168 protein-coding genes and 1 tRNA gene (2 of these 169 running past the window's edge) are annotated in these 230,686 nt (G+C 35.8%); 84 read left to right on the top strand and 85 right to left on the bottom strand.

The genetic code is table 11. From position 1 onward, the window contains the following. On the top strand, positions 1–341 hold the end of the coding sequence (locus WJN01_RS09980) for an ABC transporter ATP-binding protein (protein ID WP_445197012.1). Its footprint begins 880 nt before the window's first position; the window shows 341 of its 1,221 coding nt (coding positions 881–1,221); the start codon falls outside the window, past its left edge; it ends in the stop codon at positions 339–341. Positions 342–362: 21 nt separating this feature from the next. On the opposite strand, the gene WJN01_RS09975 is transcribed toward WJN01_RS09980, so the two are convergent. The 7 genes from WJN01_RS09975 to WJN01_RS09945 all read right to left on the bottom strand — a co-directional run bounded on the left by WJN01_RS09975 (position 363) and on the right by WJN01_RS09945 (position 12,665). Next, complete coding sequence (locus WJN01_RS09975; protein WP_445197011.1) at positions 363–1,673, bottom strand: hypothetical protein; 1,311 nt, start codon at positions 1,671–1,673, stop codon at positions 363–365. Further along, positions 1,663–3,666: an ATP-binding protein gene (locus WJN01_RS09970; RefSeq protein ID WP_445197010.1), complete on the bottom strand. Its 2,004-nt coding sequence runs from the start codon at positions 3,664–3,666 to the stop codon at positions 1,663–1,665. The genes WJN01_RS09975 and WJN01_RS09970 overlap by 11 nt, the downstream gene beginning before the upstream one ends. Continuing rightward, complete coding sequence (locus tag WJN01_RS09965) at positions 3,663–4,478, bottom strand: DNA adenine methylase (RefSeq protein ID WP_445197009.1); 816 nt, start codon at positions 4,476–4,478, stop codon at positions 3,663–3,665. The genes WJN01_RS09970 and WJN01_RS09965 overlap by 4 nt, the downstream gene beginning before the upstream one ends. 154 nt (positions 4,479–4,632) lie before the next feature. Continuing rightward, positions 4,633–5,523 carry a transglutaminase family protein gene (locus WJN01_RS09960; protein ID WP_445197008.1) on the bottom strand — a complete coding sequence of 297 codons (891 nt, stop codon included), beginning with the start codon at positions 5,521–5,523 and terminating at the stop codon, positions 4,633–4,635. After that, entirely contained in the window at positions 5,524–8,082 is a 2,559-nt protein-coding gene (locus WJN01_RS09955; protein WP_445197007.1) for a circularly permuted type 2 ATP-grasp protein, read from the bottom strand. Between the two features lie 6 nt (positions 8,083–8,088). Further along, the gene (locus tag WJN01_RS09950; protein WP_445197006.1) at positions 8,089–11,418 is read right to left on the bottom strand and encodes a transglutaminase family protein; all 3,330 of its coding nucleotides are present in this window, start codon (positions 11,416–11,418) and stop codon (positions 8,089–8,091) included. 206 nt (positions 11,419–11,624) lie between these two features. Further along, complete coding sequence (locus WJN01_RS09945; RefSeq protein ID WP_445197005.1) at positions 11,625–12,665, bottom strand: GMP reductase; 1,041 nt, start codon at positions 12,663–12,665, stop codon at positions 11,625–11,627. Between the two features lie 221 nt (positions 12,666–12,886). Between WJN01_RS09945 and WJN01_RS09940 the strand changes: the two genes are divergently transcribed. Beyond that, positions 12,887–14,263, top strand: coding sequence for a response regulator (locus tag WJN01_RS09940; protein ID WP_445197004.1), 1,377 nt, complete (start codon positions 12,887–12,889; stop codon positions 14,261–14,263). 31 nt (positions 14,264–14,294) lie between these two features. Here the strand turns inward: WJN01_RS09940 and WJN01_RS09935 are convergent, their stop codons facing one another. Continuing rightward, entirely contained in the window at positions 14,295–15,170 is an 876-nt protein-coding gene (locus tag WJN01_RS09935; RefSeq protein WP_445197003.1) for a lysophospholipid acyltransferase family protein, read from the bottom strand. Between the two features lie 56 nt (positions 15,171–15,226). Between WJN01_RS09935 and WJN01_RS09930 the strand changes: the two genes are divergently transcribed. From WJN01_RS09930 to cmk, 4 genes are all read left to right on the top strand, one after another. Next, the gene (locus WJN01_RS09930) at positions 15,227–15,877 is read left to right on the top strand and encodes a rhomboid family intramembrane serine protease (RefSeq protein ID WP_445197002.1); all 651 of its coding nucleotides are present in this window, start codon (positions 15,227–15,229) and stop codon (positions 15,875–15,877) included. 175 nt (positions 15,878–16,052) lie between these two features. Continuing rightward, positions 16,053–18,503, top strand: coding sequence for an endopeptidase La (lon, locus tag WJN01_RS09925; protein WP_445197001.1), 2,451 nt, complete (start codon positions 16,053–16,055; stop codon positions 18,501–18,503). A 107-nt stretch (positions 18,504–18,610) separates the two neighbouring features. Then, positions 18,611–19,630, top strand: coding sequence for a type IX secretion system protein PorQ (gene porQ, locus WJN01_RS09920; protein ID WP_445197000.1), 1,020 nt, complete (start codon positions 18,611–18,613; stop codon positions 19,628–19,630). Positions 19,631–19,685: 55 nt separating this feature from the next. Further along, positions 19,686–20,381, top strand: coding sequence for a (d)CMP kinase (gene cmk / locus WJN01_RS09915; RefSeq protein ID WP_445196999.1), 696 nt, complete (start codon positions 19,686–19,688; stop codon positions 20,379–20,381). Between the two features lie 15 nt (positions 20,382–20,396). Here the strand turns inward: cmk and WJN01_RS09910 are convergent, their stop codons facing one another. From WJN01_RS09910 to rlmD, 3 genes are read right to left on the bottom strand one after another with little or no spacing between them, the layout of a single operon-like run. Continuing rightward, positions 20,397–21,146: a DUF6048 family protein gene (locus WJN01_RS09910; RefSeq protein WP_445196998.1), complete on the bottom strand. Its 750-nt coding sequence runs from the start codon at positions 21,144–21,146 to the stop codon at positions 20,397–20,399. After that, positions 21,112–21,654, bottom strand: a complete 543-nt coding sequence (locus WJN01_RS09905; RefSeq protein ID WP_445196997.1) for a DUF6452 family protein — start codon at positions 21,652–21,654, stop codon at positions 21,112–21,114. Before WJN01_RS09905 ends, WJN01_RS09910 begins: the two co-directional genes overlap by 35 nt. Continuing rightward, positions 21,655–23,067: a 23S rRNA (uracil(1939)-C(5))-methyltransferase RlmD gene (rlmD, locus tag WJN01_RS09900; protein ID WP_445196996.1), complete on the bottom strand. Its 1,413-nt coding sequence runs from the start codon at positions 23,065–23,067 to the stop codon at positions 21,655–21,657. It lies immediately after the preceding gene. Positions 23,068–23,201: 134 nt separating this feature from the next. On the opposite strand from rlmD, the gene WJN01_RS09895 reads away from it, so the two are divergent. From WJN01_RS09895 to WJN01_RS09790, 22 genes are all read left to right on the top strand, one after another. Then, the gene (locus WJN01_RS09895; RefSeq protein WP_445196995.1) at positions 23,202–23,759 is read left to right on the top strand and encodes an RNA polymerase sigma factor; all 558 of its coding nucleotides are present in this window, start codon (positions 23,202–23,204) and stop codon (positions 23,757–23,759) included. Next, positions 23,749–24,135: a DUF6768 family protein gene (locus WJN01_RS09890; RefSeq protein ID WP_370476415.1), complete on the top strand. Its 387-nt coding sequence runs from the start codon at positions 23,749–23,751 to the stop codon at positions 24,133–24,135. Before WJN01_RS09895 ends, WJN01_RS09890 begins: the two co-directional genes overlap by 11 nt. A gap of 139 nt (positions 24,136–24,274) precedes the next feature. After that, entirely contained in the window at positions 24,275–25,522 is a 1,248-nt protein-coding gene (gene rocD, locus WJN01_RS09885; RefSeq protein ID WP_445196994.1) for an ornithine--oxo-acid transaminase, read from the top strand. Positions 25,523–25,710: 188 nt separating this feature from the next. Further along, positions 25,711–26,559, top strand: coding sequence for a dihydrodipicolinate synthase family protein (locus WJN01_RS09880; protein WP_445196993.1), 849 nt, complete (start codon positions 25,711–25,713; stop codon positions 26,557–26,559). 21 nt (positions 26,560–26,580) lie between these two features. Next, positions 26,581–28,119 carry a sodium:solute symporter family protein gene (locus WJN01_RS09875; RefSeq protein WP_445196992.1) on the top strand — a complete coding sequence of 513 codons (1,539 nt, stop codon included), beginning with the start codon at positions 26,581–26,583 and terminating at the stop codon, positions 28,117–28,119. Positions 28,120–28,135: 16 nt separating this feature from the next. Then, a complete protein-coding gene (locus tag WJN01_RS09870) occupies positions 28,136–29,284 on the top strand; it encodes an iron-containing alcohol dehydrogenase (protein ID WP_445196991.1) in 1,149 nt (382 codons plus the stop codon). A gap of 11 nt (positions 29,285–29,295) precedes the next feature. Beyond that, on the top strand, positions 29,296–30,321 hold the full coding sequence (gene pdxA / locus WJN01_RS09865) for a 4-hydroxythreonine-4-phosphate dehydrogenase PdxA (protein ID WP_445196990.1): 1,026 nt from the start codon (positions 29,296–29,298) through the stop codon (positions 30,319–30,321). Continuing rightward, entirely contained in the window at positions 30,321–31,478 is a 1,158-nt protein-coding gene (locus WJN01_RS09860) for a four-carbon acid sugar kinase family protein (RefSeq protein ID WP_445196989.1), read from the top strand. Before pdxA ends, WJN01_RS09860 begins: the two co-directional genes overlap by 1 nt. 24 nt (positions 31,479–31,502) lie before the next feature. Further along, positions 31,503–32,642 carry an ABC transporter substrate-binding protein gene (locus WJN01_RS09855; protein WP_445196988.1) on the top strand — a complete coding sequence of 380 codons (1,140 nt, stop codon included), beginning with the start codon at positions 31,503–31,505 and terminating at the stop codon, positions 32,640–32,642. An 11-nt stretch (positions 32,643–32,653) separates the two neighbouring features. Further along, positions 32,654–33,799 carry a CaiB/BaiF CoA transferase family protein gene (locus tag WJN01_RS09850; RefSeq protein WP_445196987.1) on the top strand — a complete coding sequence of 382 codons (1,146 nt, stop codon included), beginning with the start codon at positions 32,654–32,656 and terminating at the stop codon, positions 33,797–33,799. After that, complete coding sequence (locus WJN01_RS09845) at positions 33,799–34,938, top strand: CaiB/BaiF CoA transferase family protein (protein ID WP_445196986.1); 1,140 nt, start codon at positions 33,799–33,801, stop codon at positions 34,936–34,938. The genes WJN01_RS09850 and WJN01_RS09845 overlap by 1 nt, the downstream gene beginning before the upstream one ends. After that, on the top strand, positions 34,931–36,154 hold the full coding sequence (locus tag WJN01_RS09840; RefSeq protein ID WP_445196985.1) for an ABC transporter substrate-binding protein: 1,224 nt from the start codon (positions 34,931–34,933) through the stop codon (positions 36,152–36,154). The genes WJN01_RS09845 and WJN01_RS09840 overlap by 8 nt, the downstream gene beginning before the upstream one ends. A gap of 1 nt (position 36,155) precedes the next feature. Further along, positions 36,156–37,226, top strand: coding sequence for a Gfo/Idh/MocA family protein (locus tag WJN01_RS09835; protein WP_445196984.1), 1,071 nt, complete (start codon positions 36,156–36,158; stop codon positions 37,224–37,226). Positions 37,227–37,233: 7 nt separating this feature from the next. Then, on the top strand, positions 37,234–37,677 hold the full coding sequence (locus WJN01_RS09830) for a MaoC/PaaZ C-terminal domain-containing protein (RefSeq protein WP_445196983.1): 444 nt from the start codon (positions 37,234–37,236) through the stop codon (positions 37,675–37,677). Between the two features lie 24 nt (positions 37,678–37,701). After that, positions 37,702–38,751 carry an L-rhamnose/proton symporter RhaT gene (locus tag WJN01_RS09825; protein ID WP_445196982.1) on the top strand — a complete coding sequence of 350 codons (1,050 nt, stop codon included), beginning with the start codon at positions 37,702–37,704 and terminating at the stop codon, positions 38,749–38,751. A gap of 179 nt (positions 38,752–38,930) precedes the next feature. After that, positions 38,931–41,711, top strand: coding sequence for a T9SS type A sorting domain-containing protein (locus WJN01_RS09820; protein ID WP_445196981.1), 2,781 nt, complete (start codon positions 38,931–38,933; stop codon positions 41,709–41,711). Positions 41,712–41,777: 66 nt separating this feature from the next. Next, positions 41,778–44,261 carry a hypothetical protein gene (locus tag WJN01_RS09815; protein WP_445196980.1) on the top strand — a complete coding sequence of 828 codons (2,484 nt, stop codon included), beginning with the start codon at positions 41,778–41,780 and terminating at the stop codon, positions 44,259–44,261. A gap of 18 nt (positions 44,262–44,279) precedes the next feature. Further along, positions 44,280–45,290 carry a zinc-binding alcohol dehydrogenase family protein gene (locus WJN01_RS09810; RefSeq protein ID WP_445196979.1) on the top strand — a complete coding sequence of 337 codons (1,011 nt, stop codon included), beginning with the start codon at positions 44,280–44,282 and terminating at the stop codon, positions 45,288–45,290. Between the two features lie 9 nt (positions 45,291–45,299). Further along, complete coding sequence (locus WJN01_RS09805; RefSeq protein WP_445196978.1) at positions 45,300–46,139, top strand: amidohydrolase family protein; 840 nt, start codon at positions 45,300–45,302, stop codon at positions 46,137–46,139. Between the two features lie 9 nt (positions 46,140–46,148). Then, complete coding sequence (locus WJN01_RS09800; RefSeq protein WP_445196977.1) at positions 46,149–46,946, top strand: SDR family oxidoreductase; 798 nt, start codon at positions 46,149–46,151, stop codon at positions 46,944–46,946. 49 nt (positions 46,947–46,995) lie between these two features. Beyond that, positions 46,996–48,339: an L-fucose:H+ symporter permease gene (fucP, locus tag WJN01_RS09795; protein ID WP_445196976.1), complete on the top strand. Its 1,344-nt coding sequence runs from the start codon at positions 46,996–46,998 to the stop codon at positions 48,337–48,339. Positions 48,340–48,351: 12 nt separating this feature from the next. Then, positions 48,352–48,693, top strand: a complete 342-nt coding sequence (locus tag WJN01_RS09790) for an L-rhamnose mutarotase (RefSeq protein ID WP_445196975.1) — start codon at positions 48,352–48,354, stop codon at positions 48,691–48,693. A gap of 13 nt (positions 48,694–48,706) precedes the next feature. Here WJN01_RS09790 and WJN01_RS09785 read toward each other — a convergent pair whose 3' ends face one another. The 12 genes from WJN01_RS09785 to WJN01_RS09730 form a co-directional block, all read right to left on the bottom strand. Further along, complete coding sequence (locus WJN01_RS09785) at positions 48,707–49,297, bottom strand: LutC/YkgG family protein (protein ID WP_445196974.1); 591 nt, start codon at positions 49,295–49,297, stop codon at positions 48,707–48,709. A 3-nt stretch (positions 49,298–49,300) separates the two neighbouring features. Beyond that, complete coding sequence (locus WJN01_RS09780) at positions 49,301–50,674, bottom strand: lactate utilization protein B (RefSeq protein WP_445196973.1); 1,374 nt, start codon at positions 50,672–50,674, stop codon at positions 49,301–49,303. 16 nt (positions 50,675–50,690) lie between these two features. Next, positions 50,691–51,428 (bottom strand): (Fe-S)-binding protein, encoded by a 738-nt coding sequence (locus WJN01_RS09775; RefSeq protein WP_445196972.1) that lies wholly within the window; start codon positions 51,426–51,428, stop codon positions 50,691–50,693. Positions 51,429–51,478: 50 nt separating this feature from the next. Further along, positions 51,479–52,336, bottom strand: a complete 858-nt coding sequence (locus tag WJN01_RS09770; RefSeq protein WP_445196971.1) for a fumarylacetoacetate hydrolase family protein — start codon at positions 52,334–52,336, stop codon at positions 51,479–51,481. Between the two features lie 29 nt (positions 52,337–52,365). Then, a complete protein-coding gene (locus WJN01_RS09765) occupies positions 52,366–53,145 on the bottom strand; it encodes an SDR family NAD(P)-dependent oxidoreductase (RefSeq protein WP_445196970.1) in 780 nt (259 codons plus the stop codon). Between the two features lie 149 nt (positions 53,146–53,294). Continuing rightward, on the bottom strand, positions 53,295–54,161 hold the full coding sequence (locus tag WJN01_RS09760) for an AraC family transcriptional regulator (RefSeq protein ID WP_445196969.1): 867 nt from the start codon (positions 54,159–54,161) through the stop codon (positions 53,295–53,297). A 69-nt stretch (positions 54,162–54,230) separates the two neighbouring features. After that, a complete protein-coding gene (locus WJN01_RS09755; protein WP_445196968.1) occupies positions 54,231–54,677 on the bottom strand; it encodes a hypothetical protein in 447 nt (148 codons plus the stop codon). A 23-nt stretch (positions 54,678–54,700) separates the two neighbouring features. After that, positions 54,701–56,857, bottom strand: coding sequence for a hypothetical protein (locus tag WJN01_RS09750; protein ID WP_445196967.1), 2,157 nt, complete (start codon positions 56,855–56,857; stop codon positions 54,701–54,703). Between the two features lie 44 nt (positions 56,858–56,901). Beyond that, complete coding sequence (locus tag WJN01_RS09745) at positions 56,902–58,530, bottom strand: family 43 glycosylhydrolase (protein WP_445196966.1); 1,629 nt, start codon at positions 58,528–58,530, stop codon at positions 56,902–56,904. 2 nt (positions 58,531–58,532) lie between these two features. Then, on the bottom strand, positions 58,533–61,958 hold the full coding sequence (locus WJN01_RS09740) for a DUF4450 domain-containing protein (protein ID WP_445196965.1): 3,426 nt from the start codon (positions 61,956–61,958) through the stop codon (positions 58,533–58,535). A gap of 8 nt (positions 61,959–61,966) precedes the next feature. Beyond that, entirely contained in the window at positions 61,967–63,043 is a 1,077-nt protein-coding gene (locus WJN01_RS09735) for a PKD domain-containing protein (protein ID WP_445196964.1), read from the bottom strand. Positions 63,044–63,054: 11 nt separating this feature from the next. Continuing rightward, a complete protein-coding gene (locus tag WJN01_RS09730; protein ID WP_445196963.1) occupies positions 63,055–64,530 on the bottom strand; it encodes a glycoside hydrolase family 28 protein in 1,476 nt (491 codons plus the stop codon). Between the two features lie 299 nt (positions 64,531–64,829). On the opposite strand from WJN01_RS09730, the gene WJN01_RS09725 reads away from it, so the two are divergent. From WJN01_RS09725 to WJN01_RS09660, 14 genes are all read left to right on the top strand, one after another. Further along, positions 64,830–65,876 carry a GntR family transcriptional regulator gene (locus WJN01_RS09725; protein WP_445196962.1) on the top strand — a complete coding sequence of 349 codons (1,047 nt, stop codon included), beginning with the start codon at positions 64,830–64,832 and terminating at the stop codon, positions 65,874–65,876. Positions 65,877–65,967: 91 nt separating this feature from the next. Beyond that, a complete protein-coding gene (locus WJN01_RS09720) occupies positions 65,968–67,263 on the top strand; it encodes a rhamnogalacturonan acetylesterase (protein ID WP_445196961.1) in 1,296 nt (431 codons plus the stop codon). 5 nt (positions 67,264–67,268) lie between these two features. Continuing rightward, the gene (locus WJN01_RS09715) at positions 67,269–70,127 is read left to right on the top strand and encodes a glycoside hydrolase family 2 protein (protein ID WP_445196960.1); all 2,859 of its coding nucleotides are present in this window, start codon (positions 67,269–67,271) and stop codon (positions 70,125–70,127) included. Between the two features lie 18 nt (positions 70,128–70,145). Continuing rightward, a complete protein-coding gene (locus WJN01_RS09710; RefSeq protein WP_445196959.1) occupies positions 70,146–71,648 on the top strand; it encodes a rhamnogalacturonan acetylesterase in 1,503 nt (500 codons plus the stop codon). 300 nt (positions 71,649–71,948) lie between these two features. Next, positions 71,949–74,183, top strand: a complete 2,235-nt coding sequence (locus tag WJN01_RS09705; protein WP_445196958.1) for a fasciclin domain-containing protein — start codon at positions 71,949–71,951, stop codon at positions 74,181–74,183. Between the two features lies 1 nt (position 74,184). Beyond that, complete coding sequence (locus WJN01_RS09700; protein WP_445196957.1) at positions 74,185–77,466, top strand: SusC/RagA family TonB-linked outer membrane protein; 3,282 nt, start codon at positions 74,185–74,187, stop codon at positions 77,464–77,466. 20 nt (positions 77,467–77,486) lie between these two features. After that, positions 77,487–78,980, top strand: coding sequence for a RagB/SusD family nutrient uptake outer membrane protein (locus WJN01_RS09695; RefSeq protein WP_445196956.1), 1,494 nt, complete (start codon positions 77,487–77,489; stop codon positions 78,978–78,980). 18 nt (positions 78,981–78,998) lie between these two features. After that, complete coding sequence (locus tag WJN01_RS09690; RefSeq protein WP_445196955.1) at positions 78,999–80,684, top strand: fasciclin domain-containing protein; 1,686 nt, start codon at positions 78,999–79,001, stop codon at positions 80,682–80,684. An 11-nt stretch (positions 80,685–80,695) separates the two neighbouring features. After that, complete coding sequence (locus WJN01_RS09685) at positions 80,696–82,180, top strand: fasciclin domain-containing protein (protein ID WP_445196954.1); 1,485 nt, start codon at positions 80,696–80,698, stop codon at positions 82,178–82,180. Between the two features lie 21 nt (positions 82,181–82,201). Then, the gene (locus WJN01_RS09680) at positions 82,202–85,363 is read left to right on the top strand and encodes a SusC/RagA family TonB-linked outer membrane protein (protein WP_445196953.1); all 3,162 of its coding nucleotides are present in this window, start codon (positions 82,202–82,204) and stop codon (positions 85,361–85,363) included. 26 nt (positions 85,364–85,389) lie between these two features. Continuing rightward, the gene (locus WJN01_RS09675; protein ID WP_445196952.1) at positions 85,390–87,153 is read left to right on the top strand and encodes a RagB/SusD family nutrient uptake outer membrane protein; all 1,764 of its coding nucleotides are present in this window, start codon (positions 85,390–85,392) and stop codon (positions 87,151–87,153) included. A 136-nt stretch (positions 87,154–87,289) separates the two neighbouring features. Beyond that, complete coding sequence (locus WJN01_RS09670) at positions 87,290–90,280, top strand: LamG-like jellyroll fold domain-containing protein (protein ID WP_445196951.1); 2,991 nt, start codon at positions 87,290–87,292, stop codon at positions 90,278–90,280. 109 nt (positions 90,281–90,389) lie between these two features. Then, complete coding sequence (locus tag WJN01_RS09665; protein WP_445196950.1) at positions 90,390–92,027, top strand: right-handed parallel beta-helix repeat-containing protein; 1,638 nt, start codon at positions 90,390–90,392, stop codon at positions 92,025–92,027. 166 nt (positions 92,028–92,193) lie between these two features. Next, positions 92,194–93,651, top strand: a complete 1,458-nt coding sequence (locus WJN01_RS09660) for a right-handed parallel beta-helix repeat-containing protein (RefSeq protein WP_445196949.1) — start codon at positions 92,194–92,196, stop codon at positions 93,649–93,651. Between the two features lie 78 nt (positions 93,652–93,729). Here the strand turns inward: WJN01_RS09660 and rhaM are convergent, their stop codons facing one another. The 7 genes from rhaM to WJN01_RS09625 all read right to left on the bottom strand — a co-directional run bounded on the left by rhaM (position 93,730) and on the right by WJN01_RS09625 (position 104,569). Further along, entirely contained in the window at positions 93,730–94,056 is a 327-nt protein-coding gene (rhaM, locus tag WJN01_RS09655) for an L-rhamnose mutarotase (RefSeq protein ID WP_445196948.1), read from the bottom strand. Continuing rightward, positions 94,053–95,066, bottom strand: coding sequence for a family 43 glycosylhydrolase (locus WJN01_RS09650; protein ID WP_445196947.1), 1,014 nt, complete (start codon positions 95,064–95,066; stop codon positions 94,053–94,055). The genes rhaM and WJN01_RS09650 overlap by 4 nt, the downstream gene beginning before the upstream one ends. Before the next feature lie 12 nt (positions 95,067–95,078). Then, the gene (locus tag WJN01_RS09645; protein WP_445196946.1) at positions 95,079–96,449 is read right to left on the bottom strand and encodes a sulfatase family protein; all 1,371 of its coding nucleotides are present in this window, start codon (positions 96,447–96,449) and stop codon (positions 95,079–95,081) included. A 16-nt stretch (positions 96,450–96,465) separates the two neighbouring features. Then, positions 96,466–97,821: a glycoside hydrolase family 88/105 protein gene (locus WJN01_RS09640; protein WP_445196945.1), complete on the bottom strand. Its 1,356-nt coding sequence runs from the start codon at positions 97,819–97,821 to the stop codon at positions 96,466–96,468. 161 nt (positions 97,822–97,982) lie between these two features. Further along, positions 97,983–99,950 (bottom strand): RagB/SusD family nutrient uptake outer membrane protein, encoded by a 1,968-nt coding sequence (locus WJN01_RS09635; protein ID WP_445196944.1) that lies wholly within the window; start codon positions 99,948–99,950, stop codon positions 97,983–97,985. A gap of 29 nt (positions 99,951–99,979) precedes the next feature. Next, the gene (locus tag WJN01_RS09630) at positions 99,980–103,042 is read right to left on the bottom strand and encodes a SusC/RagA family TonB-linked outer membrane protein (protein ID WP_445196943.1); all 3,063 of its coding nucleotides are present in this window, start codon (positions 103,040–103,042) and stop codon (positions 99,980–99,982) included. A gap of 267 nt (positions 103,043–103,309) precedes the next feature. Continuing rightward, positions 103,310–104,569: an oligogalacturonate lyase family protein gene (locus tag WJN01_RS09625; RefSeq protein WP_445196942.1), complete on the bottom strand. Its 1,260-nt coding sequence runs from the start codon at positions 104,567–104,569 to the stop codon at positions 103,310–103,312. A 189-nt stretch (positions 104,570–104,758) separates the two neighbouring features. Here WJN01_RS09625 and WJN01_RS09620 point away from each other — a divergent pair, with 189 nt between their 5' ends. From WJN01_RS09620 to WJN01_RS09590, 7 genes are all read left to right on the top strand, one after another. Beyond that, the gene (locus tag WJN01_RS09620) at positions 104,759–106,018 is read left to right on the top strand and encodes an oligogalacturonate lyase family protein (protein WP_445196941.1); all 1,260 of its coding nucleotides are present in this window, start codon (positions 104,759–104,761) and stop codon (positions 106,016–106,018) included. A 9-nt stretch (positions 106,019–106,027) separates the two neighbouring features. Then, complete coding sequence (locus tag WJN01_RS09615) at positions 106,028–108,760, top strand: glycosyl hydrolase (RefSeq protein WP_445196940.1); 2,733 nt, start codon at positions 106,028–106,030, stop codon at positions 108,758–108,760. Positions 108,761–108,770: 10 nt separating this feature from the next. Continuing rightward, on the top strand, positions 108,771–109,895 hold the full coding sequence (locus WJN01_RS09610) for a glycoside hydrolase family 88/105 protein (RefSeq protein ID WP_445196939.1): 1,125 nt from the start codon (positions 108,771–108,773) through the stop codon (positions 109,893–109,895). A gap of 90 nt (positions 109,896–109,985) precedes the next feature. Next, positions 109,986–112,976, top strand: a complete 2,991-nt coding sequence (locus WJN01_RS09605; protein ID WP_445196938.1) for a sugar-binding domain-containing protein — start codon at positions 109,986–109,988, stop codon at positions 112,974–112,976. Continuing rightward, a complete protein-coding gene (locus WJN01_RS09600; protein WP_445196937.1) occupies positions 112,963–114,762 on the top strand; it encodes a prolyl oligopeptidase family serine peptidase in 1,800 nt (599 codons plus the stop codon). Before WJN01_RS09605 ends, WJN01_RS09600 begins: the two co-directional genes overlap by 14 nt. 185 nt (positions 114,763–114,947) lie before the next feature. Continuing rightward, positions 114,948–117,485, top strand: coding sequence for a hypothetical protein (locus WJN01_RS09595; protein WP_445196936.1), 2,538 nt, complete (start codon positions 114,948–114,950; stop codon positions 117,483–117,485). 384 nt (positions 117,486–117,869) lie between these two features. Next, on the top strand, positions 117,870–118,046 hold the full coding sequence (locus WJN01_RS09590; protein ID WP_445197071.1) for a T9SS type A sorting domain-containing protein: 177 nt from the start codon (positions 117,870–117,872) through the stop codon (positions 118,044–118,046). Between the two features lie 93 nt (positions 118,047–118,139). Here the strand turns inward: WJN01_RS09590 and WJN01_RS09585 are convergent, their stop codons facing one another. The 6 genes from WJN01_RS09585 to WJN01_RS09560 form a co-directional block, all read right to left on the bottom strand. Continuing rightward, positions 118,140–119,558 carry a purine-cytosine permease family protein gene (locus WJN01_RS09585; protein WP_445196935.1) on the bottom strand — a complete coding sequence of 473 codons (1,419 nt, stop codon included), beginning with the start codon at positions 119,556–119,558 and terminating at the stop codon, positions 118,140–118,142. A gap of 41 nt (positions 119,559–119,599) precedes the next feature. After that, positions 119,600–120,889 (bottom strand): class II aldolase/adducin family protein, encoded by a 1,290-nt coding sequence (locus WJN01_RS09580; protein ID WP_445196934.1) that lies wholly within the window; start codon positions 120,887–120,889, stop codon positions 119,600–119,602. Positions 120,890–120,992: 103 nt separating this feature from the next. Continuing rightward, positions 120,993–122,363 carry an FGGY-family carbohydrate kinase gene (locus tag WJN01_RS09575; RefSeq protein ID WP_445196933.1) on the bottom strand — a complete coding sequence of 457 codons (1,371 nt, stop codon included), beginning with the start codon at positions 122,361–122,363 and terminating at the stop codon, positions 120,993–120,995. 7 nt (positions 122,364–122,370) lie between these two features. Then, positions 122,371–123,651: a sugar isomerase gene (locus tag WJN01_RS09570; RefSeq protein ID WP_445196932.1), complete on the bottom strand. Its 1,281-nt coding sequence runs from the start codon at positions 123,649–123,651 to the stop codon at positions 122,371–122,373. Between the two features lie 81 nt (positions 123,652–123,732). Continuing rightward, positions 123,733–125,838 carry a bifunctional aldolase/short-chain dehydrogenase gene (locus WJN01_RS09565; protein ID WP_445196931.1) on the bottom strand — a complete coding sequence of 702 codons (2,106 nt, stop codon included), beginning with the start codon at positions 125,836–125,838 and terminating at the stop codon, positions 123,733–123,735. A 241-nt stretch (positions 125,839–126,079) separates the two neighbouring features. Then, positions 126,080–126,164 (bottom strand) — tRNA-Ser (locus WJN01_RS09560). A gap of 186 nt (positions 126,165–126,350) precedes the next feature. Here WJN01_RS09560 and WJN01_RS09555 point away from each other — a divergent pair. The 6 genes from WJN01_RS09555 to WJN01_RS09530 all read left to right on the top strand — a co-directional run bounded on the left by WJN01_RS09555 (position 126,351) and on the right by WJN01_RS09530 (position 137,573). Then, positions 126,351–126,980, top strand: coding sequence for an NAD(P)H-dependent oxidoreductase (locus tag WJN01_RS09555; protein ID WP_445196930.1), 630 nt, complete (start codon positions 126,351–126,353; stop codon positions 126,978–126,980). A gap of 125 nt (positions 126,981–127,105) precedes the next feature. Beyond that, on the top strand, positions 127,106–128,302 hold the full coding sequence (locus WJN01_RS09550) for a DegT/DnrJ/EryC1/StrS family aminotransferase (RefSeq protein ID WP_445196929.1): 1,197 nt from the start codon (positions 127,106–127,108) through the stop codon (positions 128,300–128,302). Between the two features lie 44 nt (positions 128,303–128,346). Continuing rightward, positions 128,347–132,225 carry a two-component regulator propeller domain-containing protein gene (locus tag WJN01_RS09545; protein ID WP_445196928.1) on the top strand — a complete coding sequence of 1,293 codons (3,879 nt, stop codon included), beginning with the start codon at positions 128,347–128,349 and terminating at the stop codon, positions 132,223–132,225. 363 nt (positions 132,226–132,588) lie between these two features. Further along, positions 132,589–133,818: a T9SS type A sorting domain-containing protein gene (locus WJN01_RS09540; RefSeq protein ID WP_445196927.1), complete on the top strand. Its 1,230-nt coding sequence runs from the start codon at positions 132,589–132,591 to the stop codon at positions 133,816–133,818. A gap of 160 nt (positions 133,819–133,978) precedes the next feature. Further along, positions 133,979–136,453, top strand: coding sequence for a COG1470 family protein (locus tag WJN01_RS09535; protein ID WP_445196926.1), 2,475 nt, complete (start codon positions 133,979–133,981; stop codon positions 136,451–136,453). A gap of 157 nt (positions 136,454–136,610) precedes the next feature. Continuing rightward, complete coding sequence (locus WJN01_RS09530) at positions 136,611–137,573, top strand: hypothetical protein (RefSeq protein ID WP_445196925.1); 963 nt, start codon at positions 136,611–136,613, stop codon at positions 137,571–137,573. Here WJN01_RS09530 and ribB read toward each other — a convergent pair. The 6 genes from ribB to tpx all read right to left on the bottom strand — a co-directional run bounded on the left by ribB (position 137,563) and on the right by tpx (position 144,838). Further along, positions 137,563–138,723 carry a 3,4-dihydroxy-2-butanone-4-phosphate synthase gene (gene ribB, locus WJN01_RS09525; RefSeq protein ID WP_445196924.1) on the bottom strand — a complete coding sequence of 387 codons (1,161 nt, stop codon included), beginning with the start codon at positions 138,721–138,723 and terminating at the stop codon, positions 137,563–137,565. The genes WJN01_RS09530 and ribB overlap by 11 nt on opposite strands. Before the next feature lie 16 nt (positions 138,724–138,739). Then, complete coding sequence (locus tag WJN01_RS09520) at positions 138,740–140,713, bottom strand: LptF/LptG family permease (RefSeq protein ID WP_445196923.1); 1,974 nt, start codon at positions 140,711–140,713, stop codon at positions 138,740–138,742. 101 nt (positions 140,714–140,814) lie between these two features. Beyond that, positions 140,815–141,450 carry an outer membrane lipoprotein periplasmic chaperone LolA1 gene (lolA1, locus tag WJN01_RS09515; RefSeq protein ID WP_445196922.1) on the bottom strand — a complete coding sequence of 212 codons (636 nt, stop codon included), beginning with the start codon at positions 141,448–141,450 and terminating at the stop codon, positions 140,815–140,817. A 10-nt stretch (positions 141,451–141,460) separates the two neighbouring features. Next, positions 141,461–143,851, bottom strand: coding sequence for a DNA translocase FtsK (locus tag WJN01_RS09510; RefSeq protein WP_445196921.1), 2,391 nt, complete (start codon positions 143,849–143,851; stop codon positions 141,461–141,463). Positions 143,852–143,958: 107 nt separating this feature from the next. Then, positions 143,959–144,327: a diacylglycerol kinase gene (locus WJN01_RS09505; protein ID WP_445196920.1), complete on the bottom strand. Its 369-nt coding sequence runs from the start codon at positions 144,325–144,327 to the stop codon at positions 143,959–143,961. Positions 144,328–144,334: 7 nt separating this feature from the next. Continuing rightward, complete coding sequence (gene tpx, locus WJN01_RS09500) at positions 144,335–144,838, bottom strand: thiol peroxidase (protein WP_445196919.1); 504 nt, start codon at positions 144,836–144,838, stop codon at positions 144,335–144,337. A gap of 247 nt (positions 144,839–145,085) precedes the next feature. Here tpx and katG point away from each other — a divergent pair, with 247 nt between their 5' ends. Further along, positions 145,086–147,251: a catalase/peroxidase HPI gene (gene katG / locus WJN01_RS09495; RefSeq protein WP_445196918.1), complete on the top strand. Its 2,166-nt coding sequence runs from the start codon at positions 145,086–145,088 to the stop codon at positions 147,249–147,251. A 75-nt stretch (positions 147,252–147,326) separates the two neighbouring features. Here katG and fumC read toward each other — a convergent pair whose 3' ends face one another. After that, complete coding sequence (gene fumC / locus WJN01_RS09490; RefSeq protein WP_445196917.1) at positions 147,327–148,724, bottom strand: class II fumarate hydratase; 1,398 nt, start codon at positions 148,722–148,724, stop codon at positions 147,327–147,329. A gap of 161 nt (positions 148,725–148,885) precedes the next feature. On the opposite strand from fumC, the gene WJN01_RS09485 reads away from it, so the two are divergent. Together WJN01_RS09485 and WJN01_RS09480 are read left to right on the top strand one after the other, a co-directional pair. Next, positions 148,886–149,521 (top strand): peroxiredoxin, encoded by a 636-nt coding sequence (locus tag WJN01_RS09485; RefSeq protein ID WP_445196916.1) that lies wholly within the window; start codon positions 148,886–148,888, stop codon positions 149,519–149,521. A 98-nt stretch (positions 149,522–149,619) separates the two neighbouring features. After that, the gene (locus tag WJN01_RS09480) at positions 149,620–149,796 is read left to right on the top strand and encodes an ATP synthase subunit B family protein (RefSeq protein ID WP_445196915.1); all 177 of its coding nucleotides are present in this window, start codon (positions 149,620–149,622) and stop codon (positions 149,794–149,796) included. Between the two features lie 85 nt (positions 149,797–149,881). Here the strand turns inward: WJN01_RS09480 and WJN01_RS09475 are convergent, their stop codons facing one another. From WJN01_RS09475 to prfB, 5 genes are all read right to left on the bottom strand, one after another. Further along, entirely contained in the window at positions 149,882–152,368 is a 2,487-nt protein-coding gene (locus tag WJN01_RS09475; protein WP_445196914.1) for a TonB-dependent receptor, read from the bottom strand. Positions 152,369–152,477: 109 nt separating this feature from the next. Continuing rightward, positions 152,478–152,819 carry an ArsC/Spx/MgsR family protein gene (locus WJN01_RS09470; protein WP_445196913.1) on the bottom strand — a complete coding sequence of 114 codons (342 nt, stop codon included), beginning with the start codon at positions 152,817–152,819 and terminating at the stop codon, positions 152,478–152,480. 64 nt (positions 152,820–152,883) lie between these two features. Next, positions 152,884–153,225 (bottom strand): arsenate reductase (glutaredoxin), encoded by a 342-nt coding sequence (gene arsC / locus WJN01_RS09465; protein WP_445196912.1) that lies wholly within the window; start codon positions 153,223–153,225, stop codon positions 152,884–152,886. Then, the gene (locus WJN01_RS09460) at positions 153,225–153,842 is read right to left on the bottom strand and encodes an HAD family hydrolase (RefSeq protein WP_445196911.1); all 618 of its coding nucleotides are present in this window, start codon (positions 153,840–153,842) and stop codon (positions 153,225–153,227) included. Before WJN01_RS09460 ends, arsC begins: the two co-directional genes overlap by 1 nt. Beyond that, positions 153,839–154,949, bottom strand: a protein-coding gene (gene prfB, locus WJN01_RS09455; protein ID WP_445196910.1) for a peptide chain release factor 2 whose coding sequence is annotated in 2 segments (ribosomal slippage) — positions 153,839–154,885 and positions 154,887–154,949 — 1,110 coding nt in all. Because the reading frame shifts where the segments join, the coding sequence is not laid out codon by codon here. The genes WJN01_RS09460 and prfB overlap by 4 nt, the downstream gene beginning before the upstream one ends. Positions 154,950–155,089: 140 nt before the next feature. Between prfB and WJN01_RS09450 the strand changes: the two genes are divergently transcribed. Further along, on the top strand, positions 155,090–156,214 hold the full coding sequence (locus WJN01_RS09450; RefSeq protein WP_445196909.1) for an ATP-grasp domain-containing protein: 1,125 nt from the start codon (positions 155,090–155,092) through the stop codon (positions 156,212–156,214). On the opposite strand, the gene WJN01_RS09445 is transcribed toward WJN01_RS09450, so the two are convergent. Then, positions 156,211–156,834, bottom strand: coding sequence for a DUF8692 domain-containing protein (locus WJN01_RS09445; RefSeq protein ID WP_445196908.1), 624 nt, complete (start codon positions 156,832–156,834; stop codon positions 156,211–156,213). The two genes, WJN01_RS09450 and WJN01_RS09445, sit on opposite strands and share 4 nt — an antisense overlap. Positions 156,835–156,911: 77 nt before the next feature. On the opposite strand from WJN01_RS09445, the gene WJN01_RS09440 reads away from it, so the two are divergent. Further along, positions 156,912–157,934, top strand: coding sequence for a threonine aldolase family protein (locus tag WJN01_RS09440; RefSeq protein WP_445196907.1), 1,023 nt, complete (start codon positions 156,912–156,914; stop codon positions 157,932–157,934). A 29-nt stretch (positions 157,935–157,963) separates the two neighbouring features. On the opposite strand, the gene WJN01_RS09435 is transcribed toward WJN01_RS09440, so the two are convergent. Continuing rightward, positions 157,964–158,287, bottom strand: a complete 324-nt coding sequence (locus tag WJN01_RS09435) for a YbaB/EbfC family nucleoid-associated protein (protein ID WP_445196906.1) — start codon at positions 158,285–158,287, stop codon at positions 157,964–157,966. An 86-nt stretch (positions 158,288–158,373) separates the two neighbouring features. Here WJN01_RS09435 and WJN01_RS09430 point away from each other — a divergent pair, with 86 nt between their 5' ends. The 3 genes from WJN01_RS09430 to capB all read left to right on the top strand — a co-directional run bounded on the left by WJN01_RS09430 (position 158,374) and on the right by capB (position 163,062). Continuing rightward, positions 158,374–160,434 carry a S9 family peptidase gene (locus WJN01_RS09430; RefSeq protein ID WP_445196905.1) on the top strand — a complete coding sequence of 687 codons (2,061 nt, stop codon included), beginning with the start codon at positions 158,374–158,376 and terminating at the stop codon, positions 160,432–160,434. Between the two features lie 78 nt (positions 160,435–160,512). After that, complete coding sequence (gene capA, locus WJN01_RS09425) at positions 160,513–161,553, top strand: cysteate synthase (protein ID WP_445196904.1); 1,041 nt, start codon at positions 160,513–160,515, stop codon at positions 161,551–161,553. A gap of 249 nt (positions 161,554–161,802) precedes the next feature. Continuing rightward, complete coding sequence (gene capB, locus WJN01_RS09420; protein ID WP_445196903.1) at positions 161,803–163,062, top strand: cysteate-C-fatty acyltransferase; 1,260 nt, start codon at positions 161,803–161,805, stop codon at positions 163,060–163,062. Positions 163,063–163,121: 59 nt separating this feature from the next. On the opposite strand, the gene WJN01_RS09415 is transcribed toward capB, so the two are convergent. Together WJN01_RS09415 and WJN01_RS09410 are read right to left on the bottom strand one after the other, a co-directional pair. Then, a complete protein-coding gene (locus tag WJN01_RS09415; RefSeq protein WP_445196902.1) occupies positions 163,122–164,243 on the bottom strand; it encodes a GTP cyclohydrolase in 1,122 nt (373 codons plus the stop codon). Positions 164,244–164,276: 33 nt separating this feature from the next. Then, a complete protein-coding gene (locus WJN01_RS09410) occupies positions 164,277–165,374 on the bottom strand; it encodes a transporter (RefSeq protein ID WP_445196901.1) in 1,098 nt (365 codons plus the stop codon). Between the two features lie 55 nt (positions 165,375–165,429). Between WJN01_RS09410 and WJN01_RS09405 the strand changes: the two genes are divergently transcribed. From WJN01_RS09405 to WJN01_RS09390, 4 genes are read left to right on the top strand one after another with little or no spacing between them, the layout of a single operon-like run. Then, positions 165,430–165,693, top strand: coding sequence for a DUF4834 family protein (locus WJN01_RS09405; protein WP_445196900.1), 264 nt, complete (start codon positions 165,430–165,432; stop codon positions 165,691–165,693). Positions 165,694–165,724: 31 nt separating this feature from the next. Continuing rightward, the gene (locus tag WJN01_RS09400) at positions 165,725–168,157 is read left to right on the top strand and encodes a YfhO family protein (protein WP_445196899.1); all 2,433 of its coding nucleotides are present in this window, start codon (positions 165,725–165,727) and stop codon (positions 168,155–168,157) included. Further along, positions 168,150–169,436, top strand: coding sequence for a glycosyltransferase family 4 protein (locus WJN01_RS09395; protein ID WP_445196898.1), 1,287 nt, complete (start codon positions 168,150–168,152; stop codon positions 169,434–169,436). Before WJN01_RS09400 ends, WJN01_RS09395 begins: the two co-directional genes overlap by 8 nt. After that, positions 169,427–170,884 carry a lipopolysaccharide biosynthesis protein gene (locus tag WJN01_RS09390; protein ID WP_445196897.1) on the top strand — a complete coding sequence of 486 codons (1,458 nt, stop codon included), beginning with the start codon at positions 169,427–169,429 and terminating at the stop codon, positions 170,882–170,884. Before WJN01_RS09395 ends, WJN01_RS09390 begins: the two co-directional genes overlap by 10 nt. Before the next feature lie 96 nt (positions 170,885–170,980). On the opposite strand, the gene WJN01_RS09385 is transcribed toward WJN01_RS09390, so the two are convergent. Further along, on the bottom strand, positions 170,981–172,222 hold the full coding sequence (locus WJN01_RS09385) for a hypothetical protein (RefSeq protein ID WP_445196896.1): 1,242 nt from the start codon (positions 172,220–172,222) through the stop codon (positions 170,981–170,983). Between the two features lie 239 nt (positions 172,223–172,461). On the opposite strand from WJN01_RS09385, the gene WJN01_RS09380 reads away from it, so the two are divergent. After that, on the top strand, positions 172,462–173,331 hold the full coding sequence (locus WJN01_RS09380; protein WP_445196895.1) for a cupin-like domain-containing protein: 870 nt from the start codon (positions 172,462–172,464) through the stop codon (positions 173,329–173,331). A gap of 79 nt (positions 173,332–173,410) precedes the next feature. On the opposite strand, the gene WJN01_RS09375 is transcribed toward WJN01_RS09380, so the two are convergent. After that, positions 173,411–174,109: a hypothetical protein gene (locus WJN01_RS09375; RefSeq protein WP_445196894.1), complete on the bottom strand. Its 699-nt coding sequence runs from the start codon at positions 174,107–174,109 to the stop codon at positions 173,411–173,413. 163 nt (positions 174,110–174,272) lie between these two features. Here WJN01_RS09375 and WJN01_RS09370 point away from each other — a divergent pair, with 163 nt between their 5' ends. After that, positions 174,273–175,373, top strand: coding sequence for a DUF3667 domain-containing protein (locus tag WJN01_RS09370; RefSeq protein ID WP_445196893.1), 1,101 nt, complete (start codon positions 174,273–174,275; stop codon positions 175,371–175,373). 96 nt (positions 175,374–175,469) lie between these two features. Beyond that, a complete protein-coding gene (locus WJN01_RS09365) occupies positions 175,470–176,051 on the top strand; it encodes a porin family protein (protein ID WP_445196892.1) in 582 nt (193 codons plus the stop codon). A gap of 90 nt (positions 176,052–176,141) precedes the next feature. On the opposite strand, the gene WJN01_RS09360 is transcribed toward WJN01_RS09365, so the two are convergent. Further along, on the bottom strand, positions 176,142–179,393 hold the full coding sequence (locus WJN01_RS09360) for a T9SS type A sorting domain-containing protein (RefSeq protein ID WP_445196891.1): 3,252 nt from the start codon (positions 179,391–179,393) through the stop codon (positions 176,142–176,144). Between the two features lie 286 nt (positions 179,394–179,679). Then, positions 179,680–182,463: an excinuclease ABC subunit UvrA gene (gene uvrA / locus WJN01_RS09355; protein ID WP_445196890.1), complete on the bottom strand. Its 2,784-nt coding sequence runs from the start codon at positions 182,461–182,463 to the stop codon at positions 179,680–179,682. A 238-nt stretch (positions 182,464–182,701) separates the two neighbouring features. Here uvrA and WJN01_RS09350 point away from each other — a divergent pair, with 238 nt between their 5' ends. Beyond that, positions 182,702–183,286 (top strand): RNA polymerase sigma factor, encoded by a 585-nt coding sequence (locus WJN01_RS09350; protein WP_445196889.1) that lies wholly within the window; start codon positions 182,702–182,704, stop codon positions 183,284–183,286. 226 nt (positions 183,287–183,512) lie between these two features. Here the strand turns inward: WJN01_RS09350 and nth are convergent, their stop codons facing one another. Then, a complete protein-coding gene (gene nth, locus WJN01_RS09345; protein WP_445196888.1) occupies positions 183,513–184,172 on the bottom strand; it encodes an endonuclease III in 660 nt (219 codons plus the stop codon). Between the two features lie 35 nt (positions 184,173–184,207). Here nth and bcp point away from each other — a divergent pair, with 35 nt between their 5' ends. Further along, the gene (bcp, locus tag WJN01_RS09340) at positions 184,208–184,663 is read left to right on the top strand and encodes a thioredoxin-dependent thiol peroxidase (RefSeq protein WP_445196887.1); all 456 of its coding nucleotides are present in this window, start codon (positions 184,208–184,210) and stop codon (positions 184,661–184,663) included. Between the two features lie 66 nt (positions 184,664–184,729). On the opposite strand, the gene WJN01_RS09335 is transcribed toward bcp, so the two are convergent. Next, positions 184,730–186,199, bottom strand: coding sequence for a TonB-dependent receptor (locus tag WJN01_RS09335; RefSeq protein ID WP_370476233.1), 1,470 nt, complete (start codon positions 186,197–186,199; stop codon positions 184,730–184,732). 94 nt (positions 186,200–186,293) lie between these two features. On the opposite strand from WJN01_RS09335, the gene WJN01_RS09330 reads away from it, so the two are divergent. Next, entirely contained in the window at positions 186,294–187,055 is a 762-nt protein-coding gene (locus tag WJN01_RS09330) for an MBL fold metallo-hydrolase (protein WP_445196886.1), read from the top strand. A gap of 10 nt (positions 187,056–187,065) precedes the next feature. Next, positions 187,066–187,566 carry a hydrolase gene (locus WJN01_RS09325; RefSeq protein ID WP_445196885.1) on the top strand — a complete coding sequence of 167 codons (501 nt, stop codon included), beginning with the start codon at positions 187,066–187,068 and terminating at the stop codon, positions 187,564–187,566. Between the two features lie 3 nt (positions 187,567–187,569). Here WJN01_RS09325 and WJN01_RS09320 read toward each other — a convergent pair whose 3' ends face one another. Both WJN01_RS09320 and WJN01_RS09315 read right to left on the bottom strand, forming a co-directional pair. After that, positions 187,570–187,938 carry a DNA topoisomerase IV gene (locus tag WJN01_RS09320; protein WP_445196884.1) on the bottom strand — a complete coding sequence of 123 codons (369 nt, stop codon included), beginning with the start codon at positions 187,936–187,938 and terminating at the stop codon, positions 187,570–187,572. Between the two features lie 35 nt (positions 187,939–187,973). After that, entirely contained in the window at positions 187,974–188,351 is a 378-nt protein-coding gene (locus WJN01_RS09315; protein WP_445196883.1) for a helix-turn-helix domain-containing protein, read from the bottom strand. A 293-nt stretch (positions 188,352–188,644) separates the two neighbouring features. Between WJN01_RS09315 and WJN01_RS09310 the strand changes: the two genes are divergently transcribed. From WJN01_RS09310 to WJN01_RS09295, 4 genes are all read left to right on the top strand, one after another. Further along, positions 188,645–189,790, top strand: coding sequence for a M14 family zinc carboxypeptidase (locus WJN01_RS09310; protein WP_445196882.1), 1,146 nt, complete (start codon positions 188,645–188,647; stop codon positions 189,788–189,790). Positions 189,791–189,860: 70 nt separating this feature from the next. Further along, a complete protein-coding gene (locus tag WJN01_RS09305) occupies positions 189,861–190,340 on the top strand; it encodes an Lrp/AsnC family transcriptional regulator (protein WP_370476223.1) in 480 nt (159 codons plus the stop codon). Between the two features lie 342 nt (positions 190,341–190,682). Beyond that, positions 190,683–191,972, top strand: a complete 1,290-nt coding sequence (locus WJN01_RS09300) for an MBOAT family O-acyltransferase (RefSeq protein WP_445196881.1) — start codon at positions 190,683–190,685, stop codon at positions 191,970–191,972. Positions 191,973–191,976: 4 nt separating this feature from the next. Then, on the top strand, positions 191,977–192,933 hold the full coding sequence (locus WJN01_RS09295) for a hypothetical protein (RefSeq protein WP_445196880.1): 957 nt from the start codon (positions 191,977–191,979) through the stop codon (positions 192,931–192,933). A gap of 54 nt (positions 192,934–192,987) precedes the next feature. Here the strand turns inward: WJN01_RS09295 and WJN01_RS09290 are convergent, their stop codons facing one another. The 15 genes from WJN01_RS09290 to WJN01_RS09220 all read right to left on the bottom strand — a co-directional run bounded on the left by WJN01_RS09290 (position 192,988) and on the right by WJN01_RS09220 (position 207,894). After that, positions 192,988–193,944 carry a hypothetical protein gene (locus WJN01_RS09290; protein ID WP_445196879.1) on the bottom strand — a complete coding sequence of 319 codons (957 nt, stop codon included), beginning with the start codon at positions 193,942–193,944 and terminating at the stop codon, positions 192,988–192,990. 1 nt (position 193,945) lies between these two features. Continuing rightward, on the bottom strand, positions 193,946–195,007 hold the full coding sequence (locus tag WJN01_RS09285) for an HTTM domain-containing protein (protein WP_445196878.1): 1,062 nt from the start codon (positions 195,005–195,007) through the stop codon (positions 193,946–193,948). A gap of 15 nt (positions 195,008–195,022) precedes the next feature. Beyond that, on the bottom strand, positions 195,023–195,526 hold the full coding sequence (locus tag WJN01_RS09280) for a hypothetical protein (RefSeq protein ID WP_445196877.1): 504 nt from the start codon (positions 195,524–195,526) through the stop codon (positions 195,023–195,025). A gap of 15 nt (positions 195,527–195,541) precedes the next feature. Then, positions 195,542–196,369, bottom strand: coding sequence for a cupin-like domain-containing protein (locus WJN01_RS09275; protein WP_445196876.1), 828 nt, complete (start codon positions 196,367–196,369; stop codon positions 195,542–195,544). 90 nt (positions 196,370–196,459) lie between these two features. Beyond that, positions 196,460–197,623 carry a GNAT family N-acetyltransferase gene (locus WJN01_RS09270; protein ID WP_445196875.1) on the bottom strand — a complete coding sequence of 388 codons (1,164 nt, stop codon included), beginning with the start codon at positions 197,621–197,623 and terminating at the stop codon, positions 196,460–196,462. A 15-nt stretch (positions 197,624–197,638) separates the two neighbouring features. Continuing rightward, positions 197,639–198,805 (bottom strand): GNAT family N-acetyltransferase, encoded by a 1,167-nt coding sequence (locus WJN01_RS09265; protein ID WP_445196874.1) that lies wholly within the window; start codon positions 198,803–198,805, stop codon positions 197,639–197,641. 20 nt (positions 198,806–198,825) lie between these two features. Continuing rightward, a complete protein-coding gene (locus WJN01_RS09260; RefSeq protein ID WP_445196873.1) occupies positions 198,826–199,734 on the bottom strand; it encodes a GNAT family N-acetyltransferase in 909 nt (302 codons plus the stop codon). Positions 199,735–199,794: 60 nt separating this feature from the next. Continuing rightward, on the bottom strand, positions 199,795–200,697 hold the full coding sequence (locus tag WJN01_RS09255) for a GNAT family N-acetyltransferase (protein ID WP_445196872.1): 903 nt from the start codon (positions 200,695–200,697) through the stop codon (positions 199,795–199,797). 1 nt (position 200,698) lies between these two features. Then, positions 200,699–201,862: a GNAT family N-acetyltransferase gene (locus WJN01_RS09250; protein ID WP_445196871.1), complete on the bottom strand. Its 1,164-nt coding sequence runs from the start codon at positions 201,860–201,862 to the stop codon at positions 200,699–200,701. Between the two features lie 44 nt (positions 201,863–201,906). Continuing rightward, on the bottom strand, positions 201,907–203,163 hold the full coding sequence (locus WJN01_RS09245) for a GNAT family N-acetyltransferase (RefSeq protein ID WP_445196870.1): 1,257 nt from the start codon (positions 203,161–203,163) through the stop codon (positions 201,907–201,909). Positions 203,164–203,166: 3 nt separating this feature from the next. Continuing rightward, positions 203,167–204,210 carry a peptidoglycan bridge formation glycyltransferase FemA/FemB family protein gene (locus WJN01_RS09240; RefSeq protein WP_445196869.1) on the bottom strand — a complete coding sequence of 348 codons (1,044 nt, stop codon included), beginning with the start codon at positions 204,208–204,210 and terminating at the stop codon, positions 203,167–203,169. Positions 204,211–204,214: 4 nt separating this feature from the next. Next, positions 204,215–204,877, bottom strand: coding sequence for an HAD family hydrolase (locus WJN01_RS09235; RefSeq protein WP_445196868.1), 663 nt, complete (start codon positions 204,875–204,877; stop codon positions 204,215–204,217). Beyond that, a complete protein-coding gene (locus tag WJN01_RS09230) occupies positions 204,861–205,829 on the bottom strand; it encodes an ATP-grasp domain-containing protein (protein WP_445196867.1) in 969 nt (322 codons plus the stop codon). The genes WJN01_RS09235 and WJN01_RS09230 overlap by 17 nt, the downstream gene beginning before the upstream one ends. 117 nt (positions 205,830–205,946) lie before the next feature. Next, positions 205,947–206,576, bottom strand: coding sequence for a sugar transferase (locus tag WJN01_RS09225; RefSeq protein ID WP_445197070.1), 630 nt, complete (start codon positions 206,574–206,576; stop codon positions 205,947–205,949). A 181-nt stretch (positions 206,577–206,757) separates the two neighbouring features. Next, positions 206,758–207,894: a glycosyltransferase family 4 protein gene (locus tag WJN01_RS09220; RefSeq protein WP_445196866.1), complete on the bottom strand. Its 1,137-nt coding sequence runs from the start codon at positions 207,892–207,894 to the stop codon at positions 206,758–206,760. A 471-nt stretch (positions 207,895–208,365) separates the two neighbouring features. On the opposite strand from WJN01_RS09220, the gene WJN01_RS09215 reads away from it, so the two are divergent. The 3 genes from WJN01_RS09215 (at position 208,366) to WJN01_RS09205 (ending at position 215,307) form a co-directional block, all read left to right on the top strand. After that, entirely contained in the window at positions 208,366–210,123 is a 1,758-nt protein-coding gene (locus tag WJN01_RS09215; RefSeq protein WP_445196865.1) for a right-handed parallel beta-helix repeat-containing protein, read from the top strand. 102 nt (positions 210,124–210,225) lie between these two features. Continuing rightward, positions 210,226–213,285, top strand: coding sequence for a T9SS type A sorting domain-containing protein (locus WJN01_RS09210; protein ID WP_445196864.1), 3,060 nt, complete (start codon positions 210,226–210,228; stop codon positions 213,283–213,285). Positions 213,286–213,438: 153 nt separating this feature from the next. Then, entirely contained in the window at positions 213,439–215,307 is a 1,869-nt protein-coding gene (locus WJN01_RS09205) for a right-handed parallel beta-helix repeat-containing protein (protein ID WP_445196863.1), read from the top strand. A 58-nt stretch (positions 215,308–215,365) separates the two neighbouring features. On the opposite strand, the gene WJN01_RS09200 is transcribed toward WJN01_RS09205, so the two are convergent. From WJN01_RS09200 to WJN01_RS09155, 10 genes are all read right to left on the bottom strand, one after another. Then, the gene (locus WJN01_RS09200; RefSeq protein ID WP_445196862.1) at positions 215,366–216,223 is read right to left on the bottom strand and encodes a beta-1,6-N-acetylglucosaminyltransferase; all 858 of its coding nucleotides are present in this window, start codon (positions 216,221–216,223) and stop codon (positions 215,366–215,368) included. Further along, the gene (locus WJN01_RS09195) at positions 216,220–217,233 is read right to left on the bottom strand and encodes a glycosyltransferase (protein ID WP_445196861.1); all 1,014 of its coding nucleotides are present in this window, start codon (positions 217,231–217,233) and stop codon (positions 216,220–216,222) included. Before WJN01_RS09195 ends, WJN01_RS09200 begins: the two co-directional genes overlap by 4 nt. A gap of 21 nt (positions 217,234–217,254) precedes the next feature. Continuing rightward, the gene (locus WJN01_RS09190; RefSeq protein ID WP_445196860.1) at positions 217,255–218,349 is read right to left on the bottom strand and encodes an EpsG family protein; all 1,095 of its coding nucleotides are present in this window, start codon (positions 218,347–218,349) and stop codon (positions 217,255–217,257) included. After that, complete coding sequence (locus WJN01_RS09185) at positions 218,346–219,317, bottom strand: glycosyltransferase family 2 protein (protein ID WP_445196859.1); 972 nt, start codon at positions 219,315–219,317, stop codon at positions 218,346–218,348. Before WJN01_RS09185 ends, WJN01_RS09190 begins: the two co-directional genes overlap by 4 nt. Next, positions 219,317–220,546 carry a polysaccharide pyruvyl transferase family protein gene (locus tag WJN01_RS09180; protein WP_445196858.1) on the bottom strand — a complete coding sequence of 410 codons (1,230 nt, stop codon included), beginning with the start codon at positions 220,544–220,546 and terminating at the stop codon, positions 219,317–219,319. Before WJN01_RS09180 ends, WJN01_RS09185 begins: the two co-directional genes overlap by 1 nt. Further along, complete coding sequence (locus WJN01_RS09175) at positions 220,543–221,610, bottom strand: glycoside hydrolase family 88 protein (protein ID WP_445196857.1); 1,068 nt, start codon at positions 221,608–221,610, stop codon at positions 220,543–220,545. Before WJN01_RS09175 ends, WJN01_RS09180 begins: the two co-directional genes overlap by 4 nt. Before the next feature lie 115 nt (positions 221,611–221,725). Next, complete coding sequence (locus tag WJN01_RS09170) at positions 221,726–222,853, bottom strand: glycosyltransferase (RefSeq protein WP_445196856.1); 1,128 nt, start codon at positions 222,851–222,853, stop codon at positions 221,726–221,728. Positions 222,854–222,855: 2 nt separating this feature from the next. Further along, positions 222,856–224,385 carry a lipopolysaccharide biosynthesis protein gene (locus WJN01_RS09165; RefSeq protein ID WP_445196855.1) on the bottom strand — a complete coding sequence of 510 codons (1,530 nt, stop codon included), beginning with the start codon at positions 224,383–224,385 and terminating at the stop codon, positions 222,856–222,858. After that, positions 224,385–225,665 carry a nucleotide sugar dehydrogenase gene (locus WJN01_RS09160; protein ID WP_445196854.1) on the bottom strand — a complete coding sequence of 427 codons (1,281 nt, stop codon included), beginning with the start codon at positions 225,663–225,665 and terminating at the stop codon, positions 224,385–224,387. The genes WJN01_RS09165 and WJN01_RS09160 overlap by 1 nt, the downstream gene beginning before the upstream one ends. 137 nt (positions 225,666–225,802) lie before the next feature. Next, positions 225,803–226,798, bottom strand: coding sequence for an SDR family oxidoreductase (locus WJN01_RS09155; RefSeq protein ID WP_445196853.1), 996 nt, complete (start codon positions 226,796–226,798; stop codon positions 225,803–225,805). A gap of 635 nt (positions 226,799–227,433) precedes the next feature. On the opposite strand from WJN01_RS09155, the gene WJN01_RS09150 reads away from it, so the two are divergent. The 3 genes in view from WJN01_RS09150 to WJN01_RS09140 are tightly spaced (at most 49 nt apart) and all read left to right on the top strand, a layout consistent with a single transcriptional unit that may run on beyond the window. After that, positions 227,434–228,564 (top strand): DegT/DnrJ/EryC1/StrS family aminotransferase, encoded by a 1,131-nt coding sequence (locus tag WJN01_RS09150; protein ID WP_445196852.1) that lies wholly within the window; start codon positions 227,434–227,436, stop codon positions 228,562–228,564. Continuing rightward, positions 228,561–230,513, top strand: coding sequence for an SDR family NAD(P)-dependent oxidoreductase (locus WJN01_RS09145; RefSeq protein WP_445196851.1), 1,953 nt, complete (start codon positions 228,561–228,563; stop codon positions 230,511–230,513). The genes WJN01_RS09150 and WJN01_RS09145 overlap by 4 nt, the downstream gene beginning before the upstream one ends. Positions 230,514–230,562: 49 nt before the next feature. Further along, on the top strand, positions 230,563–230,686 hold the 5' portion of the coding sequence (locus WJN01_RS09140) for a polysaccharide biosynthesis/export family protein (RefSeq protein WP_445196850.1). 653 nt of this gene lie beyond the right edge of the window; the window shows 124 of its 777 coding nt (coding positions 1–124); the start codon lies at positions 230,563–230,565; its stop codon lies off the right edge, out of view.

Here is a 230,686-nt window from a genome sequence, read left to right as displayed (position 1 = left end):
CTACCGAACGGCAAATATTCATTGCCCACGATTGGTTAAAACTATTGGGCTTGTTCGATAAGAAGGATAAAGATTTTTTATCACTCAGCGCGGGGCATAAACGTTTGGTATTGATTGCCCGTGCCATGGTAAAACACCCACCGTTGCTTATTTTAGATGAACCCACCAATGGTTTGGACGATGCCGATGCCGAACTGTTTGCCGACCTCATTAATAAAATTGCCGCCGAAAGCAACACAGCCATTTTATATGTTTCCCACCGAAAAGAAGAAAACATCAACCCCGATTTTGTTTATGAGCTGGTGCCAAGTGAGATGGGGTCTGTGGGAAAGAAATTGTAGATTTTTGAGATTTTAATTTCTCTATAATCCAGCAAATAGTTTAAATATACTAGCTGAAGGATATGTGCTGAGTGAGGCAATTCCATGTGCCATTTCTATTGGAATCAAGGCGTTTTCATGTTTATAGCTTAGAATGGACTTTATTGTTCCTACAATTCTATTAAAGCCAATGAAGTCGTCACAGGAACTAGAGTCGAGATATTTTCCTGTAGGAATCATCAAAACCATTTTGTGGTGGTTTCCAATTTTTATAAAAACTTTATTTCCATAATTTGTCCTGAATCCATATTTCTCCTCTGCTTTTCTTTGCTGGACATGTTTTCTTATATATTCATTTGAAGGAAGAAAATAAGAATCATTATGCATTCTTTTTTCAATTAAATCCAGATGATCAACAAATAATCCGGTTTTCTCTTGTCCACAGATGTAAATATTAGTTCCATCTTTTTCTGCATAATCAAGAAAATTACGGATAGGATCAATTAATTTTACATACTGACTTCTTAAATTTAAAGGTCCGTCTTTTATAAACAAACACCGTTCAAATAAATCTTTTTGATTTGAAACCCATAGATATCTTATTCCAGCAAAAAGAAATAAAGTTTCGTGTATCATCATATATGCGGAAGCTACGCTACCTGGTGCACTTTCCTCTCCCATTTCTAGGTGAAAACCTAACATGTCGGTTAAATATACCTCATTATTGCATTTTTTACATTCGCCTTTGTCAGAATCATAAATTAATCCATCTATTTTCTCACCACAGTGAGGACAGTCAAAGCTAGGGGAGAGTTTAGGTGTGTTATCCCATTTTTGATATGCCAACCATTTTAGGGTTTCAAATATTGAGAAAGAGCCGTTTTCTAGCTTGGGGTCTTTAATTGATTCAAAAATAATTTGCCTTACGGAACCATAAACGGAATTATCTCCAAGCTTTATATTTCTTAAAGGAAATACTGTTGCATGAAACATTGCAGAATCATGCATTATTTTTTTTAATGCTAAAGGATGGGGGGCAACAGGATTTAAATCATTTAGTTTTTTTTGATCTAGTCGAAACATTGCTGTTTTAATGAAAGCAAGTTGTCTTAGCACCCCCTCATTTGAAGAATTTATGTGTTGAATGGAACCATCAATTGCAAAAACATGAGAAAAGGGCTTTTCTCCTTCAGGTATATTATTGGATTTAAATTCTGATGAATCGACTTCATCATTTTTAGGATGTTCAAATTCTTCAAGCAATTTATTTACCAAAGGGGAATTCACCACATCAATATGATTCAGTTTACTAGCCCTTTCAGAACCCAGTCTTCCTCCTGCTTTATATGGCATTTTCCTTTGTGTTTGCAGTGAATAATTTTGCCTGAATAGGTATAACAAATCTATTGGAGAAGGTAAGCATTCTGAGATATCCTTTTGTTTTCGAACTTAAAATATCCTTTTGCAATCCATCATATGCTATCTGTAATTTTGCTAACGCATTTGTTTCATCTTGACTTGATAAATGAGCAACGAAGAAATTTTCTGTTTGAGCTAACAGATCTTTATTTACTGTAGTAGGACTTTGGGTAGAATATACCATTCCGATATGGAATTTGGCACCTTCTTTTGCAAACCTCGAGTATACATCAGTAACGTTTTTATCATCTTTAGGGAATAAGTTATGTGCCTCCTCAAAATACAGTTGTATAAAGTGTTTCCCTAATCGATTATTTGTAAACTTATTTTCTTGATGACTAAATACTGCCCTTGAAAGCATATCAGCAAAATACCTTCTGATGCTTTCACTTGCATTCCCAAGATCTAATATAACTGTGGTTCCTGTATCTAATTCCCTTAAAATATTTCCAACGAAATCTCCAGCATTTGCTTGATGATAATCTATTAATGGTCTTAACAAAGATGGGCCAGTTCTACCTCCACCTGATGGATTAAAGAATTGGAGAAGAGAGATATCGTCAGAATCAAAGATTGCATTGCCAGATCCAGTAGACTGGAGCAAATTCGATCTGGGATTGCTTTGTCTAAACTCTTCGATTAACTCCAATTCTCTTTGCAATTGATCAAGATTATTGATTGAAGCAGGAGGAGTTTCACCATTTGGATATGCTGCAGTGCGCAAACGTGCAGAAAATCCAGGGTTGAAATTATTTGTGTTAGGGTTCGCAAATAAACTGAGCCTTCTCAAAGCAGATTCGTCCTTAGGAAATCCAGCTTTGTTAAGAATCGCCCAAAAAATTTGAATCTTTCTAATGTTTCTAACCCTATCATTCTGAGGTAGTGCTAATGTATTTTGAATTGATGGGATAGATGAACTTGAAAAACTTCTAATATAACCAGATTGACCAAGTGGTGAGCCATTTAGGAAATCTTGAATTACGGACATACAAGATTCAGGTTGTTCATAAAAATTCAATCTTAGAGGCTCAGAAGGAGTGGACGCTCTGGGAGTCAACGCATACACCTGACACCTATCCTCGTAAGCACTTCGAATTGACGCGTTTCCGTCTTGTGGGTTATCGTTCGCATATTCTCCATTAATATCGAATATTAATTGTCCAACTGATTTATCAATTTCTGTTGTACGAATCAAACTCTCTACTATCAACTTAACGACATTTGATTTACCTAACCGGGTTTTACCAAACATTGCAGTTCTAAATCCTTTAAAATCTTCTGTGCTTACTTTTACAGCAACGTCAATTGATGGTATATTTTGAAATGGTAATCTACTTTCAGTTAACCGTAATTTTCCTAAAGGCCATTGATTTTTTGGATTTAATGTGCCATTTATTATTAGATCAAGTAAATCTTTGGTTGGAGAATAAACTTTATATCTATGTCCAGACACAACATTATTGACATCTCCTGAAAATTCAATCAAATCTTGATTATCAGGGTTTGGATAAAACATTCCTAAGACTGTGGTTTGTAAAGCACCCCATTGAAGTTCACTAGCAGTAAAACGATCTATTTCAGGCATTGACCTTTTATGTAACTCAAAATATGTTTGTTGTACTTCTTTTGACAAAGGGGTAGGAGCTGTAGAGGTAACCCTTAATAATGAAAAGTGTGGTGGAAATCCATTTAAATCGTCAGGAACAACAACTAAAAATGAACCTCTCGGCACACCTCCTACAGATTGTTTATAGCTATCAGCTGTAATAATTGTTACGCTTTCATATCCAATTTCTAAAACATATCCAACAAAACGCATTTTATCAAACTGTTCAGAAGTTTCAAAATTTTTATCTTTTTCAACCATATCTTGTATGGTGGTTAAAGGATTTGAAGAATATCTCGTTTGGTCAAAAAATAAATTCATACTTTAGATTTAATTATTATTTCTTGGTATTTATTTCTTGTGGACTTTTTAGAAGAAATACTTGAATATCTTGAAACTTCTTGAATATCAAACAAATCATTATTATACAATTCCCGAACACTTGAATGATTGGCATTTGTTGAGATAATTTTACAGCCCCGTTGAACTGCTCTTGATAACGATTTTGATAATTCAACTTGATTTTTCCAAGAGAACATATTCTCATTATATTGAATAAAACCATTGTTGTTATGTCTAACTGTGTAAGGAGGGTCAGCAAAAACTAAATCACCTTCTCTGGCTGCTCCAATGGTTTTTTTAAAATCACTTTGTCGAATTGTAACTTTTTGTAATGCATCTGCGATAAGCGAAAAATTATCATCAGGGTAATCTTCTATGCATTTACTCCCCTTAGGCACATTGAATTTTCCTTTTAAATTAACTCTATATAATCCATTCCAGCATGTCCTGTTTAAATAAATAAATCGTGCAGCAATTTTGTGCTCTTCTCTGGGTTCCCAAGATCTAATGTCATAATAGTCAATTTTGTTGTTTTTTATATCAAGGATTGCATCCTTTACCAAGTAATGGTTTTCTTTAATAGCTTTGTAAGTTGTTATGAGCTCCTTATTTAAATCTGCGATTATGCCTTTTCCCGGATTAATATGAAAAAATACTGCTCCACTTCCTAAAAACGGCTCAATGTATTTACCATCAAAAGAAGGGAAAATATCACCATAACCAGCAACCATCCACCTCTTTCCTCCAGCCCATTTCAAAAAGGGATTTATCTTTTTTTTATTTGATTTCATAGGTTACTAAAATAACAAATCAATGTAAGTCAACCTAACAGCTTTTGGTTCTCATGCGACTTTGTTAAATGATTTTCTTTCTTAGTTTATTTCAGTTAATAAACGAATATAGGTGAAATTTTTTACAAAGGCAAGAAGAGAATTTCTAAATCGTCTAAACCGCAGGCCTAATATCCACAGCCACTTTCATTTTGTTTTTGCCCGTGCTGTAAATCACGCCTTTTAGTGGGGGCACATCGTAGTAATCGCGCCCATAGGAGACAATAATATGCTGGTTTTTGGGTATTTGGTTGTTGGTGGGGTCAAAATCTACCCAGCCAAAACCGGGTATATACAACGAAAACCAAGCATGCGAGGCATCGGTACCAATAAGTTTTTCCTTGCCTGGTGGTGGCAGCGTTTCAATATAACCACTTACATAGCGTGCCGGTAAACCCACAGAGCGCACACAGGCAATGGCTATTTGGGCAAAATCTTGGCAAACGCCTTTTTTTTCTTTCATCACTTCATGTATGGGCGTGGCCACATTGGTTACTGCCGTGTTAAACTCAAAATCGGTGTAAATGCGTTGCATGAGTTCGTAAGCGGCCTCAAAAATAGGACGGTTGGGCGTAAACGATACTTCGGCATAGGCCTTAATTTCGGGTGTAATTTTCGCTACCAAAATAGATTCCAAAATAAACTGCTTGGCATTTACCAATTCTGGATGAAACCCGTTTAAGGCATACTGCGCTTGGTGCAGGGTAATGTTCTGCCCGTCAAGCGAATCGTAAATATTGGGTTCCATGTTATAATCCCGCAATACTTTGCTCGTTGCTTTAACCTTTAGTTTGCTGTGTTGTTGCTGTATGGAAAACCGCGTAATGGTATTTCCGAAAAAATCCAGTTTTTCTGAAATTTCGGTGGGCTTTGGGCTGATTTTCAATTTATAGTCCAACACTTTTTGCCCAGGCATGTCTTTGGGTTTAATAGTGGCAATGTTGTGGCAAAAGGTTACGCCATGCTCATACTTATAACTGGTTTCGTGCGAAATTTGGTAAATCATTTACGAAAGCGGGAAATTTTGGTTCACCAATTGTTTTTGTTGGTACGAATGGTTGAAATAGGTATCGGAAATAGCCATGGAAGTGTCGTGCAACAAATCACTGATTTTGGACAAGGCCTCTTCCAGATTTTTTCGTTCCGAACCTGTACTGTCCGTTTCTAAAAGTGATGAAACCTGCAAATCTTGAATCAATTGGTAGGCTTCATTTATTTTATCCTGACATTTTTGATAGGACGAAGCGCCTTTAGATTCTGGTAATCTGGAAATATCTTTTTTGATGCGGCCAATTTGATAGGTCAAGGATTTGGCGTATTCCTTATCCAACAAAATTAAATTGATGACGTTTTCCAAACTTAAGTACGAGCGGTAGCTGTAGCGGTAAATATTTAGACTTTCGTGGCTAGCCAATAAGGATTCCAAAATTTCATATTGCAAATGCTCTTCATGTTCAAAAATGAGTAGGGAACGGCATTTGGCAATGCTCATCATGGCTTGTTCGGCCTGTAAACCGATGAAGTATAACAACAGACCTTGGTTTACCAAAATGCTTTCTTCAATAAGCCCCATAAAGGCAATCAATCGGGTGATGATGCGGTCCAAAACTTTGGTCAGTTCAATAATGGAACGGTCGTCATTTTCTTTAAATCGGCTCCATTGTTTGTTGATGCCATCAAAAACACGCCACATGTCTTTAGACCATAAACTGCGCAACGAATAATACGAATTGCCAAAACTGAACATGGTTTGCGCCAAACTGCCCCAACGCTGCTCGTCGGTCATTAAAGAAATGATTTCGCCCAATGGGTTTTTCATGGCTTCTTGTCCGCCTTTACCAACAAAACCAGGGAAGGTAGAGGTGATATTGGTGATGGACTTGTAGAGTAATTTTAAACTGTCGGAATTTAATTTTTTGCTATGGTACTGCTCTTGGTTCATTTTGTTGAGCACCATGCGCAAATAACGTGCGGTAACCAATGCACGACCTAAATAACGCCCAGACCAGTAGAGGTTTTCGGCAGTATTACTCGGTAAATCGTTGATGTCTGCAATTGAAATGCGACAGGAACTGTTCCAAGCATAATTTTGAATGCTGGATTGTTCCTCATCCGAAATCACCCAAAAATCCTTACTGATACCTCCACGTTGATTGGAAACAAATAGGGTTTCTCGTTCTGGAGCCACACGCACCAATCCGCCGGGCATCACTTTATAGCTGTTTCTTTTGGCAATGGCAAAGGTTCGGCAAATGACTTTTCGGGGTTCCAAGGTTTCGTTTCTAAAATCGGGTGCGGTAGAAAACATAATTTTTTCTTGAGCTACAAACTTGTAGGGCGCCAAAAGAATTTCTTGGCGTAAATCTTCCAATGCAGCATCATCCAAGAATTCACAGAAAAATATATTTTCACGGTTGGAGCGGTCAATACGTTTTACAATCAAATCCTTTAGGTTTTCAAGCACATAATTGCATTCAATTTGCTGGCCGCACCACCATGACGCTATTTGTGGCAAGATTAAATCCTGGCCTAAAAAATAGTTGCAAATGGTGTTCATAAACGGAATCAATCCTGAATTTTCCAAAATACCACTACCTATTGGGTTTACGATGGCTACGCGCTGTTCCCGTACCACATCCAACAGACCGGCAACACCTAAATAGGAATCTTCACGAAGCTCCAACGGATCCATAAAAACATCATCCACACGGCGTAACACCACATCAACTTGTTTGAGCTCCTTTATGGTTTTCATCCAAAGTTTACCGTTTCTAACCACCAAATCGTTGCCCGTTACCAAAGGATAACCTAAAAACGAGGCCATATAGGAATGTTCAAAATAGGTTTCGTTGTGTGGCCCTGGCGTTAAAATAACAATACTCGGGTTGTCCCTATTTTGTGGCGCAGCTTCAATAAGCATTTGGTTGAGTTCATAAAAGAACGCCGAAGGCTGCTTTACGTTGATATTCTGAAAAATATTGGGTAAAACCCTGCTCAGCGCATATCGGTTTTCAAGGGCATAACCCATTCCGGATGGTGCTTGGGTTCTATCGCTTACTACCCACATACGACCGTCTGGCCCTCGTGCTAAATCGCATGAATAAATGAGTAAATTCTTTAGTGTTTTATACTGAATCTGGTCGCACTGCCTTAAAAAACCTCTATGTGCAAAAATAACTTCCTGCGGAATAATGCCATTTTTAATGAGCAGGCGCTCGCCGTAAATATCCTTTAAAATGAGATTTAACAGTTCGGCACGTTGGGCAATACCGTTTTCAATAATTTTCCATTCGCTTTGATGGACCAAAAAAGGAACAATATTCAGTCCCCAAGAACGGCGCATGCCATTGGGGTCGTTGTAAACATTATAAGTCACCCCATTTTCATCCATGAGCCAATTGATTTCCTTTTGTTTGGCCACAAGGTTTTTGGCGCCCATTTGGGACAAATTATCCAACAATTTTTCCCAATTCGGATTAATGGACATATTGGATTTCAATACTTCATCGTAATTCCTGAAATCGGTAAAATAATTTTGAAATAGGATATTTGAATCTGTGGGCATTCGGTGTTACTTTTTTCGTAAATCTAAGGTTACCGGAAACTCAGCATTTACAGGTAGCTCTTTGTATTTAAACTTTTTGGAACTGTATTGTTTTCTTATGTTTTTATACTCTGCTTTGGTAATTGTGCCTCCTTTATCTGGAACAATATCGCCTTGTGTGTGCCCTAAATCCCAAAAACGGTTAATGCGCCTTGATTCTGCCTCAAGACTATTAACGGGGTAGGTTTCGTAGGCGCGTCCTCCAGGATGACCCACAAAGTAGGTGCAGCCACCAACCGAATGTTTGTTCCACATATCAACAATATCAAAAACTAAAGGCGTATCAATACCGATTGTGGGGTGCAATGCTGAATATGGATTCCAAGCCTTGTACTTAATTCCGGCTACATATTCGCCTTTTACTCCCGTGCTTGTAAGAGGTACTTTTACACCGTTGCAAGTTACAACATATCTTTCATTAATGAAGTTGGAAACCTTTATCTGGACACGTTCTACCGATGAATCGACATATCGAGCTGTTCCACCGCCAGACATTTCCTCTCCAAGCACATTCCAAGGCTCAATGGCAGCCCGTAATTCAAAATGAACGTTGTTAATGGTGGTCATGCCGTGAAGCGGGAATCTGAACTCAAAAAATGGGTTGAACCAATCTTCTTTAAAAGCATATCCAGCTTTGTTGAGCTTCTTAACAATATCTTTTATGTCTTCCCTAACAAAGTGTTCTATAAGGAATTTATCGTGTAATTGAGTGCCCCAACGTACCAAATCGTGCTCGTAGGGCTCTTTCCAGAACCAAGCCACCAACGTCCTTACCAACAAGTTTTGCATCAAACTCATTTGCGGATGTGGAGGCATATCGAAGGCACGAAGCTCCAAAATACCCAATCTTCCAGAGGACGAATCCGGTGAATAAAGCTTATCAATACAGAATTCTGCACGGTGTGTATTTCCTGTTAAATCGGTCAGCAAATGACGGAACAATCTATCGGTCAACCAAAACGGAACTTCACCGTTTTTTGGAATTTTGCTAAAGGCAATTTCCAGCTCGTACAGATTTTCCATACGGGCTTCATCAATTCGCGGCGCTTGACTGGTAGCGCCAATGAAGGCTCCCGAAAACAAATAGGATAGTCCTGGGTGATGTTGCCAAAAGGTCAATAAACTTCGTAACAAACTAGGTTTACGTAGTAGTGGACTGTCGGCAGGAGATACGCCACCGAGGGTCACATGGTTTCCCCCACCTGTACCAGTATGTTTACCGTCCAGCATGAATTTTTCAGTGCCCAAACGAGATTGTTTGGCATGATGGTAAAGCGTAAGGGTATTATGGGTTAGTTCTTTCCAGTTTTTTGCGGGTTGTACGTTCACTTCAATAACTCCGGGATCGGGCGTTATTTTCATTGATTCCATGCGGTTGTCGTGCGGTGGGTCGTAACCCTCAAAAATAACAGGTATATTGAGTTCCTTTGAAGTCGCTTCAATAGATGCCACAAGGTCTAAATAAAACTCGGCAGCATCCAATGGCGGTAAGAACAAATAGAGTTTGCCTTCTCGAACTTCGGCGCATAAAGCCGTTCTAACAAAATATTCAAACTTGGGTTTCTCTATCCCTTTGCTTTGCGTTTTATCGAATCGCTTTTCAACCGTTTTTGAATATACAGGTAGCTCGTCCAATTTTGAAAATTGGTCGGGTTCAAACCTTGGGAATTCTTTCTGTTTTGGTTTTTGAACCAGCGAGTTTAAAGGTAATCTTAAACCGATTGGTGAATTTCCAGGCACTAGAAAAATATGTTTTCTTCGGAATTTCCAATCACTCGTGTACCAAACACCTTCTGAATTATTTAAAGGTAGAACATAGCCCACAGGTTTTGAGGTGCCTTCTTTTAGGATGTCCATTAATTTGTCCTTGACCAACAAATTGCCATTTTCCTTTGTGGGGTCAATATCGACAGGCATTTGGCCTTCTTGCCAAAGGAAATAAAAACTATCCTCGTAAGTGGGTTTTATGTTTTTATCGGAAATGCCAAGATATTTGGTCAGCGTTTTTAAGAATTTTTTATCGGCATCTTTTGGCAATTTTGGGTTATCTGAAAATAAGGATAGTAGATTCTTCGTGTTCCAGATAGGTTTGCCATCTTTTCGCCAGCATATTTCTATGGACCATCGCGGAAGCGGTTCGCCGGGATACCATTTTCCTTGCGCTTGGTGCAAAACGCCTCCCTTTCCAAATTCGTCGTATAATCTGGCCGACAGGTTTTTGGCCAACTCGCGTTTGTGTGGCCCGTCGGCATCTGTATTCCATTGGGGCGATTCCATATCATCTATGGAAACAAACGTTGGTTCACCACCCATGGTCAAGCGCACATCGCCTTTTTCCAATTCTTCTTCAACCCTAAAGCCTAAATCGTAAATGGCATTCCATTGGTCTTCAGTATATGGTTTGGTGACCCTGGGCGATTCAAAAATTCGCTTTACGGAGTTTTCAAAAAAGAATTCCGTTTCACAAACATCGGTCATTCCAGAAACTGGTGCAGCACTTTCAAATGATGGTGTACATGCTAAAGGAATATGACCCTCACCAGCCAATAAACCGGAAGTGGCATCAAAGCCTATCCAGCCGGCACCGGGAATGTAAACTTCTGTCCAAGCGTGTAAATCGGTAAAATCTTCTTCAGGGCCAGATGGGCCGTCCAATGATTTTTCATCACTGCTTAATTGTACCAAATAACCAGAAACAAATCGAGCCCCAAACCCTAAATGGCGCATCACTTGTACAAACAACCAGGCGTAATCTCTGCAAGATCCATTTTTTTGCCCAAGGGTTTCCTCGCAGGTTTGTACACCGGGATCCATGCGGATATTATAATTAAGAAACTCATAAATCTTCCGATTGATGTCAATCAAAAAATAGATGGTTTTTCTGGGCGATAAATCAACCGTTTTAAGGAATTCCTGTAAAAGTGGGCCATTATCGGTAATCTCCAAATAGGGTAGCAGTTCCTTCTTTGTGGTATCCAAATAATTAAATGGATAATCCTCGGCATACTTTTCAACAAAAAAATCAAACGGATTTATGGTTTTTAAATCAGCAATAATTTCAACATCTACGGACAACTCCTTAGTTTTTTCAGGAAAGGTCAGTCGTGCCAAATAGTTGCCAAAAGGATCTTGTTGCCAGTTAAAAAAATGGTTTTCTGGCTTTATTTTGATGGAATAAGCCTCAATGGGCGTCCTACTATGTGGTGCCGGGCGCAGTCTGAAAATATGGGGAGATAATGAAACTAAACGGTCGTATTTATATAAGGTTTTATGAGAGATTACAATTTTTAATGCCATAAAGAAATTGATTTTTTGCTGGTTTAGCCAGATACGCAAATATAAAAATACACTAAAATTATAGCTTTGGATATTTTCATATGCATTTCGTTAAATTATTAATTAGATTTTAAATTTTTTCAATTTAAAATGATAATATAATGAATTTAAGCTTTAATTATTTTAAAATCTTTAATGGGGCTTAAGACAATATTAAGTGGGCGTTTCTATGAATCGTAAACCCTATTTTCTTGTTCATTTACGCGTATAAAAGTGGTTCGTTTGGTGAGCTCTTTTAGTCGAGATGCCCCCACATAAGTGCATGTACTGCGCAAACCTCCCAAAATATCTTGTAAGGTGCCTTCAACCGGACCTTTATAGGCTACTTCAACGGTTTTGCCCTCACTGGCTCTGTAATCGGCAACGCCACCCACATGTTTTTCCATAGCCGTTGACGAACTCATACCATAAAACTTTCTAAAGGGTTTGCCGTTTTTTTCAATCATTTCGCCACCACTTTCGTCATGACCGGCTAACATGCCACCCAACATTACAAAATCTGCCCCTGCGCCAAATGCCTTTGCAATATCTCCAGGGCTAGTGCATCCACCATCGCTAATAATTTGTCCGCCCAAACCATGAGCTGCATCCGCACATTCAATGATTGCTGAAAGCTGCGGATAGCCAACCCCCGTTTTTACCCGTGTAGTACAAACTGAACCTGGACCTATTCCAACTTTAACAATATCAGCCCCAGAAAGTAACAATTCTTCGACCATTTCACCAGTAACCACATTACCTGCAATGATGACTTTTTCTGGGTATTGCTCCCTTGTTTGTTTTACAAAATTGGCAAAATGTTCAGAATAGCCATTGGCAACGTCAATGCAAATGAATTTGAGGTTTGGGTTTATATCAAAAACTTTGGCAAGTTTTTTTGAATCGGCATGGCTTGTTCCCGTACTAACGGCGATATTGTTTTCGGCTCCTTCAGGTAAATTTGATACAAAAACACTCCAATCTGCCAATGAGTAATGCTTATGAATCGCCGTAAAAAGATTTTTTTCGGAAAGTGCTTGCGCCATCATAAAGGTTCCAACAGTATCCATATTCGCAGCCATAATAGGTATGCCTCGCCAAACGACAGGGCTATGCAAAAATTTAAATTCACGTTCTAAATTCACTTCAGACCTGCTTTTCAACGTAGAACGTTTTGGTCTAATCATCACATCCTTGAATCCTAATTTTATATCGTATTCTATTCTCATTCTTAATTTTTATTGCATTTATTTCTCGTTCACTTAAAGTTTTTATCACCATTGTCCGTCAAAGCACCACAAAGGCTTTCACAATTTAAAAATAATGAAATTTAAAATATTTTGCATTGGTATTTGTAAACAATAGTTTTGTAATTTGTAATAATTATGGATAAGTTTGTTAAAAGCACCATATCGTGAATTTTCTTCCAAAATTTTTAGAATCTATCAAAGTGAAGAGGAAACTATCCTTTTTCATTTTTATTTCTATTGCCGCTATTCTCATTGTTGGGTTTTTCGTTATAGAAGGGAAGATTAACATTGAAAGCGCGGCAGTGCTATTATTCATTATTGCCATTCTTCAGGTACTTGGGTTGCAATATTTTTTAAAAAACATCTTAAAAAATGAGGTTATTAATACCAATCTTAGGCTTAGGATTGACGAATTAAAAGCAGAATTGGATGCAGCCGATGATTTGGCAAATGAAAAATCGGTTTATTTGGCCAATATGAGTTACGAGGTTCGAACGCCTTTGAGTACTGTTCTAGGCATGCTGAATATGCTGAAACAAACCGATTTGACCACCGACCAAAGGGCGCAAGTTGAGATTGCCGAATACTCTTCAAAACATTTGTTGCAATTGGTTAATATGGTGACTGATAACTCGGAAGTTGAAACTGGTGAGGTGTCTCTGAACCTGAAGACCATCGATTTGAGGTCTGATTTAATGAAACTGTTTAAAGTTTTTGAGTATCAAGCTTGGGAAAAAGGTTTGGATTTTGAATTTAAGTTTTTGCCACAAGAAAAAGATAAGTTTTTGCTCATGGGCGATTCTCCACGCATTCAGCAAGTGCTTATCAACTTAATTAACAATGCCATTAAGTTTACACATTCTGGAAAGGTTTCAATCATAGTGGACCAGTCCGTTGGCATTAAGGATGATCAAATCATCACGTTTTACGTTAAGGACACGGGTATCGGTATGCGGCCGCATGAGGTAAAACAAATTATGGGTAATCCTGATGATGCAGAAAGTCAGCTAACATTTAAAGATTACAGGGGGCGCGGTATAGGCCTTATTATTTCAAATAAATTGGTAAAACTTATGGGAGGCCAGTTGAAATTGGAAAGTAAAGAAAATGAAGGCTCCACTTTTCATTTCAGTTTACAGCTTAAAAAAACCTTGAATTTGAAAGTAGAGGAGGAGTTCTTGAAACCAGTTTTAATGGACAAATTAAGTGTATTGGTGGCTGAGGACAATCGAACTAACCAAAAGGTTATTAAGTTTTTACTTGAGCGCCAAGGAGCAGATTGCACATTTGCCAAAAATGGATTGGAAGCTGTTGAACTCTATAAAATATTGGACTTTGATATTATTTTTATGGATATCTATATGCCAGATATGGATGGATACCAAGCCACAAAATTCATTAAGGAAACCGCTAAATATGCCATAAACAAAACACCCATTATTGCTGTTTCGGCTAGTGCCTTTGAAGAAGACATCAATAATGCAAAACTGGCAGGAATTGATGATTTTCTTGCAAAGCCCATTGAGGTGGTAAAGCTTAGGGAACTATTGACAAAGCATGCCAAAAAGAGCGCTTGATAATGGTATCGACCGCTAACCTATAAGATATTTAACTTTTAACTTGATGTTTCCAGCGTTTGTGGGTCCAGAAATAATATTCTGGGGCTTCATAAATCTGTTTTTCAACCTCGCGTAAAAATATATCGGTCACCTCATAATCCTTATATTTCTTGGGTTCTTCGGTAAGGGTCATGAATTCAGCTTCGTAGTAGCCACGTTTTACTTTGTTCACTTTTAAATAGGCAATCGTTAAATTTAGCTTTTTTGCCAAGCGTTCTGCGCCGGTGAAGCACGGTACTTTTACCCCCATAAATTCACCCCAATACACATCTTTGCTCAATCTTGGGGACTGGTCGCTAATAAAGGCCACAATACTTTTAATGCCTTTGGCCTCGTTGTGGTTTATGGTTGCAATGGTTTCTTTGGTGCTTATTAGTGTGGTTTTAAATTTAGATCGCATGTCTCGTGCCAATTTGTCGAAATATTTGTTGGCCAGTTTTTTGTAAACCCCAAATCCTTGAAAATTAATATGATTCTGGATTTCAACCGACCATTCCCAGCTGGCATAATGCCCGTACATTAAAATAATACTTTTGTTCAAGGCTTCCAATCTGTGTAGTTCTTCAGGATTTTTAATTTTGAAGCGTTTTTGCATTTCAGCTTTGGTAATGGATAATGTTTTTGCCATTTCTAAAAACATATCGCATAAATGCCTGTAAAACTTCTTTTTAATTCGTTTTATTTCTACTTCAGATTTCTCAGGAAACACCAATTTTAAGTTGTCCGTTACCACTTTTTTTCGGTATCCAATAACGTAGTAAAGAAGAATATATAGGCCGTCTGATAAGAGATATAGCAATCTAAAAGGCAATATGGAAATTATCCACAAAAAAGGATAAACCAGAATATAAGCTAGAAATTGCATGAATAAATTTTAGATTTGCAAATATATGCTAATTCAAATTTAAACGTTTACTCCTTATGGGCAAATTAGATTTAATAACGGTCGTGTTGATAGCTGCCAATGTGATTATATCGTACAAAGGTTTTAACGACTATTCCTTTTTTGAAAAATATAAATTTAACGTTGGTGGGATTAAACGAGGCGAAAAAATAAGGATTTTTAGTTCGGGTTTTCTACATGCCGATACCCAGCATTTATTGTTCAATATGCTTACGCTGTATTTTTTTGCCAATGTGGTTATTGCATTGTTAAATACTACGGAATTCATATTTATATACTTTGGCAGCTTGTTGTTGGGTAATTTGTTATCACTTTATTTCCATAAAAACGAATATCATTACAGTGCGGTTGGGGCAAGTGGTGCGGTTTCTGGGGTTGTATATGCCGCGATACTTTTAAGACCGGATATGAGTTTGTATCTGTTTTTTGTCCCGATTCCCATTCCCGCCTATATTTTTGGTATCGGGTATTTGCTATATTCAATTTACGGCATGAAAAACAGGATTGGGAACATAGGCCACGACGCCCATTTTGGCGGTGCCATAGGAGGTTATTTAATTACCTTGATTCTTTCACCATGGTTGTTCAAGTACAATTTACTTATGGTGGTGTTATTGGCCATTCCTATTGTCTTGTTATTTGTTTTAAAGAAAATGGGAAAAATGTAAAACTGCATTCAAAATTTTAAGTTTTTCCATCTATGGCATAGCTATTGACTTTATATAGTGGCTGAAAGAATTATGTTCTTTGTAAATATTTGAATTTCAGTATTTTAATAAAAATTTGATTTAATTAAATAATAGAACAATCTGGTTTTAATGACAGATTGGCTTAATATAATATATGAAGAAAGCGAATATCATGAATCTTGACAGTTTGTCATTGCAGGATTTTGATGAAAATGCAGAATTAATTCCGTTAATGACACCTGAGGATGAGGAGGCTATAAATAATGAAGAGCTCCCTGAAACCTTGCCTATTTTGTCGTTGCGGAATACGGTTTTGTTTCCGGGGGTGGTTATTCCAATTACGGCAGGTAGAGACCAATCCATAAGGCTTATAAATGATGCCAACAAAGGTGGGAAAGTGATAGGTGTTGTTGCCCAAAAAGATGAAACAGTTGAAAGGCCAACGGCCAAAGACATTCATGAAACAGGAACTGTAGCCAGGATTTTACGCGTTCTTAAAATGCCAGATGGTAACGTTACCGTTATTATTCAAGGTAAACGAAGGTTTAAGGTGGCCGAAGTTATTACAGAGGAACCTTATATGAACGCAACGATAAGAGATCTTCCAGAGGCTAAACCAGCTGTAAAAAACAAAGAGTTTATGGCCATTATAGACTCTATTAAGGATTTGGCTTTGGATATCATCAAGGAAAGCCCCAACATTCCAAGTGAAGCTTCGTTTGCCATAAAAAATATTGAGAGCAATTCGTTTTTAGTGAACTTCGTATCGTCAAACATGAACCTTTCGGTGGGCGAAAAACAAGAGCTTTTAGAGATAAACGACCTCAAAAAGCGCGCTTTGGCTACCTTGAAATACATGAATGTTGAGTTTCAGAAACTTGAGCTGAAGAACGATATACAGTCTAAGGTTCAAATGGATATGAGCCAACAGCAACGTGAATATTTTCTTCATCAGCAAATGAAAACCATTCAAGAGGAGTTGGGTGGTGTAAGTCATGACGAAGAGCTTGAGGAAATGAGAGCGAAGGCTGAGGAAAAACTTTGGGATGAAAAGGTGGCCAAACATTTTGATAAGGAATTGGCCAAAATGCAGCGCATGAATCCTCAGGTGGCTGAATATTCCATTCAACGCAATTATTTGGAACTGTTTCTGGATTTGCCATGGAACGAATATAGCGAAGATAAATTCGACTTAAAGCGTGCCATGAAGATTTTGAATAGAGACCATTTTGGACTTGAGGACGTTAAAAGAAGAATTATAGAATATTTGGCGGTTTTAAAGTTGCGTAATGATATGAAATCGCCCATTTTATGTCTTTATGGTCCTCCTGGCGTTGGTAAAACTTCTTTAGGAAAATCCATAGCCGAAGCATTGGGGCGTGAATATGTGCGAATGTCATTGGGTGGTTTGCGCGATGAAGCCGAAATTCGTGGACACAGAAAAACATACATTGGCGCTATGCCTGGGCGAATCATTCAAAGTATAAAAAAGGCTGGCACGTCCAACCCCGTTTTTGTATTGGATGAAATAGACAAACTTTCCACTTCGCACCAAGGTGATCCATCATCGGCCATGTTGGAAGTCTTAGACCCTGAGCAAAACAATGATTTTTATGATAATTTCTTGGAAATGGGCTATGACCTTTCAAAAGTTATGTTTATTGCCACATCCAATAGTTTATCTACCATTCAACCGGCATTGCTGGACAGAATGGAAATCATCAACGTAACAGGTTATACCATTGAAGAAAAGGTTGAGATTGCCAAACGTCATTTATTGCCCAAACAGCTTAAAGAGCACGGTTTGTCCGATAAAGATTTAAAGATTGGAAAACCTCAATTGGAAAAAATAGTGGAAGGTTACACCCGTGAATCTGGTGTACGTGGTTTGGAAAAACAGATAGCAAAAATGGTTCGCCATGCGGCCAAAAATATTGCTATGGAAGAGAAATATAATATCAAGGTGACTGATGAAGACATTATTGAAGTTTTGGGAGGGCCAAAATTAGAGCGTGATAAATACGAAAACAATAATGTAGCCGGCGTGGTAACAGGTTTAGCGTGGACAAGGGTAGGAGGAGATATTCTTTTTATTGAATCGATTATTTCAAAAGGAAAAGGAATATTAACCGTTACAGGTAACTTAGGGAAAGTTATGAAGGAATCGGCTACCATTGCCATGGAATACATAAAATCAAATGCCGAAGAATTTGGTATTGACCCTGATGCGTTTGATAAATACAACGTACACATTCACGTGCCAGAGGGCGCAACGCCGAAAGATGGTCCAAGTGCTGGGGTTACTATGCTAACTTCTTTGGTATCCTTGTTCACGCAAAGAAAAGTTAAAAAAAGCTTGGCTATGACAGGTGAGATTACACTGCGGGGAAAAGTGCTTCCGGTAGGCGGAATCAAAGAAAAAATATTGGCAGCTAAACGGGCAAGAATAAAAGAAATATTGTTGTGCGAGGAAAACAGGCGCGATATTGAGGAGATAAAACCAGAATACTTAAAGGGACTGACCTTTCATTATGTTACAGACATGAGTGAGGTTATCAACATAGCCTTGACCCATCAAAAAGTAAAAAATCCAAAAAAAATATAGTGATTATTACAAAGAACCTCGAAAACGTTTCGAGGTTTTTTTGTGATTTAAAATAAAAGATACATGCTATCGTTTTAAGATAGATTTAGTTACTTTGCGTCGTAAATATGCTAAAAAAACTTATCCCATTTTTTTATTTCGCTATACCTACTATGGCCTTGGCACAAGTTGGAGGTGAGCATACCTATCAGTTTTTAAACTTGGTGTCCTCTCCACGTCAGGCTGCTTTAGGGGGCAAGGTGTTGACTAATGTTGATTACGACGTAACCCAAGGCCTGTTCAATCCGGCGACAATTAATGTGGAAATGGATAACCAATTGGCACTAAATTATACCAGTTATTTAGGGGGTATTAGTTATGGTACAGCTGCATACGCCTATACGGTTGATAGGCACACGAAAACATTGCACGGTGGTGTTACCTATGTCAATTACGGCTCTTTTGATGGGTATGATGAAAACGGAAATTCCACAGGTACATTTTCTGGTAGCGAAACAGCACTTTCATTAGGTTATGCTACTCAAATTGGTTATTCTGACTTTTATTTCGGCGGAAACTTAAAATTAATCACCTCAAAACTAGAGCAGTATAGCTCCCTAGGGGCAGCAGTAGATTTGGGATTGATTTACATTGATGAATATCTAGATTTTAATGCAGCGTTGGTTATTAGAAACCTTGGGTCTCAAATTACTACTTATGCTGGTTTAAACGAACCATTGCCTTTTGAAGTTGCTTTTGGGATGTCACAAAGGTTGGAAAACGTGCCTATTAGATGGCACATTACATTGGATAACTTGCAAGAATGGCCAATTTCAAGGCCAAACCCAGCACGAACCACAAGCGATTTGTCAGGAAACCAGACCAACGAAAAAATAGGGTTTATTGGGCAGGTTATACGGCACGCCATTGTAGGTGCGGAAGTATTCCCAGAAGGAGGTTTTAACATCCGATTAGGCTATAATTTTAGGAGGGGTGAAGATTTAAGAATATTGGATCAGCGTAACTTTTCTGGGCTTTCTGCTGGTATTTCCGTAAAAATGAATAAAATGCGCTTTAGTTTTACCCATGCTAAATATACCAGTGCAGCCAATTCAAACTTCTTCGGACTGCAAATAGATTTACAATAGCGCAGTTTAACTATAATTTTTTTAAGTACTTTAGCTCACTAAAGTCACTCTGAAAATGAACAAAATCACCATTGCCATAGACGGATTTTCATCAACAGGCAAAAGTACCGTGGCCAAACAATTGGCCAAGTATCTGGGCTATGTTTATGTTGATACTGGCGCAATGTATCGAGCGGTTACGCTTTATGCCATGCAGCATGGATTGATTAATAATGATGATTTTAATGTTGAGGCGCTTATTTACCAACTACCACAAGTCAATATCAGTTTTAAATTCAATGAAAATTTAGGTTTTGCCGAAGTGTATTTGAATGGGGTTAATGTTGAAAAGGAAATCAGAACGATGGAAGTTTCTGGTTTTGTGAGTAAAGTGGCTGCCATATCGGAAGTGCGCCAAAAACTTGTTGAACAACAACAAAAACTTGGGGAAGATAAAGGTATTGTCATGGATGGCCGCGATATTGGCACGGTGGTTTTTCCAAATGCTGAACTTAAGTTATTTATGACGGCGTCACCTGAAACCAGAGCAAAAAGGCGCTATGACGAACTGATTGGGCGAGGCGATAAAGTAGTGTTTGAAGATGTACTTAAAAACGTGAAGGAACGCGATTATATTGATTCTAATAGAGAAGATTCTCCACTTGTAAAGGCTGAAGATGCCATTGTTATAGACAACTCAAATATGACTTTGGAAGAGCAGTTTGAAAAAATCCTCAACTTTGTAAAAATGACCATTGAGGATTTCGAATAGAAATTTCTTAAATCATCAGTTTTTAGCCTCATCAGATTGTTTGTACTTTTTATAAAGCGGGATCCTGTAGGATAAAAAGTAGCTATAGCCTACACCAATACCAGTACTATCATAGGTTTTTCCAAATCCTGGAATGTAAACATTCTGAAAATTATTAGGTTCAGTTTCGCTGGCCGATAGTTTCAGTTGTGCATTAAGACACATGTAAAGGTTATTGAACAGTTCTACTTTAATACCCAACATGATTTCGGTCCAAATCGCCGTTAAACCACTAAAAGATTCGTTGTCGGTTGAAGTAAATTGTTCCCAATATTGGTTGGTGTTATAAACCGTAAAACTGTTTAAATCGTGGCTGAATGTACTGGCACCGACCCTAAAACCGGCGTATATCATGTTGTCCATATCAAGCCAGTTTTCATACATGTTGTAGTCAACTCCGGCTTTAATATAACTTCCTTTGCTTGTAATGTCTAAATAATCGTTAATGGTACTTTTTTCTTCAAAACCTATTTCACCAGCAATATAAAGGTCTTTTTTTATTCGGTAATCTCCCTGAATTTCAAAACCACTATAATCGTCATCAAGTGTGGTTCTAATCAATTTTCCTATGTCGCCACCCAATCTTAGCCCGTACTTTAGTTTTACCCGTGTGGTATCAATTGAAGTTTTTGCAATAGTGTCATTTTGGCCATTAACCGATGCACAAAACAAAAAAAGCACTAAAAAACTTTTAATGAGTAATCGTAAAGTGCGTTGTTGTCTCATCTTCTACAGATTGGTTATCGGTTAAAGGTTGTCTGGAGAGCATCCAGTTGTCACTATCGGGTTCAATGGTAAGCGTTACGTTTTTGAAAATGGTTTTGTAACCACAGGCACGTGAAACAAAAACTTGTTCTCGGCTGTAGTTTATGGTGATGACATCTGAATTGCCATCAACAAAATCGTCCGTGTTGTCATCAAGCGTGCCGTTATCATTCACTTCCGCTTCTTTAAAAATGACGTATTGCGTGGTGTTGTCATCCGTTTTTAAGGGTAACATTAGGGTTGAGGCACTAACAAAATTATAGCCATCCAAAATAAAATCATTCCCAACACCTGCAACAACAATATCAAATACATTTTTTTTGTTATCGGGGTTAACACTATCTAAAAAATCGATAATTAATCGAGGTGTTGTTGGAGTGCTTGCCGGACAAATATCGTCACGTTCGCAGCCAATGGACAATATAACAATCAATAGTATTGGGATGATAAGTATTTTAAAATATTTCATTTATCGTCTTTCTAAAAGTACTACATTTTCAACATGAAACGTTTGCGGGAACATATCAACTGCTTGTGTTTTTATAACATTATAGTCGATATCCATTAAAGCCAAATCTCTTGCCTGTGTGGCACTGTTACAGCTTACGTAAACCACACGCTTTGGTGAAATATTCAATATTTGTTGCACAACATCTTTGTGCATACCATCACGTGGTGGATCGGTAATGATAACATCTGGTTGCCCGTGTTTCTTGATAAAATCATCATTAAAAACATGCTTCATATCGCCCACAAAGAATTCAACGTTATTTATGTTGTTTAATTGTGCATTTTGCTTGGCGGCAATTATAGCATCGGGCACAGCTTCAACGCCAACTACCTTTTTTGCCTTTTTAGCAACAAATTGGGCAATGGTTCCGGTTCCGGTATATAAATCGTAGACGAGTTCATCCCCAGTTAAACCAGCAAAATCACGTGTAATTTTATAAAGTTCAAAAGCTTGGTCTGAATTTGTTTGATAAAAAGATTTGGCATTGATTTTAAACTTTAGGCCTTCCATCTCCTCAAATATATGCTCAGAACCTTTATAACAAATGATTTCCTGATCGTAAATCGTGTCATTGGCTTTTCCGTTGATAACGTAAAGTAATGAGGTTATTTCTGGAAAGGTTTCTGCAATAAAATTGAGGAGCAATTCACGTTTTGCCACGTCTTCCTTAAAAAACTGAATAAGCACCATAACATCGCCTGTACTTGCCGTGCGAATCATCATAGTACGCAAAAGACCCGTTTGGTTTCGAGTATTGAAAAATTCCAAATTATTATTAATGGCAAACTGCTTAACCACGTTTCTTATGGCATTTGATGGGTCTTCCTGTAAATGACATTTTTTTATGTCCAGAATTTTGTCCCACATGCCAGGAATATGAAAACCAAGCGCATTTTTATCGCCTAAATCTTTGTCGGATTGAATTTCGTCAAGTGTTAACCAACGGCTGTCACTGAACGAAAACTCCATTTTATTTCTATAGAAATATTGTTTTTTTGAACCTAAAATGGGTGTGACTTCAGGTAGTTCAATATGGCCAATTCGGGTTAAATTATTGGTAACTTCCTTTTGTTTGTAAAACAATTGGTGCTCGTAAGCCATATCTTGCCATTTGCATCCACCACATGTTCCAAAATGCTCGCAAACAGGGGTCGTCCGTTTTTCCGAATATGTGTGAAAATGAATTGCTTTTCCCTCGTAGTACGCTTTTCGTTTTTTAAACGTTTGCACATCTACAACATCACCAGGAACAGCATTGGGTATAAAAATCACTTTTCCGTCAGGGGCTTTGGCGATGGTTTTACCTTTGGCACCAGCATCCAATACCTCTATGTTTTCAAAAACTTGTTTTTTCGACCTTTTTTTCGACATGCTGCAAATGTAATAATAGCCAGAAAAAATATCGTTTTATTTTCTGTTAACTTTGATTGAATTTCATTTTCTAGAAAATTAATTGAACCTTTTTTGAATTTGTATGTCTTTAAGATATATGATGGATTCATTTGATGAGTGAAAAAGAACGTATAATAGACAGTAAGTTAGTCTCAGATTATCAAGCGGGCGATTTATGCGCATTGAATGGCCTTGTAAAAAACTGGCACAAAACATTTTGCGAAAAAGCTTTTTGGTTGGTTAAAGATGCTGATGCAGCAAAAGACATAGCTCAAGATAGTTGGAAGACGATTATTGCCAAAATCAATGACCTTAAAAACCCTGAAAGTTTTGGCAGTTGGGCTTTGCGAATCGTCTATACAAAATCTATTGATTGGATTAATCTGAACAATAAAACGATTGAAAAACATCAAGTTTATAGTTATGAACAAGAACTGACAACCATAGATGTAAATACGGATTATGAAGATTTGAAGCGTGCACTTTTAGCAACTGTAAAGAAGTTGCCCAAACAGCAACAAGTTGTTATTAAGTTGTTTTATGTTGAAGACTATTCATTAAAAGATATAAGTGAAATGCTAGATATTTCAATTGGAACTGCAAAATCGAGATTGTTCCATGCGAGAGAAAAATTAAAAACAATATTTAAAAATAGAAATTATGAAAACTAAGATGGAAGACATTGACAAATTAATTAAAGAAACGCTTACAGAAGAAGAAGCTAAGTTTTATGATGAGTTGGATGAACAAAACCTCTTTCAAATGCTATGGGGCGTGTTTAAAGGCAAAAACTCTTGGGTGGCACTAGTTATGAATATTTTCAATGCCTTGGTTTTTGGGCTTCTTATTTATTGTATTATTCAAACCATGGATGTTGAAAAAACAAATGATTTAATTCTATGGGTAGGTGCAGTAATTATGTGTTTTTTAACCATGAGCATGATTAAAATCTACATTTGGATGCAAATTCACAAAAATGCTGTTATTCGCGAAATAAAAAGATTAGAATTGCAGGTGTCATCACTGTCGGCAAAAATCTCAGAATAAGACTTTTGGGAGCCATTAATATTTACTAACTTGCACGCCTATCCAGGGATGATTTCTCTCCCACGCTGCTTTTTCGGATTCCACGAAAGAATAAAGGTACAGAAGGAATGGTTGTTTTATCAATTTAAATTTTATTAAAATGGCTGTTTTAGACCAATTAACTTCGCAACAGGCGATAGATTTAGAAAACAAGTATGGTGCACATAATTACCATCCATTACCTGTGGTTTTGGCAAAAGGTGAAGGTGTTCATGTTTGGGATGTAGAAGGAAAAAAATATTACGATTTCCTATCGGCTTACTCGGCGGTAAACCAAGGGCATTGCCATCCCAAAATTGTCAATGCCATGACACAGCAAGCACAAACCTTGACACTAACTTCACGAGCATTTTACAATGATATGCTCGGTAAATTTGAAAAATTTGCTTGCGAATACTTTGGATACGATAAACTTTTACCCATGAATACAGGGGCTGAGGCTGTAGAAACCGCCTTAAAGCTATGTAGAAAATGGGCATATGAAGTAAAAGGCATTGATGAAAATGAAGCTGAAATCATTGTATGCGAAAATAACTTCCACGGACGTACAACAACCATAATTTCATTTAGTAACGACCCAGTTGCCCGAAAAAACTTTGGTCCATATACAAAGGGCTTTATTAAAATTGAATATGATAATTTGGATGCTTTAGAAACGACTTTGAAGAGCAATTCAAATGTGGCAGGTTTTCTGGTGGAACCAATTCAAGGCGAAGCAGGCGTTTATGTGCCAAGCGAAAACTACCTTGCAAAAGCAAAGGCACTATGTGAACAGTACAATGTTTTATTTATGTCTGATGAAGTCCAAACCGGCATTGCGCGTACAGGAAAGTTATTGGCAGTAGACTACGAGCAAGTAACCCCGGACATTTTAATTTTAGGCAAGGCCTTAAGTGGTGGTGTTTATCCGGTTTCTGCGGTTTTGGCAAATAATCAAATAATGAAAGTTATAAAACCAGGTAACCACGGAAGTACTTTTGGTGGAAATCCCGTGGCAGCTGCTGTAGCCATGGCCGCTTTGGAGGTAATAAAGGATGAACATTTGGCCGAAAATGCTTTTACTTTGGGTGAATTGTTCCGTAGCGAAATGAACAAATACATAAGAACCAGTAACATAGTTAACCTAGTTAGGGGGAAAGGCTTATTGAATGCCATTGTCATAAACGATGATGAAGAAAGCGATACGGCCTGGAATATTTGTCTGGCATTGCGAGACAATGGTTTATTGGCAAAACCAACCCATGGTAATATTATCCGTTTTGCACCCCCATTGGTTATGACCGAAGAGCAATTATTGGATTGTGTAAATATTATAACGAAAACACTTCAGCAATTTGAAAGTGTATAATTGATAAACAAAAGGATGTTGAACAAAAAAGGTGCATATCATTGAGAAATGCACCTTTTTTTATGGTCTTTTGATGGAAAAATTCACTTATGAATTTTACAAAATCGGTCGACGCTCAAAAATAACACCGAAATATTATTTAAATGGCAATATTGCATGTTGCAATTTTTAAATGCCTTTTCATTAATATGCAAAAACGTTTCTCTGGTGTTGTTGTGCCCATGATTAGCCCATTAAATGAAGATTTAACTGTGGATTTACATTCGGTAAAACTTTTAGTTGAACTTTTCGCTGAAAACGGAATACACCCACTCGTTTTGGGGACTACAGGTGAATCTAGCTCTATTGGGGAAGTTGAAAGTTACAGGATGGTAGAAACTGCCGTTAAAGCAAAATCGGAAGGGCAGTGCATTTATGCTGGATTGGTAGGCAACCACGTAAATAATCTTATAGAACGTGGAAATACTTATATAAGCTTGGGTGCAGATTGTGTTGTGGCTACGCTGCCGTCTTATTACGGACTTACGGCAAACCAAATGACTGCTTTTTATGAGACCCTTGCAGACAATATTTATGGCCCGTTAATGATGTATAACATTAAGGCGACAACGCAAATGTCAATTCCTTTGGAAGTGGTTGAAAAATTATCCAATCACCCAAACATTTGGGGTTTAAAGGATTCTGAACGTGATGTGGAACGAATGAAAACCTGCATAGACCTCTATGGCAATGATGAAAATTTTTCTTTTTTCTGCGGATGGGGAGCGCAAAGTTACGGAAGCCTAAAATTGGGAGCCGATGGCATTGTGCCAAGTACGGGCAACTATGTGCCAGAAATGTATAAAAAAATGTACCAAGCTGCATTGAATAAAGATTGGGAGGAATGTGAAAAATGGCAAAAGGAAACAGATACTATTGCAGAACAATATCAAAAAGACAAATCATTGGGTCAATCCTTGGCGGTTTTAAAGGCTTTAATGAACAAAAAAGGATTGTGTAATAAAACCATGATGCCACCTTTAACCGAGGTAGAGTAAAACCAGCTAAACTAAACTAAAATGTTAAATATTCATTGGATTGACATTGTCATTGTCGTCATTTCCGTAGCCCTTACTCTTGGGGCTGGATTTTATTTTGCCCACCGTCAAAAAAGTTCCGATCAATATTTTTCAGGAAGCAAAACTATTCCTGCCTGGGCCATTGGTATTTCCATTTTTGCAACGTTAATCAGCAGCGTTACGTTCTTAGCATATCCCGCCGCAGCTTACAAATCGAACTGGATTTTATTAGTTCAGGGTTTAATGGTGCCTATTGTCCTGATTGGATTGGTTTGGGTGATTGTGCCGCTATTCCGAAAGGTTATTAGATTGAGTACCTACGAATATTTTGAACGTCGCTTTAGTCCGTTTGCACGATTATACAGTTCTGTTGCGTTTATTTTGACCCACTTTTCTAAAATGGGAACTGTATTGTATCTGGTGAGTTTGGCTTTGGCTACTCTCACAGGAATTGATGTTACAACATTTATAATCGGTCTTACAATTGTGATCATCCTTTTAACCTTGTTAGGTGGAATAGAGGCTGTTATTTGGATGGATGTTATACAGGGATTTTTGCTTATCGGAGGAGGATTATTGTGTATAGGCATCCTCTTGTTTAAATCCGACAGCGGAGCGGGTTTCATGATTGATGAAGCTTTTGCCATGAAGAAAATTGATTTTGGGCCATACGATTTTACATTTACAGAACTGACGTTTTGGGTTTTGGTAATTAACGGTGCTTTTTATGCATTGCAAAAATATGGAACCGATCAAACCATTGTTCAACGTTACCTTACGGCAAAAAGTGATAAAGATGCGAAAAAAGCGGCTTATATAGGTGTATTTGCGAGTGTGCCGGTTTGGGCATTGTTTATGCTTATTGGGTCATTATTGTTTGTTTTTTACAATACAGGTGGGGCCGTCTTACCTGATGGCTTAAAGTCCGATCAAGTTTTTACCTATTTCATAGGAACAGAATTACCAGTTGGTGCTGTTGGTTTGGTTTTGGCTGCACTTATTGCCGCAGCAGTTTCCAGTTTGGACTCTGATATGAATTGTTTGGCAGCCATTGGTGTTGAAGATTTTTATCAGCGCTTTAATCCAGATTGTACTGATAAACAACGTTTAATGGTTGGTCGTTTATTGGTGCTTTTCTCAGGTATAGCTATGTCTATTGTCGCTTTACTTTATGCCGCTTGGGATGGGCAAGGGGTTTTAGGTGTAGTATTCAAACTGTACGCCATTTTTTCAGCAGGTATTGTCGGCATTTTTATGTTAGGCCTGTTCTCACGAAGAGCCAACAAACAAGGGCTGCACATTGGTATTTTAGCCTGCGTAGTGTTCACTGCATATGCTGTTTTGACCACTACTGAAATCAACGATTCATTGATTTTGGACTTTGGCACATATAATTTTCCACATCATAAATATATGCTTGGGGTTTATAGCCATTTAATTGTACTGGTTGTTGGCTATTTTGCGAGCTTTCTTTTTAAATCGGAACCTGTTAAAGATGAATTGACCATTTATGGTTATTTTAAATTAAAAAATATATAAAGATTAAGATTAGAACATGAATTCAATAACCTTATTGCAACCTGGAAAAATTGAATTTGGAGAAGGTTCTTTGGGTAAACTTTCTGAAGATTCTATTTTGGAAACTTCTCATAAAATACTGTTATTGGTCGCCACGCCATTAATGTATGCCGTGGAAGAAACAGGGAACGTTCTTCGTTCAAAAAATAAAGAGGTCAGTTTAGTAGAATATAAATTTGTTGGCGAGCCCACCTTTGCCCAATTCAATACATTATTGGAAGAAAATGAAGGGTTTAATCCAGATTGCGTTATTGGTATTGGCGGAGGAAGTGTTTTGGATTGTGCCAAATTGTTGGCAGCTTTAATTAATAATACCCAAAGGCTTGAGGACGTTGTTGGTATTGGCCTTTTGAACGGAAGAAAAATAAAATTGATTTGTATACCAACCACTTCGGGTACGGGAAGCGAAGTGTCGCCAAATGCAATTTTGTTAAATGAAGCTACAAATGCCAAGAGTGGCATTATCAGTCCGTTTTTAGTGCCAGATGCGTGCTATTTAGACCCGGCTTTAACGGTAAGTTTGCCGCCAAAATTAACAGCTGAAACAGGTATTGATGCCTTATCCCACTGTATTGAAGCGTATACCAATAAATTTGCGCATCCAACGGTTGATACCTACGCGTTAAGAGGTGTTCAATTAATTTCTGAAAATCTTTTAAAGGCATATCAAAATGGAAATGATATTGAAGCCCGTTCGGCTATGCTTTTGGGCTCCATGTATGGAGGGTTGTGTTTGGGACCTGTTAATACTGCTGCGGTGCATGCGCTATCATACGGATTGGGTGGAAAATTCCACGTTGCACATGGTTTGTCAAACGCTATTTTGATGCCAGAAGTGTTACGATTCAATCTTCCTTCAAATCCAAAACGCCATGCCGAAGTAGCCAGAGCTTTAGGAATAACATGGAACGGTAAAGATGAAAATATAGCTTCATTAGGAATAGAGAAAATAGAAGGATTGTCCATAGCATGCGGTATTCCCCAAAAATTATCGGAAATAGGAATCACCGAAAAAGTATTGCCCGAATTGGCAGATATTGCCATGAAAGTGACTCGTTTATTGAAAAACAATCCGAGGGAAGTGACGAGACAAGATGCCATAAATATTTATAAAAAATTACTTTAGAATTGGGACATATGAAACCAAAAATAGGAATCTCAATGGGCGACCCAGCTGGAATAGGCCCAGAAATAATCATAAAAACTCTAGCGTTGCAAGATGTTTACAAGCGCTGTAACCCATTGGTGGTTGGTGATGCCCAAACCATGCAGAATGAAGTAAAAGCATTAAAATCACCGTTAAAAATCAATGCAATAGAAGCTGTTAGCGATGCCAAATTTGAATGCGGAACCATTGATGTTTTTGACTTAAAAAATGTAAGCATTGAAGAATTACAACCAGGAGTTGTAACTGCCATGGCTGGTAAAGCGGCTTTTGAAGCGGTGGTAAAAAATATTGAATTGGCTTTAGCAAACGAAATTGATGCTACGGTTACAGCACCCATTAATAAAGAATCCATTCACAAAGCAGGGCATAAATATTCAGGGCACACCGAAATTTATGCGGATTATACCAAAACTAAAAAATACGCCATGCTTTTGGCTGATGAAAACTTTAGGGTCATTCATGTCAGTACCCACGTTTCCTTGCGTCAAGCTTGCGATTTGTGTAAAAAAGAACGTGTTTTTGAAGTGATTACTTTACTGCATGATGCTTGCCAAAAATTCGGAATTGAAAAACCTAGAATTGCAGTGGCTGGGTTAAATCCACATGCAGGCGAAAACCAATTGTTTGGAGATGAAGAGGTAAAAGAAATTATTCCTGCTATTGAAGAAGCTCGTGAATTAGGCTATGACGCCCAAGGACCTTTTCCGCCAGACACCATGTTTGTCAAAGCCGTTCAAGGTAAGTTTGACGGCTGTATTGCTATGTATCACGACCAAGGGCATATTCCTTTTAAATTGGAAGGATTTAAGTGGGACAACGAAAAGGAAACTATGAAAAGTGTTAAAGGTGTGAACATCACCTTAGGGTTGCCCATTATTAGAACTTCAGTTGACCATGGAACGGCTTTTGAAATTGCAGGACAAGGAATCGCTTCTGCCGATGCCATGTTGGTTGCCATAGATTACGCCATTGTGATGGCAAAACATAAAAAATAATGATTACCGTTATAGCCGATGATTTAACAGGAGCAGCTGAAATCGCAGGTATTTGTTTACGTTATGGTATTGATACAACTTTTGGTATTGATACTATGTCTCAAAGGGAAGCGAAAGTGAATATTATTGCAACGGATTCACGTTCATTGTCAGAAGCAGAGGCTTATCAAATTCATTGGCAATTGGCTAAAAAAGTCATTCAAAAAAGCAAAAATCAAATTATTTTTAAAAAATGCGATTCTATTCTCCGTGGATATGTATTAACCGAATTGTCGGCATTAATGGATGCTTCGGAGAAATCAACCGTTTTGTTGCAGCCCTCAAATCCAGTTTCAAATCGAGTCATCAATGAAGGCATGTATTATGTTAATGATATAGAAATTGAAAAAACAGGTTTTTCAAAAGATCCAGATTTTCCCGCAAAAACATCATCTGTTAAAAAGTTGCTTTTGAGTAGAACTTCAAAACAAGATATCTCGGTACATACAGAAAATATTACAAAAATTGACTTAAAGGGTATTTACATTCCAGATTGCAATTCTGAAGAAGACTTAATGAAAAATCTAAAACTTTATCAAGATGATTTTGTCATTGGAGGAAGTGCCATTTTTTTCGAACAATTTTTAATCAAGTTAAAAATCGCTTCAAACAAAACAGAATTAAAAAAGCTCCATTTTTCAAGAGATTATATTTTGGTTTCAGGAAGTATGTATCCTGATAGTATTCAATTTGCAAAAAGCCATCAAACAATGGGCTGTCCGGTAGTGCATTTTTCAAATGAGATGCTTCAAAAGGAGATTAAAACAGATGTTATAAATGTTTTCGACAACAAAATATCTGAAATTTATTATAAAAACAAGAAGCTAGTACTTCGTGTTTCAGATGATATTCAATCATTTGAAGACAGTTGGAAAATTTTAAAAAGCAGGCTCAGTACTGTTGTTAAGCATCTCATAAAACGTGCAGATATTGATGAAATTTTTATTGAAGGAGGTGCTACGGCCTACGATATGCTTAATACATTAGGTTGGAATTCGTTCACTCCTACGGAAGAATTGGCTTGGGGAGTGGTAAGGATGCAAAATAATTCAAATCCAAAAAAACATATCACCTTAAAACCTGGAAGCTATAAATGGCCAGAAGGATTTTTTAATTAGTATATTTAAGAGGGAATAAATTTTATGATACACTTAAAAGGCATAGCATGGAACCATACACGGGGGTTTACCTCGGTGGTGGCAACCGCGCAACGTTTTGAAGAACTGAACCCTAATGTTAGGATTACTTGGGAAAAGCGTTCATTACAGGCCTTTGCAGATGCGCCTTTGGATGAATTGACCAATCAATACGATTTGCTGATTATGGACAATCCGCATGTCTCTATTGCTGCACGAGATAAAGTATTGTTGCCTTTTGATGATTATTTAAGTAACGATTTTTTAAAGGAATTGGCCGAAAATAGCGTGGGTAAATCCAATGCCAGTTATCATGTTGAAGGGAAGCAATGGACTTTGGCAACTGACGCTGCAACACCCATTGCGACTTGGAGGGAAGATTTGGTTAAAAAGCATAACGTACAAATCCCTAAAACTTGGAAGCAGCTTTTGGATTTGGCGAGAACAGGAAAAGTGGCTTTTGCGTCCATTCCCATAGATACCTTAATGCACCATTACATGATGTGCATTGCTTTGGGTGCCGAAGTTTTTGAAAATCAAAACGAAGTAGCGCCTCGTCAAATAATGATTGATGCTATAAAAACTTATAAAGAATTGTTGGATTTGGCACCATCGTTTTGCTTGGACATGAATCCAATTAAGATTTATGAACATATGACGCAAACGGATGATATTATTTATAGTCCGTTTAATTATGGCTATTCCAATTATTCAAAGAAAAATTATGCCAACCATGTTTTAAAAGCAGGAGGTTTGGTTACTTTCAACGGAAAACGACTTCGTTCTACATTAGGTGGAGCGGGAATTGCTGTATCTGCCAAAACAGAACATGCTAAAATAGCTATGAAATATGCTGAATTTACAGCCTTAGAAAAGACACAATCAGGTTTGTATTTCGATTTTGGGGGTCAACCAGGACACCGAAAATCATGGTTAAGTGAAGAAGTAAACAGTCAATGCAATAACTTCTTTAAAGACACCTTGCAAACATTAGATGAAGCTACCATGCGTCCGCAATATTACGGTTATATGCATTTTCAGGATGAAGCAAGTCCTGTTATTCATGAGGCAATGACAGGAGAAACGTCCATTGAAGCTGCAGTTGACAAGATGAATGAAATTTACAGAGAATCATTAACATATTAATGTAATAAAGATTGAAACCACTAGAAGGTTTATTGATATTGGAGTTTTCACAGTTTTTGGCTGGGCCATCAGCTGGTTTAAAATTGGCCGATTTGGGAGCTCGCGTTATTAAAATTGAACGCCCTATGAAAGGTGAAGCTTGTCGGCAATTAAGCATAAAGGATTTATATGTTGACGATAGCAGTATGCTTTTTCATACCATCAACAGAAATAAAGAATCGTTTGCAGCTGACTTAAAAAATCCTGAAGATTTAGAACAGGTAAAGAAACTCATAGTACAAGCCGATGTGATGACACACAATTTCCGGCCAGGCGTTATGGAAAAAATTGGCTTGTCGTTTGATAATGTGTTGAAAATCAATTCTAAAATAATTTATGGGGCCATAACAGGCTACGGAGATAAAGGCTCTTGGGCCAACAAACCTGGGCAAGATTTATTGGTGCAATCACTTTCTGGGTTAACATGGTTAAGTGGAAAAAGCATTCAAGGGCCTGTACCATTTGGTTTGGCTGTGGCCGACTTAATGTGCGGTAATCACTTTGTGCAAGGCATTTTGGCAGCTTTGTTAAAACGAACAAAAACAGGTAATGGTGTTTTGGTTGAGGTGAGTTTATTGGAGTCTATTCTAGATGTACAGTTTGAGGCGCTTACCATATTTCTAAATAACGGTGGAAAACTGGCTAATAGGGGAAACGTGCGGGGTAGTGCCCATGCTTTTTTAAGTGCGCCTTACGGCATTTACGAAACCCAAGATGGCTATTTGGCCATTGCAATGGGCGATTTATTGTTGTTGGGAAGCATTATTGAAGTTGATTTAAGTAAGTATGCAAATAAAAAAACATGGTTTACTGGCAGGGCGGCGATTCGGAAAATATTGCGTGCTAGAATCACCACCAAAAAATCAGATTATTGGATAAAATTGTTACGGAGCAATGGCATGTGGTGTGAAAAAGTATTGAACTATCAAGATTTGAACAGTAAAGCGTTTATGGATGATTTACAGCTAAGGCAAACCGTTATAAATACTGAAGGCGAAACAATGACTACCACAAGAAGTCCTATTCAAATTAATGGAACTATTTTAAGTTCAAAAAAGGGAGCTCCGAAGGTTGGGGAGGATAATGAAAAGATTTACGAACAATTTTTAAGCAATTGATGAAGCCTTTAGAAGATTATTTAATAGTAGATTTTAGCCAGTTTCTTTCTGGACCGTCAGCCAGTTTGCGGTTGGCCGATTTGGGTGCGCGTGTTATAAAAATTGAAAAACCAGGAACAGGTGATATTTGTCGCTCACTTTATACTTCCGATTTAATTATGAATGGTGAATCGTCCATTTTTCATACGATCAACCGAAATAAAGAGTCTTTTGCGGCTGATTTCAAAAAAGCTGAGGATTTAAGGATTATAAAGAAATTATTGGTAAAAGCCGATGTGGTAATGCATAATTTCAGACCTGATGTTATGCAACGCGTTGGCCTGAGTTACGATGACGTAAAAGCTATTAACCCAAATGTGGTTTATGCCGAAATCTCTGGTTATGGCAACCATCCCGATTTAAAAGAGTATCCTGGGCAAGATCTGCTGCTACAATCACTTACTGCTTTAACTTGGTTAACAGGAAATCAAAACGATGGTCCTGTACCCATGGGGCTATCAATTGTTGATATGTTGGCAGGCGCTCATTTAGCACAAGGTATTTTGGCGGCTTTATACCGAAAAACGGTTAATAATTCTGGTGCTTTGGTGCAGGTAAGTATGCTAGAATCGGCCATCGATTTTCAATTTGAAACCATCACAACATTTTTTAATGACGGTGGCGAACTCCCCGTTCGCACCAAAAGCAATAACGCCCATGCCTACTTAGGTGCTCCTTATGGTATCTATAAAACGAAAGAAGGCTATTTGGCTTTGGCCATGGGATCCATTTCAGTTCTAGCGCAACTTCTAAAGTGTAATGAGTTGCTTCAGTTTCCTGAAAATAAATTCGCTTTACGCGATAAAATAAAGGCCATTTTGGCAAAACATCTAAAAACCCAAACAGGCGATTATTGGTTGTCTATTTTAGAACCTGCTGATATTTGGTGTGCTAAAGTGTTGAATTATCAAGAGCTTTTCGAAGAAGAAGGTTTTAAGGTTTTGGATTTTATCCAAAAAGTAACCATGGGAGATGGGTATACATATGAAACCACAAGATGCCCCATAAAAATTGACGGCGAATTGTTCACTTCGGGTAAAGGGTCCCCGAAATTAGGAGAGCATAACGATAAAATTTTAGAAGAATTGATGCATGGATAAGATAAGGATTGCCGTTAGAAAATTTGAACCTTTTGAAACCACTTTGAAAAAGTTGTGGGAGGCATTTTGTGCTGAAAATAATATTAGTGTTGAAGCTGAAATGATTCCGTTGGAACTTCATGATTTATATAAAGCAACTCTAACAAACAAAGGCTTGCAGAACGGTGATTGGGACATCGCCCACATTAACACCGATTGGATTTTTGATGCGGTTAATGCTAAGGCAGTTGAAAATTTATCACCCTATATTAAAAAAAATCCACCACAGGATTTTCCAAAAGGTTGGCATGAATCATTACTTCATTTGCAAGAAATCAATGGAAATGTTTACGGTTTACCATTTCATGACGGGCCAGAATGTTTGATTTACAGAAAGGATTTGTTTGAAGGTGAAACAGAAAAGGTCAATTTTAAAGAACAATTCGGTTACGATTTACAACCACCAAAAACCTGGCAACAATTCACCCAAATAGCGGAGTTTTTTAACAGACCAGATGAAAATCTTTTCGGTTGTGTATTTGCTAATTACCCCGATGGACATAATATGGTATTCGATTTTTGTTTGCAATTATGGACACGGGGTGGCTCGCTGTTAGATAAAAACGGTCAAATTAATATAAATACTTCAGAAGCTATTAAGGCCTTGGATTTTTATCGTTCAATTGTGAACAATCAAAAAACAACCCATCCAAAATCAAAGGACTTTGGTTCGGTGGAAGCTGGTATGGCTTTCGCAACAGGTGAATCGGCCATGGCCATTAACTGGTTTGGATTTGCCTCTATGTGTGAAGTGATAGAAGCTTCGAAAGTTAAGGGTAAAGTGGATATTGCAGAATTGCCACATGATGAAAATCACCACTCCGCATCGCTCAACGTTTATTGGCTTTATACCATTGGTTTAGGAAGTAAGCACATAGATTTGGCTTATGATTTTTTAAGATTTGCTACAACTCCAAAAAGTGACAAAATGCTCACAAATGAAGGCGGCATTGGTTGTAGAAAATCCACTTGGAATGATTTCGAAATTAACAACACCATTCCATATTATCATAAATTGAGCATGCTTCATCAAAATGCCAAAACATTACCACAAACCCCCGTTTGGCCAAAAGTTGCTGAATTGATAGACCACATGGTTTTGAAAGCTATCAATGGTTCAATACCATCTGAAGAATTACTTGAAGAGACCCAAAACAACATCCAAAAAATTTTATAAAATGAATGTTACTTACAAACCATTATTGCCCGAAACACAACAACCTATTATCATTATTGGTGCAAGTGGTATTGTAAAAGATGCTCACTTGCCAGCTTATAACATGGCAGGGTTTCAGGTGTATGGCATTACAAATCGAACCATTTCCAAAGCACAAGAGATGGCCCAAAAATTTGATATTCTCTATGTTTTTGACACAGTTGCAGATGCGGTTAAGCATGCACCCAAAAATGCAGTTTACGATATTACAGTGTTGCCCGACCAATATATTGAGATTTTGGAACAACTACCCGATGGTTCAGCAGTGCTGATTCAAAAACCTATGGGGAACGATTACAAGCAAGCTAAAGCTATTGTTGAAGTATGTGAACGTAAAAATTTAGTGGCTGGCATCAACTTTCAGTTGCGCTTTGCCTCGTTTGTAAGTGCTGCCAGAAACATGATAGACCAAGGCTTGATCGGTGATTTGTATGATTTGGAGTTTAAGGTCACAGTAAAAACACCATGGGAGTTATTTCCAGTAATCAAACAACACCCACGGTTGGAAATTCTCTTTCACAGTGTGCATTATATAGATTGTATTCGGTCATTTTTAGGAAATCCCAAACGTGTTATGGCAAGAACTTGGAAACATCCCGAAAAGGATTTGTCATCATGTCGTTCAACCATCATTTTAGATTATGGTGATACCTTGAGCGTAAAAATAAACACCAATCACGACCATGATTTTGGGACGCAAAACCAAGAAAGTTATATTAAATGGGAAGGAACCAAAGGAGCCATTAAAGCAAAAATGGGATTGCTCATGAACTATCCAGATGGTTTGCCTGATGCTTTTGAATACGTCATCATTGAAGAAGGCAAAGAACCCGAGTGGAAGATGCTAAACCTTGAAGGCTCTTGGTTTCCAGAGGCTTTTATTGGTACCATGTCCAATTTAATGCGTTTTAAGGAAGGTTCCGATGAGGTTTTGCATGCCAGTGTTCAAGATGTGTTGGATACAATGAAAGTAGTGGAAGCGTGTTACACGAGCAATAATAATGGTGGCGTACAATTAACAGAATTAAATTAAACAATATATGTATTTTAAATCAATATTTTTTGAAGATTATAAACTAAACGAAAAGCGTGTGACCTTGGGCAGAACAATCACCGAAACCGATTTTGTTGTTCATGCAGGCCACACGGGCGATTTCTTTCCGCATCATATGGACGAGGAATGGTGCAAAACACAACCTTTCGGTCAGCGTATCGCCCACGGAACAATGATTTTTAGCATCGGAATAGGCTTGACAGCATCAGAAATAAACCCCGAGGCTTTTTCAAAAGGCTATGACCGTTTGCGGTTTGTAAAACCGGTTCATATAGGAGACACCATTCATTCGGAAATCTCCATTTTAGAAAAAGGCGATGCTAAAAGGCCTGAAATGGGTACTGTAACAGAACATGTTGAAATCATTAATCAGAGAGGGGAAGTAGTTTTGGTATGTGACCATTTGTTGCTCGTAAAAAGAAAATCGTAAATCCCAATAAAAAAACTGAATTAAATGAGTTCACCAAATTCCTTATTGGGCACGCTTCTTCACGCTGTAGGTGGTATTTCTGCTGCAAGTTGTTATTTACCTAGTACAAAAACGAAAGGCTGGTCTTGGAATACTTTTTGGTTGGCCCAATCGGTTTTTGCCTGGTTAATCGTACCCACCTTGTTAGCATGGTTCACCGTTCCCAGCTTTTTTTCAATAATAGCGGAAGCCCCTTCCAAACCATTTTGGATGGCCTTTTTCTTTGGTGCTATTTATGGCTTTGGAGGCATGTCTTTTGGTAAGGCGATTAGCCATATTGGGTATTCACTAACCTATACATTGGCTATTGGTATTTCAGCCGTTGTGGGAACCATTATTCCGTTAATGGTTTTTGGAGGACTCGGTGATTTCTTCAATAAACCAGGAGGAGGCATCGTACTTTTAGGAATGATTTTATCCGTTTTAGGTGTTGTTATTTGTGGTTGGGCCGGTTTTAAAAAAGAAAAGGATTTAGATGCCGAAAAGCTTAACAAAGCTGGATTTAATATGATGTTGGGTTTAATTTTGACCATCATTGCAGGGGTTCTTTCGGGCGTGTTTAATTTGTCGTTGGAATATGGACAACCCATCGCTGATTTAGCTGCTGAACATGGAGCAGGGGATTTTGAAGGAAATGCGAAACTTGTTGTATCAACATTGGGGTGTTTTATCACAAACTTCATTTGGTATATTATTGCTGGGTTTAGGCAAGGTACTATAAAGGAATTTCTACCCACCAAAAGAGAAGACGGAAAATCAAAAAACAGTCTTTTTAGAAACTGGTCGCTATCATCATTGACGGGAGCATTGTGGTGCTTACAATTTTTCTTTTATGGTTTGGGTCATGTAAGAATGGGCGATTATAAATTTGCTAGCTGGGTGTTACATATGTCCATGCTCATTTTTTTCAGTTATATTGTTGGCGTGCTAATGAAAGAATGGAAGAATGTCAAAAGGAAAACTTACGTTACATTGCTTGTCGGATTGGTTGTATTAGTTATTTCTTTTTGTGTTACCAGTTATGGTAGCTATTGAACAGTTAAACGTTAATATGAAGAAAAGCTATGTGTTGACCTTATATTTAATAAAGATTAATTGCAACAGGAATCAATTTTGAATACCTTTGAGTAATCGATTACATTTCAACTTATATTGAGTTATCGGAGGAAAAAAATCTACTAAAAAAAACAAAATTAAGCTAAAGAAAAATTACCATGAAACCTTTAAAAAAAGCTATGAAAATTAACTCTAAAAAGTTGCTTTTTCTGTTTATCATAACAGTAACAAGTGCTTATGCCCAAAACCCTGTTGTGAAAATAGATTTTGACCAAGGAGGTCGATCTTTATCCGAAGTAAATGACCCTGCATACGTGTCTTGGGTTGTTCCTGGAGCTGACTCGGCAAGTAAAACGGAGAATGGAATAACGTTTACGGTAAAAAGAGTTGGACCCTATGGGAACCAGTTGAGAACCAATTGGGAAAAGGCGGCCGTACAAGCCCCCTATTACGCAAGATTAGTCGGTGATGGGGTAACGGTCAATAATTTACAAACTGGCCAAAATGCACAAATTGAATTTCGTATGAGTGGTTTGCAACCAGGCAATCATACGTTGCTTGTGTACTTAAATGTAGTAGATAGTGAAGCTTATACCTATAGCCCAATTAATATTTCTGTTGAAGGAACCCAAGTGATTAATGACTTAGCGCCAAGTGTAAGAGCTAAAAAGACTTCAGATGCGGCTTATGCTTATCTTGAATTTACTGCTGTTGCAAGTACAGATGTGGTTTTTTTGTTTGCTGCGGATACATCTGGTTCTTACGATTTTTATAACGTGATGCTCAATGGGTTTGAATTGAATACACCAGACCCTGCTAAGTTGGCCAAAGATCCTATTCCGGCTCATGATAATGAACATGTAGAATTAAGTTCTGGTGGTGTATTGCTTGAATGGACTCCTGCCGATGCGGGTCCGTCATCCCACAATGTATATTTTGGTGCGGATTTCGACATGGTCAATAATGCTACAACCAGTTCAGATGAATACCAAGGAAATACTGTTGCTCCCTCATATCAAATAAACAATTTGTACACTGGAGACACTTACTTTTGGCGAATAGATGAGGTTTTTCTGGGAGGTGATGTTCAAAAAGGTAGTATTTGGCGTTTTCGTCCGGCGCATTTGGCATTTCCAGGCGCAGAAGGCTATGGACGTTTTGCTCGTGGTGGACGTGGAGGAAAAGTAGTGGCCGTTACAAATTTAAATGATAGTGGCCCAGGAAGTCTTAGGGAAGCCGTTACTAACGATATTGGCCCAAGAACCATTGTTTTTAATATTTCCGGACGAATTGATTTAAATTCGAGATTGGTTTTAAACCAACCATACGTTACCGTAGCAGGACAAACAGCTCCAGGAAAAGGAATAACAATAGCCAGAGCGCCATTTGGAGTTACTGGAGATGATTGTATTGTTCAAAATGTAAGAGTTAGATTGGGTGGAGGGCAAACCTACGATGGTATGGGAATGACAGGTGGTGACCATAGTATTATAGACCACTGTTCTATTAGTTGGACCATTGATGAAGCTTTTAGTTCCCGCGGAGCCCATAATATTACATTACAGCGGACACTAATTTCGGAAGCTTTAAATGCTGCAGGTCATCAAAATTATCCAGTTGGTACACAACATGGTTATGCGGCATCAATTGGTGGTGATGTTGGAAGTTTCCATCATAATTTATTGGCTCATAATTACGGCCGTAACTGGAGTTTAGCAGGCGGATTGGATGGAAATGGATATTATGCAGGCCTTTTGGATATTACAAACAATGTAGTTTATAATTGGGGGTCACGTACTACGGATGGCGGAACTAAAGAATTGAATTTCGTTGGTAATTACTATAAACCAGGTCCAGGAATTGAACTCACGAGATATGCATTGACTGTAGACCATGAAAATGTCGGTTTGGGAATGCAACGTGCCTTTTTTGACGGTAATAAAATGCCAGGATATTTTGATGAAACCAACCAAGACTACGGAAGAAGGTCAAGAGACTCGAACGGGGCCAACACAACTTATGAAACGTTTGTAAATGCGCCATTTTTCCCTTCTTATGTAACAACGCAAACAGCAGATCATGCTTATAAAATAGTACTGTCTGATGTAGGTTGTACACAACCTGTTTTTGATGATCATGATATTAGGATGATAAATGAAACCCTGGCCGGAACATATTCGGTAACTGGAAGTTATACAGGAAAAAAAGGGTTTCCAGATGATGAGGCCGATGCTGGTGGCTATGAAGATTATCCAGTGGTGTACAGGGAGTCAGATTGGGATACCGATGGTGATGGCTTGCCAAATTGGTGGGAGGAAATTATTAATACCGCAATAAATTCTCCTGCAGGGAATTTTTCAGATGCGAATGAAGATGGCAATAATGATGGTTATACCAATATGGATTATTACTTACAATGGATGAGTTTGCCTCACTACAGCACAGATTCTGGCGCAATGATTAGCGTGAATCTACAGGAACTATCAAGAGGATTTGAAAGTAGTCCTTCATATCAAATTTCTAATGTGGTGAATGGTTCAACTAACTTGGCTGGAAATATATTGGAGTTTACACCGGTAGCTTTAGGATTAGCTTCATTTGATTTTACAGTAACAGATTCAGAAGGGCACAGTATGACACGTACGGTAAATATTGTTAATGGAGTTGACCTTACATTGTCGGTTAATAAAAAAGTTATTGAAGATTTTAAGATTTGGCCTGTGCCCAATAACGGAACGTTTTCGATAAGAATAAAAGGTGATTTTGAAAAATCGGATTACAAAATATTTGATATTCTTGGTAAAGAAATATCTCATGGAATTATTGAAGGTGGTGTAGACAACAATCTGAAAATTAATGCAAAAGGAATTTTTATTTTGAAAATCATTGAACCGAAATCGAAACAAATTTTGCGAACCCAAAAAATTATTGTGCAGTAGGCTATGTACTTAAAAAGGGAAATAAATTGGATTTTACAGGGTATTTTTTTCCTGCATGTTTTCAATTTGTTTTCCCAAAATCATCATCAAGGACTTTCACCTGAAGTTGAATTTAAAGGTGACCATATCGTATATAGAGGAAATAAAATTCAGTTAGGACCAAAAGCCTTTTATATCGATGGGCGTTTGAGTGATAACCAAGCAACTCAATACAATTTTGTGTACAATTCTATTAATGAAGCTTCTAAGCATCTAACTAATGGAACTGAAGAAGGCCCCATGGTTCTCTATATTGCACCTTGGGTGTACTGGATTGATGACCCCGACGATTCTGAAATGAGAGTGCCCGATAGAATTGGAGGTACGCCCATTGGACTGGAAATCAATTGTGAATGGTTAAAATTTCAAGGGTTATCAGACAGTCCAGAGCACGTTATTTTGGCTAGCAATCGTGGACAAACTATGGGCTCTAAGGGTAATTTTACTATGTTCAGGATTAATGGTGATGGCACTAGTGCAGAAAATATCACCTTTGGGAATTATTGCAACATTGACTTGGTTTATCCTTTAAACCCAAAATTAAATAGAGAAAAACGTGGCTCAGCTATCGTACAGGCACAACTTGTTTTTTCAAACGGAGACAAGATCGTGGTCAGAAATTCTAGATTTATAAGTCGCTTGAATTTGGGGCCTTTCTGGGGAAGCAAACGTACTTTATTTGAGAACTGTCATTTTGAAATGACCGATGATGCCCTTAACGGAAGTGCTGTCTATCTCAACTGTACTTTTGATTTTTACTCTTCCAAACCTTTTTATAGAACAGATGGCACAGGTTCCGTTTTTTTAAACTGCGATATAACCTCATATACAAGAGGCAATCAATATTTTGCAAAAGCGAATGGTACGATAGCAGTGATTGATACTCGATTTTCTGCTGAAAATATAGAATATCTGGGTTGGCGCGATATTCCAGCTTTAGAAACGCGATATTATCAAAGTAATGTGAATTTAAACAGCAGTCCTGTTTTAATTAGCAAAAATGACCCTGATGCAACGGTAGATATTTCACAGAAACCACTACTCAATGCCTATCGTTTTGATTGCAACAATGCGATTGTTTACAACACCTATAATCTGCTTCGGGGAGATGATAATTGGGATCCATTGGGCATAAAACCTATTGTTGAGCAAGTTGAAAAGGAAACTGGTAAAGACTATTCTTCTATTCCAACACAACTCATCATAAAACCAACACAACAAAAATTAGAAACAGGAAAAGATAGCTTGCTTCTTGAAACGACAGTAAATCGTTTTGGCAATTTTGAAGTTGAAGGCGAAACTATAAACTGGCAAGTTTCAGATGGGTTCAAGCCTTTCGTTAAATTAAAGGAAATTCAAGATGGTAAGTGCTTGGTTATTCCAACGAATAATCAAAACGAAACCAAGAAAGTTATTGTAACAGCATCAACATCCTCGGGTTTAGAATCGGCTACAGTACTCTATATTGCACCGTCATTACTCAATCCGCCCATATTCATAAAACTCCCAAAGATCAGTAAACCAAGAGAGGGTAAGCTTCATTTGGATTATGATTTAGATATGACTTTTGAGGACCAATCATTAATAAGTTGGTATCGGTGTAAAAATGAAAACGGTGATGAGCCAATTGAAATCGCTGTATCAAGGTTTGATAGTCCTTTAAAAACATATCAACTTTCCGAAGGGGATATTGGTTATTATATTATGGCAAGCATATCGCCAAAGCATTTACGTTGCCACCCAGGCGAAGCCCAAACGGTGGTTTACAAAAAAGCAATTTCAGCTAAAGATGTAAAATCTAATGCTAAGATTTTAGTGCCTAATCTTGAAAACATGTCCAGTAAATATCAACCAAAAATTTTACCAGGTTTTTGGTCTTTGGATAGTTATGCGCCCAAAGATACCAAAGAGTTTAATTGGGAAGCTGATAACAGTCAAGACCCATGGTATTACGGCGAAGGCATTAACGGTGCTTCGGGCACTAAAGGTTTTGTGCAAAATACCAAAGGCGCTCGAATGCGCTATACACCCGTTGGCAATGATTTTGGCGATATGAAAATCAGTTTTTTGGCCGTCCCATCTAAAACGGCTGGCCAAGGGTTTAGTAGTGCCCGAATGCAATATATGGATGTTGGCATTAAAATGGACATCAAAAATATGAATGGCTATGCTTTGCGATTAATCAGAACCACAAAATATAGCGATGCCATCGATTTTATTTTAATGAAATATGAAAATGGGAATGCCATGGCGATAAGCCAACCCGTTTCAGCGTCATGTTACCGTCCCAATTGTAAAATTAGTGTTGTGGTTCAAGACAACAAGCTAATTGTTCAAGCCGAAAATACAGGAGATTATTTCACTAACCACGATACCTCAGAAGTTGTAAAAGTGGTTGATATGGAAGTTGAAATTGCTCCTAACAGTTATGGAGGAATAAGTTTTCAACATACCGGAACGGTGGGTAGTGGCGCAACATTGATTAAAGATTTAAAAATAGAATGGTTCTAAAAGATATTTAAAATATAAATGAAATACATAGTTTGCGAAAAACCGGGAGAGTTCCAGTTAAAGGATAAGGAAGCTCCAAAAAGAAAACAAGGTGAAGCCCTGTTAAAAATAAAAAAAGTAGGCATTTGCGGTACAGATTTGCACGCTTACAGTGGAAATCAGGCATTCTTTACCTATCCAAGAATTCTAGGCCATGAATTGGCTTCTGAAGTTTTGGAAATAGACGAAAATGAAAAAGGTATCAAGGCGGGAGATAAAGTGGTCGTAATGCCTTATGTAAGTTGTGGCAATTGTATTGCTTGCCGAAACGGAAAAACAAATTGCTGTACCAATATTAGGGTTTTGGGTGTTCATGCCGATGGTGGTATGCAACAGCGAATCACTGTGCCAGAAAATATTTTATTGCCTGCAAACAACCTTTCAGACAATGAAATGGCCATCGTTGAACCCTTAGCAATTGGTGCCCACGCTATTAGGAGAGCCAACATCCAAAAACGGGAAACCATTGCCGTGATTGGTTGTGGCCCAATAGGTATTGGTATTATGAAGTTGGCTCAAATAGCGGGAGCCAAGGTTATAGCTATTGATATGAACGAGCAACGATTGGACTATGCCAAGGAAAAAATAGGTGTGGATTATATTGTTAAAGCGGGAGAAACTGCTGTTGAAGAAATTTCTAAAATAACCAAAGGTGATTTATGTACTGCTGTTTTTGATGCTTCAGGGAATAAATATGCGCTCGAAGCTTGTCCGAGTTATATGGCACACGGTGGTCGTTTTATTTTAGTGGGTTTGTCTAAAGGAGAATTGGTATACAATCACCCAGCAATCCACGCCAAGGAGATGACATTAATGTGCAGCAGAAATGCCACGACAGAAGATTTTGAACATGTCATTAGTGTGCTTAATCAATTTCCAACAGATTCATTTATTACTCATTCGGTTGATTTCACGGAAATGATTCAAAACTTTGATAGTTGGCTAAAGCCAGAAACAGGTGTGATTAAGGCAACAGTAAGTTTTAATTAAAATTTTATAATGATAATAGATTCTCACCAACATTTTTGGAAATACGAACCTGTAAAGCATGATTGGATTGATGACGATATGGCCATTATTCGAAAGGATTTCATGCCGTCAGATTTAAAAAATGTCTATGTAGTAAATGGAGTGGATGGTTGTGTGGCAGTTCAAGCAGACCAAACCTTGGCAGAAACCGATTTTCTATTGGATTTAGCTTCAAAAAACGATTTTATAAAAGGCGTTGTTGGCTGGGCAGATTTGAGGAGCAATGATATTGAAATGGTCTTAGAAAAGTATTCAAGGTTTGAAAAATTAAAAGGATTTCGTCATGTGGTTCAAGGTGAACCCGACCATAATTTTTTGTTACGCCCAAACTTTTTAAGGGGTATTAAAGCCTTGGAAAATCTCAATTTTACTTATGATATTTTGGTTTTTCCGCACCAATTGGGGGCGGTTTTGGAGTTTGTTAAAGGTTTTCCAAACCAAAAATTTGTGATAGACCACATCGCAAAACCCTACATAAAAGATGGTTTTTTTGATGGATGGGCAACCTTAATGAAAGAAATTGCAAAATGCGAAAACGTTTATTGTAAGGTTTCTGGAATGATTACCGAGGCCGATTTTCATACTTGGACAGAGGCACAATTACAACCTTATTTAAACTTGGTTTTTAATGCCTTTGGAACAAAACGCATTATGTATGGTTCCGATTGGCCTGTGTGCCTAGTAGCTGGAACGTATACCCAAGTAAAAGCAATTATAACTACATTTATCAACGAGCTTTCAGAGACTGAAAAAGAGGCTGTTATGGGCAAAAATGCCATTGAATTTTATGATTTACGACTAACTAATTAAGAAGTATAAATGGATTTAGGATTAAAAAATAAAGTCGTTGTGGTTACCGGGGCGGCAGGAATTAAGGGGAGTATTGGCGAAACCATCGTACAGCATTTAGCCAACGAGGGTGCAATTCCGGTGATTGCATGTAGAAACGACCGCGGATATGGTTACGAAAAGGAACTTCAGGAAAGAGGTATCGATTCCATTTTTATAAAAACCGACCTATCCGATTACAAACAAATAGAAAAAGCTGCCAAAGTAATTGAAAAAAAATATGGTAGGGTAGATGCCTTAATCAATAATGTTGGCGTAAATGATGGGGTGGGGTTGGATAGTTCTATGGAAGACTTCATGTATTCCTTAAAATTGAATATGGTGAGCTACTTTGCCATGACAAAATACTGTCTGCCCATGATAAAAAAGGTTAAAGGCAATATTTTGAATATTGGTTCAAAAGTGGCCATTACCGGTCAGGGCGGAACTTCGGGTTATGCGGCGTCAAAAGGTGGTGTTTACGGATTGACCCGAGAGTGGGCCGTCGATTTAATTAAGGAAGGCATCCGTTGCAATGCCATTGTTATAGCAGAAAGCTGGACACCCGCTTACGATAATTGGATAAAAACTTTGGAAAACGGTGAAGAAAAACTAAAATCCATAGTAAAAAAGATTCCTTTGGAAAACAGAATGACCACACCAGCTGAAATTGCCGACCAATGTTTGTTTACAATATCAGCAAAGGCATCCCATACCACTGGGCAATTCATAACGGTTGATGGCGGTTATGTGCATTTAGACCGCTCGCTTTTAACAGACGCTGAATAATATTCAAAAAAAAATCAACCTCAAGAAAACACCAATTAAACCAAAACAAATGAGTAATAAGAAAATACCGGTAGTACCTAAAGAACTAATTGTGCCTTTTATAGCGGCAACTTCTATTTTTGCATTATGGGGATTTGCTAACGATTTAACAAACCCTATGGTTGCGGCGTTCAAAAAAGTTATGGTGCTTTCAAACAAGGAAGCCTATAATGTACAATTTGCATTTTATTTCGGCTACGGGGTTATGGCTATTCCAGCAGCTTTATTTATTAGAAGGTTTAGCTATAAATCGGGCATACTTTTAGGGCTGGCTTTGTATGCCATTGGAGCCGTTTTATTTTACCCCGCTGCTTTAGAAGAAAGCTATACGTATTTTCTAATTTCTCTTTTTGTGATTACCTGCGGATTGGGTTTTTTAGAAACTACATCCAATCCACTAATTCTTTCCATGGGCGATGCCTCAACAGCGACTCAAAGGTTAAATCTGGCTCAGTCATTTAACCCAATTGGGTCTCTAACAGGAATGATGATTGCAAAGTTTGTGGTTCTTGATAGAATTTTATCTGCCGATTATGTCGATAGTACAGAAATAATGGCTTTAGGTGCTGACAAAGCTGCAGAAATAAGAACTCATGACCTCGAAGTTATTAGCACACCATACATTTCAGTAGGCATATTTGTTGCGATAGTTTTCTTTATAATTTGGAAAACTAACATCCCTAAAATGTTTATGGGTGAACATCTTACAATTAAAGAATCTTTAAACAAGATATTTAAAAGTAAAACTTATTTATTTGGGGTAATTGCACAAACATTTTATGTGGGGGCACAAATTATGTGTTGGACCGCTATTTTTCAATTAGTTGAATATATTAACATGGGAAGAGGTGCTGAACAGGTTGACGGTACCTTTTGGAATATTGGTGCCATGTTATTGTTTGTTTCAACCAGATTTATTGGTACAGCGCTAATGAGAAAATTTAATGCTGCAAGCATGTTGACTGTATTTACAATAGCGGCAGTTTTATTGTGCGCAGGAGTTATAGTAACTAACGGTATTACAAGTTTAATTTGTTTAGTGTTGGTATCCGTATTCATGTCTATCATGTTTCCAACTATTTATGGCTTGGCTTTAAAAGACATGGGTGAAGAGGCAAAGTTGGCATCTTCAGGTTTAATTATGGCCATTGTTGGGGGTGCATTTCTACCTAAAATTCAGGCTGCTATTATGGATATTGGAGAAACTGTGAATGGTGAGGAGGTTTTTGGAGATGTTGTTATAGGTGGCATTACAGAAATTCATTTTTCATTCATTTTGCCTTTAATTTGTTTGGCAGTAGTTGGTTTCTATGGTATTTATGCTTATCGAGTTACCAAGCAAGCTTCACATTGAAATTGCAGTGACATGAAAACCAAACGGTATTGCTACACCTGCGATTTAAAAAATGATTCCAAGCTTATAGAAGACTACAAAAAGCATCACAAAGCCGAAAATGCATGGCCAGAAATAACCCAAAGTATTAAAGATGCAGGAATTATTGACATGCAAATTTACTTGACAGGAAATCGCCTGTTTATGATAATGGAAGTTGATGATACTTTTAGCCCTGAACGAAAGGCCAGAATGGATGCTGAAAACCCAAAAGTACAAGAATGGGAAAACTTAATGTGGAATTTTCAAGAAGCTATTCCTTGGGCTAAAGATGGCGAAAAATGGGTGGCCATGGAACGTATTTTTAAGCTTTGAAAAACTGAAAGCATTAAAATTTTAAAAATACCGTCAAGCTTAAAGCACCGTGCGCCCCAATAACCAATGACTGCTCAATATCAGCCGTTTTTGATGGCCCAGAAATAAACACGCCAAAATCGGTTGGTGCATTGTTCAGTTTTAGATAGGCTTGGTGCATATAAGGTACAATGTGTTTTTTGGAAACTACCAAAACCAAATGTTTGGTTATAAACGGTAAAACGCGAAACGGAAGTTGGCTATCTGCCACCCAAACCGCACCATTTTCGGCCACGGCCAAATCGCTTTCTAAAATTAAAATATCTAAATCTTCTAAGTCCTGTGGACTTTTAATGCTGGATAAATCTAAAGTGTTAAAATCTTTAGTATTTTCCAAAGTTGAAAAGTTAACCTTTACATCAGGAAACAATGTTTTAACCTGAGAAATAGCATCAATGTTCGATTTGATTTCACGCACATTACCACCCACAACTTCCACTTTTTTGGTAAACTCTTGTACGAGATTTAAACCTTCGTCAAAAATTGAAGGGTCTATATGTGGTAATTCTAATGAATCTGGTTTATTGGCCTTTATTTTGGCCAATATTTTTGCTCTACTTCCCATAACTTAATTGTTTTTGTTTTGTTGCCTTTCGTTATACCATTCATCAAAGCTCTGTTTCGGACCTTCGGGAAGGTCTCTGGCTTTTCCCCAAGCGTTAGGTTTGGAATTAATAAGCGATTTTGGCAGATTCCTGAGTGACCAACGGGCTATTTTTCCAACTTTTTCAAACTTTTTGGGTTTAGCAAATATGTTGCCCATCATTTGCATGGATTTCTTTTTTATAAAAGGCTGAGGGGTGTTTTTAGTGATAATTTGGCGCCATTTGTACAATTGTGAATGGATATCAATCTTTACGGGGCAGACATCGCTGCAAGACCCGCAAAGAGTAGAGGCAAAGGGCAATGAACTGTGTTTTGTTAAATCTTTACCAGGCGATAAAATGGAACCAATTGGCCCAGGTATGGTAGCATCGTAACTATGGCCACCACTACGTCTGTAAATGGGGCAGGTATTCATACAGGCACCACAACGGATGCAATGCAGTGAAGCCCTAAAATCGGGTCTGCTTAATTGTTCTGAACGGCCATTGTCCACAATGACAATGTGCATTTTCTTATCTGCTTTTGGTTTTTTAAAATGTGACGAATAAGTGGTTACAGGTTGCCCTGTTGCCGAGCGCGCCAATAATCTTAAAAATACTCCCAAATGCTCTAGTTTTGGGATAATTTTTTCAACACCCATGCAAGCAATGTGAATGGGAGCGATATGTGCGCCCATATCAGCATTTCCTTCGTTGGTGCATACTACAAAGCCACCAGTTTCAGCAATGGCGAAATTAACACCAGTAATGGCTGCATCTGCCTCAATAAACTTTTGTCTTAGATGCTTTCGCGCTTCTCCTGTTAAATATTGCGGGTCGCCATCACAGGGTTTAGTACCCAAATGCTCCTGAAAAAGTTCGTCAACCTCATGTTTATTTTTATGGATTGCTGGCAATACAATATGACTGGGTGGCTCTTTGGCCAATTGCACGATGCGTTCACCTAAATCGGTATCGACCACTTCAATACCATCGGCTTCCAAATAAGGGTTTAAATGACACTCTTCAGTTAGCATCGATTTACTTTTTACAACCTTTTTGGCATTGTTTTCTCTTAAAATTTTATGGACAATTTGGTTATGCTCCTCAGCAGTAGCTGCCCAATGTACCTCTACACCATTTTTTTTGGCATTGGCCTCAAATTCCTCTAAATAAGAATTCAAATTTGAAAGCATATGGGCTTTTATACCATGCCCCAAATTTCGTAATTCTTCCCAACCTTGCACATGGTGAACCGACATATCGCGTTTATGGCGCACAAACCAAAGGGCTTTGTCGTGCCAATTAACTTTCTTTTCGTCTTTATTAAATATGCTTGCTAATTGTGGATGGCTCATAATTTAATGGTTGGAATTAAAGGTTGCTATTTAAAATTTCGGCGATATGAAGGATTTTAAGCGGCTGTTTGTTTCGGGTTACCAAACCTTCCAAATGCATTAAACAAGAGGTGTCGGTTGCCGTAATCACTTCAACGCCACTTTCCAGATGATCTTTAATTTTGTCTTTTCCCATTTTTACAGAAACGGCTTCCTCAGTAACGGCAAAGGTTCCGCCAAAGCCACAGCATTCATCACTTCGTTTTATGGGCATTAATTCAACACCTTTTACTTCTTTCAGTAATTCTTCTATGTATGAATATTCAGGAGTGACGCGTTCTGAGCACGATCCCAAACGCAAGCCTCTAAGTCCGTGGCAGCTTTTGTGCACGCCAACTTTATGCGGAAAAGAAGCACCCAAATCTTTCACTTTTAAAACGTTTAAAATAAAATCGCAAAGCTCATAAACATTGTTCCGTACTTTTGTGACATCATCGGTTTGGGGAATAATGTTGTAATGCTTTTTTACATGATAGGCACAGCTTCCGGAGGGTGTTACAATGTAATCAAAATCCTTGAAATTATTCACAAAATGGTGGCAAGCGCCAACAGATTCCGATTCGTAACCCGAATTCGCCATGGGCTGTCCGCAACAGGTTTGTCCTGATGGATAAACTACTTCTACGTTCAATTTTTCAAGAAGTTCCAAGGTGGCTTGCCCAACTTGAGGATACAATTGATTGATATAACACGGAATGAATAGTCCTACTTTCATTTTATCTGGTTTCTGGTTTTTGGTTTTTGGTTTCTGGTCTCGGAATGAGCTTACTTTTTAAAAGGAACTACCTTTTGTTTTGAGGTTCCTAAACCTTCAATACCTAATTCTACGACATCTCCAGCTTTTAAGTAAACAGGAGGATTAAGACCCAAACCGACACCAAATGGTGTTCCCGTAGAAATTATATCCCCGGGAAGCAAGGTCATGAATTGACTGATATGACTAACCGATTGTTGCACGTTGAAAATAAAATCGGAAGTTGAACTGTTTTGCATAATTTCACCATTCAATTTCAACCATAAATTCAGATTGTTAGGGTCTGGAATTTCATCTGTAGTGGCAATGAAAGGGCCAACAGGGGCGAAGGTGTCGCATCCCTTTCCTTTGCACCATTGCCCTGAACGTTCAATTTGAAATGCACGCTCGCTTACATCGTTGTGCAAAACGTAACCTGCAATATGGTCGAAAACTTCATCTTCTTCAATATACGACGTTTTTTTGCCAATAACGATTGAAAGTTCTACTTCCCAATCTGTTTTTGTACTATTTTTTGGCAACATAATATCATCATTGGGTCCAACCATAGCCGTGGTGGATTTAAAGAACAAAACTGGTTCTTTGGGTACTTCCATTCCGGCTTCAGCGGCGTGTTGCGCATAGTTCAAGCCAATACAAACTATTTTTGAAGGTCTGGTTAAAGGAGCTCCCAAACGCACATTATCGTCTATTTCTGGACAGTTGGACTGATTGGATTCCAACCATGTTTTTAATTTTTCAATGCCATCGTTTCCGAAGAATTTTTCATTGTAATCCATTCCGAAGGCAGAAACATCTATTTTTGTTCCATTTGCCAATTGAACACCGGGTTTTTCCTGTCCAGCTTTTCCAAATCGTATTAGTTTCATATATCTGTTTCGTTTTATATTTTGAATGATTATCCGTTTAGTGTTACAAATCCACCATCAATGGCATAGTTTGAACCTGTAATGAAGCCAGCTTCATCAGAGCACAAGAACAGTACTAAATCTGCCATTTCCTGTGTACTGCCCATACGTCCAATAGGTTGTGTTTTAGATAGTTTTTCAAACATTTCTGCTTCTCTTCCTGGGTAATTTTTACTTATAAAGCCATCAACAAAAGGCGTATGCACGCGCCCGGGAGCAATACAGTTGCAACGAATACCGTCGTTAATATAATCTTTAGCCACAGAATAGGTCATGGTTAAAACAGCTCCTTTGGTCATGGAATAGGCAAAACGATCGCTTAGCCCAATTGAAGAAGCAATGGATGCTAGATTCAAAATCACGCCGCCACCATGACTTTTCATGGATGGAATTACTGCTTTTAAGCAGTTGTAGACACCTTTGATGTTAACATCATAAAGTCGATCTAAATCAGCTTCTTCAACAGCCTCAATATTACCAACATGGGCAATACCGGCGTTATTTACTAAGATGTTTATGTGTTCAGTTTTCAAAATACCATTAATGACTTCAAAAACATTTTTTTGATTTGAAACATCACATTTGTGGGCTTCTGCTGAAGCTCCAAGTTGTTTGATTTCAGAAACAACATGTTCGGCCGCTTCCAAATTGAAATCGAGAATATGAACCTTGGCACCCTGTTGGGCAAAGGTCAACGAAATAGCCTCGCCAATACCACTTCCACCTCCGGTAACAACGGCAACTTTATTTTTTAAACTGAATTTAGACATGTTAGTTTAGTTTTAATTTAGCAGAATATCAAGTTACAATATTAGCTTGAAAAAGATTGAAAATCTTCCTAATAATTGATTTTATGTGATACTTTTTTTGCTTTTATAATTCAATATTGAAATATGAAGCAATTTATAATGAGCTATTTTTATTCCTTCTTATGTTTATCAACATATTCCGAAGGCGTGCAGTTCATGATGAGCTTGAACTGTCTGTTAAAATTGGAAATGTTTTTAAAACCTGAATCATAGCAAATTGCAGAGATGTTGTATTTGTTTTCCAATAGCAATTTACAGGCGTAACCAATGCGAATTTCCGTAACGTACCGTGAGAATGTTTTTTGGTTTATTCTTTTAAAATATCTACTAAAAGCAGAAGGATTCATATGGGCAATTTCGGCCGCTTTATTTAATGTGATGTCTTGATTAAAATTCTTAAAAATATAGGCGTGAACTATATCTTGCGTGTCACTTTTTGAAGTTTGAAAAGAGTTAACAAAACCCGGACTGGAAAGCCGTTTCGTGTCTTTATGTTTTGTCAAACTGTTGAGTATATTGAGAAAAGCCATTGTTTTTTCAAAGCCTTTTAGCTCCAGCATATTTTGAATATCGGTTATTAGATTTTTGTTAATATTTAAGAATTTAATGCCGAAACGGGCACGTTCAAACAGTTCCAAAATATGAATCATCTCTGGGGTTTCAAAAAACTTGGGACCCAAGTAATCCTGTTTAAAATGAATAGCTATGGCTTTGGCTGTTTCTTTTGAAGATTGTTGAAAATAGCCTTCATCGTTTAACCACATATGCGGCAAATCTTTTCCGATTAAAACAATATCACCTATGCCAAATTTTTCCACACTGTCACCAACAAAACAAGTGCCTTCACTTTTTAAAACTACAACCAATTCCAATTCAGGATGGTAATGCCATATTTTTAAAAAATAAGGATACTCGTTTACTTTGGTGGTAAACGAACTGTTGGAAAGGTTGCTTCGGTCTAGCAGATGAAGTTTCATTGATATATTATTATGACCTAAAAGTAACTTATTTAAGTTAATAGGCAAAAATAATATCAATATGTCTTTTTATTTGATTCTCCCATTCTGAAATATTGTCGATTTATTGTTGTATTCATAACTTTTTTGAAGCTCCTTTAACCCGCTTAAATTTCGATTAGATTTTAAAATTCCAACAAATACAGAGTATTCATAGTCAGAAAACACAACAAACCCTCCTTTTTCAGACATAACCGAAGAAATATTGATAAATTCTAATTTTGATTTTTCTAGATTTGGCAATAAGTCCTCATATCCAATAACAAATTGATTACTTGGTCTCTCTTTCTCTATCCTATATCTAATTTTATAAATGCTAAGTATATGTTCTTTTTCAACCTTATGATTACCATCAAAACAATTAAAAAACAGAATAGAATTTTTCATTGAAATACATTCCGAAATCAGTTCAGTTTGGATTTTGGTTAAACTCAACAGATTGAATAGTTTGTCAAACTTAGCTTGCTTATCGACCATTTTCAAATGTTTTATAACTTATTTTAAGGCATAGGTTTTAAACCTTCCCATTTCACATTCCAATTACCATCTTTTGGGAATCCTGGGTTTTCAATGGTATTGCCATCATAACCGGCGCACATCAATGCTATGGCAGAAAGATAACCACCATTTCCTGGTAGATAAAGCGTTAATCTGGGCGTTTGGTAATTATGCCCACTTGGCAAATAAGTATTCGTGATTTCATTCCTAAACAAGGCTTTTATGGCGTCTTTAGGCCTGTTTAATCGGGTAGCAGCCATGGATTCCAATGGAAAATCCCAACCCCAAGTGTGGTTCCATGTCCAAACTTTATCAACAACATCAAACGTTCTGTTCATTGCTGGTATATCGATGTAATTATTTTGAGGAAGATAGCTAATGGCACCCAAAACGGCAGGATGGTCAATGGTGTGTTCGCTCGTTTCCGAATATGAATTCGGTACACTTTCTGCAACTAAATACACACCATCTTTTTGTGCCATTGGTGACAGCTTATCAATTATTTTTTGCCATTCTTTGTTGGGTTCTAAATCTAATCTTTTGCGCCATTCTTGGGCTTTTTCCAATCCCCATTTCCAATAGGAAAGTTCCATTGGTGGATTAAAAGTCTCCGTTTTGTCAAAGCACTCTTGGGCTGGAATAACTCCTTTTCCTAGATTATATCTGTCATTTTCGGTATCGTATGTGGGAAATGAAGCCATAAAATCGGCAGTTTCAAAAATTAAGTTTTGGTATCTTTCTAAATTTTCCTGACTTGGGTTGTTTCTATAAATCAATTCGGCCAAATAAATAACATGAGGTTGCTGCCAAATTAAAAACGACCCTACATTAGATGGTGCTTCTCCACCGATGTGGTCGGTCATTTTTTGCCAGCGCACACCTTTATAGCCTTGTCGTTGGGCAATTTCCTTGGCACCCTCAAAAGCATCAAAATACCAATGCATGCTGTTTTCCAATAAATCGGTTCTTCCCCAAAGCGGGTAATGTGCACCATGCCACCAGTACATTTCCATGTGCGGTTTACCATACCAACTGTTATAGGTTAACCCGGTTTCTTGCACAGGATAATTCCCAGCACATTGCGAACGTGTTAAATATTGTGATAATACCACACGGCGTTCCAACTCAAAAGCTCTTTGGTCGGTACACTCTGAAAAATCCACAGCGCCACCAGACGACCAAAACTCCTCCCACTGAGCGATACTGTTTTGCTCAATAATACTGAAATCATTCAAAGGAGAATTTGGTTTTTCTTTTGAAAATTGAACGGTCACTTCTAAATCTCCATCCGAATTCGGTAATAGGGTATAATAATGGTCTTTAATTTTTGAAAGTTCGGCCTCTGAAGATAGTTTGGCAGATACAAAATATGTATCATTATCCAATGTTCTACTGAAAATAAATGCGTTTCCGTTTTCGTTATCAACCTCAGTAGTGTGTTTTTCGCTTTGTGAATAATTTGTGCCTCTATCCGCAAATTCATTGGTTGGATAAGGAAACCTGAACTTTAATTTCAATCGGTTTTCTTTCAGTAAAGCGGATTCTATTTTTGCAGAAATGCCATCGGTTTTTGAATCACCATACGTTATGACTTTCACAGGGACACCTTCAACGGTAAAGTTGCTTTCAATTTTACCTATCCATAAATTCAATTCTTGGTTTATGGCTTTTATGTCTTCAGGTTGAGCTATTGAGCCATCCTTTTTAAGGATTTCCAATCCAAAATTACCCAATTGAAGTCGATGTGGATTAGCCCTAAAATAATCGGCAGCGGCCATTGCCCGTTTATCCTCTCTGTTTTGGATGGCGTACAAACTGTTTGGGTTTCCATTAAAATTATAGGCTTTTAAAGTTTCTTCATGTTTAAAATCCTGGGTATTTGGCGACGTATGCCAACCCCATTCTGATTGCGTACCCAACGGTACGCCATTACTGTAAAACTCAGGGAATGTTTGCAGTCCTGTAACATCTACTGTAAATGAAAATTTGCCATTTCCCACATTTAAAGAACCTAAGGTGTCTACTTCCGAAATCTTTACATTATGTCTGGTTACTACTGCCTTTCTGTCAATTTTATTTGGCTTTTCTTCTTTTTTAGCACAAGAAAAAATAGTAAAGAGAACAGGAATTATTAATATTAGCTGATTTATTTTTTTCATTTGGAATTGTTTAGCATTAGTTGTCTGGTTTTTAAAAAAATCTATTATGGTTTTTTGGTAAATGTAACGTCATCTACCAACAGTAGGGCATTAGCATTGCCTTCAATATAAAAACCAATTTCAACTTTTTCATTTGAAACTTGAATATTGTCTATTTCTATAAGTTTCCACGATGAATTTTCCTTATTTATGTTTGTGTACTTATTATTCCCTGAACTTTCGGCATAAATGTTCAAATTTTTAAACCCATTTGTGTTTTTAATTTTTGCCGACAATTTGTACAGGCCATCTTTCAATTTAACATATGGTGTAGATTCTATGGTTTGGTAAACACGTCTTTTGAATTTCACTTTGTCTGAAACATGCAGGCTTTTTTCACCAATGACATGTTTTCTGTCTTTTTCAGTATTAAAGTAGTTTAACACAGGTGATTCGTCTGCTCCAACAACAATTGTATTGCCTTCGTATACTTTTGTTATCCATCCCTTTAATTGCTCTTGTATAGGTTTTACAGGGCTCGGAATATGTCTGCGGTCTGCTTCAAAACTTCCGTTTTTTACATAATTGTTATCAATAGCTGCACTCCAATTTCCTGTTGATACATCAAAATCCCATGAATTTAGTGAATTGAAATATGGAGTATCTCCATCAAACGAAATGGGGCACCATTGATTATATCCCAAGCCATTTCCAGCAAAGTTTGCCCATCTATCACCACAATAAATAATTAATTCTTGCTCACTTCCTTTTAAAGTAGTAAAAAAACCTGTTTGTGAAATGTGCGCATAATCATCTATGCAACCAGGGGTTATTAACATTTCATTAGTTGGTAAATAAGGACCGCGAATATCTTTAGCCACTAAATAATAGGCATAAGAAGAATCCCAACCATAAAGGTTTGAGGCAAATAAATAGTATTTACCGTTGTATTTGAACATGCAGTTACCTTCTCTACCGGCACCTTTAAAAACTTGTGTACAGTCCATTAAAGTTACCATGCCATTTTTAACGCCAATTTCTGAAATATATATTTTATTTCTTCCATTTCCATATGAATAGATAAGATACGAGATACCAGTGTCTTCATCAGTAAAAACAGTTTGATCACCAGTATTTGAAGTTCCAATCATGGCTTTCATACTAATTCTGTTATGCCATTTAAAAGGGCCTTTAGGACTATCTGAAACTGTTATTAATACTTGGTCATTATGCTGAATGACCAAAGCATATTTTTTCAATTCTTTAATATACGCTACACCTAACCTTCCCATCCATCTTGTGTTACCATAGTGTTTATTTATATCTTCAATGGTAAGAACAGGTTTTTCAGATTTCCAATTAACTAAATCTGTTGATGTATAACAAGTTACCGAAACAAAGTTGGCTTTAGGTTGGGTGATTGACGGATTGCTGCGATATAATTCTGCTTCTGCGTAATGGGCACCATACCAATAGTATTTTTGTACATTGGTGTCTGGGTCAAAAAATTTAAATATCCCACCACCTTGGCTGTATATAGGCTCTCCATTTTTTGTGTCCCAAAACGTATCGTTTTTAATATTCAAGGTTTGAGCAGTTGTTGTAAGTATTGGTAATGAAATTAAAGCTATTACCAAAAATGTACTTGGCAAAAAATAGGATTTTAGTTTTTTCTTCAATTTAGTTGTGACCATAATTAATTTCGTATCAATGTTAAACTCATTAAGCCGATTACTACGTCGTTCGCAATGGCTTTTAGTTCCAATGATTTTAATGTCCTTTCTGGGTTTAAAGGCAAATCTAAAATCGTACCTGCACCACCATCAATTCCAAAATCCGTAAACCCTTTGATGCTTATAAAATCTTTAAAATCTCTGGTAATTTCCCCTGTTTTAAAATACACTCGGGGCGGTTTTGGTGCATCGGTTGTAAACGCTAACCCATCAATGAAATAGTCCTGTTCAATCGGCCACCAGTTTTCTGGGTTTTTCAGTTGAAGGATTTCTGAAGAGCCATCTGTATAGTTCACTGTAATTTCACCATTAACAAATCTACTCTGCATTGGGTTTGTGGTTCCAGCCATCATAAAATACGCATGGGAAGCTTGTCCTGAAAGGGGAATATCAATGGACTCTGGAAAATTATCCCACATACTTACAAATGCAATATTATTTTCATTGACACTTGAAGGCGTTGTAAAAGGAATGTTTTGAGGACTTAAAATCGTATTATTTTCTCCAGCTCTTTGGCGTAAACCAGAATCATCAATTTCGGGTTTCACATATGGATAACACCAATTGCCAATGCCTTGGGTGGGCAACTGTAATGTTGGCGATTTTGCCCTTGGGCTAAAATATTGCTCCTCAAAAATATTGGTGACTTTACTATTGAAAACAGGTTCTAATGGAATGGTTTCAAAAATGGTTTTTTCTGAAAGTTTTTTATCCCAATTTTGAAATTTAGAGTTTTCCTTTTTTTCTAAAATATTCAAGTGAATCGGTTGCCACCAAAGCATGTCGTTTTGTTTTAACTGAACAAAAAATGTTTTGTTGCCATTTGCTGCCTTTATTTTAAAATTGAATTGCTTTTGAGTTTTATTAATTTCTGAAATTGAAGATTGAGGGTCGAAGATTTGAGTAATTTCAGGTTTTGAAACATTAAATAGCAACTCTTTATCCGGTTTTGTTTCATATTGAAATTTGAACTTTTCCAATAATTCACCTTTCCATTTTATTTCAATTTTGTAATTTTTTTGATAGGGACTTTCAATGATTATTTGAGGGGCACCAATGGCGTTTTCATCGTTTTTCCATGTCGCGTTGGCTCCGTTGACTTTTACATATTCCACGGCATCAAAATCAGCATCAACTTCTAGATGAAGTTTCATTTCGTTTTTAAACCGCGATGCTATTGTATAATTAGTCGTATTGGACTCCTTATGGAAATCAATTTTGATGTCTGGAATTTCCAAAGAACCTTCATTCCATTCTTTTGGGAAACCTGGTTTAATGACTAAAGTATTTTCAATAGAATTTGGCTGAATACCGAATAAACCTTCCACCAACGAACGTGCTGCCATCCCAATAGGGTCGGCAAAATCTCGGTATAATTCGCCCCGAATGGCATCGTAATACGAGAGTTGCTGAAATCCACCAGGAGAAGCTCCTAAATACATACTTTCCACCAAAGCACTTTGCCACAATTTATAGGCATCTTCCTTTCGGTTTCCTTGCCAATAAGCCAGTGCTGTATGTAAATTTTCAGCAAGTGCCACATTGTTGACCGACCATGTGTAGGGTTGCCAGTTGCTAGTGGAAATCAGTTCTAAATCTTTAAATGACAACCCTTCTGCATTTATAGGAATATGAGGAATATTAGTATCAATATATCTTAATGTTTGATAAGCTTGAAAATTGTTGGCAATACCTTCATCCAATGCATGGTAAATGGTCCAAATACCTGGATTGTCATGAACTAATTGGTTTCCAAGCAAATCTTTATATTCTGCAAAAACACCTTTATTTGCAATCCATAAATTGGTTTCAATAGCGTTTTTTATCTTTTTAGCTTCCTCTAAATAGGGTTTAGGATTTTCATCTAAAAGTTTAGCAATACTTGCTCCCAATAGGTTAACGGAATAATTGTAAGCCGAAGCATAGGTAACACCACTTCCGGAATATTGCAAGGCATCGCTTGCCCAAATGGTAGCATAGGCATCGTAAAGTCCGTCACCATCTGCATCAAAATTCCGTTTTTCCCAAGCTATATGCCGTTTCACAACTGGCCACATTTTTCGCATGAATTCTAAATCGCCAGTCCATTGAAATCCTCGTAATAGTTGATTGATAAACACCGAATTCATATCGTAGTGATGTGCTTTGGTATTGTTATTTGGATTCCGACTTATATAACCACGACTGAACATAGCCGTACCCAAAACCTCTTTTTGTCTGGCAAAATTTCTAGAACTGTCTAACACTACAGGACCGGTTTCGGGTTCTAAAACTTGGGAATTTCCATAGCTTTCAAAGTGCGTTTGCGCTCTATTGTGCCAACCCAATGGATGCGCTACATAGGCACCGCGCCATGCGTTCAAGTGCATTCTCCATGCTACTGCACCATGTAAATATGCTGGACTTTCCCAAATGGCATCGCCAGCAGTTGCCAAAGCACCGCCTAAAGTATTGATAAATGGGTCAGGTGTTTTTAAGACCACTCGATTTCTAAGCTGTTTTACTTTTTCAAGAGCTTGTTGGAATTCTAATTCGATTTGATTTTGTGAGGTTTGTGTAAAAAAGCCTTCGTTTTCAAGCTTCCAGAATAATTTTTTGGATGATTTTAATTTAATCTCCCCAACTATAATGGGCAAGCTATCTAATGTAGAATTATAGAGTTCTTTAGGGGATTTTTCTAAATCAGCGTTAACTATTTTGATGTTTGATTTTGGAAAATAGCCTAAAATAGTTCTGTTATTGCCTGTTTTTTGCTTATTACTTTCAGAACCAAATTCGAGTTTAAAATGATCGTTTTTAACTTCATATTGATTATTGACACAATATTCTGGAAGCATATAAAATACTGATTCAGGGTCAGCACCAATATCGCCATCGCGATGGAATTTTTTGCCCGTTGCACCTCCATAAGTCCAAATAAGCTTTATGTCTTCGGGAATATTTTCTGTTTCCACCTTTAACAAAAAGGCTTCATTTGTGGCATGAGCAGCAGTTTCTATTTTTATGATGCCATGGTTTAATTGGCTATCTCGAATTTCATATTGCATTATACCAGGTGTGTAAACGGTTTTAATAGAATCGCATTCGGTGAGCCATTTACTGGAAGTTTCACTGTAAATGCCCAGCTTAAAATTACCGCCCATTCCGGGTAAATACATAGCAAATTCAGGTAAATCACCAGTTTCAACTCGAAAACCTGTGTTGGTGCCATATAAGGCACGGTTGAATTTTCGAGTGCCATTTTTCAGAACAAAACTTTCGCCATCTGGTACGTAGTGTATTTTTCTTTGTGGTTGTAATTTGTATCCTTTTTGTGCAAAACATCCCGCCGTAACGAAGAATATTACAATAATAGTTTTGACAATGTTTATGTTTTTGCAGGAAGGCATTTTTTAATTTATTTTAAAGCCACATCCCAAACCTTCGACAATTTTGAAGTGCCCTTAGAACCTTTAACTTCTAAAACTACAACATATTTTCCTGCCTCTTTGTATTGATGAACAGGATTTTGATCGGTCGATGTGTAGCCATCACCAAAATCCCAAAACCATGAGTCAATTTCACCATACGATTCATCATTAAAAGCAACGGTTCTGTTTTTCATATCCATTATTTTAAATGACCATTTAGTATCAATATCTTTAGTGAATTCTGGCTCTAAAGCCATCAGTTTAAAGGGCAGGAGGTAGGATGCATCGCCATACATGGTATGCTCTTTTGAAAGGTTCCAAAACCCGTTGTTTTCTTCTTTGTTAACATCGTCATAATCAATAATCGCCCAACAAAGACCAATGTTTTTGTTTTCTTCTAAAACTGATTTTATGGCTCTTTCGGGACTATTTCCGGCATAATCAAAAGGGGTTATCCAAAATTCAAGAATGAGCTTCCCACTTTGACCGGGATTAAAATTGTAGTTGTAAGCGGCATTGGCATAGGGCAAATCCTTTATCCAAGGTTGGCTGCCCCAAACCATAGTCCATTCTTTGTCTTTTGCCGGTGTGAAAATATGGTAGTTTTGCGCATGAACACCATGATATGAATAGTAGGCATCCATAATATCCAAACTTTTGTTGGGATGAAAACGGTCTATAAACGGACCCCCAGATTGGTCAGCATCCACAACCACTTCAAAAGTATCGTTGTGAAGTCCAATTTCCGAAAAATCCCAGTAATCATCATAAGCTTCATATAAAAAATAAAGACGGTTTAGCCCTTTTACCCAACCCACTTTCACTGTTACATTTAAATTTTTAGGATTTGCTACGGGTTGTTTTCCGCTGTCTTCCCAAAGCTCATCTAAACCAACGGCGTAACTTTCTGGTACTATTTCCCAATCAGAAGTATCACCATTTATAGTTGGAATTTTATCTTTTGGAAATTGAAAGACCTTAAAACTTCGGGTGTCTTGGGCTTGTGTTCTTAAAATGATTAAAAATATAGCTGACAAAAACAGCAATTGTTTTGGGTTTGCCATTTTATGATAAATTAATTTTTATTGTTGGAATAAACCGTTTCAGGAAATTCAATATTTGATGTGTGTTTCAGTAATACCTTAGAGTTGTCTTCTGCAATTACCCTTACGTTATTTAATGTCCAATCAGCACTATAGCTAATTTGCCCTGCCTTTTTTGCTTCAATATGAACGTTGTTTAAAGTAACGTTTTCAACGATAGATTGTTCTATGCCACTAACATTTATGGCCGTTGTTGCGCCTTTAACATTAATATTGCTTAACGTGATGTTTTTAAACGTTGGAATACCTTTTTCAGGCTCAACTTTCATCAGCATTTTTTTCCAATGTTCTGGTATATCATCTTCGTTGAATTCTTCTGGAAGTTCCGAATAACTGTAAGCCGGATTCCAGTTCATGCCCACTTGCATAAAGGTGCGTACGGTATCCATTTTTATATTTTCCAAATAGATATCTTCAACGGTTCCTCCACGATTAGTGGCCGACTTTATGTTTAGCCCATTTTTTGTGCCCAAGCCTTTTATGTTTGATACATAAACATGCCGAATGCTTCCAGCGGTTTCACTACCTAAGGTAAACAATCCTGCACCTTGCCTTGCTACACAATTTTTAATCACAACATATTCGGTTGGTCTGTTAACGCGTTGGCCATCCCAATCACGTCCTGATTTCAAACAAAAATTATCGTCATTACAGTCAATATCGCAATTTTGAACCAATATCCATTCTGATGAGTCGATATCAATGCCATCGGTACTTGGGCCATGACCTCCAATATTGTTTTTTATCGTTAAGCCATCAAGCGTAATGTATTTGGAATACAGTACCTGTACTGTCCAAAAACCTGCCCGTTGAATATTCAAATTTTTAAAAACCACATCGCTTGAATTAGAGATTAAAAAAGTTCTTGGGCGTTTAGCATCATAATCAACAATCCACCTCAATCCTCGTGGTTCGTAGTCATTTTTGCGTAAATTCCAGTAATAATCCCAAAAGATTTTGCCTTGGCCATCAACTGTGCCTTCACCATCAATAATTACGTTTTTTTCATTTCTAACATTGATTAGAGCTGCGGGCCACTTCATTTCAATACCTGCAATTCTGGTATCGATTTCTTTGTAATCATTAATATTTTCACTTCCTAAAATGTTTACGTTTTTTGGGACTTCAAACTTGATATTGCTTTTGATAAAAATGGAACCCGTTAAATAATCGCCTGGTTTAAAAGTCACAGTGCCTCCGCCGTTTTCGGCACAAGCATCAATAGTTTTCTGAATGGCTTCGGTATTTGTTGTTTTTCCGTCGTTAATAGCACCAAAATCGTTTACATAATAAGTTTTGCCTGAAATATCAAAATCTCCAGCACCAACTTTATCCACCCAATCGGGTTTGTAACTTGTTTTGGATGCTTCGTGATTGGTTTTTTGCTGTTTACAAGAGGTAAATAGAAAAATGATAAAAGATGAAAGTGTAAAGATGAATTTGTTCATTTAGTGGTTAACTTTTTAAGTGTTTAATCGATGGGTTTAGTGTTAGGTTTTGCATACCTAATACTCGTTTAGGTTATTTGTATCGCCAAAAAGTAAATTTATGATAATCTGAAAGCGAATCTATCCTGTACCTACATGAGCTTTTCAATATTTAGAGGCTATTATTGTCAACATGTTAAAATTTAAGGAATATTTAAATGTAATCGATAATATTGGACACAATATTTACTTATCGATAAGATTTTAATTAGCTTTGTTTATCTACATTTTTAGTATGTAGTTAAACATCTAATTTACTTATGTCTCAAACCATAGAAATAAAAATTAACGAGTCTTCAAGGGTTCCAAAATATAAGCAAATTGTGGACTCGATAATCAATGATATTTCTAAAGGAAAATTAAAAATTGGAGAAAAAATACCTTCTATAAACGAGCTGAGTGAATCTTGTTACTTGTCTAGAGACACCGTTGAAAAAGCTTACAAGCAATTAAAGGAGCAAAAGGTGATTATTTCTGTAAAAGGAAAAGGATATTATACAGCCAAAACTGATTTGATTTCAAAAATTCAAATCTTCTTTATGATCAATAAGCTGAGTTCTTACAAAATGATGATTTACAACTCGTTTGTTAACAGTGTTGGGATAAACGCACATGTTACCTTATCGATTTACCATTGCGAAGAATCTATTTTTGAAAGAACTTTGGAAAGAAATTTGGGTGCTTTTGATTATTATGTGATTATGCCTCATTTTAAAACCGAAGAGCTTAATCACATAAGTGCAACAAATGGTGCTATCAAAATGATAGAAAGGATACCCAAAGACAAACTCATTATTTTAGATAATGACAAAATAGAGGTTCAAGGAACTTATGGAGCTGTTTATCAAGATTTTCAAGAAGACATTTATAATGCGCTTAAAACAGGATTGGAAAAACTTGAGAAATATGATAAGCTGGTTTTGGTTTACCCCTCTAAAACGGTTTACCCATATCCAAGAAGAATAGTTCATGGATTTAGAAAGTTTTGCTCCAGATTTAATTTTGACTTTGAGGTTCTAGACGAAATTTATGATGATATGGAACTTGACAGCAAGGATGCTTATATCATTATAGAGGAGAATGATTTAGTTAATTTGATGAGACAAGTTCGTGAAAAAAACCTCGTTTTAGGGCAAGATATAGGTGTGATTTCATATAATGATACTCCGTTAAAGGACCTTTTGGGAATTAATGTTGTTAGTACACATTTTAAAGCCATGGGAGAAACAGCGGCCTATTTAGTGTTGAACAACAAAAAAGAAAAGGTTAAAAACGTATTTGAATATATTGAGCGAAATTCACTTTAATTAAAGTTTAAACTTCATTAAATTTAAAGATTCATCATAGTACAGGATGGATTTTTTTTATTTTAAGGATAATTTAGTCGAAAATTCATTTATGTCAGGTTTCTACAAGTACGTTTTTTTATTTTGTTTCTCAAGTTTAACAGCCCAAAACAACTCGTTAAACAAATCATTTATCTTCGGAAAAAAGGCTAATAACACCAATGCTATTTCAATCAATGATCCAATTGCTTTCAATGAAAATTTGGGCTACGGATTTGATTTTGAATCTGGAAAGGAAGTCACTTTCAAAAAAGATTATATCTCAGGTAAAACATCTATTTATTTTTCGGTAAAACTGCCCGAAGGCAACTATAAAGTAGATGTTATTCTAGGCGGAAGGAAAAATGGAAATACTACTATAAAAGCGGAATCGAGACGGTTAATGCTTAAGGAGGTTGAGTTAAATAAGAAGGATGCAAAGCACTATTCTTTTATAGTAAATGTTCGCTCACCTAAAATTAATGAAGAACGTGCCATACCAATAAAAGACAGAGATAAAGGTCAATTAAATTGGGATGATAAATTAACATTGGAATTTTTGGGAAAATCAGCCATTAAAAGCATTGAGATAAGCTCGGCAGATAGCGTAAAGACCATTTTTTTAGCTGGTGACTCTACAGTAACCGATCAAGATGTAGAACCTTGGGCATCTTGGGGACAATTCATTACCAATTACCTTAATGAGAATATTGTAGTGGCTAATTATGCGGAATCAGGATCTTCATTAAGTGCATTTAAAGGCGCTAAACGATTAGAAAAAATACTATCTTTATTGAAGAAAGGTGACTATGTATTTATTGAGTTTGCCCATAATGACGAAAAACGTAAGGGTGAAGGTGTAGGCCCTTGGCAATCTTACACGAATTTTTTGAAAGAATACATCCAAGCTATTCGAGATAAAGGAGGTATTCCTATTTTATGTACGCCAACACAGCGTAGATCTTTTAATGCTGATGGAACTTTAAAACCAACTCATGGCGATTACCCTGACGCCATGAGAAAAGTGGCAAGTGATTTGCAAGTACCTCTCATAGATATTACAAAAATGACAACAGACATGTATGAGGCTTGGGGAGATGAACCGTCACGAAAAGCTTTTGTGCAATATCCTGCCCAAACTTTCCCCAATCAAACCAAAGCGCTGGAGGATAATACCCATTTTAACAGTTTTGGAGCTAATGAGATTGCGAAGTGCGTGGTGAAAGGCATAAAAGATTTAAATTTAGAACTTGTGAAATATTTAAAAACGGACATTCCTGATTACAATCCTAAAAACCCTGATGATTTTAGCGATTGGACCTTGCCAATGAGTACCCGTTTTGAAATAGAAAAACCCGATGGAAATTAAATAATATGATAAAAAATACCTCTAAACTAAACATCCTTTTTGTATTCATTCTGCTTTTTAGCCTGAGTTTGTCTGCACAAGAAACTAAAAAAATATACTTGTCCGGTAAAGATTTTGAAAACCCTGTAAAATGGGAGTTCATGTGTACCGATGGAAATAACAGTAAAAAATGGACAACTATAAATGTGCCATCCAATTGGGAGTTGGAAGGTTTTGGCGAGTATACTTATGGTCGTTGGTACAAAGAGTTAAATCAAGATGAACCCAGTAAGGAAGAAGGGTTTTACAAATACAAGTTCAATATCCCAGAGGATTATAAAGGAAAAAACATTACCATTGTGTTTGGTGGAGCCATGACTGATACCGAAGTAAAAATAAATGGAAAATCGGCTGGTGATATCCATCAAGGTGGATTTTATGAATTCAAATACAATATAACTTCACTGTTAAATTATGGAGGTGAAAACTTGTTGGAAGCCCATGTTTCAAAACATTCAAGCAACAACAGTGTAAATGCCGCAGAACGGAAAACCGATTGGTGGTTATTTGGTGGTATTTATCGTCCAGTTTGGTTAGAGGTTTCACCAGAATCTTATATCGAGCATGTTGCTATTGATGCCAAAATGGATGGTTCGTTGCGTGCAGATTTAAACTTAGTTAACGTTCCAAAAAACTCGGTTGTCGAAGCTAGTATAAGTCCGATAAATGGTGATGGAAATTTTAAGTCTATTACTATTCCATTAAAAAATGATTCAGATTTTCAAACTATTGAAGCTAAGTGGGAAAACGTAAAACCTTGGAATCCGGAATCACCAAATTTATATAGTTTATCCCTATCATTGAAGAATAACGGTTTAACACTTCACACTTCTAAAACAAGAATTGGTTTCAGAACCATCGAATTTCAAAAAAAGGATGGTATTTACGTTAATGGTAAAAAAATCATAATGAAAGGTATAAACCGACACACCATTTGGCCAGAATCTGGTAGGAGCACTACTAAGGCGATTAGTGTTCTTGATGTTAATTTAATCAAGGATATGAATATGAACGCGGTTAGAGGCCATTATCCGGGTGATGAGCATTTTTTAGATGTTTGCGATTCTCTTGGGTTATTTGTTTTAAACGAAGTTGCCGGTTGGCAAAATGGCTACGATACTAAAACAGGAACTAAGCTTATTAAGGAAACCGTTCAGCGCGATGTAAATCATCCGTCGGTAATTATTTGGGATCATGGCAATGAAGGTGGCTGGAATTACGAAATAGACCATGTTTTTCACGGATACGACCCACAAAAGCGTATCGTCATCCATCCATGGGCAGATTTTAACGGTTGGGACACACACCATTATCCAACCTATTTAACTGGTATGCACCGTTTTAATAATGGCGAAAATGTATTTCTTCCAACCGAATTTATGCATGGTACTTATGATAATGGTATTGGAGCAGGTTTGGAAGATTTTTGGAAACGTTATAAGCAGAGTCCCTTATTTGCCGGTGGATTTATGTGGGCCATGTTGGACGAAGCGGTATTGAGAACCGATTGGACGGGTGAGCAGAAATACGATTCCAAAGGAAACTTGGCTGCCGATGGTGTTTTAGGACCACACAGAGAAAAGGAAGGCAGCTTTTTTACTGTAAAAGAAGTGTGGTCGCCCATTCAATTTCAACCAAAAAGAATCACCTCAAAATTTGATGGCTCTTTTCTAATTTCAAATGAATATATCTATACAAATCTTAATAAATGTAAATTGGCATACAAGGTTTTAAAAGCCAATAATAGCATTTTATATACTGATGCTAAAGCTGAAGTTATAGCATCAAACCCTATTAAAATTGAAAGCATAGAACCCGGTGAAACCCGAAAAATACAATTCGATATTCCTGAAAACTTTTTTGAAGGCGATTGGTTGGAAATTACTGCTAACGATAAACATGGTAGGGAAATTTACACTTGGTCTTGGCCAATTCATCGTGCTTCTTATTTTGCTAAAAAATTTATTGAAAAGAATGAAGTAAAAAAGTCAGCCAAAGCCACAAAGGTTGGTGATGAGGTGCTTTTAAAAAGTAAAGAGGTTAGTATGAAATTTGATGTCAAAACAGGTGAAATCATCAGTATTGAAAACAAAAAGGGAAATGTACCTTTTGCAAATGGTCCACGACCCATTGGCATGAAGGCTCAAGTTGAAAATATTTCAACTGAAGAAACCGATAGTGCAGCTATTTGTAATATTAAATATTCAGGAGGAATCCACTCTGCAAAATGGACACTGTTTAACGATGGGCGTTTAAAGATGGAAATGGTTGTATTGAAAAATGCCGGAAGCAACAATGGTTTTGATGGGGCATTCTTTGAAGGAGAGATTAATAAATTTGGTATCACTTTCGATTTTCCTGAAGAAGGTGTAGAAGGCATTAAGTTTATAGGTAACGGTCCTTACCACGTTTGGAAAAACAGGATTAAAGGAACAGAATTTGGGCTTTGGCAGAAAGATTACAATAATACCATAACAGGTGAAAGTTTTGAGAATTTGGTGTATCCTGAATTTAAAGGCTACCATGCTAACTTTGTTGCAGGGAACCTAAAAACCCAAACAGGAGACTATAAATTTTTTAGTGAAAATGACAATCTGTTTTTAAGACTATTCACTCCAGATTTGCCAAAATACGCGGTTTCCAAAACGTTTCCACAACCTGAGTTTCCCGGTGGTAATATTTCATTTATGTATGAAATACCGGCCATGAGAGCCTTTAAGCCTTTGGAACATCAAGGTCCAGAGAGCCAGCCAACAAACATTAGAATCAAAAGTGGAGACGATGGTATTCCCATGACTTTATGGTTCGATTTTAGAAACAATTAATCCATTTCAAAATATAATATGAAAGCATTTAAGTTTTTGACCATCATTCTATTTACAATATCATTTTCCAGTTGTGCACAACAGCCTGACATAAAACCAACAGTTTACACAGTTGGGGATTCAACCGTGAAAAATGGTAGAGGCGATGGTTATGGAGGTCTTTGGGGCTGGGGCGATTTTATTGGTCAATTTTTAGATTCTTCAAAAGTAAGTGTTGAAAATCATGCTTTGGGAGGCACCAGTAGTCGGACTTTTCAAAATTTAGGTTTGTGGGATACGGTATGTAACAAACTGAAACAAGGCGATTACGTATTGATTCAATTTGGCCATAATGATAATGGCCCCGTCAATGATACTATTCGCGCTCGGGGTACCATAAAAGGAGTAGGTGAAGAAACGGAAGAAATTGATAACATGATAACTGGCGTACACGAAATTGTGCACAGCTATGGTTGGTATATTGAAAAAGTAGTGAAGGATACCAAAGGAAAGGGTGCAATTCCGGTAATTATGTCGCCGATTCCCAGAAACGATTGGAAAGATGGTAAAGTGCCAAGAAATAACAATTCTTACGGATTATGGGCAAAACAAATAGCTGAAAGAAATGATGTTACCTTTATTGATTTGAACAATGAAATGGCAACAAAAATGGAAGGTTTAGGTGAGGAGAATGTTACTGAAACCTACTTTTATAAACGCGACCACACCCATACATCTGCCAAAGGAGCTTTAATGGCTGCCTCAATAATTGCTAACGAACTAAAGAAAACCGATAATTCTTTAAAAGATTATATTCTTGAAAACCCTAAAACTCAGTTACCAAAAAAGAAGAATATTTTTTTAATCGGAGATTCAACTATGGCCAACAGCAGTAACCCCAATGCAATTGGTTGGGGTATGGCTTTCCCTAAATTTTGTGATACCATGCAAGTCAATGTCATCAATAAAGCCAGAGGAGGTAGAAGTTCTCGTACCTTTATTTTTGAAGGTTTATGGGATGAAGCGAAAGCAGAATTTCAGAAAGGTGATTATGTGTTTCTTCAATTTGGCCATAATGACGCAGGAAATATAGATAAAGCCAAATACAGGGGGTCTTTAAAAGGCATGGGAGACGAAACACAGGAAGTTAAAAGAGATAGTGTTACCGAAACCGTACATACTTACGGATGGTACATGAAAAAAATGATTCGGGAAACCAAAGAAAAAGGTGCTATGCCTATCGTTTTGAGTTTAACCCCTCGAAACGAATGGCCTAATGAAAAAGTTGAACAGAGATTTGATACTTATGTAAAATGGGCCAAAGAATCAGCTGAAGCCGAAAATGCTATTTATATAGATTTGAGTGATGCCATTGCCCAAAAATATCAAGAGTTAGGCAAAGAAAAGGTAAAGGAGTTTTTTCCTAAAGACCATACACATACAGGTATAGAAGGTGCAACTTTTACAGCTAAAATCTTAGCAAAAATTTTAAAAGCGCACAAAGAAATTGGCTTGAGAGGCTGCATTTACCCAAACAAGTAATCAGTTTTGACAAATTTGAAAGCAATTTTAAAAGAAAAAAGCAAAATTTAATTTAATATCAGTTAATATTAAGAAATTAAATAAGTATAACGTTCTGTAATACTGTGTCTTAAATTTTGGGATGTTGTTTAATTAACTAAACAGGATGGTGCAGGATGGTGTTTAAATTACGTAATCATAATTTTGAGTGTTAAATTTTTCTAAAATATTGTTAAATAGTTTCAAATAGAAATGTTACCTTAACATGTTTTTAGCCAACTAAATCATTTTAACAACTTTATAAAATCAATTCAACTAATAATGAATAAAAAAATACTCTGCTATTTATTTTTCTTGCCGGTTGTAATCTTCTTGACTAATTGTAGTAGCAAAGAAGAGTTTGACAATTACTATGCAAGACCTGACGATTTAGAAGATCCTATTTTTCAGCAATTGGAAGCCCATGGTAATTTTACCAACTTAACAGCTTTAATTGAAAAGGCCGGATATAAAGATATTTTGAGCAAATCTGGTTACTGGACCATGATGGCGCCTAATGATGATGCTTTTGAAGATTTTTTCCAAGAACAAGGAATATCAAGTGTTGCCAGTATTGATTCGATAACCGCCTCAAAGATTGTTAGATACGCTCTAATTTATAATGCTTTTAGAACCGAAAGGCTGTCAGATTATCAGTCATCAACTGGCTGGGAAGAAGATAATGCATTTAGACGAAGAACGGCTTATTATGATGGTTTTCAAAATAAAATGGTTGATGGCAACTCAATTGTGGTTGCTGGTTCTAATAGAAACAATGGGTTAGGTGGAGATTATTATATTCCAGGGGATAACAACAATAAATACATCTCTTATTTTGTTTCAGAATATATGGATGCACTTGGTTTAAGTGCTTTTGACTATCAATATTTCTATTCTAATTCATCCTATACAGGCTTTAATGTTCTTGGAGGTAAAACTGTTCAAGCAGATATAGTTGCCGAGAACGGTATTATTCATGAAGTGGATAAGGTTTCACTTCCCTTAATCAGTTTAGACCAAAAGCTTGAAGAAAGTTCAGATTACAGTATCTTTAGGGATTTGTTAGAAACCAACTTGGTTGAATATATTTTTGATCAGGATGCAACAGACACCTATCAAAACTTTACAAGAAAAACAGATGAGGTTTATGTAAAAGTATATGATCCTGAGTTGTTTTTTTCACCAAATAATGAAAATTACATTAAGGAAGCCGATAACGATGGTCAGTATGATGCTTACACATTGTTTGCTCCAGAAAATACAGTTTTTCAAGAATTTATAGATGAGGTACTTCTAAAGAACTATACGGCTCTTGATAAATTGCCAAAGTATATTTTTGTCGATCTCTATAATGCGCACATGGTCCAGAACGCTGTGTGGCCATCCCTATTGCCTACATATAGTAATGGATTGGACGAGGATATACGTTTTGATGTAAATACAGATATTCTTGAGGCCAAAGTCCTAAGCAATGGCTTTTTCTATGGAACCAACAAAATTCAAGAATCCAATTTGTTTTATAGTGTTTACACTTCAGCATATTTAGATCCAGATTTTACCTTAGCTACTCGTCTATATAACGATGGTTCTGGTTATCGAGAAATAATAAGTAATATAACGGGAAGATACACCTTGTTTCTTCCATCAGATGAAATTTTGCGCGACCATGGTTTTGAATACAACATAAACCGTAGTGAATGGGTTTATACAGACCCAGAAACAGGTAACACCGTTGCAGGTACACTGGCAAGAACACGTTTATTACGTGTGCTTTATAACGGAATTGTTCCTACTCCAAATGATGAAATGAATGATCTTTCAGGTTCAGGGATTATCCGTACCGGAGATTTTGATTTGGCTGGAGAGTATATTAAATGGGATAACAATCAAGTTTGGGCCGCTGGAAATGAAGTTGACAATGTTCGGGTTAATATTATTGGTTTTGAAGACCAACGCAATGGTAGGACGTATTATATAGATGATGTTCTAGATTTTAGTGAAGAGCCGCAAGGTCTTGACTTGTTTGCTCTAGCCCTACTGCCTGGATCAGGATATTTTAACTTTTTCCGTTTTCTTTACAGTTCAGCTTTGTATGACACGGCTACAGGTAGTATTCAGGGTGTTGAACTGGGAACTTCTTACACTTTTGCCATACCAAGTAATGATGCCATACTTCAGGCAGTTGCAGATGGAGTGCTTCCAGCTAATTCTCTTGGACAACCTAATTATAATCCGAGTACTCCCGAAGATAGGGATAAAGTTGAAGCTTTCATAAAATACCACATTTTGGCCACCCGTACCGCATCTGATGACGGCTTGATTAATGGTCAAACCGAAACTTTATTGAAGGATTTTGAGGGTAACAAAACATACATTAATGTTATAAGTGCTCCAGATGAACTCATTTTTGTTGATTCTGCCAATCGATTTTCCAGTTACATACCAAATCAAAGTAACAATTTAGCCGACCGTTCTTTAATTCACTTAATAGATAATTATCTTTTATACACGGAATAAAATGAAATATTATACTACCAACTTATTTTACCGTTTTTCATTTATATTAATCTCCTTATGGTCTTTACAGGGCTACGCTCAGGTGACTGATGAAGTCATCAGAGGTCAAGTTCTGGATGCAGGCACAAAAGAACCACTTTTAGGGGCAACCGTGATTGAGCAAGATGCAGAAAAGCGTACAGTTACAGGTGTTGTTACCGATTTTGATGGAAACTTTGCAATCAGGGTAAAAAATGTCAATCATCAATTGGTCGTTTCTACACTTGGTTATAAAACCCAAACCCTAACCATTGGAACAAAAAGAGACTTTGTTATTAACATGGTTGAAAATATTGAAGGTTTGGATGAGATTGTTATCAGTGCCACTAAAACACCCGAAAGTGGGTTGTTAAACATTGCTGCCCGAGATTTGACCACAAGTGCCGTTACCATTAGTGCTGTAGATGTGGAAAATACCCAAGCAGCTTCTATTGACGAGGCACTTCAGGGTAGGGTGCCAGGGGTTGATATTACGGCAACATCTGGAGACCCTGGAGCAGGTATGCAAATAAGAATTAGGGGAACATCTTCCATAACAGGGTCTTCAGATCCACTTGTTGTTGTAGATGGTATGCCTTATGAAACTTCTATTCCTGAAGATTTTAATTTTGGTTCTGCTGATGAACAAGGTTATGCTGCTCTTTTGAATATTGCTCCTACAGATATAGAAAGTATTACCATTTTAAAAGATGCGGCGGCTACTGCCATGTGGGGAGCACGTGCTGCCAGTGGTGTTTTAATTATCAACACCAAAAGAGGATCGGTGGGTAAACCAAAAATTGGTTATAGTTTTACCGGGACTTATTCTAAGTTACCTCGAACCATACCCATGCTTAGTGGAGACCAATACTCACAATTAATACCAGAGGCTTTTATGAATCGAACAGGTACACCTCTGAACACACTCACGATTAAAGAATTTCAATATGACCCCCAAGAGGTGTATTGGTATAAAAACTATGGAAACAATACCGATTGGGTTGAAGCTATTACTCAAACAGGAACTACGGGCGAACATAACTTATCGTTACAAGGTGGTGGTGAAAAAGCAAGATATTTTACTTCTATTGGATATTATAACTCAAAAGGGGTGACCAAAGGCACAGGTTTTGAGCGAATTAATGGACGATTAAATTTAGATTATGTAGTCTCAAACAGAATACGTTTTAAAGCAGATATTTCCTATACACATACGGATACGGAACGTAACTATGTAAATGGGACAGGTAGTGGGGACCGAGTTAGAAGTATAGCATACACCAAAATGCCTAATATGAGTATTTATGAGTACGACGATTTGGGAGATCTTACACCAAATTATTTTTCACCTGCTCAAAACATTCAAGGGGCTTATCCACGTACTTATAACCCAGTTGCTTTGGCAGAATATGCTTCAAATCAACAAACGGGATACAGAATTGTTCCTCACTTTAATTTAAAGGTCGATTTGATTCCAAACAAATTGATTTCAACTTTCGATCTTCAATTTGACTTCAACAGTACAAAAGCTAAAGCATTTCTACCCCAAAATGCAACAGGAAGGCCGTTTACAGAAACAGTTGTAAATAGGGCTTCCGATGCTGATGTTGATGCTACCAGTGTAACATCCAAGACAAATTTTATTTACACCCCCAATCTTGGTAGTGAAGACCACAAGTTACAAACTATTTTGTCTCTGCAAACAAATGACTATAGATATGAATCTCATCAGGCTCTTACGTCTAACACGGCATCTGTTTTCTTAACTGATCCATCAGTTCCTTCAAGAACTCAAAATTCAGAATTAAGTTTGTACAACAACAATAGTCAGGCACGAAGTGTTGCAGCACTTATAAATGCCCAATACGGTCTGTTGGATAGATATATTATAAATGTTGGACTTCGTGGTGATGGTGATTCTAAGTTTGGCCCAGAAAATCGTTATGCAGTATTTCCATCTGTTTCAGCGCGTTGGAGGGTATCAGGAGAACCGTTTATGGAAAGCTTGGATTTTGTAGATGATTTCAGTTTCCGAGCCAGTTTAGGACAATCTGGAAGGGCACCTCGCTATGATTATAGATACTTCAATATTTATGGAAACTTTAACTCTGAGTACCTAGGACTTAATGGTGTGTATCCTCAAAACATGGAATTGACCAATTTAAAATGGGAAACATTAACGGGTAAAAACCTAGGGATTAATTTACAAATGTTTGACAAACGTTTTCAGATTGATGTAGATATTTATCAAAACCGTACCAGAGATTTATTGTTTCAAAACTTGGATGTAACGACCATCTCAGGTTACAATAATATTTCAGATCAGAACGTAGGGGTTATTGATAACCAAGGTTGGGAAATAGGGTTATATACTACACCTTTTAAATCTGATAAATGGAAGGTAGATTTTAATTTCAATATTTCTAGAAATGAAAATATAATTCGTGAAATTTCTGAGTTTTTCCCTAGTGAAAGTGGAAACATTGATAGAAATGGACAATTTAAACGTTTTCTTCAAACTGATAACCCATTTGGTTCGTTTTATGGATACCGATTTAAAGGGGTTTATCCAGACTTGGCATCTACTCAAGCCCGTGACGCAAATGGAGATATTATTGTAGGACCCAACGGACAAACCGTTTATATGAGATTTAACTATCCAAGTATAGACTACGTATTCCAGCCAGGTGATGCCATTTATGAAGATATTAACCATGATGGAAACATTGATAGTAGAGATGTAGTCTATCTTGGAAACAGTAATCCAAAATTTTCAGGTGGTTTTGGACCCTCAATTACATTTGATAAAAAGTTTAAATTATTACTTTTCTTTACTTATAGGTTGGATTACGATATTATTAACGGTACAGATATGTCAACAACTAATATGTATACCTACGATAATCAAAGTACGGCAACTTTATCAAGATGGAGAAATCCAGGAGATGTAACCAATATACCTCGTGCGGTTTATGGGGCAGCTTATAACTGGCTAGGTTCCGATAGATATGTTGAAGATGCCTCATTCCTACGTTTTAGATCGGCAACATTTAGCTATAACTTTGATAAGGAGTTTTTGAAGAAATTAAAACTAGATGATTTAAACCTATATTTTACGGCAGATAATATTTTAACCTTTACTAAGTATAGAGGTCAAGATCCTGAAGTAAATATGAGAGGCGGAGATCCATTTGGAATAGCCATAGATTATTCAAGAACGCCACCTACTCGTCGTTTTACACTAGGCTTAAGAACCAGATTTTAATATTAAACTATTTGACTCAAATGAGAACAAAAATTATATATGCACTGTCTTTTTTAATGGTATTGATCAATTTCTCTTGTGATAGCTATTTAGACCTGAAGCCTGAGAACGGAACTATACGTGAAGAATTTTGGCAGACAAAGGAAGATGTTCAATCAGCGGTAATTGGTATTTATTCTTCAATGTTAAATACACCTCCATCTGAGAGTGATCGAACTCTGGCTGAGTATATTTTTATGTACGGAGAACTTAGAGGAGATATGATTAGTCCAGGTGGATTTATGACCGATGAACAAATTGAAATGCTTACCTATAATATTTTGCCTGCTAATAGTTTAACAACATGGTCGCAATTTTATAGAATCATAAATTTTTGCAACACTGTAATCGATCTTGCACCAGATGTTTTGGAAAAAGACCCAACATTTACACAAACACAGCTTAACAATTACTTATCTGAAGCTTTGGCAATTAGAGCTTATCTGTACTTTACGTTGGCACGTTCCTTTAAAGATGTTCCGTTAAAGATTGAGGCTACATTATCAGACCAAGATAACTTTCAATTACCCGCCACGCCACAAGCAGAGGTTTTTAACCAAGTTGTAGCTGATTTAGTTCTAGCAGAAAGTTATGCTGTAGATAGTTATGAAAGTATTGCAGCAAGCAAGGGCAGAATCACCAAGAATGCCATAAATGCCATGCTAGCAGACGTTTATCTATGGCAGGAAAATTATGATGCCGCATTGGCTTCTGCTAATAAAGTAATCAATTCAGGACAATTTGCATTGATAGACGCAAGTCCACAATGGTTTACAACAGTTTATGCCATAGGAAATTCAACAGAAAGTATTTTTGAGCTTCAGTATACCACACAAAACCTAAATCCGTTTTATAGTATCTTTTTACAGCGTCCACAGTATCTCGCTGCACCAACCGTATTGGAAGGAGTTTTTGGGATAGATTTTGAAGACCCCTTAAACAAAGATGTTCGTGGTGAAAGAGCCTCATTGGTTCCAGGTACCAACGAAATTTATAAATATACAGGTATTGATGAAGACCAACGTAAATCTTTGCAAGAATCAGACACACATTGGTTTATCTACCGCTATGCAGATGTATTGTTAATGAAAGCCGAGGCATTGAACGAATTAGGGCGTGGAAGCGAGGCTTTAGATATTATTGCTGATTTACGAGAAAAACGAGCTGCAATTCAGTTGACCGAAGAACAACCTGGTATTGATGATACCACAGGTATTCGATTATATATTCTTGCCGAACGCTCTAGAGAGTTCGCTTTTGAAGGAAAACGATGGTTTGATATTTTGCGTAATGCTCGCAAAGAAAGCTATGCGTATATAGATATTTTATTGGCTGTAGGGTTAAGAAGTGCGCCTGCTAATCAGCAGCAAAGTATTTTGGCAAAACTGCGAGACTCCAATAGCCATTATCTTCCAATCAATGAAAATGAGTTGTTTACCAACAAGCAGCTCGTTCAAAACCCCTTTTACAAATAAAAAAGAAAAGTTGCAGTCATGAAAAAAGTTTTTAATTTAACAAATTTATTGAGACTAGTTCTTACAGTTTCGGTCACAATTTTTGTGCTAAACTGTACTTCTCAAAAGTACAAAGAGTCCACAGATGAGACTCTGAACATTACCGAGTTTTTAAAGGCTAATGATGAGTATTCCTTGTTTTTGGAAATTCTGGAAGTTACAGATTATGCAGCTTTCATGAACACTTATGGAACTTATACGCTTTTTCTTCCAACAAACGAGGCCGTTATGCAACTGCTTAATGAGTTAGGTGCAAATTCCGTAAGTGATGTTCCTTTGGAAGACCTCAAAGAGTTGGCTAAGCTTCACATACTTCCTGAAACCGTAAATACTACATCCTTTACTGATGGTAAAATACCAAGCCCCAGTTTGCAAGGGCAATTTATAATAACAGGTGCTGCTTTTATAGATGGTCAATCAAGCATTACAGTTAACAAGGAAGCAAGTATAATTAACTCTAATATTGAGGTAGGAAATGGTATCATTCATGTTTTAGATAAGGTGCTTCGAGTTGCTAATAAAACTTTGGCAGAAAGCATTAATGAGGATGCTTCACTTTCACTTTTTGCAGAAGCTCTAAAGGCAACCGGATGGTACGACAAACTTGACGAACCTCTTACGTATGATGAAGATAGTATATCAAGCCATCTTACGGTTCTTGCCCAAACTAATGAGGTTTTTCAAAAAAGCGGATTTAATAATCTTGATGACTTAAAAAATAGGTACAGTCATTTGGGTGACCCAATGAATCCTGAGGACAGTCTTAATTTATTCGTAGCATATCGCATATTGCCAGGGTTAAATTATATGGCTGATTTAGCTATTACGCCAGCCGTGCTGACCAAAGCACCATTGGAAGTTATAACCCTTACTTTGGTTGCAGATTCACTTTTGGTTAACGAAGTAACATTCAATGGGATTTTAGAAAAAGGTGTTGAAATAGACCGTAGTGTAAGTGATAATACTGCTTCTAATGGGGTGTTACATCTAATGAAAGACAACTTTTTTATTAAAAAGAGATTTCCTGCTCCTGTCTATTTCGACTTGGGCGACCAACCAGAAATCAGACAGTTAAGTTCTGTTTTTAGAAAACCAGGGAATTCAGCCTCGTTTAGAAAAAGTGAATTAAGCGAGGTAGATTGGCCAGATGACCAAGTGCTTGGATATGAAGCCGCTGCTATAGGAGATGGAGCATACTTAGATTGGGCTTGGCATGGTGATATTGTAGAACTTTACCGTTTTAGAAATGGTTTCTTAGATCCAATAACATTCACTACACCTGTAATCATTAAAGGAAAATATAAGGTTTGGGTGTCTTACAGGCAAAACCAAAGGTCTTCACCTGCAGTTGAGGTTTCTGTAAACGATGTTCCGCTGGCTAGAAGAATCAATTTTACAGAATATGGTAATACCACACTCCCAGAACGCGTTTTGGAGTCACAAGGATATAAAAGACACATTGAACCATTTACTAACCGATTTAATTGTAGACTTGTGGGTATTGTAGACATACCTACTACAGGAAGGCATAAGTTGAAATTTGAGGCTATACAAGATAGTAGAAATGGTGAAACCTGGATAGATGTTGTGGAGTTCAGACCTATTGATATGGATCAATTATATCCTAAGTTTCAGTCAGGGGGAGATGGCTTAATTTATGAATAAACAATATTAAAATGATAGTAAAACCTAATCCATCGAGGATGATATCAATTAAAACATACACAAAAATATTTTTTGCAAGTTTTGCTCTAATTACTGTAGCCTCATGTACAGATCCATGGGATGATCATGGCAAGACAAGTGATCAAAACTTAGATCAAAACCTTAGTGAACGTATACAAAGTACTTCTCAAACCACCGAGTTTGGAAAACTTTTAGAGGAAACTGGTTTTGATGGGGTTCTTTCCAACTCCAAAACCTACACTGTTTGGGCACCAACAAATGATGCCATAGGCCAAGTTGACCCATCACTACTAAGTGATTTGGCCAAAAAAAGGTTGTTTGTGCAAAACCATATTGCGCTTACAGCGTTTTCTTCGGTTACCGAGCAAGATACGGTAACTGTTCAGATGCTTTCAAACAAATATCTAGAATTTAGGAATGGAACTATGATTGAAGATGCCACTGTAGTTTCAGCTGATCAATATGCATCCAATGGTTTGTTCCATATTATCGGTAAGGCATTAGAGCCTAGATTAAATATTTGGCAATATGTAAAAAGTAAAGCCGGCAGTAATACAATGAGTTCATACTTATCATCACTTAATAGTTTTGATATTTATAGAAGTGACAGTATAGCAAAAGCAAACGAACCGGAAATTCACAAACTATATGCGGATTCTTTGAGAAATTCCTATTTAACCAATGTTTACAATTTAAACAACGAAAAGAATAAGTACACCCTTTTTCTATTGGAAAACAATGGATTTAATAGTGAAGTAGACAATTTGGAACCATATTTAATTAAGGGGACAGCTGATTCTACAAGAACATATGCGAGCTATTTTACTGTGCGCGATATGGCTTTTCATAAAGCAGTTGCCCGAGAAAATCTTTCAACTACTCAATTTGTCTCACGCTTTGGTGTAGAAGTACCAATTGATGAAGATAATATTGTTGAAGAGGTATTGCTAAGTAATGGTATTGTTTATATAATGAGTGCTTTGGAGGTTCCACTTGAAAACCGTTTGCTTACTACGCAAATAGAAGGTGAAAAACCAAATGGTTTTAGTCAAAATGATAAAAGATCAAACACATTCTACAGAGAAAAAGAAGATCCAGACGGCATTTTGTTTTACGACATTATGGTTCAAAATCATGGAGTGCCACAGTTTGCCATTAATTACAGTGCCAATAATATGTATAGCACAACATATCAAGCCTATTGGAGGGCCATTAATGATATTCAAGGAAATACCTTTATGCAAACGTTAAGGGTTGGGGGAACGGTTGATGTTGATGGAATGGTTATAGACCCTATTGCCGAATTGGAGTATGAAGTTGGTCTAAATGTTTATGATGAAGTTTTAATCGGAGAGTTTACGCTTGATGAAGCGGGAAGGCTTGACCTGATTTCGCTCGTTGCTGCCAATACCGGTGTTAATGGCAATAATACTTTAACCCTTGATTATTTAAAACTAGTTCCAGTAATAAAATAAATGTCGTTTAAACCAATTATTATGCTCAAAATATTACAACTAACCACTCTACTAGGCATACTGTTTTTCGGTGGAATAGACAGGAATCTGTACGCACAAAATGCTCCAGATTCATCAGCTGTAAATTCTAAGACCAATAAAGGTATTCAAATTAAAGGTTTAATAAAAAATGCTGTAACTGGTGAAGGTATTTCAGGCATCAATATAGCCATTAAAGACTTTTCTGCTGCAATTTCTGAGGAAGACGGAAGTTTTTCTATCAAGGCACCACATTTAAATGCCTTGTTAATTGTAAGTGGACAAGATTACCAATCCAAAGTATTCCCTTTAAACAATAGGGAAAGTGGAATTGAAATAGCGCTTTATGAGGCCAGCTATTCTCAATTTTATCAAACAGCAAATTTACCTGGAAATGATCAGGAATTGCAATATAATAGTGCAAAGGCAGCACAAGTATTGGATTTTGAAAAAGAGCAATGGGGTAATCCGGTAAACCAAACCGTGGCTAACTTTTTGCAAGGGCGCATTGCCGGTTTAAATAGCGTTGCTAATTCCGGTGTTCCTGGATCTGGAGCCTATTTGACTATCAGAGGGTTTAACTCACTTTATGCTACAAACAAACCATTAATCATACTTGATGGAATGATATATGATGATGAAGATTATGGTTCGGGTATCATACAGTACAACAATTCTTCACCACTTTCTATGTTGGAGGTTAAGGACATTGAAGATGTAACGGTTTTAAAGGATGGGTCATCTTTATACGGTACTAAAGGTGCAAATGGCGTAATTATCATTACCACAACACGCCCAACGGAATTGAGTACCAAAATAGACTTCACTATGTATGGAGGGGTTAATGAAGACCCAAGGCCATTGCCTGTTATGGATGCGGCTGAATACAGAGTTTATTTATCGCAATTAATGGCTACTAGAGGAGATACACAAGAGCAAATAGCAAACATGCCATGGATGCTTGACAACAGAGATAGTGGTGTATACTATCAATACCATAACAACACAGATTGGCAAGATAAGGTATTTAGAGGAAGTCAGAATCAAAGTTATCATTTAAAAATTAAAGGTGGCGATGATATTGCTAAATACGGAATATCAGTTGGTTATCTTAATAGCGAAGGTATTTCAGGTAATTCAAATTTAAAACGATATAGCACCAGACTTAACGCGGCATTACGTCTTACAGATAAACTATCTGTAGATGCCAATTTGTCCTTTATTTATAATACTGAAAATCAAAATGACCAAGGTTTGGCTTACAAAACCAGTCAACAATACTTGGCTCTAACTAAAGCACCCTTTGTTGCTGTTAATGCCATCAATGAAACAGGTGAAGTTTCACCAAACTTGGCTGATGTAGATATTTTTGATGTAAGCAATCCTGTAGCTATTTTACAAAATGCCATAGGTATCAATAAAAATTACCGATTCTTTGGGAATTTAAACTTCCAATATGATATCAGTAAATCTTTAAAGGTAAACTTATTGGCAGGTTTAACTTATAACAAGGAACGCGAAAATTTCTTTATTCCAGATTTTGGTGTCGCTGATATTATTTTACCAACCGCCATTGCCAATAATAGAAGTGGAAGTGAAGTTCAGAAATTATATTCCTTATATACAGATGGTTTTTTATCTTTTGACAAGAGTATTGATTTTAAACATAATTTTCATGTAAGATTGGGTATGAGAACCCAATCAAACGAATCAGAGAGTGATCTTGGGCTTGGATTTAATTCAGCTACCGACGATTTTACAACTGTTGGTGCGGGTAGCAACCTATTGAGACAAGTTGGTGGTGCACTGGGCGAATGGAACTGGGTTAATGCTTATTTAAGTGCAGAGTATAATTACGTTAATAAATATTTCTTTACGTTGAATACAGCATACGATGGATCAAGCAGATTTGGTGAAGATGTTAAATTTGGTTCTTTAGGGTCACTTTCTGCAGCTTGGTTAATCTCAGCAGAAAAATTTATGAACAATTCAGGTATTGATTTGTTTAAACTTCGTGCTAGTGTTGGCTTAAGTGGCAATGACGATATAGGTAACTATACGGCACAACAACTTTATGTGTCGCAAAATTTATTGGGAATTCAAGGTTTGGTAAGAGGCAACATTGGAAATCCTAAACTTCAAAATGAAAAAGTGCGTAAATTTAATTTAGGGGCAGACGTTGCTTTATTTAATGAACGCTTAAATTTCTCAATTGATGTTTACGACAACGAAACCACAGATATGATTACTTATCAAACACTTAATACCACAAGTGGCTTTGACTATATAGTTTCAAATAGTGGGAATATGAGAACCCGAGGAGCAGAGCTAGGACTTAATACCAGATTAATCAATACATCGGATATGAAATGGGATTTTGGGGTTAATTTTTCTAAATACGAAAATGAGGTTTTAGGTATTCCCAATGAAAGAATAATAACTCATTTTGGAGGAGCAACCTACATAACTGATGAAGGACAAGATGCCAACCTTTTTTTCGGTTATCAAGCAAATGGTGTTTACAGTACAACTGCAGAAGCCAATGCCGCTGGATTATCACGTAGAATGGAAAATGGTAGTCTTATGCCCTTTAGTGGAGGTGATGTAATATTTGAAGACTTAAATGGAGATAAGGTTATTGACGAAAACGATCGCAAGGTTATTGGAAATCCAAATCCAGATTTTACAGGTAGTATTAGTACTGTTTTTAACTATAAAAGATTGAGCGTATCAGGTTTGTTCAATTTTTCTGTAGGTAACGACCTTTATAATGGAGTACGCCAAACCTTGGAGCAAATGAGTGGTTACGAAAATCAGAGTACTGCCATAAATAACCGTTGGGTTGCAGAAGGACAGCAAACTACAATTCCAAGAGCAGTTTGGGGAGATCCTCTAGGAAATTCTTCTTTTTCAAGCAGATGGATTGAAGATGGTTCTTTTTTTAGGCTAAAAACCCTTACAGTATCTTATGATATTGAAATTGATCCTGCCATCATTAAATATGTGAAAGTTTATGCTTCAGGGAACAACTTGTTCACCATAACAGATTATTTAGGTTATGACCCAGAGTTTAGTGCAACTTCGTCTATTTTTGGTCAAGGTGCAGATATAGGTTTAATGCCGCAGTTTACAACAGTTCAATTAGGATTACGTTTAGGACTCTAGTGATTTTATATTTTAGATTTAGAAAAATGAAAACAATGATTATAAAGAATATTCAAGCAAAGTTTAGTTTAATAGTCCTAGTTGCCTTGTTAAGTTTGACCTCGTGTCAAGATTTCTTGGAAGTTGAGCCACAGGATAAACTAAACGAAAATCAAGTTTACCGTGATGTTTTTGATGCAGACGCTGCAATTGTTGGACTTTATGGAAAATTAATGGGGCTTGCTGGAAAATATGTTGTTTTAAATGAGTTAAGAGCAGATTTAGTTAGCCCAACAGATAATGCCGATTTAACCTTTCAAGAGTTACATGAACATTCGGTTAGTGTTAGTAATCCATACGCTAATCCCAAAGATTTCTATGAACTTATAAATAACTGCAATGATATTCTCAAGAATTTTGAGTTGATGCGAGCTGATTTTAGGCTTGATCCTGATGAGTTTAATGAGCGTTATTCAGACATTGGTACCTTACGCAGTTGGCTTTATTTACAATTGGGCATGCATTATGGCAATGTGCCATACATTACCAACCCAATTGAGAACATTAATGATATAGGCGACCCTGATAAATTCCCTAAAATCCCATTCGATCAGCTTATTGATGAGTTAGTAGCATTTACTGAAAGTTTGCCTTACACTGACCCTTACAGCGGTGATAGTTCATTGGTTATTAATGTAGATGGTTATAATACTGCTAAGTTTTTTATTAATAAAGGCTGTCTTTTAGGTGACCTTCAACTTTGGAAAGGAAATTATTTAGAAGCTGCTAGCCATTATAAGAATGTTATGGAAACTGGCACCGGCAGTGGTGATATTACCGTACTTTTTGATACTTACCGAATGGGATCGCGTAACGTTAGTACCAACGACGATTTATGTGTAGGCTATTTACGCTTCAGAGAACAAGATGCCACTGGTTTGGTTGACAGTAACACACAAGGCTGGCGGTCAATATTTGCTAGGAGTAAAGATGCCAGATGGAATACAGAGTGGATATGGTCGTTGCCTTTTGATAGTAATTTTGCGCCTAAAAACCCATTTATAGATTTGTTTTCAAATCAAGGAGGAAGTTATCTGTTAAAGCCATCACAACGGGCTATTGATTTATGGAAATCCCAAAAACAACGCAATGATATACCTTACGATGCTAGGGGAGAAAGGTTTTCTTATAAAGTGATTAATAATCAGGAAGTTATTATGAAATATCTATTTAGATATTTAGACTTTACAAGTCAGCTTCCTATTGATGAATTTGTGCGAGATGGCGATTGGTTTTTGTACCGTGCTGCTAAACTGCATTTACGTTTTGCTGAAGCGGCAAATAGAGATGGTCAGTATCGATTAGCTAATACCCTTTTAAATAATGGTATTCAAACTGAGTATGGTGTTCCAGGAGAGGAAGATGTAACGGACATAGAGCAAACTCATTTGCCTTTTCCTTATAATTTTGATGCAAGACAGGGTGATTTCCCATATTTCAGAGGCGATTGGCACCGTAACGAAGGGGTTCGCGGAAGAGCCTATGTTCAATTTAAGGAAGTGGTTGGTGATAGTTTGATATCAATTGAAGACAACCTTATTGAAGAGGGGGCTCTGGAATTGGCTTTTGAAGGCAATCGTTGGGGAGATTTGGTGCGTGTTGCATTGCGAAGAAACGACCCTGCATTTTTGGCTGATAAGATTTATGAAAAACTTTCAAAAGAAGGGAATCCAAATGCAGATGATGTTCACTCAAAATTAATGAACAAAGAAAACTGGTATTTGCCTTTCAATTGGAAAGAGGAGGAATAGGAAAATTTTAGTTCTTATCTGACCAATGGTATAGTATAAGTTTTTGCTTAGTTATAACTTAAATAAAGGCCTTAAAAAATTAGTTTGAGGCCTTTTTTATATTACTTATTGAAATACAGCCAAACATGTTCAATTTATGAAACAAAATATTTTACAGTTCAATGGTATTTTAAGCCTTTTTTTGATTGGGTTACTCATTGCATCCTCAATAAATTTAAACGCACAAACCTTGGCATTTCCCGAAGCAACAGGTTTTGGTAAATATACAACAGGCGCAAGAGGCCATGCTAATCCAGAAATTTATTTAGTAACCAACTTGAATGATAGTGGGCCAGGTTCATTCCGCGATGCTGTTAGTAGAGAAGGACGCTTTATTTTATTTAGGTTAGGTGGTATAATCAACGTGGCATCAGATATTGTTGTTCCAAAAAACACGACCATTGCTGGGCAAACGGCTACTGGAGAAGGTATTGTTTTTTATGGTCAACGGGTTATGTTCACAGGTGCCAGTAACACTATTGCACGTTATATTCGTATTCGCTTTGGTGGATGGGCAAAAAATAAAGATGCATCAGGTTTGGCAAATGGCGCAAATATGATTTTTGACCACATGACTTTTACTTGGGGTACTGATGAAGTGTTCTCGGTAAATTGGGACGGTAAAGGAACTAGTCCAGATAATATAACCATTCAAAATTCAATTATTGGCCATGGATTGCATCGTCATAATCATTCCGCAGGTGGATTGATGCAACCTTCCGATGGTAAAATTAGTTTAATTGGAAATTTATACATTAGCAATAAAACACGTAATCCGAAAGTAAAAGGGATAAATGAGTTTGTAAATAATGTGGTTTACAACTGGGGTAATTATGGGAATACTTATGGCCATACCGAATCTGGTGATGCTTATATTATGGGCGGTGATTCAGCTGGAATTTCCAATGTAAATATCATCAACAATTACTTCATTAGCGGACCTCATACAGGTGACGGGGTAACAACGCCTTTTAACAGAGGGAATTCTAATTTCTATTTATACGGTTCAGGAAATTATTTTGACAGCAATAAAAATGGGGTTTTGGACGGTACTTTAGTGCCCGAGGATTTGATTGGATATCCAACTGGTGATGCCACAAGCCTTCAACCAACGCCGTATGATTATCCTGTTAAAGATGCACCGCTTACCGCGGAACAAGCATTTGATAGAGTAATTTCCAACGTTGGCGCATCATATCCAAAACGTGACCAGGTAGATAGCCTAATGATTGCAGATTTAAACTCAAAAGGAAAAGAAGCCTTTTATGTTTATAAGGAAACAGATTTGCCTTTTATAAATGGCGGAGTAGGTCATGTTTATGGTGCACCAGCACCACAGGATACGGATAATGACGGTATGCCCGATCAATGGGAGGATGCTAATGGATTGAATAAAAATAATGGCGCTGATGCCTTGGCTGAAAGCATATCCAATGCTCCTTATTTGAATATAGAAGTTTATATTAATGGCTTAGTTAATGAAACTCCACCAGATTTTATCATTCCACCATCAAATGTAAATTTTACCAATGCGGTTTCAGTTGAAACCCCGCCCAACAGCTCGTTAACTGTCAATTGGAATGATAATTCGGATAATGAAGATAATTTTGTGATTGAGCGTTCAACCGACGGAAATTCGTTTTCAGAAATCACTCAAGTAGGAGCAAATGTAATCTCTTATGATGATTCAAACTTAGTTCCGAATACACAATATTTTTACAGGGTTAAGGCTATTAATAGTGAAGAAACCTCAATTTATAGTACCGTTGCTTCAGTTGTAACTCCCGCAATTCCCTCTGCTCCTGATAAACCAACATCACCAACACCAAATAATGGTTTTAATTTTCTTGAATTGTCTGGAGGTAGTGTAATCTTAAGATGGAGTGGAAGCTCAAATACAGAGAACTTTGAGGTATATTTTGGTGAAGATGCTTCAAATCTTGTGAAGTTGGCGGATGTCGCATACTCAGCAAGTCCCTTTTTTCAAGTTAATGGTTTATCCACAGAAACAAATTATTATTGGAGAATAGATGCCTCAAACAACAAAGGGCTTATTACTGGTGATATTTGGAACTTTAGAACAATAGCCGATATACCTGAAGAAATGGTTGGTTATTGGACATTTAATGAATCGCCTTCGGATGGTGGGGAAATAATAGATAGCTCAACTTATGCCAATCATGGCGTATTGGACGTTAACTATGATAATGTTAGTGTTCGAGTTGCGGGCAAAGAAGGTAATGCGTTGGATTTTTCAACCTCTCCTGACAATGACTTTATAGTTAATGTTCCAAATCAAGATCAAATTTATCTTAATAACACCTCTTTTTCAATTTCACTCTGGATGAAAGCGCCCTTCAATTCATTGCCAACAGGCACAAATAGCGTCTATCTCTTATGTAAAGGGTCTTTTACAGCAAATACAACAACTGGATCGACAGGAAAGCGTTTTAATATTGAATTTAAGAACAGTGAATTTCGTTTCGCAATAGATGATAACGTAACGAAAAAAGAGTTGTCAACAAGCGGAACACCTTTTTATTCAGGTATTTGGGTACATGTTGTGGTTATGAGAGATATTGAATCCCATAAACTAAGATTATACCGAAATGGAAATTTTATTGCTGAATTGGACGAAACGGGGGTTACAGGTATTGCCGAGGTAAGTGATTTGATATTGGGGAATATTGGAGAATTGGAAATTTTAAACGGTACCGCACTAGCACCATATAAAGGAAAGTTGGATGAACTAAAAATATTTAATTACGCATTAAGCAATGCTCAGGTTTCTAGCTTGTATGAAAATGGTTCTCTAAGTACCCGAGAATTTAGTTTCAATAGAGATTTAGCAATTTTTCCAAATCCAATAAATCAAAGAATCAATATTGATATTAAGGGTTATATTTCAACTAAAATATTTGCAACACTTACAGATATTACAGGGAAGATAGTATTGAAGGAAAATCTAAATTCTATTGAAAAAGGAAGTTTTATCTTGAATGTTGAAGACAAAAAATTATCAGGAATTTATATTCTAAACATTGTTGGTGAAAATTTGAATAGAAATTTAAAGGTAATTGCAAAGTAGTATAATCCTATTGTTCATTCATAAAGTGAAATTTGTCTTCTAATAAGGTAATTACACGATTAATCTTGATAACAAGGTTTTAAAGAATTAATTTTATAAATAAAAATAAATGAGAAAACAATACTTTACTATTCTAACCATTTTAGGTTTTACATTATTCTCATTTGCTACAGATTATTATGTGGCACCCAATGGAAATGATGCCAACGATGGTAGTTTTGCCAATCCTGTAGAATCCATTAAACGAGCCCAAGAATTGGCTTCATATGGAGACACGGTTTATATCCGCGGAGGTCTGTACACTATGCGTGAGGACCAAATACAACGTTACTATCAAATTTGGGCTTATGTAACAGAACTTAATAAAAATGGGATTAATTATTTTTCATATCAAGATGAAAAACCAGTTTTTGACTACCAGAATATTAAGCCGGCAGACAAGCGCATTTTTGCATTCTATCTTACCGGTAGCAATATTCATATAAAAGGTATAGAAATTATAGGCGTTCAGGTAACTATTACAACCCATACACAATCTGAATGTTTTGAAATTAAAGGGAGCAACAATATTCTAGAAAATATAAGTATGCACAACAATATGGCCATTGGAGTTTATATTTTAGATGGCTCCAACAATTTAATATTAAATTGTGATGCATACGAAAATTGGGATTCAGTCTCAGAAGGAGGAGTAGGAGGCAATGTGGATGGTTTTGGTTGTCACGTGCGTGGTGGAGATACAGGAAATGTTTTTAGAGGCTGCCGTGCTTGGTTAAATAGTGATGATGGTTTTGATTTAATTAATTCTGCCGAACCCGTACTTATTGAAAACTGCTGGGCCTTCTATAATGGCTATTCATCTGTTTCAGGAACAGGAAGCGATTTGGTTCCTCGTGGTGATGGTACTGGTTTTAAAGCGGGAGGTTATGGTAAAACAGCCCAAACATATCAGCAAGTTGTTGATAGATATGCGCCCATCCCTATGAATACAGTTCAATTTTGCATTGCTGCAAAAAATAGATTACGCGGCTTTTATGCCAACCATCATTTAAATGGAAATTATTGGTATAACAATACTGCTTTTCAAAATCCGGAGAACTATAATATGCTAAATTGTAAAGCTTTAAATCCTACAGATTATGGAACAGATGTTCCGGGATGGGGGCATGTTATGGCTAATAACTTAGGTGCAGGAGCATCAACGGGCAAAGAAGTGGTTAATATTGATAAGCCTCAATGTACACTTAACAATAATTATTTTGATTTGAGTGTTACCGTTACTCCTGACGATTTTATAGCTTATGATATTGAATTATTAAAAGCTCCGAGAAAAGCCGATGGTAGTCTGCCTGATACTGATTTTTTAAAGCTGGCACCCGGAAGCGACCTTATTGATGTGGGTTACGACATAGGGTTTCCATTTAATGGAACGGCCCCTGATTTAGGGTATAATGAATTTGGAACGCTTAGTATAAAAAAAAATGAATTTTTGAAAAACTTCTCTAATTATCCAAATCCATTTTCAGATGAAACTAACGTTGTGTTTAATTTGAAAGCACCTTCGAAAATTAAAGTATTGGTTTATAGTTTATTGGGCGTTAAAGTTTTTGAAGCAACCGAAAAAGAATATTCAATAGGTTTGAACACCTATACTTTAGAGAGAAACGGTCTGCCTTCAGGTAATTATTTGCTGACTCTACAAAATTCTAATTATGAGAGAAGTAGCACTCTAATTAGTCTTAAATAAGAATTTACTTTAATAAAATTAATTATGAACGGGGTAATTATTGGGTTTCACCGTTTTTTATGCAAATTTATTACTATTAATGTAATCGATTGCAAAAAAATGGTCTAATAAAGTTTTTCGATTGATAAAGTTTATATCTTTGTATAAAATCATAAAAAATTATTCCATGAAAAGAACACTACTTATATCCTTTTTATGTCTTAGTTGTTTATTTTGCTTTTCACAAACAACTGTAAGTACGCCACAGCAATTGGTTTCAGCTTTATCTACAGCTTCTCCAGGAGACATCATTTATGTAACGGAAGGTAATTATACTTTTACTACTAAGTTTTCAATTACTAGAAATGGCACAAATGGAAGTTTAATATCACTACTTACTCATCCCGATAATACTTCAAGGCCATTTTTCGATTTTTCTTCAATGGCAGAAAGTTCCTCTAATAGGGCTATTACTTTATCAGCTAATTATTGGCATATAAAAGGGATTGATGTTTTTGGTGCAGGTGATAATGGCATGTTTATTAGTGGCAGTAATAACCTTGTTGAATTTTGTACGTTTAGCGAGTGTAAAGATTCTGGTTTGCAAATTGGAACCGGGGCTTCAAATAACACGATTTTAAACTGCGATTCTTATAATAATGCAGATTCTTTGGTAGAAAACGCTGATGGCTTTGCTTGTAAGTTAGATGCCGGAACAGGAAACAAATTCGTTGGCTGTCGTGCATGGCAAAATCTTGATGATGGTTGGGACGGATATCTAAGAGGTGCCGATAACATTACCACAACTTACGAGAATTGTTGGGCCTTTAGAAATGGTTACTTAAAAAATGGAACAATTGGTGGCGGTGATGGTAACGGGTTTAAAACGGGCGGAAGTGATGATAAGCTGCTAAAGCATAATGCCATTTATAAAAATTGTATTGCAGCGGGCAATGTTTTTGATGGTTTTGACCACAATAGTAACAGAGGGAATGTTGAGATTTATAACTGTTCAGCTTATAGCAATGGTAGAAATATAAGTTTCAGCAGCACCAATATTGCTAGTTCATTAACTATTAAAAATTCTGTTTCCCTTTCTGGAGGTAGTAACGATAGCTTTAACGCAACAGCAACAGATATAACTAACAATGGTTGGCAAAATGGTTTGGTCACCAATGCTTCAGATTTTGAAAGCTTGGATATTACTGAATTAATGACTGCCCCTAGAAAAGCAGATGGTAGTTTGCCAGATGTTAATTTTATGAGGCTAACTGCTGGTAGTGACCTTATTGACGCTGGAATCGACGTTGGCTTACCGTTTAACGGTGCTGCACCAGATTTAGGTTACCTAGAAACAGGTACTTTGGGCATTGATGATATTTTGGTTAATGATAGTTTTGTCAATTATCCTAACCCGTTTTCAACAGAAACCAATGTTGTTTTCAATTTAAAGCAATCATCGCAATTAAGCGTTTCTGTGTATAATTTAATGGGCGTAAAAGTTTTAGATTTCCCTAAAAAGGATTTAGCTGCCGGAAATAATTCATTCATTTTAAAAAGAAACGAATTAAGTTCAGGAAACTATGTGTTGGTTTTAACGGATAACAATGGACAATCCAATTCAAAATTAATTACTGTTAAGTAACAACAGGTTTGTTCTAAAAGTAAAAAGCAGGTCCTTTAAATTTAAAGGACCTGCTTTTTTATTGAGTAAATTAGGTTTTTAATCCATATGGAATACTTCTTTTAGTGAAATGGAAATAGGAGAGTTGTCTGGGTTGGTTTCCATAATGTCTGCCATATAAGCCCACCATTTTTTTATAATGGGGTGGTTGGGCAGAAAGTCATGGTCAAAATCTTTTGAGATTTTCTGAACGGCGAAAAGCGTTAAGGTTTCTTCATCTAAAAAAATGCTATAATCTTTTATCCCTGTTTCCGAAAGTAAGGCATCAAGTTCTGGCCAAATTTCATCATGACGTTTTTTGTATTCAGCTTCAAAACCAGGCTTCAATTTCATTTTAAAGGCATTTCTAATGGTATTATTGCTCATTGTTTTATTGGTTTAAGTTTGATGTTAACAGGTTTGTTTCTGTTGCAAATAATTTCTCCATTGACATATTCGAGTTCGGCAACTTGAATGGAACTTCTTCTGGTTTCATAGCTATCAATGCCTTCATTTTCGGGCGTTCTTTCCGGATGGGTAAAATAGAAAACATATGCTTTACCATCTTGCACAATAACATCTGGGTGTCCGCCCTTTACCGTATCATCATTTCCAGTTCCTGGTATTTGCAGAATATTATTTGGTTGTCTTTTCCAAGTAACAAAATCCTCAGAAGAATAAACACCCAAACCTCGCCAAGCATCATTTATCATCCAATTTTTATTTTTCCAATGGAAAACTACAGGGCCTTCTCCTCGGTCATTTATAACTTTTTTGCCACTATCAGTCCAATGGTACAAGTTTTCACTATCTGCATAATAAATGGACTTTCCATCATTTTCATTGTTATAATACATGCGCCAAGTACCATTGGGCAATCTAAATACATCGGCATCGATGCAGCGCTCTGATGCCAAATTTAGTTTTGATTCAAATTTCCAATCAATTAAATCTTTACTGGTTAAATGAATAATATAGCGTGGGTGGTACCAATCTTCAAATATTCCCGGAACAATCGTTAAGTACATATGGTAAAGACCATTGTATTCCAATACATCAGGCGCCCAATGCGTTATACTTTTTACATTATAATTGATGTTGGCAGTGCCTTTATATTTCCAATGGGTGCCGTCTTTTGACTCTGCAATGCCAATTCGGGTACCATGAACCCAAGCAACACCACTTGCTGTAGAATCTTTAGCACGCCTGTTTGTATAGAACATAAACCATTTTTTTTGTTTTTTATTCCAAACGATTGAAGGGTCTGCTGCGCCATCAAAAACTGGGTCGCGAAACAAAGGTTTATCTGCGAAATTTGATTCGACTTTATGTGTGATTTGTGATTTGCACGACAAGCAAAAGAGTAATACTATTATGTAAGTAAACTTTAAATTCATTCTACTTTTAGCTTATTTCAGCTCTACATTTACTGTTTTATCGTCCTTAGCAAATTGATTCTGCAGCAGAACTTTCATTTTATTGGCAATTAAAGTATCCTTATCAATAATATTACGTTTCTCTTTAGGGTCATTTACTATGTCGTATAATTGAAAGTCCGGTGGTGAACCATCTTTATGCCGTGTTCTAATGATTTTATATGGTTGATGTATTAAACACTCCTGTTTGTGCCCACGAACATAAATATCATGAGAAGTTTTAATCTTCGAGTTTTCAATGTTAGGCCAAATATTGACACCTTCAACACCTTTTGGAATATCCTTTTTAATTAAAGAGAGTATTGTTGGCATGATGTCAGAAACCGACATGAAATTTGGATTTACTTCTGTTTTCAAATGGTTTTTCCAATATAAAACAGCTGGAACTCTTATGGCTCCCTCATAGTTTGATGATTTCCAGTCACGAAGAGGTTCATTATTTCCTAATACAGGATTGGGCCCATGAGCGCCATTATACTGATAGGTTGGGAACCAATTTTCCATAGCTCCATTATCGCTCATAAAGATAACAAGTGTATTCTCATCTAGTCCAGTTCGTTTTAAGGTTTCCATGATTTCTCCAATAGCAAAATCTAAATGCGCCATGGCTGCAGCATAGTCACGCCGAGAGTCATCTTCAATGGTTCTTAGATAAGGCTCTTTCCATTTGTCTTCTTCTTGAAGCGGAAAATGAGGAGCACTATAAGCCAATTGCACATAAAAGTTCTTTGAAGTATCCCGTTTTGTGGTTAACCACTCAATGGCCTCTTTGGTAACCAAATCTGTGGTATGACCTTCCTCTTCAATCATTTTGTCATTTCTGTACCAGCTGGAATCGCCGTTTTTATATCGGTGGGTGTATTGGTCTATTTGCCCATGAAGAAATCCGTAGGAATAATCAAAACCAAAGGCATTTGGTCCGTTTGAAATGTCAAGACCCAAATGCCATTTACCGAACAGTGCATTTTGATAATTGTATTTTTTTAGGGCTTGTGGTAAAGTTGTAATGGAATCGGGAAGTGTTTTTGTGCTTTTGCCACTTATTGGGGCAACAACACCTATTCTACTAGAGGGCATCCCGGTTAAGAGGGAAACCCTTGAAGGGGAACATGTTGGATTTACATAAAAACGATTGAGTTGTACTCCGTTTTTTGCCAACCAATCAATATTTGGTGTTTTTATTTCTGAACCGTTGTAACTCACGTCATTCCATCCAGCATCATCAGCAATAATTACGAGAATGTTAGGATTTGGTTTTTCGGCTTGTTCTTTTTCAGCTTTGTTATTACAACCAAAAATTGAAAGGAATAACAAAAAAGTGGCAAAATTGATTGATTTCAGCATATTCTTGGCTCGGGTTCTATTTTTTCAACTTTAATTGAAGCGCACTATCATTCAATTCAAACTCATTATTGTTTAACATGTTTATAATTTCAGAACCGGCTAATAACACAGGTCCGTAACCATGCGCAGCATACACATTAATGGGTCTATAATAATAAAAAGCAGGATCAAAACCCATGCCCGTTCCCACACAAGTACCTTCAACAAATCCCTTTTCATTCACTTTGGTAGCAACGGCATTCCATCCTAACAGCGCAACTGGCGAAAAGGCTAGTTTGTCAATATAGCCATTATTAATAGCCTTTGCAATGGCATAAGTATAAATAGCGGTAGCCGAGGTTTCTAAATAGGTGTCATTTTTATCAATAAGCTGATGCCAAAATCCCGTGCCATCTTGATAAGAAGTTAAGCCTTCAATGTGCTTACAAAGTTGACTTAGAACTTGGCTATAACCATTATGTTCTTTTGGTAAGACATCCAATAGTTCTACTAGAGTCATCACGGCCCAACCATTGGCTCTTGCCCAATGAAATTGAGGGTGATAATCCATAGACATAACCCAACCATGCATGTATAGCCCCTTTCTCTCATCAAACATTCTTTCTGAAAATTGCAATACTTGTTTAACGGCATCATCATAATATTTAAAGTCTCCAGTTAATTTTCCCATTTGTGCCAAAGCAGGAACGCTCATAAATAAGTCATCAAGCCATAAGGTGTTTGGTTGGGGTCTATTTCTTGCCAAAGTGCCATCTTCAAGCCTGAATTGTTTGTTACTTATATAATCGATAAAATTGTCTATAAGAGGCTGTAAATCCACTTTTAACCCCGCTCTTTTTGCTTTTATCATAGCTGCACAGACAGCACCCGCATCGTCTAGAGCATGGGGACGTAATGATTGCTTGATTGGTGATGGATAATTTTTATCTTTGTCTAGTTTTTTGTTGTAAAAAGGAGTAATATCGGCGATGAGTTGTAACCTTTTGTTTGTATAGTCCGAGTACTTTTTATCTCCTGTAGCATCAGCCAAATGAAGCATTCCGGCATAAGTTACTCCCCATTCATAACTTGTTAGGCGAAAAGCGCCCGGTTCAAAAACGGTATGTTCATTTAGTTTTTTAAGGTTAGTAACTACTTCATTCGTCCTTGAGTCTATTAATTTTGAAGCGGTATTGTTTTCCAGAAAGTTATAAACCCTGTCCAAGGTTTTGGTTATTTCTACTTTAGAAGGGGGGGCATAAGGTGTTGGGTAGTCCGGTTGCAAAGCATGTAGGGGAGTAGTTACGTCGTTTGCTGGCTCTTGGGCCACAATATGGTTCTGAAAGCCAAATAAAAGAGCAGCTAAACAAGTATATTTTAGTTTTTTTAGCATAAAATTTTTTAGGAAATATGTCATAGTCTTAAATAGTTAGTGAATTATATCAAAGATAGTATTTAAGTTTCTTTTTGCGTCCTGTACTATACTGTAAGTTATAAAAAAAGTGCCTAGGTAATACCTAGGCACTTTTGCAAATTAACTCAAAAAAAATGCTATTAATAACCAGGATTTTGCATCGCTTGTTTTTCATCAGCACTTAGTGGGCGACCTTCTGTATAAATCGCATCTAAGAATGACTGAGGAATTGGTCTCAAATTATGGAACTCTTGAATGTTAGGTGAAGCTTGAGGGTTGTATGCTCTAGCTCTTGCCACCAATGTTTTGGTACGGCTTAAATCCTCCCATCTATGCCACTCGCCACAAAGTTCCCTGGTACGCTCGTTCAATACTAAACAAAGCATTCTGTCATACTCACTTGAATAGCCTAATGTTGCAATTACGGCTTCATCTTCAGCCGGTAAACTTGCGGTGCTAGCTATTGTTAAATCTGTAGCTGCAGTAGTAACAGGAATATTATTAGACTCATAATATGAGTTCTCATTCATATATGAATTGTCTGCAAATGGCTGTGTGTAAGTGGAAGTTGGGTAAGACTCAGCACCATCTTCATAGTAAGAACGGTCTTCACCAGATTTGTATGCTCCACGATTACGTACAGCATTAATATAAGGCAAAGCATCAGCATAAGAACCGGAACCTAATGAAGCTAAACGTATTTTAGCTTCAGCAGCCATTAAATAAGTTTCAGCAGAACGTGCTAAAAACTCATCTCTCATACCTCTGTTGTCATTGATGGCGGTTCTATCAGATTCAAAATGCTTAGATAACGAAGGGAATCTTGGGTTAGCCAATAAGCCAACACCATCAGCCGCATGGGCAACATATACGTGAGGTATGGTTTTTCCAGTTTCACTGTATAAAATGCCTGGGTCGTTATTGTTTACTGTATTGGCAAAACGCGTGTCGTCTGGGGAGTTAATGACGTACATAATTCCTAAATCAACACCTGGAGTGTAAGTAACACCACCAAATTCACCACCTCTGTTTACTCTATGTTTGGTTCTAAAAACTTTCCAAAAGCGAGAATCGTTAATATGGTCAAATACATCATATGTGAAATATGTTGCTGCCATACGGCTGTAAGGACGCATACCTGTTAAATCACGTTTCATCATTTGAAGGTCGTCATATCGAGCAGTAAAGAATACGTGGCTCATATTGTAAGTTTCTAAAGAGGCATCTCTACCAAATGACGCAGACAAAATTAATTCTGGAAGATATTCATTATCACCGTCTGGTTGGGTGTATCTCCATAAATCTTGATAATTGCTCGCTAATGGGTGATTTGCTATTACTTCGTCTGATAATTGAACTACTTTTTGTAAATCTGCCTGTTTTGTTGCAGAGTTCCAACCATCATTAATTTCACTAGCACGAGTTAAGTACGCTTTAGCCAAATAGTGTGCTGCTGCATCTTTACTTATTCTGTGCGGATGACTTACACCATTGTTTAAAAGGTTATAGGCTTGAGTAAAATCGTCAATTACTTGTGCTAAAACGTCCTCAGCAGAAGCTCTGGTAAACTCTAACTCAACCGTTGTACTTGGTTCCAATTTTAATGGAACACCACCATAAGCTCTAACCAGTTTTAAATAATTGTATGCACGGAAAAAGTATCCTTCTCCAAGAGCAATGTTCTTAATTTCTGGGTTTGATGAGTCAAAATTGGATGCAGAATATATAATCTGATTGGCCAATCCAATTCCAATATATTTATCATCCCACATTTCTTGGGCATTGGTTCTTGTAGAAACTATAATTGAACCAAACCTACTGTCGTAATTGTTCCATTGGCTATTGGTATCATCTCCACCTACATGAAACTCATCCGTTCCGTATTGGGTAGTACCAAATTGGTATTCAGATCTAAACGAATGTGCCAATACTCTGTAATATGCACCAATAACACCTTCTTGAATACCTTGTTCCGTATCAAAAAACGGAATGGCTCTATCCGTTTTCAGCTCTTCATCAATAAAACTCTCCTTAACGCAAGAGCTTACACCTATGGTAAGTGCAATAAGCATTAAAAAGGGTGAATAATATTTTATATATTTTTTCATAAATCAAAAATTTTTAAAAATTTAATGGGTTAAAATTCTAGATTAATACCTGTTACAAAACCTCTATTAGAAGCATGGTATCTTACGTCAAGATCTATCCAAGGCACCTTGTTGAACACAAAGCCTGGGTTGAGTGCTTGCACATAAAATCTTAACTTAGACACTCCTAGGTGGTCTGTAATGTTTTCAGGGAAATTATACCCCAATGAAATATTACGGATCTTTAAGAATGAACCATTTTCATAACCTAGTGATCTAAAATATTGGTCGCCGAAACCAGCTGAGTAAATTGGTTTTTGGTAGTCTGAATTAGGGTCAGCTTCAGTATAGTAATCAACTCTTCTTTGGTTGTAACGTCCAACTAAGCCTTCACCACCAGCATTGTATTTGTAGCCCATACGACCATATAAGAAGATAGACAATTCAATGTTTTTATAGTTAAAAGTATTGGTTAAACCAACAATGTATTTTGGTATTTCGCTACCAATTATTACACGGTCGTTGTTTGCATCAATAACATAATCACCATTTTGGTCTACTGGGCGCACATTACCAGCCGTAAACGAGTGTCCATTAGCATTGAATAGAGCCATTTCTGCAGCGTCAGATTCTTGCCAAATACCAGCAGCTTCATAATCATAAATTACGTCTTGAGATTCTCCTATAAACCAAGTGTTAACCAAGTCATCTTCTTTACCGTTTGCTAAAGATACTATTTCGTTGTTTTGGTAAGATGCATTGAGTGTAGTACTCCACTCAAAATCTCCACTTGAGACGTTCACAGTACTCAATGTTAAATCAATACCATTGGTCTTAGTTTCTCCAATATTTGCAAAGGTACTTGTGAAACCAGTTACTGATGGAATTAATTTTTCAAGAAGCAAATCTGTAGTTTTAGAAGTATAGAAATCCAAACTTCCATAAATTTTAGATCCTAGTAATGAAAAATCAATACCTAAGTTATACTGTGTGGTTTGCTCCCAACTTAATTCTTGGTTAGCAAGTGTTTCAACATTCTCTTGGCCAGGTGTAGGTGTACTGCCTATAGGGTAAAACAATCCATTAAGACGACCTTTAGTTTCGTATGGATCAATGGCTGAGTTACCGGTTACACCATAACCTAAACGGAGTTTGAGTTGGTTTACAAAATCAACACCTCCCATAAAATCTTCCTTATCTATACTCCAGCCTAAAGCAACACTAGGGAAAAATGCCCATCTGTTACCATCAGCCAACTGAGATGCACCATCCCAACGTCCAGCCACAGTTAACAGATATTTATCATCAAATGTGTAATTTAAACGTCCCATATAAGAAAGCAATTCTCTTTCAATTAGACCAGACCCCCAAGTTCTTAAACTACTTACTGATCCTAAATTGTTCCATTTTTGGCTTGGGAACGGAATGTTATCTGCAGACATTGTGCTTGATTCCTCTTCAAATTGAGTCTGGCTTTGAAGTAATGTTACACCAAAATCATGTTTGTCAATAGTTTTATTGTAATATAACAAATGGTCAAGGGTGTAAGATAAACGCTGTCTTTTATCTAATGATGCATAAGCAGAACCATTTCTGATAACTGATTGAGCATCAAGGAAAATTCCATCTCGGTAAGTTTCAATATCAGGACCAAAGTTTGTTCTATACTTTAAACCTTCTAAAGCTGGTATAAAGGCACCAAAGTCTATTTGCCCATAAAAACTACCAAAAGCACGTAAAGTAACACGCTGATCTTGAGAATATTTCTCCTCATCTATAATGGTTTTTACAGCAATATCTCCACCAGGAAATTCTATTCTTTCTCCATTACTGTCATATGGCAGGGTGTACTGAAAGATAGTACGAGCACTTTCATACAAGCCATCCCTTACAGAAACACCAACGTTACCTGCGGTTGATTGGCCATACTCCTGTATACTATATGAAGTGTTTAAGCTAGCTCCAAAAGAGAACCAGTCAGTTGGTGTAAAATCAACATTGGCAATACCGCTGTAGCGTTTAAAGCCTTGACCTTTAACCACACCTTTATTATCGGTATAACCAAAAGAACCATAGGCTTTCATTTTTTCTGTACCACCACTAACACTTAAGGTGTTTTGGGTAGTAATTCCAGTTCTGGTAATAAAATCCGTCCAATCTGTTGAAATTAATTTAGACCCATCCCAAGAGCCGCCTTCCCATCCTCTAAGGATGTTGTTCCATGCGGTGTCATCGCCTGTAAAGATTGTAGCATCGTTTGCTTGGGTTGGTTGGTCACCTCTAACTGAAGATTCACCATTGTAATATTTTGCCCAACGACGATATTCTACATATTCACCGGCATTAAAAAGTGGTGAGAATTCATGGATTTTGTCTGTAGTTAAAGACGAATTGAAATTAATAGTAAATCTACCTGTTTTACCTTTTTTGGTTGTAACAATAACAACACCGTTGGCACCTCTTGAACCATAAATGGCCGTTGCCGAGGCATCTTTAAGAATATCGATAGATTCGATATCTTGTGGGTTTAGGTTTTGGATTCCTCCAGTGATTAATGGAATTCCATCCAATACATAAAGAGGCGAGTTTGATGCGGTTAATGAACGCACCCCACGGATTGTAATTGCTCCTAGCTCACCAGGTCTTTCATTTGATGTAATGTCTACACCAGCTGCTTTACCTTGCATAGCTTGAAGAGCGTCGTTAACTGGTCTAGTGGTTAGGTCTTCTGCACTAACACTAACAATGGACCCCGTTAAATCCGATTTTCTTTGGGTACCATAACCTACTACCACCACTTCACTTAACTGTGCAGCATCTTCTTGCATAACAACAGAGTAACTTGATCTAGAATCTACGGTTATTTGAGTAGTTTTCATACCAATGTAAGAAAGCACCAAAATGTCACCTTCTTTGGCTTCAATACTAAAATTACCGTCAAAATCTGTTAAAGTTCCCTTAGAAGAGTTCTTAATTAAAACGTTTACACCGGCTAGCGGTACCTCGTTTCCATCCTTTACATTTCCTGTAACTGTTTTTTCTTGTGCGGTCGCTAAAAGACCGAAAAACAGAAAAGAAATACAAATACAATACTTGAATAAAGATTGATTCATAAATTAATTTAGTTTAGTTAATAATTGTTTAGTTGAGTAAATTTAACAGAATTTAGATACAAACGAAAAAATATCAAAAAAAAATTTATAAAATATTTGTAATCGATTACATCAAAAAACTATTATTTTTTATTCTGAAAAATTTAAACTTTGGTGCCAAAGTATATATAATTGTTTCTGTGACTATCCTGTACTTACATGCTTAAAAAAAATAGACTTAAAATGTTATGCAGAACAGAGAAAATTATGGCCCGTTAATTCATAACATTAATTGGTTAAAGGGACAATCATGATGTCGTTATCTGTTAATAAACTAGAATTAAACAAAACCCATTTACCATCAGGACTTACAGATTGGTGCATATGTGCTTCTTTTGAAAAAGGACTGGTGCTTAATAGGCGATGGCCTTGGGTTAATAAAACAGTATCTTTGGGGTTAGATGCATTTAATCTATAAAGTTTGCCATCAAAGGTATCAGCAGCAATCCATTTGCCGTCGGGAGTTGCGTTGCAGTGCCAATAGCCTCCATCTATATCGGATTGGCCATGAAAAGTGAGCTCGTTGGTTCTTAAGTTAATAGAGTAAATTCCTGTCTGGTTTTTTTTCAATCTATCAATATGTCCCATTAAATGAAATAAGACTTTATCAGGCCCCATAAATACTTCATGGGTTACCCAATCGTTTGGTCTTTCTTCATATAGAGGTTTGTTGGAGACTTTTCCTTTTGAATCTATAGTTAAAAGCCATATGCGCTGTGGTGAATCTCCACCTGTTTCCCAGCAATACATAATTTCTCCAGATACATATGGATTGTTTTGTAAATGACCTATACGAAAAGGAACCTCAAGAATTTGGGAGGTCTTTCCCGTTTTAAAATCTATTCTATAAATGGCGTGGTTTTCTTCATTTAGTTTTGTTGAAAAAAACGCGGATTCTTCTTTGGCGTCTAATCCTATACCTGAAGGTTTAATTGAATCTGGTATCTCAGCAATCAATCTTTCATAAGCTTCAGGGCTCTTAACAGAATTATGTTCACTATCAGCTAAAAGTTTTTCTAAATTTAGTTCAATTAGCTTATTTTCTTTTACTAGGTAAGCTACATTTTTATGCCAGCCTAGATGCAGATTCCTTCCGCCTTTACCAGTTGTTATTTGTACAATTTCAAAATTGTCCACAGAAACAGCATAGTATTGTCTGTCCCAATTATCTTTTGTGGAAGTTCTATTGGAAGAAAAAACAATATACTTTCCATCTGCCGTCCATTGCGGATGTGTTTGATACATTTTGGAGTTGCTATGTCGAGATGTTGTAAGAGCGTTTACTTTAATACCTGTGACTTTATCGATGTATGTGAAATTCTCTGAAGGGAAACGTTGCCCAAAAATATCATCGCCAGCCATGTCAAAAGTATGGTCAACATCCGAAAGAGCAGAATAATCTTTGCCTTCAACTATTTGAGCGGGAATAAAATTTGAATAAAATGCAATGCATAATGTCGTGACCAAAACTTGTTTAATTTGAAACATGCTTTATAATTTATTTGATTAGTTTTCTTAAATTTATTGAAAAGTAAAAGTTTGTGTATCCTGTTCTTACATGTTCGTTTTTAGTGAATTGTAGTTTTACAGGATAGATTATTAAGTATAATCAAACAAAACAGGATGCCACAGGATAGGAGAAATGGCTTAGAGACTTATTTTTATTGAAAATTATTTATGAAACTTACCAATCTAACTTTGACATTGTTAATTGCACTAAATTTTTCTTGCAAAAAAAATAAATCAAAAGACAGTATTGTTGCAGAGCACGAAGTGGTTCAGATTCCAATGATGGAAACGGGAAAAGAGAGTTCTTTGGCAAAAGTTTGGATTGATTCTACTACGGGGCATAAAGTTGAAAAGTTGGTCGATAGAGAAGGTGGTAACCGAAGTTTTTACTTTCATAATAATCCATTTTTAAAGTCGATGGATGGAAAAGATGATTTAATGGTTTTTTCTGGACAAACTGAAACGGGTAATCAATTTTTCACCATTAACCTACAAACTAGGGAAATTGACCAAATAACCCATAGGGTTGGAGGAAAAAGAGGTGAAATAGTTGGCCCTAAAACCCGAAAAGTTTTTTATCAGATTAAAGACAGCGTTTTTTCTACACATATAGATACACATGAAACGGAGTTCATTTACAAGTTTGATAATGATATTTTAGGTTCGGCTTCCACATTAAATGCTGATGAAACCCTTTTGGCAGGCGCTTTAATTACCAAAGAAGAAAATGAGATTTTTAAGAAGAATCCTGCCAAGTCAAGTTATTTTGATAAAATTTATGAAGCCAAACTTGAGAGGAGTTTGTTTACCATAAATGTGAATACCAAAGCTTTCAACACCATATATTCCGAAAATGCTTGGTTAAACCATATCCAATTTTCACCTACCATTCCAGAGTTATTAATGTATTGTCATGAAGGTCCATGGCATAAAGTAGATAGAATATGGACAATTAACATTGAAACATTAAAAAATGAATTGATGCACAAAAGAACTGTTGAGCGTGAAATTGCAGGTCATGAATTCTTCAGCCGCGATGGAAAAACCATTTGGTTCGACCTTCAAATTCCTAGAAGCGTTACCTTTTACTTAGCAGGAAAACATTTAGGAAAAGAAGAAGAAACTCGATATGCTTTAAAACGTGATGAGTGGTCTATTCACTTTAATATTTCGCCAGATCAAAAAACATTTGCTGGCGATGGCGGTGACCCTGGTCAAGTAGCACGTGCCAAAGACGGCATGTGGCTGTATCATTTCACACCTCAAGGAGATAGCTTGGTGTCAACCAAGCTTGTAAACATGAAAAATCACAATTACGATTTAGAACCCAACGTACATTTTTCCCCAGATGGAAATCAAATCATTTTTAGAGCTAACTTTGAAGGAAATACTCAAATTTATGCTGTAGATATTAAAAAACACCACTAGACTAAAACCATGCAAAAAACTAATCTTATTGTAATTGCTTTATCAAGCATTTTAATGTTTTCGTGTTCAGGGAAAAAAAATACTGAAACGGCAGATGCCACTATTTTTCCAGAAATTAAATCAGAAACAAAACCTTGGACTCGTTGGTGGTGGATGGGTAGTGCGGTAGATTCCGCTAACATCAAGCAAAACCTAATCGATTTGCAAAAAGTTGGTATTGGAGGAGTGGAAATTGCCCCTATTTATGGTGTAAAAGGTGAGGAAGAAAATTTTATTAATTACCTATCACCAAAATGGATGCACATGTTAAGCTATACCACAAAAGTGGCCGATAGTTTGGGCATGCAAGTCGATTTAACTTTGGGTACTGGTTGGCCTTATGGCGGCCCCCAAGTAACTAGAGAATATGCTGCAACAAAATTGATCACCCAAAAATATGAAGTAAAAAAGGGAGAAACTTTTTCAAAGGAAATCAGGGTTGAAAACCCCAGAGAAAGGCAGCCCGCTACTTTAAATTATGTTTTGGCTTATGGAGAAAGTGGCGCTTATTTGGATTTAACTTCCGAAATGAAAGGCAACAAAATTGTATGGGAAGCCAAAGACGATAATTATACTATTATTGCAGTCTTCACAGGAAAAACAGGACAACAAGTAAAGCGTGCTGCTCCCGGTGCAAAAGGATTTACATTAGACCATTATTCTGAAGAGGCATTAAATACATACGTAAAACCTTTTGGCGAAGCTTTTATTGGTTTCTCGGGAAAAATCCGATCTATTTTTAATGACAGCTATGAAGTCTATGGCACCGATTTTACACCTAACTTTTTTGAGGCGTTTCAACATTATCGAGGCTACGATTTAAAACCTTTTTTACCTTTATTATTGAGCGAAGAAGATACTGATGAAGGCAACCGGTTAAAAAGTGATTACCGAGAAACCTTATCGGATTTGTTGCTCTATAAATTTGATGAACCTTGGACGCAGTGGGCAAACAACCACAATTTTAAATCGAGATTACAAGCCCACGGTTCTCCGGGAAATTTAATCGATTTATATGCCTCGGCCGATATTCCAGAGTGTGAAACTTTTGGCTCCATGCCTTATGATATTCCGGGATTACGACGTGAGATGGAAGATATCCGCGAGGGCGATGCTGACCCAGTAATGCTTAAGTTTTCATCATCTGCGGCACATATTTCAGGTAAGCCATTAACTTCTTCTGAGACGTTCACATGGTTGCGGGACCATTTTAAAGTGGCCTTATCACAATGTAAACCAGAAGTGGAAGATTTATTTTTAAATGGCGTAAACCATGTGTTTTTGCATGGAACTACTTATTCGCCAGAACGTGCAGAATGGCCGGGTTGGAAATTTTATGCTTCAGTAAACTTCAATCCAAATTTGTCTATTGGTGAAGACGAAAACCAACTATTTTCATACATTGCCAATTGTCAATCGTTGTTGCAGGAGGGCCAGCCAGATAATGAAACTTTATTATATTGGTCCATTTATGATGTTTGGAATACGTATTTAAATGGTTCATTGTTTTTTCAGTTTAAAATACATTCTTTGGAAGAATGGTTGCACCACGAACCGTTTTATGATACCACAAAAGGTTTAATGCAAAAGGGTTATGGTGTTGATTTTATATCAGACAACTTTATTGCTAAAGCTACCGTTAAAGACAGCACCATTCAATTACCCGGAGGAAATTACAAAGCTTTAGTCATTCCAACTTGTAAATACATGCCACTAAAAACCTTGGAAAAATTAATCGCTTTGAAAAAACAAGGAGCTAATATTATTTTCCAAGATGTTCCAGAATCGGTCCCAGGCTTCAATAATTACGAAAAAGAAAATAACAAGTTAAAGCAACTTTTAGAAAATAATAGTGCAATTGCTCAACCATCAAAAGATATTTATTCTGATTTAGGAGATGCCAATATTTACCCAGAAACGTTGGTTGAAACCGGTTTAAAATATATTAGACGAGATAGTAATGGCAATAAAATTTATTACTTGGTAAATCATACTTCAAAAGCTATAAATCAATTCATTCCAATTAATAGTGATGCTGAGTATGCTTTAATTTTAGACCCAAAAACAAATGCTTACGGTAAAGCTGAAGTGAAAATCGAAAATAAAAAAACTTTAGTGAAAGTAAACATAAAACCTGGGGATGCTTTATTTTTAAAAACGGCTGAAAGCACATCTGTTGCCGAATGGAACTATTCTGAAAGCACTAACAAAACCTATGATATTGAGGGAGTTTGGCAAATCTCGTTTTTAAGAGGGGGACCAGAATTACCCGATGCTGCTGTTATGCCTGAGTTGGTTTCTTGGACAACCTTGGGCGAAAAAGCTGAAAACTTTTCGGGAACAGCTAAATACGAAATAGAGTTTGAAAATCCAGATGCTTCAGTCAAAAATTGGGGATTAACCTTGGGCGATGTTCGGGAAAGCGCCAAAGTTTGGATAAACGGCAATTATGTAGGCACGCTTTGGGCAAATCCTTTTGAAATTAATATTGGCCCACTTGTTGAAGGTAAAAACACAATGATACTTGAAGTTACCAATCTTTCCGCCAATAGAATACGAGCAAAGGAGTTACGCGGTGAAGAATGGAAAAACTTTTATGAGATAAACATGGTAAACAAAGATTATCAAAAATTTGATGCCACAAAATGGAGTCCAATGCCTTCGGGTATCCTTGGTCCAGTTAAATTAACAGCTTTAAACTAAATACAACAAAATGAATACACGTATCGCTTATTTTTTAATTGCATTTTTATCGTTACAATTGATAACCGCTCAGGAAATTCCCGATAAAAAGGAAGTGTTGCATTATATGCAATTGACCAACAAATATTTTATGGAAAAGTGGCCGGATGTCGGTAAAACAATTGTTACCAACAAAGAACGACCAAGTAATATCTGGACGCGTGGTGTGTATTACGAAGGACTTATGGCATTGCATGAAATATACCCAAAAGAGGAATACTATAACTATGCATATGATTGGGCTGAATTCCACAATTGGAGCTTTAGGCATGGTGCTGCTAATCGAAATGCCGATGATTATTGTGCGGCACAAACGTATATAGATTTATACAATTTAGAACCTGATTCCAAAAAGTTAAAAGCAACAAAAGCGTGCATGAATATGCTATTGAATACACCTCAATTGGATGATTGGTCATGGATAGACGCCATACAAATGGGCATGCCAGTGTTTGCAAAATTAGGCGTTTTGGAAAACGATGAGCGTTATTTTGATAAAATGTACGATATGTACATGTTTACTAGAGATAAACATGGAGATAATGGACTTTATAATCCCAAGGACGGTCTTTGGTGGCGCGATGCTGATTTTGACCCTCCTTATACGGAGCCCAATGGAGAGGATTCTTATTGGAGTCGTGGCAACGGTTGGGTAATTGGGGCTTTGGCAAAAACATTGTCTATTATACCAGAAGATGCACCCCACAGGGAGCAGTACATTATTGATTTAAAATCTATGGCGCAAGCACTAGTTCCCATCCAACGCAAAGATGGGTTTTGGAATGTGAGTTTGCACGACCCAACGCATTATGGAGGTAAAGAAACATCAGGAACGGCATTATTTGTTTACGGAATGGCTTATGGTATTAACAACGGTATTTTAGATAGAGAAAAATATCTTCCTGTGGTTATTAAAGGATGGGATGCCATGGTAAAGGAAGCAGTACATAAAAACGGCTTTTTAGGGTATTTACAATCTACCGGAAAAGAACCAAAAGATGGTCAGCCATTGTCTTATGATAAAGTTCCAGATTTTGAAGATTATGGTTTGGGTTGTTTTCTTTTGGCAGGAGCTGAAGTTTACAGGTTAAATTAGACTAGAAGCGTTAATTGATTTTATTGAAACTTTGATTGGATTGAACCATAAACTTCTAAGTATAATTGAATTAAAATCATGAGGTATTTGATGGAGTTCAATAAACTTGTATGTGCTATATTAATTATTTTCAATACTGGCCAACTCACCTCACAAGAATTCAGAAGAACTAAATTCAATTTCAATTCCGATTGGAGATTAAAATCTGGTGACTTCAAACATGCCGAAACTAACAATTATGACGATTCATCTTGGAAGTCCGTAACATTACCCTATGCCTACAACCAAAAAGAGGCATTTTTAAAAGCCATTGATGACCTTACAACTGGAATTGTTTGGTATAGAAAAACATTTGTTTTACCTAAAGATGCAGAAGATAAAAAAGTGTTCATTGAATTCGAAGGCATCCGTCAAGGAGGAATAATTTATGTAAACGGACAAAAAGTAGGGATGCACGAAAACGGTGTTATGGCCTTTGGTTTTGATATTTCTAAATTTGTAAAACCTTACCCATTCAAAAATGTAATTGCCCTTCGCATTGATAACGATTGGAAATACAAAGAAACGGCAACAGGAGCTACTTACAGATGGAACAACACCAATTTTAACGCCAATTACGGTGGCATTCCAAAAAATGTTTATTTGCACATTACCAATAAATTATACCAAACGCTTCCTTTATATTCCAGTTTAAAAACTACTGGCGTTTATGTTTATGCCAAAGACATTGATATAAAAAACAAAAGTGCTTCTGTACATGTTGAAACAGAAATCAGGAATGAATTTAAAGATGATAAAGAAGTGGTTTTGCTAGTTGAAATATATGATTTGGAAAAAAATAAAGTTGCTTCGTTCTCATCTGAAAAATCTAAAATAAATTCAGGTGAGATCATAACTTTAAAGTCAAGTCAACTATTGGGTGATCTAAATTTCTGGAGTTGGGGCTACGGTTACCTATACACAGTGAAAACATACTTGAAAGTTGATGGTGAATTTGTTGATGAAGTTGAAACCATAACAGGTTTCCGAAAAACAGCATTCAAAAATGGCGAAGTCCTTTTAAACGACAGAGTTATTCAAATTAAAGGATATGCACAACGTACCAGTAACGAATGGCCTGCCATAGGCATGTCGGTTCCAGCATGGGTGAGTGATTTTAGTAATAATATGATTGTTGAAGGCAATGGCAATTTGGTGCGATGGATGCATGTTACACCTTGGAAACAAGATGTTGAGTCATGCGACAGGGTTGGACTTATGCAAGCCATGCCAGCGGGAGATGCCGAAAAAGATTCTCAAGGAGACCATTGGAAACAACGGGTTTCATTGATGAGAGATGCTATTATTTACAATAGAAACAACCCAAGTATTATTTTTTACGAATGTGGTAATGAAGTGATAAGTGAACCCCATATGCATGAAATGAAAAGCATCAGGAATACGTATGACCCTTATGGAGGTCGTGCTATTGGTTCCCGTGAAATGTTGGATAGTAAAGAGGCTGAATACGGTGGAGAAATGCTTTACATCAATAAAAGTGCAGGTAAACCACTTTGGGCAACAGAATATTCAAGAGACGAGGGTTTAAGAAAATATTGGGATGAATACAGTCCTCCATACCACAAAGATGGTGACGGCGGTACCACGCATTCAAATGTAAACGGCAGTAAAGTAGCCGATGCCAGCCCATATAACCGTAACCAAGACTCACATGCCATTGAAAATGTTATCCGTTGGAATGATTATTTCGTGGAGCGCCCTGGTACCGGTCATCGAGTTAGTTCTGGAGGTGTTAATATTATTTTTTCAGACACAAACACGCATTTTAGAGGTGCCGAAAACTATAGAAGAAGCGGTGAAGTAGACCCTATGCGCATTCCTAAAGACGGTTATTTTGCACATCAAGTCATGTGGGATGGTTGGGTAGATATTGAAAATTTTAGAACGCATATTTTAGGACATTGGAACTACGCAAGCGATGTTGTGAAAAATATTTACGTAGTTTCCTCAGGAGAACGAGTAGAATTATTTGTAAATGAAAAATCTAAAGGTTTTGGCGAAAAAAGCAATAGTTTTTTATTCACTTTTAAAGGCATTCAGTGGGAAGATGGTAGTATAAAAGCGGTAAGTTATGATAGTGATGGTAATATACTGAGTGGGGATGAAAAGATAACAGCAGGAAAACCATTTCGAATAAAATTAACGCCACATTTTAACCCCAATGGGTTTTTGGCCAATGGTGCTGATGTTGCTTTGGTAGATGTTGAAGTGGTGGATAAAAATGGTCAAAGATGTGCATTAGATAACAGTTTAGTTGAATTTTCGTTAAAAGGAAATGCCTCTTGGTTAGGTGGTATTGCTCAGGGAACAGATAACTACATTCTTTCTAAAAATCTTCCTGTTGAGAATGGGGTGAATAGAGTAATGATTCGTTCGGGTTTTAAAGCCGATAGAATTAGTATTATGGCAAAATCAAAAGGTTTGGAATCTGATAAAATTGAAATAACGACAATTCCATTTGAAACAGAAAACGGACTTTCAACCCAATTACCAAACCATAATTTGCCATCATATTTAGAACGAGGGCCAACACCGTCAAAACCTTCATATACCATAAAAAGGAATCCGATTTTTATCAGCCATGCCACAGCATTGTCAAATCAAGATATGGTTTATAATAGTTATGATGATAATGAATTAACTGAATGGCGCAATGACGGAAGGATTAAAACAGGGAAAATCACATATACGTTGGCTAAAACTTCATTGGTAAATGAGTGTGTCGTAAAATTTACAGGTTGGCGCAGAAAAAGCTACTCTATTCGTATTTTAGCAGATAATCAATTAGTTTACGAAGGTGATACAGAACGTAGTTTAGGGTATATTACCATACCTCTAAAACCAGTTTTGACAAAAGACATTACCATTGAATTAATAGGAATAAATTCCGATAACGATGCATTCAACCAAATTGTTGAGGTAGACCCCAATAAGGAACTGGATATGTTTAAAGATACAGATGATGAAAACAAAAAAGGCCAATTAAGAATAGTAGAAATTGAATTTTATGAGGAATTATAGAAAACCACAAGCTTTAATTATAATATTAATTTTAGGAATTACGATTAATATGTTTGCTCAAAACAAAGAAATCCCTCTATGGGAAAAAGTACCCAATAGCATTGAAAATGGGGATTATAAAGAAAATTTCAGGTTAGATAATGAGGGTAACCCGAATGCCATCCGAAATGTTTCTACCCCAACACTTAAAATCTTTTTGGCGAATAATAATAAAACAGACAATGCTGCTGTAGTTATTTGCCCTGGAGGAGGCTATGGTGTATTGTCTCATATTAAAGAAGGAGATAAAGTGGCTGAATGGCTCAATTCCGTTGGGGTATCTGCTTTTGTTTTGAAGTATAGATTGCCAAGTGATTTGATTATGGAAAACAAAACCATTGGCCCACTTCAAGACGTACAAGAAGCAATTAGAACCCTGCGGCGAAATGCAAAAGAGTGGAATTTAAATCCCAATAAAGTTGGTGTAATAGGATTTTCGGCTGGAGGACATTTAGCTTCAACGGCTTCAACGCGATATAATGATGAAGTTTACAACCATGATGGTATCAGCGCTAAACCAGATTTTTCAATGTTGATTTATCCCGTTATTTCAATGGAAGATGGAATTACGCATAATGGCTCGAAAGTTAATCTTCTTGGAAAAAATCCTTCAAAAGAACTAATCGAAAAATATTCCAATGAAAAACAGGTTGACAAAAATACACCACCAACCATTTTAATCCATGCTACTGATGATGGCGCGGTACCCGTTGAAAACAGTATCAATTACTACATGGCATTAAAAGAAAATAAAGTGCCTGCCGAAATGCATATTTATGAAAATGGTGGCCATGGTTTTGGGTTGGGCAGATTTGGTACTCACCTCAATTGGCCAAAAGCTTGTGAGGAATGGTTGATTGCAAACAAGTTTGTTCCCGAAAAAGAGGTTTATATGTTTTCATATTTTAAAGGCAATGGAGAGGATGGGCTACATTTAGCCTATAGTGAAGATGGTTACAAATGGAAATCCCTAAAAAACGATGAATCATTTTTAGCGCCAGAGGTTGGTAAAGACAAACTCATGCGAGACCCTTGTATTATTAAAGGAGGTGATGGACTTTACCATATGGTTTGGACGGTTAGTTGGACAGATAAGGGTATAGGTTATGCCAACTCCAAAGATTTAGTTAATTGGTCTGAGCAAAAATTCATCCCTGTTATGGAACACGAGAAAGGAACTCGTAATACTTGGGCACCTGAGATTACCTTTGATGAAGCCAACAAAGAATACATGATTTATTGGGCCAGTACCATAGTTGGTAAATTTCCTGAAACCCAAATTGAGGAGGATGCTGGTTATAACCATAGAATGTATTACACGACCACGAAAGATTTTGCAACATTTACACAGACAAAATTGCTGTATGACCCCGGTTTTAATGTTATAGATGCAACCATTCAAAAAATGGAGGATAAATATGTCATGTTTTTAAAGGATGAGACTAAAGTTCCAGTTAGAAAAAATTTAAAAGTCGCTTTTGGTGATGATCTTACCGGGCCATATTCAAAAGCTAGCGAACCTATATCCGGAAAATATTGGGCTGAAGGACCAACCGCCATCCAAATAAATGGAACTTGGGTGGTTTATTTTGACAAATATAGGGATCATAAATACGGTGCCATTCAATCTTCAGATTTAAAAACATGGGTGGACATTTCAGAAAAAATTGAGTTCCCAAAGGGAACACGACACGGAACGGTTTTTAAAGTTCCAAGTTCATTATTTAGGAAAATAATGAATCAATAGACCGTATATCTATAAAAATCGCATTTCATCTAGCTTTCAATAAATTACAGGTAAGTACAGGATAGCAAAGCTTAAATACATTCATATTTTTATGAACAATCGATTACATTAATCGATAATTATCTTATATTTAAGGGATAATCTTTTTTAATTAAAATTTACTAACTATTTAACAATTTTACTAAATGATGAAAACAACTTTACTAAAGAATTTTTTAACATTTTGTGTAGGAGTCTTCGCTGTGGGGGCTTTAAGCGCACAAACAATCACTTGGACAGGGGCAGTTGACTCTGTTTTTGTAAATCCAGCTAACTGGGACTTGGGGGTTATTCCTTCTGGAACGCATGATGTAGTTATAGACTCAACTACTATCAAACCTTTTTACATTACCTCATTAACAGATGCTGGTAATGGTGATAATTATGTTAACCATTTAAACGGCTCTGGTGGTACCTTAACTTTGGCTGGACCAATGTTGGTTTATGCAGGTGGTGGAAACTATTTTGGTGGCAATTTGACACTTAATGATGGTGCTGACCTAAACATTAGAAACCAAGGACGTTTCGGCCTTTCAGGGAACCCTTCCGTTATTACTATAAATGGAGGTCTTTTAAACACTAAAAACCAATTAATTATTGGTGAAAGTGGCGACTGTACATTCACAATGTGGGGTGGAGAAGTTACTTCTACAACAAATGGTATTATTTTAGGTGGATATGCTGGTAACGGTAAAATTAACCTAAACGGAGGAACACTAACTGTAGCTGGTGGCTTTGCAATCAATGAAGCAGGTGCTGGTACAGGAGAATTGTTTATCAATGGAGGAACATTAATGATGTCTGGAAACCAAGAAACTTGGGCCAATGATTATGTGGCTGCAGGAAAAATTACTTGTAGACCAGGGAAATTAATAGGTGTTGCTTATGACAGTGGAACCGACATGACAACCGTTGTGTCTTATGACCCAGGCAATACTGTTACTTGGACAGGAGCTGTTGATTCAGATTTTACTAACCCTGGAAACTGGGACTTGGGTATTGTTCCTGATGAGTCTGACGATGTTGTAATGGCTGAATCAGCTAACCCAGCTGAATTGACTGTATCTTTAAAATCATTTGATCCTCAAAATAATTTCTTAGAGGGTGCCGTTAGCCATATTTATGGTGTTTCAGGAACGCCGCTTGTTATTTCAGCACCATTGGCAGTTTATGCTGGTGGAGGCAACTATTTTGGAGGTGATTTAACACTTGAGGCAGGTGCTGATGTTAATATGAGAAATCAAGGCCGTTTCGGACAAACAGATAACAATTCTGTCGTTAATATCAATGGAGGTCTTTTAAACACTAAAAACTATTTGATATTGTCCGATAATGGAAATGTAGAATTTAATGTTAATGGTGGAGATGTTACTTCAACAGCTCAAGGTGCAATAATAGGAGGATACAATGGCTATGCTGCTTTAAATGTTAACTCAGGAACAATCACTCTAAATGGATTGGCTTTGGATGAACGTGCTGATCGATCTGGGGCTGGACACATTACCATTGACGGCGGTAGCTTAATTCTTGCTGGTGATCAAGCAGGTATAATTCCAGGATTGATTGCTGATGGTAAATTAAAAGTAGCTCCTGGTAAAACAATATCTACAGCTTTTGACTTTACTAATACAACAATCACTGCTGTTGCAGGTGCTGCACCAAAAGAAGTTGCATACCTTACCAAAGGTAAAACTATGGCTGCTGGAGCTTCTGCAGTTGATAATGATGCTATCATAAGAATGCTACAAGCGGATGCTAATTTTAATGTAACTGTTATCGTTGATCCAGCTAGTGATATTGACCTGTCTGGATACGATTTAGCTATATTTCAAGAAACGTTTGGTTCTAGTGACGCCATTTGGACTGGCTCTGGTGGTATCCAAAATATTGCTATTCCAACCATCATTAACAAAACTTATGCATGGGCTGCAGGAAAAGCAGGTATTACAGAATCTGATGCCGCTGTAACTGAATCTACATCATTATTTGTTCAAGTGCCACATGGTCCTAGAAGAGCAGATCCATTGTTTAGTGGTATTGATTTTTCAGGAGGCAATGATATCAAAATATTTGCAGATTTAAGTACTGATGATATTGGTACCGCAGGTGGTGGTGCAAAAGGGTTCCAAATACTTAACAATATTGACATTGCCAATCCTGGTATTGGTGGTAGCACAGGTTCGATGCATGCTGAAATAACTGCAGATGTTGTTAATCCAGCTGCAGCTATTGTATTTAATGAATTGCGTGCTGGTGTTCAATTAGGAGAAAACGCTGCTGATGTATTGGCTGCTCCAGTTATTGCCTTCTCAATGAATTATGGTGCCATAGCTTTAGGTGATGGTGCAAACATTTCATCTGAGGCATTGACCATTTGGAGAAACGCGGCTTACCACTTAACAGGTATGATTTCACCAAGTACACTTTATGTAAACCCTGATTATTTAAGTGTTGGTGATGAATTGTCTTCTTCAATATCTACAGATGTTAAAGCTGTGGGTAACAGAATTTATGTTTCTAACGTTACTTCTGCTACTCAAGTTAATATTTACAGCATAACAGGAGCTTTAGTTAAGTCTATTAAAACTAATGAAGACACAGACTTTTCATTTAGATCTGGACTTTGGATTGCTACAATCAAAACTGCTGAGGGTTCAAAATCAGTTAAATTTATTACGAAATAATTAGTAGTAAGTTAAACACAAAAATTTAAGTAATAGGGGTGCATATTTTTAATATGCACCCCTTCTTAGTTTTATAGCACTATGTTCTATAAATATCAAAGCTTTCTAGAAGGTGTTTCAGCAGGAATAAATGCATTGATAAGACAAACAAATCATTTTAAATATGGTATTCAGACTTTCTATATTCCATATAGTAGACTTATTTGAATTATTACACTATTATCCTACTTTATTATGCCTTAAAACCAAAGCCTTAGTCATTTAATGTATGGATAAATTAGTTAGTAAGGGTGCTTTATCAACCAAAAATGATAATCTGTCTAAGACCATTGAAGTTTATCCAACTCCAATAAATGGAAAGTTTAATGTCATTTTCAATCAGAAATAAATGAAGTTACTATCGAATTATTAAATATTAATGGTGTGTTAATTTCATCTCAAAAACATAAAAGCATTCAAAATGAACTGGAGTTTGATATTTCGAAGAAACCTAGTGGAATTTACTTTTTAAGGGTGATTGTGAAAGAAGTGATTACTACGTTGAAGTTGGTTAAAAATTAAAGTATTCTTAGCTTATTGTAAATTATTTAATAAAGTAAAAATCGGAACGTTCAAATAAGAACGTTCCGATTTTTTATATCTTCTTTGAACAGTTTACTGCTGATTTTGCTTTTGAAATTTCTTGCTGAATATTAAAAATAACATACCGCATAATAACCAAGCAGGCAGTGTTACAAACGATAAAAAGATATTAAACTGAACTGATATTAAATAAAACAAACCAAAGCTAATCGCCCATGCCCAAAGAACAGACTTATTAAATTTGATATTTGCTTCATCAGCATAGTTTTTTATAATTCCGGCTTTTTCATGAAAGAAGTGTTCAAAAACGATTATGGCACCCACTGGGGCTAAAATAAAGCCATATAAGGCAACAAAATCTAAAAGTTTCATAGCAAAAGCAGGAAACAAGCCAGCTATTGTAGCAATAGTACCAGCTAGAATAGTAACCTTAGCCGTAGAAAGTTTTGGTAAAATAGCTTGAAAAGCCAATCCCGCTCTATAAATGGTCGGGTTTGCTGTAGTCCATCCAGCCAAAACCACCGCAATGATTCCAAAAATACCAATGGCATTATTTGCCAAGGGGCCCGGAGCAACTGGAGGAGCTTCACCGTTTGACAAAAAGACTTGCGCTTCGGGTGTTTTTAAGTAAACCGCATATAACAAGCAGGCTGCAATCCATGCCATATAATGCCCAACGTACATCCCCGCTGCCGTAGTCCAGCCTGAACTTGCTTTTTTAGCAAATCGAAAAACTGATAGGTCGGACATACCAATATGCATGGCACTGTTAGCAAACCAAGACCATATCAATACATGCCAAAACGTGTATTTTAGTTGCCCTGGAAAAGGATCTCCGCCTTCACCCCAAATATCCCAAAACTCTGAAAAATTTGAAACTCCTAATTGCCCTAAAGCTACAATTCCACATGCAACAAAAGCCAGCACAATAACAGGAGACATCCAGTTGGCGGCTTTTGAAACTGTGTCATAACCCTTTGCTGCGATAATGGATATAACGGCACCTAGCAAAAGCACAATGATAATCCAAGTTAAGCCATTTGGTAAGGTATCTGTTAATTTTGGCATAGGCATATCGAATGGAATTCCTACTGCAGTGGCAGAAACGGTAATCATAGACCCAGCCAGAAAACAAAATAGTACGCCATTAGCTAAATTATAAGCCGTGACAAGGTTTTTCCCACTTATTTTTTCAAGTTGAAAATATAGTGTAAGCCTGTTTTTCACCGCAATTTCAGCTGTTAAAAATCGCCAAGAAAGAACAGCCAATAAGTTTCCAAGCAACAATCCTACAAGTAAATCGAACGCACTTACACCAGCAGTTAAGAAAAGTGGACCAATCATAAATTCAGTTCCGGCTGCATGTTCCCCGGCATACATGCCTAAGAAACTTTTCCAACCTTTTAAATTTGATTTTGGTACAGGGGTTCTTTCAAATTCGCCTCCTGCAATGTCTTCAATAATTTCTTCTTCAATGTGGGATAGTGCCATATAGTTTGTGTTTAGTTAGTATTCGTTTTTGTGGTGTTTTTTTATGTTAAAAATTTTTCTCTTAATTCTTCTACTTGATCATCATTTATAGGTACCATTTCACCAAGCGACGCCCCTAAAACAATTGATTTTGCACTAAACTCGGCTACTTCAAGATAATCGAAGGTTTGAAGTAACTTATCGCCGGTTACAATCACTGAATCGTTTTCGATAATCAAGGCGGTCGTACAATTTTCAACAATATCGGAATTATTATTGAATTTAAAGTGTGTACCATATTTCACCATTGGGATATCCTGCAGAAATATCCAGCTTTCTGGAATTGTTCGAACGTTCAAATAAGATTTTGTAACCCCAAATGCCATTAAATAGGGCGATTGTGTCATGATAATAGAATTTACATCAGGGTTGTTATTGTAAATTTCCTGATGAATCCAGGTGGCTCTACTCGGAGTTTTTCCTTTTTCCCTTTTTCCATCTTTTATTTGAACTATATCTTCAAGACTCATGTCCCAACGACTTACATTGGTTGGGGTAATTAAAAAGTCGTTATCCTTCCAACGCATTGATACCGTTCCATAAGAACTGGTCATTAAACCTTGTTCACAGGAACGCTGAACAATTTTACAAATTTGCAAACGTCTTTCAACTTCTTCAGGATAATGTTCCGTGTGTTCCATTTCTGGTAATATATGGGCAGCTTGCTTGTGGAAATTGTCTATTTGTTCGTCTGTTAAATAGTTAGGTGTTCCTATTTGGGAACCGTAAAGAATGGTTCGGGCACAAAACTCCAACATTTCAAAACGCTCAAAAGCATCGGTTAAATCACTGCCACCCAAAACGGTACCGTGATTTTCCATGATTACGGCTTTAAAGCCTTTTTTAAATTCTTCTGCAATAACGTCTCCCAACTTGTTACTTCCGGGAAGCTCATATTTTGCATAACCTATTGGGCCACAAACATGTTTGGCTTGTGAAATAATATTGGTGTTGGGTATTTTACGAACAATGCTGAAAGAAACTAGGGCAGGAGGGTGAGCATGGATGACCGATTTTATATCCGGTCTTGCTTCATAAATGGCCTTGTGGAATGGAAATTCTGAAGAAGGTTTGTGCTTTCCAACAACGGTTCCATCCTTCTTAACACAAATGATATCTGATGCTCGTAATGAGCCTTTATCAATGGCTGATGGCGTTACCCAAATGTCTCCATGTTCATCAATGATTGAAATGTTACCACCAGAGGTTGTGGTCATTCCGCGTTTGTAAATTCGGCTAATAATCCTTGTTATCTGGTCTCTGGGATGCTCTAATTTAATATTCTTTGACATCTTTTTAACTTTTTAATTGAAAGCGTGTTGACATTAACACCAGTTATTACGGCTGAATTTTTTGGCTTAAATTCAAAGGATTAATTATGTTCTATTAATTTATTTAGCTGATGATAAAAGGGACATGCTTTTTTAATGAATAATTCTTTTTGAGAAATTTTGAATTTAATTTTTTATCGGAAATTGAAATCGCGGCACCCAATGCCGAGCCTAACGACGAGTCGGTGGTTCTTAATTTCATGTTTCTGAAATGATGTGATAATAGTTTCACGAATAAATCATTATCGCTAAAACCGCCATCTACATAGAGTCTTTTTATTTCGTCTCCGCCAACAACATCTTTTATACTTTTTACCTGTAATAAAACAAGCTCTGTCATTAACTGGTGATAGGCGTGTTCAAATTTATCAAAGGCAATTTCGGTTGTTGGGGGCATATTTTCACTTGCAATGCTTTCCCATTTGAACATGTGTTTGAAATCTTTCATGATTTCAAAATAAACATCCTGGTCAAACTCTACATGACGATGGTAATCTTCACTTACGCCGAATTGTTTTGCAAGTTTGGCAACCTGTGTTTTATATTCATTGCCTAAAAATAAACGTGTGGCCTTTACCGGTTTTCCGTTTATCCTCATGTAGTTTATAGAATCTTTGGCATCGGTATCGCTAACAATGGGGTTTTCGGTAAACGGATTCAGCGTAATACTCCAAGTACCTGTGGAAACGAGAACGAATTTTTTCTTGACACTTCTCACGTAGGGAAGTAGTGCTGATGAACTATCGTGTATGCCAACGCCTATTTTGATGCGTTTACCATTATAGTTCATGTTAATACTGGTTTCAGTAGAAACAATTGTGGGCAAAATTTTATTTAATTCTTCTTTGTAAACCCACTCATGGTAATCTTTTTTGGTATAGTCCCAAAGTGCGGTATGACAGCCAATACTGGTGTATTCACTTAAGGGTATTCCTGTAAAGATATAACTAAGGTATTGCGGTAAATGTAACGAGTATTTAATTTTTTTGAATACTTCAGGCTTGGTGTGTTTTAACCAATACAATTGCAATCCTGAATTTAAAAGGCTTAAATCAAAACAGCCTGTAGTTTTTAAAAATTCTTCTTTTGGTCCATATTTTTCTAAAAACGAATCAACTACACTTTTGTCAATCGGTTTAGTATAGTTGTAGAGAGGTGTTAAAACTTCTCCATTTTCGTCAATATGAACGAAGCTAGCACCGTAGGTTGAAAAATTAATAGCTTCAATATTGAATTTTGATTCTTTTAGAATATTTTCAAAAACCTTTTTTAGCCATGCTTGAAGAGCAGGCAAGTTTTCTGTAGGGTGACCATCTTCATCTTCAATTTCATCAAACTTAATGTATTCTTTATGAACCTCTTTGAAATCTTTATCGAAAAGGAAGAATTTTTTATTGGTTTTACCAATATCAAATACGGCTGTTACATTAACCATAAAATTATTATAAGCCTGTTGCTACAGTATGTTTACCTCTTTCTTTAATCAATCCGTTTCTAACATCTAAAGAACGGTATGCTTTTATTGGACTTAGTGCGCCACCACTTTCCAGTCTTGCTTTTTCCAAAAGAGGTCTAACATCCGTTCTAAAGGCGTCTTGTAAAATTTCTTGGCATTTTACAACATCGTTTGCCAACTGTGCAGATTTTAATTCGTTTTGGTCAATCAAAAGGGCTTTTGCATAAGCTTCTTGAATAGCTTCCAAAGATTGAATTAAATCTTCCAAAGGATCTTTCACATTATGGCTGGCATCAATCATCCAAGCCAAATCAGGGTTTTGAGGATTGTTTTGCATGCCATATACTAATTCATTAAAAATTAAGAATAGGGCATAAGGTTTAATGCTTCCAACGGTTAAGTCGTCGTCACCATATTTGCTATCATTAAAATGGAAACCACCTAATTTTCCTTTAGACATTAAGATTGAAACAATCTGTTCAATATTGCTGTTTGGTAAATGGTGACCCAAATCTACAAGAGAATAAGCCTTATCTCCACATGCATTTGCCAACATAAAGGATGTTCCCCAATCTTGAATTACGGTACTGTAAAAATTGGGTTCGTAAGGTTTGTATTCAATAAGCATACTCCAATCATTTGGTAAGCCTTTATAGATATCTTTCAAGCTGTTTTCGGTATTTTGAAGTGCCGTTTGAAAGTTGTTTTGCCCTGGAAAACAAGAGCCGTCCGCCAACCAAACAGTTAAGCTTTTAGAACCTAATTTGTCTCCAATTTTAATAACATCCAAATTATGCTGAATAGCCTGTTGTCTCACAGCTTCACTTGTATTGCTCAATGAGCCGTATTTGTATGATTCTTTTGCACCTTTTTGGTCTTGAAACGTATTGGAGTTAACCGCATCAAATTTAATGTTTAAACCGTTGGCCAAATCTTTAATGGCATTGTAATCTTCTGGAACATCCCAAGGAATATGAAGGGAAACAGCACCAGCAGTTTGAGTTAGGGCATGCAAAATACCAATATCCTTAATTTTCTGTTCTAAATTGGAAGGTTCACCGTAAAAAGAGAAGCGTCCAAATCTTGTACCGCCAGCGCCCAATGCCCAACTTGGAATTGCTACTTGAAAATCTTTAAGTTTATTGATGATGTTTTTTACGTCCTTACCTTTTTTTGAAAGGCTGTTTACCAAAAAATCAAAATGGTCGTGGTGAGATTGGAGGTCTTTTTTATTGGTTTCTTGAATATGATTTTGCTCTATTTTCATGGTGCTTACTTTTTAAAAAAAAACTCCCATATATACTTTAATATGCTATGGAAGTTTTTAAACTAAAACTAACTCTAATAACTATCTTACGAATGCGTTTGCCATACCGCCATCAACATTTATAATGTTTCCGGTAGATTTATCTAGTATTCCAACGAAGCTAAAAACGCCATTAGCAATATCGGCAGGTGTAATTATTTCGTTTAATAAATTTCTTTTTGCATAAAAGGCAGGTAGTTCTTCTACGGTAATACCGTTTGCTTTCGCACGGCCTTCTGCCCAGGCACCTTCCCAAATTTTACTTCCTACAATAACGCCATCAGGATTTACGGTGTTCACACGAACTTTGTCTTTAGCCAATTCTGCTGCCAATAAACGTACCATGTGTTGTTGTGCTGCTTTTGCTGTACCATAGGCCACATTGTTTGGCCCTGCAACTAAGCCATTTTTACTTGCAATAGCAATGTAATCGCCACCCAAATTTTGCTTACGGGTAATAGCGGAGAATTGCTTGGCTAAGTCAAACTGACCTTTTACTAAAATGCTTTGCAAAATGTTCCAGTCTTTATCTGTAGTATCTTCTAACGATTTTGAAATTGCTAGACCAGCACTATGTACCACAATATCTACACCACCAAACTCTAAACAAGCCTTTTTGTATGCTGAAGCGATAGATTCTGTATTGGTTACATCGCAAATGGCATAGGTAGAAACATCACGCTTGTATGTTGCATTTGCTTCTTTTAAGCTTTCTTCATTAATATCTGTTAATACAACAACAGCGCCTTCGGCAGCTAACTTATCTGCAATGGCTTTACCAATTCCTCCACCGGCACCAGTAACCAAAGCTATTTTTCTTGATAACGGCTTTTCCTTTGGCATACGCTGTAATTTCGCTTCTTCCAACAACCAATATTCAATATCAAAAGCTTCTTGTCTCGGTAAGGAAGTATATTCTGTTATTGCTTCAGCACCGCGCATTACATTAATGGCGTTGATGTAAAATTCACTAGCGACACGTGTAGTTTGTTTGTCTTTAGAAAAACTGAACATACCAACACCAGGATAAATAATAATTACTGGATTTGGGTCGCGCATTGCAGGGCTATTATCTCTTTTGCAAGTGTTATAATAGTCTGCATATTCTTTTCTATATTGCTCAAAAGCAGGCTCTAATTTTTTAAGAACAGCATCAGCATCGGATAAATCTTCATTGGTGCCAAGTGTTAATACCAATGGTTGGATTTTAGTTCTTAAAAAGTGGTCTGGACAAGATGTTCCCATAGGGGCCAATCTTTCCAAATCGTTGCTGTTAATATATTCCATGACCACATCTCTATCATCAAAATGGCCAATCATTGCTTTTTCAGAAGAGCATAATCCTCTTAATAGAGGCATTAATTGTGCTGCTTTTTCTAAGCGCTCTTCCTTAGGTAAACTTTTAACTTTTTGTCCGCCAAAAACAGAACCTTTTTCTTTAATTTTCTTTTCAATGTATTCAGAAGCCATTTCAATAACTTCTAAACTGTTTATATAACATTCGTAAGAAGTATCACCCCATGTGAATAAACCGTGACTTCCAAGAACAATGCCTCTTATGCCTGGGTTGTCGTTCAAACACTTTTCAAGCTGAAGGCCTAAATCAAAACCAGGACGTTGCCAAGGCACCCAACCCATGGTATCTCCCCAGATTTCTTTCGTCACTTTTTCGCTGTCTTTAGCAGCTGCAACGGCAATAAGTGCATCTGGATGTAAGTGGTCAATATGTTTAAAAGGTAACAAACCATGTAGAGGTGTATCAATTGATGGCGCTTTACTATCTAAGTCGTAAATACAGTGATTGAAAAGTCCAACCATTCTATCTTCATCAGCTAAACCGCCGTATACATTTTTTAAATCACGTAATCTATTGGTATATAAACCTGCAATTCCAGAACGTGTTAAAGTACCAATGTCTCCTCCAGAACCTTTAACCCACATTACTTCAACATCTTCGTTTGTCAATGGATCTTTCTCAATGGTTTTACAGCTTGTATTGCCTCCTCCATAATTTGTAATTCTTAAGTCTGCGCCCAATATGTTAGAACGGTATAAAAACAAACCTACTTGGTCATCTCCAAAAGATGCTGCTTTTTTTTCGTCCCACAAATAATCTACGTGTTTAAAATTTTTGGTTAGTGTACTCATAAGATTTATTAAAATATTTCAAAGCGAAATTATGCTAATTAGAAAAAGTTTCTATCCTGTACTGTACTGCATTAAAAAATTAATTTCAGTTGTATTTGAAGTGGGGAAGTCAAAATGGTGGTTAACCTTTCTAAAGTTACGAAATTAAATAGGGAACTACAAAAAAAATTGTCGGATTGGATATTGATTATCAGGAAATAAAAAAACCTACGGATAATTTCCATAGGTTTTTAAAATTTTGCGGAGAAAGAGGGATTCGAACCCCCGGAGGTGTGACCCTCAACAGTTTTCAAGACTGCCGCATTCGACCACTCTGCCATTTCTCCTTGAGTGCCTCATCAAGCTATTTGCCTGAATGCGGGTGCAAATATAGAACCCTTTTTTAATTCTTTCAAATAAAAGACAAACTTTTTAAATAAATTTTAGTAGTTCTGTAAATCACATATTTTGTCCAAGAATATGTAAAAAACAAAAACACAAACCTTATTTTTGCACAAATATATTAGTACAAAATGGATATCATAAAACAGCTTGAATGGCGCTATGCAACCAAAAAGTTTGATGCAACCAAAATTCTTTCTGAAGAAAAATTAAACATTGTAAAACAGGCATTTAACCTTACTGCAACTTCGTTTGGTCTTCAAACCATTAAACTCATCGTTATTGAAGACAAAGAGTTAAGGGTGCCTTTGGTAAAGCATGCCTATAACCAAAAGCAAGTTTTGGATGCTTCTCATTTATTGGTAATATGCATCCAAAAAGACATTCTGCAAGACGATGTTACCAATTACTACAATAATATCAAAGGCATTCGCAACACTCCGGAAAGCATTTTACGTCCGTATAGGGAAGATCTTATAAAAATGATGGAAAAGATGACCGTGCAACAACGCCAACGCTGGTCCACCAACCAAGCCTATATTGCCCTTGGTAATTTAATGACGGTATGCGCTATGGAGGGTATCGATTCGTGCCCAATGGAAGGGTTTGCCCCTTCAAAATATGATGAAATCCTTCAATTGGAAGAAAAAGGATTAATGTCTGTTTTGCTTCTGCCCATTGGGTACCGTGCAGCAGACGATATGTTCTCAGGGTTCAAAAAAGTCAGAAAACCTTTAGAAGAAGCGGTAATAGAAATGTAACCAATTAGGGCGTTCCCCAGGGTCGGGCTTTCGGCAGTCGCTTCACGCCCTTGCGTGAGAGCTTCAACAAATGCCTCAATCCCTAACGCAAGCACCACGTTAAAAATTAGAAACACCAACTCATTATGCCAGGATTCGAATTATTTGGAGATTTAGAAAGAAAAGAAGTCAACGATGTTTTAGACAACGGCGTACTCATGCGCTACGGATTTGATGGCATGCGAAATGGCCATTGGAAAGCAAAGGAACTAGAAGCAGAGCTTCAAAACACATTTCAATCCAAACATGTACAACTCGTTTCTAGTGGAACTGCTGCTGTATCCATTGCTTTGGCATCAGCAGGCGTGGGTGCAGGTGATGAAGTAATTATGCCAACATTTACTTTTGTGGCCAGTTTTGAGGCTATTATGATGTTGGGCGCCGTCCCCGTATTGGCAGATATTGATGATACGTTAGGGCTTGATTCCGAAGCTGTCAAGGCAGCAATTACCTCGAAAACCAAAGCCGTAATGGTAGTACAAATGTGTGGTAGTATGGCCAACATGGATGCTTTGAAGGCTGTTTGTGATGCGCATAAATTGCTCCTAATTGAAGATGCTTGTCAAGCTATTGGGGGTTCATACAAAGGAAAACCTCTTGGAAGCATTGGCGACCTCGGGTGTTTTTCATTCGATTTTGTAAAAACAATAACTTGTGGTGAAGGCGGAGCAGTGGTTACAAACAATGAAGCCTACTATTTAAATGCAGACCATTACAGCGACCATGGCCATGACCATATAGGCCATGATAGGGGAGCCGAAACCCATCCATTTTTAGGTTATAATTTCAGGATTTCAGAGTTACATGCCGCAGTAGGCTTGGCCCAGGTTAAGCGTCTGCCAGAATTTCTGGAAATCCAAAAAATGAACTTTGATATCATCAAGAGAGCTTTAGCTCAAATTCCACAAGTTACGTTTAGAACCGTTCCTGAGGGTGGTATAGAAAGTTGTGCCTTTTTAAATTTCTTTTTACCTGACTTGGAAACGGCAACCAAAGTTTCTGAGGCTTTTAAAAATAATGGAATAGATGCGTGTTTTCATTATTACAACAATAATTGGCACTATATCCGAAAATGGGAGCATTTAAAAAACTTGAAATCTCTATACCCAATTTCTCATGAAGTTAAAGAAGGTTTAAGATATCTTAATGAAAAATCATTCGAAAAATCAGACCATTATATTGCCCGCAATATCTCTTGTTTGATAAAATTATCATGGACAAAAGATGAAGTTGAAAAAAGAGCAAATAAAATGGTTGAGCTTATTAATTCGGTGGTAAATTAAATGTTCAGAACAATTTTGTAACTTTATTTGATAAAACCCTATGAATGAATTTTACAAAGTCAGTTCTAATAACTTTTCTATTATCGTTTGCTGGGTTTGCACAAAATCATGATAAGCAAATAGCTTTCAGTCAGTTAACTGTAGAGCACGGACTTTCCCAAAACAGTGTCATAAGTATGGCCCAAGACTCCATTGGGTATATGTGGTTTGCAACACAAGACGGATTAAATAGATACAACGGCAGGGATTTTAAGCATTATAATAAGCAATTTGAAGATATTACCCGAGCTACTTTCAGCAACCTTGGTAAAATATACATCGATAAGCAAAATAGACTTTGGATAATTACACATTCCGGAAAATTGGAATTGTACAAAACGGAAGAAGATCATTTTGAACACATTGAATTGCCTTTTAAGGCTAGTACAGTGTTTCAGGACAAAAACTTGAATTTATATTTGGGTTCTTATGGCAACGGACTTTTCAAAATAGATTCCAAATCTAAAGATACCATTCAAGTTTTTAAAAATAGTGACAAGAATGTAACTGTTTATAATATTGATGAAATAGATTCAGATTTGTTGGTTGGGGCATCTGGTGGCGTTTATAGTGTAAACCTAAATGGTTCTTACGAAAAAACACATGTCTTAAGTGGAAATGACATAAATTTTAGTGTTCTTGAAAAAGATAGTCTTGGCGGTGTTTGGCTTGGTTCTTATGGAAGTGGGCTATTTTATAAGGCTAATAATGATAAAAAGTTCATTAAGTTCAAGCATTCCGAACTTCCAGAGGATTTGAATATTGAAGATTTACTCATAGACAGCAAAAACAGATTATGGATTGCAACTTATGGTAGCGGAGTTTTCTTGCTAGATTTAACCAGTAATTATGCTAAAAATTTCAAAGCCAACAAAAACAACCCCTTTGCAATTCACTATAACGACATGCTTTGCCTTTACGAAGACATGACTGGAGTTATTTGGTTTGGCACAGACGGAACGGGTGCAAGTTATTATGACGAACACCTAATTAAATTCAATATTCTGACAAACAATCAAGTGCCAAAAAGTGTTAATGTCGATATGATTAGAAGTTTTACAACCGACGAAAAGCACAATTTTTGGATTGGTACTTCTGGAAAAGGATTGGCTTATTTTGATGCAAAAGCAGGAACTTACAAAACACTAACCACTAAAAATTCTAAATTAAATAGCGATAGGATAATCAGTTTAAACTTTCACGAAAATGAACTTTGGGTGGGGCATCAAGGCTATGGACTCAATATCATTGAGGCCAATGGAAACTATAGAACATATCCCGAGATTGGTAATTATACTATTTGGCGAATATTAGATGAATCAAGTCAAAGGAGATGGTTGGCTACAGAACGGCACGGCATTATTTTATTCGATAAGTACGAAGGAATTGTAAAGGAATACAATGAAGATAATTCAGGACTTGCGGCCAATAATATCAGGGCTTTGGTTAAAGCCAGTGATAGTATTTTGTGGGTTGGCACTGATAATAGTGGCGTTTTTAAGTTGAACATAAAAACAGATGAAGTTGAGAAAATACAACCCCTTAATGATAAAATAAAGTCATTGCTGCTTTTAGAAAATATCCTTTGGGTTGGCACCTACGGGGCGGGGTTAAAAAAATATGACATCGATAAAGGCACTGTTAAAACTTACACGGAAGAAGACGGTTTGCCCAATGAAGTGGTTTACGGTGTTTTACCAGATAGTAATAATAACCTATGGTTAAGTACAAATAATGGGTTATGCCGTTTTAATATTGCTAGTGAAGATTTTGAAGGATTTAGTGTATATGATGGTTTGCAAAATTCGGAGTTTAATACAGGAGCTTATTACAAAGATTCACAGGGTGTCATATACTTTGGGGGGTTGGATGGCCTGAATTGGTTTAGTCCTGAAAAACTCACCTATAATACCGTAAAGCCAAAAACTATTATTTCAAAATTTGAAGTGTTTTCAAAAGAGCGTCCGTTGATTGAAAACACGGAGCTAAATTACAATGAAAATACTGTAACCTTTACGTTTTCCAGTTTGCATTTTTCACAGCCTGAGCGAAACCAATATAAATACAAGCTCGTCAATTATGACGACAATTGGGTTACACCGAAAAGGGTAAACTTTGCGCATTACACCAATTTGCCGCCAAATACTTATACATTTCAAGTAATATCCTCAAACTATGATGGGGTATGGAACGAAACTCCAGCAACTTATACATTCACCATCTTAAAGCCTTGGTATTTAACCACAACCATGAAAATAGGATATTTACTTTTGGCGGTACTTATATCTTTGGGTGTTTATAAGTATTTAAAGTTTAGATGGAATGTTAAGGCCCAGTTGCAAATGGAGCATGCCGAAACAGAGCGCTTAAAAAAATTGGATGAGTTTAAAACAAAGTTATACACCAATATTTCACACGAATTTAGAACGCCATTAACGCTTATTTCAGGGCCTATTGACCACCAATTGTCTAAAAAAGATTTAAAACCAGAAGATAGAAAAGAACTCAGTTTGGTGAAGCAAAATGCCAATAGGCTGCTGAATTTGGTAAATCAAATGGTGGATTTGTCTTTGATAGATTCAGGGCAAGCACAATTAAAAGTAGCCCATGGTAATTTAAAAGTGCTTTTGATTCAAATTGTTACCGCTTTTCAGTACAAAGCAGATGAAAAGAATATTTCCATTAATAGTTCTATTGAAAATTTGGATGAGGCATGGTTCGATATTGACGTTATCGAAAAAATAACTTCAAACCTATTATCCAATGCTATTAAGTATGCACCAAAGGGAAGTGATATAATCTTCAATGCTAACCAGCAGAGCGGATTATTGATTTTGTCAATTATTAACACCAACAAGGATATTTCAAAAAAGGACTTAGGTAAATTGTTTCAACGTTTTTATCAAGAAAATGAAGCTTCAGATGGTTTTGGCGTTGGTTTGGCTTTAGTTAAAGAATTGGTTTCACTATCAAAAGGAAGCATCATTGCTAACAGTGTTGATTCCGATAAAATACAGTTTACAGTCACTCTTCCAATTCAAAAGGAAGCCTACAAGCCCACGGAAATAATAACGAAACAAGCAAAAGATGAGTGGCATGTTGAAGAAGGTTTGTCCTTGAATGGAAATGAAGAGAAGGATAGCTTGTTGATTGTTGAAGATGACCCTGATATTAGAGCGTTTATAGTTTCTATTTTTAAAACTAAATATAGACTGTTGGAGGCCAGCAATGGAAAAATAGGTATTGAAAAAGCTTTAAAACATATTCCTGATTTAATTATAAGCGATGTAATGATGCCCGTTGAAGATGGGATATCACTTTGCAATACACTAAAATATAATGAACTCACAAGTCATATCCCCATAATTCTTTTAACCGCAAAGGTTGGTGATAACAATGAAATTGAAGGTTTAAGAACGGGCGCTGATGCTTACGTTACTAAGCCTTTCAACAGTGAAAAATTAAAATTACGGGTAGAAAAACTTATTGAAAACAGGCAAAAACTACAGCAACGTTTTAGCAAGGATTTAAATTTTAGTCCTGATGTTAGAGTTTCTTCTGCCGAAACCGACTTTTTAAAACGGTTAAAAAAAGTGTTGGACAAAAACCTTGTGAATACAGATTTTACAAGCGAAGCTTTTGCTGATGCCATGGCTATGAGTAGAACCCAATTGCATAGAAAACTAAAAGCTATTGCTGGACTAAGCACTTCGGAATTTATTCGTTCCCAACGTTTAAAGTTGGCTGTTGAGCTTCTTAAAAATTCTGATGTTACGGTTTCAGAAATTGCTTATCAAGTAGGGTTTAACACACCTTCATATTTTATAAAGTGCTTTAAAGAGGCGTATAATTGTACGCCAAACGAATACTTACAGCACAAATAGTGCATTAATCTAGGGTTTGAAAATGTTGAGGTAGACATTATACCAATGTTTGTAACATATCTTGCATCATCTGAAACATCTCTTGTATCTCCCAAAGTTCTATTTGCATAATTTAGCAGTGTAGGTAATTATTTAGAGTGTTTTAAAATGGTCAATTCCGCCAAGGATAATATTAACGAGAAGATATACATGAGTATTGACCACCTAAAAAAAGGCACATACACCCTGCACATTTTACTGAATAACGAGATTGTTAAAACAATTGAAATTATAAAAGAATAAAAGAGGCTATTAATCAATCCTGAATAGGGGAATAACCGAATTGTAGTTGTTTCCCTATTTCTCTTAAAAAAAGCGGTGATCATGAAAAAAAACTACATCTATTTACTGATGGCTATGTGTTTTTTGTACTCCAATTATTCTAATGCACAAACTACATTTAAGCTAGATTCCATTTACCAATATTCTTGGGATAACGGTTTGAATGACTGGAAGCACAATACCAAAGACATTTACACCTACGCCAATGGTGGAACCAAAGAAACCAACCTTTTGCGCCTTAGCTTGAATGGCGTCGATTGGGAAAACTTTTATCAATACAATAAGTTGTACAATGGCAATAATGATTTAACCGAGAGTATTTTACAAAATTGGGATGGAAATAATTGGCAAAATGGTTCGAGAGACAGTTACACATATGATGCATCCAATAACGAGGAAACCTATGCATATGCTATTTATACAGGGCCTAATTGGTTAACATTTAATGAGAATTTTTATACATATAATGGTCTTGATAATATTACCGAAGATCTCAGTACAGCGTATGATTTTATAAATATGATGATGGTGAATGATGAAAGACAAACCTATTTTTATGATGCCAACAATAGATTGGATTTTGAAATTAAGGAAGAATGGAATACAAGTTGGAGTAACAGTGAACGAAAGGAGTACAGTTACAATGTAGATGATAAAATTATTTTGACGGAGCTGCGTGCTTGGAGTGTAAGCATCATGGAGTGGGGTAGTCCTTATAGACAAACCATTTTCAGTTACGACAATAATTTGATTACTGAAGTTATAGAGCAAGTGATTGTTTCCGAGTCATGGGTTAATTCGACAAAAATAATGAATACCTATGATACAAATGGGAATTTGCTTGAAATCTTAGGTCAAGAATGGAACAGTTCAGTTGAACAATGGGAAAATTCATATCGCCAACTGAGGACTTTTGATGTAAATAATAATGAAACAGAGTTGATATACGAAACTTGGAATGCTTCAACCAGCCAATGGGAGGGTTTTTTAAGAATGGTAAAATATTGGTCTATTGTAGGGGCTTTAAATTTGGATAAATTCTTTTCTATTAATGACAAAATAAAGGTTTACCCCAATCCTGTTTCAGGAATCTTGAATATCGAATCCAAATTTGATATCCAATCCATTAATTTGTTCAACCTCCAGAGTAGAGAAGTCATTCAAGTAAATGGAGAGGCTCCAATTGATTTAAGCCATTTTCAATCGGGCATTTATTTATTAAAGATTTCAACACGTAAGGGGGAAGCAGTAAAAAAGATTCTGGTAGATTGATAGAAAAGTATTTGACCAAACAATAAATTATGAAGCCAAATTATCTAACAATTCTAATTCTTTTCGCTTTTGCATTAGCGTATCATTGTAAAAACGATGAAAAAGATAAAACCATCAACATATGAAACTTATTAAATTATTTTTTTCTTGTATTTGTCTAATGATTTTTTTGCCCTTTTCATGCAGTAAAGATGAAAATAAAGAAGAAGATATATCTGAAGACATTGCATGCCAAGAAATAACATTAGAAAAGCAAACCATTTTTCCAACAGAAAAATTAATGCTAAATGGAGTAGATTCAAGCTTAAAAAATAATCTAATAGCAGAATTTTGGTATCAAGATGCTTTTATGGAAATAATCACAAATGTTGCACAGGATGAAAAAGGAGAATCTTTTATAATAGCTCCAATTCATCCAGAGTATCCAATTCAAGGAGGTGAATTACAGGTTATTTTGAAGGATTTGTCTGGAAATTTAGTATGCAATGCAAAATCGATAACAATTTCAGAGTTGCCTGAAGCTACAGGTTATACAGATAAAGTTGTTTTAGGCCTTGAAGAACTATTAAAACAACGAACCGACTTTCTAAATATTGATGAAGCAACTCTATCAGGAAACCTTGCCAACATTGAAAGTACCGAAGCGCCCTTTGCACTGCTTTATAATTTATTGCATAATGAAGATGCTGAATTTGCACTTATACCTTTTTTGAATAATGATAAAAACTGGACTGGAGAAAGTCAAGATAAAGCCACAATTATTGATCTTACTAACCGATTACTAAAAAAATATGATGTTTTAGGCCACATAACCTTAACTATGAATAATTTTTCAAGTAAACCTGATATAACAAAAAACAAAAGGAATAATTTAAAAGTAAATTCAGAAAGATGTGAGAGTGTAGATGCAGAAGATTTAGCTTCTCAAATGAAATCAGCCTCAAATACAGAATATTCCGATCCTGATACAATAACAGGTAAATATTTTGAAGATCTCTCTAATCTAGCAACCATAGCTGGATTAGCACCTGGGAAAATAGGTGTGGCTGGAGATATTTTAAGTACAATTGTGTTTACTATTCAAAAAGTAGAAGAAGCTTATAGTAAAACCCGTTTATCGCATTTTACTCGGTTTGAGGTTAATCTTGCTCAAACCAATCTTTTGGAAGAAACGGGTTGTCCAACTCTTATAGACATGGCGCAAGTATATGCTGCAAGCAATGATTGGTACTTACCAAAAACAATTTATGAGTCAGCTCTTCAACTTGCCAGTATTTTGCCGACAAGAAAAATACCGGGAAAAGAGAAAAACGAAACATGGAAGGAGTATCTGGATGATCATTTGCAGGAGTATGCGGAAGAATTTAGCTTTAAGGTAAATAGGGTTTTTACTATTGACCAACTAAAGAATCTGGCTGACCAAGGTTTCTGGGAAAATGACCAACTAAAAATAGAAGCCATAGAATGTGGCCCCATTGATGTATTGAACCATAAATATATTAAGGCCAATCCGTTAAATAATATTTTTGAAGTTGATTATAAACTTGGTGGTAGTTTAGAAGTTTACCCTACAACAACAGGAAAAGAAATTTTAGAGATAAGCCTGCGTCCTGAATATTTTTCCCAACAAACGATTTCAGTTTCTAAAGAAATAGAACTAAAACCTGTGGAACTCAAATGGGCACAACCTTCTTCAAATCCGCATACAATTAAACCTGGTGATTCTGTTAATTTAGAAGCACATTTAAAAAATACAATAAGTTTAGACCTTGCAGTGAGCTCACCAGAGGGGTTCCTTGAAGAAGGACAAGGGGTGTCTTTAGATACTATCCAAAAATTCACACTTCAAACGCCAAAAGATCCTAGTAAGTACCCTTTTACGGTAACAGCAGAATTCAAATCAACTCAATGTTTTAGAGGTTCAAAATATGCAAACCCTATTACGGCCGAAATTATAATTGATGTATCAAAAATAACAGTATATACCGATGATCTTTTTGGTTGTTTTCAAGTTGGGGATGAAAAAGATTTTAATGTAATTATAGATGGAGAAGACAAGCAAGTTACCTGGTCTGCTCAAAATGAGTCCGGACAAAACTTCGGCATAACCCAAGAGGGTGTTTTCACGGCTCCAGACGAAGCAGGTACGTATATTATAAAGGCCGAATTACAGAGTAATCCGGAAGTATTTGATACACTTGAAATTGAAGTTGTGGGATCTTGTTCATGCTATTGGAGTTATTCAACAAATGAAAATTCAGCATCTTATAATATGGCTTGGTATGTTCCTACTGATAGTGGGGTCGAGGTACGTCTTCATAATGATTTCTACAATATACTTGATGAGGAAATCTGGATTTATATACCTAACGACTTTTTACCGGAAGAGGGAGAAACAAAAGTTACTATTGGGACCCAGACTTTTGAAACTCTTAAAATGCCAATTAATTGTTTTAATTTAAATGGCGGCTTTGGCCCCACGAGCTATAATGTTACTTTAAAGTGGAAAAACCAATATTTAGAGGCATATATAACCGGGGTTTTTCTAAGTGAAACAGATGAAGGAGTAGAGTACGATTTGCCATTCACGCTAATTTTTGGTGCAAATGAAGGGGTGTTGAACTGTGGTGAATAAACATTTTAGATAATGGCAAAGTTCTGAAAGCGAAAACATATTTACAAAAGGAGCAATGAATCCATCATGATAAAATGCCTTCAAAGAATAACTTAGTTTTCTGTTTGTTCTTTAAGCCATATGCAATAAAATTAGTCAATAACCAAACCAATAAATTATGAAGTCAAATTATCTTATCTTTTTTTTCTTATTTGCTTTTGCCCTAGTGTTTAGCTGTAAAAATGTTAAAAAGGAAAAAACTTCAACGGAAGAAATTGTAGTTGAAGAAACAAATAATTATCCAACTAATGTTTTTGATATCGTTACGCGAAGTATGGAATTTCAAATGAAGGATACCATTACTTCAGGATGGAACACGTTTAAATATGACAACAGGGCCAACGAAACCCATTTTTTTAGATTCGTAAAATTACCAGAGGGTATTACAGTTGAAAATTATAAGAATGAAGCCGACCCTGTTTTTGAAGAGGGTATGGATTTAATCAATGAAGGAAAACCGGAAGAAGGTTTTAAAGCTTTTGGAAAAATGCCGAAATGGTTTAGTGAATGTGTCCCAAGCGGTGGTTCAGGATTAATTGCGCCAAAGCACACCACATTTACGGCTTTTTCGTTAACTCCAGGCCTTTATGCGGTTGAGTGCTATGTAAAGATGCCCAATGGTAAATTTCACTCTACCATGGGCATGGTTAAACAGGTTTTTGTTTCGGAAACAGATAGTGGTAACCAACCGCCTGAAGCAACGGATGTAATAGACGTTAAGGAAGATGGTTTTCATTTTGATAGGCCAATTTCAAAAGGGAAACATGTTTTTCAGGTTAACATTGTGAACCAAAAATTACACGAAAATTTTGCAACCTCTGATGTGCATCTGGTAAAACTTAGCAATACTGCTAGTGTTGACTCTTTAGAGAGTTGGATGGTTTGGTATGATCCTAAAGGTTTTATAACACCTGTGCCAAATGGGTTGACCTTTTTAGGAGGGTTTAACGATGCCATTGAAGGAACAACAGGGTATTTTTATGCCGATTTAGAACCAGCAAAATATGCATTTGTTGCAGAAGTACCCAATGCTAAGGAAAAAGGGCTTCTAAAAGAATTTGAGGTACTCGCTAGTAATTAACATACTCCACGATTTCCAAACCGTAGCCAATCATACCAACACGTTTGGTTTGCACGCTATTAGACATCAAGCGTAGTTTGTGTATGTTGAGGTCATGAAGTATTTGGGCCCCAATACCAAAATCCCTATTGTCCATATTGATTTTGGGGGCTTTGGTTACCTCATTTGTTTTTTGGTTTTCCCTTAAAAAAGATAAACGATTGAGCATGTTCATGGACTGGGCATCCTGATTAATAAAGATGATTGCTCCTTTGCCAACATCATTAATCAACTTGAACATGTGGTCCAATTGTTTGTCTGCATCGTGGGTTAGCGTTCCTAAAATATCATTATTTACTAGCGTAGAATTTATTCTAGTAAGTACGGTTTCATCAGATTTCCAAGAGCCTTTTGTTAAAGATATATGCACTTGATTGTTAGTGGTTTGCTTGTATGCTCTTAACCTAAAACTTCCAAATCTTGTTTCAATGTCAAAGTCTTCTTTTTTCTCAATTAAAGAGTCGTGTTGCATTCTGTAAGCCACCAAATCTTCAATAGAAACAATTTTTAAATCCAATTTTTTTGCCAGATCATACAACTGGGGCAAACGGGCCATAGACCCATCTTCGTTCATGATTTCTACAATAACACCGCCTGGATTTAAACCGGACAATCTTGCAAAATCAATAGCAGCTTCGGTATGGCCTGTTCTTCTTAAAACACCGCCTTCTTTAGCCACCAACGGAAAAATATGACCAGGTCGTGCTAATTCAAAAGGCTTCGTATCACGGTCAATCAAAGCCTTAACGGTTTTTGCTCTATCGCTCGCTGAAATTCCTGTGGTAACTCCATTTCCCCTTAAATCCACCGAAACAGTGAATGCTGTCTCCATGTGGTCGGTGTTATTTCGTACCATCATGTCCAGTTCAAGTTCTTTACATCTAGTTTCGGTAAGTGGTACACAAATAAGTCCTCGGCCTTGGGTGGCCATAAAGTTTATAACTTCGGGCGTTACCTTATCGGCTGCGGCTAAAAAATCACCTTCATTTTCACGGTTTTCATCATCAACAACAATTATTACTTTGCCATTTCTAATATCATCAATAGCTTCTTGAATTGTGTTCAATTTGAACTCAGAGGTGCTTTTGTGTGTCATTTTTTCTGCAATCATTGTGCAAAGATATTGCTTATTTTAAAGAATCTAAACAATTTTGCTTTAAGTCTTCCTTTATTTTCTCCCTTAAAAATAGGTGAATAAGCACATAAAAGGGGAGACCGAGAATTAAAAGAGCAATTTTGGGTTTGTTACGTTCTTTTTTAATGTGCTTATAAAATTGATACGTGTTTTTTATTGACTTCAAGTAATAAATGGCAAATAACACCAAAGAAACAACGCTAAGTTGAATTGCCGGTTCAGCCAAAGATTGCAGCTTGTTGTTTTTAAATATGAAGAAGAGCGCCAATAAAATGATTCCAATATTATAAAGCGTTATGGCAAATTTTGCATGTTCTTTATAGTTTTTGTTTATTTTTTCGGAAGTAAAGAAATCTTCATCTAAATAAATTCCGTTTTCTTCAAGTTTGTTTGTTGTAATTCCTCTGGAGTTCAAAACTTTTATAGCTTCAAATTGAACAGCTTTTTCATGCCCTTTAGTTTCGTAATTGTTAATTACATCAGCTAATTCATCATTTTTTAAACTGCCTAAAAATCTATAATCTACGCTATCTTTTTCCTTGATTTTGAACATGCGTTTTATTGGTTCAAGGATGTTGTCGAACTCAAAAAGACCCTTATCGGCAGTGGCTCTTTTGGTTAAAAATATGCCTAAAGGAAGCATAACTAAGGTAGAAAACCAGCTGGCTAAAACAGGGTTAAAGCCTCCATTCTTAGCACTGTTTGTGGCAAAAATGCCAATAAAGTGATAGGTTAAAAATAAAAGTATGGCAATAACCATGGGCAAACCAATGCCTCCTTTTCGTATTAAAGCACCAAGAGGTGCGCCAACAAAAAACAATATAATGCAGGCGAAACCTAAAGCGAATTTTTCATGTAGGGAGATAATGTGCTTATTTAGCCAAGACTTAGAATTTTTTACTGTTACATCTTTTGAGCTTATGAGCTGCTTTGAAGAATTTACTGTTCTAATTGAAGCTTCAACCATCTCCAGTTTTTTCTTGGTATCGAAAATATCAAGAATGTTACCAAGGTATTCGGGTTTATCTGATTTTCTCGCTATTTTAGGCTCATTGGTTATTGTAATCCCAGACCGCACCTGCAAATTATTGGAAAAGGTTTCATGCTCATTTTCTCCTTTTTTAATCAATGAGTCGATGGTTTTATTCAAATCAACTACGTCAAGCATGTTGTACTTGTCGGTTTGTGATTGCTCATCAAAATCAACATTGTTCATGTTAGACAAGTCTATATTTATGATCTTCTTTTCAAAAGCACTTTTGGCAAATGGTTTTCGGTCTCGAGCACTTCTGTTGTTAGATTCAACATCTTGGTATAGATTCCCATCCAATAAAATAAGTTTTAAAACATTGGAGTCTTTCGCCCCTGTAAGCTCTCCTGTTTTAGATTTTATTACCGTATTGTTGGTTCTACCGTTCTGGCCTTTAACGTGTATGGTAACATCTTCTAAATACTGTCCACGGTCACCGCTTTTTTTCTCAACTTTAATGTTGTAGTCGGTTCCGGTAATTGGGTTGAACTGTCCTTCTGCAATGGCCATAGCAGGCTTTAGTTTGGCTATGTTTCTTCGTAAATTATAAGAATTGAGCTCAGCCCAAGGAATGACGTTATTGGAGAAGAAAAAAGTGGTAATGCCTAAAATTACGATAAATACGCTGAGTCCGGACATGGCACGCTGCAATGAAATCCCGGTTGATTTCATTGCGGCGAACTCATAATTTTCAGCAAAACTGCCGAACACCATTATTGAGGCTAAAAGAATAGTAAGGGGCAAAACCAAAGGGATCAGCTTCGGCATAAAATAGACCAGAAATTTAACGATTACTATTAAGTCTAAATCTTTGCCGGCAAGTTCCTTAATGTACAGCCAAATGGTCTGTAAAATAAAAATCAGCATGAGTATAATAAACACGCTGAAAAAGGTCTTTAAATAAGTTGTTATTATGTAGCGATCTAATATTTTCACACGTAACGCGATGATCGAGATTAAATACTCCGAATTTTACTTCGAAATTTTAGATGTTTTACTTGATGAATGATTAATGAATTTACCAGTAAATAAATTCATTAATCTAATTTATTGATGTAATAATCTTGGTATTTGTCAGCCTCAAAAGTAAATAAGGTTTTTGATAAAGGCGTGTTCGTTTTAAAAGAATTAACAGTTAAGGTTGTTTTAGTGCCATTTTTTCCAACCTGTATTAGGTTATAAATGTGCTTTGTGTTGGCATCAATGCCTAAAAGAATGTTCTTTATTTCAGAATGGGAATCTATGGGTATTAATTTGATGTATTGAATTTTTCTTCCATTAATATTTTGCTGAATGTCAGTTTTGTATGTGTATCCATCTTCATAAAAAGATAACATTTTGCTCGGAGTTATAGCATCTGCCTCGTCTTCATTGTTTGACGAAATAGTCACTTCTTCATCCTCTGTACTAATGCTGTATAAGGTTTTGCCATCAAAAAGCCGGGTCACCCCAAGAATATTCAATCGGTATTTGTTTCCTGCTAATACTACATCGCCTTTGGTTTCCTGTTTTATGTTTTCCGAAAGGTTCTCTAAAGTATATTTAAAGTCGATTGAAATGTTATCATAGCTTTTCACTTTTTGCGAAACTTCATTTAGCAGGGCCTTGGCATCATTTTGAGAAAAAGCATTGAATGAAAGTGTGATAAATAAAATTGCAAATAATTTCTTCATTTTTTTAATGTTATAATTCGTCTTCTAAAAGTTTGTCAAGAGCAGCTAAGTCCGTTACCAAAACCTGCCTTGCTTTACTGCCTTCAAAGGGACCCACAATTCCTGCGGCCTCCAGTTGGTCAATCAATCTGCCAGCCCGGTTATAGCCCAGCTTTAATTTGCGTTGCAACAATGATGCTGAGCCTTGCTGCGCCGTTACAATAACCACAGCAGCATCTTTAAATAGTGCATCTCGTTCCGAGATGTCTATATCAATACCTGTGCCACTTTCTTCACCAACATATTCAGGAAGCATATAAGCATCTGGATATGCTTTTTGCGAGCCAATGAAATCTGTAATTCGTTCTACTTCAGGGGTGTCGACAAAAGCACATTGAACGCGAATAACATCGTTTCCTTGGGTATATAGCATATCTCCACGCCCAATTAGTTGGTCGGCACCAGAGCCATCCAAAATAGTTCTAGAATCGATTTTTGAGGTTACCCTGAACGCAATCCGGGCGGGAAAATTGGCCTTTATAATTCCCGTGATCACATTTACTGAAGGTCTTTGAGTAGCTATGATTAAATGGATGCCAATGGCACGGGCTAGTTGTGCCAAACGGGCAATAGGGGTTTCAACCTCTTTACCAGCAGTCATAATTAAATCTGCAAACTCATCAACCACTAAAACAATATAAGGTAAAAACTGATGCCCTTCGTTTGGGTTTAATTTTCTGGATTTGAACTTGGCATTATATTCTGCTATATTTCGGCACATGGCATTTTTAAGCAGTTCATAACGGTTGTCCATTTCAATACATAATGAGTTTAAAGTATTGATAACTTTGGTATTATCAGTTATGATGGCATCTTCACTATCTGGTAATTTTGCCAAATAATGACGTTCAATTTTATTGAATAAAGTAAGCTCAACCTTTTTGGGGTCAACTAAAATAAACTTGACTTCAGCAGGGTGCTTTTTGTAAAGTAGTGACGTTAAAACCGCATTTAGACCAACCGATTTACCTTGTCCAGTGGCTCCGGCCATAAGCAAATGGGGCATTTTTGCCAAGTCTACCACAAAGGTTTCATTGCTGATAGTTTTTCCAAGTGCAATGGGTAACTGCATTTCTGAGTTTTGGAACTTTTTGGAAGCAATAACTGAGCGCATGGAAACTACGGTTGCGTTTTTATTGGGCACTTCAATGCCTATAGTGCCTTTGCCAGGTATTGGTGCAATAATTCGGATGCCCAAAGCGGAAAGCGATAGGGCAATGTCATCTTCTAAATTCTTTATTTTAGAAATTCTAATGCCAGCATCCGGTACTATTTCGTAAAGTGTTACTGTAGGGCCAATGGTTGCCTTAATGCTTGCTATGCCAATTTTATAATTGCTAAGCGTTTCAACAATTTTGTTTTTGTTTTCCTCAAGCTCTTCTTGGTTTATTTTTATACCCTCAGCTTCGTATTTCTTTAGTAAGTCCAGCGTTGGGAATTGATATTTTGCCAATTCCAAGGTTGGGTCGAATTGTCCAAAATCTGCCACTAGTTTATCAGCGAGGTTGTTGGTTTCCGAAACTTCTTCCTTCATCTCCTCAACTTCAATTTCCAATTCTGGTTTTTCTTCAATTTCTGAAGGTTTTGCTACTGATGCGATAGGTTCTTCTATTTTTTTCTTTGAAATTGAAATATGCTCTAGTTCATCTTCATTGTTGTCCAATGACAACTCAAAGGCAGACTTAATGGCTTCAGCTTCATCTGAAAGATTGTTGTCCACAGAAAAAACACTGTCCTCATTAAATTCTGAAAACTCCTTTTTTATATCTTTTTTGGCAGTTTTAAAAACCCGTGTGAAGCTTTCAAAAGTAACCTTAAACCGAATAGCCAAATAAGTAATCAAGCCAAAAAGCAAAAGGAGTGAAGTGCCAATTTTGCCAATATAATCTTGAAGAAAGCTATTGAGTTCAAAGCCCACAGTGCCCCCAAGAACATCATTTTTATTTCCAAAAAAACCTAATAAGATTGATAGCCAAACAATAATTAAAACACCCCAAAACCAATGTTTTCTCAGTTTTGCTTTGCTAATGTTCATTAGAATATAAATACCTGACAAGAATATTAACCCTGAAAAAATGAAGGACGCCACCCCAAAACCACGTTGAATAAAAAGATCGCTTAACCAAGCGCCAGATTTGCTCAGCCAATTTTGCGTTTTTACATCGCGTGATGTAAAGTCAGATAGTGCACTTTGGTCGGCTTCACCCGTAAACAAAAACGAAACAAATGCAATAAAAAGAAGCAGACCAGTTATTACCAAAAAGCTGCCCAATACCAATTTCTGTTGGTTGTTTAGTTTAAAACGGGGCATTTTTAGCTTTGGTTTAGGCGTTTCTTTAGTTTTGGGTTTCCTTTTGGCCATTTAAGGTTTAATATCAAATTGAGGTTATGAAATTGGTTATTACAATTTAGTATGTACAACGCAGCAAAAATACAAATTACTAACGTTTATCCTAAGGGAATATTATTTTAAAAAATCTTTGGTATGTAGATAATTAGCCCAATAATAACGGCAAATACTGAAGCAATAAAAACCGCTCCTGCAGCAATGTCTTTTATGATTCCAATTTTAGTGTGAAACTCTGGGTGAATGAAATTGGCCATATCTTCGATGGCCGTGTTTACTCCTTCAATTCCCATTACAAATGCAATAGCCAGAATTTGCAAACACCATTCTGTAGATGAAATATCAAAATAAAAACCAGCAGCCGTAACCAAAATGGCAATCACAAATTGAATTTTTATACTCGATTCGGTTTTTAATAGAAGTAAAGCCCCTTTGAAGGCAAAACCTATGCTTTTAATTCGATTAACAAAAAAGGATTCTTTTTTAGCCATAAAAATACTATGAGTACAAAGCTTCCAAGGCAGCTTTATAATTGGGTTCTTGACTAATTTCAGGAACTTGTTCCATATAAAGTACTTTTCCGGTGGCATCAACAACAATAACACTTCTTGAAAGCAAACCGTCAAATTTTCCATTGGTCATCATTACGCCATAATCTTTTCCAAAATCTCCAGTTTTAAAATCAGAGAGCATTATTACGTTTTTTAATCCTTCAGCTGTGCAAAATTGGTCTTGTGAAAAAGGTAGGTCTCTCGATATGCATAGTATTTTAGTGTTCTCCAACTCATTAGCTTCAACATTAAATTGTCTTACAGAATTGGAGCAAACACGGGTATTTATGCTAGGGAAAATATTAAGGATTAGGTTATAGCCTTTAAAATCTTCCAATGTTTTTGTAGAAAGGTCAATTGCCACTAATTTAAAATCAGGAATATAAGACCCTATGTCTGGTAAGTTTCCTATTGTTATAACGGGGTTGCCACCCAAAGTAATATTTGCCATTTCTGCGGTTTTAGATTTGGTTTTAAAAATAACAATAAATTATGTTTCTCATATTTTTTCAAATCATAAAATTGATTTAATAATTTCTCTAAAGAATTCATAAAAACTATTCTAATTTTGGATTTGTATAAATTTTATCGATTGAAATATAACTTATAAAAATGCTCTTCTACTATTTCTTTTCACAAGCTATTTGTAAATTTAGAGGATTGATAAAAATTTAATTTAAAATTAATAATCTAACATTATGAACAGCTCAAAACAAGGAAAATGCCCTTTTATGCATGGAGCAAACACGGCAACGGAAAAGTCCGTTATGGATTGGTGGCCAAATGCATTAAATCTGGACATTTTGCACCAACACGACACTAAAACTAACCCACTGGGAAAAGACTTTAACTATCAAGAGGAACTTAAAAAATTGGATGTTGAAGCACTCAAAAAAGATATGAACGCTTTGATGACCGATAGCCAAGATTGGTGGCCTGCCGATTGGGGACATTATGGAGGATTAATGATTAGAATGGCTTGGCATGCTGCCGGGTCCTATAGAATCTCCGATGGACGTGGTGGTGGAGGAACAGGAAACCAGCGGTTTGCTCCGCTAAATTCTTGGCCAGATAATGTTAGTTTAGACAAGGCTAGACGTTTGCTTTGGCCAATTAAGAAAAAATATGGAAATAAAGTAAGCTGGGCAGATTTAATCATTTTAGCCGGAACCATCGCGTATGAAAATATGGGATTGAAGAGTTATGGTTTTGCTTTTGGACGCGAAGACATTTGGCATCCTGAAAAAGATACCTATTGGGGTGCGGAAAAGGAATGGTTGGCACCTAGTGATGGACGCTATGGAGATGTGAACAAGCCAGAAACCATGGAAAATCCGTTAGCCGCCGTGCAAATGGGATTGATTTATGTAAATCCAGAAGGTGTAAATGGAAATCCAGACCCATTAAAAACAGGAGCCCAAGTGCGTGAAACCTTTAAGCGTATGGCCATGAACGACGAAGAAACGGTTGCTTTAACGGCGGGAGGACATACGGTTGGTAAAATGCATGGAAATGGTGATGCCAGTATTTTAGGACCTGATCCAGAATCTGCTCCTGTTGAAGAACAGGGCTTTGGTTGGTCTAACCCAACCCGAACAGGTAAGGGACCTGATACTGTTACAAGTGGTATTGAAGGCGCTTGGACAACATATCCAACCAAATGGGATAATGGTTACTTTGAAATGCTATTCAACCATGAGTGGAAATCTGTGAAAAGTCCTGCTGGTGCTTGGCAATGGGAACCAGTAAGTATTAAGGAAGAGGACAGACCGGTAGATGTTGAAAATTTTTCCGTTCGCCACAATCCCGCTATGACTGACGCCGATATGGCCATGAGAGTAGACCCAATTTATAAAGAGATTTCCTTGAAATTTAAGGATGATTTTAATGCTTTTTCTGATGCTTTTGCCCGAGCTTGGTTTAAATTGACACATCGTGATATGGGACCAAAAGACCGTTGGTTTGGTCCGGATGTACCAAAAGAAGATTTAATTTGGCAAGACCCAATTCCAAAAGGAAAAAAAGACTATAATGTGGATGCTGTAAAAGTTAAAATTGCCGATTCTGGTTTAAGTATTTCTGAAATGGTTTCCACCGCATGGGATAGTGCTAGAACATTTAGAGGGTCAGATTTTAGAGGAGGTGCAAATGGTGCCCGTATTCGTTTGACCCCACAAAAGGATTGGGAAGCAAACGAACCGAAAAGATTATCAAAAGTATTATCTGTTTTAGAGCCAATTGCTGCCGAATTTGGTATTAGCGTTGCAGATACTATTGTTTTAGCAGGAAATGTGGGTGTTGAAAAAGCCATTAAAAATGCGGGCATGAATGTTACAGTTCCTTTCGCTCCTGGACGAGGGGATGCTAAGGCTGAGATGACCGATGCAGAATCATTTGCTCCTCTAGAGCCAGTGGCCGATGGATACAGAAACTATTTGAAGAAGGAGTATGTAGTTAGCCCAGAGGAATTGTTATTGGATAGAACCCAATTAATGGGACTAACTGCGCCCGAAATGACCGCTTTGGTTGGTGGTATGCGTGTAATGGGAACCAATTATGCAGGCACAAAACATGGCATATTTACTAAAAATGACGGCGCTTTAACCAATGATTTCTTCGTAAATCTTACTGATATGGCTTATAAATGGAAACCAACTGGAAATGGAGTTTATGAAATTTGCGATAGAAAAACTGGAGCGGTAAAATGGACGGCTACAAGAATAGATCTTGTTTTTGGTTCTAATTCAATTTTACGTGCTTATGCAGAGGTTTATGCCCAAGATGACAACAAGCAAAAATTTGTTAACGATTTTGTTAATGCTTGGGTTAAAGTAATGAATGCTGATCGTTTTGATTTAGATTAGATGATTGTTGATTTGTTTAAACAAAAAACCGCTTCATTTGAAGCGGTTTTTTTATGTTTAATTAAATGGGTTGAATTACTTCAAACTTCCAACCATATCTTCGGGTTTTACCCATTCATCGTAGTCTTCGGCGGTTACATAACCCAAGTTAACGGCTTCTTCTTTTAACGTCGTACCATTTTTATGTGCCGTATTGGCAATTTCAGCAGCCTTATAGTAACCTATTTTTGTGTTTAATGCGGTAACAAGCATTAATGAGTTATTGAGTAATTTTGTAATAACTTCTTGATTTGGCTCAATACCAACGGCACAATTTATATCAAAACTAACACAGGCATCACCCAGTAATTGAGCCGATTGAAGAACATTAGCAGCCATTACTGGCTTGAATACGTTGAGCTCGTAGTGTCCTTGTAAGCCACCTATAGAAACCGCAACGTCATTACCCATTACTTGAGCGCAAACCATAGTAAGTGCTTCACATTGTGTTGGGTTAACTTTACCGGGCATAATGGAACTTCCAGGCTCATTGGCTGGTATTATGATTTCTCCAATTCCAGAACGAGGCCCTGATGCCATCAATCTAATATCATTTGCTATTTTGTTTAATGAAACAGCTAATTGTTTTAATGCGCCATGTGTTTCAACCAATGCATCGTGTGCCGCCAAAGCTTCAAATTTGTTTGGAGCCGTTACAAAAGGCAATCCAGTAAATTCTGCAATATATTCAGCAACACGTTTGCTATAACCTTTTGGGGTGTTTAAACCTGTTCCTACGGCTGTTCCGCCTAAAGCCAACTCACTTAAATGTGGTAATGTGTTTTCCAAGGCTTTTAAACCATGGTCAAGTTGCGCAACATAACCAGAAAGCTCTTGGCCAAGGGTTAATGGCGTAGCGTCCATTAAATGGGTTCGGCCAATTTTAACCACATTTTTAAAGGCTTCAGATTTTTTTTTCAACGTATTGCGCAATTGTTTCACACCCGGAATGGTGGTCTCAACAATTTTCTTGTAAGCGGCAATGTGCATGCCAGTAGGGAAGGTGTCGTTTGAGGATTGCGATTTATTCACATCGTCATTCGGCTGAATGGTTTTTTCTCCTTCGCCAATAACTTTTCCCGCCAATTGATGGGCTCTGTTTGCAACAACCTCATTCACGTTCATATTGCTTTGCGTTCCAGAACCTGTTTGCCAGATTACCAAAGGAAATTGGTCGTCATGTTTTCCAGCTAATATTTCATCACAAACCTTGGCAATCAAATCGCGTTTTTCAATGGCTAAAACACCAAGCTCACAATTGGTGTAGGCGGCAGCTTTTTTTAAATACGCAAAGCCATATACAATTTCCAAAGGCATGGATGCCGAAGGACCAATCTTAAAGTTGTTTCTAGAGCGTTCTGTTTGGGCGCCCCAAAGTTTATCGGCAGGTACTTTTACCTCACCCATGGTATCTTTTTCTATTCTGAAAGCCATTTTGATAATGATTAAATTAAAAAAGCAAAGTTAATCGTTTTGGCTTTTCTTTGGTTATGATTTTTGTTAGTTTTTATCATTTTTTAAGACGAATGCTTTTTAATCATATTAAATTGATTAATTTAGTAGGAAATTAAATTTAACTAAAAACATATATAATTATGGCAACAATTAGATTGGGAGATGTAGCTCCAAATTTTACAGCTCAATCCACCGAAGGAACAATTAATTTTCATGATTGGTTGGGTGACGGCTGGGGTATATTATTTTCACATCCAGCAGATTACACACCAGTTTGTACGACAGAATTGGGTACTGTGGCCAAGTATAAATCGGAGTTTGATAAGCGTAATGTAAAAGTGGTGGCACTTAGTGTAGATGGTTTAGAGTCGCATAAAGGCTGGATTAATGATATTAATGAAACCCAAAATACGACGGTTAATTTTCCGATTATTGCAGATGAAGACAGAAAGGTTTCTGAACTTTATGATATGATTCACCCAAATGCCGATGACAAACTTACCGTGAGGTCTGTATTTGTTATTGGTTCCGATAAAAAAGTAAAATTGATTATTACTTATCCAGCATCTACGGGAAGAAATTTTGATGAGCTTTTAAGGGTTATTGATTCGTTGCAGTTAACAGCCTATAGAAAGTTGGCAACACCTGCCAACTGGAAAAGTGGCGAGGATTGCGTTATCTCGCCTTCAGTTACCAATGCGGAAATTCCGGCATTATTCCCAAAAGGCTATAAAGAGATAAAACCTTATTTAAGAATGACGCCTCAACCAGATTAAGCAGGTGGAAAAGTATGTTAATAAATTTAACATTGATATTGTATAAGAAATACCTTTACAGTATCTTTGCATTAGATTTTTAAAAGACAATTATTATTATGTTTGATTTTGACCAATATTTAGGCTTTTTAGCATTCTTGACCATATTGACCATAGGTTTTTGGTTAATGATTTTCTTGTTGACTTTTGTAATTCCTTACTGGATTGGAGGTTCTTTAATTGAAAGATTAAAGGAAATAAGAGAAGAAAAAAAGGCTAAACGAGAGGCCCATTAAACATTCATGATTTTTTAAATAATTAAAAAAGGAAGCTTATTTAGCTTCCTTTTTTGTTTGATAATTATTTTTCTTTTTCCTTTTTCTATCCCTCAAAGTCCATATCGTCATCGCCACCACCCATGTTGTTGTTTCTGCGCTCGTTGCGCTTTTTTTGCTGGTTGAACCTGTAAATAAATGATAAGTTTATTTGACGCTGTCTCCATTGCGATTCACTGTATCTTTCAAAAAATTCGGTAGTAGTTAAAGATTTTCTTTTTCTGGAGTTTAATAAATCCCTGACGTTTAAAGATATCGTGGCATTGTCCTTAAATATTTCTTTACTGAAAGCTAAATCTAAAGAGAATATACCTTGATTTTCACCTTGGGCGCTTTGTCTTGCAGCTCTATAAAATGCGTTTGTTTGCCAATCAATTTTTGAAGGCAAGGTGACTTTGCTACTAAATCTTGCGAACCAACTTGTGTTTTTTGCACTATAATCTATACCATTAAACTCGCCTTCTGTATTGAACTGAAAGAAGTTAAAACTTGAATTAAGGCGAAGCCATTTATTAGGATTGTAAAGTAAACCCAGTTCTGCACCTGTTCTTTTGTTGGTAGATAAGTTTACAGGTATTGTTCTTATAATATCGATCCCATCTGATGTTTGGCTACCTGTGTTTTCTTCAATTCTTTCAAACGAATCTGTTTCATACTGATAATAGACCGATGTTGTTAATGTTAGTTTGTCCCAGCGTTTCAAATATCCCAAATCAAAAGCACTGGCAAAAACAGGACTCAAATTTGGGTTTCCTTGAAATACTCTTGTACGACTAGAGCGCGATGGAAAAGGATTGATAAACCAACCGCGCGGCCTGTTAATTCGTCTATTGTATCCGAGTGTGATGCTTTCTTCAGAGTCATCGGAATCTCCAGATAAATTGTAAATTAAGTTTACGGTAGGGAACAGGCCCAAATAATTGTTGTTAAAATCAGTTTTAATTGGAAAACCATAAAATGCTTCAAGTTCTGCCGCTGTTAACCTAGAATCTATTTTTCCTTTTAATTGTGTATTTTCTAAACGAAGTCCTAAAAGAAATGAAAATTCACCAAATTTGGTTCCATATTGGGTGTAAAAGGCATTGACGTTTTCAGAGTAATCAAATATATTTGAAAGCGCATCGTTTACTTCTAAATTACCATTATCAAGATTTTCTTGTTCCAATAGATAATTGGTAACTGAATTTTCAAAGTTGCCTCTATAACCTGCTTCAAATCTTGCATTTTCACCTATAGGCTTAACATAATCCACTTGAAATAAATATTCCTTTTCATCCTCATTTTGGGTTATGTTTTCAATTTGGAAAGGTTCAGGATCTGTTTTGTTGGTAAAAATAAAATCTTCATTGTAGTAAGTAAATTGTTCTTCTGAACCGCTTTCTATCTGAATGTCGGCGGTTAACTCATGGCCTTCATTATCAAACTTGGTAATGTAATTTAAAGCAAATTGATAGTTGTTGCCATCCTCGTTTTGTTTTTCAATTCTTCGAGTTTGTTCGTCAAAACTTCCATTGTTATACCTATCGCTAAAATTTATACCAGTATCTCTGTCTTGGCCATATCTATAGAAAAAAGTGCCTGTTAGAGAGGTTTTTTTGGATAAGAAATACTCCATACCAAGACTGGCGTTGTAATTGCGATTTAGACGTTCTACATCTTCATCTTCAATAATTCTATCAAAATCTACATCGGTATTAAAGTATTTAGTATCGCTAAAGCTATTTCTTGGAGAACTAAAATACCTAAACCCTAGGTTTGAAAACAAATTGAATTTTTCGGTACGGTAATTAATATTTGCCGATACTCCAGCATTGTCAGGATTACCCAGTGTAAGGTTTAACGAACCATTAAAACCTAAAGTTTCTTTTTGTCTTAAAATGATATTTAAAATACCTGCAGTGCCTTCAGCGTCATATCTAGCGGAAGGCGAGGTGATAACCTCCACGCGTTCAATAGCTTCAGCAGGAAGTTGGCTTAAAACACTGGTATCGCCAAAACCTGCCATAGCTGATGGTTTTCCGTTAATTAAAATCCTTACGTTTTCGTTCCCTCTTAAGCTTATGCCGCCCTCAATGTCAACAGAAACTGAGGGTACGTTATTCAGGGCATCGCTAACCGTTCCGCCTGCGGTGGTAAGATCTTTGCCAATGTTGTATATTTTTTTATCCAGTTTTATTTCAACCGTTGTTCGCTCTGCAATAACTTCAACCTCGTCAAGTGCTTCTAAATTAATTTCAAGTGAAATGACGCCAAGGTTTTCGTCTTGATCTAAATTTTTATTGGAAAGCGTTATTTTTTTATAGGAAATATATTCTATTGTTATGTCGTAAAGTCCGGAAGTTACAGGGATGCTAAACTCCCCGGTGGCATTGGTTATGCCTCCTTCCACAATTTTATTTTTTTCTTTACTGAAGAAGGCTATGGTTGCATATTCCAATGGCTCTTTTGTTTCAGCATCTACAACTTTTCCTGTAACCGATATTTTTTTATCTGTAGGTAGTCCTAAATTTTTGGGCTGCGCCTTCGTAGACATTGAAAATATTAGAAATAAAAGAGGTATGATGGTTTTGGTCATGGTTACGTTTTGCAAGTTTAGACCTTTAAACTAAAACATGGTTTAAATGAAATAGGTTAAAAGTATGTTAAATAATTTCGAATATTTTTTCAGGAGGACGCCCAATAACGGCTTTGTTGCCGTTGATGATAATGGGGCTTTTTATGAGGATTGGGAATTTTAAAATGACCTTAATGAGCTCATCATCAGTAAAATCCAGATTCTTTAAAAGTGTTTTCCAGACTATACTGCCAGTTCTAACTAAATCAATAGGTCTGCAGTTTAAAAGCTTTACTATTTCCCTGAATTTATCTTCGCTTAAATCTAAACCTTCATGTTTAACGTCGTAGTCATTCTCAAAATTGGTTTCAAGCAATTTAACGCAGGTTTTTGCATTTCTGCACATAGGGTGTTGGTAAATAATTATCATAATAGGCTAATCAAGGGCGTTTTATGATAAGTAGCCAAAACCTTAATTGGCTTACAAAAGGGCATTAAATAATTTCCAAAATAAGTTCAGTTGGTCTTCCAATAACGGCTTTGTTTCCATTTACAACAATAGGACGCTCAATAAGTTTGGGGTTTTCTACCATTGCTTTTATTATTTCAGAATCATTCAAATTTTTGTTTTTGAATTGTTCTTTCCAAATGGCCTCATTTTTTCTTACCAATTGAATGGGCTCAATCCTAAGCAAGTTAATAATGTTTTTAAGTTCCTTTTCTGTTGGAACATCTTCGAGGTATTTAACTATTTTGAATTCTTTTCCAGAGTCTTCAAGTAGTGCTATTCCCTGTCTAGACTTGGTACATCTGTTATTATGATAAATGGTAATCATTATAATTCTATATTATGTTTTTTTAGTTGCTGAATGAGTAATTGAGGGTTTTTAAAGTGAATTCCTTTTATTCCTAGATTCTCCGCGGCTTCAATATTTCTTAGGTTGTCATCAATAAAAATAGCTTGTTCTCCTTTAATATTGAAACGTTTTAAAGTGATATGGTAGATGTCATCAAAAGGTTTTCGGGTCTTTTCTTCACCTGAAACTACAATGCCCTCAAACCAATGTAAAAACTCAAATCGATTTAATGCAATAGGAAAAGTTTCGGTACTCCAGTTGGTTAAGGCTACTATTTTGTAGGTGCCAGAATCTACAAGCTTTTTCAGAATATCTACGGTGCCTTCAATTGCTCCACCTAGCATATCTTGCCATTCACCATAAAATAACCTAATGTGGTTTTCGTGTTCAGGAAATTGTTTCACTAAGTCTTCAGTGGCTTGGGCTAGCGGGTAACCAGCATCTTGGTTTTCGTTCCAATCGCTTGTGCAAATATTATTCAAGAACCAACGCATTTTTTCCCTGTCTCCATTAAAAGCCTTGAGGAATACATATTCTGGGTTCCAGTCTATTAAAACTCCGCCCAAATCAAATATAATGGTATCAATTTTTGTCATAATTGATTATCGTCCTCAATTTTTTGCCCCATCATCATTAAATAAGCCTTTAAAAACTCATCAATATGGCCATCCATTACGGCGTCAACATTTCCTGTTTCATGACTCGTTCTAACGTCTTTGACCAATTTATAGGGATGCATCACATAATTTCTTATTTGGCTGCCCCATTCAATCTTCATTTTACCTGCCTCTATATCATCGCGTTGCGACATTTGTTTTTGGAGCTCTATTTCGTACAACTGGGATTTTAACATCTGTAATGCCCTAGCTCGGTTATCATGCTGAGAACGAGTTTCGGAACATGAAATTTGAATACCCGTTGGTTTGTGTGTTAGCTGTACCTTGGTTTCTACCTTGTTAACGTTTTGTCCCCCGGCTCCACTAGAACGAGCCGTGGTTATTTCAATATCAGCAGGATTTATTTCAATTTCAATAGTGTCGTCAACAAGTGGGTACACGTAAACGGAAGCAAAACTGGTGTGGCGTTTGGCATTGCTGTCAAAAGGGGAAATACGTACCAAACGGTGTACGCCGTTTTCACCTTTTAGCCAGCCAAAGGCAAATTCACCTTCAATTTCAAGTGTTACGGTTTTTATTCCAGCCACATCGCCTTCCTGAAAGTTCAGTTCTTTTACTTTATAGCCATTTTTTTCGGCATACATGAGGTACATACGCATAAGCATGCTGGCCCAATCACAACTTTCAGTACCACCGGCTCCGGCAGTAATTTGCAGAACAGCACTTAAGCTGTCTCCTTCATCAGAAAGCATGTTTTTAAATTCCAGTTTTTCAATAAGGTTTAAAGCCTCGTCATAACGTTTTTCAACATCTTCTACCGTTGCTTCGCCTTCTTTGAAAAACTCATATATGACTTCTAAATCTTCAACTAAAGTTTTGGAATTTTTATAGTCCTGAACCCAACTTTTCTTTTCCCGCAGCGATTTCATCACTAATTCTGCTTTTTTGGAATCATTCCAGAAATTGGGATCGAAAGTTTGCTCTTCCTCGTTTTGTATTTCAATTAACTTGGCATCTATGTCAAAGATAGTGCCTTAGTTTGTCAAGGCGGGTGTTAAGATCTTTAATTTGATCGGATGTTATCATTTTGAAGTAAAATTTTTAACAAAAATAGCATTTAATGTGAAATATCTTCCTTTAATCAGGACTTGTTTTTACTGTGAATTTTTATTGCTACTTTTCCCAGATAAGTAACTCCATGTAATGGATAATATCTATAAAGGCTTATGAAAGACCGTGCAACTAAATTTTCAGTTCTGCTTCCTGAAGGGGATAGCAACCTTGTGCCTTTTGTGGTAAATTGCTTATCCCGAAAAAAAAATGTAGAAATTTATGTGTTGGGTAACAACCCGAAAGCGGAAGTTAAAAGTTCCAATAAGATTAAAAACTTTACGCATTGCCCCAAAGCGAAGACTTCTGAAGAATGGGTTGCAAATGTAAACCAGGAATTGGATAGGTTCGATATAGATATTCTCATGCCTTTTGACGAATTTGGAATTCATGCTGCCATTGAGTTAAAAGACCAATTATATCAAAATGAAAAATTAGTCTTTTTGTCATCCTTGAAAAGTTTCGAGTTGTCCAGAAACAAAGGTGCTTTGGCGCAGCATATGAAAAAAAACAATATTCCTTGCCCTAGCACAATTTTGTTTGAAAAATATCAGGTTTGTGAAAAAGCCCCTATGAATTTTCCAATAATATTGAAACCTTTGGAAGGCTATGGAGGAGGTAGAGGGATTCATAAATTTGAAGACAACAAAACGTTTGAGGCATTCTTCGAATCCAATAAAGTGGAGGTTCCTTACCTGATACAGAGCTACATTGAAGGCTATGACATTGATTGTAGCGTTTTGTGCAAAGACGGTGAGATTTTAGCCTATACTATACAAAAGGGTTATCTGGCTGGAGACGATGAATTTGGACCAAATGTAGGTGTTGAATTTGTAGATAGAAAAGACATGTTTACGGTAGCCCAACGTTTAATGAAATCGTTAAATTGGAATGGTGTTGCGCATATTGATATGCGATACAATAAAAACGACGGTAGTTATAATGTGGTGGAAATAAACCCTAGATTTTGGGAAACCACTGAGGCTTCAGAAATTGCAGGCGTAAATTTTCCTTATCTCTACTGTCTAGCTAGTTTAGATAAAGAATTCAATTTTCCAAAGTTTAAAAACACCAAGTACCTCAATTTAATCGGTCTGAGCAAAACTATAAAGGCAAATAAATGGTTTTTGTTCAATTTGAAGTTTATGTTTCAAAATACCCCTTTAAAATATTATTTGTCAGACCCTAAACCTATTTTAAATATTATTTATCACAAGCTAAAAAGTGTGATGTCTAGTTAACATTTAATTAAAACTTTTGTTGATAATAATTCATATGAAGTTGAGGTAAAATACAACGTCCAACCTGTAATCCCAATAAATTTAAAACCATCTTCAATAAAATATTGAATTCCTTTACTTTCGAATACTACGTCAATTAGTACGGATAATCCAAGAAAAAAGAAGGCCGCTCCCAAAATAAAAAAGTTTGTTGTTAATATGATTTTTTGAAATTTATATAGATACCACATGGCGAAAAGGGCATATAAGCCCAGAATTGTTTTCTGGGAAAAATCATTGGGAAAAATGTAAAAGACGCCATAATCATGAATTATAAAAAAATCATCAAGTAATAAAATAGTACTAAAGAAGCCTGAAAAAATTAAAAATTGACTATAATCTTTATCTTTAGATAAAAGGAGTAAACCAGAAAATAAACAAATGCAAGCTGCGCAGCACCAAAATAATATACCAATATTTGAAACAACACCTATAAATGGGTTAGCTTTGAAAATCAATGCAGGGTCTCCGGTAAATTTTTCATAAGGAATATTGTACAGGTTGCTGATAATAAAAACCGAGCAAAGTATTGATAATACTGCCCCAAAAGTTAGTGCTAAAAGAATATTTTTCTTTGTCATATGGTCTATTTTAGCTTGACAGATAATTTATGTAAATAACATTTTTTTGAACTAATTTTAACTTCGTGATTACAATTATGAAAATAGATTTAAGAAGCGACACAGTTACAAAACCGACAAGGGGAATGCTTGAAGCCATGATGCAGGCCAAAGTGGGTGACGATGTTTTTAGGGAAGACCCAACTGTTAATGAGCTTGAGACCAGAATTGCCAATATGTTTGGAAAAGCACAGGCCTTGTTTTTTCCTAGCGGTACCATGGCCAATCAGGCAGCAATTAAATTGCATACCAATCCGGGTGAGCAAGTAATTTGTGATAAATACGCCCACATTTATAATTATGAGTCTGGTGGTGCATCATTTAACAGTGGGGTGTCCTGCAAATTAATAGATGGAACACAAGGCATGTTCAATGCACAACAGGTGTTGGCAGCCATCAATCCCCAAGATTATTATTACAGCAAATCAACGTTAGTTGAACTCGAGAATACCACAAATAAAGGAGGCGGAGCGTGTTGGGATTTTAACGAAATGTTGAAAATTAAGGCCGTTTGTGAGGAAAGCAAACTGGGACTTCATCTAGATGGTGCCCGATTATGGCATGCCCTTGTGGCCAAAAATGAAACTCCCAAGCAGTATGGTGCCGTTTTCGATACCATTTCAGTTTGTTTGAGCAAAGGTTTGGGCTGTCCTGTAGGCTCGCTTTTGGTTGGGGATGCAAAATTAATGAAAGACGCCTTAAGGATTAGAAAGGTTTTCGGGGGAAATATGAGACAAGTTGGGTATTTAGCGGCCGCTGGCCTTTATGCTTTAGAACATCATGTTGTAAGATTGGCCGATGACCATAAAAAAGCAAAGGAAATAGGACAAGAATTAGCCAGACTACAAATTATAAAAACGGTTGAACCTATTGAAACCAACATTGTTATTTTTGAGTTGAATAGTGATGTTGATGAAAAAAGTTTTGTTCAAAAATTGGCCAGTAAGAATATATTCATCATCTCAATGGGTGGCGGAAAGTTGCGTATGGTTACTCATTTAGATTACACCTATGCAATGCACGAAAAAGTGATTGAAACATTAAAAAATCTAACAATCTAACAATCTAGAAATCCAGTAGTCCAAGGATCTCACTTTAAAAAATCCATTCCGGGAATATTGGGCATGCCTTCTTTGGCAACAGCTGCCAATTCGGTTTCGTTTACCTTGGTGGCCTTTTCAATGGCTTTGTTCAAGGTCAGGATTAAATAATCTTCAAGTTGTTCTTTGTCCTCAAGCAATTCATCATTAATTTCAATAGACTTTATGGTTCTATTCGCTGTTAGTGTAACTTTTAGTTTGTTGTCATTGCTGGATTCATCAACCAATACAGTATTTAAACGCTTTTTTGTTTCTTCAACTTTTTTCTGGGTTTCTTTCAGTTTGCCCATCATATTCATCATGTCTCCAAACATATCTATTAATTTTATTGTTACAGTGCAAAACTATTTAATTTTTCTATTTTTGAGGGCTTAAAAAATCAAGAATAAAACCTTTTCTTTTGAAAAAGAATATATCGCATCCTGTCGCCCAAAAATTCCCTCATCAACTAAGTATCCATAACGATATAAGAATTGATGATTATTATTGGTTGAACGATAGGAAAAATCCTGAAGTGATTAAATACCTTAATGCTGAGAATGCATATACAAAGCAAATGCTGAAGCATACCGAAAAGCTTCAAAAGCTTTTGTTCGAAGAAATGAAAGGTAGGATAAAGGAGGATGATACATCTGTGCCTTATAAATTAAATGGTTATTGGTATTTAACCCGTTACGAAAAGGGGAAGGATTACCCCATTTATGTGCGTAAAAAAGAAACTTTGGAAGCACCCGAGGAAATATTGTTTGATTGTAATGTTATGGCAAAAGATTATGCCTATTTTAACTTGGGAGGTATTTCAATAAGCCCAGACAATACTATGGCCGCTTTTTCGGTAGACACGGTGAGCAGGCGGCAATATACCGTTCAGGTCAAGAATTTAATAACTGGCGAGATTTACCAAGATAAGATATTAAATACCACAGGCAGCGCCGTTTGGGCAAATGACAACAAGACTTTGTTTTATGCCATGAAAGACGAAATAACGCTTCGTTCGCATAAAATTTTTAAGCACAAGTTGCATTCAGGTACTAAAAACGATGTTGAGGTTTATCATGAAAAAGATGAAACCTTCCATACGTTTGTTTACAAATCGAAGTCTAAAAAGTACATTATTATTGGGTCGTCAAGTACGTTGTCTTCAGAATATCAAATATTAGATGCCAATACGCCGGATGGAAAATTCAAAGTTTTTCAAAAGCGAATAAATGATTTAGAATACTCGATTGCCCATTATGACGATAGTTTCTATATAATTTCCAATGCTGATAGTGCAACCAATTTTAAGCTCTCCAAAACAAACGAAAAAGCCACCGCAAAGAAATATTGGCAAGATGTATTGCCCCACAGGCAGGACGTGCTTGTTGAGGATATAGAGATTTTCAAGGATTATTTGGTAATTAATGAGCGTGAAAACGGATTGAACAATCTTAGAATTATAAGTTGGAATGGAAATGAAGACTATAAATTGCCCTTCAACTCTGAGACTTATACAGCGTTTATTGGTAATAACCCAGATTTTGAAAGTCCTTTTTTGAGATATGGATTTAATTCATTGATATCGCCAAGTTCGGTAATAGATTATAATTTTAAGACCAAAAAAAGTGAGATAAAAAAGGAACAGCAGGTTTTAGGAGGAAAATTTAAAAAAGAAAACTACGAATCAAAACGTATTTGGGCCACAGCTAGAGATGGGGTTAAGGTGCCTATTTCACTGGTTTATAAAAAAGGAATAAATCTAGACGGTTCAAACCCTTTACTTCAATATGCCTATGGTTCTTATGGTTCTACCATAGACCCTTCGTTTTCAAGCATCCGTCTTAGTCTACTTGACAGAGGTTTTATTTATGCCATTGCCCATATTAGGGGAGGCGAGTATCTTGGAAGAAATTGGTACGAAACAGGCAAATTGCTCACGAAGAAGAATACGTTTACAGATTTTATTGATTGCTCAAAGCATTTAATTGCCGAAAAATATACCTCAAAAGAGCATTTGTATGCTTACGGAGGTTCTGCCGGTGGATTATTGATGGGAGCGGTAATTAATATGAACCCAGAACTTTATAACGGTATTTTGGCTGCAGTTCCGTTTGTGGATGTGGTTACAACTATGCTGGACGATACCATTCCCTTAACCACAGGTGAATATGACGAGTGGGGGAACCCTAATGAGGAACAATATTACGAGTACATGAAATCGTACTCTCCATACGATAACGTTGAAGCCAAAGAATATCCTAACATGTTGGTGACAACTGGGTTGCACGATTCGCAAGTACAATATTGGGAACCAGCCAAATGGGTGGCGAAATTAAGGGAACTCAAGACAGATTCAAATAAATTATTGCTTCATATTGACATGGATTCTGGACATGGAGGGGCTTCGGGACGTTTTGAAAGTCTTAAGGAAGTTGCCATGGAATATGCCTTTTTGTTAGATTTAGAGGGAATTTATGGTTAATAAAAAAAAAAGTTTTATTTTTGTGCGGTTTTAAACTGTATTTTGTATTATGACAAAATCGGTTTATAAATAGCTTTTATGAAACACAGAAATCAAGTATTTGATAATGTATTAGATTTAATAGGCAATACACCGCTTGTTAAACTTAATAAAATAGCTTCCAAATTTAAAGGCGACTTTTATGCAAAAGTTGAATCCTTTAATCCAGGACACTCATCCAAAGATAGAATAGCACTTTACATCATTGAAGAGGCTGAAAAGAAAGGACTTCTTTCTCCGGGCGACACTATTATTGAAACCACTTCTGGTAATACAGGATTCAGTATTGCTATGGTGAGTATCATTAAGGGTTATGATTGTGTTTTGGCGGTAAGCTCAAAGTCTTCTCCTGACAAAATTGACATGCTTAAAACAATGGGCGCCAAAGTTTATGTTTGCCCAGCGCATGTTAGTGCAGATGACCCAAGATCATACTACCAAGTAGCAAAGCGACTGCATGAAGAAATTAAAGGTTCAGTTTATATCAATCAGTATTTCAATCAGTTAAATATTGATGCGCATTATAAATCTACAGGTCCTGAAATTTGGGAGCAAACTCAAGGAAAAATAACCCATTTAGTTGCATGTAGCGGAACAGGTGGAACAATTTCTGGTACGGCAAAATACCTTAAAGAGCAAAACCCAAATATTAAGATAATTGGAGTTGATGCTTTTGGTTCAGTTTTGAAAAAATACCACGAAACTCGAGAGTTTGATGAAAAGGAAATTTATCCATATAGAATTGAAGGTTTGGGTAAAAACTTAATTCCATCAGCAACAGATTTTGATGTTATTGATGAGTTTATAAAAGTTACCGATGAAGACAGTGCACATACAGCTAGGTTGATTGCCAAAACAGAAGGTATGTTTGTTGGCTACACGTCTGGTGCAGCTACTCAAGCCCTTCTACAGTTGGGTGATGAAGGAAGATTCAAAAAAGGAGATTGTGTTGTTGTTATTTATCCAGACCACGGAGCAAGGTACATGAGTAAAGTATACAGCGATAAGTGGATGGAAGAGCAAGGCTTTTTTGATAGCATTAATGAGGCTTCAGCACAAAAAATACAATACATAAAATAATAAGAATAATAAGTCGCACAAAGAGATGTCATTTTACATATCTAGTAAAATGCCATCTCTTTTTTTATTTTATCAATAATTGGGCATTAAAAATTATGTTCAAAGCAGATAAATATTTAATTTTGCATCAACTAACTAATAGCTAAAAGCTTTCTTTGAATCTACTAAACACGTAGTGTCGTATTCCCTTAAAGCATTTGTTAAGTTGTAGTTATGTCTTAACTTTAATAGCAATTAAGATTATAATAAATGAAAGATTTATTTGAGAAAATTTATAAAGACAAAGGACCATTAGGAAAATGGGCGTCTCAGGCAGAAGGTTACTTTGTGTTTCCTAAATTGGAAGGTGAAATCTCCAATAGGATGAAGTTTCAAGGAAAAGATGTTATTACTTGGAGCATCAATGATTATTTGGGGCTTGCGAATCACCCAGAAGTAAGAAAAGTAGATGCTGAGGCCGCTGCCCAATATGGTTCGGCCTATCCAATGGGGGCAAGAATGATGTCTGGGCATACAGATTTACACGAGAAACTTCAAGATGAATTGGCCGCCTTTGTGAAAAAAGAAGCTGCGTATCTTCTTAATTTCGGTTATCAAGGTATGGTTTCTACCATTGATGCCTTAGTTGCGAAAGATGATATTATCGTTTATGATGTTGATGCACATGCTTGTATTATAGATGGAGTGCGTCTTCATATGGGTAAACGTTTTACTTATAAGCACAATGATGTTGAGAGTTTAGAGAAGAACTTAGAGCGTGCAACTAAAATGGCCGAGCAAACAGGCGGTGGTATTTTGGTTATTTCAGAAGGAGTTTTTGGAATGCGTGGTGAGCAAGGGCGTTTAAAAGAAATCGTGGCCCTTAAAAAGAAATTCAATTTTAGATTGTTTGTTGATGATGCCCATGGTTTTGGTACATTAGGTGCAACTGGAGCTGGAGCAGGTGAAGAACAAGGAGTACAAGACGATATCGATGTTTACTTTGCAACTTTTGCCAAATCTTTGGCAAGTACTGGTGCTTTTATTGCTGGAGATAAAGAAATAATAGATTATTTAAAATACAATTTGCGTTCTCAAATGTTTGCCAAATCATTGCAAATGCAATTGGTAGTTGGTGCACTAAAGCGTTTAGATATGCTGAGAACAATGCCCGAATTAAAAGCCAAACTTTGGGAGAACGTTAATGCATTACAATCGGGTTTAAAGGAGCGCGGATTCGACATTGGTACAACGCAAAGCTGTGTTACTCCAGTTTATCTAAAAGGAAGTATTCCTGAAGCAATGGCACTGGTTAAGGATTTGCGTGAAAACCATGGAATATTCTGTTCTATAGTGGTTTATCCTGTTATACCTAAAGGATTGATTTTGCTTAGATTGATTCCAACAGCAACCCATACTTTACAGGATGTAGCTGAAACTTTGGATGCTTTTGACAGTATTCGTGAGCGATTGGAAAATGGCACTTACAAACGTCTTTCTGCAGCAGTTATGGCAGCGATGGGCGAGTAGTCATATGACAAAATACTAAAATGATAAAAAAATCCGATTCAATTTTGAATCGGATTTTTTTATGCGATATGTTTTCTGAAGGTTTTTCTTTTTCTGAAAACTTTTGGGTCAAAATGTTTCCAGATTTTGTGGATAGCCTCATTGTCATCAAGCTCAGGGGTTCTGTAGCAGGTTTCTATACCTTTTTCTTTAAATGTTTCGTAGTATTCATTAAAAATAACGGCATGTACACCTTTATTTTGGTAATCTGGATGTATTCCTATTAGATAAAAAATAACATCCTTACTGTGCCTTTTAGCATGAAGGATGTGTCTAAATCCAAAAGGGAATAATTTTCCCTTCATTTTTTGCAAAGCTTTAGCAAAACCAGGCATAACAATAGCAAAACCAATCATGTTATCATCCTTGTCTACAATAAATTTAATGTACTCAGGATTTATAAAGCTGATAAACTTCTTTTTAAAATAAGCCTTTTGGATATCATTTATAGCCACAAAAGAAGATAATGAAGCATAACTTTCATTGAACAAATCGAACATCTTGTCGGCATATGGCATGACCTCCTCTGTTTTTGTGAATCTTAAAGCTTTTAGCTGATAACGCCTTTTTATTAGCTCTTGAGCCTTAAAAAAGGTTTCAGGGTCTACATTTGAGAAAGAGAATTTACTTTCAGAATATCCTTTTTCAATTTTGTAATTGGCCACTTCGTAATGTTTTGCATAGTAAGGATAGTTATACCATGTTACCATGGGTGCTATGGCATCAAATCCTTCGGTTATTACACCAACTTTATCTAAATTTGAAAAGCCAACAGGGCCTTCTGCATATTCAAGATTGTTTTCTTTGCCAATTTTTTCAACTTCGTTTAAGAGAGTTTGTGAAACCTCTAAATCATCAATAAAATCAAACCATCCAAAACGCATTTTCTTTTGGTTCTGGCCTTTTACTTCCAACCAATTGATGATTGCGGCGATTCTACCAACAATTTCATTGTTTTTGTAGGCTAGAAATAATTTGGCTTCGGCATCATTAAAAACAGGGTTTTCATTCCTATCGAAAGTTTTCATTTCCTGGCTAATAATTGGAGGAACCCAATATTTGGAACCTTTATAAAGTTTAAAAGGAAACTTCACAAAAGCTTTTAAGTCTTTTTTTGAATTAACTTCTTTAAGTGTTACCATAAATGTTTTTGATAAGGTTTCAATGAAAAATAATTAATCAAAATCTATATCGTCTTTTTTTCTTCTGTTGATAGGTTCAGCCGAATCCTTATCTTTATTTCTTACTCTTTTTCCTTTTCTGTTTGTACGGCGTTGCCTTTCATCCTTTGCAGAGGTTCCGTTATCTATTTCTTTGTCTTTATGGAAATCTAGCCTGTAAGAAGCGCCTAAATTAACACTAAGAACGGAAGGTGTGTCCTTTGTATTAAAGGTTAATGCAGTGTCCAACTGAAAATCATCGCCGACTAAATAAGCCCCACCAAACCTGAAAAGGTTATCGGCATAAAAATCACTTTTTATACCTTGTGTTTCGCCAAATAAAACCCATTTTGGACTAAATGAATGGGTTAATGTCAAAATATATTGGAAATCGGATTGATCGGTGCCAATTCTGTCTTTAATGAAGTTCATGATGAATACCCAACCGCCAGAAAAATTATTTTGTGTTGCAATCATCACTTTTGGACTAAAGCCTTCAATTCCAGCTGCAGTATATGGGTTGTTTTTTGAATCATAATTGGCTCCGGCATAAATTGAAACCGCCGGAATTAAAGATTTCCATTTAAATTGACGGTTTGCTTTCCAACTATACAGGTTTGGCTTGTCTTCTTCGGCGTTTTTGTAAGGGTCGTAAATCAGGTATTTAGCACCAATGGAAGCGAATTTAAAGTTGGCCCGATCTTGTTCGGCATTAAGATTTGAGGTAAAGCTTTTTGTGTCGTTTTGATAGGTACCTTCAATGTTAAGCTCTAATTCTTCAAAAAAGAGGCCGTATCGCGCGGCAAAATCAATACCAAAGCCAGAAACTTCATATGTCGGAATAGGTGTTCTTTCTTCTTTGACAATATAAGGGCCGACCTCAAATTGGGCAACATTTTTTCCTACGGAAAATGCACTTCTTGAAGCTCCAGGACGGTTTGAATTTATAACATCAGTATATTGTGAAAACCCTTTTAGGGATGCAAAACTCAACAAAATAAATACGATAGATTTTAATGGGCTCATAACTACAGGTTTGCTGAAAGCGTTAAGGTTTTTAGTCAACATGTTTTTCAAATATAGATATTTTATGGTTTTTTTATCATTTTTCATCCAGATTTAAGTGTTCAGAATTGTATTTTTGTCATTATAATAACAAAAATCTAAAATGGGTTTATTAAGAACCATACTTATTATAGCGCTTGTTTATTATGCTATAAAAATACTTTCCAGAATTTTTGCACCTTATTTAGTAAAGTACGCTGCAAAAAAAGCCGAAGAGCGTTTTGGTGGTCAATTTGGACAGTTTCAAAGACAGCAAGAAAAGGAAGTTCCAAAAAAGGAAGGCGAGGTCACTATAGACAAAATGCCGCAAACTAAAACTTCAAATAAAGATGTTGGTGATTATGTTGATTTCGAAGAAATTGACTAATTTCCGAATTCATTTTTCTTAAAAACATTTCATGCAATTTTCACTTAAAAGTTTTATTCCTCATATCCTGATTTTATTGGGGTTCGTAGCAATCGCTTTGGCTTATTTTAATCCTGTCCTGCAGGGGAAGACTATTTATCAAAACGATATTGTTCAGTTTATCGGGATGAGCAAGCAGCAAAAAGATTTTAAAGCTGAAACGGGAGAAGAAACTTATTGGACAAACAGTGCGTTTGGAGGCATGCCAACATATCAACTAGGGGCTAGATATCCGCATAATTATATTAAGCAACTGGATTTAACATTACGCTTTTTACCAAGGCCTGCAGATTACTTATTTCTTTATTTTTTGGGGTTTTACATATTGTTACTTGTTCTGAAAGTTGACTTTAAATTGGCTGCATTAGGCGCCTTGGCTTTTGGTTTTTCAACTTATTTAATTATCATTTTGGGTGTTGGCCATAACAGTAAGGCGCATGCCATTGCTTATATGCCGTTGGTGTTAAGCGGTATTATTTTGGTTTTCAGAAAGAAATATATTGCAGGTTTTTTATTGACAGCCGTTGCTATGGGGCTTGAGTTGGTTGCCAATCATTTTCAAATGACCTACTATTTAATGTTTTTGGTCATTATTTTGGGTATTGCGTATTTGATTGATGCGGTAAAAAAGAGGATGTTGCCACATTATTTCAAATCCATTGGGGTTTTGTTGGCTGCTGTGGTTTTGTCCATTACGCTTAATGCCGCCAATATCTTGGCTACGCAGGAGTACGTAAAGGAAAGTAAGCGCAGTAAAAGTGAATTGACCATAAATGCTGATGGTTCACCAAAAGAAGCGACATCAGGTTTAAGTAAAGATTATATCACGCAGTTTAGTTATGGTTTTGCCGAAACCTTCAACCTTTTTATTCCCAGATTCATGGGTGGCGGAAATGGGGAAGACATCGGAAAAGACTCAGCCACTTATGATGCGTTTCGTAAACTTGGCGCAACCACAACCCAAGCAGCTCAAGAAGTAAAACGAGCGCCGATGTATTGGGGTGACCAGCCTATTGTTGAAGCTCCGGCATATATTGGCGCTGTGGTGCTTTTTCTATTTGTTTTTGCTTTGTTTTTGGTAAAAGGAAGGCTAAAATGGTGGCTTGTTGGAGGTGCTATTTTTTCACTGTTGTTGTCCTATGGAAAGAATTTAGGTTTTTTAACCAACTTTTTTATTGATTATGTGCCACTTTATAATAAGTTTCGTGCAGTTACCTCTATTCAAGTATTGTTGGAACTTTGTGTCCCAGCGTTAGCGATATTTGGTTTGGTAAGGTTGTTCAATGATTTTGAGAAGAAAGACGAAAAAATCAACGCCCTGAAATACGCAACAATTATAACCGGAGGAATTGCTTTGGTTTTTCTGTTATTTAAGTCCTCGTTGTTTGATTTTTCTGGTGCTAATGACGGTTTTTATCACCAGAATTATGGACAAGCTTTTGTTGATGCCTTAAAGTCCGATAGAAAAACATTGTTTACGCAAGACACCATTAGAAGTTTTGTTTTGGTTTTGTTGTCGGCAGTAGCTATTTATTTATTTTTAAAGGACAAACTAAAGGAGAAATGGCTGCTGGTTGCGTTTTCCGCTTTAATACTATTTGATTTAGTCGGCGTGGATAGACGCTATGTGAACAATGAGGATTTTGTGCCAAGTATTAGAATGAGCAAGCCTTTTGAGGCTACGGAAGTTGACAATTACATCTTGAAAGACAAGTCATATTATCGTGTTTTCGATTTGGTTTCTGGTCCTTCAAAACCTTCTTATTTCCATAATTCCCTAAACGGTTATAATGCCGCTGAATTAAGACGTTACAGTGAGGTTTTCGATTTTTACATTTCCCAAAACAACCTCAACGTGCTAAATATGCTAAATACCAAGTATATTGTTGCTCAAGACGATAAAGGAAATACATTTCCATATATCAACGACCAAGCCAATGGAAATGCATGGTTTGTTAAATATTTGCAACGAGTAGATTCTGCGGATGAAGAAATTATGATGCTGGATAGTTTGGACAATAAAAACAAAGCTATATACGCTCTTCATAAGGCCGTCAAGTCTATTGAAAATATTAAAGAAAGTTTTGTTTTAGATACACTTGCTTCAATTGATTTAGTTAAAGTTAAACCAAATTACTTGAAGTATCAATCCAGCAATTCAAATGAAGGCTTTGCGGTGTTTTCCGAAATATATTATCCTAATGGTTGGAAAACTTTTGTTGATGGAAAAGAGGCAAATCACATGCGCGTTAATTACATTTTGCGAGGTATGCTTGTTCCAGAAGGGAAGCATACTATAGAATTTAAATTTGAGCCGGATGTGGTGAAAACAGGCAGCGCAATATCTTTGGCTGGTTCCATTTTGTTGGGGGCTCTGTTGGTTGGAGGCCTGTTCTACGAGTTTAAGAAGGCTAAAAGTGACTAACAAAGTACTCATAATAGCTTATTATTGGCCACCGGCAGGGGGTCCTGGGGTTCAGCGATGGCTGAAGTTTGTCAAGTATCTGCCAGAATTTAATATCGAACCTATTGTTTTCGTTCCAGAAAACCCTAATTACCCATTGCTGGATGAAAGTTTGATCTCTGAGGTTTCAAAGGGTTTAACCGTTATAAAACACCCCATAAAGGAACCCTATAAATTAGCTGGTCTATTTTCAAAAAAAGCGTCAAAAACAATCAGTAAAGGCATAATTTCCGAAGAAAAAAAGCAGTCTTTCAGTGAAAAATTAATGCTTTTTATCCGTGGCAATTTTTTTATTCCAGATGCCCGTGTGGGATGGGTAAAGCCCTCAGTTGAATTTCTTTTGAAATATATTCAAGAGGAAAACATAAAAAGTGTAATTACAACCGGACCTCCGCACAGTGTGCATTTGATAGGTTTAAAATTGAAAGAAGCGTTAGGCGTGAAGTGGCTGGCTGATTTTCGGGATCCTTGGACTACCATAGGCTACCATAAACAGTTGAAGCTTACCAAGTCTTCTGGAAAAAAGCATAAGTCTTTGGAAAAACAGGTTTTAAATGCTGCAGACCAAATTGTCGTTACCAGTTTTATAACACAAAATGAATTTCAAAATATAACATCCAAACCCATTGCAGTAATTACGAACGGATATGATACCGAGAAGCCTGTGGAATTTAAAATGGATTCGAAATTTACGTTGGCACATATTGGGTCGTTATTATCAAAAAGGAATCCTGAAAATTTATGGAAGGTCTTAAGTGAATTGGTGAATGAAAACAGTGATTTTAAGAATGACATTCAGCTCAATTTTGTGGGGGTAGTAAGTGAAAATGTGCTGCTATCAATTAAAAAATTTAATTTAAGTGATTGTGTAAACACTATTGGTTATGTGTCACACATGGAAGCAGTTAAATTCCAAAAACAATCACAAATTCTTTTGCTTATTGAAATAGATTCTGAAGAAACCAAATGTATTGTTCCTGGTAAGTTATTTGAATATATGGTTTCAAACAGGCCCATAATTGCTATTGGGCCAACTGGTTCTGATGTTGAAAGAATCATCAAAGAAACCAATACAGGTAACTACTTTTATTACAGCAATCACGACTCGTTAAAAAGAATTATATTAGAACATTATAAAGCGTATAAAGACAATACGTTGCAATCTCACCCCATCGGTTTGCAAAAGTATCACAGAAAGGCGCTTACACAATCTTTAGCTAAGTTATTACAATGGGCATAGTTGCGTTGCAATCCTTTAAAAATGTTGTCTCAACCTATTTGGGTTTTTTTATTGGCGCAATCAATACCCTGTTTCTTTACACTGAGTTTTTAACTGATGAATATTACGGTATGGTAGGCTATATGCTGTCCTTAGCTTATGTAATCATGCCCTTAATGGCATTTGGTATTCACAATACTTTGGTCAAATTTTATTCCTCTTTTAAAACGCGTATTTCACTGAATAGTTTTTTGACTTTAATGTTGGTTTTGCCAATTTGCGTCATAATCCCATTGGTTATCATAACACATTTTGGCTATGATATAATTGGAAATTTTCTTTCCCAGCGTAACAGTATTATTAAAGATTATTTGTGGCACACCATTATTGTTGCTATTTCTTTGGCATATTTTGAAGTATTTTTTGCTTGGGCAAAAGTTCAAATGTTAACGGTCTTTGGCAATTTTATGAAAGAAGTTTTTCATAGAGTGGGGGCCATGGTTTTGCTCTTTGCCCTGCATTTTAAAATAATTGATTTAAATCAGTTCATGATTGGATTGGTTACAGTTTATGTGATTAGAATGTTGATAATGAACATTTATGCGTTTAGCATAAAACTGCCCGTAATAACTTTCAAACGGGTGAGTAATCTGAGTAAGATTTTAAAGTATTCGTTTTTGATTATTATAGCCGGATCTATTGCAACCGTTTTGATGGACGTTGATAAGGTAATGCTTGGGCAATACATTGATATAAAAGAGATTGCTTACTACAACGTTGCTATTTTTATTTCTGCTGTTATCGCTGTTCCGCAACGGGCCATGCATCAAATTTTATTGCCATTGTCTGCTAAATATTTAAATGAAAGAGACTTTGAGGCCTTGGGGGATTTGTATAAAAAAAGCTCAGTGAACTTGTTTGTGGTTGGAGGATTTATTTTTCTATTGATTATCGTTAACATCAATCAGCTTTATGAGATTATTCCAAAAGAGTTCAGTGGTGGGCTATTTGTGGTTTTTGTTATCAGTATCTCCAAACTTTACGATGCACTTTTAGGGAGCAATAACGCTATTTTGTTCAATAGCGATTATTATAGAATGGTATTGGTTTTGGGTGTGGTCTTGGTTATTTTAATGGTGTTGCTCAATATTGTTTTCATTCCGCTTTATGGCATTAATGGTGCAGCCATAGCTACGTTTCTAGCCGTTTTTGTTTATAACTCCATAAAATTATTTTTTGTTTACAGGAAATTTAAAATTTTCCCTTTCACTAATTCCACTTTAAAAATTGGAATATTGATCGTGTCGAGCTCACTTTTGTTCTATTTCTGGGACTTTACGTTTCATCCCATTGTAAACATTGGAGTGAAATCTATTTTGATTACCGTTTTTTATGTTTTTATAGTTTTGAAATTTGATTTTTCTGAAGATATTTCAACATTAATAAAAAGATATCTAAAACTGAATTAGTTCACGATTGAGCTATTTCCTAAAAACAGAAAACCCCACGATGTTGCTTTGAGGCAAACATATCGCAGGGCTTTCCAAACTAACCAACCAAAATTATTACGATCTTCTTCTCATTGTAGATGATCTTGTATCATTTCTAGAGCTGTTTTGTGCCGCTCTTGTATTTCTGTTTTGTGTAGACCTTGTAACAGAGCTTTGCTGATTTGTTCTTGGCTGGCTCGCGGTACGTTGGGCTACTTGTCTATTATTGCTATTACTATATGTACGAGTATTTTCTCGATTTGGTTTTTGTACAGAAGTACTAGTTTTAGTTCGAGAAATAGTTCCTAAACTTACATTGTTGTTTCTCTGTACTGTTCTATTAACGGTTTCTCTTGTTCTTTTCGTATTATTTATTTGAGAATTATTTCCATTAGGCGTTTTGGTAATTGTACTTTCGCGTCTTTTTACCTCTCTGTTCACATTGGGTACATTGTTACGTGTACTTTGGCTTATGCTATTGTTTCTCGAGGCTGTTTCTCTGTTTATGGTTCTTGTGTTCGAATTTCTGTTTACCGAATTATCATTTCGTCTTGTACCATTATTTTGTGCCACATATTGTCTAGAATCAGCAGTTCTATTAACAGTAGTAACATTTCGTCGGCTTCTATTTACAGTTGCATAACTACTGTTTCTAGCAATGGTGCTACCGCGTCTAGTCGCTACAGATGTTCTCGGTCTGTAATTGTTATAAAATGGCCTTGTATAAACATAACGTACAGGGTTGTAATATTGTCTATAAGGTCTGTTGTATACCACACAGTAGTCATATGCTGGTATGCTGTAAAAACGATGCCAAGGTCTGTAAATATAACTTCTGTTATAAATATTTATAAATCCTGTGCAGTGTGAAAATACATTATATCGATTATAGTGCACGTATAAACCACCAACTCTAGTTACATAGCCAAGGTTGTTGTAATAGATGTTTACATTACCTGCTTGACTGATGCGCCCGTAATAATCGTAATAAATTGGAATGTTTTCAATTTGAATAACCGCTCCAAATTCATCATACTGAACATAAGCGTTGTAGTCGTAACCCGAATTAAAACTGATGTTTACATTAGGCGAACCAATGGATACGTTAAAGCGTGAATTATTTCGCAAAATATTAAAATCGAATTGGCCATCGGGAAAAACCGAAAATTCAATACCATCTTCAACAAATATGAAAGAGTTACCATAACCTCTAGTGTAAATGTTCGTTTCAAAATGTTCTGAATAGGTATTTGTGGCTGCATTAACAGTAAATCCTGTTAGGACTAAACCTGCTAATATTAAAATAAACTTTTTCATGATTTGATGTTTTAAATATGATACGATTACACAATTACAAACAGCGTGCCAAAAAATAATTATTTACGTTTAAATAAGTTAAAAGGTCACATTTTCAACAGGTTACAGTCATGCTTAATTTGGTAAAATGTTTTTAGTCCTGATTATTTTGTAAATGAGCGTTTTAATAAATTCAAATTTGTTTATATCTAGAAATACACATAATTTCGGACAAACTTACATTGTATAAAAAGGTTGCTATGGATTTTTTAGACGAGATACTTTCAAAAAGCAAGAAAATAGAAGAAACCACTAATTTTGATTCAAATAATTTTAAAAAGTTTTATTTAAACAAAAATAAGCCTGTGGTACTAAAGGGCTATGGCCATGATTGGGCAGCCAAAGAAAAATGGACTTTAGACTTTTTGGCTGATTTAGAAGTTGAAAGCCCTGTGTCGTTGGAGATCGGTGCAAATAACCAAAAGGAAACTAATTTCGTAAGAGAAAATTTAAAAACGTATATAGAGAGCATTATAAAAAATGAGTATAGGGACAAAAAGGATATAGCTTATTTAACCCTGTTCAATATTTTTGACCGTTTTCCTCATTTGAAGGATGATGTTGATTTGTCCATTCTCACCAAATTCACAAAAAGAAACAATATTTATGCTTGGATTGGACCAGAAGGTACAATTACGGGATTGCATTACGATTCTTTAAATAATCTTTTGGCACAAGTAATGGGAAGGAAGTTGGTAGTTTTGGTTGCTCCAAAGGATAACAAAAACATGTATATAAGTGATAAATTTGAATTAGGGGCCACATCAAGTGAAGTTGACATTAACAATTACGATGAATCCAAGCACCCAAAATTTAAGGAAGTAAAATTTTTTAGTGTGGTTTTACGGCCTGGCGATGTGCTTTTTATACCCAAAAAGTGGTGGCATTATGTGAAATCGTTAGACACATCAATAAGCATTAGTAATTTTGGCGCCTTTTTACCAGATATTCTTTTTACACAAACTTTTGAAAGTTTTCTATACAGTTTACACTGCAGAGGTTATTACAAAAAAGGCAATTGTACTTGCCATAGGGTAGTGGACGGTAAGGTTTTAAGCAAGTTTAATTAATTTAATAACATAAAGAATAAAAAACTCGGAGCTATTTAAACTCCGAGTTTTTTGTTTTTAACTAATAACTATTTTCAAATTATCTTTTGTTCTTCTTTTGCTTTTTTACTTTGCCATTTTGTTTGTAGTAGTAGTAACCGTCATCGTAATTATCATGGTCATCATGGTAATATCCATTGTTTCCATGTTCATGACTAATTGTACAGGAATGGTCACCACAAAAATTACAATAGCTGTCATATCTGTTCACTTTCCCGTGGGTACTTACAATTTCACCCCAACGGTTGTAATTAACATGTAATCCGCCCACCTGTGTTAGAGTTGCAGTTCTTCCTCTACCATAGCCAATGAATACTGATCCAACACGGGTTATTTTACCATATCTATTATAATTTAAATACACATGTCCAATGCGTCTAATTTTACCATCTCGATCTCGTGATATGGAAACACCTCTGTTCGCAAAATCAGAACTGTATTGAACACTAACATTTGGCCCACTATAGGATGCATTTATACTTCCTCTTCTAGAATTACTGTTTCTAAAATAGAAGTCATCATTGTGCCCGTTGTTATTGATATGGGTATTGAAATCAAAACTTCCGTCAGGGAAAATGAGGAATTCAATACCCCGTTCCAAAAACATAATAGGCTCTGCATAACGGTAATTATTATTGATATCTATTTTTGTTTTTGGTTTTTCGGTGGTTGTCTCTGTTGCTGATGCAGTTGTTAGTCCTATTAACAAACCTGCACATACTAGTAATACTCTTTTCATAATCATAGGATTTTAATTAGCCTACTCTTTAGCTTTTCGGCTTCCGCTATTGTTTTATGGTTTTCAATTTGCGTGCCAAAATTATAATTACTTTGTTTTCAAAGCTTTAAAATTTATGGTTGTTAAAATTCTTTTCATATTTTTATGTAAACCAATCATTTTAATGAAAAACCAATTGCAAACTTGTAAAAATTGTGAAGAACAATTTCAGGTCGGTTTTAAGTTTTGTCCGCATTGTGGCCAACAGGCAAAGGATGAGCTGACGGTAAAAGTGTTGTTTTATAATACCATAAGCAATTACTTTTCTTTTGATGCCCGTTTTTTCAAGAGTTTTTTGCCTTTACTTTTTAAGCCTGGATTTTTGGCAAGAAAATTTATAGCTGGTAAGCGCTTACTTTATTTGCATCCTGCCCAAATGTATTTGTTTATAACCGTTGTGTTTTTCTTTCTTTTTTCCTTTGTTCAGCGTCAACAAATAGAAAGTATAGATGATAGTTTGGCCAAAACATTAAAACATGAAAAAAATACAGATGGTTTAACGCTGCAGCATGTCTTGGATTCTATCGTGAGTGTTGATGGAACAAAACAAAATTTAACGGATTCGATTGATAGAGCGGACGTGAGAGATGTTTTGAAAAAGAACAAAGCTTTAACAGGTTTGTCTGAAAAGCAAATAGATACTTTGGTAAACACCGGACGTTTAAGTGCGAGTGATACCTTAAACTTTGATTTAGGCACCAAAGCAATTGATTCTCTTATAGCCATAGGAGCGCCAGATGAAGAAATTTATAAGCAAATGGGTTTGGAAGAAGGTGATGGTGCATTTAAAAGAAGGTTATATGCCCAAGGCTTGAAGTTTTATAAATCTAGAAAGGGTGGAAGCATTTTGCAAGCATTTTATGACACCATTCCTATTGCCATGTTTTTTTTGTTACCCATTTTCGCCTTCATTTTAAAACTGTTCTATAGAAAACATGGTTTGTACGCGCATCACTTGGTATTCAGTTTCTATTATTTTGCCTTTCTTTTTACGGTGTTTAGTGTTATCCTAATCATTAACTTTATTTATGATTTTCCAGACTGGCTGGATTTTATAGTCATGCTGTCAACCTTCTTTTATTTGTTGTTGGGTTTGAAGCATTTTTATGAACAAGGTTGGTTTAAAACAATCCTTAAAACCAGTTTAACTACATTTTTGTTTTTGTCCGTAGTAGCCCCCTTAACGGTTATAATCCTTGGGGTTTTCGCTTTTTTGTTTTATTAATTGAACTCTGCATTTGAACATTTTTCAAAGAGGGAGCGTATTAAGTCTTTGATATTTAGTATCTTGGAGTATATTAATCCTAAAAACAACCAAATTATGAAAAATTTAATTTCTTTCATGTCATTTTGTTTTGCCTCATTATTATTAAGCTCATGTGTAGGTTTACATGCTGGTGTCAATTCATCCCAGGATGTGAGTAAAGTGGACTATTCTCCTGAATCTGCCATTGCGAAAAAGACTTTTGTTACTGTAGAATCGCAGACTTCAGCCAGCGCTTTGCAAAGTTTTAAGAACAAAACAAATAGAACAGGGTTTTATGTGGGTGTATTTTTCACTGATTTAAGTTTAGGCGATAAGTTTGAAGTTCAGCCTGAGATTAATTTTTTGTCAATCAAGGATAATTTAAACCAAATTCAAGCACCTATATTGGCTAAATATGAAGTTATTGACCAACTAAGCGTTGTTGCAGGTCCAAACTTTGGATTCCTTTTAGATGCTCCCACAGGAATAAAATCTTTTAATTTAGGTGCTGATGCAGGGGCACAATATGATATTACCGACAACATTGCTATTTCCGCGAGATATAATCTTGGTTTGTCAAATTTATGGGAAAATGCGCCGAGCGGAAGCTCCGTTAAGTTAAATAACATACAGGTCGGGCTGGGGTATAAGTTTTAATTAATCATTTATAACATACTGAAAATAAAAAAGGGATGCCGATTGGCACCCCTTTTTTTAGGTTGTATAATTTCAATTATTCTGCAATAATTATTTAACCAATAATTTAACAGCTTTTGCACCTTCATAGGTTTTAACTGTAGCAATCCAAAGACCTGTATTGAAGTTAAAATCTACATCTGAATTAGTTTTAAATGATTTAACTAAAGCTCCAGAGATACTGTAAATGTTAATTTCTGTTGAAGATTTTACGTCAGAAACATAAATTCTGTTTCCAATCGCTCTAACGTTAGAAGAAACGTTTGAAACTTCACCAGCTTTATCAATACTTAACGTGAAATCTGGATTAGCTACTAATGTGTCAGGGATTTCTCCAGCGCCCCATGTAAGCATATAAGCGGCATTTCTCCAAATGGTTAAAGCTTCAGGGCTAATATTAGCACCGTCTCCCATAATCATGGCACCATAAGCAAATGATAAAGCAACAGCGTTAACTTGAAGTACATCATTAGTATCTTCACCTAACTGGGTACCAGAAGGTATAAAATTGATTACAAAAGCTTTTGCGGCATCTGTAACTTCAGGAACAGTCGCTATACTAGCAGCAGCTGGACTAGAAATCTCAAGATTATTTAAGATATCAATAGCTTTGTTTCCTCCAACACTGCCGTCATTATCGGCTGTAGCCTCAGCAAAAATTCTAATGTCGTTACCACCTGAAAAATCAATTCCTTTAAATAGAGGGTGGGCTGTGTTTGTTGCGGTAACAGATACATTTTGAGTTCCTGAAACAGCAGCATCAGCATCAGTAATAGCAAGGTTATTTCTAAAAGCCCAAGTTTTATTATAAATAACAGGAACAGATACATTTTTCACACCTAGAGGACCAGTTGGTTTCCATATACCATTGCCAGAACCAAAGGTTTCTTGAGCAATAACCAAATCATAACCAGCAAGATCTAGACCTGTGCCTGCGGCATCCGTTTCAATTACCGTTATATTAAATTTATCGTCAGCATCAAACATTCTAGTAATAGGGTCATTTGTGGTTGTAGAAGCCCCAGCAGCTGTTGAATAACCTGATAACTGTACGTAGGCTATTTCCTTAGGAAGGAAATAATCAGGGTTTTCAACTAAAGTAGTTGGTACAGTAAGTCCAGAAAGCATATAAACGGCATTTCTCCAAATAGTTAATGCTTCAGGGCTTATGTTGGCACCATCACCTCTTACTTGAGCACCATAGCCAAACGCGAAAGCAACAATATCTACAGGTGCTTGGTCAGCCGCATTCTCACCTAATTGAGTGTTTGCAGGAATATGATTTATTACAATAGATGAGGCTGGATCTATAACCTCAGGAGTAGTGGCCAAAGTGCCTCCTGCTACATTTGAAATATCTAGGTTGTTAAGAACTTTAAGGCCTGTTGTTCCAGCTGTTCCGTTATCTGCGGCACCGCTTTTAAATAATCTTACATCATTTCCGCCAGAAAAATCTATTCCGCTAAATAAAGGGTTGCCTTGATTTGCTGGATCTACCGTAACTGAGATACTAGTTTTAACGTTTGCAATACCGGCAACTGGTGCAGTAACATCAGTAATGGCCCTTCCGTCTCTAAAAGCTTCCGATTTACAATAAATTACCGGTACCGTAATGCTTTTGAGCGCTAGAGGTCCTAAATCAGGTTTCATAGCGTTGCTGCCTGAGGACACGCTTTCCTGAATGATGATAAGGTTGAATGGACTAAGGTCTGCAGGTGAAATCGCTCCTACACCATCTATGGTTCCAGCAGTAACCTCAAAATTTTCATCGGCATTAAGCATTCTTGTAATGGCATCATTACCCGGTACTGAAGCTTGGCCGCCCTCATCATTTGTATTCGCATTGTTTAAGTAAAGAATTTTTACAGGTTTCTTACGTAAAATTTGGTAAGTAACTTCCATATATGGTAAGTAGATATCAGAACCTCCATTAACATCAGAAGCCAAAAACTCTAAATTTTGTGAGTTGCCAACTGTAGCAAAGAATTCGATAGTAATGAATTCATTTAAATCTTGTCCAGAAGTAGCTGTAGCATCAAGAACTTCTTGATAAGGATTGGTAGTTTGTGAATTGCCGTTCACTTTAATCCATGACTTACTGTTATTGTTAGCCATTTTAAAATCAAAGTCTAGACTTGAATATTCAGATAAAGGAACTTTAACAACAGCGGTTCCAAGAGGTTTTAGTAGAACTCTAGAGCCATTTTTCATATCTAGTCCATATTGTGTACTATGGAAATTATCGTTTGGCGCATGTCTATAATCCAATCTTCCGTCAGCACTTTTTAATCTATCAGTTTGAGGAGCAGCAAGAGCTTCTGGCGATCCTTGAATGACGTAACCTTCTGAATTATCCGGAATAATTGAGCCATCTCTAAAGTCGTAAACTGTTGTTTCTTCAATAATTTCATACTTATCATAATCTGGATTTACATATAATGTTGCTGGAACGGTTTGTCCTGTTAACATATAAGCTGCATTTCTCCAAATGGTTAAGAATTCTGAAGTTACATTACCACCGTCCATTTTTCTAATGGTACCAAAGTTGAAAGGGAACGCTATAGCATCTTGTGCAAAAGTACCATCAGCAGTAGTCCCAACTTGAGTTCCCGAAGGGAAGTAGTTAATGCCAACCGAAGTAGCATTATCGGTAAGTTGTGGCACAGAAGCTACTAGAGTAGTAGCAGATGATATTTCAATATCATGAACAACATCACAGGCGTAAGGGCCTACATTACCTTTATCATCTGAAGTAGTTCTTAAAAATTCAACGGTACCACCAGAAGTGTCAATACCATTAAATAATGGGCTTGCGCCATTTACAACAGTCATAGATAGCTCTTGGGTTCTTGTAACATCTGCCGTAGCAGAAGTAACCAATGCGGTTGAACTACCTCTAAAAGCATATGATTTTCCGTAGATAACAGGTGCTGTTATTTGGTCTGGGTGTAACGGATTGCCGGCTTTAAAAGCAGCATTTGATGAAGCCAAACTTTCGCTAGCAATTACCAAATCGAAACCCGTTAAGCTAACTGGACTTGATACAGCATTGCTTCCAGCAGCCTGAGTGCCCATTTCCGTAACGGTAAAATCAGCATTGGCTATTTTAACCCAAGAAACGGTAAAATTGGCATCTGCTTCCAACATTCTCGTTATTGGATCGTTCCCTGGTAACGAGCTGCCATTACCTTCGTCATTTGTGCCGTCCTGTAAAATATACAAGACATTTTGTTGTGCCATCACATGACTTGAAGCCAATGCAAATAACAACGTAAACAATAAAAATGTAATTTGTTTTTTCATAATTTAGTTTATGTTATAGTTAATAATTTCGTCACAAACATTACTAGTGTTTATGCCTAAACACTGCTAATATTTAAAATTTAATAATAAATCAGTGGTATTTTTGAACGCTGAACGATTTCATAAGTCGTTTTTTGCGAAATCGATTACCCAAGAATTAGTGTGAAAATAGTTTTATAGAAAAAAACGTTGGTCTAAATGAAATAAAGTTCCGTTAAAATAACTTAAAATTAAGTTTGACGTAGGTTTTTTCTTTTAAACAAAGAATAAAGTGTCAAAAGAAAAATTAAATTTTATTTTTTAAAAACTTTCCAGTTTCGGAATCTTTCACCTTTACAATTTCTTCTGGAGTACCAAAAGCTACTAAATTTCCGCCGTTTTCGCCTCCCGTTGGGCCTAAATCGATGACGTGGTCGGCACATTTAATTAAATCAATGTTGTGTTCCACAACTATTATGGAATGACCATTTTTTATAAGCGCATCAAACGATTTTAAGAGTTTTTGAATATCATGAAAATGGAGCCCTGTTGTTGGCTCATCAAAAATGAAGAGTGCTTTTTCTTTGCTTGATCCTTTGCCCAAAAAAGAAGCCAGCTTAATTCTCTGTGCTTCACCGCCAGAAAGGGTAGAGGAGCTTTGTCCCAAAGTAACATAGCCCAAGCCAACGTCCTGTAAGGGTTGTAATTTGGCTTTTATTTTAGACTGCTTATTTTCTTCAAAAAAGGCTATAGCATCATCAATGGTTAAGTTTAAAATGTCATCAATGTTTTTGTTGGCGAATTCAACTTCAAGAACTTCTTTTTTAAAGCGTTTGCCTTTACAAGTTTCACACTCTAAATGCACATCGGCCATAAATTGCATTTCAATGGTTACTTCGCCTTCACCTTTACAAGTTTCGCAGCGACCACCATCCACATTAAATGAAAAATGCTTTGCCTGATAATTTCTTATTAAACTCAACTTTTGTTTGGAAAACAAGTTTCGGATATCGTCGTATGCCTTTATGTAAGTTACAGGGTTGGAGCGTGAAGACCTTCCAATAGGATTTTGATCAACAAATTCAATATGCTTAATGTTACTGAAATTTCCGTCTAAGGATGAAAATTGTCCTGGCTTATCGCTGAAATCCGTTAGTTTTTTTTGTAACGCTGGGTAAAGGATTTTTTTAACCAAGGTGCTTTTCCCACTACCTGAGACCCCAGTAACAACCGTAAGCATCCCCAATGGAAAAGTAACATTGATGTTTTTAAGGTTGTTTTCTCTGGCTCCGATGATGTCAATATGGTATTTTGAGGTTCTTCGGGTTTTTGGCACTTCAATTTTCAAATCTTCATTTAAATATCGTGCCGTTAAAGATTTGGACTTCAGAATCTCCTGAAAAGTACCCTTCGCCACCACTTGTCCGCCTAGGGTTCCAGCTTCGGGCCCTATATCTATTATGGTGTCGGCAGCTCTCATGATGTCTTCATCGTGTTCTACTACAATTACTGTGTTTCCTAAATCACGTAAAGATTTTAATACTGAAATCAAGCGTTCGGTATCTTTTGGGTGAAGGCCAATACTGGGTTCATCCAGTATATACATAGACCCAACTAAACTGCTCCCCAATGAGGTTGCCAAATTAATGCGTTGGCTTTCACCTCCCGATAGGGTGTTCGATTTTCGGTTTAAGGTTAAATAATCTAACCCTACATTGGCTAAAAACGAAAGCCTGTTGTTGATTTCTTTAAGTAATCTGCTTGCAATTTGGGTGTCATAATCATTAAGTTCAAGTTGATTAAAAAAATTGGCCAATTTGTTTAGAGGCATTTCAACTAAATCTGTAATTGTTGCGCTACTAATTTTTACATAGTTTGCTTCAATCCTTAGTCTTTTCCCGTTACAGGTTTTACATTTGGTTTTTCCACGATAGCGCGAAAGCATCACACGGTTTTGGATTTTATAGGCTTTTGATTCCAATTCGGCAAAAAAGGAATTCAACCCCTCAAAATATTTATTGCCTTCCCAAATCAATTGTTTTTGTGTGTCGCTCAACTCAAAATAGGGCTTGTGTATGGGAAAATCGAATTTATGCGAATTATTCACCAATTGGTCTTTATACCAACTCATACTTTCACCTCGCCAGGGAAAAATGGCGCTTTCATAAATAGAAAGTCCTGTATTTGGAATCACCAAATCTTCATCAATACCAATAATATCGCCATAACCTTCGCATTTTGGACAAGCACCGTAGGGGTTGTTAAAACTGAACAAGTGAACGTTTGGCTCTAGGAAGTTGATGCCATCCAACTCAAACTTATTGCTAAAATGACGTTGCTTGCCATCTGATAATTGTTCAATAATGCATTCGCCTTTACCTTCAAAGAAGGCTGTTTGAATGGCGTCTGCCAATCGGTTATAAAAATCTTCATCGTGCTGCACAATTACCCTGTCAACAACCAATTTAATTTCATCTTTGGTGGAAACGGATTCAACTTCGTCAATCCTTAAAACCTCATCATATTTTTTTATTCTGGCATAGCCTTGCTGTTGCAGTGTTTTAAGCTTGTCTTCCATGGTGCGCCCTTCTTCCAAGTGAATGGGAGCAAGGAGTAAAAGCTTTTCTCTTTCTGGAAAAGACTTTAGGTAATTTAAAACATCGGTAACGGTATCCTTTTTCACCTCATTTCCAGAAACTGGAGAATAAGTTTTGCCAATTCTAGCGAATAGCAGTTTTAAATAATCATAAATTTCTGTGGTAGTGCCGACTGTTGAACGTGGGTTAGTGGAATTCACTTTTTGCTCAATGGCTATAGCAGGAGCTATACCCTTAATATAATCTACTTTTGGTTTGTTTAACCGACCAAGAAACTGGCGAGCATAACTGGATAGGCTCTCAACATAACGTCTTTGTCCTTCTGCATAAAGCGTATCGAAAGCTAAGCTTGATTTTCCCGAACCAGATAAGCCAGTGATAACCACTAGTTTATTTCGTGGTATAACAACATCAATGTTTTTTAAATTGTGCAAGTTAGCACCCTTTATAATGATGTTTTCTTTTGGATTTACTTCAGAAATACTGGGATTCATAGACGTTTTCAGGAATAATTTTGCAAAGATATAATAACTAGTTGAGCCTAAAAAATGCATTATTCCTTAAAGGAATGTTAAAAAAAAGTGTTAATTTTTGCTTTTTAGGAACGATTCTTGTTATCTTTGGTTTCGTAATAGCAATTAAATCAACGTACGCCTATAGCATATTTTTACTTTTAAACATTTAACCCCAAGCAAAGAAGCCCTTATCTTCTATGCACTAAAAGTAAAAATTATGCAACACGAACTTATTACAGATGCTGCTCTAGTTAGTCATTACATTAAAGGTAATGAATCAGCCCTTGAGACACTTATTGTTAGGCACAAACAGAAAATTTACAGTTTTATTTATTCCAAAGTATATGATAAAGATGTTGCCGAAGACATTTTTCAGGATACGTTTATAAAAGTTATCAGAACACTGAAACGAGGTAACTATAACGAAGAAGGCAAGTTTTTGCCATGGGTAATGCGCATATCACACAATTTGGTCATAGACTATTTTAGAAAGAACAACAGGATGCCAAAATTTGACAATGCAGGGGAATTCAGTATTTTTTCTGTTTTGAGCGATTCTAGTTTGAATGCCGAAAAATCAATCATTAAAGAACAGGTTGAAAACGATGTTAGAAGATTGGTTGATGAGCTTCCTGAGGACCAAAAGGAAGTATTGTTAATGCGTATTTACAACGATATGAGCTTTAAGGAAATATCAGATAAAACAGGGGTTAGCATCAATACAGCATTGGGAAGAATGCGTTATGCCCTAATTAATTTGCGAAAGATTATTGATAAACATAATATTGTTTTAACCAATTGACACAATAAAGTGAATTTTGTTGCGTTATTGATTTGAATTAACCCTTAAATTGATAAAATGGCAAAAATTTACTCTGAGAAAAATTCTAAATTAGAAAAACTCGAACCGAAGGAAGAAACGGTTAAATTTCTTCTAAATTATTCAAAGGCTTTAAGTGTTATAAGTTGTAATAAATTGAAGTTTGAAGCACTTCTAAATTAAGTTGAGGAAAGTCCTGGTTTTCGAATCAGGACTTTTTTGTTTTGTAATATTCTTCAATTACCGATTTTCGTCCAATTCTTTTGGTTATCACGTCTTTTTCCAAATCCCAACCGCGCGCAGGGCAGTATTCTCTACCATACCAAATGATTTGAAGGTGTAAATCGTTCCATAATTCTCTCGGGAACAGTCTTTTGGCGTCTTTTTCTGTTTGAACCACGTTTTTGCCATTACTTAAATTCCATCGGTACATCAATCTGTGAATATGCGTATCTACCGGAAATGCCGGAACATCAAATGCTTGAGACATAACAACGCTGGCCGTTTTATGCCCAACTGCTGGCAAAGCTTCCAAATCCTCAAAACTTTTTGGAACTTCTCCGTTGTGTTTTTCAATGAGTATTTTGGACAGCCCATAAATCCCTTTACTCTTCATAGGAGATAATCCCACAGGTTTTATAATCTCTCTAATTTCTTCAACTGAAAGTTTTACCATATCATAAGGGTTGTCTGCCTTTTCAAATAGAAGTGGTGTAATTTGGTTTACACGCACATCTGTGCTTTGTGCAGACATAAGTACAGCAATCAAAAGGGTATAAGGGTCTTTGTGGTCTAAAGGAATGGGGATTTCGGGGTAAAGATTATTTAAGGTATTTATAACAAATTCAACCCGCTCTGTTTTGGTCATAAATTGTATTTTTGTTAAAAATCAAAGTTAAGACTATGAACACATTAAAACAAGGTGATAAGGCACCGAATTTTGAAGCCTTTGATGAGCAAGGAAACACGGTTAAATTATCAGATTTTAAAGGGAGAAAATTAGTGGTATTTTTTTATCCTAAGGCCAATACCCCCACGTGCACCGTTGAAGCATGTAATTTAAGCGATAATTATAAATCTTTAACCGATGCTGGTTATGCTATTTTGGGTGTAAGTGCCGATAATCAAAAAAAGCAAAGTAATTTTAAAAAGAAATTCAATTTTCCTTATCCTTTGCTAGCTGATGTTGATAGGGAAGTCATTGAGGCTTTTGGCGTCTGGGGGGAGAAAAAATTTATGGGCAGAACTTATGATGGTATCCACAGGATTACTTTTGTAATTGACGAAAATGGCATTATTTCAAAGGTTATTGATAATGTAAAGGCTAAAGAGCACGCAGACCAAATTCTTACTGATTAAATCAATATCAATTTATGAATAAACAAAAAAGAGACTGAAATAAGTCTCTTTTTTGTTTATTGCCAATTATCGTACTTTCCTCTTTCTGCTTAGGGTTAAAGGTTTTCTGGTATAGCCGAATAATCTGTAATCCTTTATGAGCTCTGCTGTTCCATCGGGCACCATATCTTCCCAACCTGTTTCACCTTCGGAAATCATGCGCAAGATTTCACGTGAAAATATATTCATGATTTTTTCATCGTAGTCTTTAATATCAACAACCTTACCGTTGTATTTAAAGAATTTGTATAATTCTTTCATTCTCGGGTAAACTTTCAGGTTTTCACTGGTAATCAATTCTCCAGTTTTTTCATCAAGCATTGGGTATAGATAAACCTTTAAATCCTTAAAGAAAAGCTTTCCAAAGGCCTCCAAAATACCACCGCTTATGTGGCGATAGTATTTTTCATCAAAAATTTCAATTAAATTACTAACGCCCATGGCCAATCCCATTCTGGCTTTGGTGTAATTTGAAAAATATTCAACCACTTTAAAATATTCCTGGAAATTGGAAATCATTACCGAATGCCCAAGTGAACATAATAAATCTGCTCTATCAATAAAATCCTGTTCATCAATTTCGCCTTCGGCCCTTAAGTTTGACAAAGTGATTTCAAAAACCACAACCGTTTTGTCCTTGTCAACTTTATTTTCCTTAATAAACATGTTGTATGACTTCTCATACATGGCCATATTTACTTTGGTTACGGGCCGGAAACTTCCACGAAGTGCCAAAATGTTTTTCTTGTAAAAAACTTTTGCGGGTAAAACATTAGTTCCATCCGGACCAAACATTACCGCATCGGTCATGCCATTTTTAACCAGCTGCAAACTCATTAATCGGTTATCCACGTTTTTAAAAACGGGTCCATCAAAATTTATCGTGTCTATTTCCAGTTGGTCTTTATCCAAATGGTCATACAAATAGCGTAGTAGTTTTTTTGGCTGGTTGTATTTATAAAAGGCCCCGTAAATTAAATTGGTGCCCAATATCCCCAGTGTTTCCTGTTGCAATCTAGCATCGGTTTCTTTAAAACGCAAATGCAAAATAATCTCGTTATAATCAGCCCCAGCTTCAACTTGATACCTAATGCCAACCCATCCATGCCCTTTAAACTGCTTTGCAAAATCAATGGTTGCTACCGTATTGGCATAAGTAAAAAATATTTTATTTGGGTTTTTTTCACGGGTTAACCTATTTTCGATTAGGTTCATTTCGTGAGCCAACATTTTTTTTAAACGGGGTTGGGTCACATAGCGCCCGTCGTCCTCAACACCATAAATGGCATCACTAAAATCTTTATCGTAGGCCGACATCGCCTTTGCAATGGTCCCAGAAGCGCCACCTGCTCTAAAAAAATGTCTGCACGTTTCTTGCCCTGCACCAATCTCGGCAAATGTTCCGTAAATGTTTTCGTTTAGGTTAATGCGAAGTGCCTTTGATTTTAATGAAGGAATATCATCAAATTCTTTATCTCCTTTTATAGTAATCTCCATACTTGTCAGGTTAAATTCAATATATGAGTAAAGATATTAAATTACTATCTGAAACGGAAAAATAACCTTATTTTTGGCTAAAAATTACGATATTTTGAAAATTACCTTTCTTGGAACGGGTACTTCGCAAGGAATCCCTATTATTGGGAGCAATCATCCAGTTTGCCTAAGTAAAAATCCAAAGGATAAGCGCCTAAGGGTTTCTATTTTGGTGGAATGGGGCAATTATACCTATGTGGTTGATTGTGGTCCAGATTTCAGGTATCAAATGCTGCGAGCCAATTGTAAAAGAATTGATGGCATTTTGTTTACGCACGAACATTCCGATCATGTTTTAGGATTGGATGATATTAGGCCGTTTTATTTTAGACAAGGCGATGTGCCAATATATGCCCATAAACGTGTTTTAAAAGAGATTAAAAAACGCTTCAGCTATTTTTTTGTGACGGAAAACAAATATCCAGGGGCACCAGCAGTAATAGAGAATAGAATTAAAAACAAACCGTTTTTGTTACATGGACTGACTGTTGTGCCTATAAAAGGCAAGCATGCAGAATTAAGTGTTTTTGGTTTCCGTTTTAAAGATTTTGCCTATTTAACCGATATGAAAACCGTTAAAAACAAAGAAGTTGAAAAGCTAAAAGGTGTTAAGGTTCTTGTGGTCAATGCGTTGAGGATTACGCCCCATAGGTCCCATTTTAATTTAGAGGAAGCGCTACAGTTTATTGAAAGAGTTAACCCCGAGAAGGCTTATTTAACGCACATTAGCCATTTACTGGGCTTTCATGATGAAGTTCAGGAATTATTGCCGGATAATGTGTTTTTAGCCTATGACGAATTGCAAATTACCGTTTAAATAAAAGATTATGAAACAGAAAATTTTTATGTATTTGTTTGTGTTTTCTATACTGCTTGTGTTGTTTCAGTATATGAATTCAAAGCGGGTTTTTGAAGATGTAAATTCCAAACTGGAAAAATATAAAGCCCTGTCCCAAAAATATAAAGATTCCATTGCTGTTTTGGAAAATGATATCTTGGAGCTTTCACATTTTAATCTGTATAGAAACGAAGATGCCATAAGTTATTTTGAAAGAGATGGTTATAATGTTGATGAACTCATACCGTTCATTAAAGATGAGCTTTACAAATTAAACGAGGTTAAAGGCGAACATCCAATTGTACCGTATGCTGCGAGTGAGGGCAGAAAAATGATGATCAATACGGTAAAGATGTTAAATCACAAATGGATTATTGCCGATTTTTCAGATGGACAATATTGGGGCGAAATCTTTTTAACGTACCAAATAACTGAAAACAGGGAGTTGAAATTCAATTTGGTTGAGTCCTTTCTTTATCCTTTCGATTAATCGCTATTCAACTTTATAGGCTGTACCTTTTTGCTTTTTGGTTTCGCCTACATAAGAATATTCAAAAGTGTATGAGGAATCTGTTGTAGTTAATATTTTAAGATGAATATCTTTTTCCTCAGCCATATTTTTTGGGTTGATTGTTTTGAAAATAACTTCGCAATCGTTTATCCATCTTAATTGAGAGGAGTCTATTTTGCCATTATAGATTTCAACCTGAAGACTTTCGCTTCTTTCGAATTCCGATTTGTATAGAATGTCGTCAATAATAACTTCGCTGTAGAATGTTCCAGTTTTAAAGTCTTTGCAATTTCTTTGAGATTCGTAGCAATTAAATAGTAACAGGAATAGGGCTAAGTATAGAAAGCGCATAATTTCATTTTCAACAAAAATACAAAATGGGGCAGTTAATTCTGAAAATTTTTAAAACTTCCGTCCGAATAAAAAATAACAATACGTTCGATGGTTTTGTCTGTTTGATTTTCAATTTCTAATTGATTACGTATTGTTTTTTCCTCGACAGGCTTTTTTGCTTCTTCTACAATTATATTTTTTTCTTCAGAAGGAAAATTTCCTTTTCCGTTAAACAACCAATACAAATCAATTTCAGGAAAGGAGGAAAGAACTTTTAAAATAAAATCTAAACTCGGTTTATTTCTTCCAGACAATATGTGTGAAATACTGGAACGTTGCACACCAATTTTTTCGGCAAATGAAGAAGCAGACTCACCATAATAGTCCATTATTTTTTGTAGCCTTTTAATGAAATCCTCAGTGTTTATCATTGTAAATGTATATTTGGAGCGCTTTGTTTTACAAATGTAACAAAACAACTTAAATTGAATAAAATAAATAGTTTAATATTTGGTTTTATTTGAAACTAAAAGTTTATTTAAAGTATTTTAAAACATTGAATTTAAGTATGTTAATTTAATTTTATGATATATGTTAAATTTTGTCTCTATAAATTCACATCAATAGCCAAAAAACACGGTACAATTGTAAACAAAAGTTAAAAACCTAACGTTTACAATTGTAAATTACTAAATGTTTACATTTGTCACCTAAACGAAACCACATGGAAATTGATTATATAAAAGGCTTGTTTTCAAAACACAAAGAAAACAGTTTGCAGCATCGTTACATAACCATTAAACATATAGAACCCTTGTTGGAAAAATTGGGTCAGAAGGTTGTTTTGGAAACGATTGGCGAATCAGTTTTGGGCAAACCTATTTACGGTTTAGAATTAGGTGAAGGCAAGAAAAGGGTTTTGATGTGGTCCCAAATGCACGGTAATGAATCTACAACAACCAAGGCTTTGTTTGATTTGTTAAATACGTTATTGGACGATTCATCTGGTTTAAGTGATATATTAAAAAAATGCACGTTATACATCATTCCTATTTTAAATCCTGATGGTGCGGCCGCTTATACTCGGGTAAATGCCAACAAGGTGGATTTGAACCGAGATGCACAAAATTTAACACAACCTGAAAGTAAGATATTGAGGTCTGTGTTTAATAGTTTTAAACCGCATTATTGCTTCAACTTACATGGTCAACGTACTATTTTCAGTGCGGGTAATAAAAATAAGTCCGCGATTGTTTCATTTCTCTCCCCAGCGCAAGATGAAGCCTGCAGCGTCACACCCAATAGAAAAGTGGCCATGGAAATAATCGCTGTTATGGATAAAGCTTTACAGAAAGTAATTCCCAACCATGTTGGCGTTTATGATGACGCATTTAATATAAATTGTGTTGGCGACACCTTTCAAAGTGAGCACGTGCCCACAATACTCTTTGAGGCAGGCCATTTTCCTGATGACTACGGCAGGGAAAAAACACGTGAGCTCATTTACTTGTCATACATAATATCTCTTGATTATATTGCAAAGAATGAGGTAACTGGCAATTTTTATGAACCTTATTTTAACATCCCAGAAAATGAAAAATGGTTTTTCGATGTTATTGTGAGAAATGCTTTAGTGGATGAAAAAATTATTGATGTTGGCATTCAATTTCAGGAACGATTAATTAATGAAAAAATAAAGTTTGTTCCTAAGGTGTTGAAAATTGAGAACTTGGAAGGTTATTACGGACATAAAGAGATTGATGCTCAAGGAAATGAGTTATTGGGATGTGGTAACCAAGTCGTTGAAATTGATTACGAAAACGTTTTCGTGATATTGAATAATGAAAAAATCTCATTAATTTCGAAATAAAGTACATGAATTATGTGTTATTATTAGCAAAAATGTATTAATTTTGCTTTTTATTTAAGAAAAGTTAATTATGGGGAGAATAAAATTAGACGAAATCGATCATCAAATTCTTGATATGTTAATTGATAACACAAGGATTCCGTTTACTGACATTGCAAAAAAATTATTAATCTCAGCTGGTACCGTCCACGTTCGCGTTAAAAAAATGGAAGAATCGGGGATTATTAAAGGCTCTTCCTTGATGCTGGATTACAAAAAATTGGGTTATTCATTTATAGCCTATGTTGGTGTTTACTTAAATAATACCTCACAAACCAAATTTGTTTTAGAGCGGATAAATGAAATAGCCTATGTAACGGTAGCCCATATAACAACTGGTAAGTTTAATATTTTCTGTAAAATACGTGCGAGAAGTACAGAGCATGCCAAAGAGGTGATTTTCTTATTGGATGATATTGAAGGCGTTTACAGAACTGAAACGATGATTTCTTTGGAAGAAAGCATCAATGATAAGAAAAGATTGATGCATTCTATTTTTAACGACATGTAACTAATTGTAGGTTTATATATTTAAGAAAAGTCCTTTTTACAGGGACTTTTTTTTTATTTCCTATCTATTTGGTATGATTGAGGTGTAAAAATTGCATTTCAAAGATTTTTTTTGAAAAGTGTTCTTAATTGTCAGATGTTTGTATATACAAATATTAACCTACCAAATTAGTTTTAACCTATGGTTTTCAATTCTTTAGAGTTTTTTATTTTTCTCGCTCTTGTCTTCTTCCTTTACTGGTTTATATTAAAAAAGAGCTTAAAGGCTCAAAATATTCTGATACTTATTGCCAGTTATATTTTTTATGGCTGGTGGGATTGGAGGTTTTTATCGTTGATACTATTGAGTACAGTAGTGGATTATTTTGTTGGTATTGCCATAGATAACAACACAGATAAAAAAATACGGAAAAGATGGCTTTGGGTTAGTGTGATTTTCAATGTGGGCCTTTTGGGATTTTTTAAATATTTCAACTTTTTTGTTGATTCTTGGGTAGATATGTGTTCTGTGTTAGGGTATCAGATTAAAAGTACTTGGACATTACAGGTTATATTGCCTGTAGGTATTTCATTTTATACGTTCCAAACCATGTCTTACTCTTTTGATATCTATTATAACAAACTCAAGCCAACAAAAAACTTTCTCTCTTTTGCAGCTTTTGTTAGTTTCTTTCCACAATTGGTGGCAGGGCCAATTGAACGAGCATCGAATTTATTATCGCAAATTCTAAATAAACGAACGTTTAGTTATGATCAAGCCGCAAGTGGTTTAAAATTGATTTTATGGGGCCTATTTAAAAAAGTGGTTATAGCGGATTCTTTGGCTCCTATTGTTGATGACGTTTTTGCAAATCATGCAACTTATCCGGCATCAACATTGATTTTAGGAGTAACCTTGTTCAGTTTTCAGGTATATGGGGATTTTAGTGGCTATTCTGACATTGCCATAGGTACGGCCAAACTTTTTGGTATCGAGTTAATGTCCAATTTCAGGTTTCCAAATTTCTCAAGAAATGTTGCGGAATATTGGCAAAGATGGCACGTGTCTTTATCTACTTGGTTTAGGCATTACCTTTATATTCCAATGGGAGGTTCTAGGGTTAGTAAATTGAAATCTGTTAGAAACATCATTGTTATTTTCTTGGTCAGTGGTTTTTGGCACGGTGCTAACTGGACGTTCATTTTTTGGGGTGCATTTCATGCTGTAGCTTTTATTCCTGTATTTTTAATGGGAAGAAATACCATATACAAAAACAGTGTAGTTGGCGAGAATTCTATTTTTCCTTCATTTGTTGAAATTGGCCAGTTAATATTGACTTTCGGAATCGTTACCTTCTCAAGAATATTCTTTAGATCTGAATCCATTACTGGAGCGTTCGAATTTATCAAGAGAATTTTTTCTGATTTTTCATATACTGAATACATGCACCCACAAGGGTATCGCATGATTGATTATTATCTGCTTGTTGCAGCATTTGTTTTATATGAGTATAGAATGCGCAAGGATGAGCGTTCCCCGTTTAATTTTAAATCAAAATATGTAAGATTTGCTGCTTATACAATCGTTATTTTACTCATGATGATGTTCTACGATGATGGGGTAGACAGATCCTTCATATATTTCCAATTCTAAAAAAATGAAGAAGTTTATATTCAAAACCATCTTTTATATTGTTTTGGTGCTTATAGCATTGGAAGGACTTGTTCGTGTTCTGCATTTATATAATGATGTGCCTTTGGATTTGTATATTGACGAATATGGTATCCAGAAAACTGTGCCTGGGCAAGCGGGTTTTTCGGTCACTGGAAATAGACGGATGAACTTTTGCGAATTTCATATAAATAAATCTGGTTACAATTCATATCGTGAGTTTGTGCCAACAAAGGATAAAATAGAAATAGCACTCATAGGAGATTCTTTCATAGAAGGTTTTAACCAGCACTATTATGATTCTACCGGAAAAAAGATTGAGAACAATCTAGACAACGAGGTTGAAGTTTACGAGTACGGACGGGGCGGTTATGATATGGCGGACCAGTTGTATATTTTGAATTCGTATAAAGAGACTTTCGACCTGATCGATCACGTGTTCATTTACATGAAGTTTGAAAACGATTTTAAACGACGTGAAATTAAGCCAGATCATGATTTGGTGAATTTGAAGTATACCTTCAAATTTCAAATTAAAAGATATATTAAACTTCTAAAATATTCCAATGCCATAGGGCTTTTTGATGTTGTTAAGAACATGATTTATAGAAACAAACCCAAAGGCCATCAAAAAGTTGAAAAAGAAAAAGTTGATGAAAATGCTTTGGCTATGGAGTATATTGATAATTTTAAAGCCGTTGTTAATCGTTACGGTTTTAACAAAGAGAAGAACACCTTTTTGTTGGATAAAAGAAAAACTAGCCCATTATTTATTGACTACTGTGATAAAATGGGATATAAATACCTGGACTTCGGACCTGCTTTTGAAAAAGAAACAAAGCCAACCATCTTGATCTATGATAGGCATTGGAATAACCGAGGGAGAAGAATTATAGCCAAGGTTATTTCCGATTACGTCAAAAAAATAGATAATCGTCTTTAACTAAAAAATCATCTTTTTTATTTCTATAAAGAATTTTTGAGTTATCTGGAGCAGTTAATTTATTACTTTTTGTTTTTTAATATAATTGGCAATTACTGAGGCCAATATATTTCGCCCGTGATTGTTCCAGTGTTGGTCGTAAATTAGGGTAGTGGGTTTTTTGGAAGCATCCATAGCCGGGCCAAAGTCCAAGTATTTGTAGCCAATAGAATCACAATATTTTAAAAACAAAGGACTTGTTTTTTTAGAATCCAACAAAAATACTGTTTTACTTTTATCAATAGGGAATGTAGCAGCCAGTTTGTTAAAATTCTCTAAGTATTTCTTTGTATCTTCTTCTGAGGCATAATTGTCAATATACTCTTTTTCGATTTCATTGTGCCCCAAAAGCCTATTTTTTAGCTTTGAAAACGGATTGAAAATCCCAATGTTTTGCGCATATGTAAGAAGCTTGATGTTATCTTTTATTTTATAGGTTAGTCTGTTTTGCAAATTTACACGGTAAAAATTTGGCTCGTACTCACCACGCTCTAGGTCAGTATAAAACTTCATGTAAATCAAGGTAAAATCTATATTTTTAAATTGGTCTTTATAAGCTTCAATCAAATGAAATTGGTCAGCAAGATCCCAGCCTGAATAGCCATATTCAAATACTTTAACATCATTATTTAAAAGCTCTTCAACTTTTTTGCCTGTGGATTCGTAAAAATTTTGATGGAATCCTTCAATGAAAGAATCTCCTATGAGTGCTATTTCAACATCATTTTCTGTAGGGATGAATTCCCTGTACGAGTTAAAACCGGTACTGTTAATATGGTATTGTGCAAAATTCATTCTTCTGTTACCTGTCACATAATAGCCTTCTTGGTTGGGAGAATTTACCTCAACATTCAAGTCATTGATTTCGTAAGGCGGATATTGTTGGTATAGATGAAGAACCCTTACCATGCCTTCCAAGCAAATGAGTATTAAAATGGTATATAGAATTATTTTTCCAATTAATCGTATCATATTAATTCCTAATTTTTAAAAATATAGGGTTGAGTTTTAACTGTTGTACAAAAGTAAACTTGCTAGCGAAATTAATGGCGTATTTAAAAATAGCATGCCAATCTATCAAGCAAAAGCAGATAAGTCTGTATTGCCTAAAGGATATGCCCATTAATTGCCCAATGGACATATGAAATACTATGGCAGACACTAAATAAATATTTCGGTATTTACTGTTAACAAATACTACAAAGGCCAATAATTCAAACAGCAATGAACCAACAGACAATAAGATAACCAAAAATTTGCTATTGGCAACATAATCGGCAATATGGTTCCATTTTTTTAAGGTTTGGTAATTGCCATAAGTGTGTGCCACAAAACCAAATTCGTCTTTCCACAATGCTTCAGAATTGGTTTGGTTGTCTGAAAATACGATTTGCTTTGTTCCGTTTTCATATTTATCTGTACGTTCTTTCAGGTAAAAGCTCAAAGTGGAACCATCAAGCCATTTGGCACCATGGCCATACCTTAATTTTGATACACCGGCCGTAAAATAAGTTAAAACCACAAGTAGCAAAACCAATTGCGTTCCCCATTTTGGAGATTTGGCTTTTGTTTCATTTCTTACGAATCGATTAACAATCCAATCATCAATAGATATTTTCATGGTTCCAGGTACCAAAGCCAAGGCAAACATGACTTGGCTGGGCAAGGACATGTGATGGTCAAAAAGTCCATAGCCCTCTCCAAGCCCAAATATAAAGTAGCCCATAAAGGCTAGAAACAACAAATTCAATCGCCCTAAAACCCCTATAACAGCACAAATGCCAGAAATGAGTATGGCATATTTAACCATTATAAATTCAGTTGGGCTAAGGGTATAAAAGAAATCGGGTAAAATATTTAAAAACCATGTTTTTGCAAGCGAATAAGAAGGATCAAAACTAGAGTAAAAGTCATAAGAAAAAGCGGCTAGAAGCTTTTTTGTAAAAAAAACAGGAAGCGTTAATCTAAGCAGCGTTAGTGGGCTTTTAACCAATTGTTGAATGATTATTAATGTTTTGATTATGAGAGATTGCATTAATTTTTTTATTGGTTAATGAACAGAATGATAGCTTTTACTATGGCTATCAAAATACCCAATGGTTTTTGCTGGAAAATGATTAATTCTATCCTGATGGGTTGTTTCAACCTTGAGTTCAATTCTTTCAAATGAAAGCTTGTATTCCTTTAAAAGAAAAGAAGAATAATTATTAAAAAATTCGTCCATTCTTTTTTGAAAAGCCTTCGGACTTTCAGAAAGCTTGTTGGTAAACGGGGAGATGCTCTCCGTTGAGCCATAGACTTTACTAAAAAAATGTCTTATAAAAAATTCCTCTGGCTTGCCATAGTATTCAGTCAAATCTGTTACGGTGTTGTCATTGATGCCTTCAAACTTGAAGAGGTACAAGTTCGTTTCCTCATCAATATAGTGGCCAAACATAGGCGCACAGGTATAAGGAAAGCTTTCAATACCAAAAACCATTACAAATAAATTGGGCAATAAAATCAAGCTAACAACAACAGGTTTATATACTTTTTTTAATCTTTTTAGGAGCATTGTCAAAGTGAATTACTATTTGTTTTCACAGCAAAAGCAGTTTTTGGATTTGTAGTAACCCCTTCTGTGCAAATAATCAACCGCTTTTATTTTGAACATTTCAAATTTTGAAAAACCAAAATCGCTAACACTTATTGAAGTATCCAACGACTGCACATAATGCCACCATTTGGACGGTACATGCAATACATCGCCCGGTTCTAAAATTACTTTTATAAATTGGGCTTCTTTGAACTTTGGAAATTTTTCAGCGTCAAAATTGTTAATATCTACCAAGCTTGCCGCTCCACCATTAATATATTTTTCACTTGGGTACATTTTGTTATTGTACTTGGGCGGAACAATAAGGAACATTTTTTTGCCCATTATTTGTGCATACATGTTTTTGCCTGTATCGTTATGGAAACCTGAGATGGTGCCTTTTGGGCCAATCCAAGCCGTAACGTCATTGATGTCCACATGGTTTTCAAAAAATGAAAAGTCGATATCTTTTTTAAGATCTGGGAAATAATTGAAAATATCTAAAGTGGTTAGGTAATCCGTTATGGTTTTGTTGTTTTCTTTGGCATCTTTCAACCTTTGAATGAATGATTTAAAAGAGGATTTTTTATAACGATTATCATTTTGAATGAAATTGCCAGAAAGTAAATCTACTTCTGCCTCATTTTTTAAGTTTAGGAAAAAATCTAAGTTCCAATTTTTGGTAGCCCCCCAATCTTTGGCCATGCCTTTAATAAGTACGGTCTTTTTGTTAAAGTATTTATCCTTGAATGTTTTGGAGTCTAAATTGGTAACTTCTTCAACGGGGGTGCTTAGTTCTATAACTTCGTTTAAAATATTCATAACTATTGCTGGTTAAGTTAATTACATGTAAATATCTGTTTATTTTCAATGAATATTTATTATAATCGATAAATTGTCAGATAATTAGTTTTAAGGATTTTGAGTGACTATTACCTGGTGATTTATACCATTAAAACTTATGACATACTCGTTTTCCAAAGCGGTTTTAAAAGTGATTACTTGGTTGATGTGTGCTTTGTTCGCATATAAAAACTCGAACACAATTTTTTTAATCACATTATTTGAAGGAGAGTAAATGTCAACTTCTGAAAGAGAATCTATTTTTAATTTTGAATCTTCAACAATAGTATACTTAGCATCTTCAGCAAGGTTGTTTTTTCTGTTTTTCAAAGCTTTCAATCTTTTTACAAAATCATCAACATTATGATGTTTTAAAACGTTTTTGACTTCCAGTTTTTTTTCAGCTATAAAACCTGAAATTCGGTGGGTCAATTTGGTTTTGTTATAGATGATGTGGTGTTCAAAATCATAAATTAAATTGCTCCAGCGCCTTTTGTATTCCAAAGTGCCATAAGCCATATCCAGTATATCGTAATCGTTTTCTATGGCCCATTCCAAAAGTTTATATATTGAAATGTTGCCCAAGGCAAACTTTGAATAATCAATATCGAATGAGGGAATAGAGACAAATAAAATGTTGTTAAAATGATGGTTTATGGATATTTGAACCGGGATAGTGTTGTCGTACATCACAAAAATGGATGCATTGCCTTGGTTGATTAATTTAAAGGTTTCTTCTAAATAAAATGCCCAATTTTCAAGTATGGCATTACTTTCGTTTCGTTGGTTGAACCTAGTGGTGAGCATTTTATGCAGCCCATCCATATAAAAGGCATAATCTTCTTTACCAATACTTCCAAAAAACATTTTGTAGCTAACATCAAAACAATCTTCGAACCTGTTTTTGAAACGCCGTATGTTGGCACGAAAGCTTTTGCTATATTCTTTATTTAAAAATTCATCAATTGTTTTTTCCTTTTTTAGGTCGATGGCATAACCAATTATTTTGCTTTGCGGAACTTTCTTTACATTCCAGTCACTATTTTCTATAAACTCAGGAACCAGATATAATGGGAAAAGCTTGATTAAAACCGGTTGTTCTAATGAAGAATTCAGATTTTGATGTTTATGGAAGAAAACCTTATCGTTGCATACAAGCTTCAACTGCTTGTAATAGGGCAGTACCGTAATATGTTCTGTAAGTGTATTATAAAAATCTTGGTTTGCTATCATGTTTATCCGTTCCGCTTAATCCATTATAATTTTTTGACCACTTTGTTTACCCATTATTAGAAAGGTTTTGCTGCCTTTTTGATATACGTTTAAATCATTGAAATGTTCTTTGCTTAAGTATAAAAAATCGTTTATTGGTTTTTTAAGGTGATTGAATTCAATTTTAGTGAATTCTATTGGGGTTGATTCATCCCTTTGAAAATGGTCTCTATTCAATTCTTCAATTTGATAGCTTTGAAACAGCTTAACGGTATTCTCCGTTTTGCTATTTCGAGTTTTTATTTTTCGGTAAAGTTCATCAATCTTCAATGTCTTCAGATAGTTCTTTATTTTTATAAACCCTATACTATAAGCTGCAGCCATCACACCTGTAACCGATTTTGGGTTGTAAATAAAATGGTAATCATAATTATAAATACAATTGCACCAAACTTGTTTGTATTCTAAATCGCCATTGCCCATATCCATAATTAAATAATTGTTTTCACAACACCATTCCAGAGATTTGTAAACCATCATGTTGCCTAGGCTAAACTTAGAATAACTGATATCGTAACAAAAAATATGGCCAATAAAAACTTTGTTGACATGGTAATTGAGGGATATCGCAATAATTTGGTTAGAGGCGTATGTTACAAAAAGGGATGCCTCTTTCTTCAAAATTTTATTATGGGTTTCATTTAAGTATTTGTCCCATTTTCCTAAAATTTCTGTGGTATCATTTTTTTGGGCAAAGCGTGTTTCCAGCATTTGCTTTAAAAGGGCCATAATGTTTCGGTAGTCAATTTCAGAAATGTTCCCAAAAAACAGTTTGTGTTCCATATCAAAACACAGTTCTAAACGTTTAATGCGCCTTAAAATAGGAGACCTGGTTTGTGATTTTAAATTTTCCTTTAAATAGTGATCTGCAGTACTGTACCCATTTAAATCAATGGCAAATCCATCAAGGTTTTTTTGTGTTATTTTTTTAATCCTATGTTTTCCTTTCGGAAGTTTAAACGTAAAGTATTGAGGAAATAAGCTAATGGCATAGCAATTAAAACCGCTATTTTTTTCTCGCCCACTCTCTTTTTTTTCGTAAAAGGCAACACCGTTTTTAAAATGAATGGATTCGTAGCAATTGGGGATTAATCCTTTATCGTGGAATGTGTTATAAAAATCTTGTTTTTTCAAAATGGCCATAAAGGGTTATTTAAAATGCGCTAGCCTTTTTTGTTCTTGAACAACCAATCACGTGTTGACTTAATTGCATTTTTTAAATGGATTTTACCAATTTCAAATTTAGCAACTACATAGGCCATTACAGATTTTTTTCGGTAAAAAACCAAATATTCCTTATCATAAAAGAAGTTGCACCATTTTCTTTTAAAAGGCGTTACACCAATGCCCAAATCAATTATTGGATATTTATTTTTTATGGCCCAATCCACCGTCATGTACTTGTCAATATCACCTAAGCCATATTTTTTAAAGTTTACATCAAACGAATGGGTTTCGCTAAATAAAATAGTTTTATTGATGTGCCTTTTAACGCTAATACTTATAGGCTTGTCATCAGCATAAACTACAAATAAAGATGATTTTTTTTCTCTGATGGATACTGCCAAATCTTGTGTGTTTTTGTCCCATTCCATCAAAAAAATATGTTCGTTTATTCTACCGCTAAAGCGCAGATTGATCATTTGATTTAAGTCGTTCAATAAGCTTTTGCATTTTTCGTCGCTAATGGCTCCATGATTATACTCGTATTTAACGGTATATGCGCTTTCTAGTTTTTTTATAGCCCGCTTTAATTTAACACGAAGTGATTTTTGGGTATAAGTTGTTAAATATTCTTCAACAGAATTACTATTTGAAACAACCATAGCGCTGCAAGACATGCCATAGTGTTTTACTCTTGTGAGTTTATACTGGTCTTCATCAATTAATTTTGGGGTAAGGAAACTTGGAAAAATACTGATATAACATACTTTTGGCAACTCATTTTTTTTAATGGTATTCGGATTTTCAAATGTTATTCCACCATATAAAACTTGACTTAGGCAACTAGGGATGATGCCCTTGCTGCATTTGTAAAAGTCCCAGATAAATTGATGTCTTTTGAGAATCATTTCAATTTGGTTTTTTGAGTGTTAGTTTCAATAGTCTTGCCCCATTCAAAAAATAAAATGTCACTTCTGTTTTTTTAATTTGTCCTTAAGTGACTTTAAGGTGTTTTTTATATGTATTTGTCCTATTTCATATTGAGCAATTAAATACGCCAAAACGGATTCTTTTTTATAATGTATAAGGTATTCCATTTCGTAAGTTGAATTGCACCAACTTCGTTTAAAGCTGGTTAGCCCAGCACCAAGGTCCACAAAGGGATAGTTGTTTCTTATGGCCCAATTTAAAAGCAAGTAATTGTCAATATGCCCCAGGCCAAACTCGATAAAATTTTCGTCAAAAGAATGTGTTTCACTAAATAGAATAGTGTTATGTATATGCCTATTTACTCCGATGCCAATTGGTTTTTCGTTGGCATAAACAACGAACATAGACGATTTTTTTTCTCGTATTGATGCCGCCAGATTTTTAATATTTTGTTCCCATTCCATCATGAAAACATGCTCCTTTATTCGACTTCGAAAACGTTGTGAAATCATAACGTGCAGCGCATTGGTTAACATGTTGCATTTTTCATCCGAAATGTCACCATAGTTATATTCATATTTTACAGAATATGCTTTTTCAAGCCTTTCCATACTACGCCTTAAATTGACTCTTAATTGCCTTTTTGTATAGGTTTTCAAATAAGCTTCAACCGAATCTGAACCAGATACTTTCATAGCTGATCCTGAAAAGCCATAATGATTTATTTTTTTTAAGTTGTAGTTTTTCTCATCAATAAATTCTGGTTCAAGAAAAGTAGGGAAGAGGCTTAAATAGAATACTTTGGGCAGCTTGTCTGCAGCATCTTCGTAATAGGGGTTGTCTATAACAACATCATTATAGCGCACATTTTTAAGGCAATTGGGAATGATGCCCTTGCTTTCTTTGTAAAAGTTCCAGATGAATTGATTTCTTTTTAGCATTTTAATTCTGAAAAACTAGCTTGTTACTATTTTTGGGGCTTTCAAAAACAAATGTTTTGTTTTCACTATTTAATTTGTAAATCTTAACATTGTCAATATGTTCGCTATGTGCGTACAAAAATTCATTTAATGGTTTTTGTAAAAATGAATATGCGCCATTTAAGCTTTCTACTTTGTTGGCCTTATTGTTTGAAAACTGTTGTATTTCATCCATTGTATAATTTTCATATCCATCGGTCCCAACAGGGTTATTGGATTTTAATTTTGAAATAAAACCTCTAACCATATCGCTTACGTTTTTAGAAATAAGATAGTTGATTAGATTGTACTTATTTCTTAAATAGTAAGCATACACTTTTGCAACTAAATTGTTTTTGTTTGAAATAACCAGTGTGTTAAAATCATATGCCCAATTGCTCCATTTCATTTTGTAATCAAAGTCACCGTAGCCCATATCAAATAGGGTGATTTTGTTTTCAAGGCACCATTCCAATTGCTTATAGATGTCTATGTTGCCCATGCTGAATTTATGATAATCTAAACTATATGATGAAATAGCACTATACATTACAGATCCTGCATGAAAGTTTAAAGAAATTTCTATTGGGTTTTCACCGCTATAAATAACAAATAAAGAGGCCTTTTTTTTGTTGATTAAGTTGAAACTAATCTTTTTATAATAGTCCCAGTTTTCAATAACCCGGTTGCGCCCCTTGCGTTCCTGAAAACGCTTCCTTATCATAGCTACAAGGTTGTCCATTAAAAAAGCATATTCATCTTGGTCAATTTCACCATAAAACATTTTGTAAGTGATGTTGAAGCAATGTTCTAATCTTTTTAGTGAACGGACAACATTTTTTTTGAAGTTTGTTCCAGAGGTTTCCTTTAAGTAAGTTTCAATATCTGAAATTGAAGCTGTGTTTATGGCATAACCTTTTTTTTGGAAGACTTTTTTAGCCTTTAGTGGTTCAATTAACTCGAATTCCAAGTAATCAGGAACCAATGTTTGTGCATTAACATTTGGTTTGGGTTTGCTTTTTACTGCAGATTTATAAATGCAGGTATTACCATCTTTTATGCTTAACCGCTCAAAAACATTTGAAATCTTTTCCTTTTCAAATAAGTTAGAGTAAAAATTATTTTTTATGCGAATGTTATGAAACATAAAGTATGTTTTTACATTTTAGAAGTTATTTTGAAAATGTCGATTTAACTTTCCGTTACTTCCAATACCTTGAATTGCTCGGTTCCCTTTAAAATGAACGTGTTTTTTACATCATTTTTAAGCTTATACAATTTAAGGTTTTTGATATGTAAATTGCTTAAATACAAAAAATCATAAACATGTCTTCTTAAATAGCTTAAACTATCATCAAGCTTAATTTCTTCCATGTTTTTTTCCAAACCATCCAAAGTTTCCAGTTCAATTTCTTTTACAACTTTTTCTTTAACTGCTTCTTTTTCGGGTTTCAAAAAACGCTTTAGTCTATTGATTTTTTGCGTTAACTCCCGATCTCTTAAATGTTGTTTGAATTTAAAAACCATCGCCATAGCTTTCGCAGCAATTACGCTAGTAATAGATTTTGGGTCATATAGAATATGATATTCAAAATGGTACTGTTCGTTTCCCCAACGCTCTTTATAATCATAGTAGCCTTTTGAAAAATCGAATGTTTTCATATTGTTTTCAAAGCACCATTTAAAAAGCTCCATCAAATGGACTTTACCTACATTGAATTTAAAATAATCAACATCAAACGAGGTCATGGCGAAAAAAAGAATATCCTTTGATAAATAATTTAGGGATATGGCAATAGGCTTTTTTCCGTCATAAATAACGTAAAGTGAAGCTTTTTTTTCAAGGATTAGTTTGTAGGCCGTGTCGTAATAAAAATTCCATTCTTCATCTTCCAAGTTGTTGTTGGCTTCAGATTTTTCATCAAAACGTCTTTTCAACATGGCGTGAAAAGCGTTAAATACAACATCGTATTCTTCTTTGCTTATTTGCCCAAAATAGTTTACGTATTTAACATCAAAACAGTTTTCTAAGTTCCTTTGGTAGCTTTTAAATTTATACCGGCTTTTTTTGCTAAATGTTTTTTGAAAGTAGTCATCAAAATTTTTATAAGCATCCAATTTAGCTATAAAACCCTTGTATTGCCTAATCTTTATTAACCTTAAAGATGTAGGCAAGTTTTCAATGGTAACATTAAAATACTCTGGAATATCGTAGATGAGCAATGTTTTTTTGCCATAATGTCTAGGGTCTTCAAAAGGATTTAACCGATATGACAACCCTTTGGTTAGATTCTTTCCGACGTTTGTATATATGGCGAGCTTTTTATGGCTTTTAAAGAACGAAACTCCATCAATGAAACCAAACCTATGTGTCTTCTCATTTTGAATAAAATGTCCAGACCATGATGTAACAAATGTTTCTGAAGTAAATGGATTCTCAGTTACCACAAATTAATATTTTATCTCATCCACAGACCTATATAAAGGAAAGAAATCTGAATCGGAAACGGCTCTTTTACTTTCTGCTAAATCTTGGTAAACGTCATTATTAACAATCCATTTCCATAAATTGAAATTTTTGAAATCTTTGGAAAATGATGATTTAAATCTAAATAAAGAATCGTCAGCTCTACCCCCTAGACCACCACCAAGATTAAAAAAGTCTAAATTTCGTTTTGTTGCCAAAATACGCATTTCATCAATTAGCAGTTTTGTCGGAGTTAAATATAAAAAATCATTTTTGGAGCCAGATAAATGATATTGAACTATATTATTTGTTATAACAAATAAACAACCAGATATCGTTGTTTTTGTTTCATTATCAGTGGCTAACAATATAATGGATTCGAAATCCTTTGATTTCATAATTTTTTCAAAATAGGCTTTACTAAAATAGTAAGAGATTTTAGCATTGACCCTGTCCATGTTTTCATAATATATATTGATGAATTCTTGAAGGTCATTTTCAGATGAGGCCTCTTTAATAGAACAATTTCTGCGAGATTTATTAATATGAGTTCTTAATCTGCTTTGGAAAGTTTTGCGCTGTTCCTTTAAAGGAAGCTTAATATTTATATTAACAACTTTACCATGATTGACTATATTGCCCATGCCAGACAATGCGGGGCATTGACTTTTAATGTATGGATTTAATCTGGAAAAAACGGATATAAAATTGTTGGACTCAAAATAGTCTGTTAAAAAATTCTTAAAAATTGTATTATCGAAATTTGATGTAACTCCTTTTGTAATTGGGCCAGGATAGCCATAAACGGAAGTGGCATCTTTGTAAGTTGTTCCATTTATCTTTCGAATAAGTAGGGGGATGGCTATGAGAACACCATTATTTTCATATTTGAGGAGAACAGGGAACTCGTCATCCAATTTTGCCAATTGATGATAGTCGTAAGTGTGGTAAAAATCAAAGAAATCACATCGTTTGATACAGGCATCCCACTCTTGTTTTGTATATATTTCGACTAAACTACTGCTCATAAAATTAATTGTTAATTAATAGAATTTCACTATAACTGTTTATAAAATATGAGGGAATATGCTTCTCGCTTGAAGAAAACTTAAAAAAGTTGTTATGGACGTTTAAACCATTATCTATAATTCCAATGGTTGTCCATTTTCGGATATTTGGGGTAATAAAATCCTTTTTATAATTGTCGCCAATATAGATGTAATCATGATTTGGGTAGCATGATTCCACAATTTTGTAATTGTTCTCGTTAGGCTTTTCCGTCCCAATTGTTTCAGAAACTACTAATAAGTCGAGGTATTTATCAATGCCTAAACTATTAAGTTTATTTTTTTGAGTTTTTTCTCTTCCATCTGTAATAATTGCTACTTTACCTCCCATCTGTTTTATTTTTTTTAAAAACGCAATGACATGACCGAAAGGTTTCAATTTTGGGACATGTTCTCTGTATTCATTTAGCAAACATTTTTTTTCAACCAGATAACGTTCAGACAAAAAACCAAATACATCCTTTTTATTTCGGTAAATTGATAACATATGCGCATATAAAAATTGCCAATTATCTTTTTCTAATTTGCATGCTATAGCTTTGTAAGCCGATTTCAAAAAATCAATTTCGTTGTACAAAGTGTCGTCAAGGTCGAACACAACCACTGTATTACTAATTTTTAAAATCATTTATCAATATTTCCTTATCAAATCGCAGCATTAATAAATTATTCTGCCAACAATCAAATCCATTTTCTATCTTTTTATCAAATAGGTATTCGTCCAATATCCACTTAACATAATTTGCTCCAGATAAATAGGTGAGGGGAAATCCACCACCAAACCTTGGATTAATTTCTATTCCAATAATACTGTTGTTGACTTTATTCTTAAATACTTGAACTGTTAAGCACCCAATGGCACCATCTATATGGGGCAAACGCTGCTTGAAAAATTCAATGATATCATTTTTTTCTGTAATGCCTTTACTCACCTCCCCATCTCTGGTTTCAATCCTTTTACGCGGAACGACACATTTTAAATCATTGTTTTTGTCATAGTACATGTCGCAGGTATACTCATCGTATAATTGGTGGTCCAGATACTCTAAAAACATTAGTTTTTTATTTTCTAAATGTCTAGAATTTATGTCTTCCTCACTTTTTATTATGAAAGTATCGATGCTTCGGCTTCCATCATATGGTTTTAAAAACAAAGGTAGTTTGTAGTTGTCGCGGCTGTATTCTTTTGCTACTTGAATGTTGTTTTTTATAAAAAAATCATGTATACTATACTTATCCCTACATTTTTTTACAAACGAGATTGATGATACAATTACATTGATTCCTTTTTCTAAAAACTTGTATTTGTTTTTAGAAAGTGTCATAAGCTCTGTATCAATGGTGGGTATAACAATTTTCACATTGTTTTCTAGGCAAATGTTTAACAAGGAAGAAATGTAATTTGAGTCATTTACTTTTGGAACGTCAAAAGATTGGTCGGAGGCATAACAGGCAGCGGACAATTTTGGTTCAAAATCCACTGTAAAAACTTTTGCTCCGCTAAAAACTTTTGCTAGCTCTTCTTTAAAAGCCATTACTAAAGATACTCTACGCCCTGCTGAGGTTATTAATACATTCATATTTCTTTTTTTGCTTTAAAATATAACAAGTTCAAATTACAATTTTTTAAAATACAGTTCAATTAAAAGATCGTTGTCTTTTACCGATAGTATTTGTAACACTGGTTTTATTGAGGGTTATGCATTTTGCTCTCTATATTTTTTTCTTAATTCATCCAAATAAGGTTGTACTTTTGTAGCATCAGTTGCAATATCTTTTGAAGCTAGAACCTTGTAAATGGTTTTTACCAATATCTTTAAATCGGTTTTAAAAGATATTTTCTGGACATATGCTATATCCAGTTTAAGCCTGGGTTCCCAATCTAAAAAATTTCTTCCATTAACTTGGGCTAGCCCGGTTATTCCTGGTTTTACTTGATGCCTCATACGCTCTTCATTAGTGTAATATGGAAGGTATCTAGGAAGTAGTGGTCTTGGGCCAATAATGGACATATCTCCTTTCAACACATTGAACAATTGTGGAATCTCATCAATTGAAGCTTTCCTGACAAATAACCCTACTTTTGTTAGCCTTTCTGAGTCTGAAAGTAGATTGCCATCGGCATCCGTCTTGTCGTTCATTGTCTTGAACTTAATGATATTAAAAATACGCTCGTTTCTGCCCGGTCTTTCTTGAATAAAAAATGGTTTGCCGCCATTTACAATAAACAAAAGTAACGTTGTTAAGATGATTACAGGGGATAGTATAATAATTGATATAAGCGCAATTGTAAAATCTATTAAAGGTTTTATAGTAGTTTTATATATCATTTCAATAGTTTAGGTTTGACGTTTTCATCAGTAATTTGGAGGGATGTATTTTTAACTGATGTTCAAATATAGAATTATCTTGAGACAAATAAACTTAGATAAATAGAAATACGTTGATGTTTACAATTTTCCCGTTAACTAGTTTTTTTTTTTTGAATTTTTCGCTGAAAAGATGCTATTAGAGTTTTTTATATTCCTCCAAAATAGCATTCCAAACCAGTTGTCTATTGTATCTTGATGTGACTAATTCTCTACATTGAATATTGCTGTAAGCAATCTTTTTCGTGTAAAAATCACTCATTTTATCATAAAGGGCGGACATGCTTTTTGCGGGTATTATAGTTCCGTTTTTCCCCTCTTGAATTATTTCATTACTTCCATTAATATTTGTTACAATACTTGGAAGTCCCATTGCTCCGGCCTGCAAGACTACATTTGGAAAGCCTTCTCTGTAACTTGGAAAAGTCAAAACATTTGAAATTGATAAATAAGGGCGAACATCATCAACCCATTCTGTGAAGACTATATTTTTATTTGTTTTTATCTCCAATATTGTTTCCTCCCTTAAAGGGTCTAATTCTTCTTCAAAATCACCAACCAGTAATAATTTAGTGTTTGAATAGATTCTGTTTAATCTAGAAAATGCCTCCACTAACTCATTTATTCCCTTGTCTCCAACAAGTCTTCCAATAAAAATAAAAACAATATCTTCCTCATCTATTTTCAGCTCTTTTTTGAGAGTTTTTTTTAAATTAATTTCAAATAAATTGGGATTAAAATGGTCTGGGTCAATGCCGTTTATATTTCCATTGGCGATAACTTTTAATGGTTTAGATGTAATCCTGTAATTTATAAGGTCATTTTTCACGCCATTTCCTTCTGGAAAAATTTTGGTGGCACAAAAGCATAAAACTTTATCCGTAAAAATCAATACTTTTTTAGATAAACCTGTTTTGGTTGGAAAGATAAGTCCTGTAAACGTGTGGATTCTATTTGGAACACGTGCAAAATATGCAGCAACCATAGATAATAAGCCAGCCTTTGGGGTTATAGAATGCACAATAAACGGTTTTTCTTTTCTGAAAAACTGATATAGTTTAAATAAGGATTTTAAATCTTTTATAGGGTTGATTCTTCTTGTTATTTCAATAGGTTCGATATATATGCCTTCTCGTTTTGATATGTTTTGGATATGGTTTCCAATCGGAGAAGAGGCCCCTTTAATTTCATAATATTTATTCAGAAACTCAAGCTGACCTTGAAGTAGGTTAAATGATGCCGGTACAGTAGTTGTTCTAATTATTTTTTTTTTCATATCGAATTAAGTTATCAACAAAAATCTAAATTAGAAGCAAAGATATAAATGTATTACATTAAATGATGTACAAATTTATTTACTTTTTAGTAATTTAAACAAGTGTTTTCTTATCTATTTTAATCAATAAATAAAGTTATAAACACTTTGTTAACAGTTAGTTAGATTGGTAAAGTGTTTGATTATATTTGCAATCGAAAAAAATAAAGCATCCAAATTAATTTTTTAAACGTAAATAGGGTAAAATTCTAAATTTTCACTTTTATAATCAAGAAATTGTTCTGTTTTTTTATCATCATTACAACTATGAAAAAGAAAAAATATTTAATAGACATAATAATTAAATTTATTGATTTAACCCACAAAAACATTTTAGCTAGGGCAAGCCAATATTCTTTTCCGATTAGAGAATCTATTCTTGTTTTCGTGTTTTTTTTAGTTATTTCTAATGGTGGTTTGAGGGCTTTAACAATGGCTGATTCAAAAGAAATCAATGAGAGCCGGAAAGAATCCTGTTATGATGTTCTGATAAGTAATCTGTATGATTTAATGGCTGTTCAGCCTGGAGACCGGGTATTGTTAAATAGTAACATAGACCTTGGTGGAGGAGCTTTTAGTTTACCTCCAGATGTCACAATTACTGGTGATAAGTGTAAAATTGTCAATGGCACAATTAATTTTTCCAGAAATACCATTATACCCGGAGGGTTGTTAAATAAAACCTTAAAGATAGAAGGTTCGGCCCCTATTTTAAGTAGCCAAATTTTTGAATTTGACCCAAAACGCTGGGGTATTGTTGAAGGTGTAGTTTCTGATGAGGTAGCTGAAAGGAATAAAGAAATTATCCAAAATTTTATCGATAGGGTAGTCGGCTATGGTGTTACTACCGTTGTAATTGATAAGATGGATTGTTATGTAGCTGTCGGCGGAAATTTTATTCTGGACGAGTATACGTTAGATAATGGCATTTCACTACCATCGAATTTTAAATTAGAAATGACCTCAAATACGTTTATACGGGTTCAGCCTAACAAATGGCCTAGATACAATGTAATTAATGTATTTAAAAAAGAAAATGTAGAAATAAAGGGTGGAAACATTATTGGAGATCGCTACACGCATGATTATTCCCCAATATCTGATGGATTTGGGCTAAGTAGAGATTCTCACGAATGGGGGTCTTTAGTCGTTGCCGCCGGTTCGCATAATGTTATTGTAGATGGCGTTACAATGAAAGACTCTTCGGGTGATGGTTTTATTTTTGCTTCTGGAACACATAGACAATATAATCCACCAGTATTTTGCAAGAATGTAACTGTAAGGAATTGCGTTATTGATAATTCTAGGCGAAATAACATTACTATTGGTGACGGAGAGTATTTGTATATCGAAAATTGCACGATTACCAATGCGGGTGGAGGCGAAAATATATTGGATGAAAATGGAAAAATAAAAACCTATACTTCGGCTGGTGTGGCACCACAGTTAGGTATAGATATGGAAGCTCATCGAGAAGTCGTGAATGGTGAGTATGTGAGTTATCAAATTATTGAACATGTTTTTGTTAGAGGGAATACATTGAGGGGAAATTATACGGGGGATATTGTGCTTTTTACGGCTAATGATGTCTTAGTTGAAAACAATGATTGCGATAACTTGATTGGAGGCTCTTTATTTTGGAATACAACAATTCGAAACAATATTCTAAAGCAAAGACCAACGGGTGTAAAAACGTCTATAGGCATTCTAAATAATGGAATTTCTGGTGTAACCAGAGTTCACAATAATAAAATAATTGGAAATCAAATTTCTGGTTTTGATACAGGTATAAGTACATTAGGTCAATATATTGAAATAAAAGATAACACAATTCGAGACTTTAAGGAGGCTGTTTACATCAGGGAATTATACGATAGTGAAATTAGTAACAACGATTACCAAAGTGATAGGGCAATTAGCTATGGTTACCTGTCGTTCAGTGGTTCCACAAGTAATGTTTTGATTATAAACGATAAAATAAATGTTCAACATCGTCCTTTATATTTGTTCAACTTCAATAAAAAATCTGCTGATGATAGTTTAACCATTGATGGTTGTGAATTTACATCTCCCAAAGAGCTTTATTTGGATCTTACCAATAATGTAACTATTAGGAATAATGTGCTTACTGTAAATAAACAAATAAAACAGGTTAATTGTGTTAATATAGTCGTTGAGAACAATATTTAACCCTGCTTTTATTTTGAACTTTTATAATAAGGTTATTGGATTTTAATAAATAGCATTCACAAATTACTTTAGCAATTTTACTTTTCTCAAATCAATTATATAATGAAAATCTTTTTAAATAAAATAAGCAACAAAAAAACAGAATTGCGTTATTGTAACTTTCTGTTGTCATTTCTAATAAGTGGTTTTCTCTTTTCTCAACAAATCTACGTGCCAGATAATAATTTTGAACAGGCACTCATCGACTTAGGGTATGACAATGTACTGGATGATTATGTGTCTACCAATAATATTGGTGGGATTACAAGTTTGAATTTATATAATAAAGGTATTTCTGATTTAACGGGTATAGAAGGATTTATTAATTTATTGAATTTGAACTGTTCCTTTAATAATTTGGAAGTTCTTGATTTGAGTAAGAATTCAGCGTTAAAAGTTTTATCTTGTGCATTTAACCAATTAAAAGGTATTGATTTAAGTGATAATAATAGGCTAACATCTATAGATTGTGGTTTTAATTATGTGACTAGTCTGGATTTATCCAATAATATGGATTTGACAGTTTTATATGTTGACTACAATAATTTAAATAGTTTAAATATAAAAAACGGCAATAATTCAAACATTGTGAACTTTAGTGCCATTAGTAACCCAGGTCTTACTTGTGTTCAGGTTGACAATATACAGTATAGTCAATCGAATTGGAATAAAATAGACGCAGGGACCAGTTTTAGTTCAAACTGCGATGGAGTTCCAGTGGAAATCGAACTTACCTATGTGCCCGACGATAACTTTGAACAGGCTTTAATAGATCTAGGGTACGATGATGTGTTGGATGATTATGTTGCAACCAGCAACATTAGTGCTGCTACAAGTTTAAACCTTTACAACAAAGGGATTACGGACTTAACTGGGATAGAGGGCTTTACGTCTTTAACAACCTTAAACTGTGTTTACAACAGGCTAACGAGCTTAGATTTAAGTAATAACCTGTCGCTTCAAGTACTTTCTTGTTACTTGAACAACTTGACCAGTTTAGATTTAAGCAATAATGTGGCGCTGACTACAATAAGTTGCGCAAACAATAATCTTGAGAGCTTAAACGTTAAAAACGGCAACAATCTGAAAATAACGAACTTTCGAGTTGTGAACAACCCCAATCTCACCTGTATAGAGGTTGACAACGCTCTTTACAGTGAAAGCAATTGGACCAACAAAGATGTACAAACTGGTTTCAGCGAAGATTGCAGTGCCCCAGTACCTGTGGCTCAAACCTATGTGCCTGACGACAATTTTGAACAGGCGCTTATAGACTTAGGGTATGATGATGTACTGGATGATTATGTGGCAACAAATGATTTAACTGGCATTACAACTTTAGATGTATCTAACAGGGGTATTTCTGATTTGACAGGTATAGAGGATTTTATAGGTTTGGAGAGTTTAAATTGTAGTACTAACAGATTGAACAACTTGGATGTAAGCAATAACACAAAACTTAATTATTTATATTGTCTTGATAACAATATTGCTAGTTTGGATTTAAGCAATAATTTGGTGCTTCAAGAGCTTTCTTGTAATTTAAACACCTTGAACAGCTTAGATTTAAGTAATAATCAGTTACTTCAGGTGCTTTCTTGTAATTTGAACAACTTAACATCTTTGGATTTAAGTAATAATGTGGCGCTTACCTCAATAAGCTGTACTTACAACTATCTTGAGAGCTTGAACGTTAAGAACGGTAATAACCTCGAAATAACGAACTTTCGAGTTGGCAATAACCCCAATTTGACCTGTATTGAAGTTGACAACGCTCTTTATAGTGAAAGCAACTGGACCAACAAAGATGCGCAGGCTGGTTTCAGCGAAGATTGTAGCGCCCCAGCACCTATAGCACAGACCTATGTGCCCGACGATAACTTTGAACAGGCTTTAATAGATCTAGGGTACGATGATGTGTTGGATGATTATGTTGCAACCAGCAACATTAGTGCTGCTACAAGTTTAAACCTTTACAACAAAGGGATTACGGACTTAACGGGGATAGAGGGCTTTACGTCTTTAACAACCTTAAACTGTGTTTACAACAGGCTAACGAGCTTAGATTTAAGTAATAACCTGTCGCTTCAAGTACTTTCTTGTTACTTGAACAACTTGACCAGTTTAGATTTAAGCAATAATGTAGCGCTGACTACAATAAGCTGCTCAAACAACAATCTTGAGAGCTTAACCGTTAAAAACGGCAACAATCTGAAAATAACGAACTTTCGAGTTGCGAACAACCCCAATTTGACCTGTATTGAAGTTGACAACGCTCTTTACAGTGAAAGCAATTGGACCAACAAAGATGTACAAACTGGTTTCAGCGAAGATTGCAGTGCCCCAGTACCTGTGGCTCAAACCTATGTGCCCGACGATAACTTTGAACAGGCTTTAATAGATCTAGGGTACGATGATGTGTTGGATGATTATGTTGCAACCAGCAACATTAGTGCTGCTACAAGTTTAAACCTTTACAACAAAGGGATTACGGACTTAACTGGGATAGAGGGCTTTACGTCTTTAACAACCTTAAACTGTGTTTACAACAGGCTAACAAGCTTAGATTTAAGTAATAACCTGTCGCTTCAAGTACTTTCTTGTTACTTGAACAACTTGACCAGTTTAGATTTAAGCAATAATGTGGCGCTGACTACAATAAGCTGCTCAAACAACAATCTTGAGAGCTTAAACGTTAAAAACGGCAACAATCTGAAAATAACGAACTTTCGAGTTGCGAACAACCCTAATCTCACCTGTATTGAAGTTGATAACGCTCTTTACAGTGAAATCAACTGGACTAACAAAGACGCACAAACTGGTTTCAGTGAAAATTGTGATTTAGTTCAAAACAGGGTTGCCACATCAAAAGCTATATTAGGCGTTAAACAAACAGATAAAACAGGTTATCGTATTTTTCCTAATCCTGTAAGAAATATTTTGAATATAATTTTAAATGATGATACGGTTTTAACTCAAGTCAATTTTTACGATATGACAGGTAAACTTTTATTTAGTTCAAATCAAAAATTAATTGATGTTAGTCAAATGTTAAAGGGCTTTTATCTCTTGGAAGTTAAAACCAATCTAGGGGTTAACATCGAAAAGATTATCGTTAAATAATGTCATTTTAACGAAAAAAAACGCACTTAATCGATAATATTTTTTTAATTCAATGTTTTTAGTCGAAAAAAACAAAATAGCAATGATTCCTCCGTCGTAATTATTTAATATTGCCCCAACAATAAATACCCCAAAAAACTTAAACTTATGAAAATGAACTTAAAACCTACCATCATTATCCTAATGGGCACGATAGGGTTGTTAATGTCGTGCAACAACGAGGAACTTTTTGAGACAGAGTTAATAACCGAAATTATTGAAGAGCCATCTGAAACAAATGAAGTCGATAATATTAATGAGGATGAAGATGTAGATGCCTCATTGCCTTGTGATTTTGATTTGAGTTTTTTGAAGTCAGGCGATACGGTTAGTATAAACTGTATTTTGGATTTAGGAGGCTCTACGGTTAATCTGCCTTCTGACGTAACAATTCTGTACGAAGGTGGAGATATCATCAATGGAACCCTTAATTTTTCAGAAAACACGACAATTGATGGTCAACTGTTGAATCTAACACTAACCACTACGGGAACCAGCCCTATATTAAGAGATCCTGTTTTTCATTTTGACCCAAATCGATGGGGTATTATAGAAGGCAATGTATCTGATGAAGTAGCAAGACGGAATAAGGAAATTATTCAAGATATAATAGATTTTGCGTCATCGATAGGTGTCAATACAATAACTATCGATAAAATGGATTGTTACGTTGGTGTTGGAGGCAACTTTAGTTTGGATGACCAAACATTCAAAGATGGTATTTCACTTCCATCAAATTTTAATCTTAGAATGAGTTCAAGTACTTACCTTAGGGTACAACCAAATAGTTGGCCGAAATATAATGTCTTGAATGCATTCAAACAGAAAAATGTAACTATTACTGGTGGAAATATAATAGGTGATAGATATGAGCATAATTATGTACCAATAAATGATGAATTTGGCATAAATAGAGATTCACATGAATATGGATCTTTAATATCAATTGCTGGGTCCCATGATGTTGTCGTTGACGGTGTTACTATGAGAAATTCTATAGCCGACGCTTTTGTTTTTGCTTCAGGTACTCATAGGCAGTATACGCCAGCAATCTATTGTAAAAATGTTACCTTAAGAAATTGCACTCTTGATGGTTCTAGACGAAATAATATCACGGTCGGCGACGGAGAATATCTTTACATTGAGAACAATACTATTTTAAATGCAGGTGGAGGTGAAAATATTTTAGATGAAAATGGTAAAATAAAAACATATACCTCTGCTGGTGTGGCCCCTCAGTTTGGTATTGACATGGAGGCACATAGAGAGATGGAAAATGGTGTATATGTAGATTATCAAATAGTAGAAAATGTTTTTGTTAGGGGTAATACTTTTAGGGGTAATTATGCCGGAGATATTGTGCTTTTTACAGCAAATGACATATTAATTGAAAATAACGATTGCGATAACTTAATTGGCGGATTATTGTTTTGGAATACGACAATCAGAAATAATACCATCACTCAAAGATCAACAGGGGTAAAAACTCCGATAGGCATTTTATACAACGGTATTGAAGATGTAAAAAGAGTTCATAATAACAAAATTATTGGTAATGAAATTACAGGATTTGATACTGGCATAAGTATATTGGGGCAAAACATTGAAGTTAAAGATAACATAGTTCGTGATTTTAAAGAGGGCTTTTATTTAAGAGAACTATATGACAGCGAAATCAGTAATAATGATTTGCAGAGTGATCGTACAATAAGTCATGGGTATCTTTCATTTGGAGGATTAACAAGTAATGTGATTATAAGAAACGATAACATAAATGTTAAACATCGACCAGTTTACTTCTATGGCTTTAATGAAAAAACCACTAATGATAATTTGACTATTGAAAGTTCTATTTTCATTTCTCCAAAAGAGTTGTATTTAGAAAACGCAAAAAATGTAACAATACGTAACAATCAGTTAGCCGTTAACAAAGAAATTAGGCAGGTAAATTGTGAAAATATAGTAACCGAGAATAACAATTAAAAAATTAAAAATATTATAAGATAAAAAAAACTGCTTAAAATAGCAGTTTTTTTTTATCTTATAATGAAGTCAAGCCTAATATTTTGAACAATAATTCTTTGTCTTTTTTAATGTTAATTTTTCGAGCGAATAAGGCGTCGCTCTCTAGTAAGTTATCATAATCCGTTAAATCCAAAGTTCTTGGGTAGTCTGGGCCTTTACTCCAATCAATATACCTTAAATCATGATTAACAATTTTTTCCTTTAGAGGAGAATTCATTAAAATGCTCTGAGCCCATAACTCATCAGTAGCTCTTGAGTATTTTAGTCTTTTAAAAAAGGTTGGGTTTTTTTCGATAAAATTAAATATGTAAGTAACGCTCTCCCTAGTCAGGTTAATCCAGTTTGATCCGGCGTAATATTTAAGGGGAAATCTTTTGTTTTTTATGAAAAACAAACGCTGTAGATATAAGGTAAATCTAGCAAGTGCCTTGACAAATTTTCTAGATTTTATTTTCATAAACCAATAGCGGTCTAGTCTATCAAAACCATGGTTAAATCCCCATGTTGAAATGGGTAGTGGATTGGCGTACATAAAAATACTGCTTTTGTTTTTATTAAAAAAGTTTTTAATAAAAGTGTTGGTTTTAATTGGGAAGTCATCTCCGCTAATATAAAGGTAATTATCATAATCTTTTTTAAGATATGCATTTTTTAAAATTGTATACATGCTCAAGACCTGACTAAAATCACCCCAATATACTTCAATGTCTTTATGGTAAAAGATGTTTTGGCCTACAGGCAAAGCATTGATTTGAAGGTCTGATTTTTTGTCTATCTGGACATATAGATCAAAATCGGTTTTTAAGTGATTAATGAGTATGCTGAGTTGCTCGGGGTTGTGGTGAGCTAGTATAATGATGGCAATTTTGTTCATTTTCTTGTATTTAATTTACAAAAGAGCTTACAGGATAAACGAAATAGGGCTTTGTTATTTGCATAAGACATAAAAAGTGCTTTTGATGAATCCAGTGGTTTGTGTTTAGTAGGGTAGAGGTTTGAATCCTCTAACTTATTTAAAATATCCTCGCAGATATTGAAGTCCGTTGTTTCTTTCAAAACCCGTTTTAGCATCGTAGCCACTAATGATGAAACCCTTCTTTTTAATACAATGTAAGCCTTTGAGTTTTCAGGCACCTCGGTTAACGCGAAATTGTTGATAGAACTTAGAACAGTAAAAATATCATAAATCATTTTTTTCGATTTGTTAAAATTTTTGGTTCTAGTAATAGAGCCCTCCCTTTGTAGAAAATGAGCGCCCACCATATCGGTAGCCATAATCCTTTCACATTTATATACGGCTCGTGTGTTAAATTCTATGTCTTCAATATAAACCCTGGGCATAAACCTAAGCTTATGGGTATTTAAAAAATTTAAACTATAAACTTTGTTACAGGCTGAGCCCATGTAAGAAATATTTTCGATATAGCTTTTTCCATTTAAAACCTTACCATTAGAAGAGGCAGTTTGGGTAAAAGTTATTTGTCCTGTTTCGGTAATACCTGAGGCTCCAAACTCTAAAATGTCAAGCTGATTCTTTTGAGATGTTTCAACAAGGCTTTTAATTGTACTAGGTAATAGAATATCATCTGAATCAACAAAAATAATATAATCTCCGTTAGCTACCTTTAAACCTGAATTGCGAGCTCCACTTAGTCCTTGATTTTCTTGGGAAATTATTTTTAAATTCACATTGTCGTTGTAAACTTCTTTTAATCCTTGGAGTTTTGCTAAACTATTATCTGTTGAACCATCATTAACTGCTATAATTTCATAATCGCTTTTGTTTAAGTCTTGATCAATAAGACTAAGGATGCATTTTTCTAAGTAATGTTCTACATTATAAACCGGAACAATTATGCTTAAAGAAATATTATGTGTGGCCATGGCTTGTTTGAGATTTTATTTTTAATAATATACATTATACATAGCATATGTGAATCCGTAATATAGCAGTATAATAACACCTATTTTTTTAAATTGTTTTTTTACTAAAGCTTCTTTAAATAAAGGGTAGGCTATAACTATGGCCATAAGAAACCAAGATAAATAGGCAAATCGGTTTGAAAAGTTTGCTCTAATGACCATAATCCAAAAGCCATTTGCAACAATGTATGTATGAAGAATACGTTTATATTCTATATTGTTATAGCCTTTTTTAAATATGTAAAAGTAACCAAACATAAGAGGGACAGCTCCATACAATAAAAAATCGTATCGAAATCCAGTTGACGAGAACTTTGAGGCATCGGCCTCCTGTGTCAAATAGGCGGCAAACCTATCGTCACCAAACCCCAAACTTGCAAATAGATTTTCCCAAACGCCTCCCATGGTAACTGAAAGTAAAATAGCTAAAACCCAAAAAAAATAGTATTTTTTTGTATCGGTCATTATTGTAGTGACCAAATACGCCATTAATGGTAACATCATACTTTTATGTAAAGCTAAAGCTATAGCAAAAAAAATAAAAGCCAATTTTCTATTTTTAAAAACATACGATAATGCCAATATAAATACCGATGTGGCCATGCCGTTTCTCATGCCATTTACACCATAGGTCCAAAAAGAAAACGAACCGATAAGCATTAAAAAAGGAAAAAAGTAATGGAAGGGAAACCAATTTTTACAAGCTTTAAACAACGGATAAATATATATAAAAGCACATAATAAAAAGAACATGTCCTGAGACATGATTTGGGAGGTGAATTTTAGAAAATAAGCAAAACCTATGTCTCCATGATCAGAAATTGGCATGCCATGCTTATATTGATTAAATGAATGTGCGTAGGTGGTCATATCAACAAACACACCATTTAGAGGTCTTAGTCCGATGTAAAATAAAACCGTTGAGAAAACGAAAAGAGAAAAAAAACGATTGAATATTAAGACTTTTATTTCACTCTCTTTTAATACATATGTATGGAAAAGTGTAATAAAACCAATCAATAGAATAAACTGATAATATAAAAAGGAATAATATTTTATGGGAATAAAATCAATCATTTTATTTTATGATATATAGCTCTTGGGAGGTAGTACCTTAGGTAAAACAATATTCCATTTTTTCTATTAAAATAAGATAGCCTGTTAGATTTTTCAACATCAATTTTTTCAATGATGTTGTTAATGTGGTTTCTCCAAATCCAAAATCTCCTCCAAATACTATTTGTGGTTAGAATATAGTAAGAATTGGAAATTGATGAAATAGCATTATCTTCTAAAGCTTTCCTATGATTTGGCTCTTTTACTTTTAATCTTGCGAAAGTATAGATTAAAACATTGGCATCAATCAAATCCCGTAGACTTTTATCAGAAATTTTTGATGATACAGCGGATTCACGTTCTAAATTATAATTATAAACCTTAAACCCGAGATACTTAAAACGTGTTGTATGAGCTAACACTCTTATTAAAAACTCTTTGTCTTCACTAAAGGTTAAATCTGTATTGAACAATAGTCCGTTCGATTTTACTAGATTGCTAGAAAAAACGTACTGCCAAGGATAAAAATACGAACATTTGCTTTTTACAACAAAGTCCAAGCCACTATCAAACTTTATTTTGTCATTTAAAATTATGTCTTCCCATTTTTTGTTAGCATACCTTTTGGTGTAACCAAACTTAGCCACTTCAAATTTGTCTTGGTTAATCGCATCATAAATTTTGGTTAGGGCACCTTTGTCAAGCCAATCGTCACCATCAATAAACAACAAAAAGCTGCCCTTGGAATGTTTAATGCCCTGATTACGTGCATTGCTTACACCTGCATTTTCAATGTTAAACAGTTTAAAATTGGAATATTGGCAGGTGTAATTTTCAATGATTTCTTTCGAGTTGTCTTTCGAGCCGTCATTAATTATGATAACTTCAAATTGATCAGGAGCTAAATCTTGACCCACTATTGAGTTTAGGCATTTTTCAATGTAAAACTCTAAGTTATAAACTGGTATAATTAATGAGAGTGCGGTCATTATAAATTGTTGGTTAGTGAATTAAAGGCCGAATTTACTAGTTTTTTTTGGGTGTTTACAGCGGTGTCAATTTCAGGAATAATGGTATTGTAGTTATCAATTAAATATTTGACTTTTTCTATAATTAGCGTTACTATTTCCCCATTGCTCCATAAGGCAGGGGTATTTGCGTCTATAATTAAATCGTTACGCTTTAAATTATCACCAATAACGCCATAATATTTAACGCTATAAGCGAGCGAAATGGAAGGTTTAATCATTTCAAAAGTAGATACTGAGGCGTGCATTCTTCCTGTTATGGTCATTAGGCCGTTGCCCAAAATAAAACGTGCCCCAGCTTGATAAACTTTGTCTTTAATAAAAACTAAATTCTCGGTATCGCTGCCCAAATAAGATTCAAATTCGGCAAGTAGGCCAGCTTCATCACCATGTGGCGGAAAGGTATGCGACAAGAAGCATATTTTTTTACCAGAAACTTCCGGAAGTGCCTTTAACCTTTCTATAAGTTGCTTGTAAGAGTTAAAGTAATCGCTTTTACTTTCTGTATAATACTTACCTAATAATCCCGAAATAACTATACTAATGTAACCGTTTGGTTTTAGGTTATATCTTGTCAGGATTTCTTGCTCGTAAGCTTTGTCAGTTTCCAACGGTAAGTTTAAAAAAGCAATGTCTCCACTAAGGGTTACATTTTTGGTAATACCTAGTTCATCTTTTAAATAATTGAAGCAATACTCGTCTCGAGTAAATATTTTACATCGGTTAGCTAACTTTTTGAAAGAAAACTTGTTTAGCCAGAATTTGAACGGACCAATACTTTGGCCAAACAAAATAATTTTAGTTTTAAATGACCATGAATATAACGATAGGAAAACGGGCCAAACATGTTTGCCATAGTATTCAGATAAATCATCTCCACCTAAAACAATTACCATATCGAAATCATCCGCTCCTTTATTGGATAAAATATATTTTAGGGTGCTAATCCGTTTGGAAATGGAATTAATAGGAGACTTGTTTTCAATTACTGGAGGTTTGTATACATTGACTTCAATATTACCGTTAAGTTCATTTAAAATCTGTTTCATTTCGGCATGTTCATCAAAATCAGAATAAAACCTAACTTGCCCATTTAAAAGCTCATGTATTTGTTTTATGGTAATAAGGCCCATCATGCCAGAACCATAGTTGTTAAGGTTTTTAAAATTTTTAATTAATATGTTTTTCATGGAGTTATTTCGTTTTTAAATATTGACAGTATTAGGCCTTGGGTGAGTTCTGATTTTCCATACTCTCTTGAGTAAATATTGATGTCTTCTGTGTCTCCAGATGTGTAGTCTACTTGTCCTTTTTTTGTGGTTAGGGGCTTTAAGAATTTATAGAACTCTTCAAAGCAATTTTCTTCTTTTAAAAGTGAGAGTGAATAAAAAAGCATACAGGATACCGAGGTATCGTTGTGCCAGTTTTTAGATACTCCAATGAATTGCCCCCAAAACTGATCTTTTTTTAAGTTCTTCAAATGAGGTGCTATTTTATCGAATTCATTTTTAAAATAGCCATACATGGAATTGTTTTCTGTATCAGTGTACTTTAAAGTGGCCGTTAGGGCAAGCATATACCAACCTAAACCACGTCCCCAATTGGATGAGCCCATTGGAAAAAAGTTATTAAGATCTATTGCATGATAGGGCATGCCATTTTTGTTTAGACCATGATTTATGTAGAATATTATTTGCTTGTTAGACAAATCAATAAATTCATTTTTATTAAAGGCCGTTGCATAGGCCAATAGAAACGGACATATCATTCCCAAGGTATCGACATATTGGTAGTTAACGTTTGGTCTGTATAAGATTACATTGTATTTGGAATCTATATTTTTTAATAACCAATGGGCTATGTTATCACATGCACTTCTATATTTTTCGTTCTTTGTGTACTCATAGAGTTTAATTAAAACCATGCCCATGCAGGCTTGGTCTATGTACTTTAATTCGCCGTTATCAATATTTTCTACAAATCGATTTACAGTTTTTTCTATATATACTATCGTTTTTTTGTTATTTGTTGCTTGGGCATAATCAAAAATTCCGTTTAAAAGGTAGCCTCGAGGAAAGCTGTTTTTCAATCTGTTGTTTTTTCGTAGCCTAAGGGATATTTCCCTTATTAAGACAACGGGAAAGAACGTATTGTCTGCTAGTGACATTTTTGGGGTTTCGTGATGGGAATAACTTAGGGCGCTTTTTAGTACTTTGTTTTTAAAATCAGCGTTTTTGGTTTCTTTGTTAAGCATGAAAAATCTTCTTTGAAACTTGTTCTTTAGGTAGGGGTGTATCTCTATATAATAGAAAACGCCTATGAACAAAATGCAAATTACTAGAATCGCTGTTAGTGCTATTTGTTTCATTTTAAGCTTGTTGTTGTGTAATGGAGTGAAACAATTTTTCTATATCGGCAATATTATCTTTTTCTTGTAAATATTGGCTTCTTTCATTTACTTTTTCTTTATAATGATTTAGCAGGCTTGGGGTGGTTAAAATTTTCCTTAGGCCGCCAAGTAAAGCTTCATCCGTGTTTTCTACAATCATGCCATATTTACCATCAACCAATATTTCGTCCATTCCTGCGCAATTTGTGGTTAAAACAGGGGTTTTCAATAAAACAGATTCGGTTACCGCAGTACTAAACCCTTCTTGATATGAAGAACACACAAATAAATCACAATTGTTAACATATTTATGGGGGTTGCTTTTAAAGCCCAAAAGTGTTATTTGGCTTTCTAATTGGTTCTTGGCAATAATTTCTTTTAACTTTTCTTCTTGCTCCCCTTGCCCCACGATGTATAAATGAAACGGGATACCTTCTTTTGCCAACAAGGCCAAGGCATTTAGTAATCTTATATAGCCCTTTTGTTGTGCCAACCTGCCAACAGAACATAAATTGATGGTTTTTTTGTTAAAATCAATTTCCTCCACTATTTCATTGCCTTTAGCAATAATTAAGTTTACATCTACCACATTGTGTATAACTTTTAGTTTATTTTTGGGTATTTGGGGTATTTTTTTTGATAAAGAGTTCAGTGCTGTTTTTGAAACCCCAACAATGGCGTTGTATTTTAGGTACAAGTTGCGCATTTCTTTTGGAGACCTAAACACTTTTTCTATGTTGAACCCTTCTAAGTCTACGTGCACCCAAGATATTATCTTTGTATTTTTTGAACTGCACCCCCCAACAATTCTAGTTGGAACGCCCTCTAGGTAGGCAACTATAATGTCGTAATTACCTTTTACTATCCTATTGAACAAAAAAGAAGGAGAAAATATTTTTTGAAGTAAGGACCATCCTGGGAAAACCTTTTTCAGTAAAAAGTTGTGTTTTACTTCTGGAGATAGTATCTCTTTGTTAACGCCTTCTTCAAAAATAGTAGTTAAGGTAATATCGTACTTTACTTTGTCCAATCTGTTCAACATATTAACGAGTACTTTCTCGGCACCGCCTCCTCTTAGGTCAGGATGTAAAAACAAAATTTTTTTCATTGTTATAATTTTTTTCCTATTTTGTATACTATAGGCATTTTACTGAACAAGGATTTTAACAAATGTTTTTCGTAACCATTCATGACCTTTAAGCAGAAAACAAAATAGATAATTGAAAAAGTAAGTAGCTTAAAAAGCATTGCAAGTACGTTTTGGTTGGGCAAAAAATAGCTGTTAACGGCACTAAGTATCACAGCAATTCCTATACTTAAAAACAATGGTGCTATTTCTTTGTAGTACCTTAACATATCCAAATTTGCCTTTTTAATATAATAAGGTATTATTATGGCTCTTTCCAGTAGCAAGAAAAAAACAGTAACCAGTATCATTTCCATGGTGCCAAAAGTTTTTGCTACAAAAAAGCTTATTATAACGCCCAAAACTGTAAGGGTTAAAAGCAAACGACCTCTGTATACGAGTAGGTTTTTTGCCTCTAGTATGTTGTTTGCAAAACCTTGACTTAATGTAGGGGTAAGCCCTAGCATTATGGCTAGAGCATAATAGTAAGCCATATGGTACTCATCTCCAACCCAAAAAAACACAAAATCTTTACCGGAAACAATAAAGCTTCCAAGAATTAACAACAGTACAAAAAGAATAACCCTAGATACTTTTATGAATAACGTTGTAAGCTCTTCCTTTGGGGCGTCATTAATGGTTACTTGAATAGCTCTAGGTAAAAAGACAGAAGAAATAGCCGATGAAAACGCACCGTAATAATTGCCTAATGTACTGCCTACTGCATAAATGGCAACTATGGTTGTAGAGTAATAAAGTCCTAATATAAGTTGTCCAAACTGCCAACGCAGCTGATGTACAATGGCAAAAATGAATAACCAAATTGAAAAGCTCAAAATTTCAATAAACATCATTTTGTTATAATGGTGCATTTTAATCTTTACTTTTATAATCTTAAATACAATATAGGCGTCAATGAATATAATAAGCATATTCAATATTGTATCCATAATAACCAAGCTGATGGAATCTCCTCCCTTAAATAGAATTAGAATAACCAAGCCGCTCCTGAAGATGTATTTGATGATATTGATTGTTTTAGGTAGAACGAAAATCTCATAGCCATAACAGATTCCAGAAAACGCACCGCCCGGAAGCGAAATAGCAAGGTTAAAAACCAGAATTAAAACCATGGTTTTTGCCTTGCTAATTTGTTCGGTAGATAATGTGTTTACATAAAGTGTATCAATATTTATATAAAAAATCACCCCTATTATGGCAACTAATATAGAGATACATGCGTACATGATGAAACTATGTGCCAAAAAATTCTGTTCGCCTTTTTTGTCTTTTTCTGCCTTGAACTTTGCCACAAACCGTATTATGGTGTTATTAAGCCCAAAATCCAATACACTCATATATCCTACTAAGGCACCTATCATGGTGTATAAGCCATATTCAGCACTACCTAGAGAGCGAATAATAAAGGGCGTTAGAACCAATCCTACTATATTTGTCAAGAATATGGTAACATACGATAATGCTGCTCCGCCCTTAAGTTGGTTTATTTTCATCAGAGTCGTTTACAGTTAGGAGCTATTATAACACCTTTAACATCATATAAAACGCCATTTGGGTTAAGCAGGCTACTTAGATTTTCGTTAAGGAATTCTTGGTGCGCCACACTTAAAATTACAGCATCAAACTGTCCTGAAGGTAATTGTTGGGTTGTTGACAAACCATATTCATGCATAACCTCTTCAGGGTTCGCCCAAGGATCATAAACAATGACATTAGTTCCGTAACTTTTAAGTTGATTTATCACATCAACGGTTTTGGTATTGCGAACATCAGGGCAATTTTCCTTAAACGTAATGCCTAAAACTAAAACGTTTGACCCTTTAATTTTTAGGTCATTTTGAACCATAAGCTTAATCACTTCTGAGGCTACATATTGTCCCATACCATCATTAACCCTACGGCCAGCTAATATGATTTCAGGATGATAGCCTACTTCTTGTGCTTTTTGCGCCAAATAATAAGGGTCAACCCCAATACAGTGCCCGCCAACCAAACCTGGTTTAAATGATAAAAAATTCCATTTGGTACCTGCGGCTTCTAATACCGCATGGGTATCGATATCCATCAAGTTGAAAATTTTGGCCAATTCGTTTACAAAGGCAATATTGATATCTCGCTGGGAGTTTTCAATAACTTTAGCGGCTTCTGCTACTTTAATGGTTGGAGCAAGATGCGTGCCAGCAGTAATCACACTGGCATAAAGCGCATCCACTTTTTTACCAATTTCTGGCGTTGAACCTGCTGTGACCTTCAATATTTTTTCAACGGTGTGCAATTTATCACCCGGGTTGATGCGCTCAGGAGAATAACCGGCATAAAAATCTTCATTAAATTTTAAACCACTGATTTTCTCTAAAACAGGCACACATTCATCTTCGGTAACGCCCGGATACACGGTAGATTCGTAAACAACGATGTCTCCTTTTTTCAATACCTTACCAACAGTCTCGCTGGACTTGTAAAGCGGTGTTAAGTCTGGTCTGTTGTTTTTGTCAATAGGTGTGGGAACCGTAACAATATAGTAATTGCAATCTTTGATATCTTCTAAATTTGAAGAACAAATTAGGCCTGTCTCATCATTATTGGTAGTTTTCAATACGGCTTTAAGCACATCCGATTCCACCTCCAATGTCGAATCATTTCCTTCTGATAACTCTTTAATCCTATTTTTATTGATGTCAAAACCTACAACATTGTATTTTGTTGCAAATAACCTAGCTAATGGTAAACCAACATAACCTAGACCAATAATTGCAATTTTAGTTCCCCCCATTTTATTTGTTTTCGTTTATTTTATTTTTGATGCTTTGTTTACTATTAAATAAGACGTAAATTTAAAATTTACAATGGAATTCCTTATTCAATTGATTATAATATTCAGCACCTAAAATTTAGTTTAAATCAATCTTATTAAAGATTTTTCCAATACCAGGCAACAGCTTCTTTTAAGCCATTACTAATGTCATATTTTGGTTGGTAATCCAATAATTGTTTTGCCTTGTCAATTGAAGCTAATGAGTGAGGGATGTCTCCAATTCTATTTTCTCGATGTTTGATTTCAATTGTTTTTATGTTACTATCAAACTCAGAGAGATATTCTTTTAATAAAGTAGCCAATTCCAACAGCGTAGTGTGTTCGCCATAAGCGACATTATAGACTGTATTCAACGCTTTTTTATTATCGGTCGTAATGGCGTTAATGTTCATTTGCACCACATTGTCTATGTATGTAAAATCCCTGGAGTAACTCCCATCGCCATTTATCATGGGCGATTCGTGACTAATAAATTGCTGAACAAATTTTGGAATTACCGCCGCATAGGCACCATTTGGGTCTTGTCTTCTGCCAAACACATTAAAATAACGTAGGCCAATCGAGTCCAAACCATAAGTTTTATGAAATATGTCGGCATAAAGTTCATTCACATATTTGGTTATGGCATAAGGAGACAGTGGTTTACCGATAACATCTTCAACTTTTGGTAAGGCTTCATGATCGCCATAAGTGGATGAGCTTGCGGCATAAACAAAGCGCTTTACCCCAGCATCGCGGGCAGCAACCAGCATGTTTAAAAACCCTGAAACATTCACATCGTTCGTAGTAATGGGGTCTTTTATAGATCGGGGCACAGAACCTAGTGCCGCTTGGTGCAACACAAAATCGATATTGTCGCAAGCTTTTTGGCAATCACCTAAATTTCTGATGTCACCTTCAATGAGTTTGAAATTGCCGTTATTTAAAAATGGTTCAATGTTTTTTCTTTTGCCTGTAGCAAAGTTGTCCAGGCAAACAACACGAATATTATTGTTGAGTAGCGTCTCAATTAAATTTGAACCAATAAAGCCAGCGCCACCAGTTACAAGAATTCGTTTATCACTTAGCTTTTCTATTTGTTCTGTAGTCATTTTAAATTTGGGGTTGTGTTAATTAGCCGCAAATATTATAAAAATATAGCAAAGAAGGCATACTAATTATATTAAGGTTTCGTTTTTCCCGATGAAATTCAAAAATATGCCAAAAACTTCGATAAAGGTCAATGTATAAATCATTTGCAAAAATGAAAAGCATACAAAAATTTTGGGGTTTTGACGATTCTATAATTATGAATGCCCATTTCTTGTTTTCAAATTTAGCTATCGATAATCAGCAAAGATTTACTTTTAAGGAAAGCAGAAAATGTAGTTAACCGATTTTAATTACTCTTTTAGCGAAATAACTAAAAACTAAGGCTAGGGATATAAAACAATTACTAAATTTACACCGTATTTAACAAGATTGAATTGATTAATAGCATATTAATTTAATTAAGTAAAAACAAATTAAAATATATACAAGCTCTCAAAAAACAACTATTACTTATTTCAAGTTTTTAGATGATATGTTTTAAAATGTTATTATGAATTATATAGTTATTAGTTAAGAAATAATTTTGTTCAATGATTCAGAGGGAACCATCCATTAATTTTTCTAAAATCTTTAGCTGTTATAATTCTAACAATTATGGCATGAAGCTTGTTATGTGGAATTTAAAATTTTTTAAATGCTAACCAAAACCAAAATATATCTGTCCTCACCTCACATGGGTGGTTCTGAACAGAAATTTGTGGATGAAGCGTTTTCAACCAATTGGATTGCTCCATTAGGGCCAAACGTTAACGGTTTTGAAAGCGATATACAAGAGTACATAGGCGGAAACAAGCATGTTGCGGCCTTGAGTTCTGGAACGGCTGCCATCCATTTGGCTTTGCAATTGCTTAAGGTTTCCAAAGGCGATGAGGTTTTGTGTCAAAGTTTTACGTTTTCCGCTTCCGCTAACCCCATTGTTTATCAAGGGGCAACTCCTGTTTTTATTGATAGCGAGCCAGATACTTGGAACATGTCCCCAGAACTATTGGAAATTGCCATTCAAGATAGGATACAAAAATATAAAAAGCCTAAAGCGATTATAGCAGTACACCTTTACGGCATGCCCTATAAAGCGAAGGAAATTAATGCGGTTGCCAAAAAATATGATATTCCGGTTGTTGAGGACAGCGCAGAAGCTTTGGGCAGTAGATATTATGATGACTACTGCGGTACACTTTCTGATATTGGCATCTTTTCGTTTAATGGAAATAAAATAATTACTACTTCTGGTGGAGGCGCCTTGGTTGTTACTTCCAAAGAAGAAAAAGACCGGGCTGTATTTTTGTCTACACAAGCTAGGGATAATGCACCGCATTATGAACATTCCGTGATTGGACATAATTATAGACTGAGCAATGTTTTGGCAGGGATAGGCAGAGGCCAAATGGAAGTGCTTGATGAGCGCGTAGCAGCCAGAAGACGGAATTTTGAATTTTACAAAAAACATTTATCTAAATTTAATAGCATTTCATTTTTAGAAGAACCTGAAAGTTTCTTTTCTAACAGATGGATTACCTGTATAACAACGGACTCCTATAAGTTAAGAGAAGACATACGACTTGCCTTGCAAGAAGATGATATTGAATCAAGGCCTTTATGGAAACCCATGCACATGCAACCGGTTTTTAAGGATTGTGTTCACTTTACAAACGGTGTATCAGAAGATTTGTTTAACAGAGGACTGTGTTTGCCCAGCGGGTCTAATTTAACTGAGCATGATTTACACAGAGTACTCAAGAAAATATTAAAACCCCTCAACCTATGATTAATAATTACTTTACTTATCTCTCACAAAAATACGCATCCAAATGGCTGGTTTTTGCTATTGATGTAGCCATGATACTTGCGGCTTTTTTTATAGCTTATCTGATTAGGTTTAATTTCACATTGAATTTTGATTTAGATCAGTTTTTAATCCAGATACCTTTTGTTGTGGCTATTAGTGTATTTAGCCTTTTATTGGTTGGTTCATTTAAAAGTGTGATTAGACATACTGGTTTTACGGATGTGATTAACGTATTTAAAGCAGTTATGGTTATGTCCTTTGCTTCGGTATTTTTTGTTTTATTGAATAGAACACTAAATGTGGTACCGGAATTTACCATCCCGCTTTCCATTATTATCATGCATGGGTTGTTGAGTTTTGTTATGTTAAGTTCAAGTCGGTTATTGTTCAAAATTGGCTATAAGTACCTGAGTTGTAAATTCTTGTCGTCAAAGCGCGTTCTGATTTATGGTGCTGGAGATTCTGGTATTGTTACGTACAACGCTTTGGTGAATAATTTATCAACCAGTTTCAATGTAGTATCATTTATTGATGATGACCTTAAGAAAAGAGGAAAACTTATAAATGGAATAGAAATTATTCATGGTTCAATGATTGACGCTGCCTATGTTATAAAAAATAATATTGATGAGATTGTTGTGGCTTCTCAAACAGTTGAAACAGGTAGGTTAATGGCGTTAATTGATAAATTGGCGGACACTGATACCAAAATAACCAAAGTTCCCCCAATTGAAAGTTGGATAAATGGTGAGTTGAGCACCAAACAAATTAAACAATTCCAAATAGAAGACCTTTTAGGACGTGCGCCTATTAAGATTGACAATCCTAATTTACTTGACGAGTTTAATGGAGAGACTGTTTTGGTTACAGGAGCAGCAGGTTCTATAGGTAGTGAGTTGGTTAATCAGCTGTCAAATTTTGACGTGAAACACCTGATTTTGGTCGATCAGGCTGAATCCGCATTGTATGATGTCCAACAGGATTTAAAGCGAGATGGTAAGCACAATTTCACCGCCATTGTTGCAGATATCAGGGATGGCTTACGAATAGACTCCATATTTCAAAACCACAAACCGACTATGGTTTTCCATGCGGCAGCATACAAACATGTGCCCTTAATGGAAAAATCGCCTTACGAGGCCATTAAGATTAATGTTAACGGAACAAAATTGTTGGCCGACACGGCATCAAGATATAATGTTAAAAAGTTCGTGTTTGTATCAACAGATAAAGCTGTTAACCCAACCAGTGTAATGGGAGCCACAAAACGAATGGCAGAAATGTACATTACGTGCCTTCAAAAGGAAAGCAAGACGAAATTTATCACAACACGTTTTGGCAATGTATTAGGTTCTAATGGATCGGTTATTCCATTATTTAAAAAGCAAATAGAAAAAGGCGGCCCTTTAACCTTAACCCATAAGGACATTACGCGATATTTTATGACCATTCCTGAAGCCTCACAATTGGTTTTAGAAGCGGGCACCATGGGGAAAGGTGGCGAGATTTTCATTTTTGATATGGGCGAATCAGTTAAGATATATGATTTGGCTAAAAATATGATTAAACTGTCTGGGTTAAGATTTCCTGAAGATATTGACATTAAGATTACTGGATTACGCCCTGGTGAAAAGCTTTATGAAGAATTGTTGGCAAATGGCGAAAATACATTATCAACATACCATAAAAAGATACTTATTAGTAAAACCCGAGAACTGGATTATTCTAAGGTAAAAACCGAAATAGAGGAATTATGTATTACTAATCGTTTCCAAAACAACAATATTGTTATGAAAATGAAACGATTGATACCTGAGTATAAATCCAACAACTCGGATTACGAGAGATACGACAAAAGAGTTCAGATTTACAAGAAAGTCAAAGGACTAACCAGTGATACTGTAGATAAGAGTTCTGTAAACCTTTAAATATCTAAAATTTTATTACCTTCCGTACCCAAATCAAATTCAAATAAGAATGAATATAAATTTTCATGCAAGCAGGATACTTGTGCTTATATGTTCTTTAAGTATCTTGTTGACCTCTTCTTGTTCACCAAAAAAAGAAGTAGCTTATTTTCAGAATGCAAAAAATTTTGAAA

This window comes from Tamlana sedimenti, from assembly GCF_038148895.1.
Classification (GTDB): Bacteria; Bacteroidota; Bacteroidia; order Flavobacteriales; family Flavobacteriaceae; genus Tamlana.
This window is presented reverse-complemented; position numbering and strand designations above follow the sequence as displayed.

Bases quoted from the DNA above. Each gene is read 5' to 3' on its own strand.
- WJN01_RS09975 (WP_445197011.1), bottom strand. From the start codon at position 1,673: ATGCCATATAAAGCAGGAGGAAGACTGGGTTCTGAAAGGGCTAGTAAA.
- WJN01_RS09970 (WP_445197010.1), bottom strand. From the start codon at position 3,666: ATGAATTTATTTTTTGACCAAACGAGATATTCTTCAAATCCTTTAACC.
- WJN01_RS09965 (WP_445197009.1), bottom strand. From the start codon at position 4,478: ATGAAATCAAATAAAAAAAAGATAAATCCCTTTTTGAAATGGGCTGGA.
- WJN01_RS09960 (WP_445197008.1), bottom strand. From the start codon at position 5,523: ATGATTTACCAAATTTCGCACGAAACCAGTTATAAGTATGAGCATGGC.
- WJN01_RS09955 (WP_445197007.1), bottom strand. From the start codon at position 8,082: ATGCCCACAGATTCAAATATCCTATTTCAAAATTATTTTACCGATTTC.
- WJN01_RS09950 (WP_445197006.1), bottom strand. From the start codon at position 11,418: ATGGCATTAAAAATTGTAATCTCTCATAAAACCTTATATAAATACGAC.
- WJN01_RS09945 (WP_445197005.1), bottom strand. From the start codon at position 12,665: ATGAGAATAGAATACGATATAAAATTAGGATTCAAGGATGTGATGATT.
- WJN01_RS09935 (WP_445197003.1), bottom strand. From the start codon at position 15,170: ATGCAATTTCTAGCTTATATTCTGGTTTATCCTTTTTTGTGGATAATT.
- WJN01_RS09930 (WP_445197002.1), top strand. From the start codon at position 15,227: ATGGGCAAATTAGATTTAATAACGGTCGTGTTGATAGCTGCCAATGTG.
- lon (WP_445197001.1), top strand. From the start codon at position 16,053: ATGAAGAAAGCGAATATCATGAATCTTGACAGTTTGTCATTGCAGGAT.
- porQ (WP_445197000.1), top strand. From the start codon at position 18,611: ATGCTAAAAAAACTTATCCCATTTTTTTATTTCGCTATACCTACTATG.
- cmk (WP_445196999.1), top strand. From the start codon at position 19,686: ATGAACAAAATCACCATTGCCATAGACGGATTTTCATCAACAGGCAAA.
- WJN01_RS09910 (WP_445196998.1), bottom strand. From the start codon at position 21,146: ATGAGACAACAACGCACTTTACGATTACTCATTAAAAGTTTTTTAGTG.
- WJN01_RS09905 (WP_445196997.1), bottom strand. From the start codon at position 21,654: ATGAAATATTTTAAAATACTTATCATCCCAATACTATTGATTGTTATA.
- rlmD (WP_445196996.1), bottom strand. From the start codon at position 23,067: ATGTCGAAAAAAAGGTCGAAAAAACAAGTTTTTGAAAACATAGAGGTA.
- WJN01_RS09895 (WP_445196995.1), top strand. From the start codon at position 23,202: ATGAGTGAAAAAGAACGTATAATAGACAGTAAGTTAGTCTCAGATTAT.
- WJN01_RS09890 (WP_370476415.1), top strand. From the start codon at position 23,749: ATGAAAACTAAGATGGAAGACATTGACAAATTAATTAAAGAAACGCTT.
- rocD (WP_445196994.1), top strand. From the start codon at position 24,275: ATGGCTGTTTTAGACCAATTAACTTCGCAACAGGCGATAGATTTAGAA.
- WJN01_RS09880 (WP_445196993.1), top strand. From the start codon at position 25,711: ATGCAAAAACGTTTCTCTGGTGTTGTTGTGCCCATGATTAGCCCATTA.
- WJN01_RS09875 (WP_445196992.1), top strand. From the start codon at position 26,581: ATGTTAAATATTCATTGGATTGACATTGTCATTGTCGTCATTTCCGTA.
- WJN01_RS09870 (WP_445196991.1), top strand. From the start codon at position 28,136: ATGAATTCAATAACCTTATTGCAACCTGGAAAAATTGAATTTGGAGAA.
- pdxA (WP_445196990.1), top strand. From the start codon at position 29,296: ATGAAACCAAAAATAGGAATCTCAATGGGCGACCCAGCTGGAATAGGC.
- WJN01_RS09860 (WP_445196989.1), top strand. From the start codon at position 30,321: ATGATTACCGTTATAGCCGATGATTTAACAGGAGCAGCTGAAATCGCA.
- WJN01_RS09855 (WP_445196988.1), top strand. From the start codon at position 31,503: ATGATACACTTAAAAGGCATAGCATGGAACCATACACGGGGGTTTACC.
- WJN01_RS09845 (WP_445196986.1), top strand. From the start codon at position 33,799: ATGAAGCCTTTAGAAGATTATTTAATAGTAGATTTTAGCCAGTTTCTT.
- WJN01_RS09840 (WP_445196985.1), top strand. From the start codon at position 34,931: ATGGATAAGATAAGGATTGCCGTTAGAAAATTTGAACCTTTTGAAACC.
- WJN01_RS09835 (WP_445196984.1), top strand. From the start codon at position 36,156: ATGAATGTTACTTACAAACCATTATTGCCCGAAACACAACAACCTATT.
- WJN01_RS09830 (WP_445196983.1), top strand. From the start codon at position 37,234: ATGTATTTTAAATCAATATTTTTTGAAGATTATAAACTAAACGAAAAG.
- WJN01_RS09825 (WP_445196982.1), top strand. From the start codon at position 37,702: ATGAGTTCACCAAATTCCTTATTGGGCACGCTTCTTCACGCTGTAGGT.
- WJN01_RS09820 (WP_445196981.1), top strand. From the start codon at position 38,931: ATGAAACCTTTAAAAAAAGCTATGAAAATTAACTCTAAAAAGTTGCTT.
- WJN01_RS09810 (WP_445196979.1), top strand. From the start codon at position 44,280: ATGAAATACATAGTTTGCGAAAAACCGGGAGAGTTCCAGTTAAAGGAT.
- WJN01_RS09805 (WP_445196978.1), top strand. From the start codon at position 45,300: ATGATAATAGATTCTCACCAACATTTTTGGAAATACGAACCTGTAAAG.
- WJN01_RS09800 (WP_445196977.1), top strand. From the start codon at position 46,149: ATGGATTTAGGATTAAAAAATAAAGTCGTTGTGGTTACCGGGGCGGCA.
- fucP (WP_445196976.1), top strand. From the start codon at position 46,996: ATGAGTAATAAGAAAATACCGGTAGTACCTAAAGAACTAATTGTGCCT.
- WJN01_RS09790 (WP_445196975.1), top strand. From the start codon at position 48,352: ATGAAAACCAAACGGTATTGCTACACCTGCGATTTAAAAAATGATTCC.
- WJN01_RS09785 (WP_445196974.1), bottom strand. From the start codon at position 49,297: ATGGGAAGTAGAGCAAAAATATTGGCCAAAATAAAGGCCAATAAACCA.
- WJN01_RS09780 (WP_445196973.1), bottom strand. From the start codon at position 50,674: ATGAGCCATCCACAATTAGCAAGCATATTTAATAAAGACGAAAAGAAA.
- WJN01_RS09775 (WP_445196972.1), bottom strand. From the start codon at position 51,428: ATGAAAGTAGGACTATTCATTCCGTGTTATATCAATCAATTGTATCCT.
- WJN01_RS09770 (WP_445196971.1), bottom strand. From the start codon at position 52,336: ATGAAACTAATACGATTTGGAAAAGCTGGACAGGAAAAACCCGGTGTT.
- WJN01_RS09765 (WP_445196970.1), bottom strand. From the start codon at position 53,145: ATGTCTAAATTCAGTTTAAAAAATAAAGTTGCCGTTGTTACCGGAGGT.
- WJN01_RS09760 (WP_445196969.1), bottom strand. From the start codon at position 54,161: ATGAAACTTCATCTGCTAGACCGAAGCAACCTTTCCAACAGTTCGTTT.
- WJN01_RS09755 (WP_445196968.1), bottom strand. From the start codon at position 54,677: ATGGTCGATAAGCAAGCTAAGTTTGACAAACTATTCAATCTGTTGAGT.
- WJN01_RS09750 (WP_445196967.1), bottom strand. From the start codon at position 56,857: ATGAAAAAAATAAATCAGCTAATATTAATAATTCCTGTTCTCTTTACT.
- WJN01_RS09745 (WP_445196966.1), bottom strand. From the start codon at position 58,530: ATGGTCACAACTAAATTGAAGAAAAAACTAAAATCCTATTTTTTGCCA.
- WJN01_RS09740 (WP_445196965.1), bottom strand. From the start codon at position 61,958: ATGCCTTCCTGCAAAAACATAAACATTGTCAAAACTATTATTGTAATA.
- WJN01_RS09735 (WP_445196964.1), bottom strand. From the start codon at position 63,043: ATGGCAAACCCAAAACAATTGCTGTTTTTGTCAGCTATATTTTTAATC.
- WJN01_RS09730 (WP_445196963.1), bottom strand. From the start codon at position 64,530: ATGAACAAATTCATCTTTACACTTTCATCTTTTATCATTTTTCTATTT.
- WJN01_RS09725 (WP_445196962.1), top strand. From the start codon at position 64,830: ATGTCTCAAACCATAGAAATAAAAATTAACGAGTCTTCAAGGGTTCCA.
- WJN01_RS09720 (WP_445196961.1), top strand. From the start codon at position 65,968: ATGTCAGGTTTCTACAAGTACGTTTTTTTATTTTGTTTCTCAAGTTTA.
- WJN01_RS09715 (WP_445196960.1), top strand. From the start codon at position 67,269: ATGATAAAAAATACCTCTAAACTAAACATCCTTTTTGTATTCATTCTG.
- WJN01_RS09710 (WP_445196959.1), top strand. From the start codon at position 70,146: ATGAAAGCATTTAAGTTTTTGACCATCATTCTATTTACAATATCATTT.
- WJN01_RS09705 (WP_445196958.1), top strand. From the start codon at position 71,949: ATGAATAAAAAAATACTCTGCTATTTATTTTTCTTGCCGGTTGTAATC.
- WJN01_RS09700 (WP_445196957.1), top strand. From the start codon at position 74,185: ATGAAATATTATACTACCAACTTATTTTACCGTTTTTCATTTATATTA.
- WJN01_RS09695 (WP_445196956.1), top strand. From the start codon at position 77,487: ATGAGAACAAAAATTATATATGCACTGTCTTTTTTAATGGTATTGATC.
- WJN01_RS09690 (WP_445196955.1), top strand. From the start codon at position 78,999: ATGAAAAAAGTTTTTAATTTAACAAATTTATTGAGACTAGTTCTTACA.
- WJN01_RS09685 (WP_445196954.1), top strand. From the start codon at position 80,696: ATGATAGTAAAACCTAATCCATCGAGGATGATATCAATTAAAACATAC.
- WJN01_RS09680 (WP_445196953.1), top strand. From the start codon at position 82,202: ATGCTCAAAATATTACAACTAACCACTCTACTAGGCATACTGTTTTTC.
- WJN01_RS09675 (WP_445196952.1), top strand. From the start codon at position 85,390: ATGAAAACAATGATTATAAAGAATATTCAAGCAAAGTTTAGTTTAATA.
- WJN01_RS09670 (WP_445196951.1), top strand. From the start codon at position 87,290: ATGAAACAAAATATTTTACAGTTCAATGGTATTTTAAGCCTTTTTTTG.
- WJN01_RS09665 (WP_445196950.1), top strand. From the start codon at position 90,390: ATGAGAAAACAATACTTTACTATTCTAACCATTTTAGGTTTTACATTA.
- WJN01_RS09660 (WP_445196949.1), top strand. From the start codon at position 92,194: ATGAAAAGAACACTACTTATATCCTTTTTATGTCTTAGTTGTTTATTT.
- rhaM (WP_445196948.1), bottom strand. From the start codon at position 94,056: ATGAGCAATAATACCATTAGAAATGCCTTTAAAATGAAATTGAAGCCT.
- WJN01_RS09650 (WP_445196947.1), bottom strand. From the start codon at position 95,066: ATGAATTTAAAGTTTACTTACATAATAGTATTACTCTTTTGCTTGTCG.
- WJN01_RS09645 (WP_445196946.1), bottom strand. From the start codon at position 96,449: ATGCTGAAATCAATCAATTTTGCCACTTTTTTGTTATTCCTTTCAATT.
- WJN01_RS09640 (WP_445196945.1), bottom strand. From the start codon at position 97,821: ATGCTAAAAAAACTAAAATATACTTGTTTAGCTGCTCTTTTATTTGGC.
- WJN01_RS09635 (WP_445196944.1), bottom strand. From the start codon at position 99,950: ATGAAAAAATATATAAAATATTATTCACCCTTTTTAATGCTTATTGCA.
- WJN01_RS09630 (WP_445196943.1), bottom strand. From the start codon at position 103,042: ATGAATCAATCTTTATTCAAGTATTGTATTTGTATTTCTTTTCTGTTT.
- WJN01_RS09625 (WP_445196942.1), bottom strand. From the start codon at position 104,569: ATGTTTCAAATTAAACAAGTTTTGGTCACGACATTATGCATTGCATTT.
- WJN01_RS09620 (WP_445196941.1), top strand. From the start codon at position 104,759: ATGAAACTTACCAATCTAACTTTGACATTGTTAATTGCACTAAATTTT.
- WJN01_RS09615 (WP_445196940.1), top strand. From the start codon at position 106,028: ATGCAAAAAACTAATCTTATTGTAATTGCTTTATCAAGCATTTTAATG.
- WJN01_RS09610 (WP_445196939.1), top strand. From the start codon at position 108,771: ATGAATACACGTATCGCTTATTTTTTAATTGCATTTTTATCGTTACAA.
- WJN01_RS09605 (WP_445196938.1), top strand. From the start codon at position 109,986: ATGGAGTTCAATAAACTTGTATGTGCTATATTAATTATTTTCAATACT.
- WJN01_RS09600 (WP_445196937.1), top strand. From the start codon at position 112,963: ATGAGGAATTATAGAAAACCACAAGCTTTAATTATAATATTAATTTTA.
- WJN01_RS09595 (WP_445196936.1), top strand. From the start codon at position 114,948: ATGATGAAAACAACTTTACTAAAGAATTTTTTAACATTTTGTGTAGGA.
- WJN01_RS09585 (WP_445196935.1), bottom strand. From the start codon at position 119,558: ATGGCACTATCCCACATTGAAGAAGAAATTATTGAAGACATTGCAGGA.
- WJN01_RS09580 (WP_445196934.1), bottom strand. From the start codon at position 120,889: ATGTCAAAGAATATTAAATTAGAGCATCCCAGAGACCAGATAACAAGG.
- WJN01_RS09575 (WP_445196933.1), bottom strand. From the start codon at position 122,363: ATGGTTAATGTAACAGCCGTATTTGATATTGGTAAAACCAATAAAAAA.
- WJN01_RS09570 (WP_445196932.1), bottom strand. From the start codon at position 123,651: ATGAAAATAGAGCAAAATCATATTCAAGAAACCAATAAAAAAGACCTC.
- WJN01_RS09565 (WP_445196931.1), bottom strand. From the start codon at position 125,838: ATGAGTACACTAACCAAAAATTTTAAACACGTAGATTATTTGTGGGAC.
- WJN01_RS09555 (WP_445196930.1), top strand. From the start codon at position 126,351: ATGGATATCATAAAACAGCTTGAATGGCGCTATGCAACCAAAAAGTTT.
- WJN01_RS09550 (WP_445196929.1), top strand. From the start codon at position 127,106: ATGCCAGGATTCGAATTATTTGGAGATTTAGAAAGAAAAGAAGTCAAC.
- WJN01_RS09545 (WP_445196928.1), top strand. From the start codon at position 128,347: ATGAATTTTACAAAGTCAGTTCTAATAACTTTTCTATTATCGTTTGCT.
- WJN01_RS09540 (WP_445196927.1), top strand. From the start codon at position 132,589: ATGAAAAAAAACTACATCTATTTACTGATGGCTATGTGTTTTTTGTAC.
- WJN01_RS09535 (WP_445196926.1), top strand. From the start codon at position 133,979: ATGATTTTTTTGCCCTTTTCATGCAGTAAAGATGAAAATAAAGAAGAA.
- WJN01_RS09530 (WP_445196925.1), top strand. From the start codon at position 136,611: ATGAAGTCAAATTATCTTATCTTTTTTTTCTTATTTGCTTTTGCCCTA.
- ribB (WP_445196924.1), bottom strand. From the start codon at position 138,723: ATGATTGCAGAAAAAATGACACACAAAAGCACCTCTGAGTTCAAATTG.
- lolA1 (WP_445196922.1), bottom strand. From the start codon at position 141,450: ATGAAGAAATTATTTGCAATTTTATTTATCACACTTTCATTCAATGCT.
- WJN01_RS09510 (WP_445196921.1), bottom strand. From the start codon at position 143,851: ATGGCCAAAAGGAAACCCAAAACTAAAGAAACGCCTAAACCAAAGCTA.
- WJN01_RS09505 (WP_445196920.1), bottom strand. From the start codon at position 144,327: ATGGCTAAAAAAGAATCCTTTTTTGTTAATCGAATTAAAAGCATAGGT.
- tpx (WP_445196919.1), bottom strand. From the start codon at position 144,838: ATGGCAAATATTACTTTGGGTGGCAACCCCGTTATAACAATAGGAAAC.
- katG (WP_445196918.1), top strand. From the start codon at position 145,086: ATGAACAGCTCAAAACAAGGAAAATGCCCTTTTATGCATGGAGCAAAC.
- fumC (WP_445196917.1), bottom strand. From the start codon at position 148,724: ATGGCTTTCAGAATAGAAAAAGATACCATGGGTGAGGTAAAAGTACCT.
- WJN01_RS09485 (WP_445196916.1), top strand. From the start codon at position 148,886: ATGGCAACAATTAGATTGGGAGATGTAGCTCCAAATTTTACAGCTCAA.
- WJN01_RS09480 (WP_445196915.1), top strand. From the start codon at position 149,620: ATGTTTGATTTTGACCAATATTTAGGCTTTTTAGCATTCTTGACCATA.
- WJN01_RS09475 (WP_445196914.1), bottom strand. From the start codon at position 152,368: ATGTCTACGAAGGCGCAGCCCAAAAATTTAGGACTACCTACAGATAAA.
- WJN01_RS09470 (WP_445196913.1), bottom strand. From the start codon at position 152,819: ATGATAATTATTTACCAACACCCTATGTGCAGAAATGCAAAAACCTGC.
- arsC (WP_445196912.1), bottom strand. From the start codon at position 153,225: ATGATTACCATTTATCATAATAACAGATGTACCAAGTCTAGACAGGGA.
- WJN01_RS09460 (WP_445196911.1), bottom strand. From the start codon at position 153,842: ATGACAAAAATTGATACCATTATATTTGATTTGGGCGGAGTTTTAATA.
- WJN01_RS09450 (WP_445196909.1), top strand. From the start codon at position 155,090: ATGAAAGACCGTGCAACTAAATTTTCAGTTCTGCTTCCTGAAGGGGAT.
- WJN01_RS09445 (WP_445196908.1), bottom strand. From the start codon at position 156,834: ATGACAAAGAAAAATATTCTTTTAGCACTAACTTTTGGGGCAGTATTA.
- WJN01_RS09440 (WP_445196907.1), top strand. From the start codon at position 156,912: ATGAAAATAGATTTAAGAAGCGACACAGTTACAAAACCGACAAGGGGA.
- WJN01_RS09435 (WP_445196906.1), bottom strand. From the start codon at position 158,287: ATGTTTGGAGACATGATGAATATGATGGGCAAACTGAAAGAAACCCAG.
- capA (WP_445196904.1), top strand. From the start codon at position 160,513: ATGAAACACAGAAATCAAGTATTTGATAATGTATTAGATTTAATAGGC.
- capB (WP_445196903.1), top strand. From the start codon at position 161,803: ATGAAAGATTTATTTGAGAAAATTTATAAAGACAAAGGACCATTAGGA.
- WJN01_RS09415 (WP_445196902.1), bottom strand. From the start codon at position 164,243: ATGGTAACACTTAAAGAAGTTAATTCAAAAAAAGACTTAAAAGCTTTT.
- WJN01_RS09410 (WP_445196901.1), bottom strand. From the start codon at position 165,374: ATGAAAAATGATAAAAAAACCATAAAATATCTATATTTGAAAAACATG.
- WJN01_RS09405 (WP_445196900.1), top strand. From the start codon at position 165,430: ATGGGTTTATTAAGAACCATACTTATTATAGCGCTTGTTTATTATGCT.
- WJN01_RS09400 (WP_445196899.1), top strand. From the start codon at position 165,725: ATGCAATTTTCACTTAAAAGTTTTATTCCTCATATCCTGATTTTATTG.
- WJN01_RS09390 (WP_445196897.1), top strand. From the start codon at position 169,427: ATGGGCATAGTTGCGTTGCAATCCTTTAAAAATGTTGTCTCAACCTAT.
- WJN01_RS09385 (WP_445196896.1), bottom strand. From the start codon at position 172,222: ATGAAAAAGTTTATTTTAATATTAGCAGGTTTAGTCCTAACAGGATTT.
- WJN01_RS09380 (WP_445196895.1), top strand. From the start codon at position 172,462: ATGGATTTTTTAGACGAGATACTTTCAAAAAGCAAGAAAATAGAAGAA.
- WJN01_RS09375 (WP_445196894.1), bottom strand. From the start codon at position 174,109: ATGAAAAGAGTATTACTAGTATGTGCAGGTTTGTTAATAGGACTAACA.
- WJN01_RS09370 (WP_445196893.1), top strand. From the start codon at position 174,273: ATGAAAAACCAATTGCAAACTTGTAAAAATTGTGAAGAACAATTTCAG.
- WJN01_RS09365 (WP_445196892.1), top strand. From the start codon at position 175,470: ATGAAAAATTTAATTTCTTTCATGTCATTTTGTTTTGCCTCATTATTA.
- WJN01_RS09360 (WP_445196891.1), bottom strand. From the start codon at position 179,393: ATGAAAAAACAAATTACATTTTTATTGTTTACGTTGTTATTTGCATTG.
- uvrA (WP_445196890.1), bottom strand. From the start codon at position 182,463: ATGAATCCCAGTATTTCTGAAGTAAATCCAAAAGAAAACATCATTATA.
- WJN01_RS09350 (WP_445196889.1), top strand. From the start codon at position 182,702: ATGCAACACGAACTTATTACAGATGCTGCTCTAGTTAGTCATTACATT.
- nth (WP_445196888.1), bottom strand. From the start codon at position 184,172: ATGACCAAAACAGAGCGGGTTGAATTTGTTATAAATACCTTAAATAAT.
- bcp (WP_445196887.1), top strand. From the start codon at position 184,208: ATGAACACATTAAAACAAGGTGATAAGGCACCGAATTTTGAAGCCTTT.
- WJN01_RS09335 (WP_370476233.1), bottom strand. From the start codon at position 186,199: ATGGAGATTACTATAAAAGGAGATAAAGAATTTGATGATATTCCTTCA.
- WJN01_RS09325 (WP_445196885.1), top strand. From the start codon at position 187,066: ATGAAACAGAAAATTTTTATGTATTTGTTTGTGTTTTCTATACTGCTT.
- WJN01_RS09320 (WP_445196884.1), bottom strand. From the start codon at position 187,938: ATGCGCTTTCTATACTTAGCCCTATTCCTGTTACTATTTAATTGCTAC.
- WJN01_RS09315 (WP_445196883.1), bottom strand. From the start codon at position 188,351: ATGATAAACACTGAGGATTTCATTAAAAGGCTACAAAAAATAATGGAC.
- WJN01_RS09310 (WP_445196882.1), top strand. From the start codon at position 188,645: ATGGAAATTGATTATATAAAAGGCTTGTTTTCAAAACACAAAGAAAAC.
- WJN01_RS09305 (WP_370476223.1), top strand. From the start codon at position 189,861: ATGGGGAGAATAAAATTAGACGAAATCGATCATCAAATTCTTGATATG.
- WJN01_RS09295 (WP_445196880.1), top strand. From the start codon at position 191,977: ATGAAGAAGTTTATATTCAAAACCATCTTTTATATTGTTTTGGTGCTT.
- WJN01_RS09290 (WP_445196879.1), bottom strand. From the start codon at position 193,944: ATGATACGATTAATTGGAAAAATAATTCTATATACCATTTTAATACTC.
- WJN01_RS09285 (WP_445196878.1), bottom strand. From the start codon at position 195,007: ATGCAATCTCTCATAATCAAAACATTAATAATCATTCAACAATTGGTT.
- WJN01_RS09280 (WP_445196877.1), bottom strand. From the start codon at position 195,526: ATGCTCCTAAAAAGATTAAAAAAAGTATATAAACCTGTTGTTGTTAGC.
- WJN01_RS09275 (WP_445196876.1), bottom strand. From the start codon at position 196,369: ATGAATATTTTAAACGAAGTTATAGAACTAAGCACCCCCGTTGAAGAA.
- WJN01_RS09270 (WP_445196875.1), bottom strand. From the start codon at position 197,623: ATGATAGCAAACCAAGATTTTTATAATACACTTACAGAACATATTACG.
- WJN01_RS09265 (WP_445196874.1), bottom strand. From the start codon at position 198,805: ATGGCCATTTTGAAAAAACAAGATTTTTATAACACATTCCACGATAAA.
- WJN01_RS09260 (WP_445196873.1), bottom strand. From the start codon at position 199,734: ATGATTCTCAAAAGACATCAATTTATCTGGGACTTTTACAAATGCAGC.
- WJN01_RS09255 (WP_445196872.1), bottom strand. From the start codon at position 200,697: ATGCTAAAAAGAAATCAATTCATCTGGAACTTTTACAAAGAAAGCAAG.
- WJN01_RS09250 (WP_445196871.1), bottom strand. From the start codon at position 201,862: ATGTTTCATAACATTCGCATAAAAAATAATTTTTACTCTAACTTATTT.
- WJN01_RS09240 (WP_445196869.1), bottom strand. From the start codon at position 204,210: ATGAGCAGTAGTTTAGTCGAAATATATACAAAACAAGAGTGGGATGCC.
- WJN01_RS09235 (WP_445196868.1), bottom strand. From the start codon at position 204,877: ATGATTTTAAAAATTAGTAATACAGTGGTTGTGTTCGACCTTGACGAC.
- WJN01_RS09230 (WP_445196867.1), bottom strand. From the start codon at position 205,829: ATGAATGTATTAATAACCTCAGCAGGGCGTAGAGTATCTTTAGTAATG.
- WJN01_RS09220 (WP_445196866.1), bottom strand. From the start codon at position 207,894: ATGAAAAAAAAAATAATTAGAACAACTACTGTACCGGCATCATTTAAC.
- WJN01_RS09215 (WP_445196865.1), top strand. From the start codon at position 208,366: ATGGCTGATTCAAAAGAAATCAATGAGAGCCGGAAAGAATCCTGTTAT.
- WJN01_RS09210 (WP_445196864.1), top strand. From the start codon at position 210,226: ATGAAAATCTTTTTAAATAAAATAAGCAACAAAAAAACAGAATTGCGT.
- WJN01_RS09205 (WP_445196863.1), top strand. From the start codon at position 213,439: ATGAACTTAAAACCTACCATCATTATCCTAATGGGCACGATAGGGTTG.
- WJN01_RS09200 (WP_445196862.1), bottom strand. From the start codon at position 216,223: ATGAACAAAATTGCCATCATTATACTAGCTCACCACAACCCCGAGCAA.
- WJN01_RS09195 (WP_445196861.1), bottom strand. From the start codon at position 217,233: ATGGCCACACATAATATTTCTTTAAGCATAATTGTTCCGGTTTATAAT.
- WJN01_RS09190 (WP_445196860.1), bottom strand. From the start codon at position 218,349: ATGATTGATTTTATTCCCATAAAATATTATTCCTTTTTATATTATCAG.
- WJN01_RS09185 (WP_445196859.1), bottom strand. From the start codon at position 219,317: ATGACCGCACTCTCATTAATTATACCAGTTTATAACTTAGAGTTTTAC.
- WJN01_RS09180 (WP_445196858.1), bottom strand. From the start codon at position 220,546: ATGAAAAACATATTAATTAAAAATTTTAAAAACCTTAACAACTATGGT.
- WJN01_RS09175 (WP_445196857.1), bottom strand. From the start codon at position 221,610: ATGCTTAACAAAGAAACCAAAAACGCTGATTTTAAAAACAAAGTACTA.
- WJN01_RS09170 (WP_445196856.1), bottom strand. From the start codon at position 222,853: ATGAAAAAAATTTTGTTTTTACATCCTGACCTAAGAGGAGGCGGTGCC.
- WJN01_RS09165 (WP_445196855.1), bottom strand. From the start codon at position 224,385: ATGAAAATAAACCAACTTAAGGGCGGAGCAGCATTATCGTATGTTACC.
- WJN01_RS09160 (WP_445196854.1), bottom strand. From the start codon at position 225,665: ATGGGGGGAACTAAAATTGCAATTATTGGTCTAGGTTATGTTGGTTTA.
- WJN01_RS09155 (WP_445196853.1), bottom strand. From the start codon at position 226,798: ATGACTACAGAACAAATAGAAAAGCTAAGTGATAAACGAATTCTTGTA.
- WJN01_RS09150 (WP_445196852.1), top strand. From the start codon at position 227,434: ATGCTAACCAAAACCAAAATATATCTGTCCTCACCTCACATGGGTGGT.
- WJN01_RS09145 (WP_445196851.1), top strand. From the start codon at position 228,561: ATGATTAATAATTACTTTACTTATCTCTCACAAAAATACGCATCCAAA.